Genomic DNA, 227800 nt, shown 5'->3' with positions numbered 1-227800 from the left:
GAGTCGCCCTTCGGACCCGAAGGTGCGTCAGGCGTGGAGTAGGCCGGGGCGTTTTGTTCGCGGGGCTTCTTGGCGCGCGCGCCGGTGTTCTTGTGCTTCGTGGTCGTGTCCTTGTGCATGGTGCTGTCGCTGCTCATCGAAGAACTGCTGCCAGACATGCTGCTACCGGACATGCTGTTGCCGCGCGCGGTCGATGGACCCTCCGGCGCCGGCGGCGCACTCGGATTCGGCGCGTTTGGCGAAACTGGCGCCTGTTGAGCCATGACGGGTGCGCAAATCATGGTGCTCAGCGCAAGTGCGGTGGTAGCGAGAATTCGTTTCATCGTATATCTCCCAGAAGGTTGTGGCGGTGCTTTCACGATATGTGCCGCGTATGCGCGCCTCAGCGGGGCGATGCCTGAAAGGCATGTAGGACGTTGACTACAGCGGTGCCATCGCTCGCTTCCAGCCTGCGCGGACGTGTGCGGCGCTTGGCAGGATTTCGTTGGCAGATTTATATGGCGATGTAATTCGGGTGGTTGCACGCGGGCGTGGTTAAGGGCGCACGACTGCCATGACGCGCCCGATGCGCGCTGCGGGCCACGTGGATGCCGTTGTCCCGAAGCGGTACGGAATTTGCGTTCTCTCGTGTCCGTATGTGCTAACTGGAGACGCTCATGAATCAGGGAAACAGCAGGCCGGGCGATGAACGCTATGGCGCGTTCGGCGGCGACCGCGACGATCAGCGCGAAGGCCGGGATAGCCGCCGCACCGAACAGCAATCGGACCAATCATGGCAACGCCAGCAACAGGCCGACAGCGGCGGTTGGCTCGGGCATCGACAGCAGGGCGGCGGCAGCGACTGGCAGGGCCAGGGCAATATGCAGCAAGGCGGGTCCGGTGCCGATTGGCGCGGCGCTCGTCAGCAGGGGGGCAGCGCGTCCCAGTCGTCTTCGTCGGTGTCGGACAACGGCGGCGGTTATGGCGGATATGAAGGCCGCGCGCGCCGCTATGACGAAGGGTATGGCGAAGGCCGCTACGGCGAATACGGCGAAGGCCGTGGCGGTTCACGCGGCGACGCTGGGTCGCAGCGCCGGTCCGATCGGGAACGCTGGGGCGCATGGCATCAGGAAAACGGCGGCCGCGGCAGCGAGTGGACCAGCCAGCAAGGCAGTCAGCGCGACGAATGGGCGCAGGGTCGGCCGTCCTGGGACTCGCCCGCCAATCGCCCCGGTGGCAGCATGCAGGGCCGGCGCGGCGGGTGGGAGCGCGGCTCGCAGCAGCACAACCCCTGGGCCGAGGGTTCGCAGTCATCTTCGCAGGGCGCGCCCGACATGCGCACGCACTATCGCTCCGGCTACGGGGTGTCCGATTACGAACAGCCTGGTGGCGAAAGCTATCGGTCGCAACGCTCTGCGGCCGGCGACTGGCTGGACGAGCGCGAGCGTCGCGATCTTTGGGGCGGCGGCCGTCAGGGCATGGACGAACGCGCGTACGACCAGTTCACCGGCGCCAACGAACGCAGCAGCCTGAATCGCGGATACGGCGGCGCTGGCGGATCGGCGGCGGCGCGGCGGGCTCGCGCAGTGGGCCCGAAGGGCTACCAGCGATCCGATGAACGGATTCGCGAAGACCTCTGCGAACGGCTGGCGCTTAGTAGCCGGCTGGACGTGCGCGATGTCGAGGTCAACGTCAGTGGAGGCGTCGTGACCCTGAGCGGCACGGTGCGAGACCGCCAACAGAAATATCGCATCGAGGACATGGCCGATGAGGTGTTCGGCGTGAAGGACGTTCACAACCAGATCCGCGTAGCCCGGGACGATAGTGATAGTGCCGGCCGCCAACGTTACGGCAGCCAGGAGTTCGGCGGGCAGTCCGGAGCGTCGGGCGGTGCGGCCGCGAGCGGCACGAGTCGGGGCAGCACATCGGGCAGCAGCGCTGGTAGTACATCAGGCAGCACGTTGGGCAGCACTTTGGGCAGCACTTTGGGCAGCGCATCTTCCGCTGCCGGGAGCAGCGGCAGCGCCGGCGGCGGATTAGGCAGCGCAGGCTTCGGCAAGTCCGACCAATAGCCCGCAACGCCATTGATCGGTGGCGTCACAACTTGATTTACGGCTGCGGCGCCACCGAAGGCAACGTTGGAAGTCCGTTCATTCATACGAATAACAAGGAGATGTCCATGCCCTTTGCCTATGCCGGAACCCGCCGCCGACGCCAGCGAGATCGTCGTCGGGCGCACGATGAGTTGGACAAGAATGGATCGCAAGGTAGTGCCGAGACGGCGGGCAACGAAGGCCCGCGGGCCGACGCGGGCGCTCAGCCCGCAGCGGCGGCGCAGCGCGATTCGCGCGATGACGCGCGGGCTCCGCAAGGCGGCAAGGCAGCGAGCGCCGCAGGCGATTCGCCGGAGACCGATGATCGAGAACGATCGTAGCGGCAAGCAGGCCTCACAAACCGGCGATCAAGCAGCCCCTTTCAGGAGACGCACGATGCGAATGACATGGCAACACACGATGGCCGCGATGGCGGCGCTGGCGCTGGGCTCGGTGGCATGGGCGCAGACGCCTTCGCAGACACCCAAGGTGGACAATCGCGCGCCCGGCACGGCAGCCTCCGATGTGTCACCCGGCGCGCCGAGTACAGGCGTGCGCAAGGACGGCAGCCGTGTCCACGGCAGCGGCCCTGCGGTCAACCAGGGCGCTTCGGCGGCGCAGACTTACGACTATCCGGCGTCCGCGCCAAAGACGGCGCCCTCCAAACGTCCTTGAACCGATCGTGCCGTGCGCTATTCCGGCAGCACGGCAATCGCTTCGATTTCGAACAGCATCCCGTCCAGCGCCAGACGCGGCACGGGAATCAGCGTACACGCCGGCGCAGGCCAGTCGCCCAGCAGCGCTTGCCATGCGCGGCTGAAAATCGCCAGACGCTCCATTGAATGATCGACCACTAGCACGGTGACTTTGGCGATGTCAGGGATATCGGCGCCAGCCGCTTGCAGCGCAATGCGCAGGTTGGCAAGCGCCTGATTGACCTGCGCGACAAAGTCCGCGCGCAATCCGCCCGCCATGTCTTCGCCGCCCTGGCCCGCGGCAAACACGATGCGGACCGGCCGATGGGCCACCGCCACATGCGAATAGCCGTTCAGGCGCGGGTCGTAAAGATCGGGCGGATTGATGAATTCAAGATACGGCGCGCGGGGCGATTGCAGTTGCATGGCAAAGATCCTCGGTAAGAAGAGGCGCAGTATCAAACCTCAAGTGCACTTGAGGTCAATCATTCCTGCGCTACCATGCGGGGCATTACCAGACACAGTGGGAAGCCTCGATGACAAGCAAGCGCGCCGCGCCGGTCAACCCCGCTCGCAAACCGGCCGAAAACAACCAGGCGTCCACCGCGGACCACGGAAATGCCGCGCCCGCGCGCATCCTGCGGCCGCGCGATCCGCTAAGCATTGGCGAAGTAGTCGAGCGCAGCGGCGTGGCAGCGTCGGCGCTCCACTTCTATGAATCGAAAGGATTGATTTCCAGTTCACGCAGTGCCGGCAACCAGCGGCGCTATCCGCGCGCCATGCTGCGCCGGCTGGCCGTGATCCGCGTGGCGCAGCGCATGGGGTTGCCACTGGCGGTGATTGCCGATGCGTTTGCGCGGCTGCCTGCTGGGAAGGCCCCGACGGTGGCCGATTGGCGCCGTCTGTCCGCGGCATGGCGCGAGGACCTGGACGCCCGCATCCGCATGCTGACGATGCTGCGTGACCAGCTCGACGGCTGCATTGGCTGCGGATGCCTCTCGCTGAAAGCGTGTCCGTTGCGCAATCCGCAGGACATGCTGGCGGGAGAAGGGCCGGGCGCTCATCTGGACGAAGGCGCGTCCCGGCCGAAGAAGGGCAGGACGGCGTAGCGGCGAGGCTGCACCCGCCGCTACGTCAGATCGCTCAGTGGCCCGCGCTCAGTTGCCTGCAATAACGCGCGTGCGGATGAACGCATCGTCCTGCATCAGCGCCTCGGCCCAGCCTGCGGGCGGCACCAGGCTGATGTCGGTGATCGCATAGCCGATGTCGCCTTCGGTCTGAAGTTGCTGGGCGACGATATTGGCGCCGATTTCGGCCAGCGCCTGATTGAAGTGCGACAGCGTTCCGGGCCGGTTGTAATGGATATTGAGCACGCGCGCCGGCGCGGCCAGCGGCGCGGGCTGGATCTGCGGCAGGTTCACGGCGCCGACGGTCGCGCCGGTCTCCAGGAAGTTGGCCAGCTTGGTAGCCACTTCCACGCCGATGTTCTCCTGCGCCTCTTCGGTGCTGCCACCGACATGCGGCGTCAGGATGACGTTGGGCTTGCCCTGCAGCGGCGAGACGAACGGATCCGCATTGCTGCGCGGCTCTTCGGGAAACACGTCGATTGCGGCGCCGGCGAGGTGGCCGCTGTCCAGCAGCGCTGCCAGCGCGTCGATGTCCACCACGGTGCCGCGCGACGCATTGATCAGGATGCCGCCGCGCCGTATCGCGCCCAGCGCTTTCGCATCGAGCAGATTGCGCGTCTGGGGCGTGGCCGGCACGTGCAGTGTCACCACGTCGGCCTGCGCCAGCGCGTCCTCCAGCGCGTGCAACGGCACCGCGCCGCCGATCGACAGGCGCGGCCGGATGTCGTAGAACACCACGCGCATGCCCATCGACTCGGCCAGGATGCCAACCTGCGCGCCGATATTGCCGTAGCCGATCACGGCCATGGTCTTGCCGCGAATTTCGAACGAACCCTTGGCCGTCTTCAGCCACTGCCCCTGATGTGCGGCGCGGCTTTTTTCAGGAATCCGCCGCATCAGCATGATGGCCTGGCCAATCACCAGTTCTGCCACGGAGCGCGTGTTCGAAAACGGCGCGTTGAACACCGGGATGCCGGCATGGGCCGCCGCGCCGAGATCTACCTGCGAAGTCCCGATGCAGAAGCAGCCGACGCTCAGCAGGCGCTGTGCGTTGGCGAAGGCTTGCGCGGTCAGGTGCGTGGCAGAGCGGATGCCGAGCAGTTCGTGGTCGCGCACCGCGCCGAGCAGCGCGTCGCCGGCCAGGGCCTTGCCCTGCGTGGCGATATCGATATGGTGGCGATTCAGCAGTTGTTGCGCGCTGGCGTGGATGTTTTCGAGAAGGAGAGCGCTGGCCATGAGGGAGGAAAACGGCTGTCAGGAGGGTTGAGAAGGCAGATCAGGCGTCCTGTCCCGGACGCGCACGGTCACACCATATCACCGACGCTTAACCGTGCTGGCGACGTGGGCAAACCGCGGGCCGGCCGGCATATGGCGACAAACGCGCGGCGGCATCGGCCGAAGCATCCGACGCGGCATTCATCGAGGCCGCAGTTTTACCGATTGCAGAGGCTGTTTTTCGACCACGGCTCGCGCGCCGATGCCGCTAAATGATTCAACTCGCTTTTCCAGAAAACTAAATTCCATTCGGCGCGGAATCTGCGACGATGCTGGCTTCGCATCGCCCGCGGGCGATCCAGCCCCATGCTCCAACCCCCTGTTTTCGGGAGATATCGATGAAACGCGCCAGTACCGCCACCCTGACTGCGCTCGCTGCGGGAGCGCTGTTGGCGCCGATCGCCGGGCACGCCACCGAAGGTGCGCTCGGTCGCCCGGTAGCCGGTACCAGCGTGAGTGCGAACGCCGGCGTGGTGCCCGACCAGCCGGTCTGGATCGCCAACTTTCAGGAGATCTACCTGGACGGATCGATCGGCGGCAGCCGGCCGGTGCCGGTCGGGGGCCGCACGACCGCGGGTATCGACGGCAAGCTCTCGCTGACGCTGGCCACGATGATGAAAGTCTGGGATACCGGCCCGGGCGCGTGGAACTTTGCCTCGGCGTTTACGCTGCCATACATCTGGACCACCGCAAGGACCAATCTGGTGGTCACGGGCCCTGCCGGTGGCACTTTCTCACGCGGCAATTCGGACCGATCGTCCAACCTTTACGACCTGTATTTCAGCCCGATCATTGCCGGCTACCATTTTTCGAAGACCAGCCATATGTCGCTGAGCTTCAATATCTGGGCGCCGACCGGGCAATACGACAAGAATTCGCTTTCCAATCCGGGGCTGAACGTCTGGACTTTCGTGCCTCAGGTTGCGTTCACGCATCTGATGCCGGCGTACGGGCTCGAATTCAATGCGGTGGGCGCGTTGCAGTTCTACACGCGCAATAACGACACCAACTACCACAATGCCCCGCTGTTCACGCTCGACGTCATGGGCGTGAAGAAGTTTGGCCACCTGGGCGCCGGGATCGTCATGGGCACGGTACAGCAGTTGGGCGACGACAGCGGGCCCACCGCCGATCGTCTCAACGGCTTCCGCGGCCGCGACTTCAGCATCGGTCCGATCGTCACCTACGACACCAAGCTGGGACACCATCCGCTGTCGATGAGCCTGCGCTGGGTGCCGACCGTCGCCAGCAAGAACCGGCTGGACAGCACGGCAACCGTACAGGCCACCGCCACGCTCGTGTTCTGATCGCACCGGCCGGGCATATCGGCCCGCGCCGTTTTTCCCCCATCACACGACCCACGCCACCGGCGCCACACAGGCCCGGTGGCGTTTCTCATTGGTCTCCGGAAATCGCGTCTGAATGCTGGTTTGTCTTCCCGCGCGGGGGGAGAAAATCGCTGAGACGACGGCCGATTTCTGTCATTGATGAAACAACCAAAGTCACCAAGAAGTCACAAAAATCTCATTTCCTTGAAACGCGCTTCCCGCATGATCGCGCCCTCAAATTGCCTTGCCAGTGTGGCTGGACCGGGGGGCAGCGCCGAGACGTCGACGCTGACCCAAGGCCGAAGCTGCGCGCTGAAGGGTCAATAAAAATCATAAGGTTATCGGGGAAGTCTCATGCGTTACATCAAGTCCGCACTTGGCGGTGCAGCAGCCATGACGGTTGCACTCGCGTTCTACGGCTGCAACGGCAGCGACGACAATAGCAGCAACAGTGGAACAACCGCGCCACCGGCGAACCAGCCATCCACGCCAGCCACACCGGCCGCCGAAATCACCGGCAAATGGACCACCGGCGATCTGCACGTCCATACGATCGAGTCCGACGACGCCCAGGGCAAACTCGTCGATGTACTGGACCAGGCGCTGGTCAAGAACAACCTCGACTGGACCGCGATCTCCAATCACCTGCGGCCTTCCACGCGCGACCAGAACGGCACGAACATCGTGGGCGGCCCGCTGCCGTTCTCGCAGGCGATGGCCCAGTATGAAATCCCGGCGGTGCGCCAGTTGCAGGTCAATGGCAGCTATACCAGCAAGCTGATCTTCTCGGCCTTCGAATGGGATATGCCGACGCACGACCATATGAACGTCGGCATTTTCACGGGCTCGCCGCTGGCCACCGCGACTAAGGCGTCCAACCAGTTCGAGTACTACTTCACCAGCCGACCCGACACCCAGTTCGATCCGGTCGACGTTGCCAACTGGAATGCCACCGGTACGCGCGCCTCCAGCACGCATGCGGATGCCGTGAAGGCCGTGGCGTGGCTGCGCGACAACTATCCGGACACCAGCTACGCACTGATCAATCACCCGTCGCGCAACAACGGCAAATACACTGCGGCCGACTATCGCGAATTCAACGACACCGCACCGAACATCGTGTTTGGCGTGGAAGGCATGGTCGGCAACCAGATGGAACCCGATCGCGGCGGCTACGCCACCAGCTATATCGATGCCAACCTGAAGAACCGCGTGTATGGCGGGGTGGACTACGTGGTCGCGCAAGTTGGCGGCATCTGGGACGCACTGCTCGGCGACGGCCGCCGCTTCTGGAACGTGGGCGATTCCGACCATCACTTCAAGACCATCGGCGCCAACAGCAGCGGGTACTTCCCGGGTGAGTACGCCAAGACCTACGTCTGGATCGACAACAAGTACACCGGCATCAAGGGTGTGCTCGAAGGCGTGCGCTCGGGCAAGATGTTCTCGGTGTTTGGTGACCTGATCAACGCGCTCGATTTCAATCTCGCCAGCGGCAACGCCAAGGGCGAAATGGGCGGAGAACTGAAGGCGAAATCGGGCGATACGGTTACCGTGACGATCCGCTTCAAGAGTCCCGACCGCAACAACTACGAGTACCCGATCAATGGCGGCGTCAATGTCAACAAGCGTCCCGTGGTGGACCACATCGACCTGATCGCGGGCGATGTCACGCCGCGCGCGGCGGCGGGGACGCCGGGCTACAGCAAGGAAACCAACGATTCCACCAAGGTGATCGCCACGTTTACCGCGGCTGACTGGAAGCAGGACAAGGACGGCTACAACACCGTGACCTACACGTACAAGGCAACGAAGAACCAGTATTTCCGCCTGCGCGGCACCAATCTGGGCATGAATGTGCCGGGCGAGACGTCCAACGGCAATCCGCTGCCAGACCTGAGGACCACGGTGACGGAAGACCAGGCACGTTTCGACGCGATCAACGCGCGCAACTACAACGACCTCTGGTTCTATTCGAATCCGGTGTTCGTGACGGTCGGCTCCTAAGCTCCACCGCCGCGCCGCGTCACTGTCCCAACGTCTGATACCAGAACGGCAGCGCGGCGCCGGCCATCGCCAGCGCCAGCGGCGCCAGAGGTGCGAGCGCGGCGCAAAGGCGGCGCAGCCGGCTGGTGCGGGGCGATCGGGACGTCGCAGGGCGGACAGGCGGGCCAAGCGCTGGGCGAAGGGCTTGGCTTGAAGCTTGGCGAAGGGCGGGGCGGCTGGCGGGTGGTGGCATGGCGAGGTACGTTGTTTTGCATCCGTTTCAGGATTCTTGATGGCATGATGCGTACACCCACCTGAATGAGGCCTGAGCAATCCGTTCAGCCGCGGTTCAGGTTGCCGTGCGCACAATGCTGCCGATGACTTTTCCGCTCCTTCCTTTTACTGCCCGGACTACTGCCCGGACGCGCGGCGCGCTGCGCGCGCTGGTCCTGCTGGCGGCGTTGTGCGCAGTCGGCACCGCTGGCGTGTCGCATGCCGACACCGATGCCGACCGCGCCCGCGCCGCGCTGCGTTCCGGCGAAATCCTGCCGCTTTCGCGCATTCTCGATGCCGTTTCGCGCCAGTACGCCGGTGATGTCATCGACGTCAAGCTGGATCGCGACGACGGCATCTGGACTTACGAGGTCAAGCTGCTGCTGCCCACCAGCACCATCGCCAAGCTCGAATACGACGCGCGCGACGGCCGGCTGATAAAGGCCAAGGGCCACGACCTCGAACGCGCGCGCAAGCCCTAACGCCCATGCGGATCCTGCTAGTCGAGGACGAAGCCACGCTAGCGCAGCAGCTTGCCGTTGCGCTGCGCCAGGCGGGCTATGCGGTCGATCACGCGGCCGATGGCGTCGAGGCCGCACATCTGGGCGCCGAATATCCCTATGACACCGTAGTGCTCGACCTTGGCCTGCCGCGCCTGGACGGGCTGAGCGTGCTCAAGCGGTGGCGGCAGGCCGGCAACGACGTGCCGGTGCTGATCCTGACCGCGCGCGACGGCTGGGTCGAAAAGGTCGAGGGCATCGACGCCGGGGCCGACGATTACCTGACCAAGCCGTTCCGCACCGAGGAACTGCTGGCCCGCATCCGCGCGCTGATCCGGCGCTCGGCCGGCCGCACCTCGCCCACGCTGTCATGTGGCCCGGTGCTGCTGGCGCCCGGCACGGGACAGGTCAGCGTGCACGGCGCGCCCATCACGCTCACCGCGCATGAATTCAAGGTGCTCGATTACCTGATGCATCACCAGGGCGCGATCATTAGCAAGACCACCCTGACCGAGCACATCTACGCGCAGGATTTCGACCGCGACAGCAATACGATCGAAGTGTTCGTCGGCCGTCTGCGCAGGAAGCTCGGCGTCGATGTCATCGAAACCGTGCGCGGCCTCGGCTATCGCATGCGGCCGCCCGCCGAACCGGCCGCGCCCGCATGAAACGCACGTCGATTGCCCGCCGCCTGCTGCTGATCGCCACGCTGTGGAGCGTCGGTACGTTATGCACGACCGGCTGGCTGCTCGAAACACTGTTCGCGCGCCATGTCGACCGCACCTATGTCGCCGAGCTGGACCGCGAGCTGAACAGCATTGCCGCCGCGCTCGAATGGCGCAACGACGGCCAGCTCGAACTGACGCGCCAGCCAGCCGATCCGCGCTTCGATCTCCCGTATTCGGGCGCGTACTGGCAGGCGTCGTCGGGCGCCCAGACGCTGCGCTCGCGATCGCTTTGGGATGTCGACATTCCGGTGGCCATCGAGCGCCGTGTGCCGGAGGGCGGCGCGGACATTCGCATCGGACCCAAGGCGCAATCGCTGCTGGTGAAGACGCGCCGCCTGCAACTGGCCGGCGCGGACGCTTTCGTCGATATCGCCGTGGCTTTAGACCGCACCGAGCTGCGGCAGGCCAAGCGTTCGTTCCGGCATTTGCTGTGGCTGTCGCTTGGCGTACTGGGCGTGGGCATTCTCGGCGCGGTGTGGGCGCAGATTCGCTTCGGACTGTCGCCGCTGGGCCGCCTGCGCGCCGCCGTGGCCGGTTTTCATGCCGGCCGTGCGGCGGCGCTGTCGGGCGCGTGGCCGGTGGAGGTGCAGCCGCTGGTCGACGAGATCAACGCGCTGCTGCAGCGCAATCAGGAAGCGATCGACAGGTCGCGCCGGCAGGCGGCCGATCTGGCGCATGCGGTCAAGACGCCGCTGGCGATTCTGGCCAACAGCGCGCAGTCGTTGCCGGCCCCCGCAGCCCACGGCGTAATGCAGCAGGTCGATGCGATGCGCCGGCAGGTGGATCGGCATCTGGCGCGTGCACGCGCGGCGGGCGCGGGTGGAGCGGGGCGCGGCAGTGTGCCGGTGCGGCCCGTTGTGGACGAACTTGTGCGCGCGCTTAAACGTCTGCACGCTGCGCATCCGATCGACGTCCGCATCGACGGCGACGCCCATTTCGCGGGAGATCGCCAGGATCTTGTCGAAATGCTCGGCAATTTGCTCGACAACGCGTGGCAATGGGCGCGCGGCGCGATTGGCGTGACACTGGCGGAACGCGACGGGCAGGTTGAAATCCGCATCGAAGACGACGGGCCGGGCATGCCGGCGGCCGCCATGGCGCAAGCGGTGCAGCCGTTCGCGCGTCTCGACGAAACGGCGCAGGGCAGCGGCCTGGGCCTGGCCATCGTGCGCGATGTCAGCGCGCTGTATGGCGGCGCGCTCGATCTCGCGCAGTCGCCGATGGGCGGGCTAATGGTCAACCTGCGCTTTCCGGCCGCATCCCGATAGCTGGCACGCGGGCGATGCACTGACCCATGGCGGCGCGCGGAGTGGCAAGCGTTCCGCGTTCAACGTCCTACCGCCCGCATCATCGCTATACGTACTTGCCGGTGAGTCCGCCGTCGACTACCAGTTCCGTGCCGGTGACATAGGCCGCCGCATCGGACGCCAGAAACGCGCACGCATGCGCTACGTCCCACGCCGTGCCCATGCGTTGCAGCGGCACTTGCCGGCTGCGCGCGGCGCGCGCTTCATCGAGGCTGTCCGGGGAAAATTGCTTGGCCACGGTATGCGCAATGCGCGGCGTGTCGATCAGGCCGGGCACCACGCAATTGGCGCGGATGCCTTGCGCCGCGTACTGCTGCGCGATCATCCGCGTGAAGTGGATCACCGCTGCCTTGGTCACACAGTAGGACAGATGGGGGTATCCGAGATAGCGCAGCCCGGCCACCGACGAGATCGTGACGATCGCACCGCGTCCACGCTCGCACATCGCCGGCAGCACCTGGCGTGACGTGAGCAGCAGGCCGCGCACGTTGACGTCATGCGCGGCGTCGAAGTCCTTGATGTCGGTGTCAAGCGGGCCGCCTGTCTTGCCGATGCCGACGTTGTGGTGCAGCACATCGATGTCGCCGAAATGCTCGCGCGCCTGGGCGAACATGCGCTCGACATCGGCTTCGATCGCCACGTCGCCGACGAACGTTTGCGCGATACCGTTCTCGGCGCGTATCAGTGCGGTGGTCTGCGCGGCAGACGCCTCGTCGCGGTCGGCCACGCAGACGCGTGCGCCCAGCCGCGCATAGGTGACGCTCGCCGCGCGCCCGATGCTCCAGCCCGGCCCAGCCGATCCGCCGCCCGCCACAAACACGGTGCGGCCCGCCAGACTCAAGGGCAGCGCATTCACGATGCGTCCCCGTGCGGCGCGTGGCCGCCGCCACCCTGGCCCACATACGGAATCGCGTCTTCGACCACATCCCAGATATAGCGTCCCGACGGGCTTTGCTGCTCCTCGACGATGTGTGCGACCAGGCCGGCCGCGCGCGAAATCACGGCAAATCCGCGCATAACCGCGGTTGGCACGCCGATTTCGCCGAGCAGCGCGGCCACCGCACCGGTGGCATTGATCGTGATGGCGCGGCCAGCCACCTCGTCGACAGCGGCCGACAGACGCTTCAGCGCGCCGATATGCGCGCCCGCCAATTCGGCCTCCGCTTCGCCCAGTTCCAGCAGCTTGTAGGCGCGTGGATCGACCGGCTTGTGCAGATGGTGGCCGAAGCCGGGCACTGCGCTTTTTCGTTCCTTGAAGTGACGTGCGATGGCCAGCGCCTCGGCGTCGGGGTCCGGCGCGGCCAGGATGCGGTCCAGCAGCGTCGAGCAGTTTTCCATCGTGCCGACGAACGAGCTGCCCACCGCCAGCAGACCCGCCGACACCGCGCCCTGCAGGTTTTCCGGCGCGCTCATGTAGATCAGCCGCGTGGCAATGGCGCTCGGCGTCAGGCCGTGTTCCATCAGCACGATCAGCACTACATCGGTGATGCGCATGTCCACGGCGCGCGGCGTGCGGCCCAGGATCTGCAGCAGCATCACCTCGGTAAACGTCTTCTTGCCCATCAGGTCCTGCACGAGGTCGGCGTCGCGATAATGCAGGCTGGTCAGCGTATGCGTGCAGAGCCGGGTCACCGGCTTGTGGGTTTGGCTCATGAGGGTTCTCCCGATGTCAGTGCGGCCAGCGCTTGGTCACGCACGGTGTTCTTGAGTACTTTGCCGACCGTGGATCGCGGCAGGCTGTGGTGGAAATGAATCTGCTTGGGGGTTTGTACCGGGCCAAGCCTTTCGCGCACGAACGCGATCAGTTCGGCGGCACTGGCCTGGCTGCCCTCGCGCAGTTGCACGGCGGCGTGGACCGCTTCGCCCCACTTGTCGTCGGGCACGCCAAACACCGCGCATTCGTGCACCGCGGGATGCTGGCCCAGTGCGTTCTCGACGTCGATCGGATAGACGTTGAAGCCCCCGGTGATGACCACTTCGCGCAGGCGATCCTTCAGGTAAAGGTAGCCGCGCGCGTCGATCAGGCCCCGATCGCCCGTGTGCAGCCATCCATCGACGATGGTGGTCGCGGTCAGGTCAGGGCGCTGCCAGTAACCGGTCATGACCAGGTCTCCGCGCGCCACCACTTCGCCGACTTCGCCGGCCGGCAGGCGCCGGCCATCGGGCGCCATGATCGCGACTTCGCTAAACCAGGTGGTGCGACCCACCGAGGCGAGATTGCGCTCGTCCTCGAAATCCTCAGGCGCAATTACCGTCAGCAACTGCGGCGCTTCGGTCTGGCCGTAAGTGGTGGCCACCACGGGACCGAAGAAGGCGCGCGCCTGGCGGATCTTTTCCGGCGGCATTGGCGCGCCGCCGTAGATCAACCGGCGCAGCGCGGGGTAGTCTGCGCGCGATGTGCCGGGCAGCGCCATCAGCATGTAGATCAGCGTCGGCGGCATGAAGCACACCGTACCGGCGCGATCGCGGAAAGCGGTACGCACGGCCTCGGCGCCGGACCCTTCCATGATCACGTGACAGCCGCCTTGCGCGAGGATCGGCATCACGTAGGTGGACGTGCCGTGCGTGATCGGCGCGGCCATCACGTAGCGATCGGCCGCCGTGAAGCCCCATGCGTGGATCTGGTTGACGATGTTCGCCATCCACGCGCGATAGGGTTGCATCACCCCTTTTGGCGCGCCGGTAGTGCCGCCGGTGAACTTGATGGCCTGTGTGTCGTCGCGACCCAGATCGAGCGCGGGGCGCGCCGCCTCGGGGTGTGCGGCAATGGCTGCCGCCAGCGAATCGGCGCGCGTGGCTGGCGCATCCGTATAAAGCCACGCACCTGTGGCGCCTTCGAGCAACGGCGCGCAGCCGGAGTCGAGCACCACGATGCTCGGTTCGGTGGCATCGACGATGCGGCGCAATTCGGGCTGCGTGCTCTTCGGATTGAGCGGCACCCAGATCTTGCCGCTGGCCAGCACCGCCAGCAGCGCGACGATATGCTGCGCCGAATTGCCAGCGCAGATGCCGACGCGGCTTTGCGGCGCAGGGTCCAGCGCCAGAAAGTGCGCGGCCAGCGACGCTACCTGCGACGCCAGATCGCGATAGCGCAGTCTGCCGTCGGGCGCATCGATGGCAATGTTGTCGGGCCAGCGATCGGCGGCCCGCCAGAACAGATCGATCGGAAACATGAGACTCCTCGTTCGACGCCGGAGCGACGTTGAATGGACTTAGTTGACGCGCGCGCCCGACTGCTTCACCACGTCGTGCCAGCGCTTGAGTTCGGCAGCGATGAAAGCGCGCAACTGCTCGGGCGTGCCGGGTTCGGGCGTGGCCGCCAGATCGCGCATGCGCTCGCGCACGTCAGGCGCATTGAGCGCCTTGTTCAGCGCGGCATTGAGCTTGTCGACCACCGGCCGCGGCGTGCCCGCCGGCGCGGCAATGGCAAACCACGACTGCACGTCGAAGCCGGGAAATCCCGACTCGGCCACGGTCGGCACGTCGGGCAGCAACGGCATGCGCTGAGCGCTGGTCACGGCAATCGCACGCAGGCGGCCCGCCTTGATATGCGGCAGCGCCGATGGCGCGTTGTCGAACATCGATTGCACCTGGCCGCCCAGCAGATCGGTCACGGCGGGCGCGCTGCCCTTGTACGGCACGTGCAGCATGTTGGCGCTGCTGCGGCTGCGGAAGATCTCGCCGGACAGATGGATCGAAGAGCCGCTGCCCGACGATGCGAACGTCACGCCATTCCCAGATTCCTTGGCAAAGCGCACGTAATCGGCCACGGTCTTGACCGGCAGCTTGGGGTTGACCACCAGCACGTTGGGAATCCGCGCGATCATGCCGACCGGTTCGAAATCTTTGGCGGGGTCGTAGCCCAGCTTGTCGTACAGCGTGGCGTTGATGGTGTTGGCGATGGTGTAGACGTAGAGCGTATAGCCGTCCGGCACGGCCTTGGCGACCACTTCCGCGCCGACGTTGCTGTTGGCGCCGGCGCGGTTTTCCACCACCATCGGCTGCCCGAGCCCTTCGCCCATCCTGACGGCCACCAGCCGCGCCAGTACATCCGTGGCGCCGCCGGCCGCATAGCCCACCACGAGCCTCACCGGGCGCGAGGGATATGCGTCGGCGGCCAAAGCGGGCCGCATGCCGGCCGCCAGCACGCTGGCAACCACCAGCGGAAGCGCCAGCGGCAGGGCAAGGGGGGCGGCGATGGCACGGCTGAGCAGGCGCCGGCGCGCCGCATTCCATATGTTCATGATGGTTGTCTCCTGTTTTTGACGTGGCCGGATGCGTCCCGTCTTGTGGTCCTCCGCGCGGCGGTTTGCCGCCGTGGATCGTGCCGCTGCGGATCTGCGGCATACTGCGGACTGCGTTTCCGGCCTGAAAAATTCTTCCTCATGAGCGCTCGTGCTGCGAATCGAAACGTCCGCCTGGCGGACGATTCAAAACCCATCGCCGAAGACGGCACGCGCGCATTGCGGCGCGGACTGGACTTGCTCGACGCGATCCTGGCGGCTGGCCGCGATGGTCTGCGTGTCGTGGATCTATGCCGTGTGGCCGGTCTGGAGCGCCCGACCGTGTATCGGCTGCTGACCACGCTGATCGATTGCGGCTACGTGGCACGGCGCGGGCGGTTCCACTACACGGTGGGCGGCCGGCTCGCGGCATTGCCGCAGCGCGGTGAATCGACCGCACTGGCCGAACGGCTCAAGCCCGTGCTGGCGCGCGTGAGCCACGCATGCGGCGACGCGGCCTTCGGCGTGGTGCGCGATGGCGCGTTGTCGCGTTGCATCGCCCGCCAGGTGGGCACGCATCCGGTGCAGGTGCTGGTGATCCAGGTCGGCACGCGGCAGCCGCTCGGCGTAGGCGCCGCTGGGCTTGCGTTGCTGGCCGCGCTGCCCGATCCCACCGTGGCGGAAGTCATCGCCGCCAATGCCGATGTGCTGGGCCAGTACGGCGGCATGACGCCGGACCGCATGCGCATCCTGATCCGCGCCACGCGGGAACGCGGCTATTCGGTGATCGGCAACCATGCCACGCGCGGCGCGCTGGCCGTTGGCATGGCCGTGCACGATCGCGATGGCGAACCGGTGGCCGGCATCAGTGTGGCCACCACGCTGGCGCGCATGCCGCGCGAACGCCAGCAATTGCTGGCGCGGGTGATGCGCGAGGCAGTGCAGACGCTGCTGCCCAAAGGACTCTAGACGCTAGTCGGCCCGTGCAGCGCTGGTGCAGCAATCGCAAATCGCAGGATCTGACGTGACCAAATCCCTGAAGAGACATTCTCAAAACTCTTAATTCGGATTCGCATTGCAACGCGCTACTCTGCGCGCATGCCGGCTGGCCGGCGCTGCGGGGAGTCGTAGGGTGACCGAATTGGCCGATATCGTCACACCGTTGCCGCCATCCTGGTGGCCGCAAACGACTGCCTGGCTGGTGCTGGGCCTGTGCCTGCTGGCCATCCTGTGCGGCGTCGGCTGGCGTGCCTGGCGACGTTGGCGCGCCAATCGCTATCGCCGTCTGGCGCAGGCCGAACTGGCCCGCCTGCGCCCGGCCATGCAGGCGGACGCCGCGTCGCGCGCCGCCGCGTTGCTGTCGATGGCCGCGCTGCTCAAGCGCACTGTGCTGGCGGTCTGGCCGCGCGAAGCGGTGGCGGGCCTGTCGGGCCCGGCTTGGCGCGCATTTCTACTCGCGCACGCGGGAAGCGCCGCCGACGCGGTGCCGCCGTTGGCCACGCTGATCGAAGCCGAGTATCGCTGCGCACCTGCCGATGCGGCGGCGCTGGCGGGCTGGTCCGCGCAACAGGCCGACGCCGCCATGCAAGCCTGCCGGCGCTGGATCGCCGGACACCGTATCGTTGTTTCGGACGCAGGCCGCGCATGATCGCCTTTGCCTATCCCTGGCTGTTCGTGCTCCTGCCCTTGCCGCTGGCGGTCTGGCGCTGGCTGCCGACGTATCGCGAAACCAGCGCATCGGTACGCCTGCCGTTCTTTGGCGAAGTGGCCGATGCGGCGGGCCTGAAGCCGGCGGCCGGCGCGCATGTGCCGCATCGCAACCTCGTGCAGCATCTTTTGGCACCGTTGGCCTGGACTCTGGTGGTGGTGGCGCTGGCGCGCCCGCAATTCCTGGAGCCGCCGATCTACAAGACCGAGCCCGTGCGCGACCTGCTGCTGGCGCTCGATCTGTCGCAATCGATGGATACGCGCGACTTCAAAGATCCGGCCGGCGTGCTCGAAGCGCGCGTGCAGGCGGTGCGACAGGTCGTCGGCGATTTCGTGGCGCATCGGCCCGGCGATCGCATCGGATTGATCGTGTTTGGCGACGCGCCGTATCCACTGGCGCCGTTCACGCTGGACCACGCGCTGGTGCGCACGCTGATCGCTGACATGGTGCCGGGCATGGCCGGCGCCAGCACGTCGCTGGGCGATGCCATCGGGCTCGGCATCAAGCTGTTCGACAACAGCCATGCGCAGGAGAAGGTGCTGATCGTGCTGACCGACGGCAACGATACCGCCAGCCGCATGCCGCCCGCACAGGCCGCGGAAATCGCGCGATCGCGCGGCGTGGTAGTTCATACCGTCGGCATTGGCGACCCGTCCGCTACCGGCGAGCAGAAGGTCGATCTGGGCATGCTGCAGCGCATCGCCAGCACCACGCAAGGACGCTATTTCTTCGGCGCGGACCAGGCCGCGCTGTCATCGATCTATGCAACGCTCGACCGCGTGACGCCGCACCGCGAGAAGACCCTGAGCTGGCGCCCGCGCCGCGAACTGTTCATGTGGCCGCTGGGTGCTGCCGTGCTGTTGCTGCTGGCGTATCAGTTTGCGATGGCCGGCTATGCGCGCTGGAGCGCAGCGTCGTCGCTGCCCGCGCCGCGCCGGGATCCCGCGCCATGAGTCATTTGTTCGATGCCATCGCCCAGTTTCACTTCTTGCGGCCGTGGTGGCTGCTGGTGCTGATTGCCGCGGCATGGCTGCCTTGGGCCGTGCAGCGGCATGGCGATGTGCGGCGGCGCTGGCGCGGCACGATTGCGCCCCATCTGCTCGACGCGCTGGTGGTCGGCGAGCGCCGCCATCGCGCGGTGCGCCCCGTGCATTTGACCGCGCTGGCGCTGGCGCTCGCGGCGGTGGCGCTGGCCGGGCCGACATGGGAGCGCGAACGTCCGCCGTTTCTTGCCGACAAGGCGCCGCTGGCGATTGCGGTGGATTTGTCGCCGACCATGAACGCGATCGACGTCACGCCCACGCGGCTCGAGCGCGCCAAGCTCAAGATCAAGGCATTGCTGGCGCAGCGCGAGGGCGGCAAGACCGCGCTGTATGCCTATGCGGGCTCGGTGCACATGGTGTTGCCGCTGACCGACGACGCGGCGTTGCTGCAAACCTTTGTCGACGCGCTGCAGACGCGCATCATGCCGGTGCCGGGCAAGGACACCGCGCTGGCCGTGCAACGCATCGCCGAAGCGCTCGACCGCGAGCCCGTGCCGGGCACCATCCTGCTGATGACCGATGGCGTGGAGACCAGCGCGATCCAGGCGCTGCGCGGCAAACGCCAACGCACGCAGCTGGTGGTGCTAGCCATCGGCACGGCGAAAGGCGGACCGCTGCAGGGCGGCGATGGTTCGGCGCCAGGACTCGACGTCGCCGCGTTGCATGGCTTGCGCGACGCCGGCGTGCCCGTCGCCGAGATCACCGCGGCCAGCGACGACGACATCTCCTGGGTGCAGCGCCACGTGCAGTCGCACGTCGAAGCGGCGAGCTCGCCCGATACGCTGCGCTGGCACGATGCCGGCTGGCCGCTGACGATTCCGATCGCATGTCTGGCAGTGCTGTGGTTCCGCAAGGGCTGGACCATCCGCTGGGTGGCGGGCGTGGCGCTGGCGCTGTGTGTCGGCTGGGCGCCGGTCGAGACGCGCGCGCAAGCCGCGTCCGCCGATGCGCCTTCAGGTGCCGCCGCGCCAGCGCGGCAGTTCCGCGATCTGTGGCTGACGCGCGACCAGCAGGGGCGGCGCGCCTTTGAAAACGGCGACTACGCCGGTGCCGCCGCAATGTTTCAGGATCCGATGTGGCGCGGCGCGGCGCTCTATCGCGCGGGACAGTTCGCGCAGGCGGCGCGGGCCTTCGAGGCCATCGATTCGCCCGACGCGCAGTTCAATCTGGGCAACGCACTGGCGCAGCAGCAAAAGTACAAGGAGGCCGTGGCGCGCTACCAGCGCGTATTGCAGCTGCGTCCCGGCTGGCAGCCGGCAATGCGCAACCTTGCCGCCGTGCAGCAGCGACTGAAGCAGCAGGAGGCGCAGAAGAAGAACCAGCAAGGCGACGAAGAGCCGCCGGATCTCAAGCCGGACCAGATCGAATACGACGCCAGCAAGCCGCCTGCGCCGCCCGGCGACGACAAGCCGCGCATGGGGCTGGTGCAACAGAACGCCGAGATGTGGATGCGCGCGATACAGACCTCGCCTACCGATATGCTGGCGCGCAAGTTTGCGCTGCAACAGGGTAAGCCATGACGATGCGCTCGATTCTGCCGCTGGCGCTGTGCATGAGCGCCTGCGCCGCACAGGCAGTGCAGGCCGCAGCGCCCGCAAGCGCGCCGCAAGCCGCGGCGCCCGCGATTCGCGTCCACGTGGCAGGCCAACAGCCTGTGGTGGCGGGCCAGGCGGTGCAGGTACAGGTGACGATCCTCGCGCCGAATTTCTTTCTGTCGGCACCGGTATTTCCGACGCTACAGGTGCCCGGCGCGGTGATCACGATGCCCGACGAGCGCGGCGCCAATGCCACCGAAACTATTGGCGGCGTCAGCTACGCCGGTATCACCAAGACCTATGTGCTGACGCCGCAAACGGGTGGCGAGTTTGCGCTGCCGACGCCGACGATTCGCTTCACCTATGCCGGCGACGACGGCAAGCCGCGCGAGGGCAGCGTGGTGCTGCCGGCAACAACCGTGCGCGCGGCGGGGCAGACCGCTGCGGCGTCAGCGCCTGCCGCGGCAAGATCGACCTTGCCGGCGGTCCGCCTGTTCGTCCAGCAGCAGTTCGACCGGCCGGTCACCGGCAAGGATGCGACGCTGCATGCGGGCGATGCCGTGGTGCGTACCGTGACGATCTTTGCGCCGGGCGCGCAGGCCATGATGATCGAGCCGCCGCCCGTCTCGGCGCCGCGCGGCGTGCGGGTGTTCCGGGCCGAGCCGGTGCTGTCGGACGCGGCATCTGGCACAGGCGATGCGCCGGCCGGCAGCACAGGCGGGCGGCGCGTGGAAAACATCACTTACGTGTTTGAACGCAGCGGTCGTTACACGCTTCCGGCGATCTCGGTGCCCTGGTACGACGCGTCCACCGGCAGCCAACTGCATGCCGATGCGCCCGCCGTGACCGTGGAGGTGGGCCGCGCTGCATCGGGGCTCGGGCTCGCGCCGACGGGCGGCGCGCCGCTGCGCTGGCCGGACTGGATCGACGGGCGCTTGGCGCTTGGCTGCCTTGGCGTCCTTGCGGTGCTGGCGCTGGCCGCATGGGCCTGGACGCGGCGCACAGGAAGGGTGGGGCGGCCGTTGCGCCCAGCCCGCCGCAGCCGTCCGCACGATGGGTCCTGGCTGCCGCCGCTGAATCCCTGAAAGCCGCACCGTATTTGATCAAGACTAAACCACTAACATCAAATACCCAAAAGATTGCATTCCGTTTAACGCTGATCACTACCAATACTCTAGCGGACTGTCAGGCACATCAGGCAAGGAGCGTGGATGGGACAAGCGCGGCAACGCAGGACGGAAGCCTTGGCAACGCCCACACGGCCACGCCGCGCCTGGCTGGCCGCGTGGGTGCTCGGCATGGCTGCCGCAGGCGCGGGCGGCACGTGGTGGTACGCAACCCATGGCGGCGACGCGAGCCCCGGCGCCGCCGAAATCAAGCCCGGTGATGGCGTCAACGCGCCGCTGGGCATGGTCCACGTACCGGGCGGCGATTTCCTGATGGGCAGCGACCACAAGCTTGCGCAGGCCAATGAACGGCCCGCGCACAAGGTGCATGTGAATGGTTTCTGGATGGATCAGCACCACGTGACCAATGCCCAGTTCCGCAAGTTCGTGGCGGCCACCGGCTACGTCACTACCGCCGAGCGCGCGCCCGACTGGGAAACCATGAAGGTCCAACTGCCGCCGGGCACGCCGCGTCCACCAGACAGCGCGATGGTGGCCGGCGCGATGGTGTTCGTCGGCACCAACAGCCCCGTGCCGCTGCGCGAATACTGGCGTTGGTGGCGCTTTGTTCCCGGTGCGGACTGGAAGCATCCGAACGGCCCCGGCAGCTCGATCGACGGCAAGGACAACCATCCAGTGGTGCAGGTCTCGTACGAAGACGCCGAGGCTTACGCCAAGTGGGCCGGCAAACGCCTGCCCACCGAGGCGGAATGGGAGTTCGCGGCGCGCGGCGGCCTGGAACAGGCCACCTACACCTGGGGCGACAAGTTTGCCCCGGACGGCCGCCAGATGGCCAACGTGTGGCAGGGTCAGCAGGTGCAGCCGTTCCCCGTGGTCAGCGCCAAGGCCGGCGGCGCGGTGAGCACCAGCCCGGTCGGCACGTTTCCGGTCAACGGCTACGGGCTTGCCGATATGACGGGCAACGCGTGGCAGTGGGTGGCCGACTGGTATCGCGCCGACCAGTTTCGCCGTGAGGCCGTCTCCACGGCGGTGCTGCAAAACCCGGCGGGACCGCGCGATTCATGGGACCCGAGCGAACCGGGCGTCCCGGTGACGGCGCCCAAGCGCGTCACGCGCGGCGGCTCGTTCCTGTGCAACGAGGATTTCTGCCTGAGCTACCGCCCGAGCGCACGGCGTGGCACCGATCCCTATACCAGCATGTCGCACCTGGGCTTCCGCCTGGTGATGGACGACGCCCGCTGGGCCGACATGCGCAGGCAGGCCCCGCTGGCGATGCAAGCCGCTGGCGCCCGGCAGATCGAAAAATAAAACCATCAATAAAACCATTCCGATCCAGTCAGGAGGCGTACGCATGCCAGTTGCCGTGGCAGGAGGCTTGAAGCGTTTTCACCGGGCGATCTCCGCCGCGGTATTGGCCGCGGCGGTGCTTGCCGCGCTGGGCGGGTGCGCCGCACCGAACGCCACGGCGCCAACGGCCGCGTCGACATCGACAGCATCGACCGGCAACGCGACCGCCGCCTTGTCTTCGTGGCGCGACGGCCCGTCGCGCCAGACTATCGTGAATTTTGTCGATGCCGTGACGCGCGAGGGCTCTCCCGATTTCGTGCCGCCGGCCGAGCGCATTGCCGTGTTCGACAACGACGGCACCCTGTGGAGCGAACAGCCGCTGTACTTCCAGTTCTTCTTCCTGCTCGATCAGGTCCGCCAGGCCGCGCCGAAACATCCGGAATGGAACAACAATCCCGCGTTCAAGGCGCTGATGGCCAACGACATGAACGCGCTGATGCGCGAGGAAAAACACCTGCTGCCGTTGATTGCGGCCGGCAACAGCGGCATGACGGTGGACGAATACGACCGCACGATTCGCGCGTGGCTGGAAAGCGCGCGTCACCCGAAATTCAATCGCCCCTATACCGAGCTGGTCTACCAGCCCCAGCTGGAACTGCTCAAGTACCTGCGCGCCAACGGATTCAAGACCTACATCGTGTCCGGCGGCACCATCGAGTTCATGCGGCCGTGGGCCGAGCGCGTCTACGGCATTCCGCCCGAGCAGGTGATCGGCTCCACGCAGACCGTCACCTATGAGCTGCGCAATGGCCAGCCGGCGCTGGTGCGCGGCCCCAAGCTCGAATTCATCGACGATGGCCCCGGCAAGCCCGTGGGGATCTATCGCCAGATCGGCAGGCGCCCGATTCTGGCCGTCGGCAACTCCGACGGCGACCTGCAGATGCTGCAGTACACGGTGGCCGGCCCCGGCCAGCGGCTGGCAGTGCTGGTGCATCACGACGACGCCGAGCGCGAATTCGCCTACGACCGCCAGTCCAGGATCGGCAAGCTCGATCGCGCGCTCGATGAAGCGCTGGCGCGTGGCTGGACCGTGATCAGCATGAAGCAGGACTGGTTGCAGATCTATCCGTTCGCAAAACCTTGAGTGCACGACACTCTTCTCAACGGGAGGACAACATGACCGCCGTAAAGCGAACGCCCTCGACATTCGGGACGCGTATGACCAGGCTGGCTGCGACCACGGCGATCATTGCGATCATGGCCGTGGCCGGCTGCAAGAAGGCTGACGAAAACAAGCCGGCGCAGACACCCGCCGCCCAGGCACCCGTCGCGCCGCCGCCCGTGGCCAGCGCCCCGCCGGTGACGCCCGCACCAGTGGCGTCTGCACCCGTGGCGTCTGCACCCGATGCCAGCGCGGGCGCGTCGCCGGTTGCCGCGGCGCCGGCGCAGGGCGCGCCTGGCGGCAAGCCAAATATCCTGGTGATCTTCGGCGATGACGTCGGGCTGGCCAATGTCAGCGCGTTCGGCAATGGCGTGGTCGGTTACCGCACGCCGAATATCGACCGGATTGCCCGCGAGGGCATGATGATGACCGACTACTACGCCGAAAACAGCTGTACGGCGGGACGTTCCACCTTCATCACCGGGCAGTCGGTATTCCGCACGGGCCTGTCGAAGGTGGGCCTGCCGGGCGCACCGGTTGGCCTGCAGGATCGCGATGTCACGATCGCGCAGGCGCTGAAGCCGCTGGGCTACGCCACCGCGCAGTTCGGCAAGAACCACCTGGGCGATCAGGATCGCTTCCTGCCGACCAAGCACGGCTTCGACGAATTCTTCGGCAACCTCTATCACCTGAACGCCGAGGAAGAGCCCGAGCGGCCGTACTGGCCGAAGGACAACCCCGACTTCCTCAAGTTCTATAACCCGCGCGGCGTGATTCACAGCACCGCCGACGGCAAGATCGAGGACACCGGTCCGCTCAATCGCAAGCGCATGGAAACGATCGACGACGAAACCACGGGCGCCGCGATCAACTACATCCAGAAGCAGGCGCAGGGCAAGCAGCCGTTCTTCGTGTGGATGAACTTCACGCGCATGCATCTGTTCACGCACGTGCGTCCCGAATATCGCGGCAAGGCGGGGCTGGGCCTGGGCCATGAATATGCGGACGGCATGTGGGAAATGGACCAGAACGTGGGCAAGCTGCTCAAGGCGCTGGACGATGCCGGTATCACCAACAACACGCTGGTGGTCTTCACGACCGACAACGGTCCCAACTTCTTCACGTGGCCGGATGCAGCCAACACGCCGTTCCGCAGCGAGAAGGATTCGAATTGGGAAGGCGCCTTCCGTGTGCCCGCGATGGTGCGATGGCCGGGCAAAATCCAGCCGGGGACGGTAACCAACGGACTGATGTCGGGGCTCGACTGGTTCCCGACGCTGCTGGCGGCCGCGGGCGATGGCGATATCAAGGACCGGCTGCTCAAGGGCACGTCGCTGGGCGGCAAATCGGCCAAGCTGCATCTGGATGGCTACAACCAGCTGCCGCTGCTGACCGGGCAGACACAGCAGAGCGCACGCAACGAGTTCTACTACTTCAACGACGATGCGGAACTGGTGGCGATGCGCTATGACGTGCTGACACAGGGCGCCACGACACCGACCGCGTGGAAGATCGTGTTCTGCGAACAGCGACAGAATGGATCGTTCATGGTCTGGAAGGAACCGTTCACCTGTCTGCGCGCGCCGAAATACTTCAACCTGCGCATGGACCCGTATGAGCGCGCCGATACCGGGCCGACCAACCGCTACTTCGATCTTGAAACGCAGAACCCGTATCTGTTCATCGAAGGCAACCGCCGGGCGATCAACTTCCTGCAGACCTTCGTCGACTACCCGCCAAGCCAGTTGCCGGCCAGCTTCACGATCGACCAGGCCAGCGAAAAGATCAAGAAGCAGGTGGCAGACCAGATGCAGCGCGTGCAATCGCAAACGCAACAGAAGAAGTGACGTCGGCCAACCGCAAGCTGGGATCGGACGTGACAGACCACCGTGCCCGGCGCGTCCGTCCCGCGGCGGACCTGACGGCTAGCACGAGCCGCGGCCTCTGGCTGGCCGCGGTGTTGTTGTGCGCATCGGGCGCGGCCGGGCTGGTCTATCAGGTGCTGTGGATCAAGCAGTTGTCGCTGGTGGTCGGTGTCGACGTGCATGCGGTGTCGATCGGTGTCAGCGCTTTCTTCGCTGGCCTGGCCTTCGGCGGCTGGATGGTGGGGCGCCTTGCCGATCGCGTGTCGTCAGCGTGGCGTCTCTACCTTTGGCTCGAATGCGCCATCGCGGCGCTGGCGATCGGCGCGACGCTGGCGTTGGCCCATAGCGCCGCGCTGTTTGCATGGCTGGAAGCGCGCGCCGGTGTGGCCGCATGGATCCTGCCGATCCTGCTGGTGGGCGTGCCCGCGATGGCGATGGGCGGCACGTTGCCCGCGTTGATGCGCGCGATTCGCACCGATGGCGTGCAACTGGGAAAACACGGCGGTCAACTTTACGCGGCCAACACGGCAGGCGCCATCGCCGGCACGCTGGCCGCTGCTTTCGTACTGATTCCGTGGCTAGGCGTGACGGGCAGCGCCCTGGCGGCTGCCGCACTGAACGGTGTGGCCGCGCTTGGCGCTCGGCGCTTCGGCCGTCATGCTCCCGTCAACGTCGCCGCTGCGACAGCAGCCGCAGCATCGCTCGCGCGGCCCACTACACAACGGACGCTCGCGCTGTCGCTCTACGCGCTGGCCGGCGGCATCGCGCTTGGCTACGAGGTGGTGTGGTCGCAGGCGATCGTGCAGTTTCTGAGCACGCGCGCTTTTGCGTTCGCTGTGGTGTTGGCCACCTATCTGGCGGGCCTGATGATCGGCAGCCTGTGCGTGGCCCGGCGTGTCGATAGCGCACGCGATCCCTGGGCGATGTTCGCGTGGCTCGTAGCCGGTGCGGGCTGTGTGGCGCTGATCGAATTCGCGTGGCTCGGAGAATGGCTGCCCGCCGCGCAGGCGCTGGTGTCGCAACGGGTGCTTGGCGCCACGGGCAGCCTGCTGGTCGCTACGTGCGCCAGTTTTGCCGTGGCGGCGCTCTGCATCGTGCTGGTGCCGACGATATTACTGGGCGCGGCGTTCCCGTATGTCGTGAGGCTGTCGGTCGACGCCGCGCGCGTGGGTTCGGGAGTCGGCGCGGTGATCGCGTTGAACACGCTCGGCGGCATTGCGGGGTCGGTCGTGGCGGGATTCGTGCTCGTGCCGTCGATTGGTGTGGTGCACACGCTTGGCGTGCTGGCAGCGGCCAGCGGGCTGGTGGCGTTGCTGGCCATCGCGTTTGGCGATGGCGTGCGGCGGCGCGCGCGCTTTGCCATTCCATTGCTGGTGGTCGTCACGGTGATCGTCGCGGCGGCCACGCCCGCGGACCGTCTTGCCGCGTTGCTGGCCAAGACGCGCGGCGGATCGCTGGTGTTCTACGAGGAAAGCCGTGGTGCCACGGTGGCCGTGGTGCAGCAGGGCAAGGCGTCGCAACCGTTCCGGCGGCTGTATATCCAGGGCGTTTCGAATTCGGGCGACACCATGACGTCGCTGCGCTATATGCGGTTGCAGGCGCTGCTGCCGATGATCGTGCATGACGCGACGCCGCGCTCGGCGCTGGTGATCGGGCTCGGCACCGGCATTACGGCCGGCGCGCTGCTGCAGTATCCGGGCATGGAGCAGCGGGTGGTGGCCGAGCTGTTGCCGGCCGTGGTGCGCGCCGCGCCGAGCTTCCAGGGCAACTATGACGTCAGCCGTGACGCGCGCGTCGATATCCGGTTGCGCGACGGCCGGCGCGAGCTGCTGCAGAGCGCGCAGCGCTACGACCTGATCACGCTTGAGCCGCCGCCGCCGTCGGCCAGCGGCGTTGTCAATCTCTACTCGCGCGAGTTCTATCAACTGGCGGCCGCGCGGCTGCAGCAGCACGGCATCGTGGCGCAATGGCTGCCGTTGCCGACGCAGAATCGTGACGACACGCGCTCGCTGGTGCGCAGTTTTCTCGACGTGTTTCCGCATGCCTCGCTCTGGACCACCGAGCTGCATGAAATGCTGCTGGTCGGCTCGATGCAGCCGCTGACTCTCGACGCGCTGCGCATTGCATCGAGATTTGCCGACGCGAAGGTGTCGGCGGCGCTGCAGGCGGTAGGCATTGCCTCGCCTGCAGCCTTGCTGGCCACGTACGTCACAGACCGCGCGGGGCTGGATTGGTTTGCCGGCGATGCCGCCGCCGTTACCGACGATCGCCCGCGCATCGAGTACACGGGTTGGGTGCGCCGACAGGAATTTCCGCAGGTATTGCAGGAACTGCTCGACATGTCGTCGGACCCGCCGTTGTCCGGCGCTGATGACGCGCTATATCGGCAGATACGCGCCGAGCGCGCCACGCTCTACAGGTTCTACGCGGCGGGGCTCGACGCCTATCGCGGCGACCGCGAGCAATGGCTGCGCGACATCACCGCCGTGATGCAGGCCGCGCCAGACAATCCTTATTACAACTGGTTTACCGGGGGCCGACCGGCTCATTGACTAGGAGGCACGCCATGAGCGCGCGCGACGACATCCTGGCGCTGCAGGCGCGTATGGGCGAGTCGATCGTCGGGCAGGAACGGATGATCGAGCGGCTATTGCTCGGGCTGCTGGCGAACGGCCATCTGCTGGTGGAGGGGCTGCCCGGCCTGGCAAAGACGCGCGCCATCAAGAGCCTGGCGCGGCATCTGGATGCGCGCCTGTCGCGCGTGCAGTTCACGCCGGACCTTTTGCCTGCCGATATCACCGGCTCCGACATCTACGTGACGGACAACGGCAAGGGCGAATTCCGCTTTCAGCCGGGGCCGCTGTTTGCCAACCTGGTGCTGGCCGACGAAGTGAACCGATCGCCAGCCAAGGTGCAGGCCGCGCTGCTCGAAGCGATGGAAGAACGCCAGATCACGGTAGGCGGCAACACGCACCGGCTTGAGCCGCTGTTTCTGGTTATGGCCACGCAGAATCCAATCGAGCAGGAAGGCACCTATCCGTTGCCAGAAGCGCAGATGGATCGCTTCCTGATGCATGTCAGCGTCGGATATCCGCAAGGCGACGCAGAAGCGCAGATCATCCGCCTGGCACGGCAGGAAGAAGCGTCCGCGTCGGCCTCGGCCGATGCATCGGGCGAACCGGGCAGGCTGTCGCCGGCGGCGATCTTCGCCGCGCGCGACGCGATTCACGGCATCGCGGTCAGCGAGCCGGTCGAGCGCTATATCGTCACGCTGGTCCAGGCCACGCGCGATGCGGGCCGCTTCGACGACGACCTGAAACGGTGGATCGAGGTCGGCGTCAGTCCGCGTGGTTCGATCGGGCTGGACAAGGTGGCGCGCGCGCTGGCGTGGCTGCGCGGCCGCGATCATGTCACGCCGGACGACGTGCAGGCCGTGGTGCACGACGTATTCCGGCATCGCCTGATCCTGTCTTACGAGGCGCACGCCGCGGCGGTTTCCGCAGATGCCGTGATTGACCGGCTGTTGCAGCGCGTGGCGGTGGCCTGACGGCCGCGCGTCGATCCCATGGCAAAGGACGCCGCCGCCCGCACACGCGCGCCGCTGGGCAGCGCCGCGCCGGCCTCTCAGGCCACGCCGGGCGTCAACGTTGACATGGCCGCGCTGGCGGCGCTGGAAGCCAGCGTGCGCGATTTCCACTTCCGCGCACGCCAGCCGGTGCATAGCCTGCTGTCCGGGCGGCATGGATCGCGTGTGCATGGTCGGGGCCTGGCGTTCGAGGAACTGCGGCTATATCTGCCTGGCGACGATGTGCGCACCATGGACTGGCGTGTCACCGCGCGCACCGGCAAGCCTCACGTACGGATCTATGCCGAGGAGAAGGAGCGTCCCGTCCTGCTGGTGGTGGATCAGCGCATGAACATGTTCTTCGGTAGCCGTCGTGCGATGAAATCGGTGACGGCGGCCGAAGCCGCGGCGCTGGCGGCATGGCGCGTACTGTCCGACGGCGACCGCGTCGGCGGCGTGGTGTTTGGCGATGCGGCGCCGACCAGCGTGGCGCCGCAGCGCAGCCGCCACGGCGTGCTGCATCTGCTCGGTGAACTGGTCCGCTACAACCAGCAACTGCGGGCCGACGCGCCGGCACAGCGCGGCGCGGTGCAACTGAACACGGCGCTCCAACATGCGTTGCGTGTGGCGCATCACGACCACCTGGTCATCGTGATCAGCGATTTCGACGGTAGCGACGCACAGACGCGGCGTCTGATGCTGGCGCTGCGCCAGCGCAACGACGTGCTGTCGGTGCTGGTCTACGACCCGTTCCTGCTGGAATTGCCCGCGTCCGGCCATCTCGTCGTCAGCGATGGCGAATTGCAGGTCGAGCTTGGGTTCGGGCAGGAAGCGCTGCGACGCAATATCCGCGGCTTTGCCGACGCTCACAGCGCCGCATTGATGGACTGGCACAAGGGCATCGGCGTGCCGCTGCTACCGCTGTCGGCCGCCGAAGATACCGCGGCGCAATTGCGCCGGCTGCTGGGGCGCGCCGCGTAGGTGCGGCGAGCGGCGCGGTGGGGGGCAAACGCTAGCGCGCGCCCCGGTCATCCGCGCCATCGCATCAGTCGGCGGTGATATTGCCGGTCTGGATCACCTTTTTCCAGCGCGCAAACTCCGACGCCTGGAACGCCGTGAACTGCTCGGGCGTATTGGCCACCACCTCGAAGCCGACTTCGAGCAGCTTGGGCTTGACGCCCGGGTCGTTCATCGCCGCGACCACCGCCTGATGCAGCTTGGCCTTGATATCGGCGGGCAGCCCCTTCGGCGCGGCAAGCGCCTGCCACGAATAGACCGTCACGCCTTTGTAGCCCAGTTCTTCCATGGTTGGCACATCGGGCAGAATCGGCGAACGCTTGCTGCTGGTAATGGCCAGCGCGCGCAGTTTGCCGGCCTTGATATGCGGCACCGCGGTGTTGATGTTCATGAAGGTGGCGTCGACCTGGCTGCCGAGCAAGTCGTTCAATGCCGGCGCGCCGCCCTTGTACGGCACATGCAGGCCAGTGGTGTTGGTCTGCTGCCAGAACAGCTCGGCCGTGAGATGGTCGCTGGTGCCGTTGCCCGCCGACGCGAACGTCATCTTGTTCGGATTGGCTTTCTCGTACGCGATCACGTCCTGCAGCGACTTGTGCGGCGAGCCGGCCGGCACGGCCAGCACGTTCGGGGCCTGCACCGCCACGCTGATGTAGTCGAAATCCTTGGTCGGATCGTAGCCGGGGTTCTTGGTCAGATGCGGACCGATCACGAACGGGCCCAGCGACGACACGAACAGCGTATAGCCATCGGCCGGCGCGCGCTTGACGGCCGCCGCGCCAATCATGCCGGCCGCGCCGGGGCGATTGTCCACCACGAAGCTGCCGCCGAAGGTCGACTGGAACTTCGCGCTGAGGATGCGCGCGACGTTATCGGTCGATCCGCCCGCCGGGAACGGCACCACCATCGTCACCGGTTTTTCCGGCCAGGCCGCATGGGCCACTGCGAGGCTGCCGCCAAGCAGCAGCGATACCAGAACTTTCTTCATCATGGTTGTCTCCTGTTATTGGGAATGTGATGCGGTGCCGCGCCGATCACGCTGATCACGCCGATCAAGGCGCGGCAAAATCGGCTGTTTCGCGCGTCCACGCGCGCGCCTGGTCGCTGATGCTGAGCCCCAGGCCCGGCCGCGTGGGCACCTTGATGCGTCCGTTGCCGATCTCGAGCCGCTCGTTGAACAGCGGCTCGAGCCAGTCGAAATGCTCGACCCACGGCTCGCGCGGATACGCGGCAGCCAGATGCACATGCAATTCCATCGCGAAGTGGGGCGCAATCATCAGCCCGGCGTGATCGGCCAGCGCGCACACCTTCAGGAACGGCGTGATGCCGCCCACGCGCGGCGCGTCGGGCATCAGGTAGTCCGCAGCGCGATGCCGGATCAGGTCCCAGTGCTCGGCGGCGCTGGTCAGCATTTCGCCGGTGGCGATCGGCGTATCGAACTGCTGCGCCAGCGCGGCGTGGCCTTCGTGATCGTAGGCGTCGAGCGGTTCTTCGATCCACACCAGGTTGAACGACTCGAACGTGCGGCACATCCGCTGCGCGGTAGGCCGATCCCATTGCTGATTGGCGTCGACCATGATCGGCACGGCATCGCCGAGCTTTTCACGCACGGCCGAGACGCGCTCGATGTCGATCCGGCCATCCGGCTGGCCCACCTTGAGCTTGATGCCGCCAATGCCGCGTTCCACTGACGCGGCGGCATTCACCAGCAATTGATCGAGCGGCGTATGCAGAAACCCGCCCGAGGTGTTGTAGCAGCGCACCGAATCGCGATGCGCGCCCAGCAGCTTGGCCAGCGACAGCCCGGCACGCCGGGCCTTGAGGTCCCACAGCGCGACGTCGAATGCGCCGATCGCCTGCGTCGACAACCCGCTGCGGCCCACCGAGGCGCCGGCCCAGCACAACTTGTCCCACAGCTTGGCGATATCGCTGGGGTCCTCGCCCAGCAGCGTCGGCGCGATCTCCCGGGCGTGGGCAAACTGGCCCGGGCCGCCGGCGCGCTTCGAATAACTGAATCCAAGACCCTCGTGCCCGTTGGCGGTACGGATCTCGGCGAACAGGATGGCGACCTCGGTCATCGGCTTCTGACGGCCGGTCAACACCTTGGCGTCGCTGATCGGCGTGGCCAGCGGCAGGTAACAGGAAGAAAGCCGGATCGAAGTTATGGCGTCGGCAGCGGGCGAGGCGGTCATGGAAAGCGCTTCCAGTAGAGTAGGTCCAAGACTTCAGACATCGTATGACATCGTTGTCAAAAAAAGGCCGAAAAACGGCCTGTCGGCATTGCTATAATGCGCCCCTTCATCCTTGGCGAGGCGCTACAACGCGCGTACCAAGGTGAAAGTGGGGTCCCGCGGCAATGATTGTGTATCAGCGAGACCTCCGATGAGCCGAATGCTAACGTTGTCATTTTGGCAGGTCAACCGGCAAAAACGCCGCTTGCCGTCGTGGTTTACCCGCGCTTACACCGCATCCATTTTTTTCCTTCCGATCCGCATGGCCGATTCAACGGGCACCAAATCCGTCACGCTGCACGACGTGGCGCGCGAAGCAGGCGTTTCACCGATCACCGCGTCGCGCGCGTTGAGCAATCCGGGACTTGTCTCCGCCAAGACCATTGCACGCGTGCGCCAGGCGGTGGAGGCAACCGGCTACATCCCCAATCTGCTTGCGGGCGGCCTGAAATCGCGCCGCAGCCTGACTGTGGCGGCCTTGGTGCCCAACATCGCGGTGGCGCAGTTCCTTCCCACGGTCAAGGCATTGACCGATGCGCTGGACGCGGCCGGCTATCAGTTGATCCTCGGCCAGACCGGCTATGACCACGCGCGCGAGGAAGCGCTGCTGGCAACGATGATCAGCCGTCGGCCCGACGGCATTGTGGTCACCGGCCTCGTGCATGCGCAGGCCTCGCGCGACCGCCTGCGCCGTTCGGGCATTCCGGTGGTGGAGACGTGGGATCTCAGCGATCGTCCCGTCGACATGGCCGTCGGGTTTTCGCACCTCAAGGTCGGCAGCGCGGTGGCGGGCTATTTCCTCAGCAAGGGCTGGCGGCGATTTGGCATTGCCACGGGCGACGACCAGCGTGCCGCCGTTCGCCGCGAAGGTTTTATCTCGACGCTGGGCCACGACGTACCGACGGCATGCGTGCCCGCGCCCAGCAGTCTGGCATTGGGCCGTCAGGCCTTGCGCGATCTGCTGCGGCAGGACCCGCAGATCGAGGCGATTTTCTGCAGTTCGGACCAACTGGCGCAGGGCGTGATCGAGGAGGCCAGGGCGCGCGGCCTGCGCATGCCGCAAGACATCGCGGTCTGCGGTTTCGGCGACGCCGACTTCGCCGCGCATATGTCGCCATCGCTGACCACGGTGCAGGTCGATGGCGCGCACATCGGCAAGACCGCCGCGCGCCTGCTGCTGGCGCGCTGCCGCGGGGAGCCCGCCGCCGAGGCCGTGATCGACGTGGGGTTCCGGATCGTCGAGCGGGAATCGACGACATAGTCTGTCCATTGCGTGCAGCGCGCGGGCCGTGGCATCGGCCGCATGTGTATTGCTGACTCCGCGAACGTCGCGATCAACGCCCCGCCGTGCGCAGAATGGCGCCGAGCTTTGACGCTGCCGCATCGATGGCCTGATCTGAAAATCCCCCAAAGCCGAGAATCAAGCCGGCCGGGCCGTTTTCTTGCGCATACAGCGGCGACACCGCGCGCAAGGCTACACCGGCCGCCACGGCATCCTTCACCACCTGCCGGTCATCGATACCGGACGCCAGCCACAGCACCAGATGCATGCCCTGGTCGGAGGGCTGCAGCCATGCCAGATGCGGCGGTACATGGCGCGCCACGGCATCGATCACGCAGGCGCGCCGTTCCGCATGCACACCGCGCACGCGGCGGATATGACGATCGAGGTGGCCTTCTTCGATATACGCCGCCAGCACGTGCTGGTCGGCTGCCGGTGGATGGCGGTCCATCAGGATGCGCGCGCCAATGTAGGCGTCCACCAGCGCGTCCGGCAATACGGCATAGCCGAGCCGCAACGACGGATAAAGGATCTTGCTGAACGTGCCCAGGTAGACCACGCGGTCCGGCGCCAGCCCTTGCAGCGACGGAAACGGATGGCCGGCGTAACGCAGCTCGCTGTCGTAGTCGTCTTCCACGACCCACGCGCGATGGCGTTCGGCCCATCCCAGCAGCGCCTTGCGGCGCGCCATGCCAAGCGGCATGCCGAGTGGATACTGGTGCGATGGCGTGACAAACGCCGCGCGAGCGTGCGGGGCCAGCGCGATGCCCGCATCGACGTCGATGCCTTCCTGGTCGACCGGAACGCGGACGATGCGCTCGCGCGGTCCGGTGCTTTCCAGGATGGCTGTAATGCCGCGATAGGCGGGATTTTCCACCCACACGGCATCGTCGCGACCGAGCAGCACCTGGCACGACAGGAACAGGCCCTGCTGCGTGCCGGTGGTGATCACGATCTGGCTGGCGTCGCATTGCACCGAGCGTGAGCGGCGCAGATAGTCGGCGATCGCCACGCGCAGCGGCAGCGCGCCTTGCGGGTCGCCATAGCCGGACGGCGCGGCGCTGCCGCTGGCGCGCAGCCGGTTGCCAAGCCTGCGCCAGGCGTCGTTGGGAGCCGCGGCGCCCGCCGGGACCGACACCGCGAACGGGGCCTGGGGCAGCGCGGAAAATTCGCTGGCAATGCGTGCGAAGGCGAGCGCTGCGGGAGCCAGCTCAGCCGCGTTGCGTTGGCGGCGCGGCGGTGTGGCGGCGGGCGCCAGCGTCGCGGCCACGCGCGTGCCCGCACCGGGTTGCGCCGCCAGCACGCCTTCGGCCACCAGTTGCTCGAACGCCTCGACCACCGTTCCGCGCGAGACACCAAGTGCATCGGCCAACGCGCGGGTAGACGGCAGCGGCTCACCCGCCTTCAGGGCGCCGCGTGCCACCGCGTCGCGTATCGCGCGTACCAGTTGCACGCCAAGCGGACCGGCATCGCGCTGCAGCGATCCGATAAACGGCATTTCAGGCACCTTGGCTGTTCTTGGCATGGCGGCGCGGATGGGGGCGATGAACGGGGCGATGGACGGGAGGGGCGGCCCGATACTGGTCTGATGGAATACAGCCAAACTGGCCCTACACTCTACGCCACTTTGTGTCGACAATGCACTGCATCCCCATTGAGAAACACGCCGGAGCAGTCATGTACGTCCCCGCCCATTTCGATGTGTCCCGCCCAGAGACCCTGCACGCGCTGATCGCGGCGCATCCGTTCGGCACGCTGTTCACGCACGGCGCAAGCGGCCTGGATGCCAACCACATTCCGTTCGAACTCGATACGACGCAAGGCGAACAGGGCATCCTCAAGGCGCACGTGGCGCGCGCCAATCCGGTGTGGCAGGACGTGGCCAATGGCGATGAGGTGTTGGTGGTGTTCCGCGCCGGCGATGCCTACATCTCGCCCACCTGGTACCCGAGCAAGCACGAGGCCCACAGACAGGTGCCGACCTGGAACTATCAGGTCGTGCACGCGCACGGCCGCATCACGATCCACGATGACGAGCGCTACGTGCGCGGCGTGGTGGCCCGCCTCACGCGCACGCACGAATCGACACAGCCAGAGCCATGGAAAATGTCCGATGCGCCGGCGGATTTTATCGACCAGATGCTCAAGGCCATCGTCGGCATCGAGATCCGCATCACGTGCCTGCAAGGCAAGGCCAAGCTCGGGCAGAACAAGGAGGTGCGAGATATCCGCGGCGCCGCCAATGCACTGATGGAGCAGGGCAGCACCGAGATCGGACAGGCCATGCTGGACAGTGCGAACGCCAAGGCGGACGGCTGAGGCGTGCGATCCGGTGCGTGCGCGCGTGACGTGCCGCACACAGTCGAGCAGGGGCTGCGCCATGCGGGATGTGGGCGCTGTCGTCGACCAGGCAATATCGATAGTCAAAAGTCTTCGTTGTGTGAGGGTGCGGCGCTGGCAATACTGCGGGGCGAACTGCACTCATCACACAACAAGACACCATGGCCTCGACCGATCACAAGCCCTATCCGCCGCGTTTATCCCAAGCCAGCGGGCGCCGCGGCGCGCTCAAGCAACTGGCTTCGCTGGCAGTCGCCGGCAGCGTCGCGCCATTGCTGGCCGCGTGCTCGCGTAGCGCAGACGACAGCGCGCCGGTCGCGTCAAAAGGCGGCACGGGCGCGCCTGCGGTGATCGGCAAAGCGGGCGACAAGGTCAGCTTTCGCTATCCCGACAATCCGACTTTCGATCTCGTCTATCTGGCCGACCAGCTCGGCTACTTCGACGGGACGAACACGCGCCCCAACTACATCGGCAAGGTATCGGCGCCGCAGATCATTCCGCTGACCGGCACCGGGGAAATCGATTTCGGATCGCGCATGGTGCCGCTGGTGATCTCCGCAGTGGCGAGCGGTGCAGACATCAAGGTGGTGGCCGCCGGCAACAAGACGCTGCAGGACGCGCCGCACATGAAGTATTTCGTGCGCAAGGATGCGGGCATTCGGTCGCCAAAGGATCTGGAAGGCAAGACCATCGGCATTAACAGCTTTGGCGCCTGCGCGGAATTCGTCACCAAGACCTTCCTGCGCCAGAAGGGTGTGGACGTCAACAAGATCAATTTCGTCGTGATCCCCGATGACCAGGCCGAACAGACGCTGGTCACCGGCAATACGGACCTGGCGATCATCCATGCGCCATTTTCCGGCCGTGCAGACCATGCCGATAAACTGACGCGCCTGTGGAGCGACTTCGATCTCGATGGTGGGCTGGGCGGCATGCAGCCCTACAGCGTGCACGGCAAGTTCATGCGCGAGCATCCCGAAGCGGTACGCGATGTGGTCAACGCGCTGGCCAGGGCTGCCAACTGGGTGAACGCCAATCCCGAGGAGGCGCGCAAGCTGGTGTCCAAGCGCATCAACCTGCAGCTCGAATATGTCGATCGCTATGCGTACGTCGATAACCTCGTGGTGACGGAGCCGCCGATCCAGTACTACATCGATGTGCTCGAGGCCGAAGGCAAGCTGCCGAAGGGCAAGGTGGCCGCGCGCGACATCTACACCAACGAGTTCAATCCGTTTGCCCAGGCCCCGGGCGTTGCGCGGGCCGCCAAAGCGTAGGGCGGCCGGGCATGAGCGACAAGATCGTGGCGCGCGGCGTGCGGATGGACTACGCGGTGCGCAATGAAGCGGGGCGCCCCGATTCGGTGGCGGTGCTGCGCGATTTCGACCTCGATATCCGCGAGGGCGAATTCATTTCCATCCTGGGCCCTTCGGGCTGCGGAAAATCGACATTTCTGAGCATTCTGGCCGGCCTGACACAACGTACTGGCGGCGAGATTGCAATCGACGGCACACCGCTGCGCGGCATCAACCTGGCGCAGGGCGTGGTGTTCCAGGGCTATGCCTTGTTCCCGTGGCGCACGGTGTTGCAGAACATTGAGGTTGGCCTGGAGATTCGTGGTGTGTCGCGTGTCAAACGCCGCGCCGTCGCCGAAGAGTACCTCGATCTGGTAGGTCTGACTGGCTTCGGTCAGCGCTATCCGCACGAGATCTCCGGCGGCATGAAGCAGCGCGTGGCGATTGCGCGATCGCTCGCGTATCAGCCCGATGTGTTGCTGATGGACGAACCGTTTGCCGCACTCGATGCGCAGACGCGAGAGATCCTGCAGGGCGAGCTCTTGCGCATCTGGGAGCAGCGGCGCAAGACCATCGTCTTCATCACGCACAGCCTCGACGAAGCCATTTTCCTGTCGGACCGCATTGCCGTGATGACCAAGCGGCCGGGCACCGTCAAGCAGATCATCGAGGTGCCGTTGCCACGCCCGCGCGCTGCAGAAGTCCGCAATTCGGAGGCGTTCGTGCGTCTGCGCCAGCAGGCGTGGGACATCCTCAAGGACGAAGTGCAGTTCGCGAACCCGGCCGCCGTGCCGCGCCCGCTCGGCGCCACGGCCAATCCCGGCGAACGTGTCCAGGCCGAACGGACAATCGCAAAGGTGGCGACATGAGTCGCGCATCGCTGTCTCGCCTTGGCGATCGCGCGCTCGGCCTGTTTGGCATCGCCGCGTTCCTGCTGCTGTGGGAACTGGTGCCGCGGTTTGGCATCGTCAGCGACGCCTATCTCAGTCCGCCATCGCAGATCATTGTCACGATCTGGGATCTGATTACCAGCGGTGCGTTATTCAAGCACCTGCTGGCGAGCCTGCAGCGTTCGCTGTATGGCCTGCTGTCGGCCATCGCGTTGGGCGTGACGCTTGGCCTGCTGATGGGCTGGTTCTCGCGCTTCGAGGCCATCGTCGATCCGATCCTGCAGCTATTCCGGCAAACCTCGGCATTTGCGCTGTTTCCGGTATTCATCCTGTTTTTGGGCATTGGCGAGACGTCGAAGGTCGCCATCATTTTCTGGGCGTCGTTCTGGCCGGTGTTGCTGAGCACCATCAGCGGCGTCAAGCAGGTGGATCGGCTGCTGATCGATTCGGCGCGCTCGATGGGTGCCAACCGGTTGTTCGTGTTTCGCAAGGTGGTGCTGCCGGCGGCATCGCCATCGATCTTCACCGGCGTGCGTCTGGCCGGCACCTACTGCATCACGGCGCTGGTCGCGGCGGAGATGATCGGCGCGCATTCGGGGCTCGGTTTCCTCACGCTCAACTCGCAGGAGGTGTTCCAGATACCCACGATGTATGCGGGCATCCTGCTGCTGGCATTGCTGGGGCTGGCACTGAACTACGTGCTGGCGCTGGTGGAGGCGCGGCTCACGCGCTGGCGCAAGGGCCTGACGCTCAATGGCTGAGCGCGGACGTTTGCGATGGAGCGGCGCCGGCCTGGCGTCGATGGTAGTCGGCGCGGCAATCTTCGCGGCGGTCGCCGCCGCCTATGGCACTGCGCGGCCGATCGCGAAGGGGCGTCTGCTCGACGCGGTGGTGATGCGCGGCACGCTGGTGGTGGGCGTGCGCGAGTACGCACGTCCCGCCCCGCCCAAGGCGCCGACGTTGCCGGCGCCGGATCACTTCGATGTGGCGATGGCGCGCTTTATGGCGCAGCGGCTCGGCGTCGATCTGCGCGTGGTCGGACTGCCGGGTGAGCCCGGATCGCGCGCCTGGCAAGCAGCGCAGCGCGACGTCGACGTCGTCCTGGCGGGCGCCGCCGATGCGCACGACGGGATGGTGGCGGTGCCGTCGGCCTACGCGGTCGGCCCGGGAAGATTGCTGGTGCTGCGCGGCAGCGCTGTCCAGCGCGCCGAGGACCTGCGCGCGCAAGCGGTTTGCGTCGCGCAGGGCAGTCCCTACGTCACGCATCTGGTGCGGACGCTCGGTGCCGAAGCGCGCGTCTATGGTTCGTCGATTCGCGCGGCCAGCGGATTTCTTGCCGGCGAATGTCAGGCGTTGGCCGATGACAGCGAGGTGCTTCAGCGTTTGCTGACGCTGCAGGAGTGGCGTTTCTATCGGCCGTTGCAGGACGTCGTGCCTGCCGACGAGCAGCGCGCCCAGATCGCGATGCGCATCGACGACGCGCAATCCGCGGCATGGCTGGCGCAGGCGGTGCGCGAGTGGCGACGCGACGGCGCGCTGGCACGTGCGCGCGAACAACGCGCAGGCGATGTCGCCTTCGAGGCGAGCCAGTTGCAGGACGGCTTGGTCTGTCATTCGTGAAACCGACGCTGAAATCGCCGCTCAAGATCTAGCGCGGCGGATCCTGCTGCGCTTCGCTTGCAGTGGGCCGTGCGGCGGACTGGGTGACACCGTGTGTCGGTGCCGTCGTCGTAGCGCGCCGCCCGAATACGCGCTGCATGACCGTCGCCCACGCAAACGGGCGCGGATCGGCCAGCATGCTCATTGCTCGCGCATAGTCGAGCGTCAGCCCCGGTGTCCACGCCATGGTGGTCGCGCGCTTGCGCAGATGAGAGGCCACCCACAATTCCGGCGTCAACAGCAGGCGGCACAGCGGCCACCAGCCATCGAGACGCGCCCAGACGCGGCTGGTGGCACCTTCCAGCGCCGCATCGAGCGCGCGCGCCACGGTGCTTGAGCAATTGCGGTGCGTGAGGTTGTAGGTGGTGTCCTGGCGATAGCGTTCCCAGAACGCCTGCAGACGGCCAGGGTCGTAGTTGCGAATGCGCACGCGCACCGTCGACGGGCACCACGCCTTCGATTCGGTCGGATAGTCGGGCTGGAAGACGCCGGGCACGTCGTTCTCTTGCGTGGCGCGCAGCAGTCGCGTGAAGTCGTCGGGCGATCGATCGATCTCCACTGCCGGATAGAGGCTGATATAGATCCCTTCGGGCGATTCGAGCGCGGCGTGCCCCGTCGATATCACCCCATCGCGATCCACCGCGGCGATATAGCGATCGATGATCGGCTGGCGCCGTGCTTCCGATTTTGCCGAGCCAACCGGCGTCCAGACGTGAACGGTCAGCGCGTGTTCGTCGGCCGTGGGCGGCCCGTCCCATGTGATGGGTCCGCGCCGCGCACCTGAACGCGACGTTGGGGCCATCGCGCCATTCGCGGCGGACGCCTGCGCGGCGAGGACGCCCTCATGGGTTGCGCCGCGCATGGCATCGTCCGGATTGCGCGCCAGCCGCCGCACGCGCGATGCCAGCAAGAGCATGTTCCAGCCGCCGAAGATCAGCCCAAGCCCGACGCAATACGGCACCGTGCCCACATAGTGGGTGGGATAGGGCTGGATAAAGAAAATCGCCAGCAGGATTTCGACAAGGCCGCCCGCCATGGCAAGCCGCCAGGTGCGATAGCGCACCACGCGCGCCGACGCCACCTGCAGCAGGCCGTCGGCCAGAAAGAGCACACCGAAGATCAGCGACAGGATCATGTGCCCGTGGTGGTGCCCCGCCAATACCAGCGAGGCCGACACGGTAAAGGCCAGGCCCTTTACATAGCGCAGCGTGCGCTGCCCGCCCATGCCGGTCGACGCCACGGTCAGCGTGGCGAGGCCTTCCAGCAGCAACAGCCACGCAAATGGCTCGATCGGAAAATCGAGCCGGCCATCGAGCGCATCGACAAACAACGCAACGCCGACCACGAGGCTGATCGTGCCGGCCCAGGCCAGCGTTTTCCAGCGCGAGCGCAGGTAGTCGACGCCCAGCAGCAACATCAGCAAGCGAACCATCGGCGGTCTCCGGCATGGTGCATGGGGTGCAGCAGCCGGATTCTACCGTCGTAACGCCTGCCGATGACATCACACCGCGGTCGGCGCGTCTTTCAAGTAGCGTGGCGCAGGCGTGTTGCGCGACAGCTCGCTGGCCATCGCCTGGCGTGCGGCCTCGTAGACGTTCCAGCGTTCCACTGCGTGCAGCGCGGGGATCGTGATCAGTTCGCCCTGGTCGAAACCCACCAACGCCGCATCGACCATGTCGTTGGCATCCATCACGATCGACTTGTCCAGGTGTTCGATTGGCAGGCCGGCCGTCTCCCAGAAGTCGGTTGCCGTTGCGCCCGGTAGCACGGCCTGCACGCGCACACCTTTGGCTCCAAGCTCTTGATGCAGCGACTGGCTGAAAGCCGTCACGAACGCTTTGCTGCCGCCATACACGCCATTCAGCACTTCCGGTGCGATGCCGACGACCGAGGAAATGTTGATGACGGTGCCCCGACCGCGCGCGACGAAGCCCGGCACGGCCGCGTAGGTCAGGCGCGTCAGCGCGGTGACGTTCAGCTCGATCATTTGCGTCATGCGCTCCACATCGCTGTCCAGCAGCGGGGTATGCGTGCCGATACCGGCGTTGTTGACAAGCAGCGTGATGCTGGCATCGCTGCGCAATTTCTGCTCCACATCGAGCAGGGCGGCGCGATCATTCAGATCGGCGGGGAACACTTCGACCGCGCGGCCCGTGTCGTCCGAGATCCGGCGCGCCAGCGCTTCGAGCTTGTCGCGATTGCGCGCCACCAGCACAAGGTCGTAGCCGCGCCGCGCCAGGCGGTCGGCGTAGATCGCGCCGATGCCCGTTGATGCGCCCGTAATCAGCGCCGTACCGCGTTCCGCCGCGATGGAATGTTGAGTCGTCATGATGCTTTCTCCAGGTTCGGTTTTCGATGCCGAGGCCCGGCATCCGTGTGAAGCATGGTAGGCCGGCACACCAATGACCGAAATGACGTATATAGTCACGTTTCAGGACATCGAAAAAATTGGAGCCGAAACATGCACCGCGTGGGATTTCTCTTGATGGATGGCTTCCAGGTGATGGCGCTGGCCGCGCAAAGCGTGTTCGAGTACGCCAATATGGTGGTCGGGCAGCCGTTTTACCGGATCGACAATTTCTCGATGGATGGCGGGCAAACGGGTTCGTCGCTGGGCATGCGCGTCGACACGCGCGCCGCCAGCCTACGCAGCGCAGTCGATACCTGGGTCGTGGCGGGAGTTGCCGATCCGCTGGCGGACCCGACGCCCGAAGCGATGCTGCGCTTCATCCGCAAGGCCGCACCGCGCGCGCGGCGTGTGGCGTCGATCTGCACGGGTGCGTTCGTGCTGGCGGAATCGCAATTGCTCGACGGCCGCCGCGCCACCACGCACTGGGCCTATGCCCGCGAAATGCAGCGCCGGCATCCCGATATCCATGTAGAGGACGACCGCATCTACATTGTCGACGGGCCGATCTGGACCTCCGCGGGAATGACCGCGGGACTCGATCTGACGTTGGCGATGGTGGAAAAAGACCTGGGCGCCGATATCGCGCGGTCGGTGGCGCACAAGCTGGTCATGCACCAGCGTCGCTCAGGCGGCCAATCGCAGCATTCGGAGTTGCTCGATCTGGCGCCGAAATCGGATCGGATTCAGCGCGCGCTCGACTATGCGCGCAAGCACCTGCATCGCGCGCTTACGGTGGAGGATCTGGCCGAAGCCGTGCATTTGAGTCCGCGCCAGTTTAGCCGCGTGTTCTCCGCGGAAACCGGACAATCGCCAGCCAAGGCCATCGAAGGTCTGCGTCTGGAAGCCGCGCGGCTGATGATCGAACAAAGCCGGCATTCGTTCGATGTGGTGGCGAAGGAGACCGGCTTTCGCGACCGGCGTCATCTGCGCGAAGCGTTTATGCGCGGCTTTGGCCTGCCACCGCAGGCGATGCGGCGCGAGGCGCGCGCGTAGTTGCGTGGGTGCGTAGGTGGCGCGGCGCGCGGGTCGGGCGTTTAGCCCCAGTGCCGCACGCGCCCGGTGTCCACGTGGATGAAATTGTCCGACGCGTAGAAGCCTACGCCGCCGGCTTGCAGCGATTGCGCGGCGTCGCGCAGATCCGCCAGGGGCACGCCGGGCAGGCGAATATCGATCGCCATGCCGTCCATATGCAGGCTGCGCTTGGCCACGCCGCCGCCGCGCGTGCGGCGCAGGCGGTCGTTGGTGGCGGGGCAGCGATAGCCGGAAATCACCTGGAACGGCGCGTCGCTGCCGACTTCGCGGCGCAGCGCGAACAGCAGGCCAAACAGTTGCGGATCGATCTGCCCCACGGTGCCGGAGTAATGGTCGCGCAGGAAATGGTTGAGCGTGCGCTGTGCCTGCGGTAGCACCTGGTCGCCTATCGCATAGACCAGCGAGACGCTCTCGCCCGTGTGCGTGTGATCGAACGCCAGCGAACGCGCGTCAGTCGGCAGCGCCGCCTGCGCGCTGCGCGCTGACAGTCCGGCAAATGCGGCGACACCGGCGCCCAGCGCGATGCCGCCAGTGCGATGCAAAAAACGGCGACGCGGTGAGGAATCGATTTGAGGCATGGAGATTTTTACAACGGTAGCGGCATTCAGGAAGGCCGGGCGGCAGGCTTGCTGGACGTGCGCTGCCGCAGCGCCTGGTCCAGCAATTTGTCCTGACCATAAATGTCCGGCACGAAGTATACCCGGCCATCGGCACGCGCAATGGCCGTGCCATAAGCCAGCACCACCGGAACCGGCTCCCGCAGCGCCACGGTTTTCGACTTGCCGGCCGTCATTGCCTCACGGATACGCGTCTCGGTCCATTCGGGCATCCCCTGCATGGCGAACTGAGCCAGCGCCACCGGCGCTTCCACGCGGATGCAGCCGTGGCTGAAGTCGCGGCGGCCGCGGCTGAACAGTTGCGGCGCCGGCGTGTGGTGCAGGTAGATGGCCTGGTTGTTGGGGAACACGAACTTGATGTCGCCCAGCGCATTGAGCGGCCCGGGCCGCTGGCGGATGCGCGCCTGTCCATGCAGCACGGCGTCGATATTGGCCTGGTTCAGCGCTGCGCTGGCCTGGTTGCCGAAGACGAATTCGAAGCCCTGGCGCGAGAAGTACGACGGGTCGCGTTGCGCATGCGGAATGACCTCGCGGCGCGCGATCGAACTCGGCACGTTCCAGTACGGGCTGAATTCGATATAGCGCATGTCCTCCTTGAATAGCGGCGTGCGCGTATCGAGCGCCTTGCCGACTATCACCTTCATTTCAAGCTGGATGTCGAGTTTGCCGTCCTGGTAGTCATAGGCGCGCAGCATGAACTCGGGTACGTTCACCACGATCATGCGCGGCCCTCCGGTCAGCGGCGTCCAGCGCAGGCGCTCCATGGTCAGCGCGATCTGCCGCGCGCGCGCGGCCGGCGACACATTGAGCTGCGCCAGCGTGCCGACGCCGATCACGCCGTCGGCGTCCAGCGCATGGCGCGTCTGGAACGACTTCACTGCGCTAACCAGCGCGCCTTCGTAGTGCTGCGGCAGTTTCGTGCCTTGCGGCAAGTCGCCCAGCGCTTCCAGGCGCTGCGCCAGTTGTGCCAGGCCGGCATAGGGCTGGCCTGCGGTGAGCTTGCCGCCGGGCGGTGTCGGCAACGGGCGATCCCAATCGGGCAGCGCGCTCAGGGTGCGATAGCGCGCCAGCGCGTCGCGCAGCGTGCCGTACAGCGGGAATGACGGTGCGGCGTCGCGCAGCGCTTCGGCCAGCCGGTTGGCCGCCAGGGCGTCGCGCAGGTAGCGGCCGGCATCGAACGATGCGTTGGCGTCGATCGTCGAAAAATTGGCGCCGACCTTGCGCGGATCGACGCGCCCCTTGTGTAGATCCGCAAGATAGCGCGAGACCGATGCAGTCAGCGTGCCATCGATACGCTGCACTGCGTCGGCGGGCAGCGCGGGGTCGTCGATGGCGTGCTTGAGCGTGCGTTGCAGGCCGTCCGCATCGTAGTCGCGCGGCTCCAGGCCCTCGGTGCCGGCATTGGCGAGCGTCTTGACGGCAGCCTGTGCGGCCTGTGTCGGCCGCCCGTCGACAAACCACAGCGGCGCGGGCTGCTGCGCCAGTGCACTGGTGGCTGCGCAGCACAGCCATACGGCGCCCAGACGCGCGAAACGGGACACAAACGAGGGAAGGGCGCGAGCATGCGCGGTGGTAGCGTTTGGCTTCGATGCAACGATCATTGAACGGGGGTGAAAGCGTTTCTCCGGAGCCTATGCTATCCGATCCTTCCGAGGCGCCCTGTTTCAGGGCGTGTATTCGGCGCACCGCGCAACAAGCGCGCCACCGCCCGGACGCCTACCCGAACGCGTCCTCCATCTGCCGCGCGCGCTTGATGCTGTCGCCGTGCAGATAGAGCGATGTGGTCGATACGGACGCGTGCCGCAGGTTGTCGCGCACGGTGGTCAGTTCCGCGCCACGCGCCAGCGCGTGCGTGGCATGCGTGTGGCGCAGCCAGTGCGGGCTGGCCTTGCGCAGTTTTTCCGCGGTGGCAGGACGTTCCGCTTCCAGCAGGTCTGCCGCGGTCCCGAAAAAGCGCTTGATCACCATCCATAACCGCGCGCCGGTGATCCCGCCGCTTTCTTCCGGGCCAAGGCTGCCGACGATCGGCAGGTCCGGATTCCAGTGCGCGCGCGTCACCGGCAGACCACGCTCGACCAGATACCGATCCAGCGCATTGCGCGCCATCGGCGGCAGTGCAACCCTGCCTGCCTTGGCCCCCTTGCCGACCAGCGCGAGCCAATGATCGCCATGCACGTCGGTTTCGATATTGCGCAGCGTGGCGCCCACCAGTTCGCTGGCGCGCAGCCCCGTGGCGTAGGTGAAATCGAGAATGAAGCGCAGGCGTTGCGCGGCCGGGGCCTCCCAGCCGTATGACCATTCGAGTCCATCCGCGATGCTGCGCGTAATCATCCATTCGCCTTCGGAAAACGCGTGCGAGATGTCCAGCGCCGCCGCCTTGCTGCCGCCGCGTACCTTCAGGCCGGCAAACGGATTGGCCAGCACGTAGCGCTGCTGCACCAGCCAGCGGAACAGCGCGCCCAGCACCTGCAGCGCGTAGGCCGCCGAGCGCGGCGACAACGCATCGGTAAACGGTTTCCAGTCGGCGGCGCTGCGCGGGCGCGCGGGCCCGACCCAGCGCTCGCGCGGGGCGGGCTGGCGCAGGAAATTCCGATAGGCGGTGGCGTCCTCGGTGGTCAGCGACGACAGCGGCCGGCCGCGCTCGATGATGGCCCACAGCATCAGCCGCTCGGCTTCCTTGCGATAGGCGCGTTGCGTGGCGGGCGATTCATGCAGCCCGAGCCACGCCTGCACCGCGGCATAGTCGTTGTCGGCATTGAGCGAACAGGTCTCGCGCGGCGCGCGGAACTGGCCGAGCGATCCATCGACTTCGTGCGCAAGCCGGCCCATCTGCTCCCACGGGACGATCACGCCGCGCGGCTCCGTGGCGATCAGCGCGCGGGCGCGGGCCGTCAGTTCGGGGTGCGCGGCAAAGAACGCTTCGATGCGGCGCGCGCCGTTGACGCCAAGACCGGGAATGGTTGACCACCATTGCCGGCGGCGCGGTATCCGCACGGTGAGATCGGCCAGCGTATGGATATCCTGCGCGCGCAGCGCCGCTACTGCCGACGGCGCCAGCCACATGCCGATGTCGTCGGCAATCGCCGGCGCAGGCGGCGGCAGGGCGCGCAGCGTCTCGATGGCCTGATCGGCCGATCTGCCCAACTGCGCGCGTTCGGCGGCGGGAAATTCGAACAACGCGGCCAGATCCTCGCGCAAACGGTAGCGCGCGTAGGCGGCCAGACGCCGGCGAATCGCTCCCAGGATCCCGCGCGACGATTGCCCGTGCGAGCGGTCGCCATCGAGGTATTGCGCAACCGCCGCCCGCGTGGACAAGCCCGCATGCCAGGCGCGCAGCGCCGCCAGCGACGCGGCATCGGGAAACTTCAGGGGATCGAGGGACGAGCCATTTTTCATGGCGGGAAGTTTAGCATCGTACGAAACCCATTGCGATAAGAAAAGTTATCGAAATGGCATCGACACGAAGCGAATCCGCCAGGGTCGATTCGCAATGTCATACGTTCAAGGCGCCGAGCCGATCGCGCCGGTAGCCAGCGCCAGCGACGCGGCGGCGGCCAGGGCGCCGCTATAAGCATCGACCGATGCATTGCGGGCCAGCAACAGTTGGTTCTGCGCCAGATTGGCTTCGGTTACGCTTCCCACGCCCTTGCTGTAGGCGGCGAACGCGGCGTCGTAGGTGACCTGCGCCGCATCGGCCAGTGCGCGCGCGGCGTCGTAGGCGGCCAGGCTCGATTCCAGCGCGCTCTGGCTGACCACGACCTGACGCACCGATTCCTGTTTGGCGCGGGCCAGGCGTGCCGACGCGCTGTCGACATCGTTGCGCGCCTGCGCGAGCACCGCGGATCGCATGCCGCCGTCGTAGATCGGCACGGTCACGCCCAAAAATACGCTGTTGCCGTAGCGATAGCCGTTGAGGTTCACGGTGGGCGGTTGCTGGCCGATCGGCGGAATGGCGGTGATCGCCGATCCGCCGGACGCATATGACGCAAATGCCGACATGAACACCTTTGGCATAAACGCCGCCTCGGCCGCCTTCACCTTCGCCTGGCTGGCGCGTTCCAGCGCATAGGCGCCCAGCACGTCCGGCCGCTGCGCAATCGCGGATTCGACGATCTCTTCGATGGAAGTGCGCAAGGCGGGCGACAGCGGGCGCACCGGCATTTCGGCGATGCGCGGCTTCGACAGCGGTGAAATCCCGATGGCTGTGACCAGTGCCAGATAGGCGTCGGTCTCCGCGCCTTGGGCCTGCACCATTGCCAGATTGGTTTGCGCACGGTTCTGCGTGGCCTGCGCCACTTCCACCACAGTGCCGATGCCGCGCTGGTAACGCGCCTTGGCCGCCGCCAGCACCGCATCGGCATTGGTCATCGCGCGCTGCACGGTGCCCGAGCGCGAACGCGCGGCCTGATAGCGATAGAACGCCACGCTGACCTCGTGAATGATGCGCTGGTGCATCGCGGTGAACGCAATGTTGGCGGCCACCGTCGCCTGTTCAGCCGCTTCGACGATGCCCGCGCGCTCGCCGAAATCGAACAGCAGCCACTGCAGCGACAACACCGATACCGCGCCGTGATGCGACGTGTCCACGGCCGCCTGTCCCAGTGCCGTCGGCGTGGAGAGATGCCCGTTCTGATACCCGCCCATGGCGGCCGCCGAGATTTGCGGCAGATAGCTGCTGCGCGCTATGCCGGCAGCCAGCGCAGCGTTGCGCGCGTCGTTCCAGGCGATGCGTGTCAGCGGATTCGACGATTCCGCCAGATCGATCAGCTCTGCCAATGTGTAGGCGTGCGATGGATCGAGCGCAGCCGGCGCAGCGATGGTGGCCAGCGCACGATTGGCGGGCAGCGTGTAGTCCGACGGCCGATCGGATGGGGCGGGCTTGCTGGCCGATCCCGCGACGATTTCGCCGGATGCGGTGGTGGGCGGCTGCCAAGGCCGGTCTGAGCGCGGCGGCGCAAGATCCAGCGCGGAAGTGGCGCAGCCTGCCATCGACAGCGCGGCGGCCAGTGCGGCGAGCGCCGGTGGGATCCGCCACGCATGCGATGTTTCGGTGAGCGTTGCGAGCGTGGCGGGTGCCGACAGGTGGCCGGTATCGAAGAGCTGCGGTTCAGTTGTGCGCATGAGAACTGGAAGAAGCGGTGCGAGCCATCCCGTCGGCCAGACGTCGATCGATCGTCGTCAGCCAGGCGTTGCGCATCTGCGCGTCCGAATCGGCATGCGGCGCCGGATCGGATGCGGCGTTAGTGATGATGGATTCGGATGCGGGTTGGGTCAGGCGTGTGCGGTCGGCGTCGGTCACCGACCGCACGCGCGCGGCCAGCGCCGGATCGCCGGGGAATCGCTCCGCCAGCAGAAAAAGCGGCGCTGCGATGGCGTCGAGCGTGCGCAGGCGTTGCCGCCGGTCGTCGACCCACGCGGCCGACGGACCGACCGATTTCGGTTCATAGCGGGCCAGTTGCAGGTCCTCCCCGAGCTGGCCGCGCAGTGCGAGCGCGCTGGCCGCGTGCAAGCGCCGCGGCTGGGTCTGGCGAGCATTGACCCATTGCAGCAACTGTTCGCTCAGCGCCGCCCACGCGGCGTCGATACGTGCAGCGATGCTGACCGGCCAGATACGCGTGAATACCAGGTACACCACCAGATTGCCGATCACGATGCCGATCACGCGGTCGCGCGCGATGGTCAGGTCGAAGCCCGGGCCCGCCCCCTGGATCACGCAGAGATAAAAGGCAAAGGCAATCTGAAAGCCCGCGTAAGCAATGCGCGGCGACCCCTGGCCGACCCACGCGGACGCCCACGTCCCCACGAAAACCAGCGCCAGCAGGCCGCCCACGGACGACAGCGAAGGCACCACATACACGATCGCAGCGATACCGAGGATCGCGCCGACCAGGCAACCGGCCAGCCGCAGAGCGAGCTTTTCCACCGTTTCCGCCGCAGTGCCCAGCGACACCAGATAGCAGGTGATAAAGCACGTGTGAATGCCCGGCCAGTTCAGTTGCTGATACAGCAGATAGCAGAACATCGCCGCGCCGGTGGTCTTCAGCGCGTAGTGCACGTGCGCGCGATTGGAAAAGATGTCGGCATCGAGAAAGCCACCGCGCTTGGCCGGCGCCGCTTCGGTCGCGGGCGATGCCGATGCGGCATCCGGCTCCGCATAGCGCACGATCGCGCCGCGCAGGGCGTGGACGGCGGATTGCTGCGCGATGGTCAACGCCGCGGGATCGGGCAGCGACAGCGCGATGTCGACGGGATAGCCGCCGGCATCGAGCATCGCGGCCATGTCGTCGAGCGTCTGCGCCATCGGCGCCGCGAACGATGCGGGCGGCCGCGCCTCGAACTGGCCGCGCATGGCGTCAACGGCCAGCAGAATGGCGGTGGTCGAGGCCGCGGCTTGCCTGAGCGCGGCAAGGTCGGCCGCGTTGGCGTTGCCCTCGATCCGGGCCAGCGTGAGCCATCCCGCTACGGGTTGAACGCCATCGCGCAGCCTGGCATCGAGCGCGGCGCCGTGGGCATCGGGATCGCGCAGGCATTGGGCGGCCACGCGCAGGCACTGGGCAAGCCGGTCGCAGGCCAGCCGGCGCGGCGCGGCACCGATCAGCAGGTTCACCACAATGTTGGCGCCGATCGGAATCGCGACCATCAGCCAGGCATACAGCAGCGCGCGTGTGGCCAGTTCACCGCCGGGCACCATGCCCAGCTCGTCGAGTGCAAAGCCGACGATCATCGCGATGATCGCGCCAATCGGGCGCAGCTTGCTGGCCGACGTCAGAAACAGCAGGGCGGCCGAAACCACCGCCATGCAGGCCACGCGCAACATCGGATTATCGACGCTGAAGTCGGCCAGCAGCGTCACGAGGCCGATCACGATGCTGACCAGCACCAGCGCGGCCGCGCTCATCACGATGCTGCTGGTGCGGTCCGCGCGGTTGATGAAGAAGATCACGTAGGCCGAGATCGCGGCCTCCGGCGTGCCGTACATCGCCGTGATGAGGACGGTCAGCGTACTGGCAGCGGCAATGCGTGTGGTGGCGGCGGCGCGCCCCGGAAATGGCGCCAGCAGGCGCGCCAGCCACGGCGCTCGCCAGCCGCCGCGATCGGCCGCATCTGGCAGGGGCGCGTCAGCTGCAGGACGCGCCATGCCGGATCTCCACGGTTGCACTGGCGCCGACCCGGACAAGGTTTTCCGGCGGCGACGCCAGCTTGATGCGCACCGGAAAACGCCGCGCCACGCGCACCCAGTTGACCGATGGCTGCACATACGGAAGCGCGCGCGGCAGATTGATCCGGTCGGTGTCGGTGATGCCGACACCGATTCCTTCCACGGTGCCGCGCAATGCCTGCCGCCGGTCGATCATGGAATAGACCGTGGCGCAATCGCCGGGCGCGATATCGGCCAATTGGGTTTCGCGGAAATTGGCCACCGCAAACCATTCGCCGGTATGCACGAGCACGAACAAGGACTGGTTGGGCAACACAACCTCGCCGGATAACACCGTTAATCCGCTGACGCGGCCGTCGTGCGGTGCGCGCACCACGGTGTCGTCGAGCGCGCGCTGCGCAATCGCCAGCGCAGCCTCGCGCGCGTGCACGGTGGCGATCGCGCCTTCCTCGCTGCCCACCGCCTGCGCCGTGGCCGCACCTTGTACATGCGCCTGCTTTAGCGAAACGGCGGCATCGCGCTTGGCCACCTCGGCCTGATCGAGCTGCTGGCGGGGCACGTAGCCGTCGGCGGCAAGCGGACGCAGGCGTTCGACGGTGCGCGCGGTCAGCGCGTAGTTCTGCTCGGCGCGCGTGGTCTGTTCGGATGCCACCGACGCGGTGGCGCGTTCGCTGTTGATGGCGCGACGCCGTGTGCCAAGCGTGGCCTGCGCCAGTTCCAGATCGGCCTGTGCCTGCGCGACGGCCAACCGGTAGGGCACCGGATCGATTTCGAACAGCACGTCGCCCTTCGACACCGATTGATTTTCGGTGACATGAATGCGCGCGATGCGTCCCCCTACGGGAGACGCTACGTGCACCATGTCCGCATCGAGCGAAGCATCGTCCGACGCCGGGTAGCGCACCGTGCGATGCCATGCAAACCACGACAGCACTATCGCCAGCGCGACGATAATCAGTGCGATCAGATAACCGCGTTTTGGCGCGCGGCCAGTGCCTGCCATTTTCATAGGATGTGTCCCGTACCGATCAACCACACGATTTCAGCGATCATCAGGCCAATCGCGGTATTCACCAGCAGTTGCAGGCGGACGATTTGCGCCCAGCCCGTCGCGACGAAGATTCGCCACGAGATGACGGCGCCAACAATGCCGACCAGCGCGCTGAGCAGCCAGAGCGGAAAATACGCGCCAAACAGTCCGAACGCCGGGGCGCCGGCGCAGCCACCAAGCAGTGGGACCCACGCAACGAGGGCAAGCAGGCGTGCCATGAATAGAAGACAAAAAGGGGGTGACGCAATATAACAGCGGGTATTCCGCCTTGTCCAAGCCACAAAGTGAATTTAGAGTAACGGCTTGATCGCCAGGGATAAAAGGTGCAATCGATGCGCAAGGAAATTCAGGTCGCAGACATCGAGCTCGGCAGCCCGCTGAAGTCGGCGCTGGTTGACGAACTGGGTTTTCCGGTGGCTGACGTTGGCACCGTGTTCCGGTCCGCCGAAGAGCGCGCGCTCGTACTGCGGGGCGGACGCTGTTTCTGGGCCGACGACATGGCGCCGCTGCGTGCCGACGAGCCAAGCTCGGCGTGGCACGATCGATATGGCCTGCTGGTTGGCACGCTATTGCATGTCAAGCGTCCCGGCGACGCCAGCCGCGCCGCGGTCAGCCGGCTGATCGGTTTCAACCAGAGCGCCGCCTTTATCGGCTGGCCCGCGCTGGCCGGCGCGCCAGTCGATGTCGACGATGGCGAGACCGTGCTGTTCCGCGGCTTTTCTGGCACCAGCATCCACAGCTTTTCCGCGCGTGTCGAGGCCACCTCGCGCACGCCGTTTCCATACTGGATGCTCGGCGACATCCAACATCTGGAGGCGCGCGAAATGCGCGGCAGCATCCGTGTGCCGGTGCGGCTGATTGGCACACTGTGTTCGACCGAGCAAGGCGCGCCGTCGCAGACCGTGTTGGTCACAGATCTGAGCATGGGCGGCGCTTCGGTTTCGCTTGCGTCGAGCGACCTTGCCGCGCCGGGTCAAACGGTGCGGCTGGAAATCACGCTGCGCGCCGCGGGGCTCAAGACGAAGTTCTCCGTGGAAGGCCTGACCCGCGAGGACCCCGACGCCGACGCGAGTGAATCGTTTCACCATGTCGGCGTGGCATTCGACGCCTACGGGGAGCGCGAATCGCTGCTGCTGCATTCGTTCATCCACGAGCAACTGCTGGAAAGCGCAACCATGCGCCCGGGCGTCAAGCCGCTGCCGATCTAGCGCGAACAAGGAGCACAGATGAAAAAGGGATACTGGGTGGCGTCCGTCGATGTGGCCAACGCTGCCGGCTATCAGGGATATATCACGGCGAACAAGGCTGTGTTCGACAAATACGGCGCCCGGTTTCTGGTGCGCAATGGCGAAAAGACCGTGGTAGAAGGCACGCCGCGCTCGCGCATCGTGGTCATCGAATTCGAAAGCTACGCCCGCGCGCTCGAATGCTATCGCTCGCCGGAATATCAGGCGCTGGTGGCGCTGCGTGCGCCGCACGCGCAGGCCGATATCGTCGTGATCGAAGGTTACGAGGATGTGTAGATAATTCGCGCCGACGACACGCCTTCCCGTCATTGCTACATCGGCAGCCTCGTGTGGCATGGGCGGCCGGACGACGGGGCGTTGCTGGATCGCAGGTCGGCGCGACACGGCTTGGAGTCGACGCGCTTGGCATGATCGATGCAGGGATTCGATGATCCACATGAATCGTCGAAAGGAGTTAGCTCATGGCCGAGCGCAAATCTACCCTGACCGATCACCACTATGGCGGCCACAGCGGCGTGCGCGACGATCAGCGTGAGGCGCCCGCGGTGCAGTCCGACGAGGCGCTGCGTGCGATCAAGCCCGCCAGCCACGACAACATTCCCAATACACCCTACGTGCCGTCGGGCGGCAACGAGCCGGCCGGCGTCGAGCGCTACGGCATGTATGGCGTGGCACCCGGATCGGCGCCGCCCAAACCCGCCACCACGTCCGATACTCGGCCGCTGCCCGGGGCCGCGTCGTTGGGCCAGTACGACAACACCGATATGGACCCCGTTGCGCCGCTGAGCGCCGTGCAGCAGCGCGAAGTGCTGGACGAGAAGCTTGCCGTCATCGTCGATCCGGGCGTGGTCCGGGCGGAATTTGCGGACGACACGTGCACCCTGCACGGGACGGTCCGCGACGAGCTAACGCGCGAGCACGTGGCGCAGATTGCCAGCGAATGCCTGCCGGGACTGAAGATTGCCAACAGGCTGACCGTGGCGTGAGCGTGGCGCGCTGTGTGTCGATGAAGTAAGCAGCTAATGCATCGGTGCCGATGCTGGCAAGCGTTACAAGCGTGCGTAACCGCTGCCAAGCTGGGATGCGCTGACATGCGGGCCCTCAGTGGCCCGCTTTTCTTTTGCGCGCGCCTCAATCGAGTTGCTTGCAGTAGAACGTGGTCCCGCAAAACGCGCCGTCCGGCATGAGCGCGTAGTTCGGCACCACGCCCACGCGCTGCCAGCCGGCGCGCGCGTAAAGCCGTTCAGCGTCGCCGCCCGTCACCGTATCGAGCACCAGCACATGTTTGCCCTCGTCGCGCGCCGCTTGTTCCACCGCCTGCATCAGGCGCAGCGCAACGCCAAGGCGGCGGGCCTTGCGATGGACCAGCATCTTGGCAACATCGGCGCGATGCGGCTGGTTTTCAGGCTGCGCGGTGATGAGCTGGACCGTGCCGACCACCTGTCCGTCGCCGTCCTCGGCAATCAGCAGCACACGCTCGCCCCGCGCCACACCATCGGCAACGCCGCGCCAGAATCCACGCGCCTTGTCGCGCGAGATCGGCAGCATAAAACTCACCGACGCGCCGCCCTCGACGCAATCGATCAGCACATCGGCCAGCGCATCGACGTAGCCGGCGGCGTCGTCAGCGCCGACGCGGCGCACGGTTACTTCGGGGGTCATCGGCATCTTCGGAATCGGAAGGGGTAGTGGTTGCGATGCGTCGCGTGAAAGCCGCGGCGATCGGGCCATCGACAGCGCGCCAAGCATTCTATATCCGTCTCAAGATGGCCGGTTGTCGATGCCCGCGCCTTTCAACCGCTTCAGAAACCAGCGGCCCGCGGGGCCGGGCGGCGTGTCCTTCCGATACACCGCAAACATGGCAATTGGCGGCGTATGTGGCTGGAAGGCCTCGATTTGCAGCCGCACGAGCGCGCCCGCGTCGAGGTCTGCCTGGACCATCGCCATCGGCATATGTCCCCACCCGAATCCGGCGCGCAGGAACGCATGCTTGGCGCCAAGGTCGGCGAGACGCCAGATCTGTGGCGAAAACACGCCGAAGGTTGCGCCTTCGGTCAGTGTCGTGCGGTCGGTGAGCACCAGTTGGACGTGGTCCACCAGATCGCGCGCGCGAATGATGCCCGTGTGCGATGCCAGCGCGTGCGACGGCGCGGCCACGGTGACCATTGGCACATCGAGCAGTTTTTCTGCATCGAGGAGATCTGGCACTGACGGCATTGATCCGCTGATGCCGAGCCGGCACGCCTGCGCCAGCACCGGTTGCATCACGGCGCCAAGCGCCTCCACGTAGAGCCGCAGCGGCGTGTGCGGAAATTCGCTGCGGAATGCGCCGACGGCGTCGGTCAGCGAAGCCATCGGGTACATGACGTCCACCACCACCGACAGCTCCGGCTCGAGCCCATCGGCAATCGCCCGCGCCCGCGACTTGAAGCCGTCCATGCCGCCTACCACCAGCCGCGCCTGCGCCAGCAGCGCAGCCCCTTGCTCGGTCAACCGGGGATAGCGGCCGCTGCGATCGAATAGCTGCACCTCGATCTGGCCCTCCAGATTGGCCAGCGTATGACTGACCACGGACTGCGCACGACGCAGCTTGCGGCCGGCCGCGGAAAAACTGCCCTCATCGGCCGCAGCGATGAAGGTGCGGAGCTGGTCCAGCGAGACGGCATCGAGCATATATCTATCCGATAGATGGATAGCATCGAGAAATATAGTCTTCCCGGATACATGTCAAGCCCCTACGATTTGCCCATCCACTCTTTGAAAAGGATGAACGACATGAAACCGAACCTGAACGCCAACCCGCATGCAAACCTGAACGCCAACCTGAACGCCGGCATTAGCGCCCGTCTGGACGGCCGCACCGTCGTGCCGGCAGTCGGCCGCATCCTGATGGCCGCAATTTTCCTCGTCAGCGGCGTCGGCAAGCTGGCGGCCCCGGCCGCCACCATGGGCTACATCGCGTCGGTGGGCTTGCCGGCGCCGGCGCTGGGGCTGATCGGCGCACTGATACTGGAGCTGGCGGGCGCCGCGTTGCTGGCGGCGGGCTACCAGACGCGCCTGGTGGCGCTGCTGCTGGCGGGCTACGCGGTGGTGACCGCGCTGATCTTCCACCACGCGCTGGGCGATCAGAACCAGATGTTCCATTTCCTGAAAAACCTGGCGATGGCGGGCGGCCTGCTGCAGGTGGTGGCGTTTGGCGCCGGCGCGTTCAGCCTCGATAACCGTCGCACGCCGGCCCGCCCGTTGGCTGCATAACCGTTGCCCGGTACAGGAGAACAGATCATGAGCATCGCCACCGAACTCTTGCAGCAACACCTGCAATGGCTGGTCGACGCGCCCACGCAATGGGAGACGCTGATCGCCGACGACATCGTGTGGGACCTGCCTTACGCGCCGAGCCTGGGCCATCCGTTACAGCTCGACGGCCGCGACGCAGTATTGCGGCACGCGAACTGGTTTGCCGGCGCAGTCAAGGACTTCCGCTTTTTCGACCCGGTGATCATCGCCACCGACGACCCCCTGTGCGCCGTTGCGCGTGTGCGGGCCGAGGGCCTGATTTCCGCCACCGGCCGCGCCTACCGGCAAGAGTACGTCGTCTTCCTTACCGCCCGTGACGGCAGGATCGCGCACCTGCGCGAGTATTTCGATCCCGTGCAGGCCGCGCTTGCACTCGATGCGCCCGTGGTGGGCGTGTCATCCCGGAGCATCTGATGAAAGCCATCCGTGTTGCTGCTTATGGCAGCCCAGACGCCATGTCGCTGACAGAACTGGACGATCCGGTTCCCGGCGATAACGAAGTGCTGATCGATGTCGCGGCAGCGTCGGTGAACCCGATCGACTGGAAAATCGTCAGCGGTGCGATGAAGGCGTTCATACCGCTGCCGCTGCCGTTCACGCCAGGCGTGGATGCCGCGGGCACCGTCATCGCGGTGGGGCGCAACGTGACCACGCTGGCGCCGGGCGACGAGGTGATGGGCTTTATCGGCATCGTTGGCGCCTATGCCACGCAGGCCGTGGTCGACGCGGCGCGGCTGGCGCGCATACCGGCGTCGATGCGTTTCCAGCAGGCGGCGGCGATCCCCGCGGCGTCGCTGACGGCCTGGCAGGCGCTACACGAGCACGGCGCTCTGCAGGCTGGCCAATCGGTCCTGATCCACGCGGCGGCAGGCGGGGTCGGCAGCGTGGCCGTGCAACTGGCCAGGCTGGCCGGCGCGCGGGTGACAGGCACCGCATCGGCCGGTAATCGGGACTACGTGCTGGGCCTTGGTGCCACAGAAGTGATCGACTATGCGGCGGAAGATTTCGCGGCGCGCACGGCGGCCTTCGATCTGGCGCTCGATCTCGTCGGCGGCACTACGCAGGACCGTTCATGGTCGGTGCTGAAGCCGGATGGAATCCTGGTGTCCACGGTCAGCAAGCCGGATCCGGCGCGCGGCCGCGATGTGGGCGCCCGCGGCGTCAACTTCGCCACCCGCGCCGACGGACCGCTGCTCGCATCGCTGGCCGCGCTGTATGGTTCGGGCGACCTGCGCACCCATATCCACGCCACCTATCCGCTGGCGCGGGCCGCACAGGCGCTGACCACCAACATGGCCGGACATGTGCGGGGAAAGCTGGTCATCGACATGAAATAGCCGGCAGGAAGCGCGTGTGCCGTCAGGTGGTGGTCAGCATCCTGACCTTCACCTTGCGGCCCTTCACTTTGCCCTCGTTGAGCCGCTTGACGGCCTCGCGGCCGATGGCGCGGTCCACGGCGATATAGGTCGACATCTCCATCACGCTGATCTTGCCAACCTGTTCCTTCGTGAAACCGGCCTCGCCGGTCAGCGCGCCGAGGATGTCGCCGGGCCGGATCTTTTCCTTGCGTCCGCCCAGCATCTGCAGCGTCACCATTGGCGGCAGCAAGCGCCCGCCGCCAGCCGGCGTCAATTCGGTCAGCGGATGCCATTCGAATTCGCCGCCCTGATGCTGTTCGATATTGCCCACGCGGCCCATTTCGTCGAGGCTGACCAAGCTGAAGGCCCAGCCGGCCTCGCCGGCGCGACCGGTACGGCCGATGCGGTGGACATGCACCTCGGGATCGGGCGTCACGTCGGCGTTGATCACCGCCTCCAGTTGCGCGATGTCGAGTCCGCGCGCGGCCACGTCGGTAGCCACCAGCACCGAGCAGCTGCGATTGGCAAACTGCACCAGCACCTGATCGCGATCGCGCTGATCGAGGTCGCCGTGCAACGCCAGCGCGGCGTACCCCTGCGCGTGCAGCAGGTCGGCCAGATCGCGGCAGCGCGCCTTGGTATTGCAGAAGGCCAGCGTGGTGGCCGGGCGGAAATGATCGAGCAGCAGGCCGACGGCCGTGAGGCGCTCGCTTTCCTGCACTTCATAGAAGCGTTGCGTGATGGTGCCGGCGTCGTGCGCCTGCTCCACCTTCACGGTCTTCGGCTGGCGCAGGAAGCGCTGCGCCAGCTTGTCGATCGCGGCCGGATAGGTGGCCGAAAACAGCAGCGTCTGGCGCTCCTTCGGCGCGTGGCTGGCGATGAACGAGATGTCGTCATGGAAACCCATGTCGAGCATGCGGTCGGCCTCGTCGAGCACCAGCGTGGTGATGTGGTTGATGTCGAGGCTGCCGCGGTCCAGGTGATCAATGATGCGGCCCGGCGTGCCGACCACGACGTGCGCGCCATGCACCAGGCTTTCCACCTGCGGACGAATCGGCGAGCCGCCGCTCAGCGTCAGCACCTTTACGTTGTCTTCGGCGCGGGCCAGACGGCGGATTTCCTGTGTGACCTGATCGGCAAGTTCGCGTGTGGGGCACAGCACCAGCGCCTGGACGTCGAACATGCGCGGATCCAGCCGGTGCAGCAGCGACAGCGCAAACGCGGCGGTCTTGCCGCTGCCGGTGCGGGCCTGGGCGATCAGATCGTGGCCGGCCAGCGCCAGCGGCAGGCTGGCGGCCTGGATCGGCGTCATGGCGTCGTAGCCAAGCTGGACGAGGGTGGCCTGCATCGCCGCGGACAGCGGCAGCGTGGCAAATGAGGTGGGGGCGGATGAGGTCATGCCGGATTATAGATGCGCGGCCGCCGCGCGCCCGCTTTCTGCCCGCCAAAGGCCGCGCGGCGCCCACACACTGGCATGGCGCCGCGAATCGGCACGGCGCATGGCGCCGCACCGCGCGATGGATCGGGACACGCGCGGTACGTGTACCGTCGGCGCATGCGCGCGTCGCTTACATGCGATAGCGCAGGGTGGCCATCACGCTGCGCGGAGCGCCCGGCAGGTTCAGATTGGGGCTGGAGCCGTGGCCCGAAACGATGTACCCCTGGTTGAACACGTTGTAGAGGTTCAACTGCGCCTCGAACGATCCGCGCCGATACCAGGCGACCATGTCCGCCGTGACGTAGCCCGGCAACGTCACGGTGTTGGCCGGATCGGCCTGTCGCGCGCCCACCAGGTTCAGCCCGCCGCCCAGCCCGAAGCCATGGCCGAGCTCTTTGGTGAGCCACAGGTTGCCCGAATGGCGCGGCGTCAGCGTGGCCTGCTTGCCCTGCAGCGCCGGCGTCGACTGCGTCACCACCGCATCGAGATAGGCGTAGCCGGCCAGCATGCGCCAGCCGCCGCCAAGCTCTGCCGCGCCGCTCAGTTCGAGGCCGTCGGTGCGCTGCTCGCCGATCGGAATCAGCGCCGTACCGGTGGCGTTGGCGACCTTGATGTTGGTCCGTTCGATCCGGAACAGCGATACCGTCGTGGTGGCCTTGCCGTCGAGAAAATCGTACTTCGCGCCGACTTCGGTGTTACGCGTGGTCTCCGGCGCCAGCTGCGCGTTGTTGGCCGCCAGCGAGAACGCCTCGCCCGATGGCTGGAACGAGCGGCTCCACGACAGGTAGTAGGACTGCTGCTTCGACGGCTGCCACACCAGGCCCGCGCGCGGGCTCCAGGCATTGTCAGTGCGCGCCAGGTTGGGCTGGCCCGGCAGGCGCTGGATGGTTTCCTGTTCGAAGCGGTCGTACCGCACGCCGAGCAGGGCTTTCCACTGTTCGGAAAACTGGATCATGTCCTGGGTGTAGAGGCCCAGCGTCTTGAACACGCCCAGATTGCTGGTGGCCGGCGTGCCGCCGACCAGACGCGGCAGGACCGGCAGCACCGGATTGAACAGATCGACCGACGCCACGTTGGCGCGCGAATAGTTGACCAGATCCTTGTTCTGCTGACCCACTTCCACGCCGTACAGCAGTTCGTGCTTCATGCCGAAGAACTCGGCCTTTTGCGTCAGGTCGGTCTGGTTGAACCAGCCGTGCTCCTCGCGGTAGACGTTGCTGTGCGTCAGCGACGCGCGCAGCGTGCTTTCGTTGACCGATCCCACCAGCGTGTTGTTGCGGTCAAGCGAGTAGTGGTAGTAGCGCGTCGCATTGCGGATCGACCACTGATCGTTGAAACGATGGTTCACGGTGGCGGTGCCCGAGTAAACGCGGGTCTGGGTGTAGTCGGCGTCGCGCGCGTTTGCCGCGCCGTAGTAGGTAGAGGGATCGACCGCCACGGGCCGGCCGCGATAGGCCGGGATGCCGAAGTCCGTGACGCGGCGGTCTTCCAGCCAGTCGGCCTGTAGCAGGACGGTGGTCTGCGGCGCCAGGCGCAGTTCCAGCGACGGCGCCACGGCCGTCCGGTTCAGGAACTGCTGCGAGCGATAGCTGTTGGCCTCCTCATGGGCGGCGGTGATGCGGAACGCCGCGGCGCCGTCGCCGAAGGTCCGGCCCACGTCACCCTCTACGCGCCGGTCGGCCCACATGCCATAGCTCAGCGCGAAGTCGGTCACGTCGATGCCCGGCTTTTTCGTGACGCGATTGATCAGGCCGCCCGACGAGCCGCGCCCGTACAGCACGGCAGCAGGGCCCTTGATGACCTCGATGCGGTCGACGTTGGAGAGATCGCGAAAATACAAGGCGTCATCGCGGATACCGTCGACGAACTGGTCGGCAATGGCGCTGAAGCCGCGGATCGAGACCTGGTCGCGCTGGCCGTCGCCGGAGGAAAAGCTGACGCCCGGCACGTTCTTCAGCGCGTCCTGCACCGAGGTGGCGTGCTGGTCCTGCATGACCTGCGCGGTCACGACGTTGACGGTCTGCGGAACGTCGCGCAGCGGCGCCTCGGTCTTGGTGGCGCTGACCGTGGTGGAGGGTTTGTATCCGCTGCCGAGATCCCGGTTGCCGTCCGCCGTCACCGTGACCGGCGGCAGGGCGGAGGAATCGGTGCCCATTGTCTGGGCGTGTGCCACCTGCAAAAGAAGCGCCGGACCCACTGCAACACTGGCGCGCACATATTTTTTGTGTAGATAACGGCTCATATCCCTGTTGTAATTCGTTGTAATTTTTAGAAATGAGAGCGATTATCATTTGCGATGTGATTCGGCGTCAATAGTGACGGCGACTTTTGGTGGTGTGCGGTGGCCGGGCGGCCCTGCCCTATGGTGCGAGGCGGGCACTGAGCTGATCGTGCGTGCGCTGCCGAATAAAAAAGGCCCGGCATTGCGCCGGGCCGTCAGTGCTACCCCCGTTTGCAACCGGTCCGGGACCGTCCATTGCGCCGAGGCTCAGTCGGCCTGGATGCCGAACTCCTTTACCAGCCTGGCATAGCGCGCGTAGTCGGCGGCGATCAGCTTTTGCAGTACGGCCGGCTCGCCGCCCACGGGCGTGACCGCGATGGTGGCCATGCGCGCCACCACGTCCGGCTGCTTGAGGATCTCGTTCACATGGCCGTTGAGCATGCGCACGATTTCCGGCGGCAGATTCTTCGGCCCCAGCAGGGCCTGCCACGCGCCGATTTCCACATCCTTGTAGCCCAGCTCGGCCAGCGTCGGCACGTTGGGCGCGAACGGCGAGCGCCGCGCGTCGGCCACGGCCAGCGGCACCAGCGTGCCGTTGCCGACGTATTGCGCCACCGCGCCGTAGGTGACATAGGTCATCGGCACCTGACCGCCCAGCACGTCGACGATGGCCGGTGCGGTGCCGCGGTACGGCACCTGCGCGATCTTCACGTTGGCCGACTTGTTGAACAGTTCGCCCATGATGTGCATCGGCGATCCATTGCCGGGCGTTGCGTACGTTTCCAGCTTGCCCGCCTTGGCGCGTGCCACGAGGTCGCTCATCCGGGAGATGCCGCTGTTCTTGTTGACGACCACGAATAGCGACTGGGTGCCAAGCTGGGCGATCGGCGTGAGATCGTTGAGCACATCGTAGCTGGCGCCAGTGCCGGCCTTGAGCACCAGCGGCGCGATCGATACCGTGTTGGGCGCCAGCAGCAGCGTATAGCCGTCGGCGGCAGCGCGGGCCACGTAGGCGCTGCCGATGGTGCCGGCCGCGCCGGTGCGGTTTTCCACCACGACGGACTGCTTCAGGCGCGCCGCCAGCTTTTCGGCCATCAGCCGCGCCAGCACGTCGGTGTCGCCGCCGGCCGGATAGGCCACCACGATCGTGATCGGCTTGCTTGGATAGTTGCCCTGGGCCATCGTCGGGGCCGTGCTCAAGAGCGCGGCGACGCCAACTGCGGCGCCGATCGCACCCAGGACGATGCGACGGAAAACGTTCGGTTGCATAACGGTCTCACCCTTAGAAAACGTGCTTGATGCCGACCATGGCGCCGATCTGCTGGCCGCCAGGTTTGGGGTTTGCCCCGGCCTGTGCACCGCTGACCGACATCGCCAGCGTGCCGTCATTGTTGATGTAGCCGGCGGTGGCATACACGGCCGTGCGCTTGCTGAAGTTGTACATGCCGCGGATCGCGTACAGCATCGCCTTGTTGTCGCTGTTCTGGTAGTTCAGGTAATAAACCTGGCCGGCCAGCGTGAAGGCGGGCGTGATGTCATACGCCGCACCGATGTAGTAGAGCTCGGACAGCGGCGTGGTGCTGCCCTGGTTTTCGCGGCGGATCACGCCGGCGCCGATCTTGGTGCGATTCAGCAGCACATAGCCGGCCAGCGATGCGCGGTCGTCGCGCAGGCTGCTGCTGGTCAGGCCGCCAAACGCGCCTGGGCCGCCGCGCTGCGAGTCATACGCGGCCGTGATGCCCCACCATTTCTGGTCCCAGCCGATCATCGCAGACCATTCGCGGCACTGGCTCTTGTTGGCGGGGTTTTCGCCTGCGCAGTTGGTGCCGGATGGGCTGGGCCCGGCGTTCGTGCCGTCGCGGCCAAAACTGTAGGTGGCGCCCAGCGTCAGGCCGCCGAACGTGCCCTTGTAGGCGATGGCGTTGTCGGCGCGCGTGTTCGGCAGGTAGCTGTCCAGCGATCCCGAGCCGAAGGCGTTCGGCCCCAGGATGTCCGGGTCGAGCGTGGCCCAGAACAGCATCGTGTATTGGCGGCCAAACGAGATCTGGCCCCACTGGTTCGACTGCAGCCCGACCAGCGCCTGGCGGCCAAACAGCCGGCCGCCCTGGTTGGCATTGCCGGAATCGGGTGCGAACCCGCCTTCGAGCACGAACACGCTCTTCAGGCCGTTGCCCAGGTCTTCCGTTCCACGCAGACCCCAGCGCGAAGGCACGGTGCCGGTCAGCGTGTTCATGCGGACCACACTGTTGCCCGCCGCGCCGACGTTGTTCACGAATTCCACGCCCGTATCCACCACGCCATACATCGTGACGGACTGGGCGGTGGCCAGCAGGGGCGCGGCTGCAAGCAGGCCTGCCGCGTACTTTGCGATCTTCATCTACCGTTTCCTTCTCTAGTCTTGGGGGCTTGTCGTGGACGTTTCCGTCGGCAACGGAGGCTGCCGTTTCGTTCTGCGTTTCATTAGTAAAACAATGAACTACATAGGAAACGTTGAGCGGAATATAGGCACGGCGTGAAAAGGCGTAGATAGGGGCGAACCCTAGGACGCCGCCCCTGTGTCCGCGCTGCGACGCTGCGGCACCACCCGTTTGGGGGAATGCCAGCGATGCGGTGCCGGTGCCGGCGTGGTGCGCCAGGCACTGCCGTGGCGCGCGGCGCGCTGCCGCCTGGGCCGGGTTTGAACGTGCGCGCCAGACGCTGCGCGGATCGGGCGGCTGCAGGCGTCTGCCCCGCCTTGGCGCGAGCGTCGGCAACACCTCGCACCGTCATCGGGCGCCGTCCGGAAACCCTGATTTTTCTCCCTGTTTACCCTGATCCCACGAACCGGACGACTGCGCCTATAGTCGAGAAGTTTTATGTGCAAACACGTATTTCATATATGGAACAAACTGAGTCCAATTCTGCACCCGACCGGGCGGTTGACCTGCTGGCCGCGCTGGACAGCCATTTCGCGGAACGCCTGGTGATGACGGGAAGCGACGGCGCGCGCGTCGCTTGCCGCATCGGAGGGACGCGCGGCCCGGTGATCGTCTTGCTGCACGGCATCAGTTCCGGTGCGGCGTCATGGCTGCCTTGCGCGAGCCTGCTGGCCGGGCATGCGCGCGTGATCGCCTGGGATGCGCCCGGCTATGGACAGTCGACACCGCTGCCGATGCCGGCCCCGACCGCGCGCGACTATGCGATGCAATTGGCGGCGATGCTCGATGCGCTCCAGGTGCGGCCCGATCTGATCGTTGGCCATTCGCTCGGTGCGTTGATGGCGGCCGGGTATGCCGCGCACGCGCCGGCCGCGATGCAACCGGGGCGGTTCCTGCTGCTCAGTCCGGCGCTCGGTTACGGCGCGCCGGGCAAGGAGGACACCGCGCGCGACGTGGCGCGCCAGCGCATCGCCGCGCTGGAGACACAAGGTGTGGAAGGGCTGGCGCAGCGCGGCCCGACGCGCCTGCTAAGTCCGGCCGCCACGGCTGACGCCCAGGCCTGGGTGCGCTGGAACATGCGGCGGCTCAATCCCGACGGTTATCGCCAGGCGGTCGCCTTGCTGTGCGGCGACGACATCGGCAGCTATCTCGATGTGAGCGGCCGAGCCTGGGAAGTGGGATGCGGCGCGCAGGACGTGGTGACCACGCCCGCCGCGTCCGCCGCGCTGGCCGAGCGGTTCGACGTGCCATTCCACGCCATCGCTGATGCCGGTCACGCCTGCTATATCGAGCAGCCCTCTGCCGTGGCGCGGCTGATCCGCGCCAGCCTTCCGCCAGCCTGAATCTCAACTGCGCCGAGCCTGGCCGGCAATCGGCCAGCGCATCTTCCCCGCGCGGGTTTACCCCGATCAATCTTTAAAGCGTCGTTGTCTATAGTCCTACCTGTGTTCAATATTTAAACTCGTGTTTCATAGGTAAAACGTCAACAAGACGGAGAGCCGGCAAGCGCGAGCGTGGATTGAGCCAGTCGTCCCCACACAGCAAGCCATGGAGCAAAGCGCAATGGAAAGCCTCGCGTACAACCCGAACCTGGTTCCCTGGGAGCGTCCCGCGCCCAACAACGTTGCCGGCAAGGGTCATATCGAGAAGCCCGGCCAGGTGGCCAATATCGTCTGGCAGACCCGCGCCGCCGAGCCCACCGCCTACGAAAACAAGCTGGGCGACGCACTGGAAGCGGCCTTCGAGGCCGGCGCCAAATCCCCGGAAGACATCGTGCGCGCTTTCAACCGCGCCGGCCTGCTGACCGCCGACGGCCAACTGTGGACCGAGCAGGGCTTCCTTGCCGAAATGCGCCGCCTGGGCGCCTGAGCCCGCGGACCGAACAGCGAGAAGCGAGAAGACAGATATGGAATCGAACAAGCAAGCACGCGCAGAAGCGCGCCTGAACACCGGCCTGCGCAACTACTGGTATCCGGTGGCTGCGTCGTGGCAGGTCACGCACGCCCCGATCGGCATCACGCGCCTGGGCCAGAACATCGTCGTCTGGCGTGACAGCACCGGCGGCCTCAATGCACTGGAAGACCGCTGTCCGCACCGCGGCGCGCGCCTGTCGATGGGCTGGAACCTTGGCGACCGCGTGGCCTGCTGGTACCACGGCGTGGAAGTCGGCGGCGACGGCCAGGTCAAGAGCGTGCCGGCGGTCGACAACTGCCCGCTGGAAGGCCGCACCTGCGTGCGCAGCTATCCGGTGCAAGAGCAGGCCGGCGCGATCTTCCTGTGGTTCGGCGATCGCGCGCCCACTGAGGCCGATACGCTGCGCCTGCCCGAGGAACTGGTCAGCGAGGAACACAGCAACTTCCTGTGCGTGGCGCACTGGGACTGCAACTACCGCTATGCGATCGATAACGTCATGGATCCGATGCACGGCGCATACCTGCACGCGGTGTCCCATTCGATGGCCAGCGGCGAAAAGTCGGCGGTCATGCAGGTGGTGGAAACGGAGCACGGGCTGATTTTCGAGAAGACCGGCCAGCGCGGCGTGAATTTCGACTGGGTCGAATTCGGCGAGACCGGCACGCTGTGGCTGCGCCTGTCGATTCCGTATCGCGACAAGGTTGGCCCGGGCGGACCGTTCGGCATCGTCGGCATCGCCACGCCGGTCGATGAATCTCACTGCATGGTGTTCTTCTGGCGCACTCGCCATGTGCAGGGCTGGGAGCGCGACGTGTGGCGCTTCCTGTATCGCAATCGTCTGGAAGGCCTGCATTGGGACGTGCTCGAACAGGACCGTGTGGTGCTCGAATCGATGGCGCCGGGTGCGCGCGATCATGAAATGCTTTATGCCCACGATGCCGGCATCACGCGCGTGCGTCGCATGCTCAAGCGTCGCGCCGATGCCGAAGTGGCCGACGAACCGGTGGCGATGCTGCAACCGGTAGCCGGAGCGCACAGCCATGCCTGAGCGCACGCCTCTGAACCTGCTGGCCGGCCGCAAGGTGCTGGTCACCGGCGCGGCGCGCGGGTTGGGCCTGGCCTTTGCCACCGCGATTGCCGAAGCTGGCGCCAGCGTGGCAATGGCCGACATCCTGGCCGAACGCGTGACCGAAGCGGCCGCCGCGCTACAGGCGCGCGGCTTCCATGTGGTGCCGCTGCAGCTCGATCTCAACGATCCGGCTTCGGTGCAGGCGTGCGCCGACGCCGCGTCCAGCGCGCTGGGCGGCCTGGACGGCCTGGTCAACAACGGCGCGGTCACCGACTCCGGCGGCCGCGACCTGACCGCACTCGACGTTGCCACCTGGGACCGTGTGATGAACGTGAACGTGCGCGGCACGTGGCTGATGACAGCGGCCTGCACGCCCGCGCTGCGCGCCAGTGGCCGCGGCGCGGTGATCAACCTCGCTTCCGACACGCCGCTGTGGGGCGCGCCGAACCTGCTGGCCTACGTGGCCAGCAAGAGCGCCATCATCGGCATGACCCGCTCGCTGGCGCGCGAACTCGGCGACGCCAACGTGACCGTCAATGCCGTGGCGCCGGGCCTGACGCTGGTGGAAGCCACCGAATATGTGCCGCAGCACCGGCACGACCTGTACCGCAACCAGCGCGCGATCCAGCGCGAACAGGTTCCCGATGATGTCTGCGGCGCCGTGCTGTTCGCGCTGTCCGACCTCGCCCGTTTCGTGACCGGCCAGACGCTGGCGGTCAACGGCGGCTTTGTAATGCACTGAAACAAAAACACTCCAGAGGATAGAAATGAGCGATCTGTCGCAACAGGAAAACATCAAGCGCAGCTGGGAACAACCTGAAGGCGCCTCGTTCGAGAAGTGGATGGAATCGCGCGTGGCGCGCTTCAGCACTCGCCGTTACGACTGGGACGCGCTGAAGTTCCAGGCCGACTACGACCCGAAGTACCGCCGTGCGCAAATGCGCTACCTGGGCACCGGCGGCACCGGCGTGGCCGCCGACACCAACACCGTGCCGTCGGAACACTTCACGTTCTCGACCATGATCATCCCGGCCGGCCATGAAGGCCCGTCGCACCTGCACACCGACGTGGAAGAAGTGTTCTTCATCCTGCGCGGCAAGATCAAGCTGGTGCTGGAAAAAGACGGCGAGCGCTACGAGACCATCCTGACCGACCGCGACCTGGTGTCGGTGCCGCCGGGCGTGTATCGCGAGGAAATCAACATCGGCGAGGAAGACGCGCTGATGTGCGTGATGCTGGGCGCCAAAAAGCCGATCACGCCGACCTATCCGCCCGAGCATCCGCTCACCAAGGTCAAGCGCTGAGCCGCACCGGATACGAGCAATGAGCGCCAATCCCGAAATCATGGCGACCGCCCATGCCGACGGCATGGACCGGTACATCGTGCCCGGCCTGGAACGCGGCCTGCGCCTGCTGGCCGAGTTCAGCGCGCGCGACCGCGTGCTGAGCGCGGCAGACCTGTCGCGCCGGCTCGATGTGCCGCGCTCGACGGTGTTCCGCCTGCTGGCCACGCTGGAAGCCACCGGCTACGTGGAGCGTGCCGACGGCGGACGCGAATACCGGTTGGGATTGGCAGTGCTGCGGCTCGGCTTCGACTATCTGGCGTCGCTGGAGCTGACCGAACTGGGCGGACCGCTGCTGAACCGGCTGCGCGACGACATCGAGTATCCCTGCAACATCGTCGTGCGCGACGGGCGCTCGGTCGTGTACGTGGCCAAGGCCGCCGCCTCGCGTCCGTTTGCCAGCAACGTCAACGTGGGCGCGCGGCTGCCCGCGCACGCCACGGTGCTCGGTCACGTGCTGCTGGAAGACCTGAGCCTCGACCAGTTGCGCGCGCTGTATCCCGAGCCGCAGTTGCAGGTCTATTCCGACAACACGCCGCGCACCGTGGACGCGCTGTACGGGCTGGTGCACGAGGTGCAGCAGCGCGGCTATGTGCTGCAGGAAGGCTTCTTCGAGGCCAGCATTTCGACCATTGCCGCGCCGGTGCGCGATCGCACGGGCAAGGTCGCGGCGGCGCTGGGCGCGACGATTCCTGCGTCGCGGCTGCCGCAGGAAGAACTCGACCGGATGGTCGGCAAAGTCACGGAAACCGCGGGCGAACTATCGCGCCTGCTCGGCTATCGGCCGCATCGCCACGCCAGGGGCACGCAGCCCCGGGTGGTCATCATGAATCGCGATTGAGGGATTGAGGGAAGAGGGGATTCGATGTCCATGATTGAACTCGACGGCAAGGTTGCCGTCGTCACCGGCGGGTCCTCCGGCATCGGGCTGGCCACGGTCGAACTGTTGCTCGAAGCGGGCGCGGCGGTAGCCATGTGCGGCCGCGATGCGGCCCGCCTGCGCAGCGCCGAGGCCGGGTTGCGCGAGCGCTTTGCCGGCTGCCGCCTGTACGCCGCCACGTGCGACGTGCTCGACCCTGCGCAGGTTAACGCGTTCGCCGCGGACGTCGCGCGCGAGCTGGGCCCGGCCAACATGCTGGTCAACAACGCCGGCCAGGGCCGCGTGTCGACGTTCGCTACCACCGAGGATGCGGCCTGGATCGAGGAACTGCAGCTCAAGTTCTTCTCGGTGATTCACCCGACGCGCGCGTTTCTGCCGCAGCTCGAGCAATCGAAGCAGGGCGCCATCGTCTGCGTGAATTCGCTGCTGGCCACGCAACCGGAGCCGCACATGGTGGCCACATCGGCCGCACGGGCCGGCGTGCACAACCTGGTGCGCTCGCTGGCCACGGAATTCGCGCCTAAGGGCGTGCGCGTCAACGGCATCCTGATCGGCCTGGTGGAATCGGGCCAATGGCGCCGCCGCTTCGATGCGCGCCCCGCAGAAGATCGTCATCTGGACTGGGCCGCGTGGACCGCGCGCCTGGCCGCACAAAAGCACATTCAACTGGGCCGCCTTGGCCTGCCGCAGGAAGCCGCGCGCGCCATCCTGTTCCTTGCCTCGCCGTTGTCTTCGTACACCACGGGCAGCCATATCGATATTTCCGGAGGACTCTCCCGTCATGCGTAACGAGCAACAACAAGTCACCGTGGGCTGCGCCATTGCAGCCTTCCTCGAACAGTGCGGCGTCAAGGCTGCATTCGGCGTGATCTCGATCCACAACATGCCCATCCTCGACGCGATGGGCGAGCGCGGCAAGATCCGTTTCGTCCCCGCGCGCGGCGAGGCGGGCGGCACCAACATGGCCGATGCCTATGCCCGCACCACGGGCAGCCTCGGCGTGTGCCTGACCAGCACCGGCACGGCCGCGGGCAATGCGGCCGGCGCAATGGTGGAAGCGCTGACCGCCGGCACGCCGCTGCTGCATATCACGGGCCAGATCGAGACGCCGTATCTGGACCAGAGCCTTGCCTACATCCACGAGGCGCCGGACCAGCTCACGATGCTCAAGGCCGTGTCGAAGGCGGCGTTCCGCATCCGCAGCGCCGATACCGCGATCTCTACCATCAAGCTGGCCGTGCAGACCGCGCTGACGGCGCCGAGCGGCCCGGTCAGCGTCGAAATTCCGATCGACATCCAGGCCGCGCTGATTCCGATGCCGAACGACCTGAAGCCGCTGCCGGTGCCGCAGCACCAGCCGTCGGCCCATGCGCTCGATGCGCTGGCCGAACGCCTGCTGCAGGCCAAACGGCCGATGCTGTGGCTGGGCGGCGGCGCGCGCCACGCCAGCAAGCAGGTCAAGCGCCTGCTGGACATGGGCTTCGGCGTGGTCACGTCCACGCAGGGACGCGGCATCGTGCCCGAAGACGACCCGCGATCGCTCGGCGCGTACAACCTGCACAAGCCGGTGGAAACGTTCTACCAGACCTGCGATGCGATGGTGGTGGTGGGCTCGCGCCTGCGCGGCAACGAGACGCTCAAGTACGAACTGAAGCTGCCGCGTCCGCTGCTGCGCATCGACGCCGATCCGGCATCGGAAGGGCGCTGCTACCAGAGCGACTATTTCGTCAGCGGCGACGCCGCGCTGGCGCTCGATGGCCTGGCCGATCGCCTGGCCGGACGCATGCGGATCGATGCCGGCTTTGCCGACGACCTGCGCCGCGCGCATGACGCCGCGGTCGGTGCGCTGGTCGATGGGCTGGGACCGTACAGCGCGCTGGTGCAGGCGCTGCAACAGGCCGTGGGGCGCAATTTCAACTGGGTGCGCGACGTGACCGTATCGAACAGCACCTGGGGCAATCGTCATCTGCAGGTGTTCGATTCGCGCGCCGGCGTGCATGCGCTGGGCGGCGGCATCGGCCAAGGCCTGGCGATGGGCATCGGCGCCGCCGTGGGCGCGGCCGCCACGGGATCGGGCAAGAAGACGTTCACGCTGGCTGGCGATGGCGGCTTCATCCTGAACCTGGGCGAACTGGCCACGGCGGTGCAGGAGCGCGCCGACATGGTCATCGTGCTGATGAACGACAAGGGCTACGGCGTCATCAAGAACATTCAGGACGCCCAGTACGGCGGCCGCCGCCACTATGTGGACCTGCACACGCCCGACTACGCGCAGCTGTGCCAGTCGCTGGCGCTGCGCCACCGTCGCGTCAGCAACCTGGCCGACATCGGCGCGGCGCTCGACGAAGCCACCGCGCAAGCCGGCCCGTTCCTGCTCGAGATCGACATGCTGTCGATCGGCAGCTTCAAGACCGTGTTTGCCGGCCCGCCCGTCAACAAGCAGGCCCCCATCGCCAACACGGCGGCGGCAGCGGCCTGAGGAGACATAGCCATGCTGCATGTGTCGATGGTGGGTTGCGGGGCGATTGGCCGCGGCGTGCTGGAGTTGCTGAAGTCCGATCCGGACGTCGCGTTCGACGTGGTGATCGTGCCCGAAGGCACGATGGACGAGGCGCGCGGCGCGTTGTCGACGCTGGCGCCCAACGTGCGTGTCGCCACGCGCCTGGCCGACGACGAGCGGCGTCCCGACCTGCTGGTGGAGTGCGCGGGTCACCAGGCGCTGCAGGAGCACGTAGTGCCGGCGCTGGAGCGGGGCATTCCATGCCTGGTGGTGTCGGTGGGCGCGTTGTCCGAGCCCGGCCTGGCCGATCGGCTCGAAGCCGCGGCGCGCCGCGGCAACACGCAGGTGCAGTTGCTGTCCGGCGCGATCGGCGCCATCGACGCGCTGGCCGCGGCGCGCGTGGGCGGGCTCGACGAGGTCGTCTACACGGGCCGCAAGCCGGCGCGCGCATGGGTCGGCACCCCTGCCGAAAAGCTGTTCGACCTCGATGCGCTGACGCAGCCGACCGTCATTTTCGAGGGCACTGCACGCGAGGCCGCGCGGCTTTATCCGAAGAACGCCAACGTGGCGGCCACGGTATCGCTGGCCGGGCTGGGCCTGGACCGCACGTCGGTGAAGCTGCTGGCCGATCCGGACGCGGTTGAGAACGTCCACCACGTCGAGGCGCGCGGCGCGTTCGGCGGCTTCGAACTGACCATGCGCGGCAAGCCGCTGGCGGCCAACCCCAAGACGTCCGCGCTGACCGTGTTCAGCGTGGTGCGCGCACTCGGCAACCGCGCCCACGCGGTGTCGATCTGAAGAGAACGTAATCCCATGACGACGCAACAAGTCCTTCCCATCCTGATCGCGGGCGAATGGCGCCTTGGTGGCGGCGATCGCTACGCCACGCGTTATCCGGCAACCGGCGAGGTGGTGGCGGAACTGAACGCGGCCAGCCTGGCCGATGTCGAGCAAGCCATCCAGGGCGCGGACCACGCCTTCCGCACGAGCGGCTGGGCGCGCCGCAAGCCCCACGAACGCGCCGCGGTGCTGCATCGCGTTGCCGAACTGATCCGCGCGAAGTCCGAGGCGCTGGCGCAGCGCCAGCGCCTGGACAACGGCAAGCCGATCAGCGAAACCCGCGCGCTGGTGGCCAGTGCCGCTGCTACGTTCCAGTTCTTTGCCGCCGCGCTCGAAACGCTCGAAGAACAGATCACGCCGCAGCGCGGCGATTGCCTGACGATGAGCGTCTACGAGCCGATGGGTGTGGTGGCGGCCATCACGCCATGGAATTCGCCGATTGCCAGCGAAGCGCAGAAGATGGCGCCCGCACTGGCCGCCGGCAATGCGGTCATCGTCAAGCCGGCCGAGGTGACGCCGCTGATGGCGCTGGAACTGGCGGCGATCTGCGAGGAAGCGGGCGTGCCGCGCGGCCTGATCAGCGTGCTGCCCGGCAAGGGCTCCGTGATCGGCGACGCCATCACCAAGCACCCGCTGGTGCGCCGCGTGTCGTTCACGGGCGGCACCACCACGGGCAAGCATATCGCGCATATCGCCGCCGACAAGATGATGCCGGTGTCGCTGGAGCTGGGCGGCAAGTCGCCAACCATGGTGTTCGACGACGCGGATCTCGACCATGCTGTGAACGGCGTGCTGTACGGCATCTTCAGCTCGTCGGGCGAATCTTGCATCGCCGGTTCGCGCCTGTTCGTGGCGCGCTCGCAATACGAGGCGTTCATCGATCGCCTGGCCGCTGGCGCGGCAAAACTGCGCGTGGGCAATCCCGCCGATGAGCGCACCCAGATGGGGCCGCTGATCACCGACCGGCACCGCGATGGCATCGAGTCGTATGTGGCCGCGGGCGTGGCCGAGGGCGGCCAGTTGCGCACCGGCGGCATGCGCCCCGATGTGCCGGGACTGCCCAACGGTTATTTCTACACGCCGACGATCATCGAGGGCCTCGATAACCACGCGCGCATCTGCCAGGAAGAGATCTTCGGCCCCGTGCTGGTGGCGATGCCGTTCGACGACGAGGACGATCTGATCGAGCAGGCCAACGACAGCGTCTATGCGCTCGCGGCAGGCATCTGGACGCGCGACTACAAGCGCGCGTGGCGGGTGGCACGATCCGTGCAGGCTGGCAACGTGTGGATCAACACCTACAAGCAGTTCTCGATCTCGACGCCGTTCGGCGGCTGGCGCGACAGCGGTCTGGGCCGCGAGAAGGGACGGCTGGGCATCCTGCAGTACATGGAACAGAAGAGCGTGTACTGGGGCCTGAACGAACAACCGCTGCCGTGGGCCAACTAGGCGCATCGCGACGCACCGCAAACGGCAGGACGGAGAATGGAAATGAAAGTATTGGGAATTGACGAGATCGTTTACGGCGCCGACGACTTCGACGCGTGCCGCGGCTTTTTCGGCGACTGGGGCCTGACGATCAAGCGCGACGACGCGCAGGGTCTGGATTTCGAAACGCTCAACGGCTGCCGCGTACTGGTGCGCAAGGTGGCCGACGCAGCGCTGCCGTCGGCCATCGAGGATGGCCCGACGCTGCGCGAAGTGGTGTGGGGCGTCGACGACGAAGCATCGTTGGCCGCGGTGCGCAGCCGCATCGCCGACGAACCGACCTTCGTGTCGCTCGAGGGCGGCGCGCGCATTGGCTGCACCGACCCGAACGGCCTCGCCGTGCGCTTTCAGGTGTCGCGCAAACATGCCGTCGAAGTGGAATGCGCGCTGATGAACACATGGAACGAGAAACCGCGCATGAACCAGCGCAGCCCGATCTACGAGCGCGCGATTCCGATCGAGGTGGGCCACGTGGTGTTCTTCGTCAAGGACGTGAAGGCCACCGAGCGCTTCTACATCGAGAAGTTCGGCTTCGTGCAGTCGGACAACTATCCCGAGCGCGGCGCGTTCCTGCGCTGCACCGCCGAGGGCGGCCATCACGACCTGTTCCTGCTGCAGTTGCCGCATGGCAAGGCCGGCCTCAATCACGTGGCTTTCACGGTGCGCGATATCCACGAGGTGTTTGGCGGCGGCATGAATATGTCCCGCAAAGGCTGGGATACGCAGCTCGGCCCGGGACGCCATCCGATTTCGTCGGCCTATTTCTGGTACTTCAAGAATCCGGCCGGCGGCCTGATCGAGTACTACGCCGACGAGGACCAGCTCGATGCGCACTGGGAACCGCGCGCGTTCGAACCGGGCCCGACCATGTTTGCCGAATGGGCGATCGAAGGCGGTATCGATGGCAACACCCGTCGGCAGAAGAACGCCGGCGGCCCGGAAGGCAAGTTCCTGACGGAAAAGCGTTGAGCGTCTGGAAGTAGAAGGAAGGAAGCCGTATGAGTGCGAGCCAATCTTTGACACTGCGCGTGCAGGCCATGCGCTTCGAGGCGCGCGGTGTCGTCAGCATCGAATTGCGCGATCCCGCGGGCACGCCATTGCCCGAATTCGCGCCCGGTGCGCATATCGACCTGCATCTGGCCAATGGGCTGGTGCGCAGTTATTCGCTGTGTGGCGCGCCGGAGCAGCGCGACCGTTATACCGTCGGCGTGCTCAACGACCGCAACAGCCGCGGCGGCTCGCGCTTCGTGCACGAGCAGCTGCGTGTGGGCGCCACGCTGAACGTGGCCGCGCCGCGCAACCACTTCGCGCTGGACGAGGACGCCGCGCATACGGTGCTGGTGGCCGGCGGCATCGGCGTCACGCCGATCGTCTGCATGGCGCGCCGGCTGGCCGAACGCGGCCGTTCGTTCACGCTGCTGTACTGCGCACGCTCGCGCGCCGAGGCGGCCTTCGTCGAGCAATTGTCCGCCTACGGCGATGCGGTGCGCTTCCACTTCGACGACGAAGCGGGTGTGCCGCCGGACCTGAACGCCATGCTGGCCGGCCAGGACGCCACCACGCATTTCTATTGTTGCGGTCCCGGCCCGATGCTCAACGCATTCGAGGCGGCCTGCGCCGCGCACGGCTACGCGAACGTGCACGTCGAGCGCTTTGCCGCCGATCCGGCAACCGAAGCGGTGCAGGAAGGCGAATACAGCGTGCAGTTGCAGCGCGCCGGCAAGACCGTGCGCGTGCCGTCCGGCAAGTCGCTGCTCGACGCGCTGCTGGAGTCTGGCGTGGCGGTCGAGTACAGCTGCCGCGAAGGGGTGTGCGGGTCGTGCGAGACGGCCGTGATCGAAGGCTGCCCCGATCATCGCGACAGCGTGCTCAGTAACAGCGAGCGCGCCACGAACAAGACCATGATGGTCTGCGTGTCAGGTTGCAAGGGCCAGCGCCTGGTGCTGGACCTCTGACCGATGCCCGCCGCGCCGTGACAGGCGCGGCAAACGAAGACTGCCCGCCAACAGGCAGAGCCGCACGTCTTGCGACACAGCGGCCGCGCGGGTAACTGCCCTACACGATTTCTGGAAACGATACCCGTGCTGATTCAGAGACAAGACACCGCGCCCCCGATCCAGGCTGCCCAGGCGGGCACCATGACTTACGGCGGCGCCGCGAACCATGCTGCTGCGCCGTCGCAGGCACACCCGACACCCGTCACCCGCGGCCAGATCGTCGCGCGCATCGAACGCATGCCGGGCAATGCGATGCATGTGCGTGCCCGGCTGCTGATCGGACTGGCCACGTTCTTCGACGGCTTCGACGTGATCGCGATCGCCGCCACGCTGCCGCTGTTGATCGCCAAGTGGTCGCTGACGCCGGGGCAGATCGGCTTGCTGATCGCGATGCCCTCGGTCGGCCAACTGCTGGGCGCATTGCTGTTTCCGGCGCTGGCCGAGCGCTTCGGACGGCTGCGCTCGATTGGCTGGAGCGCCGGCATCATCGGCCTGATGAGCGTGGCGTGCGGCTTCGCGCCGTCGTTCGAGATCTTTCTGCTGCTGCGTGTCGTGCAGGGGCTGGGCCTGGGCGGCGAACTGCCCGTGGCGGCAACCTACATCAACGAGGTCACGCGCGCGCACGGTCGCGGCCGGTTCGTGCTGCTCTACGAAATCGTGTTTCCGATCGGGCTGATGGTGTCGAATGCGCTGGGCGCGGTGCTGGTGCCGCGCTACGGCTGGGAGGTGATGTACTTCCTCGGCGGCGTGCCGCTGCTGTTGTTCTTCGTGCTGCGCCGCGTGATTCCGGAATCGCCGCGCTGGCTTGCGGAAAAGGGCAGGCTGGCGCAAGCCGACGATGCGCTGCGCGCGTTCGAGGCGCGTGCCAAGGCACCGCTGCCGCCGGTCGGCGATACGTCGAAATTCGACGCCATGGGCAAGCATCCGCGCCGCCGCGTGCGCGATCTGGTGGGCAAGGCCTATCTGGGCCGCACGCTTGCAGTGTGGACGTTGTGGGCCACCTGCGGCTTTATCCAGTACGGCCTGTCGACGTGGCTGCCGACCGTCTACAAGACCGTCTATCACGCGCCGCTGCAACTGGCGCTGAACCTCGCGGCCGGCGCATCGGTGCTTGGCGTGGTCGGATCGCTGGTGTGCGCGTTGCTGGTCGACAAGGTCGGGCGCAAGCCGGTGATCAACGTATCGTTCGTGCTGTGCGCGGCGTCGCTGATCCTGGCGGGCGTGTTCCATGCGTCTTCGGTCTATGTGGTGGCCACGCTCTGCGCGCTGGCGATGGGCTTCCTGGCCAGCGGCTTCATCACTGCCTACGTCTACACGCCCGAGCTGTATCCGACCAGCGTGCGGGCGATGGGCTGCGGCCTCGGCGGGGCATGGCTCAAGGTGGCGGCGATCTTCGCGCCGGGCATCATTGCCTCGACCATCGGCACCGGCAACCTGAGCTCCGCGTTCTTCTGGCTCGCCGTGGTGCCGCTGATTGCCGCCGTCACCGTGTTCTTCCTCGGCATCGAGACCAAGGGCCAGGTTCTGGAAGAGCTCGAAGTCTGAACGGCCTGCTGGTGTTGTCGGCGCCGTACGGTGTCGTCGCTTGCCCCGCCGCCGACTTTCCCGGCGCGCGGGGCTTTTTCATTGCGCCGTCACGCCATGAGGCGCAATCGATCAGGGTTTACAGCAGGTTGAGTCATCAACAAAGAGATCATAGAGTGAATGCGTTCCTGATGTGGATCTCGGTTTTATATATGGAACGTTTCTGCTAGTGTTCGGATAGCGTTGTCAGCGCTGGGGTGCATGGCGCGGCGCGAAGCGTGCTATATCGATTCGTTGCGGTTCATTGGCAAACCGAACGTCAAGCAGAGAGAGACCATGACAAACACCACTCCCGTGGAGGAGACGCAGGACAAGTACATCGTGCCGGGTCTGGAGCGGGGGCTCCGGTTGCTCGGTGAGTTCAGCAGCAAGGACCGCACGCTGTCCGCGGCGGAGCTGGCAAGACGGCTGCAGGTGCCGCGCTCGACGGTATTCCGGCTGCTCGCCACGCTGGAAATGATGGGGTTCGTGGAGCGCACGGACGGGGGACGGGAGTTTCGCCTCGGGATGGCGGTGCTGCGGCTCGGGTTCGACTACCTGGCGTCGCTGGAGCTGACCGAACTGGGACGGCCCCTGCTGGACAGGCTGCGCGACGAGATCCATTACCCGTGCAATCTGGTGGTGCGCGATGGCAGGTCGATCGTGTATGTGGCCAAGTCGGTGGCGGCGCGGCCCTTCACCAGTACCGTCAACGTCGGCACGCGCCTTCCCGCGCATGCCACGGTGCTGGGCCGGGTGGTGCTGGAAGACCTGACGCTGTCCGAGTTGCGCGAGCTGTATCCCGAAGAGCGGCTCGAAGTGTTCTCGGAAAGCACGCCGCGCACGGTGGAAGAGTTGTACGAGATGGTGCAGCGCGACCGCCAGCGCGGATACGTACTGCACGAGGGATTTTTCGAGGCCAGTATCTCGACCATTGCCGCCCCGGTGCGTGATCGCACCACGCGCGTGGTGGCGGCGCTGGGCGCGACGATTCCGGCGGCGCGGATCGATCCGGCGCAGCTGGAGCCGATGGTGGAAAGAGTGCGGGCAGCGGCGGCGGAGCTGTCGGGCCTGCTGGATTACCGGCCCATGCCAGAAGGCAGGGTGGCCAATCAATGACACGACGACGGTAGCGGTAGCGGCCGTCACGATCGAAGGGACGGGCAGGAACAGCATGCGGCAAGCCAGCCATCACGCAACAGCAAGGCAACGGATCCGGCGATGGCTGGGCGCCACGGCAACGGCGGCGACCGCAGCGGTGGCGACGTCCCTCGCGCTCATCGGCGCGGCGCACGCCGCATGCACGACCGTGCGGATCGTCGTGCCGTTCCCGGCCGGGGGCGCGGCCGACCAGCTCGCCCGCACGCTGTCGATCGGACTGCAACCGCGCCGGGGCGTGCCCATCGTGGTCGACAACCGGCCCGGCGCCAACGGCAATATCGGCATCGATGCGGTGCGCCGCGCCGCAGGTGATGGTTGCACGTGGCTGGTGGTGCCGGCCGGCAACCTGACCATCAATCCCACGCTGTTCCCTGCGCTGTCCTACAACGTGGCGCGCGACTTCCGGCCAGTTTCGCTGCTGGCCGGATCACCCAACGTGCTGGCCGTGCATCCGTCGGTCAAGGCGCGCACGGTGCCGGAACTGATCGCGCTGGCAAAGCAGGCCGACCAGGCCGGGGCGCCGCTCGGCTACGCCAGCCCGGGGGTTGGCAGCGGCCTGCATCTGGCCGGAGAACTGTTTCATCACAAGGCCGGCGCGAACATGCTGCACGTGCCGTACAAGGGCACCACGCAGGCCGTCAACGACGTAGTCGGCGGCCAGGTGCCGGTGTTGTTCGGCACGTGGCCAACGCTGGCGCCATTCATCCAGTCGGGTGCCTTGCGTGCAATCGCGGTGACGCAGTCGCGCCGCTCGCCTGCCGCGCCCGATGTGCCGTCGCTGGCAGAGCAGGGCATGCCCGGCATCGACGTCAGTTCCTGGTATGCGCTACTGGTGCCGTCGGCCACGCCGAAGCCGCTGGCCGACGCCATTTCCGCCGACGTCCAGACGCTGTTCGCCACGCCGGCGATCCGCGCCGATCTGCAGCGCCAGGGCCTGGAACCCGTGGCAAGCACACCGGACGCACTGGCCGCACGAATCCGCGATGAAGCCGCGTCGTGGGCCTCGCTGATCCGCGCGTACCACATCACGCCCGATTAGCGGCCGACACCCAAGGCGCCTCGGCGGCGCCATCCATATCCGGTTTTTTGAGTCGTACCGGCCGCACCGCGCGCAGTGCGCGGTGGCCTGCGGCCGTCTTTTCTTGCACTGGCGAGGACAAAGCGAGGCAACCATGGACTTTGTGTTGAACGGGAAAGCAACGCACTTCGGTGGCGATGGCGATACGCCGCTGCTGTGGGTGATACGCGATGACGCCGGGCTGACCGGCACCAAATACGGCTGCGGTATCGGCGCATGCGGGGCTTGCACGGTCCATGTCGACGGCCACGCGCAGCGCGCGTGCGTGACGTCGGTGTCCAGTGTGGCGGGGCGCAACGTCACCACGATCGAGGGCCTGTCGCCCGATCGTTCGTCGAAGGTGCAGCAGGCGTGGATTGCCAAGGACGTGCCGCAATGCGGCTACTGCCAGTCGGGCATGGTGATGGCAGTCAGCGCGCTGCTCAAGCAGAACCCGCATCCCACCGACAAGGACATCGATGCCGCCGTGAGCAACCTGTGCCGCTGCGCCACCTATCACCGCATCCGGGAGGCGATCCATGCCGCAGCCAAGTGACATGTTGACGAGCCCCGCGCGGCGCGGCTTTCTCAAGGGTGGCGCCGCGCTGGCCGGTGCGCTGTGCATTCCGTTGCCGGCGCTGGCCAGCCGCACGGTCGATAGCGGTGCGCACGGCACCCACGAAATCACCGATTGGATCTGGATCGAGCCCAGCGGCAAGATCACGCTCGGGTTGTCGCAATGCGAATGCGGCCAGGGTGTCTACACCGGCATGCCGCAGGTGCTGGCCGACGAACTCGACGCGGACTGGCAGAACATCGCGGTGACCTTCGTCACCGGGCGCGACGCCTATCGCACGGGCGCGGCATACGAAGAGCCGCAGCAGTTTGTCGGCGCGTCGATGTCGGCCACGCTGTTCTACCAGCGCCTGCGCATCGCCGGCGCACAGGCGCGCGAGGTGCTGGTGATGACCGCGGCGCGCCGGCTGCAGGTGCGGCCCGGGCAGTGCCACACCGACAAGGGGCGCGTCCATCACGGCGCGACCGGTCGCTCGCTGTCGTATGGCGAGCTGGCCGCGGAGGCGGCGACGCTGCCGCTCAACCCGTCGCCGCGTCTCAAGAACGAGGCCGCGCACAAGCTGATCGGCCGTGACCTGCTGCGTCTCGATACGCCCGCCAAGGTAGATGGCTCGGCCGAGTTCGGCATCGACGTGCGCGTGCCCGACATGCTTTACGGCGCGCTGAAAATGCCGCCGACCGTCACCGGGAAGGTCACGGGCATCCGCAATGCCGATGCGGTCAAGGCGATGCCCGGCGTCCAGGCCGTGGTACAGGCGCCCGATGCAGCCATCGTCGTCGCCACCAGCTACTGGCTCGCCAAGAAGGGCGCCGACGCACTCGAGATCGACGTAGATCCGGGCGCGGCGAAGGGGCTGGACAGCGACAACATCATGGCCGCGCGCAAGGCGGCGCTCGGGGCGTCGGAAGCGGTCGTAGCGACGCGCCTGGGCGATGCCGACGCGGTGCTGGCCGCCGGCGGGCGGCTGGTCGAGGCCGACTATCACACGCCGTATATCGTGCACGCGACGATGGAATCGGTGAACGCCACGGTACATGTGCGCGACGATGCCATCGAAGTGTGGGGGCCGATCCAGGGCCAGGATTTCGTGCGCAACGCGTTGGGCAAGCTGTACGGCCGCAAGCCCGAAACGGTGATCGTCCACACCACGTTCCTGGGCGGCAGCTTTGGCCGCAAGTTCCTGCCGGACTTCGTGATCCACGCCGCACGCGCTTCGGCGGCGGTCGGCAAGCCGGTCAAGGTGATCCGCTCACGCGAGGACGATATCCGCCATGGCTTCTACCGCCCCGGCGTGTCGGGCCGCTTCCGTGCGGTACTCGATGAGAAGGGCATGCCGCTGGCGATGCACGCGCGGCTGACTGGGCAATCGCTCTACGGCGTGATCAAGGCCGAGCGTATGGCCAAGAACGGCGGCTGGGACGAAACGATGCTTGAAGCGATCTACGATTGCGTCTATCGCGTGCCGAACCTGAAAGTCGACATGATCGACGTGAAGCAGCCGATTCCCGTCAGCTTCATGCGCAGCGTGGGTTCGACATCGAGCATCTTTATGCTGGAGAGCTTCGTCAACGAGATGGCCGACGCGGCGGGCATCGACCCGTATCGCTATCGGCGCGCATTGCTGGCACACAATCCGCTGGCGCTGCGCACGCTCGACGCGGCGGCCAAGGCGGCAGGCTGGGATCGCAAGCCGCCTGCCAATGTCAGCCGCGCGTTCACGTTCAATCTCTACACAGGGCGCGGCGAGGCGTTTCAGACCTACGTGGCCATGGCGCTGGAAATCGAGCGAACGGGCAAGGCGTTGGCCGTGAAGCGCGTGGTCTGCGCGGTGGAGTGCGGCCGCGCGATCAATCCGAACCTGATCCGCGCCAACATCGAGGGCGGCATCGGTTTTGCGCTCACCAATACGCTCCGCAGCGAAATCACGTTCAAGGATGGCGTCGTGCAGCAAAGCAACTTTCACGACTATCCGCTGTTGAGCCTGTCGGAGATGCCGAAGATCGACGTGGTCATTGTCGACAGCGATCGGCCGCCGCAGGGTTGTGGGGAAGTCTCGCTCGGACCGGTTGCGCCCGCCGTGGCGCATGCGCTGTACAAGGCGACCCGCGCGCGCCGCAGGTCGATGCCGATGAAGCTGGAGGCGTGAAGGGCTAAAGGACAGCGCAGAGCCGGAAAGGGGGGCGGCGCGCGCGCAGGCGCCGCCCGCTCTCCACATTTCTTTCGCAGTGCTTTCGCCAGTCTCCGCGTCAGGTTTTGCGATAGCCGAGCAGTGCGGACAAATCGCGCGCGGCGGCCTTGACGGCTTTCTCGGTGCGTTCGCGCAGCGTGCCATCGGCTTCGAAGCGCTGCTGCGGGCCGGCCACGCTGATCGCGGCGATCACGTTGGACGCGGCGTCGTACACCGGCGCCGCGCATGAGTCGATGCCGGGCTCGAACGCCGAAAAACTCCATGCGCAACCGCGTTCCAGATCGGCCGCGAGGATATCGGCCAGCCGTGCGTGCGTGGCCGGGCTCTGGTTCGTGACCGTCGGCAGCGGGTCGTCGCCAAGCCGTGCGCGCAGTTCTTCGGCCGAAAGATGAGCCAGCAGCATGCGGCCCGGCGTCGTCAGATGCGCGGGCACGCGGCTGCCGACCTGAATATTGCTGACGAGCCCCGTGTTCGGCATGTCGCGCAGCAGATAGAGCACGTGCCCGCCATCGGGCACGGCCAGATACGCCGACAGTTGCAGCGATCCGCTCAACTGCGCGAGCACCCGGCGCGCGAAAGTCGTCAGGTCGTTGGCGGCCAGCACGCGCGAGGCGATCTTGAGAAACGCGAATCCGACGGTGTGCCCGCCCTGCGGCAGACGTTCAACCATGCCCTCGTGTTCGAGCGTATCGAGCAGCCGCATCACGGTGACGCGGTTGACATCGATGCGTCGGCCGACTTCGCTGAGGTTGGCCGTGGAGCCGCCTTCGGCGATAAAGCGCAGCAGGCGCAGGCCGCGAATGACCGGTGTGACCAACTGCGGTGCGCCTGCGGGATCGTCGGTGTCGGAATCGGCGGGCGCATGGCGCAGGGAAGCAGTCGAGGTCATGGATTCGGTGTAGCAGGGATGACGGGGAACGCGCTCAGTGCAGCGCCACGTTCCAGGCGTCGTAATCGTACACCCAGTCCGCATTGCCGCCGGCCTTAAGCCACTCGTTACCGCGCGAACCGATCTGGATGCGGCTTGTACGTTCGTGACGCGCGCGCTGATAGCGCGCCAGCGCGGCCGGGATGTCGTCCGGGCTGGCATCGGACAGGCAGCGCGCCAGCACCACGCCGTCCTCGATTGCCATGCCCGCGCCCTGCGCCATGAACGGCATCATCGGATGGCATGCATCGCCCATCAGCGTGACGCGTCCTGCGGACCACGTGGGCAACGGGTCGCGCACGTACAGCGCCGAGATCAACACGTCGTCGCAGGCATCCAGCAGCGCGCGCGCGTCGGGATGAAAGCCGGCATAGGCGGCACGCAGGTCTTCCACGCGCCCCGGCGTGGTCCACGATTCGTTGCGCCAGCTTTCCTGGGCGACCGTGGCAAACACGAAGATCTCGCGGCCACGATTCAGCGGGAAGGTCACGATCTGGCTGGTGGCTTCGGGTCCCCACCACTTGGTGAAGGCGCCGATGTTTGGCACCCCCGCCAGCCGCTCGGCCGGCACCACGGCGCGATAGGCGACCACGCCGGTGAAGATCGGATGTTCCTCGCCAAGGATCGCCCGGCGCACCACCGAATGAATGCCGTCCGCGCCGATCAGCACGTCGACGTCGTCGCTGGAACCATCGGCAAACTGCACGGTGGCGCCGTTTTCACGCGGCACGATGCCGATAGCCTTGCGGCCGAGCTTGACGTGGGCGGCGGGGACGGCGGCTTCGAGCGCGCTCATCAGGTCGCCGCGGTGCATCGTCAATTGCGGCGCGCCGTAGCGTCGCTCCGCCTCGTCCGACATCGCCAGCCGCGAGGTTTCCTCGCCAGTGTCCCAGGTACGGCTGATGCGGTGCGTCGGGCGCGCGGCGGTGGCGCGCAGCGCGTCGCCGATGCCGAGTCCGTCGAGCGCGCGCACCGCGTTCGGCGTGAGGTTGATATCGGCGCCGACGCGGGCGAAGCGGGCCGCCTGCTCGTACACAACGACGTCCATGCCCAGCTTGCGCAAGGCGATGGCGGCGGCCAAGCCGCCGATGCCGGCACCGTTGATGCCGATCTTTCCTGAAATCATGGGGGGCGCTCCCGAGCGGTTTCGCAGTGAATTTTCTAATGTTCAAATATGAACGATAAGTTCATAAATAGACTAGCGAGACTCGGGGCAGCGGTCAATCGGGATTTTGCAAAGGGCAGAGGATGTGACGCGGGGGCCGTCACGCGCCACGAAATTGCACCGGCAGGCGTGCCGTGTACGACCCTTGAAAAGCGCGGCCGCGGCTCCTATTTTCGAGCCAAAAATGTGGCGGGTGGATGGGGCGCGCGGTCTCATCCGACCCTGCCGTCCCATGAATTTCATCCATATTTTTTACAGGACCCTTTCTCTCAGTTCGAGGTCGCCATGGAGTTCGATACCGATTGGATCACGTTGGGTCGCCATCGCGTTCGCCTGCGCTGCGTGCGTGGATTTCCGACCGAAACGATGCGCAGTTTGGCCGAGGCCGCCCGCATTGCCGTCGAGCACAACATGAGCGCCGCGGCGCGGCTGCTGGAAGTTGTTGCCGATCGATCGAATGCTTATTCGATCAACATCGGCACGACGTTTCCCAAGGACAGGGACGCGGCGCCGCATCTGGAGATAGCGCTGGCTACGCTGTTCGGACTAAAGCCAGACCAGATCAGCATGGAGGTCACGGTGGTCAGCCAGGCCGAAGTCGATCTGCATTTTGGCGTGTATGAACGCATGCTGGCCGAGAAGATCGGAATCGTTCCGCGCATACAGTGATGCTGGCGTGACGCGCCGCGTTTACGGGGTCACGGTTGCCGCCGGTTTGCCAGCAGATGCATGACCGTGGTCAGGATGGCCGCGGGCAGGCAGGGTTTTTCGAACACCGCATCGAACAGATGAGGGTGCTGCCGGCCGATCTCCGCCTGCGCCGCCGTCAGCAGCACCACCGGGATGTGTGCGGTATCCGCACCAGCCCGGAGCTTCTGCGCAAGCTCCAGCCCTGTCATGACAGGCATCATGAAATCAGTGATGATCAGGTCGGGCCGCGTTTCCACGATCAGGCGATAACCGGCTTCGCCATCGGCGGCTGTTTTTACGGTCAACCCTTCTGCCGATAGCATGAACGCCAACGCATCGGCATTCATCGTCTCATCGTCAATGACAACTACGGTTGCCATGATTCAGGACTCGCTGCTTGTGGGCGCGGCGATGACTGGTGCAACAGATTCCCTGTCTGCGGAGCCTGGCAGGATCAGGCGGTTCGCCACATGCAGTCCGCCCGTGCCGATGACCACATCGTGCAGGGCGGTATCGAACGCGCTATCGCGCATTTTCACCACGCCGATCAGCCGGCGCAATTCGCCGCCCATTCCGGCCTGACGCAACAGGATCAGGTTGTCGGTCAGCGTGGAAAAGTCGGGCAGCGGGTCGGTGCCGGCAAAGCCGTCGAGATCGCGCACCTCAAGGGTGGCGATGGTCGACACACCGTGGCCGCGCAGCTCGTTGGCAAGCGCGGAGTAGAACTCCATCAGGCGCGGCGGATGGACGGCAGCGCGCTGAAAGCCCGTCATGCCATCGATAAACAGCCGGTGGATGCGGAAATCGCGTACGGATTCCAGCAACTGGTGGCCGAGCGAGTCGAGCAGGTTCTCCGTGAGCGGGTTCCAGACGATGAACAGGGCGCCTGACCGCTCCAGCGCCTCGATATCGATACCGAGCGCACGGCCCTTGGCGCGCAGGCGCTGAGGTGACTCGTAGAAGCCAAAAAACAGGGCCGGACATTCTGGCGTGGCAAGGCTCAGGAAATTGAGCCCGAAGGTGGTCTTCCCGCTGCCCGCCGGGCCCAGCAGCAGCGTGATCGATGCCGGAGGCAGTCCGCCGCCGATCAACTGGCCCAGCCCCTGCACGCCCACGTCGACGCGCTCCTCTGGCAGCCATTCTTCGGCCGACGGTTTGGCTAGCAGGGCCTCGAGGCGCGGATAGACATCGATGCCTTCGGACGAGATCCGGTATTGGTGCAGACCGCCCAGTGCCGCGCTGCCGCGCGATTTGGAAATACGCATTTGCCGCACGGTGCGGATCCCGACCAGTTCTTCCTTGAGCTGGATGACGCCATCGACCATCGTGTGTTCGGGGCTCACGTCGTCGATGCGGGCACTGGTCAGGAACAGCACTGTGCAGCCGGTGAATGCGGCGTGGCTTTGCAGTTCCGCGACAAAGGTCTTTACGTCGAGCGCCGATTCCGCCTTGTCCTTGGCAATCAGCAGTCCATCGAGGATCAGCGTCGTGCAACGATGACGCGCCAGCTCGGTGCGCATGGCATTGACCAGCGACGGCAGTCCTTCCTCCTGCAACACCTTGAACAGGCTGATATAGAAAATATCGCGCCCGACGGCTGCGGCGTCGTAGAAATCGAACATGTCCAGCGCCTGGAACAGGCGGTCGTGCGATTCGGCCAGCAACGTCACGTAGAGGATTTTTCCGCCTTGGCTGGCCTGGTGGAACGCTATCTGGTTGGCCAGGATGGTCTTGCCCGCGCCGGGGCTGCCTTGAATGATGTAGGCAGCCCCATGCACAAGGCCGCCGCAAAGAATGGTGTCAAGGCCGGCTACGCCGCATTGTACGCGAAGAAGCTGTTTTGTCATGGTTATCGTTAAAGCAATGGGGGCGGTGTGATCGGGTGCGGCTGACATTTGATGAGGTCTTGCCGAGGCCCATGCACACGCGTGGGGAGGAGTGTAGACGAGTTAGCCGATTCCCATCGCCGCGCGTTATCAGAAATTTCGCGGCAAACATGCCCGTCGCATCTCGCCGGCGGTGCCCCGTCCCGCTTGCGCGCCGCTCGAAAAGTCGCATTGCGGACCCGCAGCGGCGAGCGCGCGCGTGGTAACTTGCCGCTTTTCCTCTCGTCGCGGCTGCGCCATGGAACGCTTTACGATTTCCCTTGATGATGCACTGGCCAACGAATTTGACCGTCTGATCGCCGAGCGCGGCTACGGCAATCGGTCCGAGGCCGTGCGCGACATCCTGCGTCGGCACCTCGATCACTGGCGCGAGTCGGTCGATGCGGACGGACCGTGCGTGGCCAACCTGTCGTACGTCTACAACCATCACGAACGCGAACTTGCCGAGCGGCTCACGCGCATCCAGCACGATCACCACGATCTGACCGTGTCGACCATGCACGCCCATCTCGACCATGCACACTGCATCGAGACAGTGATCCTGAAGGGGCCGGCCAGCGCGGTCCGCAAGCTCGCCGACGCCATCAGCAGCGAACGCGGCGTGCGTCAGGGGCAACTGAATATGGTCATGACCGAGGGCGATCCGATGCGGGTCGATTCCCATCCGCACGGCCACGCGGGGCATCCGCACCACCGCGACTGAAGTTGCCTGGCGCACCATACAGGTGCTTTTCGATTGGTATGAAGTTTGCATAATTCTTCATACCAATCCGTATCATAAAAAAATGAGCCAGCATCATCCCTCACGCCGGGCGGCGTCGACGCGCCCGGCCATGCCCCCATTGGGGCTTCTTGCCGCGGCGCTTGCCGTGATGCCTCCTGAAGCGCAGGCCGGCGGTCTGCAGCAGGCAACACAGGAACTTCCCGAACTCACCGTGCGGGCCGCGCGTGACGATGCGCCCAGTGCCGACGCCGCGGTGTCTGCCACGCAGGGCTACGTCAGCCGCGACCAGCTAGCCAACCGTCCGCTGCTGCGTCCCGGCGAACTGCTTGAAACCGTGCCGGGGCTGATCGTCACCCAGCACAGCGGCGACGGCAAGGCAAACCAGTATTTCCTGCGCGGCTTCAACCTGGACCACGGCACCGATCTTTCCACCAGTGTGGCCGGCATGCCGGTGAATATGCGCACGCACGCCCATGGCCAGGGCTATACCGACCTCAATTTCGTGATCCCGGAACTGGTCAGCGGCATCGCCTACAAGAAGGGCACCTACTTCGCCGAAGAGGGCGATTTCTCGGCAGCGGGTGCGGTCAGCATGGACTACGTCTCCGAACTGCCGACCGGCATCGCGCAGGTCGAGCTGGGGCAGCACGATTATCGCCGCGCGGTACTGGCCAATTCGCACCAGGCGGGGCCGGGCATCGCGCTGTATGGGCTGGAATGGCTACAGGAGAATGGGCCATGGGTCATGCCGGAGGGCGTGCGCAAGCTCAATGGCGTGTTGCGCTACACGCTGCTGCTCGGTGGCGGTGAACGCGTCAGCGTCAGCGCCATGGCGTATCGCAATCGCTGGGATTCGACCGATCAGGTGCCGCAGCGCGCGATCGACGACGGGCGGATTTCCCGCTTCGGGTATATCGATCCAAGCGACGGCGGCTACGCGTCGCGGTACAGCCTTTCGGCGGACTGGCTGCGGCCGGTAGCGTCCGGCTGGTTCAAGGCCAATGCCTACGTGATCAAGAGCCGGCTGCAACTGTTTTCCAACTTCACCTATGCGCTGGAAAACCCCGAGCGCGGCGACCAGTTTCAGCAGTTTGAAAATCGCGTCACGGCCGGGGCCAATGCGTCGCGCGTGTGGTTTGGCAAGCTGGGCACGCGCGATACGGAAACCGAGATTGGCGCACAGGTGCGGTTTGACCGGCTGGACCCGATCACGCTGGCCAGTTCGGAGGCGCGCCAGATCTACCAGACCACCCGGACCGACACGATCAACGAAACCAGCGCCGCGCTCTACTTGCGCAATACAACCGAATGGCTGCCGTGGCTGCGCACCATCGCCGGCGTGCGTGCAGACCAGTTCTGGTATGGCGTGTCGAGCGACAACCCGCTCAATTCGGGCAACGGCGCCGACCATATCGCCAGTCCCAAGTTCAGCATCGTCATGTCGCCGGCCGAGCGCACCGAAGTATTCGTGAATTGGGGGCGCGGCTATCACAGCAACGATGTGCGCGGCGCGACCACCACGGTCGATCCGTCCACGGGCGAGCCGGCGCAGAAGGTCAGCGTGCTGGTGCCGGCCACGGGATACGAGATCGGCGTTCGCACCAGGCGGCTGGCGCCGGGCCTGCAACTGTCTGCGTCGCTCTGGCAGCTCGATATCGGCTCCGAACTGGTCTTCTCCGGCGATAGCGGCACCACCGAGCCGAGCCGTCCAAGCCGCCGCCGCGGCATTGAACTGGCCAGCTACTATGCACCGCCCGACGGCCCGCTGGCTGGGCTGATGGTCGATGCGGACGCGGCATTTTCCCGCGCACGCTACCGCGATCATCAGGATGGCGGCGACTACATTCCCGAATCGATCCAGACCACGGCCTCGGCCGGCGTCTCATACAACAGCGGCCGATGGGCGGTCGGCGCGCGTGCGCGCTACTTTGGCCCGCGTCCGCTGGTGGAGGACAACAGCGTGCGGTCCGCGTCGTCGTTCCTGGTCAACCTCAAGCTCGGTTACCGGCTGTTCAGGAACGTGAAGATCTTTGCCGAGGTACTCAACGTGTTCGGCAAACGGGTCAACGACATCGACTACTACTATGCGTCGCTGCTCAAAGGCGAGACATCGCCGCTGAATGCCGACGGGTCGGCGGCCGGCATCTACGATCATCATGTCCATCCCGCCGAACCGCGCACATTCCGCGTGGGCGCAACGTGGAATTTCTGAGCGCGCGTCTGGGGCGTTACGTAGAACGTACCCGGCCGGGTAACATTTTCACGCCCGCGGGCTCAGGTTCTCCTGCGCCAGATGTGGGGACCGGGGCCGGCGATGTGACCCATATCCTCAGTAGTTCAACACGACGTTCAACATGGCCACGCGCGGATTACCTACGGGCAACACGTTGTTATTGAGTCCGCCGGCGTAGTACGACTTGTCGAACACGTTCTTGACGTTGAAGGCCGCGCGCCAATGGCTGGCCGTATAGCCGAAGCCGAGATCCGCGACCGCATAGCCGGGGACGGTGTAGTTGAAGCTGTAGCCGCGCTTGGCGCTTTCGCCGCGCGCGCCGACCCCGGCCCACCAGCCTGCCAATGCGCCGCGGAAACGATATTGGGTCCAGAGCGAGAAGCTGTGGCGCGGCACGGCGTTCAACGGCTTGCCCACATTCGCGGCGACCGTGTCCTCCGTGACTTCGCCGTCGATGTAGGCATAGGCCGCCATCACGCTCAAGCCGTTGCCCAGGTCCTGCGTCAGTTCGGCCTCGAATCCCCGCGACCGCTGCTCGCCCACGGCGACGCTGTAGCCGGTGTTGACCGGATCGCTCGTCAGCACGTTCTTGCGCACCAGATCGAACGCGGCAAGCGTCAGCAGGCCGTTCTTGCCCGGCGTGTCGAACTTCACACCGACTTCCACCTGGCGGCCTTTCTCGGGCTTGAACGACGCATTGTTGACGTCGGTGCCGGCGTTCGGCAGGAACGACGTGGAATAGCTGACGTAGGGGCGCGCCCACTGGGTGAGGTCGTACATCACCGCGGCACTGCCGGTGACGGCGTTGTCATCGCTGTCGGTGCGCGTGGCATTGAGCCGGTTGGTACTGGCCGTACGCGCCGATTCGTAGCGCAGACCGCCGGTCACCGTCCAGCGCTCGACAATGCGGATCTGGTCGCGCAGATAAAAGCCCAGCGCATTGAGCGTGTCGGTGCTGTCGGTGCTGAAGCTGGCCGGGCAATTGACAGCGGCGCCGTACACCGGGCTGTAGACGTTCAGCGCGGCCACCCGACAGGTCTTCTGCAGACGATCTTCCTTGCTGTGGCGATAGTCGACGCCGAACGTCAGCGTGTGCTGGTGGCCGGTGAATGCAAACGACTTCTGCACGTTGGTGTCGACGCCAAACGCATCGCCGGAGAAATCCTGCTGGGTGGCGCTGCGGCTCAGTGTCTGGCTGTTGACGGCCATTGTTCCGGCCGTGACGAACGTGCCGGTCAGCGACGAGGTCTGGTAGCGCAGGTTCTGGTTGACGGTCCAGCCGGAATCGAAGCGGTGCGTCAGCGCGTAGCCGATGCGGTTCTGCTCGCCGTCATAGGGCGCGGCGTTCGGCTCGCCGATAAAGCGCGAATTGGGCACCACGCCCTTGATGTTCGATACCAGCGTGCCATTCACGGGCAGACCTTGCTGGCGCACATAATGGCGCTCGTTGTGGCTGGCCAGGATCGTGAAATCGGTTCGATGCCCGAAATCGAGGCTCAGCGACGGTGCGACGTAGCGGTTCCGATACCAGACGTGATCGGTGGCGTCGTCGCTGTTCATCGCCAGCGCATTGAGACGGAAAGCGGCCTTGCTGTCGGGCTTCAGCGGCGTGCCGACGTCGGCCGTCACCTGGCGCAAGCCATAGTTGCCGACCGTAAGACCCAGTTCACCGAACAACTCGGGACGCGGGCGCTTGGTGACGATATTGACCAGGCCGCCCGGCTGGACCTGGCCAAACAGCACGGATGCCGGGCCCTTCAGAATTTCCACGCGCTCCGCGCCAAACACTTCCTGCGCCACGCGATTGTTGGTGTCGACCAGCAGTCCGTCGGCAAAGACCGATTCCGACGCACGCTGGCCCCGGATGATGAAGTCGTCCCAGCCGCGACGGCCATAGGTATTGGCCGACACGCCCGCCGAATTCCACAGCACGTCGCTGAGGTTCTGGGATTGCTGGCTGTCCATCAGATCGCGCGTGATGACGGTGATCGACTGGGCACTGTCGGCCGCCGATTCATTCGACTTGGTCACGCCAGCGGGACGACGCGTGGCAAATCCGATATCGCCTATGTCGTTGGCGCCGGCGCTGACCGTGACCGCTGGCAATACGGCGCCCTGGTCGGCGGCGAAGACCGTGTTGCCAACGAGGGAAAGGCAGGCGAAGGCTGAGGGAGTGAGAAGACAGCGAGCAGACATTGAGAAGATCCGACGACGACGATCGAGCAAGAGAAGGGCGCAAGAGACGTAATCGGCAGATTGTAAATAAGAAGGATTCGTATTTACAATAACTATCTCGGAATATTTCGAGGCGGGAGAATGGCCAGCGCCAGGGCGGCCGGGGTGGGGTGGAGCATGGTGGCCGGCAGGAATGCAGGCGGGGCGTGGTTGCTGCAGACCAGGCGTAACGGCTGCATGGACGAGAGTTGAGCGGGATTCGCCCAAAAATTCGTCGCGTCTCAACCCAAATTGGTGATTTCTATGGAGAAACGACGCGGCGTTTCACGCCGCATCGCAGATAGAACACGTCTCATCGACGGCATTGCGCCGGAATTCCACTCGATTGCTAGCGATCAGAAGCTCAACGCAAACCATGCGAAAAATTCGATGGCTGGTAAAAGCAGAACCAGAAACAGAACGAGCATTGTTCTGTTCGCCCTGTCAGCAGCGGCGAACCATATTGCTATAGCCAGCGCTATCAACCACCCCGCCAGACAGTAGAAGGAAAGCGAAAGCTGCGCGCTCGGGCTCCATGTGGCGTCTGCGAAATCAATTTCTTGCCAGGACGCTCGCCTTAGCCAAGCGGACAAAAAAATCAAAAGCAATTGGACAAGGCCGAGGGTCAGATAGCGCTTCTTCACTGGCTACCTCGCTTCGGATAGTAATTCTTCTTGGCAAGCCGTTTTGATTTCATGAGGGCTGCATCCAACTCTGCGGGCGTTACGGGTGTCGGAAGCCAGCGCGGGTCATGAGCCAGAATTCCAATTGATTCGAGCACGTCAGCCACATTTGATGAACAACTATTATCAAACAAATTGTATGTGCTTCTGTTCGGATGCGTCCGCTTGAATATCCGGTCCACACTTACACGGCGTTCCAGTTCGCGTCTTACCTTTACCTTCTCGGAAGGAGATACTCTTAGCATAAGGCCCACATTGTCCCGCCACAGATTGCCACTGGTGCGTATTGAACTGTTAGTCAGATTGACGATTCCTCCATAGAAATAGGTATTTCTATCTATTTTTACGTACTCCTCGTGGGCTCGGCTATAAACGATTCCGTCGATTTCGATTGCGACATGCCCCCACTGTGACCCCATGCTACGTAGCCTCGAATCACTGATAATAACTTCAATTGTGGGGGTGTCGATAAAGACTTTCTTGGGTGAGTAGTCGTCCGCCGGCGTCGTCGTTCTGGAGGCGGAAAATTTTCTCCCGTCAGGAGAGATCTGATTCTGTTTTGGCATAGCTATCCTCCAAGGTAAGTGTTGATATTCTCGGCTCCAGTGGCGGAGAAGATTATCCCGCGAGACAAATTCGAATAGGTTCCCGATTTATGGCAGAGGAAAGTGGATGCGGATGTCGTACTGCGTCGGCTTCACGATACTCAAAGGCACCTGCTTTCCGTTGCACCGCATATTCCGTTTAGATGGAACGGAGCGGGAATTCGACCATTGTTCGCCTTACGGAACAACCAATGGCGTTTGCGCGACGTCAAAAAAGCGGCAACTGAGTCGCTGATTTGAATTAGAAGGAAACCTTGCTAACGCTGCGCTTCATCAGCACAACGCCGCGCGATCGAGCGCCGGGGCCCGACGAGGGAAAGTTGGAGCGACTGCGAAGTCAAACGACGTGGATGGCTTGCTCGTTGTGGCCATCTTGCAATTGAACGAATGTGGCTACCCCGGGATTAGCCGCTTGGGGTTCTGTTCTTGACCTTCCCCTGCCCCACACCCGCTCTACAAACGGAGTTCTTGCCGTTCCAGTTTGCCTTCGCCCAGACTTGCAACGACGCGATTTCGGCCGCCACGCTTCGCTTCGTACATTCGCTCGTCCGCATCTTTGATTGCATCGGCGAGGGGCTGATCTGCTCGTGGCCACGTCGTAACGCCAATCGAAATGGTGATATGTCCCACTTGTGGCATTGCTGATCTTTCCACTGTTTGCCGAAGTCGCTCCGCGTACTCCATTGCAGCGGAGAGGGACGTATCCGGCAGCAAGACCAGAAATTCCTCGCCCCCAACCCGGCATGGCAAGTCGTGGCTGCGGGAGCAATCACGAATGCATCGCGCCAAATGCTGCAAAACCAGATCGCCGACGTCGTGGCCGAATGTGTCGTTGACGCGCTTGAAGTGATCGATATCGAGCGCTACAAGTGCGACGGGCATTCTTTTCTTTTGGATGTCGGCCAACGCCTCGTCGAGGGCTCGCCGATTTGCCAAACCGGTCAGAGGATCGGTCTGCGAGGCTAGCTCCAAACCCGTAACCCTGGCTTGCGTTGAGTTGATGCTGCGTAGCAGTGCCTGTTTAAGGTTGTTCGATTCGAAATACCAGGCACGGACGCGGGCTATCTTGTCGGCGCTTTCAATCAGTCCTGTGTCGGTCGTGCTTTCTGCGAGGCGACGTAGCGGGCGTGCAATCAGTATGGCCAATCCCCAAATCACAAGGAAGCCCACAACCGCAATCGGCGTCGCCGTTTTGAGTATCCTGCTCATCAATATGTGAAGCGGGGCCAGCACTGAAGTCACCGGTTGCTGACTGACGACGGCCCAGCGTGCGGCGGGGATAAACGCGTACCCGCTCAGCACATCGTTACCTCGTCCGGTGGTCATGCGGGAACTGCCGTCTTGCCCATCGAACGCATTGTCAATGCCTTTGTTTGCCCCAGCCCTCAGTCCGATACGTGTACTGACGGTGTGGAACAGGAGCGTGCGCTGGGAGTCCACCAAATAGACCTGAGCGTCGGTCAGATAGAAATGCTTGGTGATCAGCGAATGCAAAATTCCGTCCTTTTCCACATAGATCGCTCCGCCTATATATCCAAGAAATTCACCGGCTCGCGTGATGATCGGCGCCGAGATGAACACAATCAGATTTCCGGAGCCAGATCGAAAGGCAGGGCTGACCAGTGGTTTTCGCTCTTGCAGGGCGGCCTGCGCGCTTGGAGTCGATAGCTGCATGCCGTCCAGTCGCAGGGAATCCGGTGCGCCTGCCAAGATGCGCCCACTCGAATCAACAATCAGCACGCTGTCGAATGCGTCGTCTTCGAGTTGCAATCGCCTTGCCTCCGAAGCGAGCGCAGGGATGTCGGTGAAACGATCTGAAAGTTTGCCTGCCGCATATTGCAGCCGCGATTGGGCCGACAGGAGGAATGCGTTGACCGACGCAGCCACGCGCGCGCTATAGGCGTGGTTGGCGTCAAGAGCATTTTGAATCAAAGTCTCCCGCATCACGCGGTACGAGGAATACAGGGAGTTGGCTAGCGTAATGACGCAAGCGCCAAGCGCCAGGGCCAGAATCAGGGTGCGAAGATCTGTGCGGGGAGTAGCCATCAAGTCTGATCCCATTTTCGGCGGTTTTCTATTATGACCGCACTTTTAGATCGCGCTTGAGAGAGTGCTAAGTTCGCAACGCTCGCTGACTCCCCCGATAGTCGTCCACCGACGCATCGGCTGGTCTCAACGTCCCGCAAGGCACCGTCGGAAAGCCGCTGGAATACACGTGCTTATGGCAATCGCATGCATCCGGCAAGGCGGTTCCGAACGGGACGGCGTTTATGCAAGCCGCCCCTCGTGCACGGGCGCGCCGCCTGCCGACATGTCGGCGCACAGGATGGTGCCGGTGGTCGATTCGGTCATGAATAGCGTGGTGCGATCCGCGCCGCCAAAGCACAGGTTGGTCAGCGATGCACCGGCGGGGCTGCGGATCACCTCGACCGGTTCGGCGCGATGATTGAGCACCCAGACATAGCCGAGGCCCGGATTGGCCACCAGCAGATGACCATCGGCGCGCATAGCAAGGCCGTCGGGACCGCTCGGGCCGTACGAAGTAAAGAACTGCCCGACCTTGCTGACAGAGCCATCGGGCTGCAATGGCACGCGCCACACGCTGTTGGCGCGCGTCATGGCGACGAACAGCACTTTCTCGTCGGGCGACAGCACCACGCCGTTCGGGCTGGGCGCGTTGTCCAGCAGCACATCGAGTTTGCCGTCGGGCGCCAGGCGATAAACGCGTCCGGTCGGATCGTGCAGACCAGTTTGGCCCTGGTCCGTGAAATACAGGTTGCCGTGCGAATCGAAGGTCAGGTCGTTCACGCCACGAAAGCGCTCCGAATTTCGGCGCTCCAGAAACGGCGTAACGCTGCCCGACCGCGTATCCAGACGCATCAGGCCGTTGCGATAGTCGGTGATCAGGAAATCGCCGTTGGCCAGACGCTTCATGCCATTGGGTTCGCCGTCATATTCGACCACCAGATCCCATTCGCCTTGCATCGAAATACGGAAGATACGGCCGTAGGGAATGTCGGTCACCCAGAGGTGGCCATCGGCCCACACGGGTCCTTCGAGGAAAGAGTGGATGGTTGCGCCGCCGCGATTGGCATGCGCCCAGGCATTGGTAGGGTCGTTGCGCCGCCATGACGCTGGCAGCGCGCTAAAGACGCTCGCTTCGCGTACTGCCGGTGGTTCGATAAGGAACATCGTTGCTCCTGGCTATTGCTTTTCGATCTGCGCCTTTTGCGCGACCGCGGCCCATTGCGCAGTTTCGCGCTGAATCAGCTGTGCGAACGCGGGACTGTCAAGGTTACCCGGTTGCGATCCCATCTGCGCGAGGAACCCCTTCATGTCGGGCGCCTGGAGCGCCCGATGGATTTCCGTCTGCAGTCGCGCGATGACATCGGCGGGCGTGCCTTTGGGTGCGGCCAGGCCGGACCAATTGAACAGATTGAATCCGGGAACGCCAGCTTCCGCGAAGGTGGGCACGTTGGGAAACACATCGAGACGGGTCTTGCCGCTGATGCCAAGCAGGCGCATCTGATTGCCGCGGACCGGCGCCAGCGCAGTCGGCGTCGATACCACCAGCAGGTCCACGCTGCCGGACAGCAGTCCAACCATGGCCTCTCCCGCGCCCTTGTACGGCACGTGCATCAGCTTGATACCCGCGGCTTGCTGGAATGCTTCGGCCGCAAAATGGGGCGAACTGCCGGAGCCGCCGCTGCCGAACGTCACTTCGCCTGGATGCACCTTGGCGTAGGCGACCAGCGAGGCCAGATCCTTGAAGCGCGAGTCGGCCTTGACGCCAAGCACGACCGGCGAAAACGCGAACGGCGCAATCGGCACCAAAGCAGTCTGATGGTCCCAGCTCAGTTTCCTGAAGACATAGGGCAGGGTGGTGTATGAGTTGTCGTTCGCCAGCAATGTGTAGCCGTCCGCGGCAGCGCTTACGACCTGGGAGGTCCCGATCGTGCCGGACGCCCCCGGCTTGTTCTCCACCACGAAGCTCTGTCCGGTCTGCTGGGTAAGCTTTTGGGCGATCTTGCGCGTCACCACATCGACGGCGCCGCCGGGCGGATTCGGCACGATGATGCGGACCGGTTTGTCGGGATATGCGGCCGCGGCGGACAGGCTGGCGAGCAGCGTCGCACCCGCCAGCGCGCAGGCAATGGTTCGATGAAACATCGTTGTCTCCTTGTGCCGCATCGTATCCGGCCGTCAGCCGGGATCGTGCGGACACGTTCTTAGGTTTCTGGTTGCCGATGCCGGCAATGCCGCCGTGCGCGGTCAGGCCGGCGCGGGCACCCCTTGCAGCACTGCCAGCACGTTCTTCGCGGCGCCTACGCCCATGTTCACATACGCCGCGTCGCTGACGCCGCCGATATGTGGCGACAGGATGACGTTGGGAATCTCGCGGAACACATGCGGCGTCGGCATTGGTTCGACGGCAAAGCTGTCCAGTCCGGCGGCCAGCAGTTTGCCGCTGCGCAGCGCTTCGGCCAGCGCCGCTTCGTCGATGAGTCCCCCGCGCGCCGTGTTGACGAGAATCGCGCCGTCCTTGAACGTCGCCAGCGTCTCGCGGTTCAGCATGGCGCGGTTTTCCTCGGTCAACGGGCAGTGCAGCGACACCACGTCCGATTCCGTGAACACGCGGGGCAGGTCGACCAGCGTCACGCCTGCCGGGGCTGCCTTGGCAAAGGGATCGAAGGCGATAACCTGCATGCCCATCGCCACGCCGATGGCCGCGGCGCGCCGGCCGATTTCGCCAAGCCCGACGATGCCGAGCGTGCGGCCATTCAGTTCGACCGCCTTGTACGTGGCCTTGTCCCAATGGCCCTGGCGCATGCGCGCGTCCAGATGTGGGACGGCCTTGGCGCACGCCAGGATCAGAGCCCAAGCATGCTCGGCCACGGCAGCGGCATTGGCGCCGAGCGCGGCGGCCACTTCGATGCCGCGCGCCCGCGCAGCGGCCTTGTCGATCGTGTCGGTGCCGGTGCCGTGCTTCGAAATCACCTTCAAGGCCGGCGCGGCGTCCATGACGTCGGCGCCGATGGCGCCGTAGCGCACGATAATGCCGGCCGGATTGTGTTGGCGGGCGAGGGCCACGAGATCGGCAGCCTGCGGTGTCTTTCCCGCGAATATGACTTCGTAGTCGTCCAGCAGCGCAAGCGCTTGCGGCGCAAGGTCAGGGCCCGTGACGATGATGACCGGCTTGTTCGTCACAGTGCTTCTCCCTGTTTCAGAACGCCAGCGGTAACCAGCGATGCGAGCAGCCACGGCGCGGTGGTGTTGCCCTCCTTGATCTGGGCAATGCGCTTGGCTTCGGCTTCTTCCTTCTTTTCGGCGGCATCGAGCAGCGCCGCGATTTTCTCGCGCTCGACTACCACCAGGCCGTCGGCGTCGCCGCAGATGTAATCGCCAGGGTGCACCGTCACGCCGCCCACGGAGATGGGATGGCCGATGCGGCCGCCGACTTCCTTGGTCGGGCCATTCGGATTGGTGCCCACCGAGAACACCGGGAACTGCATCTCGTCGAGTTCCAGGCTGTCGCGGACCGCACCGTCGATCACCACGCCGGCGAGGCCGCGCTGACGTGCCGCGTGCATCATGATGGTCCCCATCAGCGCCGAGGTCTGGTCTCCCTTGCCGTCGACGACCAGCACATCGCCGGGCTGCGCGAGTGCCAATGCCGCGTGGATCATGAGGTTGTCGCCTGGCCGCACTTCGACGGTAAACGCTGGGCCGGCCACTTTCATGGTGGGGCGCAGCGCCCGGATCCGGCCATGCAACGCGCCGCGGCGTCCGCCGACGTCGGACAGAATCGCGGGTTGGAATTTGGCGGCCCGCGCGACGATCTCGGCGGGTACGCGCTCGAACGATTTGATGATGTTTGGCAAAGTCATGATGGCATCCTGGCAGTCTGGGAGGGAGAGGGAGGAGAAAGGCGTCAGTCGAGCTTGACGCCGGAGGTCTTGATGACCGACGCCCAGCGGCCGATGTCCTGCTTGATCAGCGAGCCAAACGCCTCGGGCGTGCCGCTCAGCACCGATGCGCCTTGCTCGTTCAGCTTGGCGGCCAGCGACGGCGCCTTGAGGGCCTTGTTGAATTCGGCATTGAGTCGCGCCACGATGTCCTTCGGCGTGGCGGCAGGGGCGAGAAAGCCGAACCACGTTGCGGTATCGAAGCCCGGATAGCCAAGTTCGGCCACGGTGGGCACCTGCGGCAGGTCAGGCAGGCGTTTGGGCGCGGTCACGGCAAGCGGACGCATCCGGTTGCTCTTGATATGGCCGAGCAGCGTGGGCACCGATGCCATGTAGAGGTCCACCTGCCCGCCCATCAGATCGTTGACCGCCTGTGCCGCACCCTTGTACGGGACATGCGTGAACTTCACCTTCGCGGTTGATTGCAGCAGCTCGCCGCCGAGGTGCGCCACGGTGCCGTTGCCGGGCGAGGCGAAATTGAGAGCGCCCGGTTTCGCCTTGGCGGCCGCGATCACCTCCTTGAGCGTGTGGTACGGCGAATTGACGTGGGTGACCAGAACCAGCGGCGCCGATGCCACCATGCTGATCGGGGCGAGGTCCTTGAGCGGGTCATAGGGCAGCCGTTCGTACAGCGACGGATTGATGGCCAGGTTGCTGGTCTGCCCCAGGACGATGGTGTAGCCGTCGGCCGGCGCCTTGGCCGCGGCGTCCACCCCGAGGTTGCCGCCGGATCCTGGCTTGTTGTCGACCACGAAAATCCAGCCCGTTGATTTCGCGACCGTATTGGTCACTTCGCGAGCGATGATGTCGGTGCCCCCGCCGGCCGGAAACGGCACGATCACGCGGATCGGCTTGGCGGGATACTGGGCCGCGGCGTGCGTGGTGGGGGACGCGAGCACCACGGCTGCGGCAAACATTTGCGCGCAGTGCTTGAGAATGGCCTTCATGTCTGTCTCCGAAATTCGTTTTCGTTGTGAGTTGGATTGTGTTTCACCGTTTCACTCTATACAATCACGTTTCGTACAATGAACCGCGTTTCGGCTCATGAACTCAAATAGTGATTCGGGCGACATCCCGAAGGTCGAGGACGGCAGTTCGGGCGTTATCGCGGTAACGCGCGCGCTGCGGGTACTGGAAGCGTTCGGCGTCAATGACCCACAGCTCTCGCTTGCCGAACTGAGCCGACGCACCGGCATCCACAAGACCACCGTGCTGCGCCTGGCTCGCACGCTGGCGGCCGACAACTATCTGGTGCAGAAAGAAGACGGAAACTGGCGGCTGGGCCGCGCGGCGGGGTGGCTGGGCGCGTGCTACCAGGCCACCTTCAACGTGCAGGAGGTGGTCGAGCCGGTGCTGCGCGAGTTGACGATGAAGACCGGTGAAAGCGCGTCGTTCTATGTCCGCGAAGGTCAACAGCGAACCTGCCTGCTCCGCGTGGAAGGCCCGCAGGCGATCCGCCATCACGTGCGGATCGGCGCGGCGCTGCCGCTGGACAGTGGCTCCCCGGGGCGGGTCATCCTGGCGTTTTCGGGCGAGCCCGGGGAACTGCACGAGATGATTCGCCGCCGCGGCTTTCATCTGTCCCTCGGCGAGCGCGAGCCCGAAGTGTCGAGCGTATCGGCGCCAGTGTTCGGTCTGCATTGGCGGCTGCTGGGGTCGATGTGCATATCGGGGCCCACTTCCCGCCTGAACGAAACGCGCTTGCTGGAACTGGCGCAGACCGTGGTCGATGCGGCCAACAAACTTTCCTATGCCATGGCGGGGAGCCAGCGGCCCGTCACACCGATCGAGAAACCGTCGACCTGGCACCCCTGAGGCGCGGCGAGGGCCATGCACGTGTCGCCCTGAAACTTTTCGGCGTCGGGGGCGTCGCTATGTGGATACCCGCTTGGGGATGATGCAGCGAGGAACCTGAACGATGAAGATGGCCATCCTGGTGAACCACCCGTGGTTTGGCACGGCAATGGGCGCGGTGGCGGCGATACTGCTCGGTTTGCTGGTGCATCGGCTTGGCAGCCTGCTGCTGTTGCGGATGACGCGCCATACGCCGGTGCTGCACGCCATCGTGGCAAAGTCGCGCGTGGCGGCAACCGCGGTGGTGCCGTTGATGCTGTTGCAGACGACATGGCAGGCCGCACCGGACGACCTGCGCTGGATCGACAGCATCCGGCATCTGAACGGTTTGCTGCTGATCGTGGCCACCACTTGGTTGATCGTGCGGATCATCGCCGGATTTGCGCAGGGCATACTCGACCAGCATCCCGTCGATGTCGCGGACAACATCAGCGCCCGGCGCATTCACACGCAGACGCGCGTGATCTCCCGCATTGCGATGACGCTGGTGGTGGTAATGGGCACCGCCATGTTGTTGATGACGTTTCCCGGCGCGCGGCAGGTGGGCGCAAGTCTGCTGGCCTCGGCGGGTGTGGTCGGCCTGATCGCCGGTTTCGCTGCCAAGCCCGTCTTCAGCAACATGATTGCCGGGCTGCAGCTGGCGTTGACGCAGCCGCTGCGGCTTGACGATGTGCTGATCGTCGAGGGCGAATGGGGGCGCGTGGAAGAAATCACCAGCACGTATGTGGTGCTGAAGATCTGGGACGAGCGCCGCCTGATCATCCCGTTGCAGTACTTCATCGAAAAGCCGTTTCAGAACTGGACGCGCAACAGCGCGCAGATCATGGGCGCGGTGTTCTTCCACGTCGACTACGGCATGCCGCTTGCCCCGCTGCGCGAGGCGTTGACGCGCATCGTCAAGGAGCGGCCCGAATGGGACGGGCGCTTCTTCAATCTCGTGGTCAGCGATACGACCGAAAAGACCATGCAGTTGCGCGTGCTGTGCACCGCCGCGTCATCGGGCCTGGCGTGGGATCTGCGCTGCGCCATCCGTGAAGCGCTGATCGACTTCATGCAGCGCGAATACCCGCAGTTCCTGCCGCGCCTGAGGATCGAAGGCGAAAGCGCAGCGTCGCAGACGCAAGGCTAGGGCGCCGGCACCCGTGCGCGCGATTGGCGTTCGCGTAGTTCCTGGCCCCGGAACGACCCGAACCGGTTGGCGTAAAGCCAAGTGAACTCCGCGCCGAGCAGAAAGATTTGCGCGGAGTAATACACCCATACAAGAATCACGACCAAGGACCCCGCCGCACCGTAACCGGTGGCGATGCCGGTCTTGCCGATATAGAGGCCGATCAGCAGCTTGCCCACCGTGAACAGCGCCGCGGTCACGGCTGCGCCGAGCCACACATCGGGCCAGCGTACGTCCGCATGCGGCATGATCTTGTAGATCATGGCGAACACCACGGTAACCATCACGAAGCCCAGCGCCATGTCGATCATTTGCGCCAGCCACTCGGCGTCGCCCAGCATCGGCGACCAGTATCGGCCCATCGCCGCCAGCGCCGCGCTGGCCACGAGCGACACGATCAGCAGGAAGCCGATGCCCAGGATCATTCCAAACGACAACACGCGCGCGCGCAGCAGTTCCCAGATGCCCGACGGCTTCTTGCGTTCGGGCACGCGCCAGATGCGGTCCAGCGCATCCTGCAACTCGGCAAATACCGTCGTGGCACCCACCAGCAACGTGACGGTGCTAAGCACGGCGGTCAGCGATCCCTTCGCCGGAGAACTTAGCGACACCAGCATGTCCTCGATGGCACGCGCGCCTTCATCGCCCACCAGGCCACCGATCTGCGCCACAACCGCGCCACGCGCGGCTTCGTCGCCATAGGCGAGCCCAGCCACCGCAATGACGATCAGCAGCAACGGCGCAACGGAAAACACGGTGTAGTACGCCAGCGCCGCCCCCATGCTTGGCGCATAGTCGTCGCGCCAGGCGGTGACCGTGTCTCTCAGCAACCGTAGCAACGTTCCGGCGGTCGGCCTTGCCCCGACCATTCGCTGTGCTTCCCGCATGATGTGCCTCCCGCTGCAGTCTCCTGCTGAAAGGCTAGCGTCTCGCGGCGACCCGCAGCTATCGGTCGCGGTCTGACACGCGGCGGCGGCATGAAAAACCTTCGCATCTCACGTGACGGCAGCGGCCACAAAGCGCAGCGTGCCCGCCAGTCGCGCAGGCTCGCCGGTATCGTTTGGATGGTTGACCCCGTCCACAACCGGCATTTCGGCGAAATCGAACGGGCTGACGCCGTCCAGGCAGGCCACGTTCACGCCGAACAGGTTTGGATTCGATCTGCGCTGCAGATGGGTGTGAATGCCACAGCGGGAACAAAAGAAATGCTGCGCCGTGCCGGTGTTGAACCGGTAACTGGTAAGCATCTCTTCTCCCTGCACAAACTGGATGCCGCCTATTTCCGCCGCGACCACCGCCGCGCCGCGCATGCGGCAGTAGGAACAGTTGCATCGACGGACCGTATTGAGCCCGTCGCTCAGCGTGACCACAAAGCGCACCGCGCCGCAGTGGCATTTTCCCGTCCGCTGGTTCGTATCGGTCGACATATTGGGGGTATCTCCGTCATGCGGTGCCAGCTGGCAATGGTTAAACGGTATGAGTGCGGAAGAGCGTCACAGGCGCCGAAGCAGGATATCTATCCTATTGCGGTCTGACAAACGAGATAAATTTGCGATTTGCTTTAAATAATCTATCGCGAGAGGGTCGCCACAAAAGCGCTGCCGCTGCGTCATCCGAACTCGACGGAAGCCAGTTCGGCTGCCAGGCATCCCACTTCGGCGGGATGGCCCGCACAGAAGGACAGCCGCAGAATCGCGATCCGCGGCCAGGATGCTGCAAACATAAGACATAGGGAAGAGGTCGCATGGACCAGCGTTTATCGCGAAACACTCGGGCGCTTCGAATCGCTGCTTTTGGGATTTGGGCAGCATGCATGTCGGGCTCGGCCTATGCGCACGGCGGCGGCCTCAATGCCGAGGGCTGCCACACCAATAGAAAGACCGGCGAGTATCACTGCCACCGAGGCTGGGCGACCAATGCTGGCACCTCTTCAAAGTCTTCTGTCAGTCCCGATGGGCGTCCGGGTAACGCCAATTCCTTTCTGTCCGGTCGGCAAACGCCGAGCGGTCAAACCTGCTACACCGGCCCCCGGGGTGGCACATATACCATCACCGCGAGTGGCCGAAAAAACTACGGCGGTTGCTGAAGAACCCTGCGTGTCTTCTCAGGCAAGTGCACGCAGCGCCAACCTCGTCGCCGAATCGGTATACGACTAAGTCGATAACCGGACGGGGTCTAGAGGGACAGACCGTTCGTCGGCCTTAGTGCGCCCACGTCACCGGAACCTTCGCCGAGCACGCCGTAATCTTGCCCAGCCAATTTCTGCTGGTTTGCACGGTGACACGACTCTCCTCAATTGGCGCGACCTTCCTGCTCCATCGATCGGCAAGACTGTTAGCCACGCTACGGGCTGCTGTTGTGCAAGCCGAGACCGCTGTGGTGTGTCGTATCGTGAAGTCCGGATATCGGTGGAAAACCAGCAACGTAAAACCGTCGGGCGAATATTCGGTCGCGTACTCCGTCGACACGTCATACGTCGACAGTTGGCGGCCTGAAGACGATGGCGCCGGCGTGGAGCAGGCGGCCAACATCGAGCAGACGATCGCTGCAGCAATTTTCTGACATCTCACAGCGCAACTACCTGCCTTGCCCATAGTGCCGTGTTCCTCGGATCTGCATGTTTGAATGGGGCTGGATGTTACCAAAAACAAAGGCGCACCAATGGTGTTCCCGTAGTGGGACGGATCGGATTCGTCGATCATCCCCCCACGCGGACCTGCTGAGTTCAGTCGTCCGAACCATGAGTTCTTGTCGTTGTACTGCGTGGTACATTCTGGCCTTTCCAGTTCCTCTTGGCACTAAGACGAAGCATGCCAAAAACCAAAGCCTCGGCTGCCGACCGCTCGACCAGCGAGCAGGCTCTTCAATTGTTGGATGCAGCAACTGCCCACGTTCTCGAAAACGGCCTCGGCGATCTTTCGCTCCGAAGCGTGGCGGATGCTCTTGGTACCAGCCATCGCATGCTGATCTATTACTTTGGCTCTGCTGACGGCTTCTGGCAGGCGCTGCTGTTCCGCGTGCGCCATGCGGAACAGCAAGCGCGCGAAAAAATGCTGATCGAAGGGCTGGACGCAGAGGCCGCAATGGTTGCGGCATGGGGCCGCTATTCCGCGTCCAACTACCTGCCGATCATGCAGTTGCTGTTCGAAATCTATGGCAGAGCCATCCGGGATCGCGAGCGCTTCAGCGGCTTCCTGGATGATGTCATCGGCAGTTGGACGGCGGTTATTGCCGAGCGCCTGCAGCAGGCCATGGAGATTGATGCTGAGGAGGCGCGGCTGTTCGCGCGTGTCGAAGTCGCGACGATTCGCGGTCTCCTGCTCGACTTGATCACCACCGGTGACCGTAAGGGCACCACGGCAGCGCTCAAGTATTTCGCGAACAAGATGGGCGCACCCCGCAGGTCAACGAAGAAGAAATAGCGCGTTGGGGGCCGGCCCGCGGACGTGGCGCCGGCTTTTTGCAAGCGTTTCGCCCTCGCCGCGTGCCTTCGCCCAGCATGGAGCTGCCGCGCCGGGTACGCTGTTATTCCATTTCCGGTCTCAAATTTCGTCTGCGCTCCCGCGTAAACCCCAATTTCTCCGTTACATGTACCACATGGTACATTTGTCGCCGTCGTTGCGATGGTGGCGGCGACATGACGACTCAATTGGGGTACTAACGTGCGACAAATTTGCAGATGGATTTCGGCGGCGATGGCTTCGCTGTGGCTGGCGGCGGGAGCCTGGGCGCAGGGCTTTCCAGCGAAACCGATTCGATTGGTGGTGCCGCAGGCCGGCGGGACAGGTAACGACGTGCTGGCCCGCGCCTTGGCCGAGAAGCTCGGGCAAGCCTGGAAGCAACCTGTGGTAGTGGAGAACAAGCCGGGCGCCAACGGCACGCTGGCGATCTCGTACGTGCTGGCGCAGCCGGCTGACGGCTACACGCTGTTCTTTGCCGGGGTTTCCAACCTCAGCTTCAATCCGTTCCTCTATCCGAAGCTGCCGTATTCGCCGAGCAGGGATTTGACCGGTGTGGCAATGCTTGCCAATTCGCCGTTCGTCTTTGTTGCGTCGCCATCGCTGCACGTACAGACATTCCAGGAATTCGTGCGGTTGGCGAAGTCGCGACCGGGTGAGATCAGCTTCGCGTCGGGTGGCATCGGCAATTCCACGCATTTGGCGATGGAGCTTGTCGCAGAACGCACCGGCGTCCAGATGCAACACGTGCCGTTCAATGGGACCGGAGGTTCGACCAGTCTGATGAACGGGCAAACGCCTGTGATGATGAATGTCGTGGCGGGCGTACAGCCGTTTATCGCCGGCAGGAAGCTTGTGCCACTTGCCGTGACCGGTGAACAGCGCCTGCCGGCGCTTCCAGCGGTACCGACCTTCAAGGAACTGGGTTACGACGTGGAGGTACCGGGCTGGTACGCGATCGTTGCGCGGTCCGGCACACCGGTCGAGCTGATTCAGAGGATCAACGCGGACATCAATCACGTACTCGACGATCCGCAATTCAAGGAGAAGCTGGCCTTCCAGTTTCTGGATGCCATCAAGGGGCCGCCCTCTGAAGTGGGTCGCTACATGAAGCGCGACGCCGACGCCTGGGGGCCCATCATTCGCCGCCTCAACATCTCTCTCTGATTCACGCCATGCCTCATCTTACGAAAGCTGTACACGAGTACCGTCTATCGGCGATGCGCTCGCTGATGGACCGACTGCACGTGGATGCGCTGGTATTCGGCACGCCGGATTTCTTTCAGTACGCCACAAATTTCCAGCTCGACGTATGGCCTTGGGAGCGGCCGGTCTTTGTTGTCGTGCCGCGCAATGGCGAGACGTTCGCTGTAATGAATGAGCTTTCGACCAACCATATGCGGTTCGCGGCGGAAAAAGGCACCGTCTGGCTCGCCGACGTGACTTACTACGCCGAGCATCCGCGCGTGGCAAACCGACTTGCGCTGCCATCGCAATTGCCGGAGCTGGTCGCGGCGTTGCTGGCCCAGAAGGGCTTGGGCATGTCGCGGATTGCTGTGGACGTCAACCATGCAATTCTTTCCGCGGCGCAACGCCACCTACCGGAGTTGACACTGCGCCCGGCCCTTGCCGAGATGCGCAGCCTAAGGTGGGTCAAGCATGATGAGGAACTGCAGAACATGCGCGCCTTGGCCAGCCTGACCGACTGGGTGCAGGACAGGTACAAAGAGAATATCCGCCCCGGTCGTCTGGTCCAGGAATTGGACCACGCCATGGCGGCCCTGATGGTCGAGGAAGCGGCCGCAAGGTTTCCCGGCGAAGATTTCGACATCCTGAAATGCTGGACCCTGACAGGTGCCGCGTCCGCGTCCCCGCATGGCGACGGCGCAGCTTGCGGTGCGCGAATTGCGAAGGGCGACACAATCGTCAATTTGGTGCTACCCAGATTAAATGGTCTCTATGTCGAAAATGAGCGCACATGGTTCTGCGGGCAGCCTTCTGACCAACAGGCGAGGCTTTACAGCGTAGCAGCACAGGCAACTGACGCCGCGGTGGCCGCAGCGGTGGTGGGCCGGCGCGTTTGCGATATGGACGCCGCCGCGCAAGCCGTGATCGAAGCCGCGGGATACGGTGAGTTTGTCTTCCACCGAACGGGCCACGCGGTGGGCCTGATGCTGCATGAGTATCCGGAAGACATGGCATTCAATACGCGCGCCTTGCTCGCGGGAGAGGTTTACTCAGCAGAGCCGGGGCTATACGTGTATGGGTTAGGCGGCTTCAGGCTCGACGACACGGTCATCGTGGGCGAGGAACCTGAGGTCATCGTCCGAACGCCCAAGACGCTGTCATACGCCACAGTCGAATAGCTCAGTGCATTGCTCCGGCTGGCCAGCAAAAGCGCAAGATTTCCTCAGGCACGCGACGGCGGACGTCATTCGTCAGACTCCAATGCAGAAGAACGGCGGCGGAAGTTTTGCGTGATATGCCGCCGTTGTCGCCAATGCGACGAAAGCCGTGGCCTACAACAGTCTCGGTGCGTAAAGCGCACCCTGGAACTCTGGAACATATTCGTACTTGAGCATCTTGCCCAGCTTCAGGGATTTGATAAACAGCGACAGGCTTCCGTCCGTCAGGCCCAGATGGACCGCTTCGGCACTTGAACTCGACGCGTGCGAAAGCTGCCGGGAGGTTGTATGGCCGGTGGTCAACCGTCCCTGCTGGTCGATATTCGTGAAGCTGTTCGTCACGAGCACTACCTTGTGCGACACACTGTCCAGCTTGCTCGCCTCCAGCTTGACGTCGACCTTGCCAGTGTCGCTGTCCAGAATCTCGACGACGACCGAACTGTCGGTCTCGCGATACTGGATGCCCGTCAGCCATTTCGGCAGGTTGTATCCGACGACTCCTCGCACCCGCGCAAGTTCGGTATTGACGGGCAGTTTGAGTACGTAGCCCCAGAAGTCGTTCGACATAGCCTGGCTCATCAGCGTCAAGGGTCCGAGGCTGACGCCATCGGGCCGTGTCGTGATGACCGATAGCCCAATCTCGTTGTAGCTATCGTTATCGCAGTAGCGATACGCATAGGCCGTAAGTGCGACCAATCCTCTGCCGGGCCATACCTGAAGCGGCTGCACCTTTTTAAGCACAGCCGGGGGCATCAATTCTCGAAGCCGGTCAATGTCCGCGGTAAAAATGGCGGTAACTCTGCTGTTCTTGTAGTAGAAGTTCGGCGAATACGATTCAAAGCCAATATCGACTTTCTCTTTCTTGAGTTTTCTGAACCAACTCAGGTCCACATCCGGCGCTTCGGCCTCGATGACGGCAAGCGACGGGTTCGAACGAAAGCGGTCATAGAGTCCGCCCTTTAAAACTGGAACCCGATGGCCAGCGATATCGATGCTTGTGGTGGGAGATGGCGTGGCATCGGCCCAAGCAGGCGTCAGGGTGGTGCCGAGAACGGCACCGGTTACAGCAAATTTGCGGATCGTCATTTCGTGGTGCAAGGGTAGAGGTGCATGTCGGGTTGGGTCGTCGGTCAGACAACAGCGCGCTCGCTAACCCATCGCCGGTACTTTCTGGCGCGCCATGCATCGCTGGTTTGCTGCAAGATCAGCGCGCGCAATGGCGACACACGCGCGTTCGTCGGCCTGCCGCGGCTGAGCTGGCGCAGTTGGAACTTGACCGTTGCCATATTGGCCAGCGATGCCAGCGCCTTGTTTTTCCAAGTGATGGGGGGTAGGACCGGCGCCGCTTGCTGCCCGGCCCGCCAGACGCGCGGCAGCCGCGGGTTGATGGCGAGCGCGGTGCCGATGCCGACCATGTCCACGCCGCTGCGAATCACCTCCTCAGCCACGGCAAGGCGGCGGATGCCTCCGGTGACCATAATCGGCATCTTCGCCACGGCGCGAATGTCCCGGGCGAATTCCAGAAAGTACGCCTCGCGGGCCAGGGTGCGGCCATCGCGAGCCTGGCCTTGCATCGCTGGCGCTTCATAGCTGCCGCCGGACAGTTCGACCAAGTCGACGTCCAGACCGTTAAGCATTTGCACGACTTCGCGCGCGTCATCGACGCTGAATCCGCCACGCTGGAAATCGGCGGAGTTCAGCTTGACCGCCACCGCAAAACTCGGTGAGACCGCCGCGCGAACCGCCCTGACGATCTCGACCAGCAGCCGCGCGCGATTTTCCAGCGGGCCGCCCCAGCGGTCTGTTCGGTGATTCGTTAGCGGAGACAGGAACTGGCTCACGAGGTAACCGTGCGCGGCATGAATCTGGACGCCCGTGAAGCCCGCCTGTTCGCCCAACTGCGCCGTCCGCGCGAAGCGCTGGATGACGTCGACGATCACTGCTTCCGTCATCGCCTGCGGTGGGTTGAAGTGTTTGGACATCTTGCCCAGATCAATGGCTACCGCGGACGGTGCCCAGGTAGCTTGCCCCAGACTGGCAGGCATCTGGCGGCCCGGGTGGTTGATCTGCAGCCAGAACTGCGCGCCGTGGGCGCGGCCTGCGCTGGCCCAGCGTTTAAATCGCTCCAGGTGCCGCGCGTTTTCCAGCACCACGCCGCCTGGCCCGGTCATGGCTCGGCCGTCCACCATGACATTGCCAGTAAGCAGCAAGCCGGCGCCGCCATCCGCCCATGCGCTGTACAGGCGAATCAGCGCGTCGGAAGGCGCATGGTCGGCGTCCGCCATGTTCTCTTCCATCGCAGCCTTGGCGATGCGGTTTGGAAGGCTTGAACCATTGGGGAGGGGGAGTATGTCGAACACGGTCATGAGATCACCTCGTTAGAGCGTGCCTCGACTTTAAGGTTATAGTTAACTTGAAGGTCAAGCGGTTTTTTGCGATGTCGCTCCGGCCCAATCCACTGTAGGATTGAAGCTCACTTCAAGGTCAATGTTTTTTGGTTATGAGGATAGGAGAACTAGCGCGGCGCAGCGGCTTGTCAGCCTCTCGCATTCGCTTCTACGAGGCCGCCGGCCTGATCACAGCCGTGGAGCGCTCGTCCAACGGCTATCGCGACTACTCGCCCGACGCGGTGTGGATTCTGGAAATCATTGCCAGCGCACAAGCCGCAGGATTTTCCCTCGAACAAATCCGGCATTTGCTGCCGCTTGGATCGGGGAACTGGCAGCATGATGAATTGCTGGATGCACTCAAGCACAAGGTCGCCGAAATCGAAGACATGCAGAAGCGACTGAAGGCCAACCGCGCCAAACTGCTTGCCGCTATCAAGAATATCGAAGAGCGGCCTGCGGAACTGGATTGCGCAGACGGAGCGCAATGGGTGATGGATCGGCTGCGCGCAAAGGGCGCCATCGTGAAGGACAAGCGCCGCCGTCCGAGTACGAAGTGACCTTAATATCCGGCACGACTTCTATCGTCCGTAGGCCCTTGCACGGCTCAAGGCTCACGTCGACCCGGCGCCTGGAGAAGCGCCTCACGGAGTTTTTTTAGCGTCACGTTTCAAACGACTGTTGCCGCTTGCGCGCGCGGAATCGGGTATCGGGAAACCTCACGCACGCCGGCGGAAAACCCAGTTCTGGCAAGGCTTTCAAGCAGTTGGATCGTGTTTAGTTTCGCTAATTTCAGCGCCAATTCGCATTAAATGCAATTGAACATGGTAAAAGCTTGTGCCAAGTGATCCAGTGATCGCTACCATCTGGACATCGCTGCCAATGGAGATAGGTATGACTGGATCTCGCCGCTTCAGCGTGCCGATGCAAGTGGTGTTGTTCGGCGCGTTGGCAACATCGCCGGGCTGGCTTGGCGCCGCCACCAAGACGACGACGTTCGCGGTGCGGCTGACATTGACAGCCGATTGCACGATCTCCGCCAGCGATCTCGACTTCGGCTCGCACGGCGTGCTGGCTGCCAACGTCGACCAGACCTCCGCGCTCTCGGTCACTTGCACCACGAACGCGCCGTATCAGGTCGGCATCGATGCCGGCACCACGGCAGGCAGTTCTATCGCCAATCGCCTGATGGCCGGCACCGGCGCAACTACGGTTCAGTACCAGATCTATCGCGACAGCGCACGCTCGCAGGTCTGGGGCAACACGCCCGGCACCGATACGGTGGGCGGCACCGGCAACGGGTCGGCGCAGGCCATCACTATGTACGGGCGCGTGCCGACGCAGCCAACTCCCGCGGCGGGCACCTATACCGCCACCGTCACCGCCACCGTAAACTTCTGATGGCCATCGCCGCCTTCGGGCGGCGCCGCGCATTGCCTGCATGGGCCGCCTGCGTGCTGTCCGCGTTGGTGCTTTGCCCGCCGGCGCACGCCACATCGCTGCAGATTTCGCCTGTCCGCATCGACCTGCCGGCTGGCCCTGGCGCCGCGGCGATAACACTGCGCAATGCGTCGGGTGCCCCGATCCATGCCCAGGTGCGCGTATTCCGCTGGACCCAGGCCGATGGTGCGGACGTATTGACGCCGACCGACGACGCCGTTGCCAGCCCGCCGATCCTGCGCATTGCCGGCAACGGCGAGCAGATGGTGCGCGTGGTCCGTCCGTTGGATCCGGTGCTTCGCAACGACGCGAGTACCAGCGCCGTGCCGCCGACCGAGACCGCCTACCGCCTGCTGATCGACGAACTGCCGCAGCGCGAAGCACAGGTCGACCAATCCGGCGTGCGCGTGCAGTTGCGCTACTCGGTGCCGGTGTTCGCCGGCACGCCAGCGGACGCGCCCCTCCGGCTCAAGCTGACGATGTGGCGTGACCAGGACGAATGGAAACTTGCGGTGCGCAACGATGGCGCCCGCCATGCACGCATCAGCGGCGTGGCGGTGATCAACGGCCCGCAGCGCGTGACCGTCACCGAAGGGCTGCTTGGCTATGCGCTGCCGGGTGCCACGCGCATCTGGAAGATCCACATGCCTGCCGGCTTTGCGCCAACCGGGAGCGTACGGATCGAAGGCGACATCAATGGCGAGCCGCGCACACTGCCGGTCGGGCAGGGCAAGCCAGTTGCGGGCTCATGACATGGCGCACAGATTCCCTGCATCTGCACCGCAATGCGCTGCGCCGTCTTGCGATGGCCGTCTGCTTGCTGGCGACCGCCGTGGAGCACATTGCGGCATGCGCCCAAGGGGTCGAAAAGGTGCCCGGCCACACTGCATATCTCGAAGTCATCGTCAATGGCGAATCGACTGGCAGTGTGGCGCGGTTTACCGATCGCGACGGCATGTTGCTGACGCCGCTTGAAGAACTGCGCGACCTGGGACTGCAAGCCGACCCGGCACTGGTCGACGCGCAGGGGCTGGTAGCACTCGATCGACTGCCAGGCGTGGCGTGGCGTTATGACGCGGCGATGCAGCGCGTGTACCTGACCGTCGACGACAGTCAGCGCATCCCCACGCAACTGGGCACGCGCAGCCGGGTGCGCCCGCCGGTTACGCCGGGGCTGGGCTTCGTGCTGAACTACGACGCCTATGCGCAGCCTGACACCGGGCAGCAGTTCGGCGTCTATAGCGAGCAGCGCTTTTTCCATCCGGGCGGCGTGTTTAGCAACACGGGCGTTGCCACCGCATATGGCGTCGATACTCGTTACGTGCGGCTCGATACCAACTGGACACACGCCGATCCCGGGGGCATGCAGTCGGTGCTGATCGGCGACATGATCACCGGCGCGTTGCCGTGGTCGCGTCCCGTGCGGTTGGGCGGCGTCCAGGTGCGCCGCAACTTCGGGCTGCGTCCGGACCTCATCACGTATCCGCTACCGGCGCTGAGCGGGTCCGCAGCGGTGCCCGGCGCGGTCGATCTATACATCAACAATGTGCGGCAATACTCGGGGCAAGTGCCGAGCGGGCCGTTCGTGATCAACAACGCGCCTGCGCTCAGTGGCGCGGGCCAGGCCACCATCGTGGTGCGCGATGCGCTGGGGCGCGACGTCAGCACTACGGTGCCGCTCTATGTTGACGCGCGGCTGCTGGCCCCGGGCTTGTTCGACTACTCGCTCGAAGCGGGCTTTCTGCGTGATGGCTATGGCGTCGATTCCTTTCGCTACGACAGCGCCCCGGCCTTTAATGGATCGGCGCGCTATGGCCTGAGCGACGGCGTCACGCTGGAAGGCCACGGCGAAGCGTCGCGCGGCGTCGGCGTGGCTGGCGCGGGCGCGCTGTTCCGGGTGCCAGGCAATGGCGTACTCAATTTGTCGGCCAGCCTCAGCGCATCCGGCGGCACGCAGCTCGGGCTTGGCTATCAGTGGCGCACGCCGCGCCTTGCCATCGATGTGCAGGGGACGCGTACCGTCGGCCGCTATACCGATCTGGCGGCGCGATCGGGCGCACCGATGCCCAGCGCGTTGTATCGCGCCACGGTATCGGTGCCGGTCCGCCGCAACGGCAATATTGCGGCCAGCTATGTCGACCTGTCGGATCCGGTGTACGGCGCGGCGCGCATTGGATCGCTGGCGTGGACCTCGCAGTGGAACAGCCGCACGTCGTTCACGGCCAGCGCCTATCGCGACTTTGCAGCGGGCTCGTCGTATGGCGTATCGATGACGCTCACCTATCTGATCGACAGCACCACCACGGCGTCCGCCACGCTCGGCCGAGACGGCGGCAATCCAACGCTGATCGGCGCGGTCAGTCACGCCACGCCCTACGAGGGCGGATGGGGCTGGCAAGTGTCGGGACAGAAAGGCGCCGGGCTGTGGCGCGGCTATGCGCAGGCCAATTTTCGCGGCAGCTACGGCGATGTGTATGGCGCAGTGCAGGATTTGCAAGGGCGCGTAGGCACACAATTTGGCGCAAGCGGGTCGCTGGTGGCGATGGACGGCACCGTGATGGCCGGCCGGCGGATCGACCAGAGCTTCGCTCTGGTGTCCACCGGCGGCGTGGCAAACCTGCCGGTGCTGGTGGAGAACCGTCGCATTGGCAACACCAACGACAGTGGCCATATCCTCGTGCCGAACCTGCTGCCCTACGACGCCAACCGCATCGAGATCGATGCGCTGGCGCTGCCGGTCAACACGCGGCTCAGTTCCACACGCTTGTCGATCGCGCCAGCCCTGCAGTCGGGCGCGCTGGCCACTTTCTCGGTCGAGTCCTACCGCGGCGGACAAGTGGTGGTACATGACGAAGCCGGCCGACCGCTGCCGCCCGGCACCGTGATCGTACGCCTGGAAAGCGGTGCGCGCACGGTGATTGGTTACGACGGCCTGGCGTTCTTCGACGCACTCGATGACGACAATACATTCCGCGCCGATACGGCCGACGGCGTCTGTACCGCGCGTCTGCATTACAGCGCCAGCGCCGATCCGCTGCCGAAGTTGGGGCCCGTGGCATGCCTTCGGGAGGCGTCATGATACGTATGGCGCTGGCCTTCGTACTGGCGTTGGCGGGCTGGCCACAACCCGCCTGGGCGGTCTGCACAGCCACGGCGCCCTCGGTGGCTTTTGGCAGCTACAGCCCTGTCAGCGGCAACTCCGGCGACGTGCAGGGTGTGATCACTGTCACGTGCACCGGCGTGGCCGTATCAGCACGCGTACGCGCCTGCATCAATATCGGCACCGGATCGGGGGGGACATCGGTTTCGCCTCGTACGCTGGCCAACGGCGCGAGCACGCTGAACTTCAACATCTACACCGATAGCGCACGCACCCAGCCATGGGGATCGCGCAGTACAGGCACCGCCGCGCCACCGGTCATGCTCGACTTTGCCGCACTGCTCGGCAACGGCAGTGCCAGCGCCAGCTACTATGCGCAGCTACCGGCCAGCCAGACTGCCGCCACCGTGGGCGCCTACACGTCGCAGTTCACCGGCCTAAACGCCGAAGTCACCTATATCGAATATCTGCTGTTGCCGCCCGATTGCAGCCAGCTTTCATCTCCCAGCATTCCAATCACGTTCACCGCCAGTGCAAACGTGATCAGCGATTGCAATATCTCGGCCACGCCACTCGATTTTGGTGCGGTCGGATTGCTTGCCGGGAACCACGATGCCACCAGCACGCTTACCGTGCAATGCACGCAGGGCGCGCCGTATTCAATCGCGCTCAATGCTGGGGTGGGCTCGGGCGCCACCGTGGCGGCGCGCCGCATGACACGTAGCGGCGGCACGCAGACGGTCGCGTATCAGCTATTCTCGGACGCCAACCGGACGCAACCCTGGGGAGACGGCACGCAGGGTACGACGGCGGTCTCCGGCACAGGTAACGGCGTGGCGCGGACCATCACGGTCTACGGCCGCGTGCCGGGCCAAACGACGCCGCAGGCCGGCAGCTATGCCGATACGGTAACGGCTACCATCACCTATTGAGCGCGGTGTCGCCCTGGTCTTGTGCCACCGCCTGATTGAAAGGTCGCCTATGCCCGGGCGGTTAACGATCAGGTCCCAGGAGGGGCGATGTTGCTGCCGCATCGGCCGACGCAGACTCTGGGCGCGGCGCAGTCCCTTTACGCATAACCATGTGCGTGTTTGTTCGTTCCTTGTAGAGGCGGCAGCCCCTAGAGTCGGAAGCTTGTCCCATCCGACCCATGACCATTGGGCCTTCGCCATGACCGCCTCCCAGTTATTTCATGCTGCCGCTCCAGGCACCGACATCGCCAGCCGCCGCCACCACGCCGTAGCCCGGTTTATCGACGACACGCGCCAGTTGCTCGGCAACGCCGATGTGACCGACAAGTCCGTGCTTGAACCCGTGGCAAGGGCGCTTGAAGCGCTGGGCCAGCAACGGGAATTATTCCCTGACGCGCACTTTCCGGTGTCCGCCAGCAACCCTGCGCAGGTCTATCGGCTGGCCGAAGATCTCGATGGCCGATTCGCGCTTTATGTCTCGGCCGGTCTGCCGGGAAAGGCGCAGCCGCCGCACGATCACACCACCTGGGCGATCATCGCCGGCATCACGGGCCGCGAGCGCAACCACTTCTATGCGCGCGACGCGACGGACGACCCGGTGCGCGACAAGCTGCGCGAAATCGGGGAATTCGATGTCGTGGCCGGCGCTTCGGTCACGCTGTTGCCCGACGATGTGCATACCATCGAACTGATTGGCGAGGAGAACGGGCTGCATCTGCATTTCTATGGCCTCGCACTGGATCGGCTCGCGGGCCGTGTGGTGTTTGAGAGCAAGGCAGGCGGCAGCTATCGCCACTTCGGCCCGCCGCGCCGGCTGGCCGCGCCCGTGATCGGGGCAGAGGCGCTGAAGGCTGCGCTGAATGATGGGCAGGAAATCGCACTGCTCGACGTGCGGGAGGCCGGCGTCCATGCGAAGGGCCATCCGTTGCTGGCGGCGTCAGCACCGCTGTGGCGCCTGGAACTGCTGATCGACCGGCTGGTGCCGCGGCGCGACACGCGCGTCGTCCTGCTCGATAGCGGCGACAATGCCGACGCGCTCGCGCACCAGGCCGCGGCAAAACTGTTGCGACTGGGCTGGGGCAATGTTTCGGTGCTGGAGGGCGGCGTCGCGGCATGGGTTGCGGCCGGCCACGAACTGTTCAGTGGCAGTAACGTGCCAAGCAAGGCGTTTGGCGAGATCATCGAACATCAAAAGCACACGCCGTGGATCGATGTCGACGCACTGCACCGCCGGATTGAAGCGGGCGAAGATATCGTCGTGGTGGACAGCCGCACCACGGAAGAGTTTGCCGATTTCAGCCTGCCGTTCGCGCACAGCCTGCCCGGTGCGGAGTTGGTCTATCGGATTGGCGAGTTGGCGCCGAATCCTGACACGCTCGTGGTGGTCAATTGCGCGGGCCGCACGCGCAGCATTGTGGGGGCTCAGACGTTGATCGATGCAGGCATCCCCAACCCGGTGGCGTCGCTCAAGGACGGCACGATGGCCTGGCTGCTGGCAGGCCGGACGTTGGCACAGGGACGCGTGACGGCGCTGCCGGAGCCGTCCGCAGCCACGCGAGACGACGCTCGCGCTCGCGCCGGGCGCGTGGCGGCACAGGCCGGCGTGCACCGGATCGACGCCAACGGCCTGGCAGAGCTTGAGGCCGCATCGCAGACGCGTACGCTCTACCGCTTCGACGTGCGCACGCGCAGCGAGTACGAAGCGGGCCATCTGCCAGGCTGGCGCTGGGCACCCGGCGGCCAACTGGTGCAAGCCACCGACGAGTACGTGGCTACGCGCCGTGCCCAAATCGTACTGGCAGACTTTGACGGCGTACGTGCGCTGACGACCGCCGCGTGGCTGGTGCAGCTTGGGTGGCATGACGTCTTCGTCTACGCACCGTCGGCGGACGCGGCGCTCGTGACGGGCCCGGAACCAGTCCGTGTGCTGGCATCGCGTCCGGCTGCAGCGTCGGTGTCATCTCAGCAGGCCGCGCAACGGCTGGCCGGGGGCACGGCGCGGCTGTTCGACGTCGAGCGCAGGTCGGCCTACGAGAAGCGTCATGCAGCGGGTGCGTACTTCGCCGTCCCGGATCGGCTCGAAGCGCTGATCGCCGACGTTCCGGCCGATCACGCCATTCTGATCACATCTTCGGATGGCGTGCTGGCGCGCGTGGTGGCCGCGGAACTTGCGGCGCGCACGGGCCGCGACGTCCGCTACATAACTGGCGGCACGCAGGCGTGGACGGCTGCGGGGCTGCCCGTGGGTACGGGCGGCGAGCGGGTGTTGACCGGTGACGAGGACTACTGGTTCAGCCCGTATCGATATGCCGACGTGGCCCGGCGCAATGCAGGCTTTCAGGCGTACCTCGACTGGGAGGTCAATCTCGTGGAGCAACTCAGGCGCGAGGGCGATATCGGCTTCCGCTTGATCGGGGCGGCCGAGACAGTAAGCTGAGGTAAAGGGCAAGAACGCACGATGGCATAAAGAGGGCAACGCCTCCTTTGTGCCATTCAGATCGCGCCGGATTGGATGTTCGTACAGTCGGGGCCGAAGTCGGGCGACACGTCGGTGAGTGCGCGGACCTGGTGCAGTTCTATTTCGCCCACATCCAGCCTCAGGCGATGGTGTGTTGGAACGCTTGCCGCAGATCGGCGATCAGGTCGTGTGGATCTTCCAATCCGATATGCAGGCGGATGACCGGCGCGTCGTTGCCGTGTTCCTGCCAGCTTCGGGACGCATTGAGGCGCTCGGGCGGCGCTACCAGCGCCAGACTCTCGTAGCCGCCCCAAGATGCGCCGATCGCAAACAGTCGCAGGGCGTTCACCAGCCGGCTGGCGGCGGCATGGTCGCCGCCTTTCAGCGCGAACGAAACCAGGCCGCTGGCACCGGAGAAGTCCCGTTTCCATAGCGTATGGCCGGGGTCGTCAGGCAAAGCGGGGTAGAAGGTGCGCGCGACCTGCGGCTGCTGTTGCAGCCATTGCGCCACCTCTGTGGCGTTGCGCTGGTGCTGCGCCAGCCGTACGGGCAGCGTGCGGAGCCCGCGCAGCGCCAGATAGGCATCGTCGGCGCCGATGGTGAGACCCAGCGCTTCGTGCGCGGTGCCAATGCGCTCGGCCAACGCGGGGCTGTCCACCACGACGGCACCCTGCATCACGTCGGAATGGCCTGCGATGTACTTCGTCGCAGCCTGGATCGAGATATTGGCGCCCAGCCGTAACGGCTGCAAAAACCAGCCGCCGCTCCACGTGTTGTCGATGGCCACGGGGACGCCTTTTGCGCGAGCGATGGCGGTCAGCGCCGGCAGGTCGAGCACATCGAACAGCAGGGACCCAGGCGATTCCAGATAGACGAGCCGCGTCTCGGGGCGAATGAGAGTATCGAGGTCGTCATGTGCGGGCGAAAAATACTGGATCTCCACGCCCAACCGTTGCAGCAATGTCTGGTCGACCCGGCGCAGCGGCGCGTAGACCGTGTCGGAGACCAGCGCATGATCGCCGGGGCCGAGCAGCGCCAGCAATACCAGCGTGATGGCCGACAGCCCCGATGGCGCAAGGAATGCACGATGCCCGCCTTCGAGCGTGCATAGCGCATCTTCCAGCGCCTCATGGGTGTCGAGGCCGTGACGCCCATAGGTGGCAATCCGCTCGCCATGCGAGCGGCGATGATGGCGGTCGGCCAGCGTCTCGACATTCGCGAAGCGGACCGTGCTGGTTCGCACCACCGGTACGTTGACCGGTCCGGCGCCATCGCGCAGCCGTGCCGAGCCGGCATGCAGCAGCCGCGTATGGACGCCGTCCGCAGGGTTCTGACTCATGATTGATCCTTTCAGCCTTGGGTGGTTGCGGGGGCCGGGGCGAACGCCGCGTTGAATTCGGCGGGCAGGCGCGGAATGGCACCCAGCGCGCGGCGCAAGAAGGCGCGCGTGCGCTCGTGGCTGGGGTGGCCGAAGATCTGCTCGGGCGGTCCATGCTCGACGATGCGGCCCGCCTCGGTGAAGTAGATGTGATCGCTGATTTCGGCGGCAAAGCGCATCTCGTGGGTCACCAGCACGCACGTCATGCCGTCTTCCACCAGCTCGCGGATCACGGTCAGCACTTCGCCGACTGTCTCGGGGTCGAGCGCCGACGTGACCTCGTCGAACAGGATCAGTTCGGGCCGCATCGCCAGCGCCCGGGCAATCGCCACGCGTTGCTGCTGACCCCCAGACAGTTCGCCTGGATACGCGTGCGCCTTATCAGACAGCCGTACCTTGCCCAGCAGCGCATGCGCTTCCTGTTCGGCGTCGCGTCGGCTGCGGCCGATCACACGGGTAGGGGCAATCACCAGATTTTCCAGCACGGTCAGGTGCGGGAACAGGTTGTACTGCTGGAAGACGAACCCCACGCGCTTGCGTAGCGCAATCAGCTCGTCTTCGGTGCGCAGCGTTTCCACGGCAGTGTCGCCAACGCGGATCTGCCCCTGCTGCGGGCGCAGCAGGCCGGTGATGCAGCGCAGGATCGTGCTTTTTCCCGAGCCGGACGGCCCAATGATGGTCACGGCTTCGCCGCGCCGCACCTCGACATCGATACCCTTGAGCACGGTGTTGTCGCCGAACGTGAGATGGACGTCCCGCAGCGTGATGAGCGGCGGAGCGGGCGCGTGTGCCTGCGGTTGGCGCAAGAAGGAATCAGTGGCGGTCATGACGACGCTCCAGCGCACGCGTGGCGCGCGCGATCGGATAGCAATAGGCGAAGAACAGGGCCAGCAGCGTGAAATAGACCAGCACCGTAAAGTCAGTGCGGGCCACGGTATTGCTGGCCACCTGGGCGGTATCGACCACGTCGTGCACGCCCACCAGCGAGGCCAGCGACGTGCTCATCGTGATACTGGCGTAGAGGTTCATCCATGGCGGCAACATGCGCCGCAGACACTGCGGGAGCACGATCAGCCGGAATATCTGGCTGCGCCGGAACGCCAGCGACTGGGCGGCTTCCCATTGAGCGCTGGGAATCGACTGGATCGCGCCGCGGAAGATCTCGGCCACATTGGCGCTGGCGGGCAGGGCAAGGCCCAGCACGACCTTGATCCAGTCGGGAAACGGCACCGTCCACTGGCCAAGGTGGAGTTCGAACGGAAACACATAGGTGGTGAAGTACACCAGCACCAGGATTGGCGCGTTGCGGAACGCCTGTACCCAAAGCCGTGCCATGTGGCGTATCCCGCGATGCGTGGACAGCGACAACGCGCCGATCATCAGACCAGCCAGCGTGCCGAGCACCATGGCCAGGATGCTGATTTCGATATTGGCCCACATGCCGCGCAGCAGCGCGGGCGACCACGTCCACAGGTTTCGGAACGCTGCCGGCGTGCTGCCGGTGGCGATCCAGAAACCGACCACGGCCAGCACGCAAAGCGCGGTCAGCACCCAGGGACTGGCAAGGACATGCCGGACGGGGCGCGGCTGGGTGCGCCAGGGTAGAGCAAGCGGGTTACTGGCCATAGCCGGGCATCCTCCAACGCAGTTCTAGCCAGCGGCCAGTGCGGCTGACCAGCCATGTCAGCACGCCGAAGAACGCCAGGATCAGCAACAGCAGTTCCAGCACGTTGTCGCGCTGGGTCCAGATCATGATCGACTCGTACGTGACGTCGCCCACGGCGATGGCCGACGCGACGGCCGTCATCTTGACCAGGTCGACCAGGTTGTTGATGAGCGCGGGCAGCGCGAAGCGGACGGCCAGCGGCAGTTCGACCTGCAACAGCAGTTGTCGGCGTGAGAAACCAAGCGAGCGCGCGGCCTCCAGCGTGACGCGCGGTACCGCTTCGATGCCGGCACGCAGGGCCTCGGCGTGAAACACGGCCTTGTGCAGCGAGACGACGGCCACGACCCAGAAAAACGGCGTCAGCGGATTGCTGCTGCCGAGGCTGTTCAGATGCTGGGTGATCAGCATGTTCAGTACGAGAAATCCGCAGTAGAGCTGCACCAGCGTGGGCGTGTTGCGCGTCAGTTCGACCAACGCGCGCGCCGGCGTGGCCAGTGCCTTGTTGCCGGACGTGAGCATTGCCGCCAGGGCTGCGCCCGCCAGCAGGCTGCACGGGATCGTAAGCGCGCACAGTTGCAGCGTTACAACCAATCCATGCAGGAACGCCGTGCGCTCGGTAGCGTCGAGTACGAAGGCGTAGTTCAGCCCGAGCGGCTTGAGTGCGGCGATGATGGCGGCGATCCAGGCATCGATCATGGGTGTGCCTCCGCCAGCGCGGGGCCTAGCGTGCCGACGGCCTGCTCGATGCGCTGCAGGGCGGCTTCCAGCACATGATCCGCCACGGCGAAAGACAGACGGAAATACGGAGACAGCCCGTAGGCAGCGCCTTCCACGACCGCCACGCCGGCGCTGTCCAAGAGCCAGTCCACCACGTCGCCATCGGTGGCCAGCACTCGACCGTCGGGCCGCAACTGCCCGATCAGGCCGCCACAGTGGATGTACGCAAAGAATGCCCCGTCTGGCGGCAGCAGGCGCAGTCCGGAAATGCGATTGATCGCGGCCACGGTCAGCGCGGCCCGGCGCGCGTAGGCGTTGCGGGCATGTTCGATGAAGTCCGCCAGCGTGCGGTCGTTGGCTTGCAGCGCAGCCGCGGTGGCCGCTTGGCCGATCGAATTGGCGCCGGACGACACCTGCGACTGGATCGCGGTCATCGCCTGCACCAGTTCGGCCGGGGCGATTCCCCAGCCGATGCGCCAGCCGGTCATCGCATAGGTTTTCGATGCGCCGTTGAGGATCAGCGAGCGCCCGCGCAGGTCGGGTGCCAGCGCCAGCCAATGCCGCGCAGGCGGGACAAAACGGATCTGATCGTAGATCTCGTCGAGCAGCACCAGCACCTGCGGGTGGCGGCGCAGCACGTCGGCCAGCGACAACAGTTCGGTCTCCGTATATACGGCACCGGAAGGATTCGACGGCGAGTTCAGGATCACCCAGCGCGTGCGCGGCGTGATCGCTGCTTCCAGCGCGCTTGCGCTCAGCTTGAAACCGCTCTGCTGGTCGCAGGGCACGATGACGGGGTTGCCGTCATTGACGCGCACAATGTCCGGAAACGATGCCCAATAGGGCGCCGGCACGATGACTTCGTCACCCGCGTCCAGCGTGGCCGCGAACGCATTGAAGATCACCTGCTTGCCGCCGCTGCCGATAAAGACCTCGGCGGGTGCGACACTGATGGCATGGTCGGCGGCAAAGCGCTCGGCCACGGCCCGGCGCAGCGCCTGCGTGCCGGGCGTCGGCGGGTATCGCGTCTCGCCGCGTGCCATGGCCGCGATAGCGGCCTGCTGGATGGCGGGCGGTGTGTCGAATTCGGGTTCGCCGGAGGTCAGGGCCAGGACGTCCCGGCCCTGGCCGACCAGCGCGGCGGCGCGCTGCCCGGCAGCGGCGATGGGGGACAGTCGGACGCGGCGCGCGCGCTGGGAGAGCGCAATCTTGGGCGTGGTCATGGCTTCTTGCCCTCCGCGAAGACGGCGAAGTCCTGCGGTGCCACATCGAACTTGCCCTGTCGGGCGCGTTCGTGGGCCGGCCGGATATAAGCGCCCTCCGGAACACCGAACTTGCGGGCCTGGCCAAGCAGGAAGCCGGTCTGATGCCAGTCGCGGATGGCCTTGTCGACAAATGCCACGGTGTCGCGTTCGCCGCGCCGCGTCCACACGACCGTTGGTGACGGAATCAACTGGTCTTCTGTGGCCAGCACGAAGCCGGCCCATTCACCCTTGTTGGGACCAGTCAGTGTCTGGTACAGCGCGGGCTGGATATGCACCGACGCCGCGCACGTGCCGCCCTTGAGCGCCAGCAGCGATTCCGGAATGCCACGCAGCCCCTTGACGATGGCTCCGTACTGTTCTGCCAGCGGCCGTGCGAAATTGCTGCCCTGGGAGACGCAAGCAACCTTGCCGCGCAGATCTTCCCAGCGCCTGATGCCGCTCTGTTTCGACACCATCGCAGCGCCACCAACGAGGTCGTAAGGCGTGGGGGCGAAGCTCAGAATCTCGCTGCGCTCCTGCGTCCACTGGATATTTGCCACCAACAGGTCGACCTTGCCGGCCTGCAGGAATTGCACGCGCGTGGAAGCCGTCACCGGAACGGTTTCCAGTTGCACGCCAAGGCGCCGGGCCAGGTCGGCCGCCAGTTCGGTCTGGTAGCCGCCAGTCTTGCCGGTCGCGGTATCGAGAATGCCAAACGGCGGGCTGGGACCATCGATGCCCACCGACAGCTTGCCTCGCTGGCGGATCTTGTCGAGCGTGGCGTCGGCCCAGGCAGAATGCGCCGTGGCGACGCCGGCCAGCAGCAGTGCTGCCGATACGAGGTACTTGTTCATCGCGTGCCTGCGCTCAGCCCTTGAATTTTGCTTGCAGTTCGGGCAGCAACGGCTGCGGCGGCGTGATGCCCAGCCGCTTCTCGGTGCCGATCAACCATCCGGTGCGATGCCATTCCTGCACCACCTTGTCGACGGCGGCGACCGTATCGGTCTCGCCCTTGCGTGCCCAGACCACCGACGGCGCCGGCAGGATCTCGGTCGTAATCGGTGCGGCGTAGCCGGCCCACTCGGTATTGGCGCGCAGCAGCGGGTGGATCAGCGTGGCGTCATGCACGGCCGCCACGCATTGTCCGCCGCGCAATGCCAGCAGCGATTCCGAGGCGGTCTTGAAGCCGCGCACCTGCGCGCCATACTGTTCCTGCAATGGTTTCACGAAGCTGCTGCCTTGCGACGCGCATACGGTCTTGCCGCGCAGGTCCTCCCACTGGTGGATGCCGCTGGTCTTGAGCACCGCCGCGGTGCCGCCGACGCGGTAGAACGGCGTGGGCGCGTAGGACAGCAATTCGCCGCGGTCCGGGTTGTATTCCATCGAGGCAATCAGCAGGTCCACCTTGCCAGCTTGCAGGAACTGCACGCGGTTGGACGGGTTGACCTGTACGAGTTCAGCTTCCACCCCGAGGCGTTTGGCCAGGTCACGGGCGAGTTCGGGATTCCAGCCAACCAGTTGCTGCGTGGCCGGATCGATCGATCCAAACGGCCCCCCGTTGACCAGCACGCCGATGGCAACCTTGCCGCGTTGCTTGATCTTGTCGAGCGTGGCGTCGGCGCGTGCCGGCTGGGTGGCGAGAAGCGTTAGTGCGAGCGCGGCAATGGCGCGCAGGGTATAGGTGGATGTCATGTGGCTGAGGAAGTAGTCGCCGCGTAGCCGACGCCCACATAGGCATCGCTGCACGGCAAGGATGGGTGTCCAGGGAAAGGTAGGGAGCGCCGCGCTGCAGCTAGTTCAGCTTGATGCCCGCCGAGGCGATCACCGCCGCATAACGCGGCAGGTCTTTCGATAGCGTGTCGTCGAGCGCCTGCGCCGAAGACGCCACCACGACGAAGCCGGCATCTTCGAGCTGCTGGCGCGTACTCGGCTGCTCCAGCACGGCCATGGCATCGCGGTTGATGCGCTCGACAATGTGGGTCGGCGTTCCGGCTGGGGCCAGCAGGCCCTGCCAACTTTCGACGGCGAAGCCGGGCGCACCGGCCTCGGCCATCGTGGGAACCTGTGGCAGCGCTTTCGAACGATAGGGCGTGGTTACGGCGAGCGCGGTCAGGCGTCCGTTGCGCACGTAGTCGGTGACGGCGGCCAGCGTAATCAGCGTGCCGTCGATATGACCGCCCAGCAGGTCTAGCGTGGCCGGGCCGCCGCCGGGATAGGGAATGTAGTTGACCTCGATGCCGAGCTGGCGCGACAGCATTTCATGCGCAACGTGGGCGATGCCGCCATTGCCAGGCAGTCCCAGCGCGAGCTCGCCCGGCTTCCGTTTGGCCAGCGCTACGTACTCGCCAAAGGTCTTTACGCCCAAGTCGGGCCGGACCACCAACACCTGGGGACTGACCACAGCCTTGATCACGCCGCGGAATGCGTTGCGCGTATCGTAGGGCAGCCGCTTGAACAGCGACGCGTTCAGCGTCACGCCTTCGCCGCCAAGCAGCAGCGTATAGCCGTCCGGCGTGGCGCGGGCCACTTGCCCTGCGCCAATCGTGCCGCTGGCGCCCGATACGTTCTCGACCACCACGCTCTGTTGCCACCGTTCGCTGAGCTTCTGAGCGAGCGTGCGGGCCAGCTTGTCCGCGCTGCCGCCGGCGGCCACCGGCACGACGATGCGCACGGTCTTGTTCGGAAATCTGTCGACCGGTGTGTTGGCGAGGGACGGGGTGGCGCTGGTGGCGTAAGCAAACGCCGCCAATGCGAGTTTCAACGAGTGGAGCAGTCTGCGGCGCAGCATGATGTATGCAGGGTTCAATCCGGACACGCCTGTCGACACGATGTCGGCAGGCAATCGCGCAATGTCGCGGACCAATCAGCTTAGGGACTGCGGCGTTCGATACGAACAAATCTTTTCGTACTTCGATATGCGTGGCGGACTTGCGCGGTCAACGTGGCGGCCGGTGTTTCGACGGTTCGCTGTCCTGGTGGGGCGGGTACAGCGGATGGCGCAATGCGGCGTAGACCAGCACCACGGCGCAGATGGCCGTGAACCAGTCGAGCAGATCGGTCATGGCAAGGCTCTCAGTGTTTGTCGACACGTCATGTTGTGGATGCGATCGCCGGGCAAGTCAACGAAGTAATCCGACTATGCAAATCCGCGCGGCGTGATTCTGCCTTCCGCCTATCGTCGATCCGGATACGGAAGCTCAAGATGGTCGCGCAACGTGCGGCCTTCGTACTCGCGGCGGAATGCGCCACGGGCTTGCAGGATTGGCACGACCTCGCGCGTGAAATCCTCGAAGCCGCCGGGAAAGTACGCTGGCATGATGTTGAAGCCATCGGCGGCGCCGGCACGTACCCATTCGATCATGTGGTCCGCCACCTGCTCGGCGGTGCCCACCACGATCTGGTGTCCGCGCGCACTGGCCACAAGGTGGTAGAGCTGGCGCAGCGTCAGGCCCCGCTCGCGCGCCAGCCGGATCAGCAGCGCGCTGCGGCTATGCACAACAACATCGGTGGGCAAGGGCGGCAATGGCGCATCGAGCGCGAAGCCCGATACATCGACGGCCAGTTGCTCCGCCAGGATGGCCAGCGCATTCGACTGATCGGTGAAGGACTGCAATTGCGCAAGCTTGTCGTGCGCCTCGGCTTCGGTCGCGCCGATGATCGGCATCAGGCCCGGCATGATCAGGCAATGGCGCGGATCGCGTCCCGCGTCGGCCACCTGTTTGCGCAGGCCGGTCGCGAATTCAAGCGCGGCGCCGATGTCCTGCTGCGCTGTGAAGACGACTTCGGCATGGCGCGCGGCCAGTTGCTGTCCCGGTCCGGAGGAGCCCGCCTGGATCAGCACGGGTTGGCCTTGCTCGCTGTTCGTAACATTGAGCGGGCCCGCCACGGAGAAATGCCGCCCCTCGTGGTTCAGCGCGTGCATTTTCTCGACGTCGATATAGATGCCGCGCGCCTTGTCCTGAACATACGGGTCCGGGTCCCACGAGCGCCAAAGCCCCTTCACCACTGCAACGAACTCCTCCGCGATGGCGTAGCGCTCGGCGTGTTCGGGGTGACGGCTGCGGCTGAAGTTCACCGAGCCATCGGCAAACGTGGTCACGATGTTCCACGCGGCGCGGCCGTGCGACAGCTTATCGACTGTCGCCAGCGTGCGCGCCAGGTTGAATGGCTCGCTATACGTGGTGGAGGCCGTAGCGGCCAGCCCGACATGCGTGGTCACCATCGACAACGCGGCCAGCATGGCCAGCGGATCGGGGCGAGTGATCATCGACGGATGGGCGTCGGCCGACGTCAGCAATCGGTCGCCAAAGAACACCATGTCGAATTTTGCGCGCTCTGCGGCCTGCGTCATGCGCACGACCAGATCGATGTTCTCGGTGCCGGATTCGGCGCCCGGATATCGCCAGCCAGCCGCGTGATGCCCGGCCGCGAGCAGAAATAAACCAAGTTTCATGATGGCGTCCGCTCAGTTGCCTTGCACGGTGCCGTCCTTGACCACGCGCGCGGCAATCTCGTGCACCTGGCGGATGCGCTGCGCGGTCTGCTCCGGTGTCAGCGTCTGCACGTCCACCTGGACGCGGCTCAGCGCTGCCACGGTGTCCGGTTCGGCCAGGATCTCGCCAATCCACTGGCGCAGCTTCGCCAGCACCTCCGGCGGCACGTTGCGTGGCGCCGTGATGAAGAACGCGCCGGCCAGCGAATCTTCCCAGCCCTTGACGCCCGCATCGCGCACGCTAGGCACGTTGGGCAGGTCGGGCGAACGTGCGCCGCCAAAGTAAGCCAGTGCGCGCAGCTTGCCCTGCTTGATGAACTGCGTGCTGAGCGGGTCGAATACCAAGTCGACATGGCCGGCCACCACGTCGGCAACGGCCGGTGCGCTGCCCTTGTAGGGCACATGGCGGATGTCGATCCCGGTCTGCCGCTTGAGCAGCTCGCCGGCCAGATGTCCCGGCGTGCCGTTGCCGGAACTGGCAAAGGTGAGCTTGCCGGGGTTGGCCCGTGCATACGCAATCAATTCGGGCAACGTGCGGATCGGCAGCGAAGGATTGATGGCGACGGTTGCCAGCGAGTTGCCGATATAGGCGACGGGAACGAGGTCGTGGAACGGATCGAACTTCACGGCCACCAACTGCGGCGCGATGGCCACATTGCCAATCGACGTATTGAGCAGCGTGTAGCCGTCTGCCGCGGACGCCGCCACGAAGCCCGCGCCGAGCGTGCCGCCGGCGCCGGCCTTGTATTCAATCACCACCGGTTGCCCGGCTTTTTCGGCCAGCCGCTTGGCGATGATGCGCGCGACATTGTCATTGGTGCCGCCCGGCGTATACGGCACCACGTAGGTGATCGGCTTGGACGGGAACGGCTGCTGGGCCAATGCATCGTTGGTAGTGGCGTGGAGAGAAGCGATGACGACCGCTGTGGCGAGCGCGGCGCGGAATACAGGAAAACGCATGACAATCGGCAAGGGATACAGAAGGAGTGAATGCATGAGGCAGGAGGCGGTCAGGCGGCAGCGGCTTCGGAAGCGAGCCGTGCGACCGTTGCCGGATGCGCCGGCCGCTTCAGGCCCAGATGGTCGCGCAGCGTCTTGCCGGCGTATTCGCTGCGGAACAGGCCGCGACGGCGCAGTTCCGGCAATACCAGACGAATGAAATCGTGCAGTCCGCCGGGAAGATACGGCGCCATGATGTTGTAGCCATCGGCACCGTAGTGACGGAATCGTTCTTCGAGCGCGTCTGCAATCTGCGTCGCGGTGCCAACCAGTTGCCAATGCCCGCGTGCGCCGGCCACACGCTGATAGAGCTGGCGGATGGTCAGGTTTTCTCGGCGGGCCAAATCTATCACCAGCCGCTGACGGCTCTTGGTGCCGTTGGTTTCGGGCAGATCGGGAATCGGGCCGTCAAGCGGATAGGCGGACAAATCGAATCCGCCGGTCAGGTTGGACACCAGCGTCAGGCCCACCACGGGATCGATCAGCGCCTGCAACTGTTCGAATTTTTCCTGCGCCTCGGCCTGGGACTCGCCCACCACCGGGAATACGCCCGGCATGATCTTGAGATCGTCGGCGGTCCGGCCATGGCGCGGCAGGCGCGACTTGAGATCAGCATAGAAGGCGACCGCTTCGTCCAGCGTTTGCTGGGCCGTAAATACAACTTCGCCGCAACGCGCGGCCAGTTCCTTGCCCGCTTCGGAAGAGCCGGCCTGCACCACGACCGGATGGCCTTGCGGTGGCCGCGAGACATTGAGCGGCCCCTGCACCTGGAAGTGCTCGCCCTTGTGGTGCAGCACATGGCGCTTGTCGCGCGAGAAGTAGAACCCCGCAGCCTTGTCGCGCACAAAGGCATCGTCTTCCCAGCTATCCCAAAGGCCGGTCACGACATCCACGAACTCGCTGGCGCGCGCGTAGCGATCGGCGTGCAGCAGGTTGTTGTCGCGGTTGAAGTTGCGCGCCTCGTGGTCGTTGCCGGTCGTCACCACGTTCCAGCCGGCGCGGCCGCCGGACAAGTGGTCAAGCGACGCAAACTTGCGGGCGATATGGTACGGCTCGTTGAACGAAGTTGACGCGGTGGCGACCAGCCCGATGCGCTCCGTGATGGCCGACAGCGCGGACAGCAACGTAATCGGCTCGAACTGCGCCTGATAGTTGTGGGCGACGCGGCTGAGGAAGTCAACGTTGTCGCCTCGCGTGCCGACTCCATCGGCCAGGAAGATCAGGTCGAACTTGGCCGCCTCCGCCGCGCGGGCGAGGTCGGCATAGAAGCGCAGGTCGGTGCCGCCGTCGGCCTGCGCCTGTGGATGCCGCCATGCGGCGATGTGATGGCCAGACGGGTAGAGAAAGGCCCCCAGGCTCAGTTGACCGGTGCGTTGGGACATGGATGTGGTCGAGGATCGTCACGATGGAGCCTCCCAGCCTAATCAATCCCTGACCCAAGGCGAACTACGAATACCGCATGTCGATACTGCTGCCGGCCGTTGAACGATATGCGGCAATGCGCCGACGTGCGGCCGCGGCTACCGGCCGCGCGCGGCAGGGTGCCAGAAGACCACACGCCGATGGATGCCACGTACCGCCTCCACGCCGATCAGCCCGGTTAGCGCCAGGAGCAGCACGCCAGCAAACATCGTGGCCAGACTCATGCTGACCGACGATGAGGCGATCAGGTAGCCGAGCCCGCGCTGGGCGGACAGGAATTCGCCCACCACGGCACCGATCAGCGCCAGCGAGACGCCGATCTGCAGGCCCGAGAAAATGTCGCCCAGCGCCGCCGGCAGCTTGACGTGCCACAGCAGAAAACCGCGCGATGCACTGAAGGCGCGGCAAGCTTCCAGCAGTTCAGGGTCGGTGCGCCGGATCCCGTTGATCGTGTTGACGAACAAGGGGAAGAAGCAGACCAACGCCACCAGCACGATCTTCGATGCCGCGCCAAAGCCAAACCAGACCAGCAGGATAGGGCCCAGCGCCACCTTGGGCGTGGCCTGAAGGCCCACCAGCAGCGGGTAGACAAAACGTTCGAAGGTTTCGGATTCCGCCAGTAGCGCGCCAAGCGCCACGGCAAGCACGCTGCCCACCACAAAGCCGGCCGCGGTGTTGAGCAGCGTAGCGCCGATATGTGGCCACAGCGTGCCGGTGGCAAATCCATCCGCCAGCGACCGAAACACCGCCTCGGGCGGCGGCAACAGATAGTCGGGAATATGCAGCCATCGCACCGCCTGGTCCCAGGCGAGCAGCAGCAGGCCAACGCTGATGGCGGGATAGATCGGCGCGGGCAGGCGCCGGGCCGCGGTGTCAGTGGGCATTGAAGTGTCTCCGCAAGTGCTGGGTTAGCGCGGTGAATTCGGGATGGTCGAAGGTGTCGACGCTGCGCGGGCGCGCCAGCGGATTCTGCAGCGACTCGACGATGCGGCCAGGACGCGGCGACATGACCAGGATCCGGTCCGCCAGGAACACGGCCTCTGGAATGCTGTGCGTAATGAACAGCACGGACTTGCGCTGGACGCTCCAGATGTCCTGCAGCGCGAAGGTCAGCGTTTCGCGCGAAAGCGCGTCCAGTGCCGCAAACGGTTCGTCCATCAGCAGCAAAGCGGGGTCCGGCAGCAGCATGCGAGCGATGCCGACCCGTTGCTGCATGCCGCCCGACAACTCGAACGGATAGTTGCCGGCAAATGCCGTGAGGCCCACCAAGTCCAGCAGTTGGTCCGCGCGGGCCTTTGCGCGGGATAAGTCCAGGCCCTGGGTGCGCGCTGGCAGCAGAACGTTCTCGCGCACAGTCTTCCACGGCAGCAGGCTTGGCTTCTGAAACACCACGCCGGTGCCACGGCTGGGCCCGTCGACCGGTTGCCCGTTCAGCGCGATCCGTCCCCGCGTTGGCGAGAGCAGCCCGGCGGCAAGACGCAACAGCGTGGACTTCCCGCAGCCTGACGGGCCAAGCAGGGCGACAAACTCGCCCTCGCCAATATCCACATCGACATCGGCCAACGCCTCGGTCTGCCCGGAGCGCGTGGGATAGGTCAGGCCCACCCCGCGTATCGACAGCGCTGCGCTCATGATGCGGTAGCCCGCCCGGCATTGCTGTTTGCCGATCGCTGCAGGGCATCGGCCAGGAAATCGACCACACGTGTCCACGAAGCGGCGCTGGCGCGCGCGTTAGCCAGAGCGGTGCCTCCACCATCGAGCAGCAGCCCGGCCACGGGATGCGGCTTGGCGATCTGCGTCGCCGGCAACTGCGGCAAGCCAATCGCGTGCCCAGCGTCTTCGCCGCGAAAGTGCTCGACATAGGCGCCATCGCCGCGTTGACGCAGCGTCTCGGCCACCTGGTCGCTGTAAAGCGTCGAAGGCCAGAAGCCGTCATCGGTACCAGAAATCAACAGCACCGGTCCCCGGATGCGTTCCACCGGGATACGGGCGCGCGCCACGGCTTGCGTGTTGCGCAGCGGTGTATGAAAAGCAGGCGCCTGGCGCACCGGCTGGCCGGGTTCCGGAGGGTGATCGAATGCGTGCCAGTCGGCGTCGGGATTGTCGCGCCAGACATTGGGCAGCGCCTCGCCACGCCATGTCCACGCGGTGGCGTCGCGTGGCTTGTCCGGATGGCCCGCGCGCAGCGTCCCATGTACCACGGCGCTGGGCACGTAGGCGACCACGGCAGACACCAGCGCCGGAAAGTGCGACGCCAGCAACAGCACCAGTTCGCCGCCGCGCGATACGCCCGATACCGCGACGAATCCGTCTCTTGGCGCGAGGCGATCGCGCATCCATTGCAGCGCGGTTTCAAAGTATTCGAGCGGCGTGTCGTCGATATGGTCGGGCCGGCCCGGTGACTTGAAGTAACCGAGGGCCAGCGCAGCGTAGCCGTGCGCGGCGTACAGTGCGGCGCGTTGTTCGTGCGTGCCGCCGCCGGAACCTGCGAGCACCAGCACCGCCGGATGGGGGCCCGGACCCGCCGGGGTATAAAGCGTGCCGCTGAGCCCGGCTTCGCGCACCGGGCGATGCGTCACGCCGGGCGCCAGGAAGCGCAGCGTGTACTGCCCGCGCGCCTGTGCGCCATATTGGCCAGTGGCTGTCAGCGCGATATCGAGCGGCGCAATGCCTTCGCTCCATGCGGGACGCGTCGGCGCGCGCAGCCGCTGCATGGCCCACACCGGTGCGGTGGCGTCGGCCACGAGCCAGCCGCCGCTGACCGGTGCCGTATCGCCGACGACCACCGTGCCGTCGGCATCGGCAATCAGCACCGCATGGCTTTCCCATTGGCTGCCGTCCGGGTGGTTCAACGTGCCGGTCAGGGTCACGCGTTCGTGGGCGTTGAATCCGCGCAGCGTGATGTCGCGCGGGACATCGATCAGCGCGTCGGCCGGAACGATATCGATGCGTGCGTGCGAGGGCCGGGTCATTGCGCCGCCTTTGCGCGTCGCACCAGCGCGGCGCGGTCGAAATCGGTGAAGGCCGGGACGAAGTCATTCGAGAAGATCTTCTGCAGCGGCACATCAGCACTGGGATACTCGCCGGCCTTGGTCATGGCCTCGATGCCACGCTGAATGGCCTGCAGATCGTACTGGCCCGGTACGCGGGGCGCACCGGACGGCGTGTACAGCACGCGTTTCAGGCGGCGCGTCAGCAGTTCCGCGGCTTCCGCAAGTTGCCTGGCTTCGTCACCAGCCGGCCGGGATTCCGGATGCTGTTGCCAGAACGCCTTGACGCAAAAAACGGGGTTCGCCTCGCACACGATCTGCGCCTGCGTGTAGGCGCGGCCGAAGCGGCGAACCAGGTCCGGCTGGTCGCGTAGGGTGTCGACGTGGGCGATAAAGCCGTTGCCGGCCGTCTCCTGGAACACCGCCGGATAGGCGATGCGCCGGATGCGGGTGCCGGAGAACTCGAGCAGGTCGTTCCAACTGCTGTTGAAGTTCAGCGCATCGACGCGATGGGTACGCAGCGCCTGGAACCCGGCGCCCAGCGCCCCGACGGCCACGTATTCGACGTTTTTGCCCGGTTCCAGCCCGGCGATGCGCAGCGCGGCACGCCCGCCGGGAATCGTCCCCCAGGTCAGGGCGCCCACGCCGATCTGCTTGCCCTTGAGATCGGCCAGTGAGCGGATCGGTGAATCGGCCAGTACCGCGAACTCCATCGTGTTGCCCGGCACGCCGTTATAGAAATAGCGCAGCGGCAGCGGGTCCTTGCCCGAAAAGTAGCTGGCGATGACCGGTTCCGACGTGGGATAGCCGAACGTTACGCGCTTGCTTGCCACCTGGGGCAGCAAGGCGCCGGCGCCCTGGAAGACGATGGTCTTGACGCTGAGGTTGGCTTCCTTGAACAGGCCCAGCGCTTCGGCGGCCGCGTAAGGCGCCCCGTCGTGCACGGCGGGCGGAATGGCCAGGGCCACGGTGACTTCATCGAGCGCGTGGGCCGAGGTGGCGAACAACGCAGCGGTGCCGAGCGCGGCGAGGGTGGCGCCGGCGCGCGCCGGCTTGCGGAACAACATCATTGACTCCTGCGGATTGCAATCGGATGGATCTTTACGGAAGCAGCAGGCGCACGGCCTGCTCGGCCAGTGCGCGGCGATCGATCTTCTGTGTGGCGGCCAGGGGCAGCGCATCGACGTACCAGATGCGGCGCGGATGCTGGTAGGCGGCCAATTGCGTCAGCGACCATTCGCGCAGCGCGTGTTCGGTCGGTGGCGCGATGCCCGGGCGCAGCACCACGAAGGCCACCGGCTTGGTGCCCTTGATCTCGTCAGGCACCGGCACGACGCTGGCCTGCTGCACCGCCTCGTGGCGCTCCAGCGCCTTCTCGATCTCGCCCGGATAGAGGTTTTCGCCGCCGCTGACGAACATGTCGTCGCGCCGGCCCACGAAGGTGTAGAAGCCTTCGGCATCGCGGCGAAACACGTCGCCGGTGATGTAGTAGCCATCAGCGGTGAAAGGCCGCAGCTCCGCGCGCCCGTGGTAGCCGAGCATCAGCCCGGGGCTGCGCAGCTCCAGGACGCCTTCGTTGGAAGCCTGACCCTGCTCGTCGATCAGCCGCACCGCCACAGCGGGATGCGGATAGCCGACCGATTGCGCGGGCGTGGGCAGTCCATCCGGATGCGGACCGAACACGACAGGGCCGCCCTCGGTGGTGCCATAGGCATTGATCACGCGCGCGTTGGGCAACAGCTGATGAATCTGCGCCTTGAGCGCCGGGCTGACCGGAGCGGACCCCATGCGCACGGCGCGGACGCTACCTAGGTCGGTGCGCGCCAGCAGCGCGCGCTCGCGCAGCATCATGGCAATCATCGGCGGCACAGCCGTCAGCCAGGTGCACTGGTAGCGTCCGATGGCATCGATATAGGCGGCGGCCTGGAACTGCGGCAGTAGCACCGACGGCGCGTGGCAGGCCAGCGCCAGCAGGATCAGCGCCAGCGCGTTCATGTGGTACAGCGGCGCGGCAATCAGCACCCGCTCGTTGGCCAGCGGCGTGCTGGCCTGGCGTGTCCGCACCACCCACAGATGGCTGGCGTGGCTCAGGCGCACACCCTTGGGACGTCCCGTGGAGCCGGACGTATAAAGCAGCAGCGCCAGGTCGTCGTCGGCCGGTACGTACGGCGTGAGGGGCGTTGTATCGCCGTCCGTCGCAACCAGGGCCGCATGCTCGGGCGATCCGAACACGATGGCTAGCGTGCCCGCTGGCACTTGCGCATGGTGCGCCGCGTCGCACAGCACAAGCCGCGCGCCGCTATCGGCGACGATATAGTCCACCAGCGTCTGCGGCAGCTTGAAGTTCACCGGAACCGCGACCAGCCCGGCGCGCATGATGCCGAGCAGCGACACCACGTAGTCGACCGAATTCACCCCCAGCAGGGCGATGCGGTCGCCCTGCGCCAGGCCACGCCGCAGCAGGCCCCGCGCAACGGCGTCGGCGGCAGCGTCGATATCGCCAAACGTGTGCGTGGAGGCCTCGCCGTTGGCACCGATGCCAACGATGGCCAGCGCGGCAGGATCGGCATCGCGCGCGATGACGCTGCTAAGGTTGCGGCCTGAATGGCTGGCCAAAGCGGCGTGCGTATCAGCGGCCATGATGCGTCAGCCCTGCGCAGGGGTGGCGTAGACGCCGCGGCCGCTGGCAACCAGACGGCCTTCCGCGTCATAAACGTTGGCCTCGGCCGCGCTTACCAGGCGGCCCGTCTTGATGACGGTGCCCACCACCTTCAGATCGCCGCGCGCCGGGCGATGGTAGTCCACGCGCAGATCGACCGTCGGCACGCCCTTGCCGGTGTGCGATACCAGCGCCCAGTCGGCGCCAAGGTCGACCAGCGCGGCCAGGATGCCGCCGTGGATATAGCCGCCGTCGGGGTTGACGATCCATTCGTCACGGAATTTCGCGGTCAGCGTGATCTCGCCTTCGGCGACGGATTCGACCTGCAGGCCGAGCCATTGGTGATAGGGCGCGCGCAGCAGTCGAGCCTGGACGTCGGCGGCGGAGGGTTGGGAAAGGGCTTGCGTCATGATCGGGTCTCGATGAAAGGTAGTTGGCGTGGAAAGAGCCGGACAGATGTCGACGCGCGGTTCAGGGCGTCACCACGACCTTGCCCAGCACGGCGCGGTCGCGGATCAGCGCCAGTCCACGGGCGGCATGCTCCAACGGCAACTCGCTGTCGATCACTGGATCGAGCTTGCCTTCGGCAACCAGTGCCAGCAGAGCCTTGAGGTTGTCGTCGTAGAAGCTGTTCGACCCCTTGATGTTCAGCTCGAAGCTCCACACGTAGCGCAGATCTTCCTTGGGATCATGGCCGGCCGTGGCGCCGCACACCAGCAGCGTGCCGCCGCGCTTCAGGCTCTTGATCGACGGCAGCCAGGTGTCGCCGCCGGTGAAGTTGACGATGACGTCCACGCCGCCCTCGAAGGTGCGCCGCTGCGGCTTGCCGTAGCGCTCGATCACCCACTTGCCGAAGTCGACTTCGCGATAGTTGATGACATGGTCGGCGCCCAGCGCCTTGAGGCGCTCGCCTTTCTCGTCGGAGCCGGCCGCGGCGATGACCTCGGCGCCCAGCATTTTGGCCAGCAGCACCGTGGCCGTGCCAACGCCGCCGCTGGCACCGAGTACCAGCACTTTGTCTCCAGCCTTGACGGTCCGGTGGGTAATCAGCATCCGATGGGCCGTGCCGTAGGCCACCGGCAGCGCGGCCGCTTGCGCGAACGTCACGTTGTCGGGCAGCGCGATCAACTGGCGCGCATCCACGCGCGCAAACTCGGCCATGCCGCCATCGGTCATCTCGCCCATCAGGCCCACACCCGGCTTGAGCGGGTTCACCAGCACGCGATCGCCGATCTTCCACCCGGTCACCCCGGCGCCCAGTTCGGTGATCGTGCCGGCCAGATCCAGCCCGATCACGACCGGAAACGGCACCTTTATGCCGGGCATGCCGTGCACGGTGAAGACGTCGTGATAGTTGAAGGACGACGCGCCGACGCGGATCACGACGTGGCCTTCGTCGGCCTTCGGTACGGGCTTGTCGGCGACCACGCGCAGTTGTTCTTCGAGGGTGCCGTGTGCGTCAAGCACCAGCGCTTTCATGAATTGCGTCACGATGGATTCCTTGGGGGAAGGGAAGCGGAAAACTAGAAAGAGTGAGGAGCGTGCCGAAGGGCTTACTTGAGCGCCTTGGCCTGCTCGTAGGGCTTGCGCGCGAAGAGGTCGTCCTTGAGCTCGCCCGTGACCAGGCCGGATTCGACGAACACGGCGTGCTGGCGGCGCAGCGTGGCGATGTCCGCCGGCTCGAAGGCCACGCGGTTCATGTCGTTCCAATGGCTCACGTAGACCTTGGCATCATCGGCCGGCAGGTTGGCTTTTTTCTGCAGGATCTGGACGACTTCGTCGCGATTGGCATTGCCCCAGGCCAGCGTGTCGCGCAATGCCGCAATCACGCGCGCAACCACCTCGGGATGGTTGTCGACCAGATCGGATCGCGCGGCCCCCACGCCGATATAGGGAACGGCGTCGGACTGGGTCAGCGTTTTCCACTCATTGGCGAACGTGCCCAGCTTGCGCACCGGCAATTCGTCACCAAGCTGCTCCACAGTGACCGAGCGCAGCGCCGCTGCATCGACCTGTTTCTGCACCAGGAACTGGGCCAGGCGCGATTCGTTGCCGCCGACCAGCGCGAAGTCGCTGCCCTTGATCTGATAGTTGCCGGCCAGCACGGCGCCTGCAATCACCGCGACCGACGAACCGGCCGGCGACATGCCTACCTTCTTGCCCTTGAGTTCACGGATCGACTGGATCGGCGAATCCTTGGGCACGACGAACTGCACGTCGGCAGGCTGCGTTGCCGCGAAGATGCGGATAGGTACGCCCGCGGCCGCCGTCCCGAACACGCCGGCTACCGGTGCGCCGAATGCCAGGTCGATCGAACCGGAGGCCAGTGCACGCAGCGGCGCGTTGACGTCAGGGAAGTGAACAAACTCGGCGCGCACACCACGCTTGGCGAGAAAATCCTTGGCTTCCAGGACCGAGCCATAGCCAAGGCTTACACCACTGGTCCAGTAGCCGATCTTGACGGTGGGCGCCGGCTCCGCAGCACTGGCCATGGCCGGGGTGATGGCGGCGTAGGACAGCGCGATAAATGTGGAATAGGCGTAAAACGCGGCGGCGGCCGCTGAAAGTAGCTTGCGCACGATGAAATCCTCAGGCTTGAAGAGAAACGGAGGGCGTGGACGACGGCCGCGCGGATGCTTTCCAGCGGAACAGTCGGCGCTCGGCGGGCTTGAGCAAACCGCCTTCGAGCAACAGCATCAGGCCGACCAGCAGCACGGTCCACGCAAACACCTGGTCGGTCTGCACCAGGTCGGCGGCTTGCCGCAGCCGGTAGCCGATACCACTGGACGAGCCGATCGTCTCCGCCACCAGCGACACCCGCCAGCCGAAACCGAAGGCCAGCCGGGCACCGGCGAAGAAATGGGGCAGGATCGTCGGCACGTAGATCTTGCGCAGTATCTGCACGCGAGACATGCGGAAGCTGCGTGCGAGGTCGACATAGTGCGGATCGACGGTCTTGGTGCCTTCCCAGACGTTGGTCAGGATCAGAGGCATGGCGGTCATGAACACCACAAAGACCGTCGTGGCATCCGAAATGCCGAACCAGATGATCGCGAAGATGGCCCAGATCGCAGACGACACGGTGTTCAAGAGCGTCAGCACCGGCTCGAAAAAGCCGGCCAGCACGCGGCTGGCGCCTAGCGTCAGCCCCAGGCCACTGCCAACGATGGTGGCCAGCACAAAGCCCGACAGCACCCGTTGGCACGTGGCGGCCACGTCGGTGGCGAAGGTGTCGCTGTGCCACAGCGCAAGCAGCGCGACGCCAACCTTTTCGGGGCCGGGCAGCACGAACGATGGCACCCGCGCGGCACCCCACCACCAGAGCGCCAGCAGCAGCGCAACCAGCAACAGGCGTTGCAGCACCAGCGTGGCAACATGACGGACGGCGATGGTGGTCACGGTGGTGTTCCTCATGCCGCGGCGCGCAGTACGCGCACCTGTTCCGCCACGATGGGCTCGGTGGGCACGCGCGGCCGCACCAGATCGGCCAGGTTGACCACGTCGGCTACGCGGCCCGGCCGCGCTGCGAGCCGGACCACACGGTCGGCCAGCACCACCGCTTCCTCCATATCGTGCGTCACGAACACCACGGTCATGCCGTTGCCGGCCTGGATGCGCAGCAGTTCCGCATGCATCTGGCTGCGCGTCTGGGGATCGAGCTTCGAGAACGGCTCGTCCATCAGCAGGACTTCCGGTTGGACGGCCAGGCTGCGGGCCAGTGCCACGCGGCTGCGCATGCCGCCCGACAACTCGTGCGGCCAGGCGTCGCCACGCGCGTGCAGGCCAACGAGCTCCAGCATGTCGTCTGCGCGGCGGCGTCGATCGGATGTCGACAGGTTGCCGGCTTCAAGGCCGAACGCGACGTTGTCGCGCACGGTGCGCCAGGGCAGCAGCCGGTCCTCCTGGAACATGTAGGCGATACGGCGCCAGTCAGACACCTGCGGCGCGGGTACGCCATCCACCGCGAGCTGGCCCGCGTCAGGGGTCAACAGGCCGGACAGGATGTTCAGCAGCGTGCTTTTTCCGCAGCCGGACGGACCCACCAGCGCCAGTACTTCGCCACGATGCACGGTCACGTCGATCCGGTCGAGGATCGTGGTGGTCCCAAAGCGCTTGACGATGCCGTGTGCAGACAGAACAGGCGGATTCATGCGACACCTCCGGCCAAACGCATCGGCAGGTACGTGCCGGCCTGCGACAGGCTGGCGTAGACCTTTTCCATGGTCTGGGCGCGAAACGCCTCGATGTGGCGGCGCGCAATCGTTTCTGCGGATTTTTCGTCGTGATCCTCGAATGCCTTGATCAGCGAGTTGTGGTCATGGCGGATTTCTGGGCGCACACGCTGGACGTTGAAGCCAAGCGCCACCAGCCGCGACATCTCATCCATCAGCGACGACAGCGTGCGCGTCAGGCGTTCGTTGCCGGTGGCGTGGACGATGGCCAGGTGGAACTGCTTGTTCGCGTCCATGAACTTGTCGATACGGCGCGGCGCCGGAATCGCGTATTCGTCGCGGCACGCCGCTTCCAGCCCGCGCAGCAACGCCGTATCGACGCGCCCGACGGCGAGCCTGGCGGCCATCGGCTCCAGTTGCACGCGCAGCGCAAACACCTCTTCGACGTCCTTGAGCGTGATCGGCGCCACTTGATAGCCACGGCGGGGCCGCGCGAAGATCAAACGGTCATGCGCCAGTCGGGTAAGCGCGATGCGGCAGCTGTTCTTGCCAAAGCCATAGGCGGTCATCAACTCGCCTTCGGTGACCAGCGCACCCGGCACCAGCTTGCAGGACAGGATGTCGCGGCGCAGCGCCGCGTAAGCGGCCAGACCCAGGCTGGTGTCTTGGGCGTCCTCTGCAATGCCGGCCTGCACGATCATCGTTCCATGCTCCTTCGCTTTTGTCGGGCGGCACGCATGTCCGCCTTGAAATACATGGACGTAGCTTAGGGCCGGGGCATTGGGAAGCAAACGAACGGTTTTGCCGAAGCATATGAAGACGCTGCTGTGACTGAGCAGCCCACCGCTGTGAGCTGCTCACGGATGCTTGGTGGCATGTCTTCGGTGCGAACGATGGCATGCACAGGACGTGGACGACACGGCAATGCCAGCAGCGTAAGGGGAGCGGTACAGCGGAATGGAAGATGACTGCGCCCCCGTGCCACGATCGGGCTTGGGGGCGGAAGAGGGGGTGAAGCGGAGGTGAGTCGCGGATCAGTCCAGCAGGTCGGGCTCGGCTTCCACCAGTCCCGCGTAGAGGCTTTCGAAGGCGTGCAACGATCCTTCGTTGCCCCCGACCTGCCCATGCGTATGGCGGGCCGTTGCCTCGTCGATGGGCTGCGGCGTGCCGGCGGCCTCGGCCAGCAACTGGGTATGGGCGGCGTTTTCCAGTGCGATATACCACCACGCCGTGGCTTCGATGGTCGGGCCGGCGGTGAGGATGCCGTGGTTTTTCAGGATCGCGCCCTTGTGAGTCCGGCCATTGCCCTTGTCCAGCGCCTGGGCTATCCGGTGGCCTTCGGCCGTGTCCACCACCATGCCCGTGAAGTCGTCGAACAGGACATGGTCTTCGAAGAACGAGCATGCGTCCTGCGTCAGCGGGTCCAGCAAGCGTCCGAGCGTGGACCACGCCTTGCCATAGGTGGAATGTGTGTGCGCGGCCGCGACGATATGCGGATGCGCTTCATGAATCGCCGCGTGGATTGCGAAGGCCGCCTTGTTCAACGGCCGGTTGCCGACCACCGTCTCGCCCCGCGCATTTACCAGCAGCAGGTCGGACACCCGCATACGCGAGAAATGCACGCCAAGCGGGTTGACCCAGAAGTGGTCGGGAAACTCGGGATCGCGCGCGGTGATATGGCCGGCCAGCCCCAATGCAAATCCCTGGCGCGCGAAGATCCGGAACGCACCGGCCAACCGTTCCTGCCGATGGCGCCGCTCGGCCTCGATGGTCGGCCTTGCAGGGACCGGATCAAACCAGAACTTCTGCTGCGGTTCGGGGTTGGGCGTAAACGTGCCACGGCGTTCGAACGGAAATACGCTGCTCATTTGAGGCCTTTTTGTGAGGAACATCGCATGAACCTACGCCAGCCTGCCACGCAATGGAACGAAGCATTTGGCCGATGCTTATCCGGTTTTCGCGACGCCCAACCGGCCACGCAAGAAGCACGGCATATCGATATCGGCTTTCGTTCGTTCCCGCCCACGAAAGCCTTCCCTATGCTCATCGGCCAGACATCATTGCCAACGCGCACACGCGTATCTCTGTCATGACCGCTGCCTTGCCGCCTGCCAAGCTTCACCTGAATCTCAACGCGCTTCACTCGGGCTTTGTGCCGTCGGCCTGGCGCCTGCCCGGTAGCGATCCGCGGGCCTTTGTCGATGTGCAGCACTATGTCCGGCTGGCGCAGATCGCCGAGGCGGGCAAGTTCGACGCCATCTTCCTGGCCGATAACGCCGCCATTGCTGACCAAATCAATTTCCGGCCGATTACCGCGCTGGAGCCCACCTTGCTGCTTGCCTGCGTAGCGATGGCCACGCGTCATATCGGACTGGTGGCCACGGCGTCCACCAGCTACAACGAGCCGTACAACATCGCGCGGCGCTTTGCCACGCTCGATCATGTCAGCGGCGGGCGCGCTGGCTGGAACGTCGTGACGACCGCCGATGCCGGGTCCGCGCGCAATTTCGGCCGCGCGGCGCCGCCTGATCATGCACAACGCTACGCGCGCGCCGACGAATTCACCAACGTCGTGAAGGCGCTTTGGGATAGCTGGGAAGACGGCGCGTTCGTGGGTGACCAGCAATTGGGCAGCTTCGTGGACACGGCCCGCCTGCAGCCCATCGCCCACCATGGCCCGTGCTTCGATGTGCAGGGGCCGCTGAACCTGCCGCGGCCACCACAGGGGCATCCTGTGCTGTTCCAGGCCGGCGGCTCGAACGATGGCCGCGAACTGGCCGCGCGACATGCCGAAGCGGTGTTCTCCGCATCGCAAACGCTGGAGGAATCGCGCGAGTACCGCCTGGCCCTCAATCAACGTGCCGAGGCGCTGGGCCGCGGGCGCGGCGCGATTAAGGTCTTGCCGGGGCTGACGACGATCATCGGCGCCACCGAGGCACAGGCACGGCAACGCCGCGATGCGCTGATCGACCTGATTCCGTGGGACTACAGTCTGAACCGGCTGGCCGGTACGCTGGGCGTGACTGCCGACCGACTATCGCTCGATGCCCCGTTGCCGGATGGGCTCGCGCTGCCTGCCAACGGCAATCACACGTTCTTTCGCGCGACGATTGCACTGGCGCAGCGCCAGAACCTGACGGTGCGAGCGCTGATCCGTGAGCTTGCCGGCGGCGGTGGACATCGCGTCATCGTCGGTACGCCCGAGCAGATTGCCGACGACATCGAGCACTGGTTCCGCAGCGGCGCGGCCGACGGCTTCAACCTGATGCCCGATGTGTTGCCAGACGGCGTTCAGGATTTCGTGGATGGTGTGGTACCCATCCTGCAGCGCCGGGGGTTGTTTCGCACGGACTACGAGGGCGGCACCTTGCGCGAGCATATGGGCCTGGCGCGGCCAGCGGGCAGGGCACACACGCGCGCGGCGGCGTAGTCCGCATTTGCTATCTCGGATTACTTCGTGGACCGCGGGCGGCGCGATTCATAGACTGGTGGCTCCCAAACTCTCGCACCTGTCATCATGAAACGACGCTCCGCCTTTGGTCTCATTGCCGCGCTGGCCCTGTCGCTGTCCGCCCTGCCGATCGCATCGGCCTACGCCCAGTCAGCGGGCAGCAAGACGCTCAAGGTTGGCGTACGTGGCGGTGTCGACGAGGAGATCTGGGAGGTCGTCACGCGGGAAGCTGCCAAGAACGGGCTGAAGGTGGAAACGGTGATCATCACCGGCACCGCCAGCCCCAACGAGGCGTTGAACAACGGGGATCTGGACGCCAACTCGTTCCAGCACATTCCGTTCCTGCGTGACCAGATCAAGCAGCGCGGCTACAAGATCACCAATGTCGGCGACACGCTGATCTCGCCGATCGCGTTCTATTCGCGCAAGGTGAAATCTCTGGAAGCGCTGCCGAACGGCGCGCGCATTGGTATCCCCAACGATCCCAGCAACCAGACCCGTGCGCTGGTCATTCTGCGCGACCATGGCCTGATCAAGCTGAAGGATGGCTTCGATCCTTACACGGGCACCGTCACGCTGGCCGATATCACGGCCAATCCGCGCAAGCTCGAATTTATCGAAAGCGCGTCGGTGGTGCTGCCACGTGCGTTGCCGGACGTGGACGCCGCCGCCATCGTCAACACGTTCGCCTATCAGGCCGGCCTGATCGCCACTCGCGATGGCATTGCGGTGGAGAAGCGCGAAAACAACCCCTACGTCAACGTGATTGCCGTGCGTGAGAAGGACCGCGCCGCACCGTGGGTGCCGCAGCTCGTCAAGTCCTATCAATCGGAGGCAGTGCGCAAGTTCATCCTGACCAAGTATCAGGGGTCGGTCATTCCGGCGTTCTGAGGCGCTTGTGAACAGGGGCGATGACATGCGCACGATTTCGCAATGGCCGACGCGCGACCCGCACATCGTGTTCGATCGCGTTGGCAAAACCTATGTGGGCGCCGCAGCGCCTGCGCTAGTGGACGTCTCGTTCACGATTGAGCGCGGCGAGGTATTCGGCATCATCGGCCGCAGCGGCGCGGGCAAGTCGACGCTGCTGCGAAGCATCAACATGCTGGAGCGGCCGGACCGCGGTCATGTATGGATCGACGACACGCACGTCGGCAAGCTCGATGAAGATGGTCTGGTCGGGCTGCGCCGGCGCATCGGCATGATCTTCCAGCACTTCAATCTGATGTCGGCGAAGACCGTCTTCGACAATGTCGCGCTTCCGCTGCGCGTGGCCGGCGTGCCACGTAGCGAGATCGACGGCCGGGTCAGCGACCTGCTGGCGACCGTTGGACTCGCGGACAAGGCCCACGCCTACCCGGCGATGCTGTCCGGCGGGCAGAAACAGCGCGTCGGTATTGCGCGGGCGCTGGTGCATCGCCCGGAGATCCTGCTGTGCGACGAAGCGACTTCGGCGCTCGATCCCGAAACGACGGAGCAGATCCTGGCGCTGCTACGGGATATCAACAAGCAGCTCGGTCTGACCGTGGTGCTGATCACGCACGACATGGCCGTGATCGAAGAAGCGTGCGACCGCGTACTGGTGCTGGACCACGGCCAGGTGCAGGAGCAGGGGCCGGTCTGGCGCGTGTTTGCCGACCCGCAGGCCGAGGCCACGCTGTCGCTGCTACGCCCGCTACGCAAGCGCCTCTCGGCGAACGGACATTCTGTGGAGGTATCCCATCGTGTTGCCAATGGCTGAGAAGTACCTGAAGGCGTTTGGCGAAACGCTGCTGATGACCGGCAGCGCGTGCCTCGTAGTGTTTGTCGTCGGCATGGCGCTGGCCATCGTGCTGACCGTTACCGCGCCTGGCGGGCTGAGCCCGCGGCCGCGCACCAACCGCGTGCTGTCGGTGCTGGTCAACATGTTTCGCTCTATCCCGTTCATCATCCTGCTGGTGGCCATGCTGCCGGTTACGCGGCTGATCGTCGGCACGACGATGGGCACCTGGGCTGCCGTGGTGCCGCTGAGCGCGCATCTGATTCCATTCTTTGCGCGGGTGTCGCAGGTGGCGCTCAATGAAACCGACGCAGGGTTGATCGAGGCGGCGCGCGCCATGGGCTGCCGACGTTGGCATATCGTGCGGCACGTGTTGTTGCCGGAGGCACTGCCGGCGCTGATCGGCGGCGCTACGGTGACGGTGATCGCGATGATCGGATCGTCCGCGATGGCGGGCGCCGTAGGGGCGGGTGGCCTCGGCGATCTGGCGATCCGCTATGGCTACGAGCGCTATGAAACGGCGGTCATGTTCAATGTGATCGCAATCCTGATAGTGCTGGTGACGGTGGTGCAGTTCGCGGGCGAGCGGCTGGCTCGCCGTTTCGATCACCGCCGATAGCAACGCCGCCCGCATCGTTTTTTGGGACGGCGTGTCCTCAGAACAGGCCGGTCGTGGGGGGCGGTTGGTCCTTCAGCAGCCATGCGCCCACGGCGGCCGCCTTCCACTGACGCGGATTGTGATTGGCCACGGTGCGGGCATTTCGCCAGTGCCGGTCAAGATTGTATTGGCGATCGCAGGCGGATGCCCCGCCGACATCGAACGCCAGCTCCGCACTCTTCAGCGCCGCTGCGACGGCGAAGTACTGCGCCTGGGCGACGTCGATCGACGCCTGGGTCAGTGAGGCATTGCTGAGGTTGTCCGCCCAGGCGGCGTCGATGGAGTCGGCCGCGCGCAGCGTGGCGGCTTCGGCCGCAAACACCTGCGCGGCGATCTGACCAATGGTTTCCTGCACGTAAGGATCGTCCACCGATCGCTCGGCCGAACTGTGCTTGATCGGCCGGGCCTTGTTGCGCGCGAACCAGACCGCATCGTCCAGCGCGTTGCGTGCGATGCCGGTTTCGGTCGCGGCGAGGAATAGCTGAAAGACCGGTGATACGGGATTGCGGCGGTCGCGTGGCAAGTGGCTTGCGCGCAGTTCTTCGGGCTCGACGCGCATGTTCGTGAATTGGGTGGTGCCGCTGGCAGTCAGCCGCTGACCGATGGTGTCGAAATCATCGAGCAGCATCATGCCGGCTCGATCGCGAGGCACCGTGAAGTGCGTTTCCTTGCCAGCCTCATCCACGGCGATTGAGCTGATCCAGTCGGCATAGAGCGCGCCGGTACTGTAGTACTTGGTGCCGTTGACCACATAGTGATCGGCCTCACGAGCGATGGTGGCCTGGATGTCACCATGCTTGCCGCCGCGCTCCACGCCGGCATTGCCGACGATCTGGCCGCCTAGCAGCCGGGCAAACCAGCGCTTGCGGTCGGCTTCGTTGTCGTGACCCGCGAGCAGGCCTTCGATAAGTCCGAAATTGGGCCGCAATGCCTGGGCGAGGTTGGCATCGACGGCGGCCAGTTCCTGCACAAAGCGGATGGCGTCACGCATGCTGCCACCGGGGCCGCCATACGCTTTCGGAATGCGGAACGTCAGCAGACCGGCGTTGGCTACCCGGCGCGCAAAATCGAAAGGCAGTTCGCGATGGATTTCGCGCTGTGCGGCGTCTCGTGCGATGTCGGGCAGCAGCGCTTTGGCTCGCTGGCGGAGTATTGCCACATCGGCAGCCGGAGGCAGCGGTTGTGGCGTCGACGTCGGCGGCGCGGCATCCGTCTCGGTTGCGATCAAAGGCGCAAGGGGTTCTTGAAATGGCATGCGGTTGTCCTTCGGGTTTCTCGTCGAATGAGCACGAAAGACATCGTGCAGCAATTCTTTCGACGCGTAACGACCGATTTCGCATGCCGTTATGCGGCTAGTGTGTGGCGCCGCCAATTTCCTTGAGATCGATCGAGACTTCAAGCGCCGTCGCAACCATGATCTCGATGGCTTCGATCAGCACGCGAACATCCATGCTGGGCGCACCGGGATGGGCAGCGGCCATCTGCGGCAGATAGGGGACGTGAATAAATCCCCCGCGCAGGGCCGGCCGCTCGGTCGCAATGTAATGCAGCAGCGAGTAAAAGATGGCATTGCAGTTGTAGGTGCCGGCTGTCTGCGAGACCGATGCGGGGATGCCAGACGCACGCAGGCGGCTGACCAGCGCCTTGATCGGCAGCGAAGAGAAGTAGGCGGCAGGACCGCCGGCAATCACCGGCTCGTCAACGGGCTGCCGGCCCGCGTTGTCGGGAATGCGCGCGTCGACGACGTTGATCGCCACGCGTTCGATCGACACGTCGCTACGTCCGCCCGCTTGTCCCAGGCACAGGACGACAACGGGATCGACCTCCGCGATGGCATCCAGGAGCGCCTGCCTGACCTCGGCAATCACGCAGGGCAGCCGCCGGGCCAGCACGCGGGCGCCGCCGATCACGCGGTTATCGACGGCGCGGGCCGCCTCCCACGAAGGGTTCAGGGTTTCACCATCGAATGGCTCGATGCCGGTCACAAGTACGGTCTGCATTTGGCGCTGTCCGGAAGGCGGACGAAGGGGAGGGGAGAGCAAATCGTACCGATGCGCCACGGATTCTTGAAATGGATATTCGTTATCCGTTAAATTCATGAAATGAATCTATCCCGCATCGATCTGAATCTTCTCGTGGCATTTGAGGCGCTGTATCAGACGCGCAGTGTGACGCTTGCCGGCAGGCGCCTGAACCGCGCCCAGCCGTCGGTAAGCAATGCGCTGACCCGCCTCCGGACGCTATTTGGCGACGAGCTGTTTGTGCGCAGCCATGCAGGGATGGAGCCCACGGAGCTGGCGCACACGCTGATGCCCGGGATTTCCGCGGCGCTAGATCACGTTCGCCAGGCGGTGGGCCAATCGGTGGCTTTCGATCCCGCCGCACCGGCTGGACGCGGCTTTACCATCGCAGCCACCGACTACGCCGACATCGTCCTGCTGCCGCACGTTATCGGCAGGCTCAGGCGGCAGGCGCCTGAGATCGATCTGCGGATCATGGCGCTCGACCGTGCCGCGATCTACGAGCAACTCGACCAAGGCATTGTCGACGTCGCGATTGGCGGACACCTGTCCGCGCCGAAGCGCATGGTGCAAACCACGTTGTATGAAGAGGACTTCGTCTGCATCGCCAGCCGTTCACATCCGCAACTGCGCGCTGGCAAGCGACGGCGCCAGATCGACCTCTCGACCTATCTGCAACTGCCCCACGCACTGTTTGCCCCCGGCGATAGTGGATCGCGCCGCGGGGTCGTCGATGGCAGGCTGGACAAGCTCGGTCGGCAACGGCGTGTCGCGGCGACCTTCTCGCATATCGTCGCGTTGCCGTTGGCGGTGGCGCAAAGCGATCTGGTTGCCACCGTTGCCAGACGGGTGGCGCATCGCCTGGCCTCTCCCGAGGTGCAGATTCTTGAAGTTCCAGAAGAACTGGCCGATACCGGGTTCGATATCGAACTGATCCACAACCGGCGCACGCAAGCCGATGCGGCGGCCGTATGGCTCAGGCAGCAGATTCAGGCGGCCGTCAGTGAGATGGTTTGAGTCTCATCTGTCGAGCGGGCCAACGCGCCGAAACGCGGCAAGTATGGCCAGGTCATAGCCGATCTTCAATACACCACAGGCAAGCAGCGGCGCGCCAGTCCAACCCAAGGTCATGAGCCCACCGGCAAGCACCGGGCTGATCGCGGCGGCCAGGCTGCGCGGCACTGCGGTGAAACTTGCCGCCGCGGTCCGTTCCGGGGGAGTGACCACCGCCATCACGAATGCGGTCCGCGTCGGCACATCCATCTGAGACAGCGCACTGCGCGCGAGCAGCAACATCAAGGTCAGCGGCAACGATGGGGCAAAGGCGGCGGCAATCAGAAACGCACTGGATGGGATGTGCGTGAACACCATGGTGTTCAATAGCCCGATTCTTCGGGCCAGGGGAACGGCGGCAAGCTGGGAAGCCGTGGTCAATAGTCCGGCCCAGAAGAAAAACTGGCCGGCCGCGCCCGGAGCCATCCCGAAACGCTGCATCAACCAAAGCGACAGCAAGGCATTGACGACAAGGCCGCCTGCAAACGCATCCACACTGAACAGCAGCGCGAGCCGGATGACGATCCGGCGTGAGGGCCCCAGCGGCGTGATCGATGTCGACTGCGCGTGAGGTTCGGGCAACTTTGCATAGAGCGCCCACAGCGCAATGCCCGTCAAGGCATAAACCATGAACATCAGGCGCATGGCGGCCAGGAAAGACAGGCTGGTGTGCGAGCCAAGCCAGCCAGGTATCGCCGCGGCCAACGCACCGAACGCAGCGGAGAGGGACCCTGCGAGCCCGTAACGCGCGAACAATGCCGTGCGCGCCTCGGGGGCCGCAGCCTCGGTCAGCCGCGCCTGCTCGAGCGGCAGGAACACACTGACGTCCCCCGAGCTGGGGTTCAGCGTGCCGACAAACGCGACGATCAGGAGCGGCCAGAGCGACGACAGTCCCGCAAAAGCCGCGCCGGTAACGGCCATCAGGACCGCCGCCCATATCAGCAGGCGGCGTTGGGGAAAGCGGCTCCCGATGAGTCCGACCAGAATGGTTGCGATTGCGGAGCCGATCAGCGTGACACTGCTGATCAGCCCCACGGCGAGTTGGTCGAAGCCAAGCGCCAGCAGGTAAGCGGGCAACAGCACAGCCACGAAGCCATCGCAGAAGCCGCGCAACGCCCGCCCGGCAAGAAGCGGCATCGCACTTGCGTCGATGCCGGACGGGAATACGAGGCCGGAAAGCAATGAGCGATTCATCCGTTGCGCCGCAACACATCGTTGATGTGGGGTGCTCTGTACGGCGGCGGTGCTGGCCGGCGCCAACGGAACCGAAAGCAGCCAGATCGAGCCAGTCACGCAGAGGCGCCATTCAACCACCTGTTTCAGAGTGTAGACCACCAGATGGTGTTGTCGCCCTGGACTCCCTTCCACAGCATGTGCGTGATCCCGCCTATCGTACACACGCCTGGCCCTTGCGACGTGCCGACGCCAGCCACGTTGATCTGGCCAGTAAACTCATTGCCATCGAAAAGAGAGAAATAAATGCCAGAGTCACCGGGAATGCCCTTCCACGCGAGCAGGATGCGATTCCCTCTGACGGTCGCCGATGGGCCATTGCTATTGCCGATATTCCGCCAAACGCCGCCTTCCGTTTCATTCTCGACATACGATACGACTCTCTGCGGCTGCCATATCGCCTCCGGCTGATTGTCGATCGACGACCAATAGACCAGATCGTCTCCCTCCACGCCTTTCCAGAACATGAAAAGTCGGCCATGAAGCGCTGCCAGCGCTGGCGGCGCCGATGTCCCCACACCGTTGATCTTGCGCTGCGGCGTCCAGTTTCCGCCTGAAAGGATCGACCAGTAGATTCCCTGATCGCCATCCACGCCCTTCCACGCCATGTAGATCGTGCCGTTAAAGTTTGCTAGCGCGGGGCGATGGTTTGAACCGACGTTTGGAATCTTGCGCTGCGGTGCCCAATCGCCGTCACCAATGATCGAGTAGTAAAGCCCTTGATCGCCCTTGACTCCTTTCCACGCCATGATCAGGCCATTTGATGTATCACTCGCGCGGATGGTCGCGAGTGCGGGGCTTTCGGTTGATCCAATGCCTGAGATCTTCTTCTGTTGGCTCCAGACATTGTTCATAAGCTGCGATTCATAAATTCCTTGATCGTCTCCCGTTCCCTTCCAAACCATATGCAGGGTCTGAGTCGATGTCGCGCGTGACCGCACCGCAAGTGCAGGCCGGTCGCTGGTGGCCCGGTCACCCAGCTGTATTTGGGAGCGCCATCCGTAGAGATTCCTTATCGCATCGGTGCTCTCCGAGTCGATGACGGCTGCATTCAAGTCGTATGGGTACATTAGAGAGCGCCGATCATTCGAATGAGACAGGCCAAGTACGTGACCAATCTCATGAAGCGAGACGGATAAAAGGCCGGCCGTTGTCCAGGCTTCGGCACTATCAAAATTGATCCGTCCACTTGGCGGATAGCCGCCATCCGCCAGTACACCGCCTGCAGATCCGAAATAGCTCCGTAGCTCAGTTCCGCCGAACCGCAGCTGGATGTCGCCGCCAGAATCGACGCGCGTGAAAGAGAAAAATCTGCTAGCTGCCTGCCACTGCGCGAAAGCCCCGGCGATCGTATTTACGACGTCATTAGGCGGCAACCCGCTTCCCGCAGGGTCAATCGAGAAAGTCAGGACGCCTCTGTCCCAACGTCCGCCGGGAGACCCAAAAGTCTGAATTTGAGTTGGACCGTGCGATCCGTTAGGTACGCCACAATGCGGACGGTTGAGTGCATCCAAAATCGCCTGGAGCGTTGGCGAATCGAAATCTCGAACCCGTGGGTGGAGCTGGATCCCGTTGCCGGAAGGCACATAGTGCGCAAGCGCGTCCCTCAAGGCGGCAGGCAGTTTGTCGTCAGGCTTGAGAGAGGAAAAATCGTGATCGACGATCAGTCCTCGCGCAACCAGACTGTCATGTATATCTCGGAAACTTGTTGGCATTGCAATGCCCCTTATTGATGTTTCGCCCAGATCGATCGGCGGAAAAAAACCGAAAGTTGGCGTTACGTTTTGATGACTCGCTAGCCAGGAATCGTTACCACGCCGCTTATCGCCAAGTCCGTCAAATGGCTTCCCTCGGGCCTGTATCGGGACACAAGGATTTAGCGGGAATCCCGCATGGCAATCCCGCAAAAGAGTACGATCCGGTAGCGCAGGAATGTCGCGCGCTGCTTGCGCGTGGAGAATATAGTTACGGACGGCACCGCTTACCTCCCCAAAAGAGGTTAGGGCGCGTGTCGGAGGTGCTACTCGAAACGGGTGAGATGGGGCCGCGGCACACCTAGCAATGCGCAAACGAGTTCGCCTTGCCGGCGCGTGTCCGTCTTCGCGAACAGATGCTTCAGATGCGTGCGGGCGGTTTCGATGCTGATCTGCAGACTCTCGGCGGCAGCGGCCAGGCTGGCGCCGGACGCAAGGTGGTCTGCAAGGGCTGATTCGCGTTGCGTGAAGCGGTACTGCGCCCACGTGCGCATGTCCTTTCCGCACGTGCCTTTGCCCTCGGTAACTAGCAGCAGTAGTCGCGCGCCCGCGGGTCCGCCCGATATGGCGGCGTCGAATCGCACGGGCGTCACCTGTAATGGCGCATGCGGCGGCTGTCTTGTCAGGTAACAGGTGGGACCAGGGCATTGCGCGTTGCCCATGAGTGCTGTGCTGGCGATTGCAGCGTGTAGGCGCTCGACTTCGTGGGGATGCGACGCCGATATCTTGTCGCGCGAAATCAACAGCCCATCGCCAGCCAGCGCCTCCGCGCGTGCGTTGACGAAGACGGGGCGCAGGCGGGCATCCAGCAGGATCACGCCCACATGGACATGGGCCAGCGCGTCATATATGCAGTGCGTCTGTACCGAAACGATATCGAGGCGCGATCGCACCGCTAGCGCGGCTTGCAAATGCGGCGCCATGTATGCGGCAAGCCTGACGTCGTCGGCATCGAAATCGGGCTGACCTAGCAGGCGCCCTGCCACGAAATAGCGCGGCCTGCGCTCACGCTGCGGCAATGGCACGAGCATGCCGTAGAAGCCGTCTACCTTGCGGATGCAGTGCTGATAGAGCTCGGAACGGGCAAACTCCACGTCGCTAATGCGGGCGGTCTGCCGTGTCGGCACGCCTTCCGGTAGCGTGCGAATCCACGCGGGGCAGTTGTGGCTCAGTTCGTGGCTGAGCAGGGTGACGGCCTCGCGATCCATACCAACCGACGCCAGCAGCCTGGTCGGCGTCTCGGCGTCGACCACCATGCCGCAAGGCGCATCGAGCACTTTCGTCATGCCCGCTAGCGCGTCGGTCCATGCACTGTCGTCCAGCGCAGCCTGGTACGTCCGCTCCAGCGCCATCAGCACGGCATGCATTCGGTCCATATACCAATCTCACCGGGCGAACGCGACCCTGCGATTCTAGGTAAGCGCAGTGCCGTCGGTGCTGCATCATTTTTAATTCGCCGATAAATCAGAAGAGGAGGGTGCCGAAATTGCCGCTTCTGTGTGCGTGGTTCGATGTCACGCGCCCGGTGGTTTCGCTGCGCCTCTCTGGATCAGCATGTCAAAGAGAAACTGCGCGGCCGGCGCCAGCGGGCGTCCTCGGCGAGAGATCAATCCCAGGGTTCGGGTGATCGCTGGTTCTGTCAGTGGTATCGCAAGTAGCCCACTGCTGGATTTCGGCGGCAACGCCATTCTCGGCACCACACCGATTCCCAGGCCCGCCTCGACCAGACTTACCAAGGCGGGTACATGGTTTACCTCGCAGTACCAGCGCGGTCTGACCGGCAGTCGCGCCAAGGCCTGGTCGATCAGCAAGCGATTACCGCTGCCTTGCGCGAGCGTGATGTAGTCAAACCCTCCAAGGTCTTTCCATTGGACGCTTTTTTGCGTAGCCAACGGATGCCCTTTGCGACAGGCAACAACAAACGCTTCTTCAATCAATGGGCAGAATTCGATGTCGGGCTCCTGTGTCCCGATATAGGTCAGTCCGAAATCGGCATCGCCGCGCGTGACGGCAAGCAGGACATCCCCGGAGGACTCGTCAATGATGCGCAGCCGTATCCCCGGATATCGCGCGTGATACGGCCCCACTACGGAAGGCAGGAAATGTCCGACCGCGGACGGCACGCAGGCCAGCGTCACCTCGCCCGACAGCCGCTCGGAAACGGTCTGTATGCCGAGCATGGCCTCTTCCAACTCGTTTATGACGTTGCGCGCCTTGTGGACAAACATGCGGCCCAGCGTCGTCAACTCGACCTTCCGGGTAGTCCGCGTGAAAAGCGCGACGCCCAGCGCCTCTTCCAGTTTGTCCACCCGACGCGACAGCGCCGACTGCGACAAGAACATCGCGTCTGAAGCCGCCTTGAAGCTGCCCAGGTCGGCAACAGCCAAAAAAGCCCGTAAATCCGCAAGATCGAAATTCATGTGTTGGGCGCAATAATACGTGTGATTTTTGCACTTTACACCGTAATCCAGTACACGCGATGATGCGCAGCACGGACGGCGACGTCATGCTGTCCTGACTAACGCAGGAGACAAAATGCCAAAGAAAATACGCGAGCCGATCCGGGGCATGTCGCGCCGTGCCGCGCTTGCCGCCCTCGCGATTCCGCTCGCCACTGCGCTGATTCCCGCGCATGCGGAGACGTGGACACCCGTCAGACCAATCCGCCTGATCGTGCCATACGGTCCCGGCGGAAGCTCGGACGCCATTGCCCGCGTCATCGCGGCCGAAATGTCGAAGGGCCTTGGCCAACAGATCGTGGTGGACAACAAGGGCGGCGGCCAGGGTGTCATCGCGATGCAGGAAACCGCACGCGCCGCGCCCGACGGCTATACGCTGGTTCTTGGTCACGTTGGCACGCTTGCCGTCAACCCAGCCATGATGCGCAAGCTTCCCTACGATGCCGCGAAGGACTTCACGCCGGTGACGTTGCTCGCGAAAGTGCCGATGGTGTTCGCCGTGGGACCTACCGTCCATAGCGATTCCATCAAGGCATTCATCAAGCAGGCCAAGGCGAAGCCTGGCGCGATGACCTACGGATCGGCGGGCAACGGTAGCGCTGGCAACGTCGCCTTCGAAATGCTCAAGCAGACCGCGCATATCGATCTTGTGCACGTGCCGTACAAAGGCACCGGCGCGCAGATTACCGACTTGCTCGCCGGCAACATCGACGCCGCATCGGCGGGCCTGGCCGGCATTCTGCAACACGCCAAGGCCGGAAAGCTGCGCATCCTCGCGGTTGGATCGTCACAACGCCTGGCGCCGATCCCCAACGTTCCCACCATTGCCGAGGAAGGCTACCCGGGATTCGAAAGCTCCCAATGGTTCGGGCTTTTGGCACCCGCAGGCACGCCCGCAGCGGTTGTCAGTCGTCTCCATGCCGAGGCCGTAAAGGCCCTGGCTACGCCACTGGTGCGACAACGCCTTGCAGAGGACGCCAGCACGCCCGAAGGCGCCGGCAGTGCCGAGTTCGCGGCATTCATTCGAGGCGAACAACAGCGCTGGGGCACCGTCATCCGCAGCGCAGGTATCCAGGCCAACTAAAACCTTCAGAGATTTTCCAGCATGCAACAAGATCGAGTTTTCCTATCCGAAGCCGAACTCCGCCAACTCGGAACGCGTGCGTTCCAGGGCCTGGGCCTGACCGAAAACGATGCCCGTGATGTCATTGACATCCTCGTGCTGGCAGATCTTTTCGGGTTGAGTACTCATGGCCTGTCCCGCATCGAATCCTATGGCGAACGCCTTTTGTCCGGCGGCATCTCGGCACGCCCGGCCATCACCGTCGAACGCGCGGCACCGGCGTTGGTAAAAGTCGATGGCGGCAACGCCGTTGGGCCGCTCGCGGGCATGAAGGCACTGCGCGCCGCCATGGAAGTCGCCGGGGAATTCGGCATCGGCATGGCCTTCGTGCGGGGCAGCAACCACTTCGGGCCGGTTTCGCCCTACAGCTACATTGCGGCGCAAGCCGGGTTCGCCAGCATGATTGGCAGCAACGCCACGACGACCATCGCGCCGTGGGGCGGCAGCGATGCGCGTCTGGGCAACAGCCCGCTGGGCTTTGGCGTACCCGGGCATGACGGCCGCCACTTCCTGCTGGACATGGCCATGAGCGTGGCCGCGCGCGCCAAGATCCGCAATGCGCTCAAGGCAGGGCAGCCCATTCCGGATTCCTGGGCCACCGATGCGCAAGGACGACAAACCACGGATCCTAAAGCCGCCCTCGATGGCTTTCTGCTGCCTATTGGCGGGCACAAGGGCTATGGGCTGGCGCTGATGGTCGATCTCTTCGCTGGATTGCTCTCGGACGCCGCGTACCTCACGCACGTCAAGTCGTGGGTCGATGCACCTGACGAGCCACAGAACCTCGGCCATTTCTTTATCCTGATCGATACCCGGCGACTAGGCCCGACGCAATGGCTGGCTGCGCGCATGAAGGACTTTGCGGATATCCTCCATGGCAGCGCACCGGCCGAGCCTGGCAAGCCGGTGATCGTTCCCGGAGAGATCGAGCTCGACAAGCTGAGGCATCAGCGCGAAAAGGGCATTGCGATGGACCCGGCCGTGAAGGCCCTGCTGGATCGACATGCGAACGCCAAGGCGAACTGAATCACACACTCCGGAGGCACCATGAGTTATGACGATGCACGGCGCGAGCTTGCGCCGACTGGAATCTTTCGCGCGTCCATCAATGTTGGCAACCCAATCCTCGCGAACCTCGATGCAGACGGAAAACCATTCGGCGTTTCAGTAGACCTGGCCGGCGAGTTTGCGCGTCGCCTTGGCATACCGCTGGAACTTGTCGTGTTCGACTCCGCGGGAAAGTCGGTCGATGCGGTCACGGCCGAACAGGCCGACTTCGGATTCTTTGCCGTCGATCCGGTCCGCGGAGCGGGCATTGCGTTCTCCGCACCCTACGTGCTGATCGAGGGCGCATACCTGGTCAAGAACGACTCCCCGGTCAGAACCAACGACGAAGTCGACCGTGCTGGACGCAGTGTTGTCGTGGGCACAGGGAGTGCCTACGACCTGTATCTCACGCGCGCGTTGCAGCATGCCCAGATCGTGCGCGCCCCGACGTCGCCATCGGTCGTGCAAACATTCCTGGAACAGGATGCGGACGTGGCTGCGGGCGTTCGGCAGCAATTGGAGGCCGATGCCGCGCGCACGCCGGGCCTGAGGCTGCTGCCGGGCCGCTTCATGGTCATCCAGCAGGCCATGGGCATTCCCAAGGCCCGAAGCCCTGAGGCGGTGGACGTGCTACGGCAATTCGTCGAGGAAATGAAGGCCTCCGGCTTCGTTGCGGACGCGCTCGCACGTCATGGAATCGAGGGTGCGTCGGTCGCACCCATGGCGTCATAGCGACTGAACGGGCTCGCTCCGACGCGACAATGCGAGCGGCAGCGACGGGCACACCAGCGCTACGTGCCCGTCGCCATTCGGCAAAGCCCGCTCACTTTTCTTGCCATGGCATTTCCTTCCACAGTTGACGGAAACCTGCTTCGCCGCGTTCGAGTTCGGCGGCGTATGCGGCCGGAGCGAGGTAGCGCAGCGGCGCAAACATGGCGTCGGCCTGTTGCTTGAACTGCGGGTCCGCCGCAACCTTGGCCATGGCATCGACGAGCTTCTTCTTGACCGGCTCCGGCAGGCCCTTCGGTGCGGCCAGCCCGCGCAATGACGCGAGCTCGATGTTGTAGCCCTGCTCACGGAACGTCGACACATTGGGCGCCAGCACAGCACGCGACAGTCCCATCTGTCCCAGGAATTTCAGCGGCGTGCCGCCTTTCTGGTAGGCCAGCGCTTCGCCGACATTGATGGCGCCAATGGTGATCTGCTGACCCGCCAGCGCGCCGCGTACTTCGCCGGCACCCTTGTAGCCCACATGCGTCATCTTCACGGCCGCCGCCCGCTCGAACAGCAGCATCGCGAGATGGTCATCCGAGCCCACGCCCGTGGTGCCGACTGTGACGGCGCCCGGATTGGCCTTGGCATACTTCACGAGCGTTGCCAAAGAATCGATATTGCTCGATTGGTGGACGGTGAATGCGCCCGGATCGTCTACCAGGTTGCCGATGAGGTCGTAGCTCTTCCACGTGAACGTCGACTTCCGCTCGATAGGAATCGTCAACAGGTTCGGTGTGTTGATAAAGCCGATGGTGTAGCCGTCTGGCGTGGCGCGCGCCAGTTCGGCAAAGCCAATGGCGCCGCCGGCCCCTGGCTTGTTCTGGACCACGATGGTTGCGCCGAGCTCTTTCTCAAGATGCCTTGCGAGCAGGCGGGCGACCAGATCGGTGCCGCCACCCGGTGCGTAAGCCACGATCATCTCGATGGGCCGATTCGGCCAGGCGGCGGGTTGCGCCTGTGATGAGGCGGATGCCAGGGCGCCCGCCATACCGACGAATGAGCTCGCGGCAAGATAAAGGGATAGGCGCCGACGACGGAAGTCGGGGTTGCTGTGCATGATCTTGTCTCCTCACCGACCTATCTGGCCGGCGTATTGTTGTGATGATTGCGTGCGTGGTCAGCTAGCGCTAACGAGCGAGGCTGCTTCCATCCGTTGGCGCACCCTGGGCCACACTTCCGGGTTCACCAGACGTTCGGGCCTCTCGCCTTTTGCCAGCAATGCCAGGATTTGCGTGGCGGCCAATGTAGCGTTCCTGCGTCGGGCGTCATGTGTCACGCCTGCCGTGTGAAAGGTGGCAACGACGTTGTCGAGCGTCAGAAGTGGATGGCCGGGAGGAGGCGGTTCCTGGTCCCAGACGTCCAGGCCAGCGCCCGCAAGGTGTCCGCTGGACAGCGCCGCGTAAAGGGCTGCCTCATCGTGGATACCGCCTCGTGCAGTGCTGACAAAGATGCTGCCTCGACGCATTGCCGCGAAGGCTGCAGCATTCATCATCCCGAGCGTGCTGGCGTTGCGCGGGCAGTGCAGCGACACGATGTCGGACGTGCGCAGCAACTCGTCGAATGAGACGGCTTTGGCGCCGCGCTTTGCCATCTCTGCGCTATCGAGATACGGGTCATAGCCAATCACGCGCATGCCGAAGGCGCGGCCCAGCGCTGCAGCGCGGCTCCCGGCATGTCCGACGCCGACCACGCCTAAAGTGCGTCCACGGAGTTCGTGGCCCATCAGGTCTTCGCGGCTGCCGGTGGTATGGGTCTTCATGCGCTGGTCCGATTCAGGGATGCGGCGCATCACCGCTAGCATCAGCCCGAACGCCATCTCCGCCACGGAATCGGCGTTGCCGCCAGCCTGATTCATCACGGCCACACCCGCGGCCGTGCAGGCTTCGATATCGATCGTGTCGCAACCAGAGCCGCTCGACGACACGGCCAGCAGATGCGGACAACGCGCGAGAAGCTCGGTCGTCACGAACCAGCGTCGAGGCAGTTCGTCCTTGGCGGCCGTAATCTGATACACGTGGGCTTCCGAAAGGCGGGCCCACGCCTCTTCATCAGCACCTTCGCGCTGGCACGTGTGCAGCGTGACATCGGCGGCTTCGCCCACAATGCGATTGAATGCGGGATCCAGCCAATAGTCGAATCGAACGACCTGGCGCTTTGCAGAACGCGGCCGATTCACAGGATCCCCTTGTCAGCCAGGGAGCGGTCCACCCAGGTGCGGTCGGCGCGACCTTGCGCAATCGATTCCAGCACGCCAGCTTCCATGCGCTGCACGTCTTCGACGCGGACCGCAATCGCTTCCGCTTCCTCGGCGGGAACGACCAGCAAACCATCGCCATCACCAATGATCAGGTCGCCAGGCCGAACCACCATGCCGTGGATGGAGACCGGCACGTGCAGTTCTCCCGGGCCATCCTTGTAGGGGCCCCGGTGCGAAACGCCGCGCGCATAGACGGGCAGGGGCTCCTTGCCAATCGTGTCGCTGTCGCGAATCAGACCGTCGATGACAAAACCGGCAGCTCCCCGCGAGATGGCGAGCGCCAGCATGATTTCGCCGATGATGGCGTTTGGTCCCACGCCGCCGGCATCGACGACGATGACATCGCCGGGTCCGGAAAGGTCGATGGCCTTGTGGACCATGAGGTTGTCACCGGGGCGCGTGCGAACGGTCAGCGCTCGTCCGACCAGATTGCCGTCGCGACGATGGAAGGGGCGCAATTGACTGGTCCCCGTCGTGCGGCTCATGGCATCGCTGACATTGGCGACTGGGAAATTGCGATATCGCTCCATCAGCGATGTGCTGACAAGGTGCGCGGGGCGCGGATGAATGCGAAAGCCGTGTGGCGAGGTCATTGTGTTGTCTCCTGTATCGACCGTGCGGGTTCTGTTGGTATGGGTAGAAGGCGTGCACTCAATGCGAGCGCGTGCGGTAGATGCACTGCGCATCGACATCCGTTGCGCGGGTGATACCCAGCATGGCCAGGTCTCGAGAAATCTCGGCTTGCATCAGGTCGATGCCGTGGGCGACGCCCTGGCGCGCACCCACCGCCGCTGCGTAGGCGAACGGCCGCCCAATGAAGACGCAGCGGGCGCCTAGGGCAAGCGCCTTGATGACGTCAGTGCCGCGGCGCACGCCACTGTCGAGCATCACGGGCAGATGCGGCACGGCATCGACGACCTCTGGCAGGGCACGCATTGCGGCAATCACGCTATCCAACTGACGGCCACCGTGGTTTGAGACCACGATGCCGTCGACGCCATGTTGTTGTGCGGCGCGAGCGTCTTCTGCAGTCAGGATGCCCTTGACCACGAGCGGTCCCTTCCAGCGGCGACGGATGGTGGTGAGGTGGTCCCAAGTGAAGTGCGCACGGTCCGAGAAATCGCGCTCCACATTCCGAGAGACGATGGGGGCGCCACGGTGAACGTAAGCGTTTTCGAAGTGCGGTACGCCATGGCGTACCAGGGTGCGAGCGAACGTGCCAAGCAGCCAGCGGGGATGCGTGATGCCTTGCCAAGCAAGGGCGGCGCTCGGGCGCAGCGGCGTGGAAAAACCGGCGCGGATATTGTTTTCGCGATTGCCGGCGACGGGCGTGTCCACGGTAATGACGAGCGTCTCGACCTTGGCCGCTGCTGCCCGCGCCAGCAGCCCTTCGATCTGGCGCATGTCTCCGGGAAGATACGCCTGGAACCAGGTGCCGGGCGCCGCCTCCATGACTTCCTCAAGGCGAATCAACGACGAGCCGCTCATTACGGCCGGAACGGACGCTTGGCAAGCCGCCTGCGCCATCACGACATCCCCGCGGTAGGCAAACAGGGCGGAAATACCCATTGGGGCCAGACCGAAGGGCGCCGAATACTTCCGGCCGAACAGGTCGAAGCTCAGGTCGCGCGACGAGACGCCAACCAGCACGCGCGGGCGCAGTGCCAATTCCTCAAACGACCGCCGATTCTGTTCCAGGGTGATGTTGTCCTCGACTGCGCCGCTTACGTAGGCGTAGAGCGGCTTGGGCAGGCGTCTGCGCGCCAGCGCCTCGAAGTCCTTAAGCGACAGCACGCGCTGCCTCAGCCACTTCGCCTGTCTATCGCCTTGTGCCGCAACGGGCGTATGCGGCGTCGTCCGGTCAGCGGATTGAAGTGCTGCGGTCCGGGCGGGATTGTCGACAGGAGTGGCGGACATAGTCGTAAGGGCTAGAAAGTGGAGCAAATCTAGCAACGCCAACACACCGACAAAAGCGAAAAATAACGAAGCTATAATTTCGCTTTTATGAAAATATCGGCAATCGACCGATTGGGGGAGGGCGCGCCATGACACTCAAGCAGCTCGAGGCTTTCTACTGGGCGGCAACTTGCGTCAACTTCACAGTGGCGGCTGAGCGGGTCCATTTGTCCGTGTCTTCGCTATCCAAGCGGATTGCCGAATTGGAATCGTCGCTGGGCGTGGCGCTGTTTGACCGCAGCGGGCGGAGTGCCGAGCTGACTGCGCAGGGCGAGCAGATGCTGCCGCAGATTCACGCGATGCTGCATGCCGCCGCGGAACTGCAGCAATCGGCGGGGCAACGCCATGGTTTGATCGGGCGGTGCCGTATCGGCCTGGGAGAACTGAGCGGGCTGACCTGGTTACCTAAACTGGTGCGCGAAGTGTCAACACGCCATCCGGGTTTGCTGCTGGAGCCTCACGTCGATATCGGACAGGCCCTGGAGCAGCGCCTGCACGATGGAGAACTCGACATTGGGGTGCTGGCCGGACCGTCTACCCGTAGCAGCCTGGCGGCTGAGCGGATAGGTCAGGTGGATTTTGCGTGGGTTGCCAGCCAGTCTTTGCTCGAGCTGGCCGGCGCTGACGACCCACGGATCCTGATGGGCGAGCAGACCTTGCTGACACTTCCGGTCGGAGCGGGCGGAACGCGGGTGCTTGACCAATGGCTGGCGCGCCGAGGATTGATGGTGGGCCGGCGCCTGATGTGCAATAGCTGGGGAGCAGTTGTCGGTATGGTCGTCGAGGGGTTGGGCTTCGGGTTTGTCCCCACGCTATGGGCTGAAGCACTCGTGGAGCGCGGTGGACTGCGCATCCTGCCCGATACCGACGCATTGGAACCGCTCCACTACGCCGTGCAATGGCGCCGCGACGATACCCGGCCGCTGATTCACGCGATGCGAGAGATTATCCGCGGCGTCATCGACTTCCAGGCGCCACGGTGCTTCGTGTAGGCATGGGGTAACGTAAATCCGCAGGCATTCGGCGGCGTCCGCGCCGGCCAGATTGTCATGTCGTTGCGGCGCGATGTGCCCTACGACCATCTTTTCTGAATGGTCGACGCCTACGGAAGCCTCTCTCCTATGTGTTCATTATGTTGGACAAAATGCGGGTTTTCGACTATTGTGTTGGACATATGGGAACATCTACTACTTCTTCGGTTCTGGAGCGTCAACTCTTGCTGCAGCTAGGCGATCGGCTCAAGCGCCTTCGCAAAGCGCAAGGCCTCACGACAATCGAGATGGCGCGTCGTGTAGGGATCTCCAGAACGACGCTTGCAGCGGTGGAGGCCGGAGATCCTGCCCCATCGATCGGCACCTATCTTCGCGTGATGTCGGCACTCGGTGTGGCCGGCGACCTTGCTTTGTTGGTGTCTGACACCTTTCAACCGGCACCTCCCAACTCAGCCGGAGCAAACACTCGGCGTGGCCGACCGCAAGTCCAGGTGCTAGTGCGTTCGGATTCCGAGAGTCATCAGGCACAGGATTTACAAAGCCTCGCACTTCACGAGGAGGCGGTGCGATGGTTGCGCACATACCCGGAACTTGTCGATCAAGCTCTTGAGACGTTAGCGAAGTGGCGAGCGAAGGGGCCAAGCCGGTCCGATAGCCTGTGGTCCGAATGGGAGGAGATTCTCACGCGCCAAACGTGGCGCAAGGCATTGGGGCGTACCAAGCGCGCGCAGGAACTGAGGCAGGCGTCGCCTTTGCCTACGGTGTTGCCCGATCATGTAAGGAATGAAGTGGTCGCGCAGGCAAAAGCATTGAAAAAGGGCGTTGTGATCGGTGATGTCGAAATCGATCCGTCGTTGAAGGAACTGCATTGAAGCGAGAAGACCTCGAACACATCATTCGTGCATCCGGCGAGATCACGGGCGAGTATGAGTTCGTCATCGTTGGAAGTCAGTCTTTTTTGGGAGGACATCCATATCCTCCCGCTGTATTCACTGCTTCTGCAGAAGCTGACATTTATCCGCGAAATGCGCCTGAGAAGGCTGATGACATAGACGGAGCAATCGGCGAAGGGTCCCAGTTTCATGAGACCAACGGTTACTACGCTCAAGGCGTGGGGCCCGAAACTGCGGTTTTGCCGGAGGGCTGGGAGAGGCGGGTTGAGAAAATCCAAAATGACCGTACTAACGGCCGCATCGGATACTGCCTAGGAGCGCTCGATCTATTCATGGCCAAGGCAGTGGCCAATCGTGACAAAGACAGAGACTTCGATGTGGCGCTGCTCGTGCATGGTTTCGTGAAGGCGGACGAAGCAATTGCAATGGTCAGCAAAATGCCGCCATTTTTAACCGCCTCGGAGAGAGGGCGGCTGCGCGAGCGGATCAAGCGCTGGATTGCTATCGCTGAGTCGCAGCGTCCTCCACAGACTGATTAAATAACCCGACGTACACAGACGTTCCCAGTGAAGCTCGCGGCTCTCTGTAACCCGGAAAAGGGGGCGACAGCCGCAAGACAGCACAGACCCCACAACGCCGCTAATTCGTGCGAATTGTCGCGATAGCGTCGAAGCCGACGACTCTCTGACAGGTGAATACCCGCAACACAATACAAATGAAAGCAAATTGAAAGTTGTGACCCCTAGGTTTCACTGATCGCCAGCGCGTCGGCCGTATCGGAAGATTTCCTGGCAGTTAAGGAGCCCGCCCCCATGGACCTGTTATCCAACCTCGGATTGGGCTTCGCGACTGCCCTGTCGTTTCAGAACATCTTTTACGCGTTTCTGGGTTGCGTGCTCGGCACGCTGATCGGCGTGCTGCCGGGCCTTGGGCCCCTAGCCACGATCGCGATGCTGTTGCCCGTGACGTACACGCTGCCGCCGGTGGCCGCGCTGATCATGCTGGCCGGTATCTACTACGGCGCACAGTACGGTGGTTCCACAACCGCCATTCTGGTGAACCTGCCCGGCGAATCGTCGTCAGTCGTGACCACCATCGACGGCTACCAGATGGCGCGTCGTGGCCGTGCGGGCGTGGCGCTGGCCACTGCCGGCATCGGCTCGTTCTTCGCCGGCTGCGTGGCCACGCTGATCCTGGCCGCTTTTGCCGCGCCGCTGTCGGAACTGGCGTTCAAGTTCGGCCCCGCCGAGTACTTCTCGCTGATGGTGCTGGGCCTGATCGGCGCCGTGGTGCTGGCGTCGGGCTCGCTCGTCAAAGCAATTTCGATGATCGTGCTGGGCCTGTTGCTGGGTCTGGTGGGCACCGACGTGAACTCGGGCGCTGCGCGTTTCTCGTTCGACGTACCGGAGCTGACCGATGGACTGAACTTCGTGTCGGTGGCAATGGGTGTATTCGGCTTCGCGGAAATCATTGCGAATCTGGAGCAGAAGGAGAATCGCGAGACCTTCACCGATCACGTGACCAACCTGTTCCCCACCAAGGAAGATTTCAAGCGCATGATTCCGGCCATCCTGCGCGGCACATTGCTCGGATCGGCGTTGGGCATTCTGCCGGGCGGTGGCGCGGCTCTGGCGTCGTTCGCGGCCTACTCGCTGGAAAAGAAGACGTCGAAGTATGCGCACGAATTCGGCAAGGGCGCGATCGAAGGCGTGGCAGGTCCCGAATCGGCCAACAATGCTGCGGCGCAGACGTCGTTCATCCCGTTGCTGACGCTGGGCATTCCGCCCAACGCCGTGATGGCGCTGATGGTCGGTGCAATGACGATCCACAACATCCAACCGGGCCCGCAGGTGATGACCAGCAATCCGGCGCTGTTCTGGGGGCTGATCGCCTCGATGTGGATCGGCAATTTCATGTTGATCGTGCTGAATCTGCCGATGATCGGTATCTGGGTGAAGCTGCTGACCGTGCCGTACCGCTATCTGTATCCGGCAATCCTGACGTTTTGCTGCATCGGCGTGTACTCGGTGCAGAACACCACGTTCGACGTGTTCCAGACCGCGGCTTTCGGCGTGATCGGCTACCTGTTCATCAAGCTGAAGTGCGAACCGGCACCGCTGCTGCTGGGCTTCGTGCTCGGGCCGATGATGGAAGAAAACTTCCGCCGCTCGCTGCTGCTGTCCAGGGGTGCCTTCAGCGTGTTCGTAACGCGTCCGCTGTCGCTGGGCCTGCTGATCGCCGCGGCGATTCTGGTGGCAATCGTGGCGATGCCATCGATCAAGGCAAAGCGCGAGGTGGCGTTTCAGGAGGAATAGTCGCTGGTTGCCATGTGAGTTGGCATTAATCGGTGTATGAAGACTCCAGCGCTCACGCGCGCCTTATCGCGCCTGTATATCTTGAAGCTTGTCCAGGCTGGCCCAATGACTGTGCTCAGCCTGGCAGACCGCCTTCGCGAAAGCGGCTTCAATGAGAATATTCGATCGCTGCGTCCCACTTTGCGCAGTCTCATGATCGCACGCGCTATCACAGCACAGCTTATCGAAGGGACCGGGCGCGTCTATTGCATAACGGATGAAGGACGGCAGGAGTTGGATGTCTATCTGGCGCAACTAGAAGCACTGGTCCCGGCAGGGCGGGCGGCCCGAGATAGGGCGACCCGGCAGCGGTCTGGCTAAGGAAGCCGGCTAGGCGCCAAGCTTGTAAGGCTGAGTCATGACTTCCAGAAGATGACCGTCAGGATCATCGAAATACACGCCGCGGCCGCCATTGTGCAGATAAGTTTCGCCGACACGTTGCTTACCAGGATCGGCCCAATAGCGAAGCCCTCGGTCTCGAATACGAGAGAAGACCTGATCGAATTCGCCTTCACTGATCAGAAATGCGTAATGCTGCAAAGAAATCGCGCCTTCCCTTTCGAAGAAATCGAGCGAAACGTCATTGTCGAGTTGAACTACCAGCATCTGCCCAAACTCGACAGGGCTTGGCAGTCCCAGAATATCCATTAGAAATTGCGTTGACTTCTGTTTGTCGCTGCACCAGACGATAGTGTGATTTAGCTGTACGCTCATGGCGCGCCCCGAGTGATATGCCTAGCTCAGACCTAGTCTAGGCTTGATCTTGCCCGATTGAAATAAAAGGGCTATCCACAGTCCCAGGCTGCAACTACTGCCCGATCACTGCACGGATTTCACAAAGCGCCCGGTGCAGCGCTCGCAGGCCAATCGATCCCAGTGCCACCCGCAATGCGTGAGGGACGTGAGGCGTGACGGCAAATGGCTCGGCGGTCGTCACCAATACCCCTTTGCGCTCAAGCTCTGCGACGACACGATCGGCGCGCAAGCCTTCGTCTAGTTCCAGCCAAAGGTAATAGGAAGAAGGGTGCGCAATGACCGTGTAGCCCTGCAAAACCTGGCGGGCAAGGTCCTGGCGCTGCCTGGCGTCTTTGCGCTTGCGGTCTTCCAGCGCATCCACCGTACCCGCTTCGATCCAACGGCAGGCCAGGGCGACGGTCAGCGAAGGGGTGTTCCAGGTGGATACGCGAATGGCCTGTTCAAGGGCGGGAACGTAAGCGTGGGGCGCCGCGACGAACCCAAACCGCAATCCGGACGCCACGCTCTTTGAAAGGCCCGATACATAGATGGTCCGATGCGGGGCTTGCGTGAACACGGGCTTTGGCGCTGGTTCGGCAAGAAAGGCATAGGCGCCATCCTCGACGATCAGGAAATCGTGCGCGTCGGCAAGCGCCGCCAGGCGAACGCGGTCCTGCTCCGGCATGACCGTTCCCAGCGGATTGTGCAGCGTGGGCATCGTGTAGACGGCTCGCACTGGTCGGCGCTTGCAGAGCGCGGCCAGCGCATCGAGGTCGGTGCGGCCGGCGGCCTGAGGAAGCGGTTCGAGATCCAGCCGGTACGCGTGTGCCAGCGCCTTCATACCGGGATAGGTGAGGGCGTCGACAGCCAGAACGTCGCCCGGCTTGAACAGGGCCATGACGGTCACGGCCAACCCCTGCTGCGCGCCGTTGACGATCAGTATCTGGTCGCCGCCGACGCGGATATCCCTGTTCCGCAAATGCCGCGCCACGGTCTGCCGCTCATGCGGCCGGCCGCCCTGGGGCGCCGAATGCAACAGGGAATCGAGATCGCCCGACACAGCCAGGCTGCGCAGGCCCTCCCGTAATATTTCCGCTTGGTCCGGCAGAGAAGGGTAGTTGAAAGTAAGGTCCACCGCACCGGCCTTGAGCGGCCGTTGCTCCAGTCCCAAACCGCGTGGCAAAGAGGTATCGCGTACGAAGGTGCCACGACCGGGTTCGCAAGCTACCAGCCCGACCGCCTCGAGTTCGGCGTAGACGCGCAAGGCTGTAGCGAGCGCGACGCGATGCTCCTGCATCAGCGCACGAACAGTCGGCAATTGCGTGCCCGGTAAGAGGTCGCCCGCGTGTATGCGCACCGCCATTGCATCCATGATTGACTTGTATCGCGCCTTGGCCATGGTTGTATCTAGAACAATTTTTTGGTTGTATCAGGTGTTGGTCTTACTCTATCAGCATTCAACCAACCGGCAGCGGGCAAGAGACATGATCGATTTGGCAACCCTTTCTGTATTTGCCGTGGCGGTTATGTTTCTGCTGATATCGCCCGGGCCCAATATGATGTTCGTGGTAACCCACGGCGCTACATATGGTTGGATGGGCGGCGTGGCTTCGGCACTCGGCATTGGCGCGGCGGACCTGGTGCTAACGGCCCTGACCGCAACTGGCATTGCGGCGGTGGTCGGCAGCATGCCGGCGGCCTTCGATGTCATTCGCTTTTGCGGGGCCGCGTACCTATTGTGGATGGCCTACAAGTGCGTGCAGGCGCCGACGGCACCAAGCGTGGCCATCGCGTCGCAGGCGACGCTGAAAGCCGTGTTCGCGCGCGCCATGCTGAACAGCCTGCTAAACCCCAAGGCCTTGTTGTTCTTCGTGGTGTTTCTCCCGCAATTCGTCGTGCCCGGCCATGGACCGGTCGCATGGCAATTGCTGATCCTGGGAAGTGTGCTGACCGTGATCGCCATCGTGTTCCACGCCGCCCTCGGCGCGGGCAGCGGCGTTGTCCGCCGCTTTCTCGATGCGAATCCAAAGTTCGCTCACCTGCAATCGTTGGGGCTCGCCACCGTACTGGTGCTGCTGGCCCTGCGACTGATCGTGATGGCGCGTCCGGATTGAGTAGAAGGGCGCACAAGGAGACCCCAATGTTCAGTCACATTACGGTCGGCTGCGCCGATTTGGCGCGCGCCGCTGCGTTCTATGACGCGGTGCTTATCCCGCTCGGCCTAGAACGGCGCGTGGTCGCTACGGATGGCGGCCCTCCCGCCGCATGCTGGGTCCACCGTGGGCAGCCGCTGCCAAGGTTCTACGTCTACCTGCCGTTCGACGGTAATCCGGCTAGCGCCGGAAATGGCAGTATGGTCGCGTTCGCCGCACCGTCGCGCACGGCGGTCGACACCGCGTACGTGGCAGGGCTAGCCATGCACGGAAGCTGCGAGGGAGAACCCGGACCGCGTCCGCGCTACGGCGATGGGTACTACGGCGCCTACCTGCGCGATCCGGATGGCAACAAGGTGCACATCGTCTACCGGGGCGATGTTGCGGACGGCTGAGGGCTGGCGTGTGGATCGGCCCGACCGGCACCAGCGGCCTTGCGAGAGCGAGGCTTTTTGCTTAGTGCTGGGCGTGGGGAGTTTCACCGCTGACGTACTTCGTATTTAACATAAGACAAAGTCTTTCGCCTTCAAAACGGCGTCAATACTGGCTTGCAGGGCAGGGGATGTCACAAATTTTGTGACACTACCTCCGACTGCGACCGCGAGTACTGCGAGGCTGGCCGGGGCCGCTTGCATCGACATCCTCTTGGAAAAAACCTCCCACAAGGACCGCTGACCGGCGCGCTCAGCGCGGTCCATATCTGCGGCCATGATGACGGGCAACGGATCTGCCATGTCGAGTGCCTGGGCGATTCGCAGACAAGCTTCGTTGTCTGGATTGCGTGCGCCCGTTCGATATTGGCTCACAGTGTTTTGTTTGACACCGAGCATTTTGGCGAGCGCGGTGTCGTTTTTTAGTTCGTGACGCTCGATCACGGCATCAAGATATTTCTCGATTCTCATGAATACCCCTCGAAAGTAGTACTTGACGTCATCTCACCTGAGATTACTATCTCACCCGAGATGACATCTCGCCTGAGATGTTCTCGGATGATAGTCGGTAAACGGGAAGGGGTAAACGATGACGGGTCTGAATGGGGTGGAACTGGACATGGTGATCGGTATGGTGAAGCTGGTCACCGCGTCCGTCGCCATTGGCGGCATCCTGGGTGGCTTTTCTTTCTCCCTGACTGTGAAGGTCTGGACCCATATCGCAGACCGGATGGCTGAAAAGCTCGACGCGCACCGTGCCGAAAAGCTGTTGCGCCTCCAGGCGGAATGTTGGCGCCTTCGTGCCGCGCGAGGCCGCTGATGGGCAAGCTCAAGGAAATCGCCGCCATTGGTAAGGAAATTAAGGCTCTCCGGGCAGGGGCACAGGCGCGTAGCGCCGTAGGCGAGCGCAAGGATGAGCACGCCGAAGGCGCTGCGCGTCCGGGACACCCCACCATGTCGGAGGTCCGTAGTTCCCCCGCTACTAATAGGGGGGAACTGGAAGCGTTAGCTATTGCGGCCCACTCCGCTGTACAGCTCGTGATGTCCGATTCGGGCGAGTTGAAAACCATCGCTGTGCGTGTACCGGCGAACGGCCAGATTGCGGTGATCGACGGTCTGCGCATTGTGCTCGGTGAAGAAACGTTCGCGGCCGTCGCGGAGGGCGTGGATGACGAAGCGTATGTGCGTGCATGCAGTGCGAAGCTGGAACAGATTTTCGGCTTCGGCTTGGTCCGCAACCTGAACCAGCGTCGGGATTTCTACGGCGAAACGTGGGAGCTTGGCGAGAACTGGGGCTATGCCGGGTTCGGTGGGGAGCGCCAGAACGGGACGATTCTGATTGTGCTGTCGGGCCAGGGCACGTTGGCGGCGCTGCCGGGTTGGGAAGCGAGGCTCTACGAGTTCATCACCACCATGGCAAAGCGTCCTGTGATCACTCGCGTTGATCTTGCGCATGACGTGTTTGACGGTCGCGTGACGGTCGATCAGTTGGACCAGATGCACACCGATGGCTTCTTCACCAATGCCTATACGGTGCCGGACTGCCAGCACGCTGGCAATTGGAAATTTCCCAACGGTAAGGGCCGGACGCTGTACGTCGGTACTCGCAAGGCCGGGAAGATGTTCCGGGGCTATGAGAAGGGCATGGAGCAGGGCGATTCTGGTTCGCAATGGGTTCGCCTCGAAGTTGAGCTTGCCAACAAGGCAATGCTGATTCCGTTCGACGTGTTGCTCGATCCAAGCGCCTATTTCATGGGCGCGTATCCAAAGGCTTTCTCGCATTTGTCGCTGACTGTTACGCCGCAGCGTATCGAGATCAAGCGCAAGACGGCTTCGATTGCTGTCGATGCGTCGCTCAAGATGGTTTCGCAACAGGTTGGCAAATACGTGGGCGTTCTGGCGGATCTGATGGGCGCTGAGCAATTTGTCGCAGCAGTGCGCGATTCGATGGGCCGTTGGCCGGATCGTCTTGCCATACGCGCAATACGCCGACACGCCTGTGCATAAGCAGGATCGCAAACAGTCTTTCAACGAATACCAATTCGGCCCCGATGATTGGAGCGGCGCATCGGGCATGGTCGCATAGCCGCGTTACGGAGAGTTCCACATGCGTTTCACCACGGAAGTTCAGGTTCTCGGCATGAAGTCGAGCAAGGGTTCGATGGATAACGGTCAGACGTATGACAGCACGAAGGCATACATCGTCACGCCGCTGGATTCGTCGAAGGGTACTGCGAAGGGAATGGCTGCCGGTGAATACACCATCGGCACGTCCGATGAATTTGCGAAGTACGACAAGCTGCCATTTCCATTCATGGCGAAAGCTGACATGGAAATCGTCAGCAACGGCAAGGGCCAGAAGACCGTGGTGCATAGCCTCGTTCCGGTGGCTGCGACGAAGGGCTGATGCGATGGCCGCGTCCGTCGTGTTCGTCGTGCAGGAGGTCGAGTCCGGGCAGTTTCTTTGTCCGTACAGCGGGGACGTGGGCTTTACGCATCGGCTCAAGGAAGCGGGCACGTTTGAGACGCGGGAAGAAGCGTACGAGACAGCTGCCGATCACTGCGATGAAGCATTTGATGTGGTGGCCGTCATCAGTGAGCGGGGAGGGCGGTGATGACAGAAACCTGTTGCACGGCCGAGCAGCTTGCTCTCATCGGCATCAATGCCCAGGACATTGCATACGCCTATGCCTGGGGTTTTGGGGCGGTCCTTACCGCTTGGTTTTTCGGGTTCTGTGTCGGCGTCGCGGTCGACGTCATTCGCAAGGCTTAGGGCATTTGCCCAACCGGCGCCAGGGCGGTTTCCCTGGCATTTTCGGGAGATCCCAAATGGCAGAAATCTTTGCAGCTGTTGACCTGTCGGCCGTCGCCACTTTCGTTGGTGGTGCCGGCGTTCTGATCGTCGGTATTGCCCTGGCTTACAAGGGCATCAGCCTGGCGAAGCGCGCCGTTTCGAAGGCTTAAACGGGGCTGTCATGACAGGGGCACTGGTGGCGCTGTTCTATGTCCTGGTGGCGATGCTCGGCGGCATCAGTGCCCTCTGTTTCCTTTTGGCGTTCAGGGGGCGCGCAACGTGAATAAACGTCACATGGGATGGTTAATAACAGGGCTTGCGATGGCCCTGTTTTTCATTGGACAGGCGCACGCGGTCGATACGTGGATTACGTTCGATGAGAACGGCAACATCATCGGGTCATCCAGTGCAGCGCAACGCAGTCAGTTGTTGCGGGATCTCAGCGCCTACAACAGCGGCCGGGCCCCGATGCCTGCGAACGCCATGATTAATGGCGGCATGGTCACGATGGAGCGTGCTGCGACGATGCAGCTTGGTGCCGGATCTGGCCTCGGGTCTGCCGTGCGTGTCGCGCTCAAGGATATTGTCACGTCGCCTGTCGCATCGATTGGCAAGGGTGTCGCCAGTGTTGCTAGGGCCACGCCTGCCGGTATTGCTGGGACCGTTGCGGCCTCTATCTTGCTCGATGCCGGTATCAGTTGGGTCAACGGTCAGTGGACCAAGGCCGGAGTTCCTGAGCAAGCGCCCAATGGCACGCCCTATCCGTCGTCTATGGGTTACTGGGAGGTGGCTGGCAATTACAGGAGCGGTTCATATGAGCAGTCTTGCTCTATGTACGCGGCGGGGATCACTGGTGGTCAGTTCACTTACAGCTATTCCGGGTTTCGATCTGTCGCTCTCAATACCGGCTACTGTCAGCTTCGCCGCGTTCATGTGCCAAGCGGTGAGGTCGCAACCGTAGAACAGCAGGCTGTCCAGCGTCCTGGTTGCGCTTCTGGTCATACGTTGTCGAATGGCACTTGTTATCCCCCTGGCTATGTCCCGCCCAAGGATTCCGCGCCGGCGACGGATGCACAGATCCAACAGGCTGTTACTGATGGTCTTTCCAGGAATCCTTCACAGGCCATGGACGTGCTCAAGAACATCTACGACAACGGTGGATGGGTGCCCTTGGACGTCGCTGACTCGGCCGGTTGGACCCTTCCGACTACGCCGGTCAAGGGACAACCGTCTACCACCACCGGCAATAGCACTGCACCTAATGGTGACTCGCTCACTACCACCAGGACGACGACGCCCACGCTCAACCTGGGCACGACTGGCAACACGGCCGGCAACAACGGTATTACCTACAACGTCACGAACAACACGACCACGACTACGACCAACAACACCACTGGTCAGACGTCTACCGAGACCGAAACTCAGGACGCTCCTATCACCTTCACTGATGCGGCGATGCCGGATCTTCCCAAGCTCTATACGCAGAAGTATCCCGAGGGTCTGGCTGGCGTTTGGCGGTCCAGTGCGCCGGACGTGCAGAACACCCAATTCTTCCTGGGCGTGAAGTCGATGTTTCCGAGCTTTGGCGCGGGCCAGTGCCCGGTCTGGCGGATGAACTTCGCCATTGGGAAGATGGGCAATTTTGGCACTGGCGATCTCACTGTGCCGTGCTGGATCTTCCAGGCGCTTGGGCTCGTCGTCCTTGCTACAGCGGCCTTCACGGCCCGGAAAATCATTTTCTGAGGGGGTATCTCATGGGCGCGTTTTTCACCGCGATCCTGGCGAAGTTTGCCGCTCTGGCTTCCTGGCTTGGATCGCTCGTTGTCGCCGCCTTTGCAGCGTTCTGGCTGCTCGGCACCGACCTGGTCTGTTGGGTATTTGAAAGTGTTCTTAAGTTGACCGGCACGTTGCTAAACGGCTTGCCTGGCACTGACGCATTTCAGGCTCTCAATCCTGCGCAGTACATCAGTGCCGCGCCGGCCGAGCTGGTCAACATCATCGGTTTGCTGAGGGTCGGTGAGGCCCTGGCGATCATCCTGGGCGCGATATCGATCAAGTTGGTTCTGCAGCTCGTGCCCTTCACACGTTTAGGGAGCTAACCATGTCGTCTTTCCATATCGAAGATCTCTATGACCTGGCTAACCAGATCGAAATGAAGCGGCAGGAGGCTGTCGAAAAGGCCGAACGTCTCTCTTACCAGTGGGAGATCGTCCAGGCCCGTATCGAGCGCCTTGAGGCGCAGGAGGCCTGCGGCGATGATTAATCTCCTGCTTGGTGCGCCTGGTGGCGGCAAGAGCTATGAAGCGGTTGCTTTTCATGTGTTGCCCGCTCTCAATGCAGGCAGGCGCGTTATCACGAACCTGCCGCTTGTCCTCGATGAGTTTCCGCCTGAACAGCGTGCTTTGCTTGAGCTCCGGTCCCATGCGAAAGGCAAGGCGGAGCGCCGCTCTGGCCTGGCCGGTGTCCTGGGCGAGTCTGCTGACGACGAGATCTTCACCAGGCCGTTTTCGACGGTCGAGTGCTATGGCGACCCATGGCGGCACCCTGATAGCGGCTCTGGCCCGCTCTACGTCATTGATGAGGCGCACATGTGTCTTCCCAGGGAAGGCACCGGCCGTAAGGTGCGTGAGTGGTACGCGATGCATCGTCACGAACTGGCCGACGTCCTGTTGATCACGCAGAGCCATGGCAAGGTTTCCAAGGACATCGTTGACCTGGTGCAGGTTTGTTACCGCGTTCGTAAGGCGACTGCCTTCGGCTCCAACAGTGGCTATGTCCGCAAGGTTTTGGATGGCGTCAGGGGCGAGGTGGTCAATACCTCGGTCCGGAAATACGACAAGCGGTACTTCAAGTTCTACAAGTCGCACACCAAGAGCAGTCAGGCCGGGGCAGAGCTGGCCGCCAATGACATCGTTCCCCTCTGGAAGCGTTGGCCATTTCTCGGCCTGGCCATCTGTGTTTGTTTGTTCCTGGTCTTGTTGGGGAGTGGTAAGCAAATGAACCCGCTCAAGCCTCCACAGCACCAGGCCAAGGTGATCCGGTCCAGCTCCGCTACACCTGGTCAGCCTGTCGCTTCGGCCGCGGCTCCGCATAGCCCCACAGCCGCGCGCACGGAGGAGCACGGCGATAGGGGCGGCGCGGCGCCCGTGCCTGATCGCAAGGCTCCCCAGGTGGCCGGCCCGTTTGCTGGGCTCGGCGTTCACCTGATGGGGCGGGTCAGGCTTGCGTCGGGCCGTGAGGTGTATTCCCTGGTCATGTCTCAGAACGGCCAGCGGATCTTTTCCACGAACTCCGATGAGCTCGTGGAGGCAGGCTACAAGGTCAAGCGTGTCAGCGACTGCGCCATGTCGTACAGCTATCACGATGTTGAGATGGTGGCCGTTTGTGACGCACCGCAGGTCGGCGTTACGCCAGGGGAGGGCGTTATTGCCGACCGTCCAAGGCCTCAGGTAGCCGAGGTAAGTTCGTCGTCTTGAAAGGCGTGCCTGCTGCTTGATGAGGGCGTCTAGCGTCAGGAGTGTCTGCGCGCTCGTCCGCACGATAGAGCGCGACTGCAACTGTCCTGTGCTCGTATCGGTTCCGGCCTCTAAGGCCACTCCGCAGACCGAGTAGCGGGCGGCGCGAAAATTGATCTATCGGCGTACGCGATCGCGGACCGACACCTCATTGCAAGCCGGCCTCCGGTCTCACAAGTGCCGACAGTACTTAACGGAGCATCGGGCCAATGTGTTTTGCCGCCACAAGCAACAACGTCATAACCAGCCCAAATGCAATCAATTTGACTGTCCAGTGCCATTCAGAGCCGGGTATGTCTGGAGGCTGCGGACCAGGTTGCGTTTTGCTCGGCGGCGGGTCCACGCGATGGGCACGCGGATTGTATGTTGCGCGTTTCACGGCGTCGCCCTGTTCTGATGCTGGTCTACGCCAGGACGATTCCTTTCCTTCACTGCGTTGGTTGTTGCGCTCGCGCCACCAATCTCTATCGTAAATGCCCATTTTTGACCCCTTGATGTTTTCGGCAGATTGTAGCTGTTTGCGTCAATCCCACTCTGGGCGCATGCAATGAGAGTCCTACTTGCCGATGAAGGTGACATGGACGATGAAGACGAATTGAAGCAGATCGCGCGCGAGATTAGGCACCTGTACTACTACATCCGAACGCTACGCCGTGGCGTTCACGATGCTGCTCGCAGGCGATACTATCGAAAGATTGAGGTCAAAAAAAAACGCCTGCTAAATGCAGGCGTTTCGAGGCGAGAGGTGCTTGATCTGTTAGCGTGTTGCCGATCAGCAAGATGCCGTTTTAGGGCGTGTTTGAGTCAGACGACGAGAAAAGTGATGGGGTAAAATCTGATAAGAATTATCTACTTACGTAGACTTTGTCGCTGCATTCAACACATATTTTCGTCTTTTTTGGGGATGAAATATTCTATCGGTTCTACGCCGAAGATGTAATTGTGTGTCTTTTTCGGGAGCGACCGCAGCCGTTGTCATGCTGCCTATGTCTCCGCTGGCGTGTGAGCGCCGCCTACCCGCCCCTACCTCCCTTGAGCTTGCAGGCAAACGGCGAAAGCCTTGGTTCTGCGCTCTTGTCTCAGAGCTCCTAGTAATCGCCTGCAGTTCATGGAGTTCATTCCGCTCCACTCCACACATTGTCCCCGCAACCGAAAGTATTTTTTTGGGGAAAGTCCTTGGGTTTAAATGCGAATTTTGCGATTTTCTGATAATAAAAAATATTAAAATTATGCGCACTATGCAATCAGTTTCATAGGGTTACTGATACCGTTATCTACTCACAAAATTTTCTACCATATATTCTCCAAGACTCGCCGTTGTGACTCATCATGTATCACGCCGCAGACCAGCACAGATTGAGCCCGGCTGAATTTGTTAGAAATCCAAATCGCGGCCACGCGTCGGTCTATTTTTTTGATTCCCCAAAAAATGATCGTCGCTTTGGCATTTTCGGCGTGGTTGCATTTTCGCATTTATTGCTAGCCGAAGGAAATCCTGAAATACTGTCGTATCTTCCATCCAGGCCACCAAAAGAAAAATCTGAAAAAAAATACAAACAAACAGTTGATGTTTTATATCAGTCTGGCAAGACGGAGTGTTGGCACTTCAATCACTCTAGGAACGGGGAACCCACGCGACACAAGAATAGGATAACCAAGACCGAAGGCGAAATCCGAATGGCGCAATGGCTGCCCCATAATTGGATGTTGCTATGTTCCTATCGAACACGCGTTAGAGGAGCTATAGACCCGAATCCCAGGGCCCTCCCAGGATTAATTAGCGCCAGAAGTAGCTTCACGCTCCAGGAGGTTCTCGCACTAGAAGATTGTGATCCCGCACACTTACTTGCTAGTGTGGCGCGCTACTTGGCAAACGGGAAACTTAAAACCGAACTTCGTACTAGCGCATTTCACCGACGTTCCCTTCTAGAACGGGTTGAATAATGGGCGGGGGCGCGCGGAGATCGTTGATTCAACAATATCACGGTGAGCTTGTCGACTGGCCCCATCCCGATATCACCGTTCTTGACGATGCGACTCGTCGAACGTTTCTGAATCGAAAGCTTGCCGTTGAGTTATATGCTGCCGATATTCCCTACGGTGAGATTCAAGAACAGACAAAATTCTCGCCAAACGAAGTGAGGCGCTTGCTCCGACGATGCGTGGCATCAGCAGGGGAGGGGTGTATTGTAGGATTTTATGCGTTGCTTCCGAGTTTTCGCATTAAGCCTTACTTCAGAACGAAACCCATTATTGCGAAGCATCCATTGGCCGATCAACGCTCTAGTGGTTACGCTGGCGCGCTGGCGCAGTTATTCGAAAAGTTTCCTGATGTCAAGAAAGATTTAATACAAAAATTCTTTCTGCAGCCGGATAAACAAAAGAAGTCAAAAAATAGCCGTTCGCCGCAGTTAGGGCCGCAGCCTTATATTGAAATACATGGCGAGTTTCTTTCTGAATTACGGACAAAAGGGGTTGGAGAGAATGAATGGCCCTTCCTGACGGAAGACAAGGGTAGACGATCCCTTTTGCGCTTCCTTCATTCTTTGAAGAATGAAAGATCAGAGCGTGCGGTAAAAGCCAGAATGGGTGCTGAGGCGACTAACAATCTAGGACATGGTATGGGTCCTAATGCTCTCATATCGCCACTTCTCCCGTTTGCAGTCGTAGAGCTTGATTACACAGTTATTGATATTCCCACTCATGTTAGGGTGATTGATCCCAACGGTACAGGGCATTTGATACCTATATCTCGTTGGTATCTAGGGTTGCTGGTCGAGGTAAAAACAAGCGCAATTTTGGGCGCACATATCTCTCTGGAAGTTAACCCGAGCGCCGATTGTGCGTTGCAGACGATGTTGAGCAGTGTGCCTGTCGTGTTAGACGCACGGAATTCTGGTGACGTTCGCATTGAGGTACGTAGCACCAATATGGATTTTGTTGCACGCGGCCCCACCTTGATATGCTCGTTGATACCGCAGTTGGCAGGGCAAGCATTCAGTTTGCTTAGGGTGGATAACGGTTGGTGCAATATTGCAAATGATTTTGTAAATAACGTTATTGATGTATTTGGTTGTGCCATTGAGTTCGGCCCCCCACGTGCCTGGTGGGGAAGGTCGTTAGTCGAAAGGATCATTGGGGTTTCAAAAGAACGCGGAGAGCATCGCCTGAAGGCCACATACGCGTCGGGCCCCGACGATGTTCGCCGGCCCCCCGATGTCGAACAGCTCGGTTTAAATGACGGAATCGACCTTGATTTTGTGGTCGATATGTTGAATGCCGTTGTCCGTGAACATAATACTATCTCAACCGGTGATCGACTTAATGGTGCAACTGTAATTAATGTTCTGCAAAGATTCGTAGATAAGCATGAGCTTCTATGGGTTCCACAGCCTCTACCAAGATCTATCAATTCAAATGATCGACTCCTTATGCACCGACGAAAGGTGGAGGTTAGGGGAGAATGGGGCGTCCATACGCGTAGGCCGTACATTAATACGGCATACTGCCGATATACAAATCCTCGTATCGCTTCTGATTTTTCTATGATAGGAAGAAAAGTGTTTGTCTACATCAATCGTCTCGATGCGAGAGAGGCATGGGCAAGTGACGCGGAAACTGGCGAGAATTTGGGCAAGCTATACGGTGAGGAAAAATGGGAAAACTGGCGATGTGCATTGCGGGTCAGAGAACTGGTAGGCGCAAAAGCAAAGGGACGGCCCCGAGGCCGGAGCCCCGATATTTATGCTAGATCCGGAAAAGTAGATTATGAGTTTGTAACGAGCGAAAATAGCGGCGAAAATATCGGAAAAAAAACTGCGCTTGCGATAGCGAAAGTAGCTCGGGATAGCTTTACTGGTTCGAAATCAGCATCCCTAAAGCCGGCCGAAGAAGATAACCACAATAATAATGTTGGGAGTGATAACGATCTGCTTCCAAATATAAATCCGCGCGGAATATTCAAGCTGGATTCGGGGAATAAGAAATGATTGCGTGCGATCGTGGAGAAAGAAATGGATGAGGGTCATCTTCGAGCATTAATGCTGCAGCACCCGATTATATCCAAGAAGAGCAGAGCGGAATCACCATTATGGACACTCCCGATATCGAATTTTTATGACAACGCCAGAACTTTATTGTTTCTCAGGCAAAGTTTTTTCATAGAAGAGATCGCTGGCGAGGGAAAAACCATCATGATGAATGTCCTTCGTGAGCGGTTACCAAGAGATCTCAGCGAAATTCACGTACTCTCTTATAGAGGCTTAAATAGGGAAATATTTTCTCATGGTGGATTTGTGAGGGATTTGCTTTATACGGTTAATCATGCTGCTCTTGATGGAAATTCATACGAATTAAGTCGGAGATTGATTAATGACATTGTGGCTTCTGCACTGGAGACTAATTGGAAGCTAATTGTGATGCTGGTTGACGAAGCGCAGGCCCTTCGTCCTATAGATTTCGGTTTTATCAAAGATCTGCATAATGAATTAGAAGAGGTGAGGATTGATTTCGTCGTGATTTGTTGTGGCGAGTCTCCAAAAATTCGTGAATTATTCAGAACCTTATCCAGTGAGCAGCAAATAGGCTGCCTGGATCGGTATTTTAGGCATCGGCTGAGACTCAGCGGATATGGATTGGAAGAGCTGCAAGATCTGCTTGAGGTGATCGACGTGAAAAGATGGCCGACGGATTTTGGACCAACATGGACAGAATTTTGTTTTCCACTCGGATATGCCTCTGGCTTTCGCCTAGCTAATCAAGCCAGTTTATTTTGGCAGGCAATGAAGGAGGTACATCTTATAAGAGACGATAAAATATCAGAACCAAGTCAAAATGGAAAATTGCTTTCGAGGCGTATTTTCGATGCTCTTGGGTTTTTAGCGTTTAAGGGTATGGATAAAGATTGCCCAAACTTCGAGTTTCCAAAGGAAGATTGGCAGAGTGCCGCTAAGTTTGCAGCTAAATCGGCCTGGGATGAAAAACCGGATGCCACGGATAGACCAGACTGCTCTCAAGCTTAGGCATGAAAGACGCTCACTGGTGCGGTGGTGGATTAGATTCGATACCAAATGAGTCTTCATTCGGGTATTTTCATCGGTTGTGTTGGCTGAATGCAGTTGGCATGCAAGCCGCAATGAGGTTACTCGATGCTCCGAATTTTCCCACGCGCACGCAGACTTTTTTCGGCAAGCTGAAACGAATCCGCCATGTCATAGAGCGAGTTAACTTCAATAGTACTAGGTTTCCAGAGGAGCGTTCGCTGGTGGCTGGGGAGGTTTCAAATTTGTTGGGCGCCATTTTTACTAGTCGCCTTAGATTTTGTCCCGTTTGTTTGGAGTCCGGATATCACTCGATCTGGTTTCAGTGTAGCAAGTTAGCGCGATGCCCGATTCACAATGTTGATATACATGATCGTTGCATGAAGTGTAGTAGCCTTCTCTCCGATATAGGTATTTTGGAAAACTTCAGAGAGGCGCTTCATTGTCCGGTATGTCACTGTGCATTATCGGGGGCGCCCCTTAGTCCAGGAGTTTTTGTCGAAAGCTACCTCCACGAACATCGAACCCACGTAAAAATATATCGACAAGCATTCTCTACGTTGAATGAGTGGGTAGAGGATGTCTCCGCTCGCGGTGACAGTTGGATCGCCTACTCCAACGTCGAAATATGGGCCGCGGATGCGGAATGTGCCTTTGCGATTGCATGTGCGCTGGCAAAGCCTCCGGAGATATTGGAACGGCCATCATGCAACGGCGTAGCCCTGTTCTGGCAACGACATTTGGCGGGAAATATGTCATTCGTGCCTTTGTTTACTATTAGACGGCGCGAAGACGAGCTTATACGCGTTGTCTATTGCTGCACTTTGCGGCTTCTGCGTTCTTATGCTGCGGGTATTGCGAGCTCCGGGAGGGTTCCGCTGAAGCAATTTGTCGTCTTCAGGAAGGGCGACGGAATACAAGTCAGCACAGGGGATGCACGAGTACAGGCCTACCTGCTGCTACGCTATTTTGTGGAACAACCTGCCAATAGTGTTATCGCGCTTGATTCAGCAGTAGAACAGGTGTCGCCAAGTAGAGATTTGGGATGGTTTCTCTCCAGGGACGAGAACTCGAGAGCATCGACCCGAGCAGGAATTCTATTGGCGTATGCGACAATGCATCGTGCGATTCGAGAAGCAGCGACCTCCGGATTTGTGAAATGGGATCGTCTGATCGAACTGGTACAAGGTGTCGTCATGGCCCATCAATACTCGGAGACTGTCGAGCGGGGAGTCGTAGTATTCCGGATGCCCGTGGGAATGCCTTTGGCTCCGTTTCGGCCTTTGCCGAATCTTCCCCGCATTTCTGCGTAAGAAATCTGAAATCGGGCATCGCACGGTGGTGGTCGGAGTCATGCGCCAACTCGCCAGCAGCGAAAGCACCTTGAAAGCGGGAAAGCCAGCACGCCCCTTATGATCCCGAGAGGGCGTGGTCGGACCTTCAACGGGCCGATATTTGAGGCTGTGTGGCCGAAGGAAGCACAGTTTAGACGTCCGGCCGTTTCTCATGAACTCGCCGGGCTTTGCGTCAGTGCCGCTGCAGCGTTTCGAGCTTCCTTGGCGGGTATCCGCCATCACTTTGTTTTCGTTGGAGGCAGGCTGGAACGAAAACTAGTTCCGGAGGTAGCGAATGTCACCCGATCGGCAGCGATGTCTTGCCTCGAACTGTTATGGATTCTGTGCGGGCCAGCTTCTCCAGGGCATACCGACCAGTAGGCCGAGTGCCCGATCAACTCTCGGCAACTGACCCAACGTTGGACATTGATCGGCGCTTTCAATGGCTGGAACGCCGCCGCACGCTCCAATACGAGTGATTCTAAGAAAGCTGACGGTACATGCGACGTGAGCCACTCCGCGTACGCGCTGGTTGCGCTAGCGTAATTCGTATTGTGCAGAGCCGGTCCAACCCTGTGCATGGGAGCACGTGCGATACAACTTGTTGCCTCGGATTTCATATTGAGGAACTGCGCTCCAGCTGTCTGCATGCGACACGGTACGGTACACCTTATCGCCACGGATCTCATACTGAGGCAGGCCAGTTCAACCGCTAACATGGGACACCGCCCGGTAGACCTTGTTGTCGCGAATCTCGTATTGCGGGAGGCCAGTCCAGCCATCGACGTGGCTCACCGTTCGGTAGCTTTTTGCCATCACTTTCGCCAGATATGTCCCACACCAAAGCCACATCGGCCCAGTCATTCGGCAATGCCTGACGCGCGTGCTAGGTCGGGAGCGTCAGGGAGGCTTGATAGCCGCCGCCAAACGCGCCCTCGAAGTCATACTCATACAAGGTTGTTCGTCCCATACCCGGCTGACGCTGGCCCAGGAAGAACGTAAAGGCGTTGGGCGCCGCAATAAAAATATGCATTGGAGGTTTCACGTCCTTCCGCTCCATATTGATGCGCTGAACCAAGGCTTCGGCGAGTTCGAAAGCGTGCCTGCCGCTTGCGACCGACTGCGCTCCCGATCCGCACGACGGTTTCGCGACTAATAGCTTGCTGACGCCAGGCAAGGCGGTGGCAATATAGCCGCGCACCGCGTCGGGAATATCGTGGGTGAGCGCAACAGCCACGGCCATCTCTCCTGACTCTGACGTCAAGTCTTCCACTTCAAAGTTCCACGTCGGCCAGTCTGGATTGGTGAAAGTGTCCGTCGCGCTCCAGCTTTGCCGGTCGATCGTACGCTGCTCGATTTCCACGTGCCGTCCAGACTTGATGTTGACGACGGACCCAGCGGCAAACGCCAGCGTCAAGTGGGCGTCTAGCGCCAGGAGTAACGGTTGCGGTTCGCGCGCCGCGTCAATGAGAAAGCGCTTGAGCGCGGGGTACAGGTTGCCGGTCCAATCTTGCTGGTCGCGAATGGCCCGATCGTTGAAATACGGTATCAAGTCCAGGACGGTGCTGCATCGTTCCTCTAGTCGGTCGAACGCGTGCTCGAACGACTTGACACCCACTAGTGTCCTTGGAGAGTTCCTTTTCGCAAACAGATTCTCGCGCTGGCAGGCGTCCCGAAAGGTGTCCCGCGTGAACTCGAGGCGACCCTGGGCGAGCCATTGGAAGACGATGTCGTCATACCGGAAGCTACTCTCGTTCAGCGGTATGCGAAGCAGTCCCCGGTTCTCGAAGTGCATGTCCAACAGTTCGCGGAGGTCATCCAGCGATGTGGAGTCGGTGTCGAGCGAAAGCGTGCGGGCCAGTAGACGCAATTCGGCATCGTCGATGCCCAGATGTTCCCGCCACAGTTTCCGGATCCGGCCTGTCGCCGACGCATCGGTCTTCGTGCCAAACAACTGCTCCAGGCGAATGGCTTTGTGACGCTGATGGATAAGGGGTCGGAGCGGGTCGGTCTGCGCGATCCGCCAGTTGGTTAGCAATTTGAATCGGACCCCGATCCCGTCTTTCGCGTGGGCGTGCTGAGCATTTCGGGCCCGCTGAAGAAAGGAAAAACGATTGGCGTTGATCCACTCGGGATCTATGAGGTCGCTATGTCCGAAGTCGCTTACCGAAACGTGCCACTTGCATTGCGTGTACTCCCGCAGGATTGGTTTTCCTTCTGGGTCATTTGGTGCACGGCTGGGGTCATATTCCACCCATACGTCGTCGAAGCCTTTGGGACCGGATTCGAAACCCACGCGAATGACGGGGCTGTTAGGGTCAAGCAGGCAAACGGCCTTGCGCCAGAAAATCCGGGCCTGGAAGTTGTCGCCGTCCCGACGCACAGGCGCTTTAGTTATCGGCAGTCGATAGCTGACGCGCGGCGGGACATGCATCCGCATCGATGCCGTAGCCCAGCAAATGCAGGGCCGCGGCATGGATCGACGCGTGTTCGTTCGATATAGCTCCCGCGAAGCTTCCATAATTGCGAACTTACGATAATTTCGATTATGGAAGGGCTTCCATAATCGAAAGGCATGGCTCTTCGCAGACACCGTGGCCGGCGCCAAGGCAAGCGCCATGATCTATAGCCTGATGCTGACGTGCCGGGCCTGTGACGTCGAGCCATATGCCTATCTGCTCCACGTGCTCACAGAGTTGCCACAGCGAACGCCAGACGCCGACATCAGCGACCTGTTGCCGTTCAGCTTCGCCCCGCCGAAAGCCGCCCCGCCGCATCCTGCCTGAATACGCTCGTCGCACTCAAGGTGTGCCGAAACTGGCGCTTACGATGGGCAAGCCCTTTCGATGCCGGGCGCCATAGTTGACCAACGTAGACGCGTTGCTCCGCAGGTACCCGCAGACCTTATCTAGATTCCACCACAGCGTACTGAATTCATACCCCGCTCTGGTCAGGAGCTGCGCGTCCAATGCCTTGATGCGCTCCAACGCTTTGCGGCCCTTGCCATGCCACGCGAGCCACTTGGCGTGCGTGATTTCGGTCTCTATCGACTCTCGTTCCAGTGAATCGATAACCTTACTGCCGAACACGGAACGCTGCGCCGCTTTGAACTTCATAGCGATGTGGAACCAATCGAGAATCCTGCCGCGTGCGAGCTGACTGCCCCGGATGGTCTTCTCAAATTCACCGGCGTCGTCGCTGATCACGGTAACGCGCTCGTCGGTCGCCACACCGTTTCGAGTGAGAAATTGATCCAGCCGCGCTACTGCCGAGGTAACTTCCCGGTGCACATAGGCATAGAACTTTGGCGGCCTGTCGGTGAACGTCGCTCGTCCAGCGATGAGGTTGACATGTCGGCCAAGGCCCCTCACCGAGTCGCAATGCCGCAACCACGCCGAGTCAACGCTCACGGTCGCGACATGGCTGGATTCGCGAACCTGGACGCCTCCGTCGAAAGGGGGCAGCTTCGCAATATCACGCTCGATGTCAGCGTCGAGTTGCTTTCCGATAGCACGAATCCGATTTCGAGTGCCGCTGAACGAAATGCCCTTGTCCAGAGGCAGTATTTCCTTCAGCATCGCCGTGGCCTGCCGATATGGCAGATGGCTTGCCCACTTCGCCTGGAGGTATTCCAGCTCTGGCGTGGCGCGATTAGTCAGCGCTTTAGACAAGGGATGGATCACGGATCGTGGCGTCGGCACAGTCCGTTGGCAAGCACACGACCACAGCCTCGGACTGTTCACCATCACCTTGCCATACACCGTGCGCACCACCGTCGAGCGCTGGTCCTTGTGGCTCAAAGCCGCCCCGCAACTCCTGCAATGAGTCTGGCCCGAAAGCCATCCCGCGACTTGTTTCGAAACCAGCTCGGTCTGAACCTTGGCCAACAGCGAGCGGCCCTCCGCGAGGGTCAGGCCCAGATCCGCAAGACTACCGTCACGGCGCTCGATCACTGCCAAAACGCCCTCACCGGCATGGCCAATATCGCTGCCCTCGTCCGCCAACCTGGCTTCGATGATCAACCGCATGGCTTGCTCCCACCGTTGCGATACCGATCAGCCTAGTTCACATACAACCGGCGCGGTGCCTAAGCGGCACTTTCTTGGTGTCCTCCCCAACCTTTGCACGCTCTCCAACGGATAGCGAGAAGATGTTGTTCGAGCGTGAGAAACGCAAATACAATGCGATGCATAGGCCAGTCTGTTCTGGTTGTCGTGTGGCGCCTGGAAAACATCGCACGATATCAGAGCAGTACTGGCCTTCCTTATGTCCGTTGCGTCTCGCGCTGATTGCGGAGATGTTCAGAAAATCGCCCCAGCCGTTCGCGGGATAAACGGCCCTCCCCAAACCTCAGATTGCGCGGGACGTAACAACCCGCAGCCGCAGAAGCTCGATATTGGCGCGGCCATACATTTGGCGCTTGAGGAGCTTGAGCCTGTTGACATGACCCTCCGTCTGGCCATTGCTCCATTGCAGCCTGACACGCGCGGTGGAGCCTGCATGCCCCCATGCCCTTCATGTCGCCTGTTTGGAAGCACAATCCGTTTCTGCCGCGGGAAGAACACTCTCGGAGACGCTGCGCAGCTTGTGAAGCAAGGCAACAGAGTCGCGCTCAATTCGCTTACGCAAAACCAGCCGATCAGCCATGCGGGCCACCACACTGGAAAACCGATACTCCAGCGTCCGCACGAAGCGCGTGCCAGTGGCTGTGCCGATGCACTCATACGTGACGAACATCTCAAGACCCCGGTTGCCACGGGCCCGGGTTCGCCAGAGCCGATCCGGAAGACTTTCCACGACTTCCCACTGCAACTTGCCTGCACGGCCGCCGACGTACGCAAAGTGGCTCCCAACCGGCAGCGACCCTCCCTGCCCGGTGATCGCTACGTGGTAAGGATGCCACTCGTGCCAACGAAGCGGAGTACTCACGTAGGCCAGTACCTGGCTTGGCGTCCGGGCGATATCAATGGAATGCTGCATCTTGACGGTGGGGACCAGGCTCTCGCTTGCTTCTTCGGGCTCCCAATGAAGGGTTCCATAGATCCAGTCCCACAGTGGAAACACTACGGCGAAGTTCTTGGTCTGCATCAGGTCACGGCGGTGATGCAACTCATGCAACCGCCGCATGTGGCGAATCCACGGCAGGCGACAGATCGGATTCTGCGGCGGGAGGTGCTCGCAGGCATGAAAGATCTCGTAGCTGAGATAGCCGCCCAGTAGCGTGGCGGCAAACAGCGCAGCGACGTTCGCATTGACCAGGCCGATGATCGACCAAGCGAGCAGCGCGCCAATGCTGTAGACAACGATCAGCCATGCCGGGAACAGAATCACCCGCCAGTCCTTGGCGAACTCGTAGCGCATCTGGTCATCTGCGAAAAAACTATGATGGTCGCCCGTGTGGCGCTGGTAGAACGCCTTCGCGAATCGCTTCTTGTTGTGCCCGAGACCCTTATGGGTGCGGTACTCGCCACTGCTGTAGAAAATTAAGGTGGCCGGCACAGTTAGCCACTCCACCGCGCTGACGTGGTCCAACTTGTTCAGCAAGAAGAGGATCAAGGTCACGCCGAAAACAAGAACGAAGCCAGCATGCAGCCAGGGGTTGTAGTAAGGCGAAATGTTCGCCCGGTATTTCTTCCGGAAGGTTTGGGTATCAAAAGACATGATCGGCTCTCAAAGACTGTTGCGCTGTCGGGCTCGCGATACGTGGCCAGTTCCGCCAAGCCCCCGCGGACCTTTCTGACGTCTGGCGCCAGTAGGTCGCTTGGTGTTGTAGTCTATTGGTGCGATCATTTTCATTCCAATGGATATTGATGATGAGAATTATTGATGAATCAGAATTTGCAGCAGATTGATCTCAATCTCCTCTTCGTGTTCGACATGCTGATGCAGGAGCGCAACCTGTCACGCGCGGCCGAGCGACTGCACAAGAGCCAGCCGGCGGTGAGCAATGCGCTCAGTCGTCTGCGCGAGCAACTGGGGCAACCTCTTTTCCGCCGTACCGCTAAGGGACTCGAGCCCACTGCCGGGGCGATGACGCTGCACGTGCCGGTACGGCAAGCCCTGCGCTTGCTGCAGGCAGGGCTTGCCGTTCAAGAGAGTTTTCAGCCGGACACGGAGCGAACCTTCCGACTGTCGATGAATGACTATGGGCAGCTACGGCTGTTACCGAGCCTGATGACCCGGCTGATGGCGCTGGCGCCGCAGGTGAAGCTGCAGGTACTGTCGGACGAAGGTGCCCTGATCCCGCAGCGACTGGCCAGCGGAGATCTGGACTTGGCGATTGATTACCTGTACTTCGACGACGCCGATTTGCTCTACCAACCGATTCACGAAGAGCGCCTCGCAGTTATCGGCCGACCGGGCCACCCTGCATTCAGGGAAGGCCTCGACAAGACGGCGTATCTGGCCGCACAGCACGTCTCGCTCTTGCCGCGAGCCGGCCGCGGCAGTCCGCTCGAGATCGTCCTGGGCTCGGCCAAAGTGCAGCGCCATGTGCAGTTGCAAGTTCCGCACTACCTGACCATTCCAGCCATCGTCGCCAGCACCGATTTGCTGGGTACCGTGCCCTGGCACTTGGCCAGGCATTTCGTGCACAACTATGGCTTGCAGCTCGCGGAGCTTCCTTTCGAAACGCCTGCGGTGCAGGTCAGCTTGATATGGCACCGTCAACAACAACACATGTCTGGTCTGCAATGGCTGAAGGAGCAAATTGCGCAAGTTGCACAGACCGAATCGAGCTGATGTGGCGGGCCTCATTGGGCTGCCTGCGCGATGGATCTTTGAATCCATAGTGGCGCTGCCTGCGCTGTGTCGGGAAATCGGGCGGCGCGTTCGAGCCCTGCAGCCGCACCAATAAAATCAAGGGTTTACAGGGGTTTTCCTGTAAACCCTTGTGCATTTTGCGGTCTATGTAACCGCCATGTAACCCGATTGGATCGCCGCGATCCATCTGGAACCATGTCCTGCCTGCGCCTACAGTTGCTTCGTGCCCCATTTGCTCGTGTGGCACATAGGTCTCGCGCGATAAAATCCTACCCACTGCATCAAAGGGGACCGGGGTCGTGTCACAAGCAACAACGCCACAAGAATGCGTCGCTGCCGCAAGGCAGCTTTATGCCGTTTTGAAAGGGCATCTCGATCGTCCAACTTGCACCAGCAGGATGTGCGGAATTCCCTCGTGAGGCGATGGGCCTCGATGGAAGACCGTTCAACGTCATCGACCGTCAGACCAAGGCTCGCGAAATCATGCGGCTATGGGAAGCCTTGGGACGATCAGGACAGTAATGCATGATGGCAAGGTGTTGCACTTTTGATTTGAGGCCGCCATTTATTGTCGAGGTGGCGCAGTACTTTCGCGAATTACTAGGTCAGGCTCGAACTCGGTCTGGATGTTTTTGGCTCCTCCTTCGATCTGCTCAATCAAGTTGCGCGAAGTAAGCTCGCCAATCAGAACGGGATTCGAGTGCACTGTCGTTAGCGCGGGTGTTACCAGTTCCGCCATCTGCCAGTCGCCGAAGCCTGTGACAGAGATGTCGCTCGGAACCGAAAGTCCCAATGTGCGGCACTCCGCGATCGCCGCCACAGCAATGAAGTCATTGATGCATATCAGGGCGGTCGGCTGTTCCCGATGCAACAGCAAGTCCTTGCGCTGCAGGCAGACGCGCACCGCTTGTCGCACAGCAGATGCATCGTAAGGGGTCGGAAAAATGCGGTTATCGGGTAAGGAAATGTCGTTCTCGCTGAGGACGTCTCGGATCCCCAGAAGCCGTTGAGACGATAGAAACTGAGTTTCGAGAGGACCTGGGAGCACTGCAAACTGCCGGTGTCCTTGTTTGACTAAGTAGGTGGTTAGCCTGCGCATAGCCAAGCGGTTGTCATACCCCACCGTCGGATGCATCCCTTCGCGGTCCACGGCCCACATTAGTACATACGGGATAGCGTGCTTGTGTATCAGCGAGAAGACTTCGGGATGATGTTGTGAACCGATTATTGCGATCCCGTCCACTCTACGCTCCAATAGGGCGCGGGCGCAGCGCAATTCGGTCTCACTGTCGTCCCGATGGCAAGTCAACAGAACGGTATATCCAAGCCGGTCGAGCTGGGCCTCCAAGGTATCTACTGCTTTGGCGTAAAGTTCATTCATCAGTGTCGGCGCAATTATGCCCACCGATCGCGTGCGCCCCTGACGTAGTTCGCGAGCCGCCGAGAAGGGAACGTAGTTGAGGCTTGCAATAGCGTTCTGCACTCGCTCCAGCGTGTCAGGTCGCAGCCTATCCGGCGATGTCAGTGCACGGGAGACTGTTGCCGAGGAAACGCCGGCGAGGAGGGCGACTTGCTTGACATTCACCATATCGGGTCAGATGTTATCTTCAGCCGGAATGACGGCCGTCTGCCATCCATTGTAACGATTGGTAGTCGAAAGCAGTTCCCGTCGTTGGAGGGTTCCCGAAGACGGATCGACATCCCTGGTGAGGCTAGTCGAGCCGGACCTTTGCTGAATCTGCCACTCGCTTCCACTTCGAAACTTCGGCGCGAAGCAACGCATTGAACGCCTCAGGCGTGCCGCCTGCGATCTGCGCTCCTTGAGCCATCAGCTTGTCGCGGACCTCCGGATCCTGAAGGGCTTTGTTGAACTCGCTGTTCATCTTAGCAATGATGGCCTGTGATGTCCCGCTCGGGACCATGAACCCGCCCCAGGAAACGGCTTCGTATCCGCTTATCCCGAGCGCTTCATCTACCGTGGGCACATCGGGCAGTGACGGTAATCGAGTCTTGCTCGTGACCGCGAGCGCCCTGAGCTTTCCACTCTTGACTTGCGGCATTCCCGCGAGCGAGGTGGGAAGGGCAACATTGATCTGCTGACCGAGCACGTCTGTGAGCGAAGGCGCGTCTCCCTTATAGGGAACGTGGTTCATCTTGACGCCAGCCATGGTACTAAGGAGTTCCCCGGCCAGATGGCTGCCCGAACCATTGCCGGCGCATCCAAAGGTGATCTGCCCTGGCCTAGCCTTTGCCATCGAGACTAGTTGGCGCAGGTCCTTTATTGGCGAATTTGCTGCTGTGACGATAATGAGCGGCACCGTTGTCACTAAGGAATTGCTGATCAATGAGGTTTGCGCTTGATGTTGCACAAGCCAAGGACTTCAGCTTTCGCAATCCGGGAGAGATGGGCCGATTCAAGCCGTCTTTCTCGCGTTTCGCACCTTTCCTGGTCGCGCTTTTGCGCGCTCAGGACGGATTGCTCCCCTCTAAGGACAACAACAGCCTCCTGGCGAACACCAGATTCGCCAAACCAAACAGGCTGAACAACTGCGCCGTGTTCTTGAACAGGCCCTTGTAGCGAACCTTGCGATGACCAAACAGATTCTTGATAACGTGGAACGGATGCTCAACCCGCGACCGAATCTGTGCCTTGACCCGCTCGACGGCGATCAGCAAGTCCTTGACGGCTCCGTCACACATCGCCTTGATCTTGCCGCGCTTGACGGCCACCTGCCACTTCACGGTCTTGCCTTGCATCTCCTCGCGCTTGTCCACGCCCGTGTAGCCCGCGTCGCCAAACGCATGCTCCTCGTGGCCATGCAGCAAGGCATGGGCCTGCGACACGTCCGACTCTTGGCCGCTGTGCCCACCACGCTATGCACCAGCCCAGAGGCCGCATCCACGCCGACGTCGGGTAGCAGCGGCGCATTTCTGCGCCACTGCCCCCTAAGGTAGGGTCGAGAACTGGCGCGCGCACCTTCAGGTGCCGGTGGTGATTCCACCGCTTTCGCGATGGCCCGCAATCCGGCGACCATAGTCACGTTTCCAACTCCCGCCACGTCAAACGCAGCATGCGGTTTTCCCGCACTACGCTTTCCTGTTTGCTTCATGTCAAGGTATATGGGACCTATCATGCCGGGGCCGCTTTCGTCGATGGTCGACGACGAACCCGATAGCCGTTGAACAGCTTCAGTTCGTCATAGAGCCACCGCCTACTCCACGTCTTCCAGCCGAAGCCCCGACGATTCCGGGAGCGCTCCAGATGGCGCCTGACCTTCTTTTCCACCCAGTCCTGGATGAAGCTGAAGCACTCACTGGAGTGTCCGACCGCGAAGTAGTTCACCCAGCCACGTAGCACCGGATTTATCAGTTGCACCACCCGATCCACCGGCTGCGACTGGTATCGCCTGAACACCTCCTTGAGTTTGCGCAGCAACGCCGTGCGTTTCTTCAACTTGGGCGTATAGTGCGCTCGCCACACCTGTCTCTTTATGCTGCGCAATCGACGGAAGTCGAATCCCAGAAAGCCAAAGCTCTCACCGCAGTCCAAATCCACCGTGCGACTCTTCTCTTCATTGACCTCGACCTGCAACTTGGCAAACTCTTCCCGAAGCCGTCGGCTTTCGCGTCAGTTCATGCTCGACGAGCAGGCGGCGAAACTTCAGCAGCGTGGTCGCGTCTGGCACCGCCTCGACTGCCAGGTCGATCCCGGCAAACGCCCGCATCGCCATGCTGTCGTACAGCGCGTCTTGCAGTGCCTCGTCCGACAGCCCGTACCACTGCTGGAGGAAGTAAATGCGCAGCATCCGCTCAAGGCCGATCGGCGGCCGGCCACGTTTGCCCTTGGGGTAGTACGGCTCGACCGCCGCAATCAGGCGCGCCCACGGCACCACGCTCTCCATCTCCGACAGGAAGCGCTGGCGGCGCGTCACACGCTTCTTGCCGTGACTTTCCGCTTCCGCAAAACTGATCTGTCGCTTCATCACAGGACCTGAATCATGGACACGCTCATGACAACGCGCTCACCCAATGCCTCGATGACTCGCGCACTGATTTAATCAGATGGTATGGACGCCTCCCCCCGGCAACGGGGCGCCGCTTACCTGCAAGAGTAACTGTAAGGGTCCTCGCTGCCATGGCATCCCTATGCCAAAGTGGAGGTGTCGATTGCAAACGACCCTGATCGGGACGATCCAAAATGAAGCTTACCGTCATCGGCATGGATATTGCCAAGCATGTCTTCCAACTTCATGCGGTGAATGCCAACACCGGTGAAATCGAGCGCATCAAGTTGAAGCGGAGCCAGGTCACCGACTTCCTTGCTCAGCGGGAGCGTTCACTCATTGCCATCGAAGCTTGCGGCAGCGCCCACCGTTGGGCACGAGAACTGCAGAAGCTCGGCCACGAAGTGAAGCTCATCTCTGTGCGATCGGTTCGTCCCTTTGTGTTGCGTAATAAAACCGACGCTGCCGATGCCAGAGCTATCTGGACAGCAGTCCAGCAGCCCGAGGCGCGGTTTGTTGCGATCAAGAGCGAGCAGCAACAGACCATTCTGGCGCTGCACCGCATCCGGGCTCAACTGATGAAGTTCCGGATCATGCAGACGAACGCATTGCGCGGCTTACTCTATGAGTTTGGTGAAGTCCTTCCGGAAGGATCTCGGGAATTTGCCGAAAAAATTTCTGGTGCGCTTGCCAAGATCGCGAATCGCTTGCCAGCCATACTGATCGACAGCCTACGAGAGCAATGGGCACGCGTGCAGGCAACCGACAAGGAAATCGCTGTGCTGGAACGTCGGCTCAAGGTTGCGCTTTGCGACAATCAGGAATGCCAGAAGATCGCTGAAATTCCTGGCGTGGGGCTGCTAACCGCCACGGCTGCGGTGGCTGCGATCGGCGATGCCAAAACGTTTCGCTCCGGGCGTGAGTTCGCTGCCTGGTTAGGCTTGGTACCGAAACAAACGGGCACCGGTGGTCACGTGCGCCAGCTTGGCATTAGCAAGCGAGGTGACACCTACCTGCGCACCCTACTCATACACGGCGCCAGATCGGTGATCATCAAAGGCGCATGAACCGCCTGGCTCGACGGATTGCTTCAGCGACGTCCTTTCAATGTAGTGGTGGCTGCCGTAGCCAACAAACTCGCCCGGACCATCTGGGCGGTGCTAGCAAGGGATACGAGATACACGGCACCCGCCATGGCTGCATAGCCAGGTGCGTGGCCCGCCTGAACTGACTTCTTCTCAAGGAGCGCAAGCATTGATCGCATGATGGCTAACAGGTTGGACCGGGGCGAGGAAAACCCGATAGGGAATGTGAGCAGCAACGCTCGATGATCAGATGAGGACCTCGCCAGCGAATTCCATATGGGCCAGCAGGCTGAGCGGCCTGCACAAAAGGGCCGGACATAGGCGTGCTGCCTTCACCTGTCGACCACCATGTCAATCGGCTTGCAATCCGGGAGGCGTCCACATAAGGCGATTCCCTAGTGACGGATCGCGCCGCAGCAACTATGACAGTTGTGCATCGCCAGAACACCGGGTTGTCGCGCCATCATCAGTACGAGCACGCTGACAACCAAGGTGGCCGCATTGATCTGGAGTATCGGATGCGGGCTCAAAGTACTGGCTACTGAGCGGCCCCAGATCTCAATGCCTTTACGTTGACCGCCAGCCAAAGCGGCAGTGTCGCAGACACCACGCATCAGAACAGCTTCGAAGATTGATCCTGCCCGGCAACTTTCATGTCGCAGAATCGTCTGCGTAGCTAGGTACGCCTCCGCTACTCCCAAATTAGGGCGTCATCTCCTGGATGCAGCTTGATGCGGGTTTCAACGTGCCTTCCTTCGGCGCGAGTATGCCTGCGGACGGTCCATTCTCGATCGTCTGTTGCGAAGATATTGGCGCCAACATGGGCGTTGCCGTACGGGGCGTTAGTATGCGCAAGTGATCTGCTAATGCGATTTCCAGCGTCCCATTGCCAGTTGCAGCTAGTAGAACGACCACGCCTGGGTTACGGTGAAATGGGAAGCGCTGATCATCCAAGAAATCAGAATCGTGCGTCAGTATGATGCGTCGCGTTTCACAAGCCGTCGCGAAACTGGCCTCGTCGGCGTGTCCAATGAGCGCCATGCTAGGGTAAGCCGCCTACTTTTCCGATGAGAGTAAGGCGTCCGGGCCAGCCCTTGCGCCCGCAGCGCTCGTGCCGCCGTGATGCCGTGATGCCGTGATGCCGGCGGCGGGTGCCCCGACGACTACGATGTGCTCACGGGAAATCATCAGAGATCCTCGTGAACCTCGATTGCAAGCGCCGGACAGATCCCAGCGGCCAAGCGGGCAGATTCGTGTTGATCAGTCGACGGTTCCGCACCCGGGGCGATGAGCGAACTCCCTACGCTGGCCCCATCCCAACAAGCCTTGAGACCATCGCTGCGGCATTCTGAAGTGTTGGAATGATTTCATTCTCGATCCTTTCGGGTGTCGCCTCGGCTGGCGATGTGGAAATCCCGATAGCCAGCTGGCGGTTGCCAACCCGAGCAAGCGGGACTGCAACTGAGATCTGATTGCTCTCTGGATACTCGACCATCGCCCATTCACCGACCCCGAGGGTCAACGCCTGTGTGAGCGCGCTACTTGGAGGCAGGATGCTTCCAACCCGGAGATTCATCACCACGAGGCGACGGCGTTCCGCGAGTGCCATCGCCCTTCCAATAATGATCACCCCGTCGGGGTTCGCTTCACCCAGGTTGGATGTTCCTGCGTACGTGTCAGCCAGTTGCTGGAGCATCTGCTGAACCGAGTCTGTCACTCCCAAACTTTCCAAAGCAGCAAAGCCGATTTCGAAGACTCGGGTAGTCAAGCGCCATTGGTTGCCCTCGCGCGCGACATATCCCTCCTCCTCCAAAGTCAATAGAAAGCGCAGAACGGTCGGGTGCGGCAGGTCTACGGCACGCGACAACTCCGCCAACGTAGGTCGCCCGTTCTCTCGGAAAGCGCGCAGCACCGCTAGACAGCGTTGGATCGATCTATTATTCTTCATTCGTACACCCTGTGTACCGCTAGTTCACCTAGTGAACATCATAAACCAGGTGCCCTTGAGATGCAACCTGCTTCTTGAGGTCAGGAGACAACGAATGAAACGATGGATATTGGGCTTTAGCGCCGCTGTGGTGGGGTGCTGGGCAGCGACCGGTCAATCTGTTGCGAACGCCAGCGAGTCCTGGCCGAGTCGCCCGATCAAGTGGGTCGTGCCGTATCCGCCGGGCGGCACCACTGACATGCTGGCACGTATCGTCGGTGCCAAGCTCTCTGAACGACTCGGGCAGCCCGTGGTGATCGAGAACAAGCCAGGCGCTGGGGGCGATGTTGGCACGGCCTATGTTGCGAAACAGCCCGCTGATGGATACACCATCGTTATGGGCAATATTGGTCCTATTGCCATCAACCCCACGCTTACTCCCGACGCTCGCTTTTCTCCCACGCGAGATCTCGCGCCGGTGACGCTCCTGGCGGAGGTTCCCAACCTGCTGGTGGTCAACCCGCAACTGCCGGTCAAATCGGTGAAGGAACTCGTTCAGTACGCGAAGCAACAGCCCAATCCCTTGTCGTACGCAACGCCTGGCAACGGAACATCTTTGCACTTGGCGGGTGAACTGTTCGCTTCGACAGCGGGCCTGCGCATGGTTCATGTGCCATACCGCGGTAGCGGCCCCGGCCTGAACGACACGATGGCAGGCCATGTACCGATCATGTTTGACAACATGCCTTCGGCATTGAATCTCGTAAAAGGCGGAAAGGTTCGCGCACTCGCCATCACGAGTGCTGTCCGTTCCCCGTTGCTGCCGGACGTCCCAACGATGACTGAAGCTGGTCTGAGCAACTATCAGATCACTGGTTGGTTCGGCGTCTTGGTACCTGCCGCAACGCCGAAGCCGATCGTCACCCGTTTGGATGCCGAAATTCAAGCTGTACTCAAGATGCCTGACGTCCGCAGCAAGATTGGCGACATCGGCGGAATCATCTCTGGCGCAGGACGAGATGAGTTCGGCCGATTCATCCAGCAGGAGTCGGCGAAATGGCAAAAGCTCATTCGTACCGCGCACATCACCGTGCAGTAGGTCAGTTACTTTAAGGAAGAAGCAATGTTGAACTCGGTTGACAGAATCCTCGTTGCGGTGCGCGACCTCGATCAAGCAGAGCAGAACTACAGGGAAGTACTTGGGGCGCAGTATCTTGATGAGCTTGCAAGCGACCATCTGAATGCCCGTGGCCGTAGCCTGGTAATCGGCGAAAGCACGGTCGAACTTTGGACCCCGCGGGGAGCAGGGGTCGTAAGTGATCATCTTGATAGCTTCGGGGAAGGCCTCTTCTTTGGAGGGGTCTCGACAGCTAGCCTGGCTGAATGCCAGAGGTTCCTTGCCGAGCAAGGTATCCGATTTGCTGAAGCCGACGGCCGTCTCTATTTGAACGCGGGCGGCCTCTATGGCATGCCACTCGTTGTCAGCGAAGCGGCAGCGCGGGTTCGAGCGAATGGTCCTGTGTCGTTTCTGTACGAGCTCACCATGGTTCTCAGCACCGACTGGCGAGAAGTCGCGGATTGCTACGCGCGAAAACTGGGCCTGCAGCGCGACAAGGCAGTAGACATCACGTTCGCGCGATTTGGCTATGAAGGCACGCTGCTGATGTTCGCGCCGGATCGTCTCGATCGCATCGAATTGGCTGAAGCGCATGATCCCGCCTTTGCCATGGGCAGGTTTTCGGGCAAGCGAGGTGACGCACTTTACATGTGCTACATCGAAACGCATGATTTGGCGGACGTAATCAGGCGACTCGAATCGCGCAACGCAAAGTGGACCCGAAGGACCGACACGGGCAAGCCCGAGCAGGACGGCCTCTGGATCCATCCGAGCGCGCTGAATGGCGTCCTACTTGGTGTATCCCGAACCTCGTTGGCGTGGGGATGGTCCGGTAGCCCCGAGAAAGTCGAAGAGATTTCAGAGGTGCAGTCGTGATGCCGGAGATCTTCGATCAGCAATACATCGGGGGATCGTGGCGCCGTGCTTCTGGCACACAGCTCATCGACGTAGAGGACCCGAATACTGGCCTGGTATCGGCCCAAATTCTTCCAGGTACCGAGGAGGACGTCGGTCTCGCCTTGGGTGCCGCGCAGAACGCATTGGCCAGCTGGTCCGCAACATCCGTGTCGGACAAATGCGCAATTCTTAATCGCCTAAAAGACCAACTCACAAATCGGCAGGAGTCGTTGGCCGATGCTATCGCGGCTGAGGTTGGCACGCCCTTGAAGATCTCACGCATCGTTCAAGTCGACTCGCCCATTCGGAACATTGGGAACTTCGTAAAGCTGGCGGAAGGATTTCCATGGCAATCGCGAACGGGCCCATCTGTCATCGTCCGGGAGCCATTCGGCGTCGTGGCATGTATCACGCCATGGAATTTCCCGCTTCATCAGATCATTCTGAAGGTGGTGCCCGCGCTTCTGGCCGGGAACACAGTCGTGCTCAAACCAAGTGAATTGACGCCCCGAACAACGCGCCTTATCTGCGATGCCATCAATGACGCAGGCTTTCCTTCGGGCGTGGTGAACGTTGTGAACGGCTTGGGTGCGGTAGTGGGCGCAGCGTTGGCGCGAGCTGACGGCGTGGACATGGTTAGCTTCACAGGATCCACGGAAGCGGGTCGTGCAGTGTCTTGCTTGGCCGCGTCGACCATTAAGAAGGTGACGCTGGAATTGGGCGGCAAGTCGCCTTCCTTGGTATTGCCGGGTGCGGACCTGACTGTGGCCGTCAAGGGAACGCTCGCTTCCTGCTTCCTCAACAACGGTCAGACTTGCAGCGCGCTGACCAGGTTGATTGTTCACTCGCGTGATGTGTCGGCCGTCGAAGCCCTGGTGAAGCAAGAACTCGCCAAGTTCTCTGTCGGATCCAGCCTCGTCGAAGGCCATCGGATCGGCCCGCTCATTTCTGGCAAGCAGCGTGACCGCGTGCAGGAACTAGCGGAAAAAGGGGTAGCGGAGGGCGCCACGCTCATCGCGTCAGGCCAGGATGTTCCGCCTGCAGGATTCTTCGTCAGCCCGAAGGTGTTTCTCACAGATCAACATAACTATCTGGCCAAGGAAGAGGTGTTTGGCCCCGTGCTCTGCGTGATTCCCTACGACGAAATCGACGACGGCATCCGCATCGCCAACGCAACGGTGTATGGCCTGGCGGCGGCCGTTTGGGGCGATCCTGACCTCGCACTCGACGCCGCTAAGAAGATTCGTGCAGGACAGGTCGATATTAACGGCGCCCGATTCAACCCCGTAGCGCCCTTCGGCGGCTTCAAACAAAGCGGTGTTGGCCGGGAGGCGGGTCACGTCGGTTTGGATGAGTTCCTCGAGTACAAATCTATCCAAATGAACGAGGGATGACGGGATGTCTCTTATGCAGAAACAAGCTCTAGGGAACATTCGCGTATTGGATATGACGCGAGTGCTCGCAGGGCCATGGTGTACCCAGATGCTGGGCGACATGGGAGCCGATGTCATCAAGATTGAGCACCCATCGCGAGGGGATGATACGCGGCAGTGGGGGCCGCCGTATGCGATGACGAGTGAAGCGGAAGTGCTTGAGGATTCCACCTACTTCGCTTCCGCAAATCGGAACAAACGATCGGTTGGCGTGGACATCGCCAACCCAGACGGTGCGGATCTGATCCGTAAGCTCGTTCTTGAGTGCGACATCTTTGTAGAGAACTTTAAGGTTGGTGATCTGGCTCGTCGAGGGCTTGACTACGACAGTCTGAAAAAGATCAATCCGCGCCTGATCTATTGCTCTATCACCGGGTACGGCCAATCCGGGCCGTACGCTGACCGCCCCGGCTACGACTTCGTTTTCCAGGGGGAAAGCGGGCTGATGAGCATAACGGGCGAGCGTGATGACGAGCCTGGTGGTGGGCCACAGAAGGTCGGGATCGCCATTGCTGATCTGACGACGGGACTGTATGCGACGGTCGCGATCCTCGCCGCGTTGAACCACAGGAATGTCACGGGAGAAGGTCAGCACATCGATTTGGCACTGCTCGATTGTCTGGTTGGCTTGTCGTCGAATCAGGGATTGTCGTGCCTGATCAATGGCGCCGAACCGCACCGGTGGGGGAACGCGCATCCGTCTCTCGTACCGTATCAAGTCTTTGATACGGCAGACGGTAAGGTGGTAGTTGCTGTGGGGAACGATTCCCAGTGGCAACGCTTTTGCCAAGCGATCGACGCCAAAGAACTGGCCCGGGATTCGACGTTCTATTCCGCATCCGGACGCATTCGGAATCGAGAGGCGCTAATTGCGCAGGTGTCGTCGGTTCTTGCGGCGCGCCAAACCGAGCATTGGCTTGCCGCGTTCTCCGCAGCGGATATCCCGCACGGTCGTATCAATACCTACAAGGAAGCCTTTGCTCACCCACAGGTCATCCACCGTCAGATGGCGATCGACGTGCCGGTTGACAAAGGTATCGGCTCGGTACGGGGCATCGCCAATCCCATCAAATTCAGTAAAACGCCGGTGCACTACGTTCGGGCGCCCGCGAAACTCGGTCAGCACACAGAAGACGTGCTTTCCGACTTGCTAGAACTTTCCGCGGACCACATCGCCGGTCTCGAAGAACGTGGGGTGATTAGTTGCCAAACGTCAAAAAAGACACTTCAGGAGCAATCATGAGCATCCAAGCTAATAATGTCGGAAACGTCCTGGAGATTTGCATTGCGCGTCCAGAAAAGCGCAATGCGATCAGCGCCGCGATGTACCAGGAACTGACCCGTCTTCTGGATGAGGCCAACGCGGACAAGGAATGTGCCGCAGTCATCGTGCATGGTGCGGGCGGACACTTCACTGTCGGTGCCGATATCAATGATTTCCAGACCCGGCGGGGTAATGAAGATTCCCCTGCTGTCACGCTTCTCCGGAAGATGGCCGCGATCGATGTGCCGCTAATCGCAGCAGTCGAGGGACTGGCGATTGGAATCGGCGCCACGATGCTGCAACACGTCGATTTTGCCTACGCATCCCAAGATGCGCGCTTCCGCATGCCGTTCGTATCGCTGGGTCTGTGCCCCGAGGGCGCATCCAGCTACCTGCTCGAATCGCTGGTAGGTGTCCGGAAGGCACGTGAGTGGTTGATGCTTGGAAAGTTCTTTGATGCAGAAGAAGCTTTCGATGCCGGGCTTCTGACGTCGCTGACGCAGGACGGGGAAGCCCTTGCACGGGCGCGCGAAACGGCTGCCGAACTGGCAAAGCTTCCCAAGGCTTCGGTACGCGCGACAAAGCGGATGTTGAACCACGAGAATCGTGCCGCTGTGGGTTCTGCGCTCGACCTGGAAGTGAAGATGTTCGCCGAACTCTTGAATACCGAAGCCACTCAGGAAATCTTCAAATCCTTCCTGAACAAGAAGCGTTAAGAACGCCATGGCCGAGTTGATAAAAATCGAATCAGAAAATTTCGTCCGGGTCATTACGATGAATCGGCCGGATAAGAGAAACGCGCTGAACTCGGAAATGTGCGACGCGTTGCACGACGCGTGGCAAGACTTCGCGGGCTCAGAGGATCGCGTTGCCCTGCTACGTGCAGAGGGGTCGGTGTTTACGGCAGGCCTCGACACGAACGATCCACCGGATTCCTTTTGGCATGCCATTCCCAATGTCGCATTTGACATTGGAAAGCCGGTTATTGCAGCGGTTAATGGCCCCGTGATAGCGGCGGGCGTATCGATGCTTGCATTCTGCGATCTTTGTGTAGCGACTTCGGCAACGACCTTCGTTTATCCCGAAGGTCGCCTAGGCATGGCAGCCGGCTTGATTAGCTCGCTGGTCGGTCGGATTCCCCACAAGATCGCGATGGAGCTCATGTTGACCGGGCGCCCGGTATCCGCCCAACGGGCCTATGAAGTCGGATTCGTAAACGAACTCTGTGAACCAGGAAGCGAAACAGAGGCAGCTCTAGTGACAGCGCGTCAGATTGCGAGCGCAGCGCCGCTGGTACTGCGTTTCCTCAAACAGGCGGCGAGACACTCGATTCCGGTAGGACTGGTTGAGGCAGGCTATAGCGCCCAGTACCAAGCTCAGATGCTGGCCAGGAGTGAAGACGCCCGGGAAGGGGCGTTGGCGGCCAAGGAGCGTCGCGCTCCCGTTTTCGTGGGCCGCTAGGACTAACTAACACAGTAGGGGACTGAGAAATGGATCTGAATTTCACAGAAGAAGAGCAGGAATTTAGAAAAGAGGTACATGCGTGGATCGACGCCCATTTGCCGAAGGAGATCTCGCACAAGGTGCACAACGGACTGCAGCTATCCCGCACCGATATGCAGCGTTGGCACCAAATTCTGGGGAAAAAGGGTTGGCTGACGTATAAGTGGCCAGTCGAGTTCGGCGGCACGGGCTGGACACCAGTGCAGCGGCACATATTCGAGGAAGAGTGCGCGTTGGCAGGAGCACCGCGACTCGTGCCCTATGGGCCTGTCATGGTGGCACCAGTCATCATGGCATTTGGTAACGCTGAGCAACAGGCGCGCTTCTTGCCCGGCATTGTGACGGGCGATGTTTGGTGGAGCCAGGGTTACAGCGAGCCGGGATCGGGTTCCGACCTGGCTTCGCTCAAGACACGAGCGGAGCGAAAGGGAGACAAGTACATAGTCAATGGTCAAAAGATCTGGACCACGTTGGCTCAGTACGGGGAGTGGATTTTCTGTCTCGTCCGGACCAATACAGAAGGGAAGCCGCAGGCAGGGATCAGTTTCCTGCTCATTGACATGCGTTCGCCTGGCGTCACGGTTCGGCCCATTAAGCTGCTGGACGGCGAGTGCGAGGTCAATGAGGTCTGGTTCGACAATGTTGAGGTCCCCGTTGAGAACCTGATTGGCGAAGAAAATAAGGGCTGGACCTATGCCAAACACCTTCTCAGTCACGAACGCTCGAACATTGCAGAAGTCGGGCGTGCCAAGCGTGAGCTCCGACGCCTGAAGCGAATCGCGGCTGCAGAAGGCATGATGGACGACCCTCGTTTCAAAGACGAGGTTTCGAAGCTCGAGGTAGATATTATCGCGCTCGAAATGCTGGTTCTTCGCGTTATCTCGGCAGAAAAATCCGGGAAGAATCCATTGGATATCGCAGGCCTACTGAAAATCCGAGGCAGTGAGATTCAACAGCGCTACAGTGAATTGATGATGCTGGCTGCAGGTCCCTATAGCCTCCCATTTATTCAAGACGCTATGTTGACGGAGTGGGATGGCGAGTTCCCAGGTGGAGAGCGACGGAACGCTCCGCTTGCCGCGACATATTTTAATCTGCGGAAAACCACTATCTACGGTGGCTCCAATGAAGTGCAGCGTAACATTGTTTCGCAAGTGGTCCTCGGATAAAGGAGTAGAGCATGGATTTCGAATTCACTGACGACCAGGACCAACTGCGAGATGCAGTAAGAAAGTGGGTAAAGCGTAGCTATACGTTTGAGCACCGTCGCAGTTCCGAGAGCAGCGGCGGATTTTCCCCGGACGCGTATTCGGAGCTTGCGGAGCTTGGGCTGACTGGACTTTACGTCCCAGAAGAGTATGGCGGCGTCGGTATGGGGCCGGTCGACGTTATGGTGGTTATGGAGGAACTGGGGCGGGGCATCGTACTCGAACCGCTGGCGCAAGTTCTACTTGCGGGTGCAGTGCTGTCGAACTACGCCGAAGCAAGCGTACGTGCGGCGTGGCTGCCTACGATCGCTTCTGGAGAAAGTCTGGTCGTACTGGCCCAGCAGGAGCGCGCGAATCGTTATCGCATCGATACGTGCGAGACGCGAGCAGTCGAGACGGCGGAAGGTTGGGAGCTTACTGGGAGTAAGAGCCTCGTGCCGGTTGGCGATCATGCTGCTGCGTACATTGTACCCGCCATGATTGCTGACACTCTCGGAGCGTTCCTTGTGGAGCGCTCCGCCCCAGGTGTATTGGTACACCCTTATCAAACTGTCGACGGCTCGCGCGCCGCGGAGCTGACGTTGTCGAAGGCGCCGGGCACGCTAGTCACCCGCGAAGGCCAGGATTGCCTGTCGTATGCCGTGGATCTTGGCATTGCAATGACGTGTGCAGAGGCCGTGGGCGTGATGGACGTAACCCTGGAGGCTCTGGTGGATTACATGAAGACGCGCAAGCAGTTCGGCGTCGCTATCGCGAGCTTCCAAGCGTTGCGTCACCGCGTCGCAGATATGAAGATGAGTCTAGAGCTCGCGAGGTCTATGAGCTACTACGCCTCGCTCAACGTCAACGCGCCGGCGAACCAGAGACGTCGCGCCATGGCACAAGCGAAATATCAGTTGGGCGGGTCGATGCGATTCGTCGGCCAGCAGGCCGTGCAATTGCACGGTGGGATTGGAATGACGGATGAGTATATCGTCAGCCACTATTTTAGACGCCTTACCCAAATGGAATCGGTGTTCGGAGATACGCTGCATCATCTGGCGCAGATGTCGGACTCCATGCATCCCGAGCTTGACAAGGCTGCCTAAGGCGCCGCGAAGAGTAAGTGCTCGATGAATTGCGATGGCGGGTGACCCTCATCGTTTCCGGCAGCGCGGTGGTACATCCTCGCGCTGCTCATAGTATCGGACCGGGATAGTAGCGTAATTGATGCAGACGCAACTTCAGTCACGAAGCCAAGTCGGGATCCATGATATTTTTCTTCCAATTCCAATGAAAGTGACTTCGTTGAGTGGCGAGCAGATAATCAGCCGACAAGGCTATTCACGCGTAATTAAAGAGGGGAAGTTCGTGAAGCTCCCCGCTTTTTCTCCTGCGAGTCTGTTCTTGGGCGGCTCTATTTTTAAGAGCTCGCATTGCAGCTTCGATCTGGATGTAACTAGTTATTCTGTGGTGCGTGATCAACCAATGCACGATCTGTGGGATTCCAGGCCGCTTTGGGAGGCAATTTCATTGTCGGTGTTTATGAATCCAAAGGAAGCTTGGAATATTGCAGATATAGCGGATAGTTTGCAGACAACATCCTCGAGAGTCAGGCGGACCCTCTTCAGCCAGGGCAATTGCTTCACGGAAATATGTAACACGCAGCGGCTTATGCGTTCGCTGTTCGAATTGGCAGGACTGGAAAGATCTATACCGGATATTTCGAACAGAATTGGGTGGAGCCAATCCTATGACTTTGAGTCATCTTTCTATAATAGATTTAAAGTTTCGGCAGATGTTATTTGCGGAATGAAATTTTATGCCCGCTAGGCGATCTATTTAGAGGAGCTCTACTGAACGTTTGCCAGCCATCAACCGCTTCGAAAGAGATGGGCGGCCGTTGGGCAGGCCGCCCTCTTTTGCGATGGAAGTACCATCCGCCCCAGCCTCGCGCGCGCAGGCTGCTCGTGCCGCCGTGATGCCGGCGGCCGTTGCCCCGATGACTACGATTTGCTTAGGGGAATCATCAGAGAGCCTCGTGAATCTCGATTGCCAACGCCGGACAGATCCCAGCAGCCAAGCGTGCAGATTTTGTATTGATCGGCCGACGGATCGGCATTCAAAAGAATGACGATTCCGTCATCCTTTTGGTCGAACAGATCCGGCGCATTGACGACGCATTGGCCGGAACCGCAGCATTTTTCGGGATAGATTGTGATTTTCATCGTGATTCGCCGTAGTGGATTTACCAGCTAACGGGCAGTGCCCTAACACCATACATGAGCGAATCGCTCTTGAACGCGAGGCTCTCGATGGGCACGGCCAGCCGAAGATTCGGCAGGCGCTTCAGTAGGGCGGTGAACATGATCTGCATTTCGACTCTGGCGAGAACTTGTCCCATGCACTGATGCGGGCCGTATCCGAATGCGATCTGTGTCCGGGCATCACGGCGGAGGTCAAAGACGTGGGGATCTTTGAACTGCTCCTGGTCGCGATTTGCGGAAATACTAAGCACGACAACGGGATCACCGGCTCGGATCAATTGCCCATTCACGACAACGTCCTCCAGTGCGACACGTCGCGTCCCGGACTGTATGACATCCAGGAAGCGTAGCATCTCCTCCACCGCGTTTGGAACGAGGCTTGGATTCTGGCGAAGCTCTTCCCAGATGTCCGGCCTCTGAAGTAGGAAGAGCACCCCCATCGACGTCGTATTTGCCGTCGTCTCGTGCCCGGCAATCAGCAGAAGCCTTCCAAGCGAGACCACGTCTGTTTCAGTGATATCGCCCTTCCGTACATGATTAACGATAAGGCGACTGAGGATGTCCTCCCCGGGGCTTTCGGATCTCTTCGCCACCAGTTCACGCAGGTATTCGCACAACGCTTGATTCGCGGCGCTAGCCTCTTCCCTCGTCGCGGTGCTCGACGTCATGATCATCGCCTGTTCTTGGAAGAAGTCGTGATCGTCGTATGGAACACCAAGCAACTCTGAGATAGCCAATGCTGGTGTCGCCAATGTAAAGGCGCTAACCAGGTCAGAAGGCTGCGGCCCCATCGCAAAATCTTCCAAGAGCTTGTCCACGATGGCCTGAAGTCGCGGCCGCAGATTCTCGATCTTTCGGATCGTGAATTCGCTGGTCAGCATCCGCCGTTGCTCTGAATGCTTGGGTTCATCCATGGTAATGAAGGTCCGGTTACTACTCCGAACAACCTTTACTGCGGCGCTGGAAGAGGGAAATCCCGGATGTGAGACGTCGGAGCTAAAGCGAGAGTCCGACAAGACAGCGCGAACATCGTCATAACGCGTGACAAGCCAAGCGATCTTTCCGTCCCAAAGCTTACCTCGTGCCAATTCGCCCTTCTGTTGCATCTGGAAGAACACCGGCGGCGGCGCCAAGGGATCTACGCGCTTAGGGGGGAAATCTGGGATTCCGCCGCTGTCGCCCTCAGCGTGAAAAGGACACGCTGATTTCGGCTCGTTCGCAGCCGCATCAAAAGGACAGCGCCCTTCTACCGCGGAAGATGGGTTGGAGGAAGGGGTGGGAGCAGGCGACTCCGTCATGGAAATATCTCCGAGGGCGATTGGTGGCTAATGTTAGGTAGCCTACCTATGTGGCGCAAAGGGGGGTTTACCCTCAACAACAGAATCGAAGGTCGACCCGTAGACATCAGAAGAAAGCGGAGAACCCATATGTGGCGATATGCCCGCCGACGTTGGAGTGCTTGCCCGCCCGCAACACCATCGCCATGGCATTCCAGCGCGCCATGGCGGCCAGTCGGCGCTCGATCGAGGTGTCGCCTGGGTACGGCTGCTCGCCCGATTCGGCAATCGTATTGACGTAGGGCGTCGTGATTGCGCCATGGAAATCCCCGTGTCGGGCCGCGTCCGATTCATGCAGGCGGCCGATCAGGTAGTGGGCGCGTTCGCGGCCTTCCACTTCGGTCACGGCGGCCAGGGCCTCAATCCATTCCTGGGTTTCCTGCGGGTCCACATCCAGCGGCAATACGTGTAGCGGCAACACCGGGGCATTCATCTCTGTCTCCATGGGATTGACGGGGCTTCGGTTCGCATCAGGCCCGGTCGGATAGGCGTGGCCATTGCGCTTCAAATGAATTGCAGTTGCAATCGTCTGGGCATTGTGAGCGCTCTGCGGCATAATTGCAACTGCAACTATTGGAGATACCATGTCGACTGAGAAGCCGGATTTGTGGTTTTCGTTTGTACGGTCGCACCGGGCCTTGATACGTGAGGTGGATCGGCGTCTTGCCGAGGCTGGACTGCCTGTCTACGCGTGGTACGACGTGCTGTGGGGGATTGAAAGCGGGCCGGAGGAAAGCCGCCGGATGCATGAGCTGGCCGATGTGCTTGCCATCGAGCGGTACAACCTGACTCGCCTGATTGACCGGCTGGAGCGTGAAGAGCTGGTGACCCGTATCCGGTCAGAGGAAGACGGCCGCGCCGCGTTCGTGTCCGTCACACGGCAAGGTAAGGCCTTGCGCAAGAAGATGTGGGGCATCTACGAGGCGGCGGTCACAGAACTGTTTCTGGCCGAGTTCCGGCCGGAAGACATCGGGCGATTTTCTCGTGCGCTGGATGCGGCGGCAGCCAAAGCGGGGTGGCCGAAATAGGTTCGAACTCCCTTTTCGTGCGGTGACGCTTCTGGCTCGCGCCGGAGGGGACGAATGTGTCCGCTTTTTGGGACACGTTCGACTTAGTTGGCAACGGCGGTACCCTGACGCCTCAATCAAAGGTCAGTGGCATGACCGGCGCTTACCGGCCCACCCTAAGCGGACATCAGGATGGAGCAGAGACTGATATCCATTAGGCGCCCCGCATGACTGAAGAATTCCCTCAGAACGTTGTCTGCAACGCTTCATTTAATAGCTGGACAACGTATGCTTCGACCGCTTTGTGCCCGGTGAGGGCCTAGCTAGAGCGACGGCTGAGTTCCGTCCGTAGCGACAAAACGTAGTTTGGCTCACCAACTATTGGGGCGGCGCCGTACTTTCGCGAACTACAAGGTCAGGCTCGAACTCGGTCTGAATGCGTTTGGACCCGCCTTCAATCTGATCAACCAGGTTACGAGAAGTAAGTTCGCCAATCAGAACGGGATTCGAGTGTACGGTCGTGAGTGCGGGCGTCATCAGTTCCGCCATCTGCCAGTCGCCGAAGCCTGTAACTGAGATGTCGCTCGGAACCGATAGTCCCAATGTGCGGCACTCCGCGATCGCTGCCACAGCAACGAAGTCATTGATGCATATCAGGGCAGTCGGCTGTTCCTGATGCGGCAGCGAGTCATTACGCTCGAGACAGGTCCGAACCGCTTGCCGGACGGCAGATGCTTCGTACGGTGTCGGGAGAATGCGGTCGTCGGGTATCGAAATGCCGTTCTCACTGAGGACGTCTTGGATGCCCAGAAGTCGTTGAGAGGAGAGAAATTGAGTCTCTAGTGGCCCTGGGAGGACGGCAAACTTTCGATGTCCCTGTTTGACCAAATAGCTCGTCAACCTGCGCATCGCCAAGCGATTGTCATATCCCACCGTGGGATGCATACCCTCACGATCGACGGCCCACATTAGGACATACGGAATGGCATGCTTGTGGATTAGCGAGAAGACGTCAGGGTGATGCTGTGACCCGATAATGGCGATTCCGTCGACTCTGCGCTCCAAAAGCGCGCGCGCGCAGCGTAGTTCTGTCTCACTGTCGTCCCGGTGGCACGTCAATAAAACGGTGTATCCGAGCCGATCGAGCTGCGCCTCTAAGGTATCGACCGCTTTCGCGTAAAGCTCGTTCATCAGTGTCGGCGCAATGATGCCGACCGATCGCGTGCGCCCTTGACGCAGGTCCCGAGCCGAGGAAGACGGGACGTAGTTGAGGCTTGCGATGGCGTTCTGCACGCGCTCCAGCGTGTCAGGTCGCAGCCGATCCGGCGATGTCAGTGCACGGGAGACTGTTGCCGAGGAAACGCCGGCGAGGAGGGCGACTTGCTTGACATTCACCATATCGGATCAGCGGTTATCTTCAGCCTGGGATATCGGCCGACTGCCGTCATTGTAACGACCTTGGTAGTCCACAGGCAGTTTCCGTCGTCGGGGGGTATCCCGACGACGGACCGGCATTCCCGGTGAGGGCTAGTCGAGCCGGACCTTTGCTGAATCAGCCACGCGCTTCCATTTCGTAACTTCGGTGCGCAGAAACGCATCGAATGCTTCCGGGGTGCCGCCTGCGATCTGCGCGCCTTGAGCCATCAGCTTGTCGCGGACCTCCGGATCCTGAAGGGCTTTGTTGAACTGGCTGTTCATCTTAGCAACGATGGCTGGTGAGGTCCCGGTCGGCACCATAAATCCACCCCAAGAAACGGCTTCGTATCCGCTTATCCCGAGCGCTTCATCTACCGTCGGCACATCGGGCAGTGCCGGCAATCGAGTCTTGCTCGTGACCGCAAGAGCCCTGAGTTTTCCACTCTTGACATGTGGCATTCCAGCAAGCGCGGTGGGAAGGGCAACATTGATCTGCTGACCGAGCACGTCTGTGAGCGAAGGCGCGTCTCCCTTATAGGGAACGTGGTTCATCTTGACGCCAGCCATGGTACTAAGGAGTTCCCCGGCCAGATGGCTGCCCGAACCGTTGCCTGCAGATCCAAAGGTAATCTGTCCTGGCTTGGCCTTTGCTAATGAGACCAGTTGGCGCAGGTCCTTCACCGGCGAATTTGCTGCCGTGACGATAATGAGCGGCACCTTTGTCACCAAGACAACTGGCGTAAAGTCTTTCAGCGTGTCATAAGGAAGTCTCCCGTATACGGCCGGGTTGATGGCATTCGGCCCAAGGTTGGCCATCAGCACGGTGTAGCCGTCAGGCTGCGCCTTCGCAACGGCTTCATTAGCGATGATGCCGTTTGCGCCAGGCCGGTTCTCCACAACAACAGACTCTCCCCATGCCTGGCTAAGCTTAGCGCTTAGGAGCCTGGCGGTCACGTCTGAGGCGCCGCCAGGGGGATATGGAAGAACGACCCGAATCGGCTGGACCGGCCATTCCTTAGCGTGGGCGGCGGCCAGACCGATGGTCAGTGTCACTCCGCAAACGGCTAATGCCCCCGCAATTCGTAGCAATCGATGCATGTCTGTCTCCTTTGAACGTGATCTTTATGGTGATCACTGTGGTCGGGCGGATTACACGTCAGATCGTCCCATCGCGGCGCATTGCCTCAATTTGCTCCACAGACTTCCCGAGCTCATTTTTCAGGATGGTTTCAGTGTGTTCGCCCAGCGCTGGGGGCGCGCGAAGGTAGTCGATACTGCTGCGAGAGAACTTGATAGGGTTCGCAACCTGGGGCGCGCTTGCACCGCTGCTGTGGGGCAAAGAGAAAACCATTTCACGCGCCCGGATATGGGGATCCTCCAGTGCTTCTGGAATGCTCTGGATCGGGCCACAAGGTACGCCGACCGATTCCAGCAGTTTGAGCCACGTGTCTCTCTCTTCTTCTTCAAAGCGAGCCGAGAGCACCTCCACAAGACTTTCACGGTTCTTTAGACGATCCGCATTGCGTCGATAGCGGTCATCATCCGGAAGATTGATTAAACCCAGCGCTTCGCACATGGCTCGGAACTGCCGGTCATTACCGACTGCTACGATCAGAGAGCCATCGCTTGCAGGGAATGACTGATAAGGTGCGAGATTGGGGTGCGCGTTGCCCCAACGACGCGGGTGGCTCCCGCCCACCAAATAGTTCGAGGCCTGGTTTGCCAGCCACGCCACCTGCGTATCCAGCAGGCTCATATCGATGTACTGCCCGCGGCCACTGCCGACTCGCTCAAATAGCGCGCTGACAATTGCAACGCTTGCATACATGCCAGTCATCAAGTCCGATATGGGCACCCCGCATTTTTGCGGGCCGCCACCGGGGACGCCGTCGCGCTCGCCTGTGATGCTCATCAGCCCGCCCATGGCTTGCACCACGAAATCGTATCCAGCCCGCTTGCGGTATGGGCCCGTCTGCCCGAAGCCGGTGATGGAGCAGTAGACGAGCCGAGGATTGATCTCACTCAGGGTCTTGAAGTCCAACCCGTAACGTTGCATATCGCCGAACTTGTAGTTCTCAACGAAGACGTCGCAATCTTTGACTAGCTCGTGCAGCAAATCCTGACCGACCTTGCTGCTGACATCCAGAGTGATCGAACGCTTCCCGCGATTGGCGCAAAGGAAGTACGCCGACTCTTCCGTCGTCGTGCCATCCTCACGAGTAAGGAACGGCGGGCCCCAAGCTCGCGTGTCATCGCCGGTGCCGGGACGCTCAACCTTCATCACGTCAGCGCCCAGGTCGGACAATAGTTGCGTGCTCCAGGGTCCAGCAAGGATCCGGCTCAAGTCTAGGACCTTGATACCTGCAAGGGGGCCTGCCATATCTCCTACTCCTCTTTTTTGAGTTTCTAACTAATTAGCTCGGGTCGAACAGCACGCCAGGGTTCAAGACCTGGTGCGGATCAAAGGCCTGCTTGGCGGCCTTTAGCGCGGTGCAGAACAGCTCCGGCCGTTCCTTGTCGTACCAAGGGCGATGGTCCCGACCAAGCGCATGGTGGTGGGTCACCGTACCGCCTGCGTCCACCATGGCTTGCTCTCCAATGCGTTTGATCGCTTGGAACTGCTCGGGCAATCGAGCCTTATCGCCATAGGCAAACCACGTGAAATATGGCGCAGGGCCATCAGGGTAGAGGTGGGTAAAGCGGCAAGTCACCGAACCCGGGCGGCCGGTAACTTCGCGAATGGCCCGATGCGTTTCTGCCTTGACGTGCGCGTGAAGAGCGGCGAACTTGTCCCACGTGCACGCGGTTTCCATGGTCTCGCGCATGACGCCGCGAGCAATGGCGTACTCGCGCAGGTATGGGCCGCGCAGGAACTTGTTTCGCCAGCTCGATGTCGCAGCGTCCGCACCACCTTGGTTTCCGCTGACCGGATCATCGTCCCATTCGCCGCCGCACTCCGCGCAAATTTCCAGTGCTCGCTTCAGGCGTGCCTCGACCGGGTGGTCGGCGGACTCGAATCCCAGCACGAGAATGTCATAGCTGCCGTCGCTCGAACCCGTGTACAAGGCTTCTTCGCGTTCCACAAGGCGGGCATTGGCAGGGTTCAGTCCAGATTGAGACAGTACCCGTGTGGCCTCGACAGCGCGCGCATAGTCACGGAAACGTACGGTCACCTGCTTGCGGAAGACCGGCCGGCGGTGAAGCTTGACCCACGCCTCGGTAATGATGCCCAGTGCGCCTTCGGAGCCGAGGAAAAGTCGATCCGGATTGGGTCCCGAACCCGATACCGGGAAACGTCGGGATTCAATGGCACCCTGGGGCGTTACCACTCGCATGCTCTCGACGTGGTCGTCGATCTGAGTGAACGCGGTCGCAAAGTGGCCTGCTGCTCGCGTTGCGATCCAACCCCCCAGTGACGAGAACTCCCACGCTTGCAGGAAGAATCGCATGGTCAGGCCGGTGGGCTTGAGCTGTCGTTCCAGCTCCGGGCCAAGGACGCCCGCTTGAATGCGCGCGGCCTGCGATGTTTGGTCTACCTCCAGCACTTTGTTGAAGTGCTTCATGTCGATGGACACCACGCCACGGTAACGATCGTGCTCGGGCGGATTCACGCCGGCCACGACGCTGGTGCCGCCGCCGTACGGAACTGCAGCAACGTTCTGGCGCCCGCACCAGTCGAACAGGTCCACGATGTCCTGCTCAGTGCGCGGGTAGGCGATGACGTCCGGCGGGTTGGAAAATTCCCGGCGCATTGCGCGCGCAACATCCATGGTGCCCGCGCCGTAGGTGTGATACAGGCGGTCGTAATGATCGCTTGTGCAGATTTCGCGAAGCGACGCGGGCAGCTGTACGCGAGGTTTGCGCAGCGAAATTTCTTCGGGCGTCGGAAAAGGTGTCGCTTCGAAGTGCTCGACACCCAGCAAGCGTGTCCACGCTGCCTCGAACTCCCGGATTTCGTCCGGCGTGACGGTGTCACCCTCATAGCCCCACCCGTAAAACTTACGACGACGTTCCTGCATTGTTGCCTCCTGTGTGATGTGGTAATCGATTACATACGTTACGGTAACCTGCATCAGAGACTGTAAATAACCAATGCCAGTACGGTGATGAGGCGAAAACAGCACTGCGTGCAATCGATTACATAAGTTTAGATTGGTGCGGCATAATGTCAAGCAGTTAACGCAGTCGCGGCCATGGGTTGGAGCAGGAGTCGACGAAGAGATCGGATCGCTAAGAGACCTTCCCGCGGCGAGGTCACTGTGGGTTGGAGAGCGACTTACTTGGTGGTCTTCCCTTGCAGGGCGTCACGTACGTCCTTGCCTGAGGACCCAGTGAGTCGATCCTGAGCAAGCAATCTGGGGGCGCTTGCTCGTTGCAGCGTTGGCATGGTGCTCGAGCGACAGAGCAGCAAGAAGTGTGGCCGCTCCCTAGGCCTCAAGCGATGACATGCGGCATATCCGCCCTGGGTAGCCCACCAAACGGAGAGAAGATATGGCCCTGCAACACATCCCGCCCATTCAATGTCTTGTCACCTTCGAGACGGTTGCAAGGCTTCGGAGCGCCACACGTGCCGCCGACGAGTTGTGTGTAACAACCAGCGCCGTGAGTCATCGAATCCGCCAGCTTGAATCTCACCTCGGTGTTGAACTCTTCGGGCGGAGTGACTTCACGCTTTCTGCACATGGTGCAGCGTACCTGGCGAATGTCCGAAGCGGCCTCGCTGCGCTACAGCAGATGCCGGTCAAAAATGGAAAAGCCTCTTCCACGCGACTGCGGGTCGCGGTGACCCCAACTTTCTCCAGGCAGTTCCTGATGCCCAAACTGGAACTGTTCCGCAACAAGTATCCGGACATCGACCTTATCTTGCAGGTCTCCATCCCATTCCTGGACGTCACAGCCGAGCCATCCGATTTGGAAATCCGGTACGGCGCCGGCGGATATGCGGACGTCGATCATCGCGTCGTTCTCTCGGAGGAGGTGGCGCCGGCTTGCAGCCCTACCTATCTCAACGAGTTCGGCCCCTTCGAAGGCTTCGAAATGGCGGGTGAAATCGACCAGGCGCGTCTGATACGTAGCCCGCTTGAGCCTTGGACGACATGGTTCTCCTCATGTGGATTGACGAGAACGGAGCCGCATGTGGGCGCTCAATTCAACGATCTAGGGCTTCTCTATGACGCAGCCGCGTGCGGGTTCGGCGTGGCACTAGTGAGGACCCGTATGGCGCAGTCATGGCTAGAGGGGGGGCGACTCATCCGCATATCGGATCGATCCGTGCCTTCACCGATGGCGCACTACTTATGCTGGGAACCTGGGGCCCTGGAGAGATGGGAGTGCGCCGCCTTTATGGAGTGGCTCACCGACTCGCTAAGTTGAGCGGCCCAAACACGGCAATCAAGTTTTCTGCAACTCAACCGCAAATAACTCTCAACCTGCTATATCGCGTGATTGTCTACAGTCAAGTCATGGCGTCTCGTCGACGCCTTTGACAGAAGTGTATTAGAACCTCCCCACACAATGCATCGCATTCATCGCTCAACGTTTGAGCCTCAGCGCCCGGAAGCAACGCTCCGCCTTGGAGCTGCAGCATCCGTCCAGGCTGATTGCGCGGTTCGCCGGCTCGCTACGGTCGCGCCGTCGCTCCGCACTGATTATCCAATAGACCGGCACAGCACGACGCAGCTTCATCGCACCAGGAGGGCAAAGTCATGAATGCGACGCGTGACGGCTGGTTGGCACATCCTACTGACGCTGAGCGGAGGGAAGCCCGGCGTGCGGAAGTGGTTTCCGCGCTAGAAGGCGTGCTGCCTAGGGACCTTATCCTGTCGCAGCGCGAGGACACCCAGCCATTTGAATGCGATGGCCTTACGGCCTATCGGGCGCAGCCGCTCGTCGTGGTGCTTCCCGAAACAGAAGAGCAGGTTGTTGCCATTCTGCGAACGTGCAAGACGCTCGGTGCGCCCGTCGTGGCTCGGGGCGCAGGCACGGGATTGTCAGGCGGTGCGCTCCCACATGAGATGGGCGTGCTCCTTTCGCTCGCTCGTTTTAACCGGATCGTCAGGGTAGATCCTGTGAGTTGTACCGCAGTGGTCCAATGCGGTGTACGCAACGCCGCAATCAGTGAGGCAGCCGCTACGTATGGGCTGTACTACGCCCCCGATCCGTCCAGCCAGATTGCCTGCACGATCGGTGGAAACGTGGCCGAGAATTCCGGAGGCGTCCATTGCCTCAAGTACGGACTCACGTTGCAGAACGTAATGAAAGTACGGGGATACACCATTCAGGGCGAGGCGATAGAGTTTGGATCGGAAGCCCTTGATGTCCCTGGGCTCGATTTGCTCGGCGTCGTTGTAGGCAGTGAAGGGATGCTCGCAGTGACATTGGAAGTCACCGTCAAGTTAATTCCTAAGCCAGAACTTGCGCGATGCATCGTTGCAAGCTTCGACACCGTCGAAGCCGCTGGTGACGCCGTAGCCAACGTCATCGCGGCCGGCATCATCCCAGCCGGCCTGGAACTGATGGACAAGCCGATGACCGCCGCCGTAGAGGACTTCGTGCATGCTGGCTATGACCTGGACGCGGCCGCAATCCTATTGTGCGAGAGTGATGGGACGGCGTTGGAGGTCGAGGACGAGATTGTGAAGATGAATGCCGTCCTCACCGCCAGCGGGGCCACTCGTCTTGAAGCAAGTCAGGACGAGGCGCAGCGTCTTCGTTTCTGGAGCGGGCGAAAGAATGCATTTCCCGCGACGGGGCGCATGAGCCCGGATTACCTGTGCATGGATTCCACGATTCCTCGCAAGAGTCTCGCTGCGATCCTTCGAGCAATCAGCGAGATGGAGGTGCGCTATGGGCTTCGCTGCGTGAACGTGTTCCACGCCGGCGACGGGAATCTACATCCGCTGATCCTTTTCGACGCCAACAATCCCGAAGAACTGCACCAGGCGGAGCAATTCGGCGCAGAGATTCTGGAAACAAGCGTCACGCTTGGCGGGACGGTGACCGGAGAGCACGGTGTGGGCGTGGAGAAGCTGAACTCAATGTGCGTTCAGTTCTCAGGCGCAGAGCGAGAACAAATGTTTGCGCTGAAACGTGCATTCGATCCGCAATCGCTCTTGAATCCTGGGAAGGTAATTCCGACGCTGCATCGATGTGCCGAATATGGTCGCATGACTGTTCGGCGTGGGATGCTGCCGCATCCAGAAATCCCGAGGTTCTAGAATGACGACGATCCCCACGGAAGTGTCTCATCTGATTGAGACAGTCCTGCATGCAAGAAAAACGAAGACCTCTCTCAACATCGTTGGCGGCGGTACGAAATGCTTCTACGGTGAAGAGCCGTCGGGTGAACCGTGTGATGTCCGGCGCCTCAGCGGAATTTGCAGCTATGAACCGTCTGAGCTGGTTGTCACCGCTCGTGCAGGCACACCGCTAGAAGAACTTGAGGCCGTGCTGGCCGAGCACAATCAGTACCTTGCCTTTGAGCCGCCACGCTTTGCTAAAGGAAGTACTGTCGGAGGAGCGGTCGCGGCAGGTCTGAGCGGGCCAGCACGCGTCGGGGTAGGGTCCATTCGGGACTTCGTTCTCGGCGCGACCATGATTAACGGCAAAGGCGAGCTTCTGACATTCGGCGGGCAAGTGATGAAGAACGTTGCCGGTTATGACGTTTCGCGTCTCCTGGCGGGCTCAATGGGAATACTCGGTGTTATCTGTGAGGTCTCGCTGAAGGTTCTGCCCATTCATTCATCGAGGATCACCCTGTTCATTGAACGCGACGAAGCAGGGGCGTTGTCTCTCTTAAACGGGCTGACTCGGCAAGCATTGCCAGTCAATGCGAGTGCCTGGCACGACGGAAAGCTGTTCCTCCGACTGAGTGGTGCAGCCTCTGCTGTCACGGAAGCCAGAAAGCGTTTGGGCGGGACTGAGCTGGAACCAGACGAAGCGTTGTCCTGGTGGGATGCCGTCCGCGACCACCGCCACGACTTCTTTTCACAGAGCGACGCGCCTCTCTGGCGTGTTTCCGTTCCGGCAGTCTCCCAACCCTTCTTGGCCGCGAATCAGCTTATTGAATGGGGTGGTGCATTGAGATGGCTATACACCGACGATCCCATCGAGGACGTTCGGGAAATGGCGTCATCGCTTGGTGGTCACGCCACGCTGTTCAGGGATCCGCATCATAGGAGCGGCGTGTTCACGCCACCGAGCGATGCGCTCTTCGAGATTCATCGCAATCTCAAGCAAGCGTTTGATCCCGATGGCATCTTCAATGTTGGTCGACTCTACCCCGGCCTGTAAGGGGCTCCATATGCAGACAAAACTAAGTCATGAGTTTGCCAACACTCCAGAAGGGGCGGAGGCCGAAGAGATTCTGCGCAAGTGCGTGCATTGCGGCTTTTGTACGGCAACGTGTCCGACTTACCTGCTTCTGGGCGATGAACGTAACGGACCCCGGGGACGCATCTACTTGATGAAGCAGTTGCTTGAGGGGGAAGAGGTCACAGCAAGCACCCAACAGAATCTAGACCGCTGCTTGACGTGCCGGAACTGTGAAAGCACCTGTCCCAGCGGTGTCGAGTACGGCAAGCTAGTTCACATTGGGCGGAAGCTAGTCGATGAGCGAATTCCTCGTCCGCCAAAAGACCGCGCGGTGCGTTGGCTGCTGCGTGAGGGGCTAACTTCGCCATTGTTCTTGCCGGCCATGAAGATTGGCCGAATGGTTCGGCCGCTACTTCCTTCCAAGCTCGCCAACAAGCTTACGCCGAGCAGACCTGCGGGTCAGCGCCCAACGCGCCGCCACGCCAGGAAAGTGCTCATGCTCGAAGGTTGTGTGCAGCCGGCGATGATGCCGAACATCAATTCTGCGACCGCGCGGGTACTCGATGCAGCCGACTTTCAGGTTGTAAGTGTTCCTCGAGCCGGTTGCTGTGGCGCGATCCGGCTGCACACCGGAGATCACAAGGGCGGCCTCGATGATATGCGCAGAAACATCGACGCCTGGTGGCCGGCGATTTCCAGCGGTGAAGTCGAGGCAATTGTCATGAACGCGTCCGGCTGCGGCGCGACCGTGAAGGACTACGCCGACTTGCTAAAGCATGACGCGGAGTACGCCGAGAAGGCAGCTCGGGTTAGCGAGTTGACCCGCGACCTGAGCGAATTGCTTCCTGAACTTCTGCCAAGACTGCGCGGCAAAGTCAAAGCGTGCGACAAGCCGGCCTTGGCGTTCCATCCGCCGTGCACGCTGCAACACGGCCAGAAGCTGCGGGGAGTGGTGGAGGAGCATCTGGGACAGTTGGGCTTTTCCGTTCATCGTGCCAGCGTGGAGAGTCACCTTTGTTGCGGCTCAGCCGGCACCTACTCCGTTCTGCAGCCCGAAATTTCACTCCAGCTCAGAGACCGCAAGATCGAGCATCTGAGCGAGAAGCAACCTGACTGCATCGTGTCCGCGAACATCGGTTGCATCCAGCATTTGCAAAGTGGAACGCCCACGCCAGTAAAGCACTGGATCGAGGTACTGGATGATGCAATCGAGCCGGCAGTCCAACCAGAGGAACAAGTATTTATCTAGCGGCAGGGCAAGAAACGGCGTCGAAGTCGGCACGGGCTGCGAGAGCGGCCCATGCAGTAGTGTTTCGCCTCCTGCAAGTAACGCGGTCGGCGAAAAGTTAGTCACATCAAGATAAGAGGAGCATTTTGTGGCGATCTATCGAATTGGAGAGAAAGAACCGACAATTCATCCGAGCTCGTATGTATCCGAGCATGCGGTAATCATCGGCGACGTGGAAATCGCCGAAGACGTGTCCATCTGGCCCGGCGCTGTGATCCGCGGCGACAATGAAAAGATCACGATTAGGCGAGGCGTGAACGTCCAGGAGGGGGCTGTGTTGCACACCGATCCTGGCTTTCCCGTCGAGGTAGGCGAGATGGTCTCCATTGGACACCAGGCGATGCTTCACGGTTGCAAGGTCGGAGCACGTAGTCTGGTCGGCATTCAGGCTGTGATCCTGAATGGATCCGAACTCGGACAACAATGCCTCGTGGGGGCCGGATCCTTGATCGGCGAGCGCAAGAACTTCCCGGCAGGAGGCTTGGTCATGGGCACACCTGCAAAGCAGGTACGTGAACTAACGGAGGAAGTCAAAGCTGCGATCGAGAAGAACGCTGACGACTACATTAACAAGGCGAAGACGTACAAGAAGGACCTGGTCAAGCTGAGTTAGCAAGCTCCGCGCGTCGGCGGATCAAGCGTCGACGCCTTGAGACGAGAGCGCCAGCCAGCGCCTCGTCTCGTCATCCCTCTCCATCAAGATTGGTGCTCCGGCCATCGCGAACGAACGCGACAAGGCCCGGCCTTGAGTTGCTACCCGGCCACAGGCACAGAACCCCTTCACGCGCCGCCGCTGTCTGCGTGGTCGCTACCCTCACCAGTCGGACCATATCGACTCGGTGCCTCCAGGTACTTCGCGCGATCATTCTTCACTGAATCGTTATATCATCTGCTCAGTGATTGCCCCCTTTTTGTAGACATGACAGAACCTACGGTTGAAATGCTTGCGGACGAACTTAGACCCCGCTTGATGCGGATCGTTGTAGCGCTGCGGCGGGAAATGAGAGCGGCGCACGTGCCCCCCGCGCAGAGCGCTGTTCTTAGTGCATTGCTCGTAAGAGGGCCGATGCGAGTTAGCGATCTGGCCAGGAATGAAGGCGTCAGATTGCCTACGATGACGCAGATTGTCGGGCGGATGGTCGACGCCGAGTTAATCGCGCGCTCCGCACCCGTCGGCTCGTACAACAACATGATTCAGATTACTGATGAAGGCCGGGCTGTGGCCGGCAAATTGGCCGCACAGCGGACGGCGGCACTGGGCAAGCGCATGGAGGGATTGACGCCCGAGGAGTTGCAGACGGTGATCGCGATGTTCCCCATCATCGATAAGATGTTCAAAAGAGAACCGTGGCTGGACCACGAGTAATACCAACGAAATCTTCCTGGAAGACGACACGATTCGAGAAGGCTTATCGCTAGCCGGCCGCGCTTGCGCTGCAACTGCGGAGCCATGCAGGGAGTTGTCAGAGTCGCCGAGAGCAACCGCATCGCCCAATATGGGGCGCACTGCCGCGACCTATACGCTAATAAAAAAGGCGCCTAACACTCACTTAGGCGCCAAAACCTGACTGGGAACGTAGCTTCGGGGGAAAGGGCGACGTATCGCCCTTTGCGGCCCCCGATCTACACTTGAGTTACAAATTTCGTGACGAGATAGCCGTCGAACGTCTCGGTCCCACCCTCACTCCCGATACCGCTATCTTTAATGCCTCCAAACGGTGTTTCGGCGAGAGCGCTTCCAAAGTGGTTGATGTTGACCATGCCGGCCTCAAGGCGGGTAGAGACAGCATGCGCTGTCTTCGCTGACTCGGTAAACACGTAAGACGACAGGCCGTAAGTCAGTTTGTTCGCCCGTGCCAGCACCTCATCCAGATCGTCGAACGTTACAACCGGGGCGACAGGGCCGAATGGCTCGCAAGTCATGAGCATGGAGTCGTCTGAAATGTCTATAACGACGCTGGGCGCGAAGAAATGTCCTGTGTCGCTGCACCTGGTCCCTCCCACGACAACCTTTCCGCCGCGCGCTTTGGAGTCGGCAATCAACCCTTCCATTGCAGCAACACGGCGTTGGTTTGCGAGCGGTCCCATCTGTGTCGAGCTGTCTATACCGTTGCCGACCCGCACTGCGCCAATGACGTCCGTAAAACGCCTGAGGAACCTATCGTAAGCCCCGCGCTGGACGAAGAAGCGGGAGGGCGAGACGCATACCTGACCAGCGTTTCGCAGCTTGTAGTTTGCAAGCATCTCGGCGGCGGTATCGACATCCGCATCGTCGAAGACGATTGCAGGGGAGTGACCACCAAGCTCCATAGTGATTCGCTTCATATGGGATCCTGCTAGAGCTGCTAGTTGTTTGCCAACAGCAGTGGACCCCGTAAAGGAGATCTTCTGGACCAGCGGAGATGCAATGAGGTGTGCTGACACCTCCGCCGGGACGCCAAATACAATGTTTAAGCAACCAGGAGGAAGGCCCGCATCATGGAACAGTTGAGCGATCGCCAGCACGGCACTCGGTGTCTCTTCTGGTCCCTTCAGAATGATCGTACAGCCTGCGCCAAGCGCGGCAGAGATTTTCCGGATCGCCTGATTGAAGGGAAAATTCCAAGGGGTGAAGGCTGCGCAGACTCCGACCGGCTGACGTAGCACGAGCTGGCGGACGTTAGGGTTGCGGCTGGGGATCACGCGGCCGTAGATCCGCCGAGCCTCTTCTGCATGCCAGTCCGCATGCTCTGCACAAACCGTTACTTCGCCCACGGCTTCGTGCAGAGGCTTCCCCTGGTCAATGGTCATGTTGCGGCCGATTTCCGGCGCCCTTTGACGGGCGAGCTCCGCAACTTTACGCAAGATTGCACTGCGTTCCAAAGGCGATGAGTCGCGCCACGTCAGGAAAGCTCGATGAGCCGCCTCGACGGCGGTGTCGAGGTCCTCGCGGGTGGCGAGCGGCAGTCGCCCAACGACCTCCTCCGTCGCAGGATTGACTACGTCCTGGTGTCGCCGGCCTTCAATGCCGAGAAATTCGCCATTGATGTAAAGGGATAATTCTGGATACACAGCGTGTACTCCAATGACTAAGAGGTTAGCTACGAAATTCTGTGCTTGTGACGGAGGTCGATCTATTCGAGCTTAAAATCACCGACCTTAATTACTGCATCAATGCTCTTCTTGCGCTGCTTAAGGTAGCCCTCGAAATCCTCCGGGGACTGCGTAATGACTTCCATTCCAGTGCCTTGCATCCGCGTGCGAAGCTCGCCGTTCTTCAAAATCGTAGCGACATCGCTCTGCATTTTTTTGATTGCGTTCTGGGGCATCTTGGCAGGCGCATACAGGGCGATGGTTCCCGTAAGCTGGACGTCAATCCCCGCTTCCTTGAATGTAGGGACGTTTGGCAGCATAGGCGAGCGTTCTGGCGTCGACACGGCAAAGGCCTTCACTTTTCCAGCCTTAACGAGTTGCGCGATCGGTGCCATATCGATCATGAGCATATCGATCTCGCCTGAAACGATAGCGGGGACACTTTGCCCAGCACTCTTGTAGCCGACTGGGGTCATCTTTACCCCGGTCTTTTGCGCGAACTCCTCCATACCGACACGCATGCCCAAGTTGGCCCATCCGTACGTGAACTTCCCGTTGGCCGCACGAGCTGCCTTAATGAGGTCAGCGAGGTTGTTGTATGGCGCGGAAGCCGGGGTCACCACAACGAGTGGGGTTGCGGCTAGCCCGCTCACAAGGGTGAGTTCCTTGGTGGGATCGACAGCAACAGTGGGGCGCAAGTTTGCGTCGATGATCAACGTGGACGGGGGCATGACCAGAAGGATCGAACCGTCCGGTTCAGCTCGCGCGACAGCCTTGCTGGCGATCGCCCCGTTTGCGCCTGGCCGATTTTCGACGATTACGGGCCGATTCCAGATTTTTGCCAGCTCTTCGCCAACTGCGCGTGCAACTACGTCGGTGCCACCGCCCGGTCCGTAGCCAACAAAGAGCCGGACCGGCAACGGGCCAGATTGCTGGGCGTACAGGATGGAGGGCAGGGCCAGGGAGCAGAGTAGGACTGCTCTGCGGATAGCCGAAGCGGGTTTTGTCATGTTGTCTCCTCTTTTATTATGAAATACAGCCTTAACCTGCTACCGCAGCTGGAGCGTGGCTCTTCGTCCACTCCTCCTTCAACAGCTTGATGTGCTCACGCGCTTTTCTACTGGCGTTCCAACTAAGAACGCCCATCAAAACGTCTCCCTGGTAGTAGCGAAAGATGCAGGAGTCGTCTTTCAGTTGATCCCCTTCGACAACTTCAACGGTGTATTGAGGGCCGATGCGTCCGTAGCTGTGGATTTGGACCTGGTACTGATCCGACCAGAAGAACGGCAGCGGAGCGTATTCAACGCGAGAGCCGAGCATGTTCTTTGCCGCGGCCATCGCCTGTTCGCTTGCATTCGTCCGGTGTTCAATACGCATGTGCTCGCCGTAGCCTTTGTGAAACCACTCTGCAGCATCGCCGGCGGCATATACGTTCGGGGCTGCTTCACAGTATTCATTGCAGACTACGCCGCTGCGGATGTTTAATCCGCTGCACCACTGCACGCTGGGAACTGCGCCGATAGCCACAACAATTACGTCGCAAGCAATCACAACCCCAGTGTCCAAGCGGACTTCGGTAATGGTGCGGTCACGCCATTTCACCTCCCTGAGTTCGCAGTCGTTGTGGAAAACCACGCCGTTGGCTTCATGGAGTTTTTCGATCCGCTTCCCAACGATATCCCCGACTCGCGCCCCGAGAGGAACTTTCGACTTGTCGATGACGGTCACCTCACAGCCGCTGGTCTTTGCAATCGCCGCTAACTCTGTGCCGATGAAGCCCGCGCCGACTACTAGTACCCGCTTTCCGGCAGTCAGATGTTCCCGAATCGCCAGCGCGTCGTTTAAGTTGCGCAGGCTGTAGCAGTTCGCCGCCTGGCTGAGGTTGGGAATCACTCGAGCGTCCGCGCCCGTGGCGATCAGCAAGCGATCATATTGAAGTGTGGAGCCGTTGCTGAGTTGCAGTGAACTGGCGTCCGTATCGAGGCCGGTGGCCGATGTCCCGTCCAGGTAGTGCAGGTTCAGCGCCTTCATGCCGTCTTCGGACACAAGGTTGAGCGCCTCTACCGGACATTCTCCTGCCATCAGCCGCTTTGAAAGAGGAGGGCGGTCATAGGGCATGCCGCCTTCCTTTCCAATCAGCGTGAGCCGCCCTCCCCAGCCCTGTGCGCGCAGCGCTCGTGCTGCCGTGATGCCGGCGGCCGAGGCGCCGACAACGACGATGTGCTCGGGGGAGTTCATCACTGATCCTCGTGAATCTCGATGGCGAGCGCTGGGCAGATGCCAGCCGCCAGGCGTGCTGATTCGAATTGGTCAGCCGACGGCTCTGCGTTCAAGAGAATGACGATGCCATTGTCCTTTTGGTCGAACAGATCCGGCGCGTTGACGACACATTGACCAGAACCGCAGCACTTTTCGGGGTAGATTGTGATTTTCATGATGCTTCTCATTTAAGTCGGGATTACCAGCGAACAGGGAGTTCCTTGACGCCATACATGAGTGAATCGCCCTTGAACTCAAGGCTTTCCACGGGAACAGCAAGCTCGAGGTTCGGAAACCGCTCCAGCAAGGCGGTGAACATGATCTGCATTTCGAGCCGTGCGAGGGGTTGACCGATGCACTGATGCGGGCCGTATCCGAACGAGACCTGCGTCCTTGAATCTCGGCGAAGGTCGAACACATTCGGATCTTCAAATTTCGAGCTGTCGCGATTGGCCGAGACACTCAGCACTACAACGGGGTCGCCCGCCTGGATCATTTGTCCGTTCACGACAATGTCCTCGGTCGCGACACGACGCTTTCCTGAATGTGTGACATCCAGATAGCGCAGAATTTCTTCCACCGCATTTGGAACGAGGCTTGTGTCTTGTCGAAGCTCATTCCAGATATCCGGTCGTTGCAGGAGGAAAAGCACTCCCATTGCGGTCGTATTCGCCGTGGTCTCGTGGCCGGCAATCAGCAAGAGCCTTGCAAGGGAAACAACGTCCGTTTCGGTGATATCGCCCTTTCGTACGTGATTGACGATGAGGCGGCTGAGGATATCTTCCCCGGGGTTCTCCGATCTCTTCGCCACCAGGCCCTTCAGGTACACCTCGCACAACTCATGATTTGCGGCGATGGCCTCCTCAAGCGTCGCACTACTCGACGTCAGGACCATCGCCAGTTCCTGAAAGAAGTCATGGTCTTCGTACGGAACGCCAAGCAACTCTGAGATCGCCAATGCCGGCGTAGCCAACGTAAAGGCGCTAACCAGGTCGGAGGGTTGAGGCTTTGTTGCGAAGTCGTCCAGCAGCTTGTCTACGATCGCCTGAATCCGCGGGCGAAGGGCCTCGATTTTGCGGATCGAGAATTCACCTGTCAGCATGCGCCGATGCTCTGCATGCTTGGGTGCATCCATGGTGATGAAGGTCCGGTTACTACCCCGGGCAACTTTCATTGCAGCACTGACAGTGGGATAGCCGGGATTCGTAATGTCAGAACTAAAGCGAGGGTCAGACAGGACCGAGCGGACGTCGTCATAGCGCGTAATCAGCCAGGCGATCTTTCCGTCCCAGAGCCTAGCTTGCCCCAAGCCGCTTCCTTGCTGCATCTGGAAGTACACCGGCGGCGGCGACAAAGGATCGACCCGTTCGGGCGGAAAGTCGGGGATGCCGCTGTCCCCGCCAGCGTGCATCGGACACGTGGACTGCGCAGGTGAGGCCGCGTGAAACGGGCAGCCAGTCGACTGCGTGGGGGTTTGGGGGGCGGTCATGAATATGTCTCCGATGGGAAATTGTGAGTACATATTAGGTAGCCTACCTACTATATGCAAAAGGGGTTTACCCTAATCGGTGCAGAGGATTGACCTCGCGTCACAAATCTCGATCGGGACCAGGGGTGGGAGAGGAGGGCGTGGCTAGACTGGGGGAGCCCAGTTGGCCTGAAGGCGGGCGACCGCCGATTTCAGTGGTCAAGATATGCCGCCGGTGACCCACTGGGTATGCGCGAGGACTGTTTGCCTTCTGGTTGTTATAGCTCGTCCCAGGGTAGATATGCGGTCCGGCCGGGCTGGCTGACGACAGAGGTCGGTACCGAGTGAGGCGCGGCCGGAGGCCCGCTTGGGACCTGCTGGAGGCCACCTTTGACGCCGGGACCTTCCGTAAGGTCGGGATCGCAGGGCTTCGGTTCTTACCTATGCATAGGCGTGAAAAAACACCCGCATGGACGTGGGGTTAGAAGTGCGCGATCGCCACCACTCGCTGACCAAGGGGGCAGCCTCACGACGCGTTGTTAAAGAGGCGCGGGGGGACAGTGAAGCCGGTGCAAGAAGGCAAGCGAGAAAGCCGAAGCGACCTCGCTTTGGCAGCCTACAAATCAAATAAATAGGCTCCAGCTCTCCCCTAACTCGGCACTGAGGTACTCGAACATCGACATGAATCGAAAGCGCTCCCATTGATTGAACGCCTCGCGTACCGCTGCCATCAGTGACATAGCTACCTCCGGGGTGATCGACTTTAGTTAGGGGGGCCACCGCAAGAAAAAAGCAGGTCTTTCAACACTCGTTCGCATCGGCGCATAGCCCATTCCACGATGCAATCGATTACATAGAGCGTAGGTCGCCACGATGGTCTGTCAAGATAAAGCGTAAAAGTGTCATTTGCGGCTCAAAATCAGCCACCTGACTTCGTTGATGGGAGGGTAAACGCCTATTTGATTGTAATAGGTAGGCTACCTAATATTTACCACAAATAAGAGTAAGCGCGCTTCGGTTTTTCAAACATTGCTTATAGAAGGGGAGACAAAATCAATGCAACATCATCCCCGAAGAGGTTCGACCCCCACCCCCCAGCGGGTCCGGGATGTTCTCAAGCCGATCTCCGGTGCCGCCGTGGGAAACATGCTGGAGTGGTTTGACTACTCGTTGTATGGCTATCTTTCCGCCACCCTGGCGAAGGTGTTCTTCCCAAGCAGCGACCCGATCGTTAGCCTGATAGCGGCTTTCGCGGCATTCTCCGTCGCATTCGTTACCCGACCACTCGGCGCTCTGTTTTTTGGATCGCTGGGAGACCGGCTTGGACGGCGCGATACGCTCGCGATTGTCGTTGGTTTGATCAGCGTTTCGACGGGGTTGGTCGGTGTCCTACCGGGATACGAGGCGATTGGCATCGCCGCTCCTTTGCTGCTGGTAGCCCTACGCATGATTCAGGGATTTTCCGCGGGAGGCGAAGCAGGTGGAGCACTCGCATTCCTTGCCGAGTACGCCCCGACACGCCGGCGTGGCGTTGTGATCGGGTTCTTCGGTATGTCGGCTGGAATTGGTGCGTTGAGCGGATCCGGTCTTGTTCTGGCGATCACCAGCATTTTTGGTCAGACGGCAGTTGAGGCATGGGCCTGGCGATTGCCCTTCCTGATCGCTGGTCCGATTGGGTTGGGTGCGTTCTGGCTGCGGCTGCGCATCGAGGAAACACCGGCATTCCGGTTGCACTTGGAACGCGAGGGCGCGGCACAAGCACCATTGCGCGAAGCCCTTCGTGACGACTGGCGAAGCATTGTCAAATGTCTTGGCGTAGCGATCTCACACGGCATCCCTTACTACTTGATCCTGGCGTATCTCCCGTCTTATCTCGTGTCAACTGGACGGTTGAGTAGCGGGCAAGCTCTAGCGGCGTCCGGCCTGGCCTTTCTGGGTTCAGTGATTGTGATCCCATTCGCTGCAGCGCTATCCGACCGCGTGGGTCGACGACC

Annotated in this window: 209 protein-coding genes and 7 pseudogenes (2 of these 216 running past the window's edge); 114 read left to right on the top strand and 102 right to left on the bottom strand. The window is 62.8% G+C overall.

What is annotated here, in order from left to right:
• Window positions 1-323, bottom strand: the 5' portion of a protein-coding gene (locus AC1RKI_RS10165; RefSeq protein ID WP_061959333.1) for a hypothetical protein. It extends 25 nt beyond the left edge of the window; only the first 323 of its 348 coding nucleotides appear in the window; the start codon lies at window positions 321-323; its stop codon lies beyond the left edge, outside the window.
• 333 nt (window positions 324-656) lie between these two features.
• Between AC1RKI_RS10165 and AC1RKI_RS10160 the strand changes: the two genes are divergently transcribed.
• The 3 genes from AC1RKI_RS10160 to AC1RKI_RS10150 all read left to right on the top strand — a co-directional run bounded on the left by AC1RKI_RS10160 (window position 657) and on the right by AC1RKI_RS10150 (window position 2747).
• Entirely contained in the window at window positions 657-2051 is a 1395-nt protein-coding gene (locus tag AC1RKI_RS10160; RefSeq protein WP_492797466.1) for a BON domain-containing protein, read from the top strand.
• 107 nt (window positions 2052-2158) lie between these two features.
• Window positions 2159-2413, top strand: coding sequence for a hypothetical protein (locus tag AC1RKI_RS10155; protein ID WP_492797468.1), 255 nt, complete (start codon window positions 2159-2161; stop codon window positions 2411-2413).
• Between the two features lie 61 nt (window positions 2414-2474).
• The gene (locus AC1RKI_RS10150; protein WP_061959817.1) at window positions 2475-2747 is read left to right on the top strand and encodes a hypothetical protein; all 273 of its coding nucleotides are present in this window, start codon (window positions 2475-2477) and stop codon (window positions 2745-2747) included.
• Between the two features lie 17 nt (window positions 2748-2764).
• Here AC1RKI_RS10150 and AC1RKI_RS10145 read toward each other — a convergent pair whose 3' ends face one another.
• Window positions 2765-3193, bottom strand: a complete 429-nt coding sequence (locus AC1RKI_RS10145) for a RidA family protein (protein WP_061959816.1) — start codon at window positions 3191-3193, stop codon at window positions 2765-2767.
• Between the two features lie 110 nt (window positions 3194-3303).
• Between AC1RKI_RS10145 and soxR the strand changes: the two genes are divergently transcribed.
• Complete coding sequence (soxR, locus tag AC1RKI_RS10140; protein WP_492797469.1) at window positions 3304-3876, top strand: redox-sensitive transcriptional activator SoxR; 573 nt, start codon at window positions 3304-3306, stop codon at window positions 3874-3876.
• A 48-nt stretch (window positions 3877-3924) separates the two neighbouring features.
• On the opposite strand, the gene serA is transcribed toward soxR, so the two are convergent.
• Window positions 3925-5130 carry a phosphoglycerate dehydrogenase gene (gene serA / locus AC1RKI_RS10135; RefSeq protein WP_492797471.1) on the bottom strand — a complete coding sequence of 402 codons (1206 nt, stop codon included), beginning with the start codon at window positions 5128-5130 and terminating at the stop codon, window positions 3925-3927.
• A gap of 377 nt (window positions 5131-5507) precedes the next feature.
• On the opposite strand from serA, the gene AC1RKI_RS10130 reads away from it, so the two are divergent.
• The 5 genes from AC1RKI_RS10130 (at window position 5508) to AC1RKI_RS10110 (ending at window position 11252) form a co-directional block, all read left to right on the top strand.
• Window positions 5508-6476, top strand: a complete 969-nt coding sequence (locus AC1RKI_RS10130; protein ID WP_061959814.1) for a SphA family protein — start codon at window positions 5508-5510, stop codon at window positions 6474-6476.
• 414 nt (window positions 6477-6890) lie between these two features.
• Window positions 6891-8504 carry an S-layer protein gene (locus tag AC1RKI_RS10125; RefSeq protein WP_492797473.1) on the top strand — a complete coding sequence of 538 codons (1614 nt, stop codon included), beginning with the start codon at window positions 6891-6893 and terminating at the stop codon, window positions 8502-8504.
• 356 nt (window positions 8505-8860) lie between these two features.
• The gene (locus AC1RKI_RS10120; protein WP_492797475.1) at window positions 8861-9238 is read left to right on the top strand and encodes a PepSY domain-containing protein; all 378 of its coding nucleotides are present in this window, start codon (window positions 8861-8863) and stop codon (window positions 9236-9238) included.
• A 5-nt stretch (window positions 9239-9243) separates the two neighbouring features.
• On the top strand, window positions 9244-9924 hold the full coding sequence (locus AC1RKI_RS10115; protein WP_227461194.1) for a response regulator transcription factor: 681 nt from the start codon (window positions 9244-9246) through the stop codon (window positions 9922-9924).
• A complete protein-coding gene (locus AC1RKI_RS10110) occupies window positions 9921-11252 on the top strand; it encodes a sensor histidine kinase (RefSeq protein ID WP_492797477.1) in 1332 nt (443 codons plus the stop codon). Before AC1RKI_RS10115 ends, AC1RKI_RS10110 begins: the two co-directional genes overlap by 4 nt.
• Window positions 11253-11337: 85 nt before the next feature.
• On the opposite strand, the gene AC1RKI_RS10105 is transcribed toward AC1RKI_RS10110, so the two are convergent.
• The 4 genes from AC1RKI_RS10105 to AC1RKI_RS10090 are packed head-to-tail and all read right to left on the bottom strand — an operon-like array spanning window position 11338 to window position 15535.
• Window positions 11338-12147 (bottom strand): SDR family NAD(P)-dependent oxidoreductase, encoded by an 810-nt coding sequence (locus AC1RKI_RS10105; RefSeq protein ID WP_492797479.1) that lies wholly within the window; start codon window positions 12145-12147, stop codon window positions 11338-11340.
• Window positions 12144-12944, bottom strand: a complete 801-nt coding sequence (locus AC1RKI_RS10100) for a citryl-CoA lyase (RefSeq protein ID WP_492797480.1) — start codon at window positions 12942-12944, stop codon at window positions 12144-12146. The genes AC1RKI_RS10105 and AC1RKI_RS10100 overlap by 4 nt, the downstream gene beginning before the upstream one ends.
• Window positions 12941-14464 (bottom strand): class I adenylate-forming enzyme family protein, encoded by a 1524-nt coding sequence (locus tag AC1RKI_RS10095; protein ID WP_492797482.1) that lies wholly within the window; start codon window positions 14462-14464, stop codon window positions 12941-12943. The genes AC1RKI_RS10100 and AC1RKI_RS10095 overlap by 4 nt, the downstream gene beginning before the upstream one ends.
• 39 nt (window positions 14465-14503) lie before the next feature.
• Window positions 14504-15535 carry a tripartite tricarboxylate transporter substrate binding protein gene (locus AC1RKI_RS10090; protein ID WP_492797483.1) on the bottom strand — a complete coding sequence of 344 codons (1032 nt, stop codon included), beginning with the start codon at window positions 15533-15535 and terminating at the stop codon, window positions 14504-14506.
• Window positions 15536-15676: 141 nt separating this feature from the next.
• On the opposite strand from AC1RKI_RS10090, the gene AC1RKI_RS10085 reads away from it, so the two are divergent.
• From AC1RKI_RS10085 to AC1RKI_RS10035, 11 genes are all read left to right on the top strand, one after another.
• Complete coding sequence (locus tag AC1RKI_RS10085) at window positions 15677-16483, top strand: IclR family transcriptional regulator (RefSeq protein ID WP_490714136.1); 807 nt, start codon at window positions 15677-15679, stop codon at window positions 16481-16483.
• Between the two features lie 163 nt (window positions 16484-16646).
• Complete coding sequence (locus AC1RKI_RS10080; protein ID WP_492797485.1) at window positions 16647-17162, top strand: DUF4381 domain-containing protein; 516 nt, start codon at window positions 16647-16649, stop codon at window positions 17160-17162.
• Window positions 17159-18175, top strand: a complete 1017-nt coding sequence (locus tag AC1RKI_RS10075) for a vWA domain-containing protein (RefSeq protein ID WP_061959804.1) — start codon at window positions 17159-17161, stop codon at window positions 18173-18175. The genes AC1RKI_RS10080 and AC1RKI_RS10075 overlap by 4 nt, the downstream gene beginning before the upstream one ends.
• Window positions 18172-19785: a vWA domain-containing protein gene (locus AC1RKI_RS10070; RefSeq protein ID WP_492797487.1), complete on the top strand. Its 1614-nt coding sequence runs from the start codon at window positions 18172-18174 to the stop codon at window positions 19783-19785. Before AC1RKI_RS10075 ends, AC1RKI_RS10070 begins: the two co-directional genes overlap by 4 nt.
• Window positions 19782-20885: a BatD family protein gene (locus AC1RKI_RS10065; protein WP_061959802.1), complete on the top strand. Its 1104-nt coding sequence runs from the start codon at window positions 19782-19784 to the stop codon at window positions 20883-20885. Before AC1RKI_RS10070 ends, AC1RKI_RS10065 begins: the two co-directional genes overlap by 4 nt.
• 213 nt (window positions 20886-21098) lie before the next feature.
• Window positions 21099-22235: a formylglycine-generating enzyme family protein gene (locus AC1RKI_RS10060; RefSeq protein WP_223506371.1), complete on the top strand. Its 1137-nt coding sequence runs from the start codon at window positions 21099-21101 to the stop codon at window positions 22233-22235.
• Between the two features lie 43 nt (window positions 22236-22278).
• A complete protein-coding gene (locus AC1RKI_RS10055; protein ID WP_492797489.1) occupies window positions 22279-23358 on the top strand; it encodes an HAD family hydrolase in 1080 nt (359 codons plus the stop codon).
• Window positions 23359-23432: 74 nt separating this feature from the next.
• Window positions 23433-25223: an arylsulfatase gene (locus AC1RKI_RS10050; RefSeq protein WP_492797491.1), complete on the top strand. Its 1791-nt coding sequence runs from the start codon at window positions 23433-23435 to the stop codon at window positions 25221-25223.
• Window positions 25220-27793, top strand: coding sequence for a spermidine synthase (locus AC1RKI_RS10045; protein ID WP_492797493.1), 2574 nt, complete (start codon window positions 25220-25222; stop codon window positions 27791-27793). Before AC1RKI_RS10050 ends, AC1RKI_RS10045 begins: the two co-directional genes overlap by 4 nt.
• A gap of 14 nt (window positions 27794-27807) precedes the next feature.
• Window positions 27808-28788: an AAA family ATPase gene (locus AC1RKI_RS10040; RefSeq protein WP_341248524.1), complete on the top strand. Its 981-nt coding sequence runs from the start codon at window positions 27808-27810 to the stop codon at window positions 28786-28788.
• Between the two features lie 18 nt (window positions 28789-28806).
• Window positions 28807-29787, top strand: coding sequence for a DUF58 domain-containing protein (locus AC1RKI_RS10035; protein ID WP_492797495.1), 981 nt, complete (start codon window positions 28807-28809; stop codon window positions 29785-29787).
• A 64-nt stretch (window positions 29788-29851) separates the two neighbouring features.
• On the opposite strand, the gene AC1RKI_RS10030 is transcribed toward AC1RKI_RS10035, so the two are convergent.
• The gene (locus AC1RKI_RS10030; RefSeq protein WP_492797654.1) at window positions 29852-30808 is read right to left on the bottom strand and encodes a Bug family tripartite tricarboxylate transporter substrate binding protein; all 957 of its coding nucleotides are present in this window, start codon (window positions 30806-30808) and stop codon (window positions 29852-29854) included.
• 64 nt (window positions 30809-30872) lie between these two features.
• A complete protein-coding gene (locus tag AC1RKI_RS10025) occupies window positions 30873-32012 on the bottom strand; it encodes an L-talarate/galactarate dehydratase (RefSeq protein ID WP_244788977.1) in 1140 nt (379 codons plus the stop codon).
• A 301-nt stretch (window positions 32013-32313) separates the two neighbouring features.
• Between AC1RKI_RS10025 and AC1RKI_RS10020 the strand changes: the two genes are divergently transcribed.
• Entirely contained in the window at window positions 32314-33312 is a 999-nt protein-coding gene (locus tag AC1RKI_RS10020; RefSeq protein ID WP_227461187.1) for a LacI family DNA-binding transcriptional regulator, read from the top strand.
• Window positions 33313-33385: 73 nt separating this feature from the next.
• Here the strand turns inward: AC1RKI_RS10020 and pdxR are convergent, their stop codons facing one another.
• Window positions 33386-34858 carry a MocR-like pyridoxine biosynthesis transcription factor PdxR gene (pdxR, locus tag AC1RKI_RS10015; RefSeq protein WP_492797498.1) on the bottom strand — a complete coding sequence of 491 codons (1473 nt, stop codon included), beginning with the start codon at window positions 34856-34858 and terminating at the stop codon, window positions 33386-33388.
• 152 nt (window positions 34859-35010) lie between these two features.
• Here pdxR and AC1RKI_RS10010 point away from each other — a divergent pair, with 152 nt between their 5' ends.
• The 5 genes from AC1RKI_RS10010 to AC1RKI_RS09990 all read left to right on the top strand — a co-directional run bounded on the left by AC1RKI_RS10010 (window position 35011) and on the right by AC1RKI_RS09990 (window position 39475).
• Window positions 35011-35652: an FMN-binding negative transcriptional regulator gene (locus AC1RKI_RS10010; protein WP_492797500.1), complete on the top strand. Its 642-nt coding sequence runs from the start codon at window positions 35011-35013 to the stop codon at window positions 35650-35652.
• A 182-nt stretch (window positions 35653-35834) separates the two neighbouring features.
• On the top strand, window positions 35835-36947 hold the full coding sequence (locus AC1RKI_RS10005; protein ID WP_061959286.1) for an ABC transporter substrate-binding protein: 1113 nt from the start codon (window positions 35835-35837) through the stop codon (window positions 36945-36947).
• An 11-nt stretch (window positions 36948-36958) separates the two neighbouring features.
• Window positions 36959-37834 (top strand): ABC transporter ATP-binding protein, encoded by an 876-nt coding sequence (locus tag AC1RKI_RS10000; protein ID WP_061959287.1) that lies wholly within the window; start codon window positions 36959-36961, stop codon window positions 37832-37834.
• Entirely contained in the window at window positions 37831-38616 is a 786-nt protein-coding gene (locus AC1RKI_RS09995) for an ABC transporter permease (protein WP_150980991.1), read from the top strand. The genes AC1RKI_RS10000 and AC1RKI_RS09995 overlap by 4 nt, the downstream gene beginning before the upstream one ends.
• Window positions 38609-39475, top strand: coding sequence for a type 2 periplasmic-binding domain-containing protein (locus AC1RKI_RS09990; RefSeq protein ID WP_227461183.1), 867 nt, complete (start codon window positions 38609-38611; stop codon window positions 39473-39475). Before AC1RKI_RS09995 ends, AC1RKI_RS09990 begins: the two co-directional genes overlap by 8 nt.
• A gap of 28 nt (window positions 39476-39503) precedes the next feature.
• On the opposite strand, the gene AC1RKI_RS09985 is transcribed toward AC1RKI_RS09990, so the two are convergent.
• Window positions 39504-40946, bottom strand: coding sequence for an HdeD family acid-resistance protein (locus tag AC1RKI_RS09985; RefSeq protein ID WP_492797503.1), 1443 nt, complete (start codon window positions 40944-40946; stop codon window positions 39504-39506).
• A 69-nt stretch (window positions 40947-41015) separates the two neighbouring features.
• A complete protein-coding gene (locus tag AC1RKI_RS09980) occupies window positions 41016-41843 on the bottom strand; it encodes an SDR family NAD(P)-dependent oxidoreductase (protein WP_492797504.1) in 828 nt (275 codons plus the stop codon).
• Between the two features lie 132 nt (window positions 41844-41975).
• Between AC1RKI_RS09980 and AC1RKI_RS09975 the strand changes: the two genes are divergently transcribed.
• Entirely contained in the window at window positions 41976-42917 is a 942-nt protein-coding gene (locus AC1RKI_RS09975; RefSeq protein ID WP_492797506.1) for a GlxA family transcriptional regulator, read from the top strand.
• A 41-nt stretch (window positions 42918-42958) separates the two neighbouring features.
• Here the strand turns inward: AC1RKI_RS09975 and mepK are convergent, their stop codons facing one another.
• The 7 genes from mepK to AC1RKI_RS09940 all read right to left on the bottom strand — a co-directional run bounded on the left by mepK (window position 42959) and on the right by AC1RKI_RS09940 (window position 52001).
• Window positions 42959-43534 carry a peptidoglycan L,D-endopeptidase MepK gene (gene mepK, locus AC1RKI_RS09970; RefSeq protein ID WP_227461179.1) on the bottom strand — a complete coding sequence of 192 codons (576 nt, stop codon included), beginning with the start codon at window positions 43532-43534 and terminating at the stop codon, window positions 42959-42961.
• A gap of 26 nt (window positions 43535-43560) precedes the next feature.
• Window positions 43561-45174 (bottom strand): L,D-transpeptidase family protein, encoded by a 1614-nt coding sequence (locus tag AC1RKI_RS09965; RefSeq protein WP_492797508.1) that lies wholly within the window; start codon window positions 45172-45174, stop codon window positions 43561-43563.
• 115 nt (window positions 45175-45289) lie between these two features.
• Complete coding sequence (locus tag AC1RKI_RS09960) at window positions 45290-46969, bottom strand: site-specific integrase (RefSeq protein WP_492797510.1); 1680 nt, start codon at window positions 46967-46969, stop codon at window positions 45290-45292.
• Window positions 46970-47074: 105 nt separating this feature from the next.
• The gene (locus tag AC1RKI_RS09955) at window positions 47075-48562 is read right to left on the bottom strand and encodes a TolC family protein (protein WP_200899083.1); all 1488 of its coding nucleotides are present in this window, start codon (window positions 48560-48562) and stop codon (window positions 47075-47077) included.
• Window positions 48563-48680: 118 nt separating this feature from the next.
• Entirely contained in the window at window positions 48681-50711 is a 2031-nt protein-coding gene (locus AC1RKI_RS09950) for an FUSC family protein (protein ID WP_492797512.1), read from the bottom strand.
• Entirely contained in the window at window positions 50692-51741 is a 1050-nt protein-coding gene (gene mdtN, locus AC1RKI_RS09945) for a multidrug transporter subunit MdtN (RefSeq protein WP_492797513.1), read from the bottom strand. Before mdtN ends, AC1RKI_RS09950 begins: the two co-directional genes overlap by 20 nt.
• Window positions 51738-52001, bottom strand: coding sequence for a hypothetical protein (locus AC1RKI_RS09940; protein ID WP_061959300.1), 264 nt, complete (start codon window positions 51999-52001; stop codon window positions 51738-51740). The genes mdtN and AC1RKI_RS09940 overlap by 4 nt, the downstream gene beginning before the upstream one ends.
• A 114-nt stretch (window positions 52002-52115) precedes the next feature.
• Between AC1RKI_RS09940 and AC1RKI_RS09935 the strand changes: the two genes are divergently transcribed.
• From AC1RKI_RS09935 to AC1RKI_RS09925, 3 genes are all read left to right on the top strand, one after another.
• Window positions 52116-52991 carry a flagellar brake domain-containing protein gene (locus AC1RKI_RS09935; protein WP_244788995.1) on the top strand — a complete coding sequence of 292 codons (876 nt, stop codon included), beginning with the start codon at window positions 52116-52118 and terminating at the stop codon, window positions 52989-52991.
• 18 nt (window positions 52992-53009) lie between these two features.
• Window positions 53010-53306, top strand: coding sequence for a DUF1330 domain-containing protein (locus AC1RKI_RS09930; protein ID WP_061959302.1), 297 nt, complete (start codon window positions 53010-53012; stop codon window positions 53304-53306).
• A 185-nt stretch (window positions 53307-53491) separates the two neighbouring features.
• Window positions 53492-54016 (top strand): hypothetical protein, encoded by a 525-nt coding sequence (locus AC1RKI_RS09925; RefSeq protein WP_492797516.1) that lies wholly within the window; start codon window positions 53492-53494, stop codon window positions 54014-54016.
• A gap of 145 nt (window positions 54017-54161) precedes the next feature.
• On the opposite strand, the gene AC1RKI_RS09920 is transcribed toward AC1RKI_RS09925, so the two are convergent.
• Together AC1RKI_RS09920 and AC1RKI_RS09915 are read right to left on the bottom strand one after the other, a co-directional pair.
• Window positions 54162-54692, bottom strand: a complete 531-nt coding sequence (locus AC1RKI_RS09920; RefSeq protein ID WP_061959308.1) for a GNAT family N-acetyltransferase — start codon at window positions 54690-54692, stop codon at window positions 54162-54164.
• Window positions 54693-54791: 99 nt separating this feature from the next.
• The gene (locus tag AC1RKI_RS09915; protein WP_227461174.1) at window positions 54792-55703 is read right to left on the bottom strand and encodes a LysR family transcriptional regulator; all 912 of its coding nucleotides are present in this window, start codon (window positions 55701-55703) and stop codon (window positions 54792-54794) included.
• A 102-nt stretch (window positions 55704-55805) separates the two neighbouring features.
• Between AC1RKI_RS09915 and AC1RKI_RS09910 the strand changes: the two genes are divergently transcribed.
• From AC1RKI_RS09910 to AC1RKI_RS09900, 3 genes are read left to right on the top strand one after another with little or no spacing between them, the layout of a single operon-like run.
• On the top strand, window positions 55806-56285 hold the full coding sequence (locus tag AC1RKI_RS09910; RefSeq protein ID WP_492797518.1) for a DoxX family protein: 480 nt from the start codon (window positions 55806-55808) through the stop codon (window positions 56283-56285).
• 27 nt (window positions 56286-56312) lie between these two features.
• On the top strand, window positions 56313-56741 hold the full coding sequence (locus AC1RKI_RS09905; RefSeq protein ID WP_061959305.1) for a nuclear transport factor 2 family protein: 429 nt from the start codon (window positions 56313-56315) through the stop codon (window positions 56739-56741).
• Complete coding sequence (locus tag AC1RKI_RS09900) at window positions 56741-57664, top strand: NADP-dependent oxidoreductase (protein ID WP_492797520.1); 924 nt, start codon at window positions 56741-56743, stop codon at window positions 57662-57664. Before AC1RKI_RS09905 ends, AC1RKI_RS09900 begins: the two co-directional genes overlap by 1 nt.
• Before the next feature lie 22 nt (window positions 57665-57686).
• On the opposite strand, the gene dbpA is transcribed toward AC1RKI_RS09900, so the two are convergent.
• The 4 genes from dbpA to AC1RKI_RS09880 all read right to left on the bottom strand — a co-directional run bounded on the left by dbpA (window position 57687) and on the right by AC1RKI_RS09880 (window position 63721).
• Window positions 57687-59084 (bottom strand): ATP-dependent RNA helicase DbpA, encoded by a 1398-nt coding sequence (gene dbpA, locus AC1RKI_RS09895; protein ID WP_492797522.1) that lies wholly within the window; start codon window positions 59082-59084, stop codon window positions 57687-57689.
• Between the two features lie 169 nt (window positions 59085-59253).
• Window positions 59254-61278: a TonB-dependent receptor gene (locus tag AC1RKI_RS09890; protein ID WP_492797524.1), complete on the bottom strand. Its 2025-nt coding sequence runs from the start codon at window positions 61276-61278 to the stop codon at window positions 59254-59256.
• A gap of 333 nt (window positions 61279-61611) precedes the next feature.
• Complete coding sequence (locus tag AC1RKI_RS09885; RefSeq protein WP_061958874.1) at window positions 61612-62613, bottom strand: Bug family tripartite tricarboxylate transporter substrate binding protein; 1002 nt, start codon at window positions 62611-62613, stop codon at window positions 61612-61614.
• 13 nt (window positions 62614-62626) lie between these two features.
• A complete protein-coding gene (locus AC1RKI_RS09880) occupies window positions 62627-63721 on the bottom strand; it encodes a porin (RefSeq protein WP_150980974.1) in 1095 nt (364 codons plus the stop codon).
• A gap of 501 nt (window positions 63722-64222) precedes the next feature.
• Between AC1RKI_RS09880 and AC1RKI_RS09875 the strand changes: the two genes are divergently transcribed.
• From AC1RKI_RS09875 to AC1RKI_RS09795, 17 genes are all read left to right on the top strand, one after another.
• Window positions 64223-65104: an alpha/beta fold hydrolase gene (locus tag AC1RKI_RS09875; RefSeq protein WP_492797527.1), complete on the top strand. Its 882-nt coding sequence runs from the start codon at window positions 64223-64225 to the stop codon at window positions 65102-65104.
• A gap of 220 nt (window positions 65105-65324) precedes the next feature.
• A complete protein-coding gene (locus tag AC1RKI_RS09870) occupies window positions 65325-65630 on the top strand; it encodes a recombinase-like helix-turn-helix domain-containing protein (RefSeq protein ID WP_407648905.1) in 306 nt (101 codons plus the stop codon).
• A gap of 37 nt (window positions 65631-65667) precedes the next feature.
• Window positions 65668-66723, top strand: a complete 1056-nt coding sequence (locus tag AC1RKI_RS09865; protein WP_492797529.1) for an aromatic ring-hydroxylating dioxygenase subunit alpha — start codon at window positions 65668-65670, stop codon at window positions 66721-66723.
• On the top strand, window positions 66716-67486 hold the full coding sequence (locus AC1RKI_RS09860; RefSeq protein WP_061958869.1) for an SDR family oxidoreductase: 771 nt from the start codon (window positions 66716-66718) through the stop codon (window positions 67484-67486). The genes AC1RKI_RS09865 and AC1RKI_RS09860 overlap by 8 nt, the downstream gene beginning before the upstream one ends.
• Window positions 67487-67511: 25 nt before the next feature.
• Window positions 67512-68048, top strand: a complete 537-nt coding sequence (locus AC1RKI_RS09855; RefSeq protein WP_061958868.1) for a cupin domain-containing protein — start codon at window positions 67512-67514, stop codon at window positions 68046-68048.
• Between the two features lie 19 nt (window positions 68049-68067).
• The gene (locus AC1RKI_RS09850; RefSeq protein ID WP_244789009.1) at window positions 68068-68928 is read left to right on the top strand and encodes an IclR family transcriptional regulator; all 861 of its coding nucleotides are present in this window, start codon (window positions 68068-68070) and stop codon (window positions 68926-68928) included.
• Window positions 68929-68952: 24 nt separating this feature from the next.
• Window positions 68953-69756, top strand: a complete 804-nt coding sequence (locus AC1RKI_RS09845; protein WP_244789010.1) for an SDR family oxidoreductase — start codon at window positions 68953-68955, stop codon at window positions 69754-69756.
• Window positions 69749-71446: a thiamine pyrophosphate-binding protein gene (locus AC1RKI_RS09840; protein ID WP_061958865.1), complete on the top strand. Its 1698-nt coding sequence runs from the start codon at window positions 69749-69751 to the stop codon at window positions 71444-71446. The genes AC1RKI_RS09845 and AC1RKI_RS09840 overlap by 8 nt, the downstream gene beginning before the upstream one ends.
• 12 nt (window positions 71447-71458) lie before the next feature.
• On the top strand, window positions 71459-72265 hold the full coding sequence (locus AC1RKI_RS09835) for an aspartate dehydrogenase (RefSeq protein ID WP_150980968.1): 807 nt from the start codon (window positions 71459-71461) through the stop codon (window positions 72263-72265).
• 15 nt (window positions 72266-72280) lie between these two features.
• Window positions 72281-73756, top strand: a complete 1476-nt coding sequence (locus AC1RKI_RS09830) for an aldehyde dehydrogenase (protein ID WP_061958864.1) — start codon at window positions 72281-72283, stop codon at window positions 73754-73756.
• Window positions 73757-73798: 42 nt separating this feature from the next.
• Window positions 73799-74764 (top strand): VOC family protein, encoded by a 966-nt coding sequence (locus tag AC1RKI_RS09825; protein WP_490714122.1) that lies wholly within the window; start codon window positions 73799-73801, stop codon window positions 74762-74764.
• A gap of 29 nt (window positions 74765-74793) precedes the next feature.
• The gene (locus AC1RKI_RS09820; protein ID WP_061958863.1) at window positions 74794-75750 is read left to right on the top strand and encodes a PDR/VanB family oxidoreductase; all 957 of its coding nucleotides are present in this window, start codon (window positions 74794-74796) and stop codon (window positions 75748-75750) included.
• 183 nt (window positions 75751-75933) lie between these two features.
• Window positions 75934-77337 (top strand): MFS transporter, encoded by a 1404-nt coding sequence (locus tag AC1RKI_RS09815; protein ID WP_227461475.1) that lies wholly within the window; start codon window positions 75934-75936, stop codon window positions 77335-77337.
• 315 nt (window positions 77338-77652) lie between these two features.
• On the top strand, window positions 77653-78474 hold the full coding sequence (locus AC1RKI_RS09810; protein ID WP_061958876.1) for an IclR family transcriptional regulator: 822 nt from the start codon (window positions 77653-77655) through the stop codon (window positions 78472-78474).
• A 55-nt stretch (window positions 78475-78529) separates the two neighbouring features.
• Complete coding sequence (locus tag AC1RKI_RS09805; protein WP_492797533.1) at window positions 78530-79555, top strand: tripartite tricarboxylate transporter substrate binding protein; 1026 nt, start codon at window positions 78530-78532, stop codon at window positions 79553-79555.
• Window positions 79556-79688: 133 nt separating this feature from the next.
• On the top strand, window positions 79689-80129 hold the full coding sequence (locus tag AC1RKI_RS09800; protein WP_492797535.1) for a (2Fe-2S)-binding protein: 441 nt from the start codon (window positions 79689-79691) through the stop codon (window positions 80127-80129).
• Window positions 80113-82296 carry a xanthine dehydrogenase family protein molybdopterin-binding subunit gene (locus tag AC1RKI_RS09795; protein WP_244789022.1) on the top strand — a complete coding sequence of 728 codons (2184 nt, stop codon included), beginning with the start codon at window positions 80113-80115 and terminating at the stop codon, window positions 82294-82296. Before AC1RKI_RS09800 ends, AC1RKI_RS09795 begins: the two co-directional genes overlap by 17 nt.
• Before the next feature lie 100 nt (window positions 82297-82396).
• On the opposite strand, the gene AC1RKI_RS09790 is transcribed toward AC1RKI_RS09795, so the two are convergent.
• Both AC1RKI_RS09790 and AC1RKI_RS09785 read right to left on the bottom strand, forming a co-directional pair.
• A complete protein-coding gene (locus tag AC1RKI_RS09790) occupies window positions 82397-83227 on the bottom strand; it encodes an IclR family transcriptional regulator (RefSeq protein ID WP_244789024.1) in 831 nt (276 codons plus the stop codon).
• Window positions 83228-83261: 34 nt separating this feature from the next.
• Window positions 83262-84389 (bottom strand): FAD-dependent monooxygenase, encoded by a 1128-nt coding sequence (locus AC1RKI_RS09785; RefSeq protein WP_492797657.1) that lies wholly within the window; start codon window positions 84387-84389, stop codon window positions 83262-83264.
• A gap of 327 nt (window positions 84390-84716) precedes the next feature.
• On the opposite strand from AC1RKI_RS09785, the gene AC1RKI_RS09780 reads away from it, so the two are divergent.
• Complete coding sequence (locus tag AC1RKI_RS09780) at window positions 84717-85100, top strand: hypothetical protein (RefSeq protein ID WP_061958857.1); 384 nt, start codon at window positions 84717-84719, stop codon at window positions 85098-85100.
• A gap of 29 nt (window positions 85101-85129) precedes the next feature.
• Here AC1RKI_RS09780 and AC1RKI_RS09775 read toward each other — a convergent pair whose 3' ends face one another.
• Both AC1RKI_RS09775 and AC1RKI_RS09770 read right to left on the bottom strand, forming a co-directional pair.
• Window positions 85130-85501, bottom strand: coding sequence for a response regulator (locus tag AC1RKI_RS09775; protein WP_061958856.1), 372 nt, complete (start codon window positions 85499-85501; stop codon window positions 85130-85132).
• Between the two features lie 3 nt (window positions 85502-85504).
• Window positions 85505-86968 carry an ATPase domain-containing protein gene (locus tag AC1RKI_RS09770; protein ID WP_492797538.1) on the bottom strand — a complete coding sequence of 488 codons (1464 nt, stop codon included), beginning with the start codon at window positions 86966-86968 and terminating at the stop codon, window positions 85505-85507.
• Between the two features lie 277 nt (window positions 86969-87245).
• Between AC1RKI_RS09770 and nikR the strand changes: the two genes are divergently transcribed.
• Both nikR and AC1RKI_RS09760 read left to right on the top strand, forming a co-directional pair.
• Window positions 87246-87710, top strand: a complete 465-nt coding sequence (gene nikR / locus AC1RKI_RS09765; protein WP_492797540.1) for a nickel-responsive transcriptional regulator NikR — start codon at window positions 87246-87248, stop codon at window positions 87708-87710.
• Between the two features lie 169 nt (window positions 87711-87879).
• Window positions 87880-89943, top strand: coding sequence for a TonB-dependent receptor (locus AC1RKI_RS09760; protein WP_492797659.1), 2064 nt, complete (start codon window positions 87880-87882; stop codon window positions 89941-89943).
• Window positions 89944-90060: 117 nt separating this feature from the next.
• Here AC1RKI_RS09760 and AC1RKI_RS09755 read toward each other — a convergent pair whose 3' ends face one another.
• The 9 genes from AC1RKI_RS09755 to AC1RKI_RS09715 all read right to left on the bottom strand — a co-directional run bounded on the left by AC1RKI_RS09755 (window position 90061) and on the right by AC1RKI_RS09715 (window position 100349).
• Window positions 90061-92160 (bottom strand): TonB-dependent siderophore receptor, encoded by a 2100-nt coding sequence (locus AC1RKI_RS09755; RefSeq protein ID WP_492797542.1) that lies wholly within the window; start codon window positions 92158-92160, stop codon window positions 90061-90063.
• A gap of 374 nt (window positions 92161-92534) precedes the next feature.
• Window positions 92535-92822, bottom strand: coding sequence for a hypothetical protein (locus AC1RKI_RS09750; protein ID WP_150980958.1), 288 nt, complete (start codon window positions 92820-92822; stop codon window positions 92535-92537).
• Window positions 92819-93427 carry a hypothetical protein gene (locus AC1RKI_RS09745; RefSeq protein WP_492797544.1) on the bottom strand — a complete coding sequence of 203 codons (609 nt, stop codon included), beginning with the start codon at window positions 93425-93427 and terminating at the stop codon, window positions 92819-92821. Before AC1RKI_RS09745 ends, AC1RKI_RS09750 begins: the two co-directional genes overlap by 4 nt.
• Before the next feature lie 492 nt (window positions 93428-93919).
• On the bottom strand, window positions 93920-95512 hold the full coding sequence (locus AC1RKI_RS09740; RefSeq protein ID WP_492797546.1) for a GGDEF domain-containing protein: 1593 nt from the start codon (window positions 95510-95512) through the stop codon (window positions 93920-93922).
• Window positions 95513-95734: 222 nt separating this feature from the next.
• Window positions 95735-96658 carry an SMP-30/gluconolactonase/LRE family protein gene (locus tag AC1RKI_RS09735; protein ID WP_061958850.1) on the bottom strand — a complete coding sequence of 308 codons (924 nt, stop codon included), beginning with the start codon at window positions 96656-96658 and terminating at the stop codon, window positions 95735-95737.
• Between the two features lie 12 nt (window positions 96659-96670).
• Window positions 96671-97636, bottom strand: coding sequence for a Bug family tripartite tricarboxylate transporter substrate binding protein (locus tag AC1RKI_RS09730; RefSeq protein WP_492797548.1), 966 nt, complete (start codon window positions 97634-97636; stop codon window positions 96671-96673).
• Window positions 97637-97738: 102 nt separating this feature from the next.
• On the bottom strand, window positions 97739-98674 hold the full coding sequence (locus AC1RKI_RS09725; RefSeq protein ID WP_492797550.1) for a hydroxyacid dehydrogenase: 936 nt from the start codon (window positions 98672-98674) through the stop codon (window positions 97739-97741).
• Window positions 98671-99354, bottom strand: coding sequence for an RraA family protein (locus AC1RKI_RS09720; protein ID WP_404994933.1), 684 nt, complete (start codon window positions 99352-99354; stop codon window positions 98671-98673). The genes AC1RKI_RS09725 and AC1RKI_RS09720 overlap by 4 nt, the downstream gene beginning before the upstream one ends.
• Before the next feature lie 44 nt (window positions 99355-99398).
• Window positions 99399-100349 (bottom strand): Bug family tripartite tricarboxylate transporter substrate binding protein, encoded by a 951-nt coding sequence (locus tag AC1RKI_RS09715; protein WP_492797661.1) that lies wholly within the window; start codon window positions 100347-100349, stop codon window positions 99399-99401.
• Between the two features lie 127 nt (window positions 100350-100476).
• On the opposite strand from AC1RKI_RS09715, the gene AC1RKI_RS09710 reads away from it, so the two are divergent.
• Both AC1RKI_RS09710 and AC1RKI_RS09705 read left to right on the top strand, forming a co-directional pair.
• Window positions 100477-101247: an IclR family transcriptional regulator gene (locus AC1RKI_RS09710; protein WP_227461154.1), complete on the top strand. Its 771-nt coding sequence runs from the start codon at window positions 100477-100479 to the stop codon at window positions 101245-101247.
• A gap of 103 nt (window positions 101248-101350) precedes the next feature.
• Entirely contained in the window at window positions 101351-102415 is a 1065-nt protein-coding gene (locus tag AC1RKI_RS09705; RefSeq protein WP_492797553.1) for a mechanosensitive ion channel family protein, read from the top strand.
• Here AC1RKI_RS09705 and AC1RKI_RS09700 read toward each other — a convergent pair.
• Together AC1RKI_RS09700 and AC1RKI_RS09695 are read right to left on the bottom strand one after the other, a co-directional pair.
• Entirely contained in the window at window positions 102412-103323 is a 912-nt protein-coding gene (locus AC1RKI_RS09700) for a YihY/virulence factor BrkB family protein (protein WP_061958844.1), read from the bottom strand. The two genes, AC1RKI_RS09705 and AC1RKI_RS09700, sit on opposite strands and share 4 nt — an antisense overlap.
• A 126-nt stretch (window positions 103324-103449) precedes the next feature.
• Window positions 103450-103881 carry a GFA family protein gene (locus AC1RKI_RS09695; protein ID WP_150981667.1) on the bottom strand — a complete coding sequence of 144 codons (432 nt, stop codon included), beginning with the start codon at window positions 103879-103881 and terminating at the stop codon, window positions 103450-103452.
• Window positions 103882-104198: 317 nt separating this feature from the next.
• Between AC1RKI_RS09695 and AC1RKI_RS09690 the strand changes: the two genes are divergently transcribed.
• From AC1RKI_RS09690 to AC1RKI_RS09670, 5 genes are all read left to right on the top strand, one after another.
• Window positions 104199-104540 carry a YHYH domain-containing protein gene (locus AC1RKI_RS09690; RefSeq protein WP_492857531.1) on the top strand — a complete coding sequence of 114 codons (342 nt, stop codon included), beginning with the start codon at window positions 104199-104201 and terminating at the stop codon, window positions 104538-104540.
• Between the two features lie 161 nt (window positions 104541-104701).
• On the top strand, window positions 104702-105016 hold the full coding sequence (locus AC1RKI_RS09685) for a hypothetical protein (protein WP_492797555.1): 315 nt from the start codon (window positions 104702-104704) through the stop codon (window positions 105014-105016).
• Between the two features lie 248 nt (window positions 105017-105264).
• On the top strand, window positions 105265-105876 hold the full coding sequence (locus AC1RKI_RS09680) for a TetR/AcrR family transcriptional regulator (RefSeq protein ID WP_227461150.1): 612 nt from the start codon (window positions 105265-105267) through the stop codon (window positions 105874-105876).
• Between the two features lie 273 nt (window positions 105877-106149).
• Window positions 106150-107079: a Bug family tripartite tricarboxylate transporter substrate binding protein gene (locus tag AC1RKI_RS09675; protein ID WP_492797557.1), complete on the top strand. Its 930-nt coding sequence runs from the start codon at window positions 106150-106152 to the stop codon at window positions 107077-107079.
• Between the two features lie 8 nt (window positions 107080-107087).
• Window positions 107088-108278 (top strand): M24 family metallopeptidase, encoded by a 1191-nt coding sequence (locus AC1RKI_RS09670; RefSeq protein ID WP_227461148.1) that lies wholly within the window; start codon window positions 107088-107090, stop codon window positions 108276-108278.
• A 153-nt stretch (window positions 108279-108431) separates the two neighbouring features.
• On the opposite strand, the gene AC1RKI_RS09665 is transcribed toward AC1RKI_RS09670, so the two are convergent.
• Together AC1RKI_RS09665 and AC1RKI_RS09660 are read right to left on the bottom strand one after the other, a co-directional pair.
• A complete protein-coding gene (locus AC1RKI_RS09665; protein ID WP_492797560.1) occupies window positions 108432-109403 on the bottom strand; it encodes an acetoacetate decarboxylase (ADC) in 972 nt (323 codons plus the stop codon).
• Window positions 109404-109447: 44 nt separating this feature from the next.
• A complete protein-coding gene (locus AC1RKI_RS09660) occupies window positions 109448-110683 on the bottom strand; it encodes an NADH:flavin oxidoreductase/NADH oxidase family protein (RefSeq protein ID WP_492797562.1) in 1236 nt (411 codons plus the stop codon).
• A gap of 134 nt (window positions 110684-110817) precedes the next feature.
• Between AC1RKI_RS09660 and AC1RKI_RS09655 the strand changes: the two genes are divergently transcribed.
• The 6 genes from AC1RKI_RS09655 to AC1RKI_RS09630 all read left to right on the top strand — a co-directional run bounded on the left by AC1RKI_RS09655 (window position 110818) and on the right by AC1RKI_RS09630 (window position 118652).
• Window positions 110818-111264, top strand: coding sequence for a MerR family transcriptional regulator (locus AC1RKI_RS09655; RefSeq protein WP_341249188.1), 447 nt, complete (start codon window positions 110818-110820; stop codon window positions 111262-111264).
• Window positions 111265-111598: 334 nt separating this feature from the next.
• Window positions 111599-112105 carry a Csu type fimbrial protein gene (locus AC1RKI_RS09650; RefSeq protein WP_061959558.1) on the top strand — a complete coding sequence of 169 codons (507 nt, stop codon included), beginning with the start codon at window positions 111599-111601 and terminating at the stop codon, window positions 112103-112105.
• Entirely contained in the window at window positions 112105-112896 is a 792-nt protein-coding gene (locus AC1RKI_RS09645) for a fimbrial biogenesis chaperone (protein WP_061959557.1), read from the top strand. Before AC1RKI_RS09650 ends, AC1RKI_RS09645 begins: the two co-directional genes overlap by 1 nt.
• On the top strand, window positions 112893-115223 hold the full coding sequence (locus tag AC1RKI_RS09640; RefSeq protein ID WP_492797564.1) for a fimbria/pilus outer membrane usher protein: 2331 nt from the start codon (window positions 112893-112895) through the stop codon (window positions 115221-115223). The genes AC1RKI_RS09645 and AC1RKI_RS09640 overlap by 4 nt, the downstream gene beginning before the upstream one ends.
• On the top strand, window positions 115220-116176 hold the full coding sequence (locus AC1RKI_RS09635; protein WP_492797566.1) for a Csu type fimbrial protein: 957 nt from the start codon (window positions 115220-115222) through the stop codon (window positions 116174-116176). The genes AC1RKI_RS09640 and AC1RKI_RS09635 overlap by 4 nt, the downstream gene beginning before the upstream one ends.
• Before the next feature lie 238 nt (window positions 116177-116414).
• On the top strand, window positions 116415-118652 hold the full coding sequence (locus tag AC1RKI_RS09630; protein ID WP_492797568.1) for a rhodanese-like domain-containing protein: 2238 nt from the start codon (window positions 116415-116417) through the stop codon (window positions 118650-118652).
• A 160-nt stretch (window positions 118653-118812) separates the two neighbouring features.
• Here the strand turns inward: AC1RKI_RS09630 and metC are convergent, their stop codons facing one another.
• The 24 genes from metC to AC1RKI_RS09510 form a co-directional block, all read right to left on the bottom strand.
• On the bottom strand, window positions 118813-120012 hold the full coding sequence (gene metC / locus AC1RKI_RS09625) for a cystathionine beta-lyase (protein WP_492797570.1): 1200 nt from the start codon (window positions 120010-120012) through the stop codon (window positions 118813-118815).
• An 11-nt stretch (window positions 120013-120023) separates the two neighbouring features.
• Window positions 120024-120878, bottom strand: coding sequence for an amino acid ABC transporter ATP-binding protein (locus AC1RKI_RS09620; protein ID WP_492797572.1), 855 nt, complete (start codon window positions 120876-120878; stop codon window positions 120024-120026).
• On the bottom strand, window positions 120865-121677 hold the full coding sequence (locus AC1RKI_RS09615; RefSeq protein WP_492797574.1) for an amino acid ABC transporter permease: 813 nt from the start codon (window positions 121675-121677) through the stop codon (window positions 120865-120867). The genes AC1RKI_RS09620 and AC1RKI_RS09615 overlap by 14 nt, the downstream gene beginning before the upstream one ends.
• Complete coding sequence (locus AC1RKI_RS09610) at window positions 121667-122413, bottom strand: amino acid ABC transporter permease (RefSeq protein WP_492797576.1); 747 nt, start codon at window positions 122411-122413, stop codon at window positions 121667-121669. The genes AC1RKI_RS09615 and AC1RKI_RS09610 overlap by 11 nt, the downstream gene beginning before the upstream one ends.
• Window positions 122410-123657: an aminotransferase class I/II-fold pyridoxal phosphate-dependent enzyme gene (locus tag AC1RKI_RS09605; RefSeq protein ID WP_492797578.1), complete on the bottom strand. Its 1248-nt coding sequence runs from the start codon at window positions 123655-123657 to the stop codon at window positions 122410-122412. The genes AC1RKI_RS09610 and AC1RKI_RS09605 overlap by 4 nt, the downstream gene beginning before the upstream one ends.
• Window positions 123654-124532, bottom strand: a complete 879-nt coding sequence (locus AC1RKI_RS09600) for a transporter substrate-binding domain-containing protein (RefSeq protein ID WP_492797579.1) — start codon at window positions 124530-124532, stop codon at window positions 123654-123656. Before AC1RKI_RS09600 ends, AC1RKI_RS09605 begins: the two co-directional genes overlap by 4 nt.
• Window positions 124533-124545: 13 nt before the next feature.
• Window positions 124546-125370, bottom strand: coding sequence for a transporter substrate-binding domain-containing protein (locus AC1RKI_RS09595; protein ID WP_150981681.1), 825 nt, complete (start codon window positions 125368-125370; stop codon window positions 124546-124548).
• Window positions 125371-125470: 100 nt separating this feature from the next.
• Window positions 125471-126466 carry a tripartite tricarboxylate transporter substrate binding protein gene (locus AC1RKI_RS09590; protein ID WP_150981682.1) on the bottom strand — a complete coding sequence of 332 codons (996 nt, stop codon included), beginning with the start codon at window positions 126464-126466 and terminating at the stop codon, window positions 125471-125473.
• Window positions 126467-126614: 148 nt separating this feature from the next.
• Window positions 126615-126740, bottom strand: coding sequence for a hypothetical protein (locus tag AC1RKI_RS09585; protein ID WP_263289879.1), 126 nt, complete (start codon window positions 126738-126740; stop codon window positions 126615-126617).
• Between the two features lie 110 nt (window positions 126741-126850).
• Window positions 126851-128131 carry an LLM class flavin-dependent oxidoreductase gene (locus tag AC1RKI_RS09580; protein WP_492797582.1) on the bottom strand — a complete coding sequence of 427 codons (1281 nt, stop codon included), beginning with the start codon at window positions 128129-128131 and terminating at the stop codon, window positions 126851-126853.
• A gap of 12 nt (window positions 128132-128143) precedes the next feature.
• The gene (locus AC1RKI_RS09575) at window positions 128144-129130 is read right to left on the bottom strand and encodes a Bug family tripartite tricarboxylate transporter substrate binding protein (protein WP_492797584.1); all 987 of its coding nucleotides are present in this window, start codon (window positions 129128-129130) and stop codon (window positions 128144-128146) included.
• Window positions 129131-129180: 50 nt separating this feature from the next.
• Entirely contained in the window at window positions 129181-130551 is a 1371-nt protein-coding gene (locus AC1RKI_RS09570; RefSeq protein ID WP_227461133.1) for an LLM class flavin-dependent oxidoreductase, read from the bottom strand.
• Window positions 130552-130689: 138 nt separating this feature from the next.
• The gene (locus tag AC1RKI_RS09565) at window positions 130690-131475 is read right to left on the bottom strand and encodes an ABC transporter permease (RefSeq protein WP_492797586.1); all 786 of its coding nucleotides are present in this window, start codon (window positions 131473-131475) and stop codon (window positions 130690-130692) included.
• Window positions 131465-132223, bottom strand: coding sequence for an ABC transporter ATP-binding protein (locus tag AC1RKI_RS09560; protein WP_227461131.1), 759 nt, complete (start codon window positions 132221-132223; stop codon window positions 131465-131467). Before AC1RKI_RS09560 ends, AC1RKI_RS09565 begins: the two co-directional genes overlap by 11 nt.
• The gene (locus AC1RKI_RS09555; protein WP_492797588.1) at window positions 132220-133563 is read right to left on the bottom strand and encodes an acyl-CoA thioester hydrolase/BAAT C-terminal domain-containing protein; all 1344 of its coding nucleotides are present in this window, start codon (window positions 133561-133563) and stop codon (window positions 132220-132222) included. The genes AC1RKI_RS09560 and AC1RKI_RS09555 overlap by 4 nt, the downstream gene beginning before the upstream one ends.
• Window positions 133560-134651 (bottom strand): ABC transporter substrate-binding protein, encoded by a 1092-nt coding sequence (locus AC1RKI_RS09550; protein ID WP_233474088.1) that lies wholly within the window; start codon window positions 134649-134651, stop codon window positions 133560-133562. The genes AC1RKI_RS09555 and AC1RKI_RS09550 overlap by 4 nt, the downstream gene beginning before the upstream one ends.
• A 31-nt stretch (window positions 134652-134682) precedes the next feature.
• Window positions 134683-136221: a class I adenylate-forming enzyme family protein gene (locus AC1RKI_RS09545; protein WP_492797590.1), complete on the bottom strand. Its 1539-nt coding sequence runs from the start codon at window positions 136219-136221 to the stop codon at window positions 134683-134685.
• Window positions 136222-136227: 6 nt separating this feature from the next.
• Window positions 136228-136650: a PaaI family thioesterase gene (locus tag AC1RKI_RS09540; protein ID WP_061954379.1), complete on the bottom strand. Its 423-nt coding sequence runs from the start codon at window positions 136648-136650 to the stop codon at window positions 136228-136230.
• A gap of 61 nt (window positions 136651-136711) precedes the next feature.
• On the bottom strand, window positions 136712-137719 hold the full coding sequence (locus tag AC1RKI_RS09535; protein ID WP_492797663.1) for a zinc-binding dehydrogenase: 1008 nt from the start codon (window positions 137717-137719) through the stop codon (window positions 136712-136714).
• A 74-nt stretch (window positions 137720-137793) separates the two neighbouring features.
• Window positions 137794-138819, bottom strand: coding sequence for an ABC transporter substrate-binding protein (locus AC1RKI_RS09530; protein WP_492797592.1), 1026 nt, complete (start codon window positions 138817-138819; stop codon window positions 137794-137796).
• 10 nt (window positions 138820-138829) lie between these two features.
• Entirely contained in the window at window positions 138830-139639 is an 810-nt protein-coding gene (locus tag AC1RKI_RS09525; protein ID WP_235430231.1) for an ABC transporter permease, read from the bottom strand.
• A gap of 11 nt (window positions 139640-139650) precedes the next feature.
• Entirely contained in the window at window positions 139651-140391 is a 741-nt protein-coding gene (locus AC1RKI_RS09520) for an ABC transporter ATP-binding protein (protein ID WP_061954373.1), read from the bottom strand.
• Window positions 140388-141113 (bottom strand): GntR family transcriptional regulator, encoded by a 726-nt coding sequence (locus AC1RKI_RS09515; protein ID WP_244787832.1) that lies wholly within the window; start codon window positions 141111-141113, stop codon window positions 140388-140390. The genes AC1RKI_RS09520 and AC1RKI_RS09515 overlap by 4 nt, the downstream gene beginning before the upstream one ends.
• Window positions 141114-141446: 333 nt before the next feature.
• A complete protein-coding gene (locus AC1RKI_RS09510) occupies window positions 141447-142280 on the bottom strand; it encodes a class II aldolase/adducin family protein (RefSeq protein WP_492797595.1) in 834 nt (277 codons plus the stop codon).
• Window positions 142281-142501: 221 nt separating this feature from the next.
• On the opposite strand from AC1RKI_RS09510, the gene AC1RKI_RS09505 reads away from it, so the two are divergent.
• From AC1RKI_RS09505 to AC1RKI_RS09490, 4 genes and pseudogenes are all read left to right on the top strand, one after another.
• Complete coding sequence (locus AC1RKI_RS09505) at window positions 142502-143842, top strand: LLM class flavin-dependent oxidoreductase (protein WP_492797599.1); 1341 nt, start codon at window positions 142502-142504, stop codon at window positions 143840-143842.
• Between the two features lie 87 nt (window positions 143843-143929).
• The gene (locus AC1RKI_RS09500; RefSeq protein WP_341249896.1) at window positions 143930-144754 is read left to right on the top strand and encodes a MetQ/NlpA family ABC transporter substrate-binding protein; all 825 of its coding nucleotides are present in this window, start codon (window positions 143930-143932) and stop codon (window positions 144752-144754) included.
• A 25-nt stretch (window positions 144755-144779) separates the two neighbouring features.
• Window positions 144780-145562, top strand: a pseudogene (locus AC1RKI_RS09495) (methionine ABC transporter ATP-binding protein); the annotation flags it as partial.
• Window positions 145563-145596: 34 nt separating this feature from the next.
• The gene (locus AC1RKI_RS09490) at window positions 145597-146241 is read left to right on the top strand and encodes a methionine ABC transporter permease (RefSeq protein WP_233474087.1); all 645 of its coding nucleotides are present in this window, start codon (window positions 145597-145599) and stop codon (window positions 146239-146241) included.
• A 37-nt stretch (window positions 146242-146278) separates the two neighbouring features.
• Here AC1RKI_RS09490 and AC1RKI_RS09485 read toward each other — a convergent pair whose 3' ends face one another.
• Together AC1RKI_RS09485 and pcp are read right to left on the bottom strand one after the other, a co-directional pair.
• Window positions 146279-147535, bottom strand: a complete 1257-nt coding sequence (locus tag AC1RKI_RS09485; RefSeq protein WP_492797602.1) for an acyl-CoA dehydrogenase family protein — start codon at window positions 147533-147535, stop codon at window positions 146279-146281.
• A 97-nt stretch (window positions 147536-147632) separates the two neighbouring features.
• Window positions 147633-148280 (bottom strand): pyroglutamyl-peptidase I, encoded by a 648-nt coding sequence (pcp, locus tag AC1RKI_RS09480; RefSeq protein ID WP_227461119.1) that lies wholly within the window; start codon window positions 148278-148280, stop codon window positions 147633-147635.
• 102 nt (window positions 148281-148382) lie between these two features.
• On the opposite strand from pcp, the gene AC1RKI_RS09475 reads away from it, so the two are divergent.
• A complete protein-coding gene (locus tag AC1RKI_RS09475; RefSeq protein ID WP_150981699.1) occupies window positions 148383-149318 on the top strand; it encodes a LysR family transcriptional regulator in 936 nt (311 codons plus the stop codon).
• Between the two features lie 3 nt (window positions 149319-149321).
• Here the strand turns inward: AC1RKI_RS09475 and AC1RKI_RS09470 are convergent, their stop codons facing one another.
• The 4 genes from AC1RKI_RS09470 to AC1RKI_RS09455 all read right to left on the bottom strand — a co-directional run bounded on the left by AC1RKI_RS09470 (window position 149322) and on the right by AC1RKI_RS09455 (window position 154761).
• Window positions 149322-150548, bottom strand: a complete 1227-nt coding sequence (locus tag AC1RKI_RS09470; RefSeq protein WP_492797604.1) for an MFS transporter — start codon at window positions 150546-150548, stop codon at window positions 149322-149324.
• 125 nt (window positions 150549-150673) lie between these two features.
• Window positions 150674-152302, bottom strand: a complete 1629-nt coding sequence (locus AC1RKI_RS09465; protein ID WP_492797606.1) for a matrixin family metalloprotease — start codon at window positions 152300-152302, stop codon at window positions 150674-150676.
• Between the two features lie 305 nt (window positions 152303-152607).
• Complete coding sequence (locus AC1RKI_RS09460) at window positions 152608-153717, bottom strand: helix-turn-helix transcriptional regulator (RefSeq protein ID WP_492797608.1); 1110 nt, start codon at window positions 153715-153717, stop codon at window positions 152608-152610.
• Window positions 153718-153855: 138 nt separating this feature from the next.
• Window positions 153856-154761, bottom strand: a complete 906-nt coding sequence (locus AC1RKI_RS09455; protein WP_150981702.1) for a LysR family transcriptional regulator — start codon at window positions 154759-154761, stop codon at window positions 153856-153858.
• A gap of 115 nt (window positions 154762-154876) precedes the next feature.
• On the opposite strand from AC1RKI_RS09455, the gene AC1RKI_RS09450 reads away from it, so the two are divergent.
• The 3 genes from AC1RKI_RS09450 to AC1RKI_RS09440 are packed head-to-tail and all read left to right on the top strand — an operon-like array spanning window position 154877 to window position 157702.
• Window positions 154877-155884 carry a Bug family tripartite tricarboxylate transporter substrate binding protein gene (locus AC1RKI_RS09450; RefSeq protein WP_341249739.1) on the top strand — a complete coding sequence of 336 codons (1008 nt, stop codon included), beginning with the start codon at window positions 154877-154879 and terminating at the stop codon, window positions 155882-155884.
• 21 nt (window positions 155885-155905) lie between these two features.
• Entirely contained in the window at window positions 155906-156949 is a 1044-nt protein-coding gene (locus AC1RKI_RS09445; RefSeq protein WP_150981703.1) for an Ldh family oxidoreductase, read from the top strand.
• A gap of 21 nt (window positions 156950-156970) precedes the next feature.
• Entirely contained in the window at window positions 156971-157702 is a 732-nt protein-coding gene (locus AC1RKI_RS09440; RefSeq protein WP_341249738.1) for an ABC transporter substrate-binding protein, read from the top strand.
• A gap of 91 nt (window positions 157703-157793) precedes the next feature.
• Here AC1RKI_RS09440 and AC1RKI_RS09435 read toward each other — a convergent pair whose 3' ends face one another.
• The 4 genes from AC1RKI_RS09435 to AC1RKI_RS09420 all read right to left on the bottom strand — a co-directional run bounded on the left by AC1RKI_RS09435 (window position 157794) and on the right by AC1RKI_RS09420 (window position 161918).
• Window positions 157794-158663, bottom strand: coding sequence for a tripartite tricarboxylate transporter substrate binding protein (locus AC1RKI_RS09435; RefSeq protein WP_411800727.1), 870 nt, complete (start codon window positions 158661-158663; stop codon window positions 157794-157796).
• A 198-nt stretch (window positions 158664-158861) separates the two neighbouring features.
• Window positions 158862-159920: a hydroxyacid dehydrogenase gene (locus AC1RKI_RS09430; RefSeq protein WP_492797611.1), complete on the bottom strand. Its 1059-nt coding sequence runs from the start codon at window positions 159918-159920 to the stop codon at window positions 158862-158864.
• Window positions 159917-160594 (bottom strand): RraA family protein, encoded by a 678-nt coding sequence (locus tag AC1RKI_RS09425; protein ID WP_492797664.1) that lies wholly within the window; start codon window positions 160592-160594, stop codon window positions 159917-159919. Before AC1RKI_RS09425 ends, AC1RKI_RS09430 begins: the two co-directional genes overlap by 4 nt.
• A gap of 58 nt (window positions 160595-160652) precedes the next feature.
• On the bottom strand, window positions 160653-161918 hold the full coding sequence (locus tag AC1RKI_RS09420; protein ID WP_492797666.1) for an alpha-hydroxy acid oxidase: 1266 nt from the start codon (window positions 161916-161918) through the stop codon (window positions 160653-160655).
• A 128-nt stretch (window positions 161919-162046) separates the two neighbouring features.
• Between AC1RKI_RS09420 and AC1RKI_RS09415 the strand changes: the two genes are divergently transcribed.
• The 5 genes from AC1RKI_RS09415 (at window position 162047) to AC1RKI_RS09395 (ending at window position 166517) form a co-directional block, all read left to right on the top strand.
• Window positions 162047-162949 (top strand): LysR family transcriptional regulator, encoded by a 903-nt coding sequence (locus tag AC1RKI_RS09415; protein ID WP_341249735.1) that lies wholly within the window; start codon window positions 162047-162049, stop codon window positions 162947-162949.
• Window positions 162950-163131: 182 nt separating this feature from the next.
• Window positions 163132-163821 carry a helix-turn-helix transcriptional regulator gene (locus AC1RKI_RS09410; RefSeq protein WP_492797668.1) on the top strand — a complete coding sequence of 230 codons (690 nt, stop codon included), beginning with the start codon at window positions 163132-163134 and terminating at the stop codon, window positions 163819-163821.
• A complete protein-coding gene (locus AC1RKI_RS09405) occupies window positions 163818-164381 on the top strand; it encodes a DUF6036 family nucleotidyltransferase (RefSeq protein WP_492797613.1) in 564 nt (187 codons plus the stop codon). The genes AC1RKI_RS09410 and AC1RKI_RS09405 overlap by 4 nt, the downstream gene beginning before the upstream one ends.
• Before the next feature lie 273 nt (window positions 164382-164654).
• Window positions 164655-166157: a tripartite tricarboxylate transporter permease gene (locus AC1RKI_RS09400; RefSeq protein ID WP_061954327.1), complete on the top strand. Its 1503-nt coding sequence runs from the start codon at window positions 164655-164657 to the stop codon at window positions 166155-166157.
• A gap of 36 nt (window positions 166158-166193) precedes the next feature.
• Window positions 166194-166517: a PadR family transcriptional regulator gene (locus tag AC1RKI_RS09395; protein ID WP_341249733.1), complete on the top strand. Its 324-nt coding sequence runs from the start codon at window positions 166194-166196 to the stop codon at window positions 166515-166517.
• Window positions 166518-166526: 9 nt separating this feature from the next.
• Here the strand turns inward: AC1RKI_RS09395 and AC1RKI_RS09390 are convergent, their stop codons facing one another.
• Window positions 166527-166910 (bottom strand): VOC family protein, encoded by a 384-nt coding sequence (locus AC1RKI_RS09390; protein ID WP_084003861.1) that lies wholly within the window; start codon window positions 166908-166910, stop codon window positions 166527-166529.
• A 94-nt stretch (window positions 166911-167004) separates the two neighbouring features.
• Window positions 167005-168330 (bottom strand): aminotransferase-like domain-containing protein, encoded by a 1326-nt coding sequence (locus AC1RKI_RS09385; protein WP_492797616.1) that lies wholly within the window; start codon window positions 168328-168330, stop codon window positions 167005-167007.
• An 85-nt stretch (window positions 168331-168415) separates the two neighbouring features.
• On the opposite strand from AC1RKI_RS09385, the gene AC1RKI_RS09380 reads away from it, so the two are divergent.
• Window positions 168416-169045 carry a LysE family translocator gene (locus AC1RKI_RS09380; protein ID WP_341249730.1) on the top strand — a complete coding sequence of 210 codons (630 nt, stop codon included), beginning with the start codon at window positions 168416-168418 and terminating at the stop codon, window positions 169043-169045.
• Between the two features lie 26 nt (window positions 169046-169071).
• Window positions 169072-169479, top strand: coding sequence for a VOC family protein (locus AC1RKI_RS09375; protein ID WP_492797618.1), 408 nt, complete (start codon window positions 169072-169074; stop codon window positions 169477-169479).
• 105 nt (window positions 169480-169584) lie between these two features.
• Here AC1RKI_RS09375 and AC1RKI_RS09370 read toward each other — a convergent pair whose 3' ends face one another.
• Window positions 169585-169986, bottom strand: coding sequence for a helix-turn-helix domain-containing protein (locus AC1RKI_RS09370; protein ID WP_492797620.1), 402 nt, complete (start codon window positions 169984-169986; stop codon window positions 169585-169587).
• Between the two features lie 118 nt (window positions 169987-170104).
• Between AC1RKI_RS09370 and AC1RKI_RS09365 the strand changes: the two genes are divergently transcribed.
• The 13 genes from AC1RKI_RS09365 (at window position 170105) to AC1RKI_RS09305 (ending at window position 182179) form a co-directional block, all read left to right on the top strand.
• Entirely contained in the window at window positions 170105-170335 is a 231-nt protein-coding gene (locus AC1RKI_RS09365) for a hypothetical protein (RefSeq protein WP_492797622.1), read from the top strand.
• Entirely contained in the window at window positions 170335-171522 is a 1188-nt protein-coding gene (locus tag AC1RKI_RS09360; RefSeq protein WP_492797624.1) for a replication initiation factor domain-containing protein, read from the top strand. Before AC1RKI_RS09365 ends, AC1RKI_RS09360 begins: the two co-directional genes overlap by 1 nt.
• A 100-nt stretch (window positions 171523-171622) precedes the next feature.
• A complete protein-coding gene (locus tag AC1RKI_RS09355; protein ID WP_492797626.1) occupies window positions 171623-171922 on the top strand; it encodes a hypothetical protein in 300 nt (99 codons plus the stop codon).
• Between the two features lie 4 nt (window positions 171923-171926).
• Window positions 171927-172130 (top strand): hypothetical protein, encoded by a 204-nt coding sequence (locus AC1RKI_RS09350; RefSeq protein WP_492797628.1) that lies wholly within the window; start codon window positions 171927-171929, stop codon window positions 172128-172130.
• Complete coding sequence (locus AC1RKI_RS09345) at window positions 172130-172288, top strand: hypothetical protein (RefSeq protein WP_492797630.1); 159 nt, start codon at window positions 172130-172132, stop codon at window positions 172286-172288. Before AC1RKI_RS09350 ends, AC1RKI_RS09345 begins: the two co-directional genes overlap by 1 nt.
• Before the next feature lie 56 nt (window positions 172289-172344).
• The gene (locus AC1RKI_RS09340) at window positions 172345-172479 is read left to right on the top strand and encodes a hypothetical protein (protein WP_263289490.1); all 135 of its coding nucleotides are present in this window, start codon (window positions 172345-172347) and stop codon (window positions 172477-172479) included.
• A gap of 109 nt (window positions 172480-172588) precedes the next feature.
• Window positions 172589-174055: a hypothetical protein gene (locus AC1RKI_RS09335; protein WP_492797632.1), complete on the top strand. Its 1467-nt coding sequence runs from the start codon at window positions 172589-172591 to the stop codon at window positions 174053-174055.
• A gap of 11 nt (window positions 174056-174066) precedes the next feature.
• Window positions 174067-174411 carry a DUF2523 family protein gene (locus AC1RKI_RS09330; protein WP_492797634.1) on the top strand — a complete coding sequence of 115 codons (345 nt, stop codon included), beginning with the start codon at window positions 174067-174069 and terminating at the stop codon, window positions 174409-174411.
• A 2-nt stretch (window positions 174412-174413) separates the two neighbouring features.
• Entirely contained in the window at window positions 174414-174575 is a 162-nt protein-coding gene (locus tag AC1RKI_RS09325; protein WP_492797636.1) for a hypothetical protein, read from the top strand.
• Window positions 174568-175788, top strand: coding sequence for a zonular occludens toxin domain-containing protein (locus AC1RKI_RS09320; RefSeq protein WP_492797638.1), 1221 nt, complete (start codon window positions 174568-174570; stop codon window positions 175786-175788). The genes AC1RKI_RS09325 and AC1RKI_RS09320 overlap by 8 nt, the downstream gene beginning before the upstream one ends.
• A 2006-nt stretch (window positions 175789-177794) precedes the next feature.
• Complete coding sequence (locus AC1RKI_RS09315; RefSeq protein WP_124684261.1) at window positions 177795-179816, top strand: hypothetical protein; 2022 nt, start codon at window positions 177795-177797, stop codon at window positions 179814-179816.
• 24 nt (window positions 179817-179840) lie between these two features.
• Window positions 179841-180848 carry an ATP-binding protein gene (locus AC1RKI_RS09310; RefSeq protein WP_124684262.1) on the top strand — a complete coding sequence of 336 codons (1008 nt, stop codon included), beginning with the start codon at window positions 179841-179843 and terminating at the stop codon, window positions 180846-180848.
• A 578-nt stretch (window positions 180849-181426) separates the two neighbouring features.
• Window positions 181427-182179, top strand: a complete 753-nt coding sequence (locus tag AC1RKI_RS09305; RefSeq protein ID WP_137924358.1) for a hypothetical protein — start codon at window positions 181427-181429, stop codon at window positions 182177-182179.
• Between the two features lie 907 nt (window positions 182180-183086).
• Here the strand turns inward: AC1RKI_RS09305 and AC1RKI_RS09300 are convergent.
• Entirely contained in the window at window positions 183087-184820 is a 1734-nt protein-coding gene (locus tag AC1RKI_RS09300) for an SAVED domain-containing protein (RefSeq protein ID WP_224039289.1), read from the bottom strand.
• Here AC1RKI_RS09300 and AC1RKI_RS09295 point away from each other — a divergent pair.
• Window positions 184768-184986: pseudogene (locus AC1RKI_RS09295) on the top strand (transposase domain-containing protein); the annotation flags it as partial. The gene AC1RKI_RS09300 and the pseudogene AC1RKI_RS09295 sit on opposite strands and share 53 nt — an antisense overlap.
• Window positions 184987-185001: 15 nt before the next feature.
• Here the strand turns inward: AC1RKI_RS09295 and AC1RKI_RS09290 are convergent.
• The 3 genes and pseudogenes from AC1RKI_RS09290 to AC1RKI_RS09280 all read right to left on the bottom strand — a co-directional run bounded on the left by AC1RKI_RS09290 (window position 185002) and on the right by AC1RKI_RS09280 (window position 187861).
• Window positions 185002-186228 carry a hypothetical protein gene (locus AC1RKI_RS09290; protein ID WP_043355374.1) on the bottom strand — a complete coding sequence of 409 codons (1227 nt, stop codon included), beginning with the start codon at window positions 186226-186228 and terminating at the stop codon, window positions 185002-185004.
• A 322-nt stretch (window positions 186229-186550) separates the two neighbouring features.
• Window positions 186551-186673: pseudogene (locus AC1RKI_RS09285) on the bottom strand (hypothetical protein); the annotation flags it as partial.
• 42 nt (window positions 186674-186715) lie between these two features.
• Window positions 186716-187861, bottom strand: a complete 1146-nt coding sequence (locus AC1RKI_RS09280) for a sterol desaturase/SRPBCC family protein (RefSeq protein ID WP_043355372.1) — start codon at window positions 187859-187861, stop codon at window positions 186716-186718.
• Between the two features lie 165 nt (window positions 187862-188026).
• Here AC1RKI_RS09280 and bsrA point away from each other — a divergent pair, with 165 nt between their 5' ends.
• Complete coding sequence (gene bsrA / locus AC1RKI_RS09275; RefSeq protein ID WP_043355370.1) at window positions 188027-188941, top strand: LysR family transcriptional regulator BsrA; 915 nt, start codon at window positions 188027-188029, stop codon at window positions 188939-188941.
• Window positions 188942-189527: 586 nt separating this feature from the next.
• Here bsrA and AC1RKI_RS09270 read toward each other — a convergent pair.
• The 5 genes and pseudogenes from AC1RKI_RS09270 to AC1RKI_RS09250 all read right to left on the bottom strand — a co-directional run.
• Entirely contained in the window at window positions 189528-190550 is a 1023-nt protein-coding gene (locus AC1RKI_RS09270) for a LacI family DNA-binding transcriptional regulator (RefSeq protein ID WP_043355368.1), read from the bottom strand.
• Between the two features lie 124 nt (window positions 190551-190674).
• Window positions 190675-191307 carry a tripartite tricarboxylate transporter substrate-binding protein gene (locus AC1RKI_RS09265; protein WP_253074069.1) on the bottom strand — a complete coding sequence of 211 codons (633 nt, stop codon included), beginning with the start codon at window positions 191305-191307 and terminating at the stop codon, window positions 190675-190677.
• A gap of 121 nt (window positions 191308-191428) precedes the next feature.
• Window positions 191429-191871: pseudogene (locus tag AC1RKI_RS09260) on the bottom strand (transposase); the annotation flags it as partial.
• Window positions 191872-192092: 221 nt separating this feature from the next.
• The gene (locus AC1RKI_RS09255) at window positions 192093-192554 is read right to left on the bottom strand and encodes a group II intron maturase-specific domain-containing protein (RefSeq protein WP_224039293.1); all 462 of its coding nucleotides are present in this window, start codon (window positions 192552-192554) and stop codon (window positions 192093-192095) included.
• 28 nt (window positions 192555-192582) lie between these two features.
• Window positions 192583-192945, bottom strand: a pseudogene (locus AC1RKI_RS09250) (transposase); the annotation flags it as partial.
• 215 nt (window positions 192946-193160) lie between these two features.
• On the opposite strand from AC1RKI_RS09250, the pseudogene AC1RKI_RS09245 reads away from it, so the two are divergent.
• Window positions 193161-194171, top strand: a pseudogene (locus AC1RKI_RS09245) (IS110 family RNA-guided transposase).
• Between the two features lie 582 nt (window positions 194172-194753).
• Here the strand turns inward: AC1RKI_RS09245 and AC1RKI_RS09240 are convergent.
• Both AC1RKI_RS09240 and AC1RKI_RS09235 read right to left on the bottom strand, forming a co-directional pair.
• Window positions 194754-195092, bottom strand: coding sequence for a DUF5615 family PIN-like protein (locus AC1RKI_RS09240; protein ID WP_377747427.1), 339 nt, complete (start codon window positions 195090-195092; stop codon window positions 194754-194756).
• A 259-nt stretch (window positions 195093-195351) separates the two neighbouring features.
• Window positions 195352-195999 carry an IclR family transcriptional regulator gene (locus AC1RKI_RS09235; protein ID WP_043355366.1) on the bottom strand — a complete coding sequence of 216 codons (648 nt, stop codon included), beginning with the start codon at window positions 195997-195999 and terminating at the stop codon, window positions 195352-195354.
• Window positions 196000-196093: 94 nt separating this feature from the next.
• Between AC1RKI_RS09235 and AC1RKI_RS09230 the strand changes: the two genes are divergently transcribed.
• The 9 genes from AC1RKI_RS09230 to AC1RKI_RS09190 all read left to right on the top strand — a co-directional run bounded on the left by AC1RKI_RS09230 (window position 196094) and on the right by AC1RKI_RS09190 (window position 205212).
• On the top strand, window positions 196094-197077 hold the full coding sequence (locus tag AC1RKI_RS09230; RefSeq protein ID WP_043355363.1) for a Bug family tripartite tricarboxylate transporter substrate binding protein: 984 nt from the start codon (window positions 196094-196096) through the stop codon (window positions 197075-197077).
• Window positions 197078-197101: 24 nt separating this feature from the next.
• Complete coding sequence (locus AC1RKI_RS09225) at window positions 197102-197971, top strand: VOC family protein (RefSeq protein ID WP_052495072.1); 870 nt, start codon at window positions 197102-197104, stop codon at window positions 197969-197971.
• Entirely contained in the window at window positions 197971-199386 is a 1416-nt protein-coding gene (locus tag AC1RKI_RS09220) for an aldehyde dehydrogenase family protein (RefSeq protein WP_043355360.1), read from the top strand. The genes AC1RKI_RS09225 and AC1RKI_RS09220 overlap by 1 nt, the downstream gene beginning before the upstream one ends.
• A 13-nt stretch (window positions 199387-199399) precedes the next feature.
• Entirely contained in the window at window positions 199400-200668 is a 1269-nt protein-coding gene (locus AC1RKI_RS09215; protein WP_043358200.1) for a CaiB/BaiF CoA transferase family protein, read from the top strand.
• On the top strand, window positions 200665-201405 hold the full coding sequence (locus AC1RKI_RS09210) for an enoyl-CoA hydratase/isomerase family protein (protein ID WP_043355358.1): 741 nt from the start codon (window positions 200665-200667) through the stop codon (window positions 201403-201405). Before AC1RKI_RS09215 ends, AC1RKI_RS09210 begins: the two co-directional genes overlap by 4 nt.
• Window positions 201406-201412: 7 nt before the next feature.
• Window positions 201413-202150, top strand: a complete 738-nt coding sequence (locus tag AC1RKI_RS09205; protein ID WP_043355356.1) for an enoyl-CoA hydratase/isomerase family protein — start codon at window positions 201413-201415, stop codon at window positions 202148-202150.
• A gap of 29 nt (window positions 202151-202179) precedes the next feature.
• Window positions 202180-203361, top strand: coding sequence for an acyl-CoA dehydrogenase family protein (locus AC1RKI_RS09200; RefSeq protein ID WP_043355354.1), 1182 nt, complete (start codon window positions 202180-202182; stop codon window positions 203359-203361).
• Window positions 203362-203372: 11 nt separating this feature from the next.
• The gene (locus tag AC1RKI_RS09195; RefSeq protein WP_043355352.1) at window positions 203373-204488 is read left to right on the top strand and encodes an acyl-CoA dehydrogenase family protein; all 1116 of its coding nucleotides are present in this window, start codon (window positions 203373-203375) and stop codon (window positions 204486-204488) included.
• Between the two features lie 121 nt (window positions 204489-204609).
• Window positions 204610-205212, top strand: a complete 603-nt coding sequence (locus tag AC1RKI_RS09190; protein WP_143010733.1) for a helix-turn-helix transcriptional regulator — start codon at window positions 204610-204612, stop codon at window positions 205210-205212.
• Window positions 205213-205385: 173 nt separating this feature from the next.
• Here AC1RKI_RS09190 and AC1RKI_RS09185 read toward each other — a convergent pair whose 3' ends face one another.
• The 3 genes and pseudogenes from AC1RKI_RS09185 to aceE all read right to left on the bottom strand — a co-directional run.
• Window positions 205386-205607: a ferredoxin gene (locus AC1RKI_RS09185; RefSeq protein ID WP_196765233.1), complete on the bottom strand. Its 222-nt coding sequence runs from the start codon at window positions 205605-205607 to the stop codon at window positions 205386-205388.
• Between the two features lie 20 nt (window positions 205608-205627).
• Window positions 205628-206944, bottom strand: coding sequence for a cytochrome P450 (locus AC1RKI_RS09180; protein WP_224039295.1), 1317 nt, complete (start codon window positions 206942-206944; stop codon window positions 205628-205630).
• A gap of 109 nt (window positions 206945-207053) precedes the next feature.
• Window positions 207054-207416: pseudogene (gene aceE, locus AC1RKI_RS09175) on the bottom strand (pyruvate dehydrogenase (acetyl-transferring), homodimeric type); the annotation flags it as partial.
• Window positions 207417-207567: 151 nt separating this feature from the next.
• Between aceE and AC1RKI_RS09170 the strand changes: the two are divergent.
• A complete protein-coding gene (locus AC1RKI_RS09170; protein ID WP_492797648.1) occupies window positions 207568-208011 on the top strand; it encodes a MarR family winged helix-turn-helix transcriptional regulator in 444 nt (147 codons plus the stop codon).
• Between the two features lie 357 nt (window positions 208012-208368).
• On the opposite strand, the gene AC1RKI_RS09165 is transcribed toward AC1RKI_RS09170, so the two are convergent.
• The 4 genes from AC1RKI_RS09165 to AC1RKI_RS09150 all read right to left on the bottom strand — a co-directional run bounded on the left by AC1RKI_RS09165 (window position 208369) and on the right by AC1RKI_RS09150 (window position 213425).
• Window positions 208369-209388, bottom strand: coding sequence for a LacI family DNA-binding transcriptional regulator (locus AC1RKI_RS09165; protein WP_043355348.1), 1020 nt, complete (start codon window positions 209386-209388; stop codon window positions 208369-208371).
• Window positions 209389-209517: 129 nt separating this feature from the next.
• Window positions 209518-210504, bottom strand: a complete 987-nt coding sequence (locus AC1RKI_RS09160; RefSeq protein WP_043355346.1) for a Bug family tripartite tricarboxylate transporter substrate binding protein — start codon at window positions 210502-210504, stop codon at window positions 209518-209520.
• A 58-nt stretch (window positions 210505-210562) separates the two neighbouring features.
• Window positions 210563-211786, bottom strand: a complete 1224-nt coding sequence (locus AC1RKI_RS09155) for a CaiB/BaiF CoA transferase family protein (protein WP_043355344.1) — start codon at window positions 211784-211786, stop codon at window positions 210563-210565.
• A gap of 34 nt (window positions 211787-211820) precedes the next feature.
• Window positions 211821-213425, bottom strand: coding sequence for an FAD-binding oxidoreductase (locus AC1RKI_RS09150; RefSeq protein ID WP_043355342.1), 1605 nt, complete (start codon window positions 213423-213425; stop codon window positions 211821-211823).
• Between the two features lie 472 nt (window positions 213426-213897).
• Between AC1RKI_RS09150 and AC1RKI_RS09145 the strand changes: the two genes are divergently transcribed.
• The 6 genes from AC1RKI_RS09145 to AC1RKI_RS09120 all read left to right on the top strand — a co-directional run bounded on the left by AC1RKI_RS09145 (window position 213898) and on the right by AC1RKI_RS09120 (window position 220373).
• Window positions 213898-214779 (top strand): LysR substrate-binding domain-containing protein, encoded by an 882-nt coding sequence (locus AC1RKI_RS09145; protein WP_043355340.1) that lies wholly within the window; start codon window positions 213898-213900, stop codon window positions 214777-214779.
• 332 nt (window positions 214780-215111) lie between these two features.
• Window positions 215112-216623 (top strand): FAD-linked oxidase C-terminal domain-containing protein, encoded by a 1512-nt coding sequence (locus AC1RKI_RS09140; protein WP_043355338.1) that lies wholly within the window; start codon window positions 215112-215114, stop codon window positions 216621-216623.
• Between the two features lies 1 nt (window position 216624).
• Window positions 216625-217698, top strand: a complete 1074-nt coding sequence (gene glcE, locus AC1RKI_RS09135; RefSeq protein WP_043355335.1) for a glycolate oxidase subunit GlcE — start codon at window positions 216625-216627, stop codon at window positions 217696-217698.
• Between the two features lie 10 nt (window positions 217699-217708).
• The gene (glcF, locus tag AC1RKI_RS09130; RefSeq protein WP_043358198.1) at window positions 217709-218968 is read left to right on the top strand and encodes a glycolate oxidase subunit GlcF; all 1260 of its coding nucleotides are present in this window, start codon (window positions 217709-217711) and stop codon (window positions 218966-218968) included.
• A 127-nt stretch (window positions 218969-219095) separates the two neighbouring features.
• Window positions 219096-219620, top strand: a complete 525-nt coding sequence (locus tag AC1RKI_RS09125; protein WP_043355330.1) for a gamma carbonic anhydrase family protein — start codon at window positions 219096-219098, stop codon at window positions 219618-219620.
• Window positions 219621-219926: 306 nt separating this feature from the next.
• The gene (locus AC1RKI_RS09120) at window positions 219927-220373 is read left to right on the top strand and encodes a MarR family winged helix-turn-helix transcriptional regulator (protein WP_081050314.1); all 447 of its coding nucleotides are present in this window, start codon (window positions 219927-219929) and stop codon (window positions 220371-220373) included.
• Window positions 220374-220630: 257 nt separating this feature from the next.
• On the opposite strand, the gene AC1RKI_RS09115 is transcribed toward AC1RKI_RS09120, so the two are convergent.
• The 5 genes from AC1RKI_RS09115 to AC1RKI_RS09095 all read right to left on the bottom strand — a co-directional run bounded on the left by AC1RKI_RS09115 (window position 220631) and on the right by AC1RKI_RS09095 (window position 225827).
• A complete protein-coding gene (locus AC1RKI_RS09115) occupies window positions 220631-222058 on the bottom strand; it encodes an NAD-dependent succinate-semialdehyde dehydrogenase (protein WP_043355329.1) in 1428 nt (475 codons plus the stop codon).
• A 62-nt stretch (window positions 222059-222120) separates the two neighbouring features.
• Complete coding sequence (locus AC1RKI_RS09110) at window positions 222121-223089, bottom strand: Bug family tripartite tricarboxylate transporter substrate binding protein (protein ID WP_043355327.1); 969 nt, start codon at window positions 223087-223089, stop codon at window positions 222121-222123.
• Window positions 223090-223120: 31 nt separating this feature from the next.
• Window positions 223121-224317 (bottom strand): NAD(P)/FAD-dependent oxidoreductase, encoded by a 1197-nt coding sequence (locus AC1RKI_RS09105; RefSeq protein WP_052495069.1) that lies wholly within the window; start codon window positions 224315-224317, stop codon window positions 223121-223123.
• On the bottom strand, window positions 224317-224514 hold the full coding sequence (locus AC1RKI_RS09100; RefSeq protein WP_043355325.1) for a ferredoxin: 198 nt from the start codon (window positions 224512-224514) through the stop codon (window positions 224317-224319). The genes AC1RKI_RS09105 and AC1RKI_RS09100 overlap by 1 nt, the downstream gene beginning before the upstream one ends.
• 23 nt (window positions 224515-224537) lie before the next feature.
• Window positions 224538-225827: a cytochrome P450 gene (locus AC1RKI_RS09095; RefSeq protein ID WP_196765234.1), complete on the bottom strand. Its 1290-nt coding sequence runs from the start codon at window positions 225825-225827 to the stop codon at window positions 224538-224540.
• Window positions 225828-226862: 1035 nt separating this feature from the next.
• Here AC1RKI_RS09095 and AC1RKI_RS09090 point away from each other — a divergent pair.
• Window positions 226863-227800, top strand: the 5' portion of a protein-coding gene (locus AC1RKI_RS09090) for an MFS transporter (protein ID WP_063778466.1). Its footprint extends 439 nt past the window's final position; 938 of the gene's 1377 nt are visible here — the first part of the coding sequence; its start codon is at window positions 226863-226865; the stop codon falls past the right edge of the window.

This window comes from Cupriavidus sp. GW822-FHT06G04 (assembly GCF_058799075.1).
This window is presented reverse-complemented; position numbering and strand designations above follow the sequence as displayed.

Coding starts and splice junctions, on each gene's coding strand:
- AC1RKI_RS10160 (WP_492797466.1), top strand. CDS start 657: ATGAATCAGGGAAACAGCAGGCCGGGCGATGAACGCTATGGCGCGTTC.
- AC1RKI_RS10155 (WP_492797468.1), top strand. CDS start 2,159: ATGCCCTTTGCCTATGCCGGAACCCGCCGCCGACGCCAGCGAGATCGT.
- AC1RKI_RS10150 (WP_061959817.1), top strand. CDS start 2,475: ATGACATGGCAACACACGATGGCCGCGATGGCGGCGCTGGCGCTGGGC.
- AC1RKI_RS10145 (WP_061959816.1), bottom strand. CDS start 3,193: ATGCAACTGCAATCGCCCCGCGCGCCGTATCTTGAATTCATCAATCCG.
- soxR (WP_492797469.1), top strand. CDS start 3,304: ATGACAAGCAAGCGCGCCGCGCCGGTCAACCCCGCTCGCAAACCGGCC.
- serA (WP_492797471.1), bottom strand. CDS start 5,130: ATGGCCAGCGCTCTCCTTCTCGAAAACATCCACGCCAGCGCGCAACAA.
- AC1RKI_RS10130 (WP_061959814.1), top strand. CDS start 5,508: ATGAAACGCGCCAGTACCGCCACCCTGACTGCGCTCGCTGCGGGAGCG.
- AC1RKI_RS10125 (WP_492797473.1), top strand. CDS start 6,891: ATGACGGTTGCACTCGCGTTCTACGGCTGCAACGGCAGCGACGACAAT.
- AC1RKI_RS10120 (WP_492797475.1), top strand. CDS start 8,861: ATGACTTTTCCGCTCCTTCCTTTTACTGCCCGGACTACTGCCCGGACG.
- AC1RKI_RS10115 (WP_227461194.1), top strand. CDS start 9,244: ATGCGGATCCTGCTAGTCGAGGACGAAGCCACGCTAGCGCAGCAGCTT.
- AC1RKI_RS10110 (WP_492797477.1), top strand. CDS start 9,921: ATGAAACGCACGTCGATTGCCCGCCGCCTGCTGCTGATCGCCACGCTG.
- AC1RKI_RS10100 (WP_492797480.1), bottom strand. CDS start 12,944: ATGAGCCAAACCCACAAGCCGGTGACCCGGCTCTGCACGCATACGCTG.
- AC1RKI_RS10095 (WP_492797482.1), bottom strand. CDS start 14,464: ATGTTTCCGATCGATCTGTTCTGGCGGGCCGCCGATCGCTGGCCCGAC.
- AC1RKI_RS10090 (WP_492797483.1), bottom strand. CDS start 15,535: ATGAACATATGGAATGCGGCGCGCCGGCGCCTGCTCAGCCGTGCCATC.
- AC1RKI_RS10085 (WP_490714136.1), top strand. CDS start 15,677: ATGAGCGCTCGTGCTGCGAATCGAAACGTCCGCCTGGCGGACGATTCA.
- AC1RKI_RS10075 (WP_061959804.1), top strand. CDS start 17,159: ATGATCGCCTTTGCCTATCCCTGGCTGTTCGTGCTCCTGCCCTTGCCG.
- AC1RKI_RS10070 (WP_492797487.1), top strand. CDS start 18,172: ATGAGTCATTTGTTCGATGCCATCGCCCAGTTTCACTTCTTGCGGCCG.
- AC1RKI_RS10065 (WP_061959802.1), top strand. CDS start 19,782: ATGACGATGCGCTCGATTCTGCCGCTGGCGCTGTGCATGAGCGCCTGC.
- AC1RKI_RS10060 (WP_223506371.1), top strand. CDS start 21,099: ATGGCTGCCGCAGGCGCGGGCGGCACGTGGTGGTACGCAACCCATGGC.
- AC1RKI_RS10055 (WP_492797489.1), top strand. CDS start 22,279: ATGCCAGTTGCCGTGGCAGGAGGCTTGAAGCGTTTTCACCGGGCGATC.
- AC1RKI_RS10050 (WP_492797491.1), top strand. CDS start 23,433: ATGACCAGGCTGGCTGCGACCACGGCGATCATTGCGATCATGGCCGTG.
- AC1RKI_RS10040 (WP_341248524.1), top strand. CDS start 27,808: ATGAGCGCGCGCGACGACATCCTGGCGCTGCAGGCGCGTATGGGCGAG.
- AC1RKI_RS10035 (WP_492797495.1), top strand. CDS start 28,807: ATGGCAAAGGACGCCGCCGCCCGCACACGCGCGCCGCTGGGCAGCGCC.
- AC1RKI_RS10030 (WP_492797654.1), bottom strand. CDS start 30,808: ATGAAGAAAGTTCTGGTATCGCTGCTGCTTGGCGGCAGCCTCGCAGTG.
- AC1RKI_RS10025 (WP_244788977.1), bottom strand. CDS start 32,012: ATGACCGCCTCGCCCGCTGCCGACGCCATAACTTCGATCCGGCTTTCT.
- AC1RKI_RS10020 (WP_227461187.1), top strand. CDS start 32,314: ATGGCCGATTCAACGGGCACCAAATCCGTCACGCTGCACGACGTGGCG.
- pdxR (WP_492797498.1), bottom strand. CDS start 34,858: ATGCCAAGAACAGCCAAGGTGCCTGAAATGCCGTTTATCGGATCGCTG.
- AC1RKI_RS10010 (WP_492797500.1), top strand. CDS start 35,011: ATGTACGTCCCCGCCCATTTCGATGTGTCCCGCCCAGAGACCCTGCAC.
- AC1RKI_RS10005 (WP_061959286.1), top strand. CDS start 35,835: ATGGCCTCGACCGATCACAAGCCCTATCCGCCGCGTTTATCCCAAGCC.
- AC1RKI_RS10000 (WP_061959287.1), top strand. CDS start 36,959: ATGAGCGACAAGATCGTGGCGCGCGGCGTGCGGATGGACTACGCGGTG.
- AC1RKI_RS09995 (WP_150980991.1), top strand. CDS start 37,831: ATGAGTCGCGCATCGCTGTCTCGCCTTGGCGATCGCGCGCTCGGCCTG.
- AC1RKI_RS09990 (WP_227461183.1), top strand. CDS start 38,609: ATGGCTGAGCGCGGACGTTTGCGATGGAGCGGCGCCGGCCTGGCGTCG.
- AC1RKI_RS09985 (WP_492797503.1), bottom strand. CDS start 40,946: ATGGTTCGCTTGCTGATGTTGCTGCTGGGCGTCGACTACCTGCGCTCG.
- AC1RKI_RS09980 (WP_492797504.1), bottom strand. CDS start 41,843: ATGACGACTCAACATTCCATCGCGGCGGAACGCGGTACGGCGCTGATT.
- AC1RKI_RS09975 (WP_492797506.1), top strand. CDS start 41,976: ATGCACCGCGTGGGATTTCTCTTGATGGATGGCTTCCAGGTGATGGCG.
- mepK (WP_227461179.1), bottom strand. CDS start 43,534: ATGCCTCAAATCGATTCCTCACCGCGTCGCCGTTTTTTGCATCGCACT.
- AC1RKI_RS09965 (WP_492797508.1), bottom strand. CDS start 45,174: ATGATCGTTGCATCGAAGCCAAACGCTACCACCGCGCATGCTCGCGCC.
- AC1RKI_RS09960 (WP_492797510.1), bottom strand. CDS start 46,969: ATGAAAAATGGCTCGTCCCTCGATCCCCTGAAGTTTCCCGATGCCGCG.
- AC1RKI_RS09955 (WP_200899083.1), bottom strand. CDS start 48,562: ATGGCAGGCTGCGCCACTTCCGCGCTGGATCTTGCGCCGCCGCGCTCA.
- AC1RKI_RS09950 (WP_492797512.1), bottom strand. CDS start 50,711: ATGGCGCGTCCTGCAGCTGACGCGCCCCTGCCAGATGCGGCCGATCGC.
- mdtN (WP_492797513.1), bottom strand. CDS start 51,741: ATGAAAATGGCAGGCACTGGCCGCGCGCCAAAACGCGGTTATCTGATC.
- AC1RKI_RS09940 (WP_061959300.1), bottom strand. CDS start 52,001: ATGGCACGCCTGCTTGCCCTCGTTGCGTGGGTCCCACTGCTTGGTGGC.
- AC1RKI_RS09935 (WP_244788995.1), top strand. CDS start 52,116: ATGCGCAAGGAAATTCAGGTCGCAGACATCGAGCTCGGCAGCCCGCTG.
- AC1RKI_RS09930 (WP_061959302.1), top strand. CDS start 53,010: ATGAAAAAGGGATACTGGGTGGCGTCCGTCGATGTGGCCAACGCTGCC.
- AC1RKI_RS09925 (WP_492797516.1), top strand. CDS start 53,492: ATGGCCGAGCGCAAATCTACCCTGACCGATCACCACTATGGCGGCCAC.
- AC1RKI_RS09920 (WP_061959308.1), bottom strand. CDS start 54,692: ATGACCCCCGAAGTAACCGTGCGCCGCGTCGGCGCTGACGACGCCGCC.
- AC1RKI_RS09915 (WP_227461174.1), bottom strand. CDS start 55,703: ATGCTCGATGCCGTCTCGCTGGACCAGCTCCGCACCTTCATCGCTGCG.
- AC1RKI_RS09910 (WP_492797518.1), top strand. CDS start 55,806: ATGAAACCGAACCTGAACGCCAACCCGCATGCAAACCTGAACGCCAAC.
- AC1RKI_RS09905 (WP_061959305.1), top strand. CDS start 56,313: ATGAGCATCGCCACCGAACTCTTGCAGCAACACCTGCAATGGCTGGTC.
- AC1RKI_RS09900 (WP_492797520.1), top strand. CDS start 56,741: ATGAAAGCCATCCGTGTTGCTGCTTATGGCAGCCCAGACGCCATGTCG.
- dbpA (WP_492797522.1), bottom strand. CDS start 59,084: ATGACCTCATCCGCCCCCACCTCATTTGCCACGCTGCCGCTGTCCGCG.
- AC1RKI_RS09890 (WP_492797524.1), bottom strand. CDS start 61,278: ATGGGCACCGATTCCTCCGCCCTGCCGCCGGTCACGGTGACGGCGGAC.
- AC1RKI_RS09885 (WP_061958874.1), bottom strand. CDS start 62,613: ATGCAACCGAACGTTTTCCGTCGCATCGTCCTGGGTGCGATCGGCGCC.
- AC1RKI_RS09880 (WP_150980974.1), bottom strand. CDS start 63,721: ATGAAGATCGCAAAGTACGCGGCAGGCCTGCTTGCAGCCGCGCCCCTG.
- AC1RKI_RS09875 (WP_492797527.1), top strand. CDS start 64,223: ATGGAACAAACTGAGTCCAATTCTGCACCCGACCGGGCGGTTGACCTG.
- AC1RKI_RS09870 (WP_407648905.1), top strand. CDS start 65,325: ATGGAAAGCCTCGCGTACAACCCGAACCTGGTTCCCTGGGAGCGTCCC.
- AC1RKI_RS09865 (WP_492797529.1), top strand. CDS start 65,668: ATGGAATCGAACAAGCAAGCACGCGCAGAAGCGCGCCTGAACACCGGC.
- AC1RKI_RS09860 (WP_061958869.1), top strand. CDS start 66,716: ATGCCTGAGCGCACGCCTCTGAACCTGCTGGCCGGCCGCAAGGTGCTG.
- AC1RKI_RS09855 (WP_061958868.1), top strand. CDS start 67,512: ATGAGCGATCTGTCGCAACAGGAAAACATCAAGCGCAGCTGGGAACAA.
- AC1RKI_RS09850 (WP_244789009.1), top strand. CDS start 68,068: ATGAGCGCCAATCCCGAAATCATGGCGACCGCCCATGCCGACGGCATG.
- AC1RKI_RS09845 (WP_244789010.1), top strand. CDS start 68,953: ATGTCCATGATTGAACTCGACGGCAAGGTTGCCGTCGTCACCGGCGGG.
- AC1RKI_RS09840 (WP_061958865.1), top strand. CDS start 69,749: ATGCGTAACGAGCAACAACAAGTCACCGTGGGCTGCGCCATTGCAGCC.
- AC1RKI_RS09835 (WP_150980968.1), top strand. CDS start 71,459: ATGCTGCATGTGTCGATGGTGGGTTGCGGGGCGATTGGCCGCGGCGTG.
- AC1RKI_RS09830 (WP_061958864.1), top strand. CDS start 72,281: ATGACGACGCAACAAGTCCTTCCCATCCTGATCGCGGGCGAATGGCGC.
- AC1RKI_RS09825 (WP_490714122.1), top strand. CDS start 73,799: ATGAAAGTATTGGGAATTGACGAGATCGTTTACGGCGCCGACGACTTC.
- AC1RKI_RS09820 (WP_061958863.1), top strand. CDS start 74,794: ATGAGTGCGAGCCAATCTTTGACACTGCGCGTGCAGGCCATGCGCTTC.
- AC1RKI_RS09815 (WP_227461475.1), top strand. CDS start 75,934: ATGACTTACGGCGGCGCCGCGAACCATGCTGCTGCGCCGTCGCAGGCA.
- AC1RKI_RS09810 (WP_061958876.1), top strand. CDS start 77,653: ATGACAAACACCACTCCCGTGGAGGAGACGCAGGACAAGTACATCGTG.
- AC1RKI_RS09805 (WP_492797533.1), top strand. CDS start 78,530: ATGCGGCAAGCCAGCCATCACGCAACAGCAAGGCAACGGATCCGGCGA.
- AC1RKI_RS09800 (WP_492797535.1), top strand. CDS start 79,689: ATGGACTTTGTGTTGAACGGGAAAGCAACGCACTTCGGTGGCGATGGC.
- AC1RKI_RS09795 (WP_244789022.1), top strand. CDS start 80,113: ATGCCGCAGCCAAGTGACATGTTGACGAGCCCCGCGCGGCGCGGCTTT.
- AC1RKI_RS09790 (WP_244789024.1), bottom strand. CDS start 83,227: ATGACCTCGACTGCTTCCCTGCGCCATGCGCCCGCCGATTCCGACACC.
- AC1RKI_RS09780 (WP_061958857.1), top strand. CDS start 84,717: ATGGAGTTCGATACCGATTGGATCACGTTGGGTCGCCATCGCGTTCGC.
- AC1RKI_RS09775 (WP_061958856.1), bottom strand. CDS start 85,501: ATGGCAACCGTAGTTGTCATTGACGATGAGACGATGAATGCCGATGCG.
- AC1RKI_RS09770 (WP_492797538.1), bottom strand. CDS start 86,968: ATGACAAAACAGCTTCTTCGCGTACAATGCGGCGTAGCCGGCCTTGAC.
- nikR (WP_492797540.1), top strand. CDS start 87,246: ATGGAACGCTTTACGATTTCCCTTGATGATGCACTGGCCAACGAATTT.
- AC1RKI_RS09760 (WP_492797659.1), top strand. CDS start 87,880: ATGCCTCCTGAAGCGCAGGCCGGCGGTCTGCAGCAGGCAACACAGGAA.
- AC1RKI_RS09755 (WP_492797542.1), bottom strand. CDS start 92,160: ATGTCTGCTCGCTGTCTTCTCACTCCCTCAGCCTTCGCCTGCCTTTCC.
- AC1RKI_RS09745 (WP_492797544.1), bottom strand. CDS start 93,427: ATGCCAAAACAGAATCAGATCTCTCCTGACGGGAGAAAATTTTCCGCC.
- AC1RKI_RS09740 (WP_492797546.1), bottom strand. CDS start 95,512: ATGGCTACTCCCCGCACAGATCTTCGCACCCTGATTCTGGCCCTGGCG.
- AC1RKI_RS09735 (WP_061958850.1), bottom strand. CDS start 96,658: ATGTTCCTTATCGAACCACCGGCAGTACGCGAAGCGAGCGTCTTTAGC.
- AC1RKI_RS09730 (WP_492797548.1), bottom strand. CDS start 97,636: ATGTTTCATCGAACCATTGCCTGCGCGCTGGCGGGTGCGACGCTGCTC.
- AC1RKI_RS09720 (WP_404994933.1), bottom strand. CDS start 99,354: ATGACTTTGCCAAACATCATCAAATCGTTCGAGCGCGTACCCGCCGAG.
- AC1RKI_RS09715 (WP_492797661.1), bottom strand. CDS start 100,349: ATGTTTGCCGCAGCCGTGGTGCTCGCGTCCCCCACCACGCACGCCGCG.
- AC1RKI_RS09710 (WP_227461154.1), top strand. CDS start 100,477: ATGAACTCAAATAGTGATTCGGGCGACATCCCGAAGGTCGAGGACGGC.
- AC1RKI_RS09705 (WP_492797553.1), top strand. CDS start 101,351: ATGAAGATGGCCATCCTGGTGAACCACCCGTGGTTTGGCACGGCAATG.
- AC1RKI_RS09700 (WP_061958844.1), bottom strand. CDS start 103,323: ATGGTCGGGGCAAGGCCGACCGCCGGAACGTTGCTACGGTTGCTGAGA.
- AC1RKI_RS09695 (WP_150981667.1), bottom strand. CDS start 103,881: ATGTCGACCGATACGAACCAGCGGACGGGAAAATGCCACTGCGGCGCG.
- AC1RKI_RS09690 (WP_492857531.1), top strand. CDS start 104,199: ATGGACCAGCGTTTATCGCGAAACACTCGGGCGCTTCGAATCGCTGCT.
- AC1RKI_RS09680 (WP_227461150.1), top strand. CDS start 105,265: ATGCCAAAAACCAAAGCCTCGGCTGCCGACCGCTCGACCAGCGAGCAG.
- AC1RKI_RS09675 (WP_492797557.1), top strand. CDS start 106,150: ATGGCTTCGCTGTGGCTGGCGGCGGGAGCCTGGGCGCAGGGCTTTCCA.
- AC1RKI_RS09670 (WP_227461148.1), top strand. CDS start 107,088: ATGCCTCATCTTACGAAAGCTGTACACGAGTACCGTCTATCGGCGATG.
- AC1RKI_RS09665 (WP_492797560.1), bottom strand. CDS start 109,403: ATGACGATCCGCAAATTTGCTGTAACCGGTGCCGTTCTCGGCACCACC.
- AC1RKI_RS09660 (WP_492797562.1), bottom strand. CDS start 110,683: ATGACCGTGTTCGACATACTCCCCCTCCCCAATGGTTCAAGCCTTCCA.
- AC1RKI_RS09655 (WP_341249188.1), top strand. CDS start 110,818: ATGAGGATAGGAGAACTAGCGCGGCGCAGCGGCTTGTCAGCCTCTCGC.
- AC1RKI_RS09650 (WP_061959558.1), top strand. CDS start 111,599: ATGACTGGATCTCGCCGCTTCAGCGTGCCGATGCAAGTGGTGTTGTTC.
- AC1RKI_RS09645 (WP_061959557.1), top strand. CDS start 112,105: ATGGCCATCGCCGCCTTCGGGCGGCGCCGCGCATTGCCTGCATGGGCC.
- AC1RKI_RS09640 (WP_492797564.1), top strand. CDS start 112,893: ATGACATGGCGCACAGATTCCCTGCATCTGCACCGCAATGCGCTGCGC.
- AC1RKI_RS09635 (WP_492797566.1), top strand. CDS start 115,220: ATGATACGTATGGCGCTGGCCTTCGTACTGGCGTTGGCGGGCTGGCCA.
- AC1RKI_RS09630 (WP_492797568.1), top strand. CDS start 116,415: ATGACCGCCTCCCAGTTATTTCATGCTGCCGCTCCAGGCACCGACATC.
- metC (WP_492797570.1), bottom strand. CDS start 120,012: ATGAGTCAGAACCCTGCGGACGGCGTCCATACGCGGCTGCTGCATGCC.
- AC1RKI_RS09620 (WP_492797572.1), bottom strand. CDS start 120,878: ATGACCGCCACTGATTCCTTCTTGCGCCAACCGCAGGCACACGCGCCC.
- AC1RKI_RS09615 (WP_492797574.1), bottom strand. CDS start 121,677: ATGGCCAGTAACCCGCTTGCTCTACCCTGGCGCACCCAGCCGCGCCCC.
- AC1RKI_RS09610 (WP_492797576.1), bottom strand. CDS start 122,413: ATGATCGATGCCTGGATCGCCGCCATCATCGCCGCACTCAAGCCGCTC.
- AC1RKI_RS09605 (WP_492797578.1), bottom strand. CDS start 123,657: ATGACCACGCCCAAGATTGCGCTCTCCCAGCGCGCGCGCCGCGTCCGA.
- AC1RKI_RS09600 (WP_492797579.1), bottom strand. CDS start 124,532: ATGAACAAGTACCTCGTATCGGCAGCACTGCTGCTGGCCGGCGTCGCC.
- AC1RKI_RS09595 (WP_150981681.1), bottom strand. CDS start 125,370: ATGACATCCACCTATACCCTGCGCGCCATTGCCGCGCTCGCACTAACG.
- AC1RKI_RS09590 (WP_150981682.1), bottom strand. CDS start 126,466: ATGCTGCGCCGCAGACTGCTCCACTCGTTGAAACTCGCATTGGCGGCG.
- AC1RKI_RS09585 (WP_263289879.1), bottom strand. CDS start 126,740: ATGACCGATCTGCTCGACTGGTTCACGGCCATCTGCGCCGTGGTGCTG.
- AC1RKI_RS09580 (WP_492797582.1), bottom strand. CDS start 128,131: ATGAAACTTGGTTTATTTCTGCTCGCGGCCGGGCATCACGCGGCTGGC.
- AC1RKI_RS09575 (WP_492797584.1), bottom strand. CDS start 129,130: ATGCGTTTTCCTGTATTCCGCGCCGCGCTCGCCACAGCGGTCGTCATC.
- AC1RKI_RS09570 (WP_227461133.1), bottom strand. CDS start 130,551: ATGTCCCAACGCACCGGTCAACTGAGCCTGGGGGCCTTTCTCTACCCG.
- AC1RKI_RS09565 (WP_492797586.1), bottom strand. CDS start 131,475: ATGCCCACTGACACCGCGGCCCGGCGCCTGCCCGCGCCGATCTATCCC.
- AC1RKI_RS09560 (WP_227461131.1), bottom strand. CDS start 132,223: ATGAGCGCAGCGCTGTCGATACGCGGGGTGGGCCTGACCTATCCCACG.
- AC1RKI_RS09555 (WP_492797588.1), bottom strand. CDS start 133,563: ATGACCCGGCCCTCGCACGCACGCATCGATATCGTTCCGGCCGACGCG.
- AC1RKI_RS09550 (WP_233474088.1), bottom strand. CDS start 134,651: ATGATGTTGTTCCGCAAGCCGGCGCGCGCCGGCGCCACCCTCGCCGCG.
- AC1RKI_RS09545 (WP_492797590.1), bottom strand. CDS start 136,221: ATGGCCGCTGATACGCACGCCGCTTTGGCCAGCCATTCAGGCCGCAAC.
- AC1RKI_RS09540 (WP_061954379.1), bottom strand. CDS start 136,650: ATGACGCAAGCCCTTTCCCAACCCTCCGCCGCCGACGTCCAGGCTCGA.
- AC1RKI_RS09535 (WP_492797663.1), bottom strand. CDS start 137,719: ATGAAAGCGCTGGTGCTTGACGCACACGGCACCCTCGAAGAACAACTG.
- AC1RKI_RS09520 (WP_061954373.1), bottom strand. CDS start 140,391: ATGAATCCGCCTGTTCTGTCTGCACACGGCATCGTCAAGCGCTTTGGG.
- AC1RKI_RS09515 (WP_244787832.1), bottom strand. CDS start 141,113: ATGATCGTGCAGGCCGGCATTGCAGAGGACGCCCAAGACACCAGCCTG.
- AC1RKI_RS09510 (WP_492797595.1), bottom strand. CDS start 142,280: ATGAGCAGCGTATTTCCGTTCGAACGCCGTGGCACGTTTACGCCCAAC.
- AC1RKI_RS09505 (WP_492797599.1), top strand. CDS start 142,502: ATGACCGCTGCCTTGCCGCCTGCCAAGCTTCACCTGAATCTCAACGCG.
- AC1RKI_RS09500 (WP_341249896.1), top strand. CDS start 143,930: ATGAAACGACGCTCCGCCTTTGGTCTCATTGCCGCGCTGGCCCTGTCG.
- AC1RKI_RS09490 (WP_233474087.1), top strand. CDS start 145,597: ATGGCTGAGAAGTACCTGAAGGCGTTTGGCGAAACGCTGCTGATGACC.
- AC1RKI_RS09485 (WP_492797602.1), bottom strand. CDS start 147,535: ATGCCATTTCAAGAACCCCTTGCGCCTTTGATCGCAACCGAGACGGAT.
- pcp (WP_227461119.1), bottom strand. CDS start 148,280: ATGCAGACCGTACTTGTGACCGGCATCGAGCCATTCGATGGTGAAACC.
- AC1RKI_RS09475 (WP_150981699.1), top strand. CDS start 148,383: ATGAATCTATCCCGCATCGATCTGAATCTTCTCGTGGCATTTGAGGCG.
- AC1RKI_RS09470 (WP_492797604.1), bottom strand. CDS start 150,548: ATGAATCGCTCATTGCTTTCCGGCCTCGTATTCCCGTCCGGCATCGAC.
- AC1RKI_RS09465 (WP_492797606.1), bottom strand. CDS start 152,302: ATGCCAACAAGTTTCCGAGATATACATGACAGTCTGGTTGCGCGAGGA.
- AC1RKI_RS09460 (WP_492797608.1), bottom strand. CDS start 153,717: ATGGACCGAATGCATGCCGTGCTGATGGCGCTGGAGCGGACGTACCAG.
- AC1RKI_RS09455 (WP_150981702.1), bottom strand. CDS start 154,761: ATGAATTTCGATCTTGCGGATTTACGGGCTTTTTTGGCTGTTGCCGAC.
- AC1RKI_RS09450 (WP_341249739.1), top strand. CDS start 154,877: ATGCCAAAGAAAATACGCGAGCCGATCCGGGGCATGTCGCGCCGTGCC.
- AC1RKI_RS09445 (WP_150981703.1), top strand. CDS start 155,906: ATGCAACAAGATCGAGTTTTCCTATCCGAAGCCGAACTCCGCCAACTC.
- AC1RKI_RS09440 (WP_341249738.1), top strand. CDS start 156,971: ATGAGTTATGACGATGCACGGCGCGAGCTTGCGCCGACTGGAATCTTT.
- AC1RKI_RS09435 (WP_411800727.1), bottom strand. CDS start 158,663: ATGATCGTGGCTTACGCACCGGGTGGCGGCACCGATCTGGTCGCCCGC.
- AC1RKI_RS09425 (WP_492797664.1), bottom strand. CDS start 160,594: ATGACCTCGCCACACGGCTTTCGCATTCATCCGCGCCCCGCGCACCTT.
- AC1RKI_RS09420 (WP_492797666.1), bottom strand. CDS start 161,918: ATGTCCGCCACTCCTGTCGACAATCCCGCCCGGACCGCAGCACTTCAA.
- AC1RKI_RS09415 (WP_341249735.1), top strand. CDS start 162,047: ATGACACTCAAGCAGCTCGAGGCTTTCTACTGGGCGGCAACTTGCGTC.
- AC1RKI_RS09410 (WP_492797668.1), top strand. CDS start 163,132: ATGGGAACATCTACTACTTCTTCGGTTCTGGAGCGTCAACTCTTGCTG.
- AC1RKI_RS09400 (WP_061954327.1), top strand. CDS start 164,655: ATGGACCTGTTATCCAACCTCGGATTGGGCTTCGCGACTGCCCTGTCG.
- AC1RKI_RS09395 (WP_341249733.1), top strand. CDS start 166,194: ATGAAGACTCCAGCGCTCACGCGCGCCTTATCGCGCCTGTATATCTTG.
- AC1RKI_RS09390 (WP_084003861.1), bottom strand. CDS start 166,910: ATGAGCGTACAGCTAAATCACACTATCGTCTGGTGCAGCGACAAACAG.
- AC1RKI_RS09385 (WP_492797616.1), bottom strand. CDS start 168,330: ATGGCCAAGGCGCGATACAAGTCAATCATGGATGCAATGGCGGTGCGC.
- AC1RKI_RS09380 (WP_341249730.1), top strand. CDS start 168,416: ATGATCGATTTGGCAACCCTTTCTGTATTTGCCGTGGCGGTTATGTTT.
- AC1RKI_RS09375 (WP_492797618.1), top strand. CDS start 169,072: ATGTTCAGTCACATTACGGTCGGCTGCGCCGATTTGGCGCGCGCCGCT.
- AC1RKI_RS09370 (WP_492797620.1), bottom strand. CDS start 169,986: ATGAGAATCGAGAAATATCTTGATGCCGTGATCGAGCGTCACGAACTA.
- AC1RKI_RS09365 (WP_492797622.1), top strand. CDS start 170,105: ATGACGGGTCTGAATGGGGTGGAACTGGACATGGTGATCGGTATGGTG.
- AC1RKI_RS09360 (WP_492797624.1), top strand. CDS start 170,335: ATGGGCAAGCTCAAGGAAATCGCCGCCATTGGTAAGGAAATTAAGGCT.
- AC1RKI_RS09355 (WP_492797626.1), top strand. CDS start 171,623: ATGCGTTTCACCACGGAAGTTCAGGTTCTCGGCATGAAGTCGAGCAAG.
- AC1RKI_RS09350 (WP_492797628.1), top strand. CDS start 171,927: ATGGCCGCGTCCGTCGTGTTCGTCGTGCAGGAGGTCGAGTCCGGGCAG.
- AC1RKI_RS09345 (WP_492797630.1), top strand. CDS start 172,130: ATGACAGAAACCTGTTGCACGGCCGAGCAGCTTGCTCTCATCGGCATC.
- AC1RKI_RS09340 (WP_263289490.1), top strand. CDS start 172,345: ATGGCAGAAATCTTTGCAGCTGTTGACCTGTCGGCCGTCGCCACTTTC.
- AC1RKI_RS09330 (WP_492797634.1), top strand. CDS start 174,067: ATGGGCGCGTTTTTCACCGCGATCCTGGCGAAGTTTGCCGCTCTGGCT.
- AC1RKI_RS09325 (WP_492797636.1), top strand. CDS start 174,414: ATGTCGTCTTTCCATATCGAAGATCTCTATGACCTGGCTAACCAGATC.
- AC1RKI_RS09320 (WP_492797638.1), top strand. CDS start 174,568: ATGATTAATCTCCTGCTTGGTGCGCCTGGTGGCGGCAAGAGCTATGAA.
- AC1RKI_RS09310 (WP_124684262.1), top strand. CDS start 179,841: ATGGATGAGGGTCATCTTCGAGCATTAATGCTGCAGCACCCGATTATA.
- AC1RKI_RS09300 (WP_224039289.1), bottom strand. CDS start 184,820: ATGGCGCTTGCCTTGGCGCCGGCCACGGTGTCTGCGAAGAGCCATGCC.
- AC1RKI_RS09290 (WP_043355374.1), bottom strand. CDS start 186,228: ATGCGGTTGATCATCGAAGCCAGGTTGGCGGACGAGGGCAGCGATATT.
- AC1RKI_RS09280 (WP_043355372.1), bottom strand. CDS start 187,861: ATGTCTTTTGATACCCAAACCTTCCGGAAGAAATACCGGGCGAACATT.
- bsrA (WP_043355370.1), top strand. CDS start 188,027: ATGAATCAGAATTTGCAGCAGATTGATCTCAATCTCCTCTTCGTGTTC.
- AC1RKI_RS09270 (WP_043355368.1), bottom strand. CDS start 190,550: ATGGTGAATGTCAAGCAAGTCGCCCTCCTCGCCGGCGTTTCCTCGGCA.
- AC1RKI_RS09240 (WP_377747427.1), bottom strand. CDS start 195,092: ATGGCGCTCATTGGACACGCCGACGAGGCCAGTTTCGCGACGGCTTGT.
- AC1RKI_RS09235 (WP_043355366.1), bottom strand. CDS start 195,999: ATGAAGAATAATAGATCGATCCAACGCTGTCTAGCGGTGCTGCGCGCT.
- AC1RKI_RS09230 (WP_043355363.1), top strand. CDS start 196,094: ATGAAACGATGGATATTGGGCTTTAGCGCCGCTGTGGTGGGGTGCTGG.
- AC1RKI_RS09225 (WP_052495072.1), top strand. CDS start 197,102: ATGTTGAACTCGGTTGACAGAATCCTCGTTGCGGTGCGCGACCTCGAT.
- AC1RKI_RS09220 (WP_043355360.1), top strand. CDS start 197,971: ATGCCGGAGATCTTCGATCAGCAATACATCGGGGGATCGTGGCGCCGT.
- AC1RKI_RS09215 (WP_043358200.1), top strand. CDS start 199,400: ATGCAGAAACAAGCTCTAGGGAACATTCGCGTATTGGATATGACGCGA.
- AC1RKI_RS09210 (WP_043355358.1), top strand. CDS start 200,665: ATGAGCATCCAAGCTAATAATGTCGGAAACGTCCTGGAGATTTGCATT.
- AC1RKI_RS09205 (WP_043355356.1), top strand. CDS start 201,413: ATGGCCGAGTTGATAAAAATCGAATCAGAAAATTTCGTCCGGGTCATT.
- AC1RKI_RS09200 (WP_043355354.1), top strand. CDS start 202,180: ATGGATCTGAATTTCACAGAAGAAGAGCAGGAATTTAGAAAAGAGGTA.
- AC1RKI_RS09195 (WP_043355352.1), top strand. CDS start 203,373: ATGGATTTCGAATTCACTGACGACCAGGACCAACTGCGAGATGCAGTA.
- AC1RKI_RS09190 (WP_143010733.1), top strand. CDS start 204,610: ATGCAGACGCAACTTCAGTCACGAAGCCAAGTCGGGATCCATGATATT.
- AC1RKI_RS09185 (WP_196765233.1), bottom strand. CDS start 205,607: ATGAAAATCACAATCTATCCCGAAAAATGCTGCGGTTCCGGCCAATGC.
- AC1RKI_RS09180 (WP_224039295.1), bottom strand. CDS start 206,944: ATGACGGAGTCGCCTGCTCCCACCCCTTCCTCCAACCCATCTTCCGCG.
- AC1RKI_RS09170 (WP_492797648.1), top strand. CDS start 207,568: ATGTCGACTGAGAAGCCGGATTTGTGGTTTTCGTTTGTACGGTCGCAC.
- AC1RKI_RS09165 (WP_043355348.1), bottom strand. CDS start 209,388: ATGGTGAATGTCAAGCAAGTCGCCCTCCTCGCCGGCGTTTCCTCGGCA.
- AC1RKI_RS09160 (WP_043355346.1), bottom strand. CDS start 210,504: ATGCATCGATTGCTACGAATTGCGGGGGCATTAGCCGTTTGCGGAGTG.
- AC1RKI_RS09155 (WP_043355344.1), bottom strand. CDS start 211,786: ATGGCAGGCCCCCTTGCAGGTATCAAGGTCCTAGACTTGAGCCGGATC.
- AC1RKI_RS09150 (WP_043355342.1), bottom strand. CDS start 213,425: ATGCAGGAACGTCGTCGTAAGTTTTACGGGTGGGGCTATGAGGGTGAC.
- AC1RKI_RS09145 (WP_043355340.1), top strand. CDS start 213,898: ATGGCCCTGCAACACATCCCGCCCATTCAATGTCTTGTCACCTTCGAG.
- AC1RKI_RS09140 (WP_043355338.1), top strand. CDS start 215,112: ATGAATGCGACGCGTGACGGCTGGTTGGCACATCCTACTGACGCTGAG.
- glcE (WP_043355335.1), top strand. CDS start 216,625: ATGACGACGATCCCCACGGAAGTGTCTCATCTGATTGAGACAGTCCTG.
- glcF (WP_043358198.1), top strand. CDS start 217,709: ATGCAGACAAAACTAAGTCATGAGTTTGCCAACACTCCAGAAGGGGCG.
- AC1RKI_RS09120 (WP_081050314.1), top strand. CDS start 219,927: ATGACAGAACCTACGGTTGAAATGCTTGCGGACGAACTTAGACCCCGC.
- AC1RKI_RS09110 (WP_043355327.1), bottom strand. CDS start 223,089: ATGACAAAACCCGCTTCGGCTATCCGCAGAGCAGTCCTACTCTGCTCC.
- AC1RKI_RS09105 (WP_052495069.1), bottom strand. CDS start 224,317: ATGAACTCCCCCGAGCACATCGTCGTTGTCGGCGCCTCGGCCGCCGGC.
- AC1RKI_RS09100 (WP_043355325.1), bottom strand. CDS start 224,514: ATGAAAATCACAATCTACCCCGAAAAGTGCTGCGGTTCTGGTCAATGT.
- AC1RKI_RS09095 (WP_196765234.1), bottom strand. CDS start 225,827: ATGACCGCCCCCCAAACCCCCACGCAGTCGACTGGCTGCCCGTTTCAC.